This window comes from Streptomyces sp. Root1304 (assembly GCF_001426405.1).
Classification (GTDB): Bacteria; Actinomycetota; Actinomycetes; order Streptomycetales; family Streptomycetaceae; genus Streptomyces.
In genome coordinates, this window is sequence record NZ_LMEP01000001.1 from 343,553 (window position 1) to 569,439 (window position 225,887).

Annotated in this window: 213 protein-coding genes, 1 tRNA gene, 1 pseudogene and 1 riboswitch (1 of these 216 cut by a window edge); of the genes and pseudogenes, 63 read left to right on the forward strand and 152 right to left on the reverse strand. The window is 71.6% G+C overall.

The window, feature by feature from the left end; translation table 11 throughout:
• Window positions 1–279: the end of a dienelactone hydrolase gene (locus tag ASD33_RS01500; protein ID WP_056551957.1), read on the forward strand. The gene continues 495 nt to the left of window position 1, outside the view; the window shows 279 of its 774 coding nt (coding positions 496–774); its start codon lies beyond the left edge, outside the window; its stop codon occupies window positions 277–279.
• A gap of 23 nt (window positions 280–302) precedes the next feature.
• Here the strand turns inward: ASD33_RS01500 and ASD33_RS01505 are convergent, their stop codons facing one another.
• Window positions 303–1,274 (reverse strand): LysR family transcriptional regulator, encoded by a 972-nt coding sequence (locus ASD33_RS01505; protein WP_079044489.1) that lies wholly within the window; start codon window positions 1,272–1,274, stop codon window positions 303–305.
• 62 nt (window positions 1,275–1,336) lie between these two features.
• On the opposite strand from ASD33_RS01505, the gene ASD33_RS01510 reads away from it, so the two are divergent.
• The 3 genes from ASD33_RS01510 to ASD33_RS01520 all read left to right on the forward strand — a co-directional run bounded on the left by ASD33_RS01510 (window position 1,337) and on the right by ASD33_RS01520 (window position 4,460).
• Window positions 1,337–2,620: an MFS transporter gene (locus ASD33_RS01510; RefSeq protein ID WP_056551964.1), complete on the forward strand. Its 1,284-nt coding sequence runs from the start codon at window positions 1,337–1,339 to the stop codon at window positions 2,618–2,620.
• 76 nt (window positions 2,621–2,696) lie between these two features.
• On the forward strand, window positions 2,697–3,404 hold the full coding sequence (locus ASD33_RS01515) for a L,D-transpeptidase (RefSeq protein ID WP_056551967.1): 708 nt from the start codon (window positions 2,697–2,699) through the stop codon (window positions 3,402–3,404).
• A gap of 84 nt (window positions 3,405–3,488) precedes the next feature.
• Window positions 3,489–4,460, forward strand: coding sequence for a sigma-70 family RNA polymerase sigma factor (locus tag ASD33_RS01520; protein WP_056553721.1), 972 nt, complete (start codon window positions 3,489–3,491; stop codon window positions 4,458–4,460).
• Between the two features lie 5 nt (window positions 4,461–4,465).
• Here ASD33_RS01520 and ASD33_RS01525 read toward each other — a convergent pair whose 3' ends face one another.
• A complete protein-coding gene (locus ASD33_RS01525; protein ID WP_056551970.1) occupies window positions 4,466–4,741 on the reverse strand; it encodes an STAS domain-containing protein in 276 nt (91 codons plus the stop codon).
• A 63-nt stretch (window positions 4,742–4,804) separates the two neighbouring features.
• Between ASD33_RS01525 and ASD33_RS01530 the strand changes: the two genes are divergently transcribed.
• The gene (locus ASD33_RS01530) at window positions 4,805–5,461 is read left to right on the forward strand and encodes an HAD family hydrolase (protein WP_079044490.1); all 657 of its coding nucleotides are present in this window, start codon (window positions 4,805–4,807) and stop codon (window positions 5,459–5,461) included.
• 32 nt (window positions 5,462–5,493) lie between these two features.
• On the opposite strand, the gene ASD33_RS01535 is transcribed toward ASD33_RS01530, so the two are convergent.
• The 11 genes from ASD33_RS01535 to ASD33_RS01585 form a co-directional block, all read right to left on the reverse strand.
• Window positions 5,494–6,771 (reverse strand): thymidine phosphorylase, encoded by a 1,278-nt coding sequence (locus ASD33_RS01535; protein ID WP_056551974.1) that lies wholly within the window; start codon window positions 6,769–6,771, stop codon window positions 5,494–5,496.
• A gap of 80 nt (window positions 6,772–6,851) precedes the next feature.
• On the reverse strand, window positions 6,852–7,256 hold the full coding sequence (locus ASD33_RS01540; protein ID WP_079044491.1) for a cytidine deaminase: 405 nt from the start codon (window positions 7,254–7,256) through the stop codon (window positions 6,852–6,854).
• Entirely contained in the window at window positions 7,253–8,512 is a 1,260-nt protein-coding gene (locus ASD33_RS01545) for an ABC transporter permease (protein ID WP_056551978.1), read from the reverse strand. The genes ASD33_RS01540 and ASD33_RS01545 overlap by 4 nt, the downstream gene beginning before the upstream one ends.
• On the reverse strand, window positions 8,509–9,627 hold the full coding sequence (locus ASD33_RS01550; RefSeq protein WP_056551982.1) for an ABC transporter permease: 1,119 nt from the start codon (window positions 9,625–9,627) through the stop codon (window positions 8,509–8,511). The genes ASD33_RS01545 and ASD33_RS01550 overlap by 4 nt, the downstream gene beginning before the upstream one ends.
• Window positions 9,624–11,333 (reverse strand): ABC transporter ATP-binding protein, encoded by a 1,710-nt coding sequence (locus tag ASD33_RS01555; RefSeq protein ID WP_056551985.1) that lies wholly within the window; start codon window positions 11,331–11,333, stop codon window positions 9,624–9,626. Before ASD33_RS01555 ends, ASD33_RS01550 begins: the two co-directional genes overlap by 4 nt.
• 106 nt (window positions 11,334–11,439) lie before the next feature.
• Window positions 11,440–12,498 (reverse strand): BMP family ABC transporter substrate-binding protein, encoded by a 1,059-nt coding sequence (locus ASD33_RS01560; protein WP_056551988.1) that lies wholly within the window; start codon window positions 12,496–12,498, stop codon window positions 11,440–11,442.
• A gap of 300 nt (window positions 12,499–12,798) precedes the next feature.
• A complete protein-coding gene (locus ASD33_RS01565; RefSeq protein WP_056551991.1) occupies window positions 12,799–14,019 on the reverse strand; it encodes an amidohydrolase in 1,221 nt (406 codons plus the stop codon).
• A gap of 116 nt (window positions 14,020–14,135) precedes the next feature.
• Window positions 14,136–15,350, reverse strand: a complete 1,215-nt coding sequence (locus ASD33_RS01570) for a hypothetical protein (RefSeq protein WP_056551994.1) — start codon at window positions 15,348–15,350, stop codon at window positions 14,136–14,138.
• Window positions 15,347–16,243 carry an N-acetylneuraminate synthase family protein gene (locus tag ASD33_RS01575; RefSeq protein WP_056551997.1) on the reverse strand — a complete coding sequence of 299 codons (897 nt, stop codon included), beginning with the start codon at window positions 16,241–16,243 and terminating at the stop codon, window positions 15,347–15,349. Before ASD33_RS01575 ends, ASD33_RS01570 begins: the two co-directional genes overlap by 4 nt.
• 11 nt (window positions 16,244–16,254) lie before the next feature.
• A complete protein-coding gene (locus ASD33_RS01580; protein WP_242426802.1) occupies window positions 16,255–17,589 on the reverse strand; it encodes an acylneuraminate cytidylyltransferase in 1,335 nt (444 codons plus the stop codon).
• Window positions 17,589–18,878: a DUF6716 putative glycosyltransferase gene (locus ASD33_RS01585; protein ID WP_056552000.1), complete on the reverse strand. Its 1,290-nt coding sequence runs from the start codon at window positions 18,876–18,878 to the stop codon at window positions 17,589–17,591. The genes ASD33_RS01580 and ASD33_RS01585 overlap by 1 nt, the downstream gene beginning before the upstream one ends.
• Window positions 18,879–19,097: 219 nt before the next feature.
• Between ASD33_RS01585 and ASD33_RS01590 the strand changes: the two genes are divergently transcribed.
• Both ASD33_RS01590 and ASD33_RS01595 read left to right on the forward strand, forming a co-directional pair.
• On the forward strand, window positions 19,098–20,198 hold the full coding sequence (locus ASD33_RS01590; protein WP_242426803.1) for a glycosyltransferase family 2 protein: 1,101 nt from the start codon (window positions 19,098–19,100) through the stop codon (window positions 20,196–20,198).
• A complete protein-coding gene (locus ASD33_RS01595) occupies window positions 20,195–21,517 on the forward strand; it encodes an alpha-2,8-polysialyltransferase family protein (protein WP_056552003.1) in 1,323 nt (440 codons plus the stop codon). Before ASD33_RS01590 ends, ASD33_RS01595 begins: the two co-directional genes overlap by 4 nt.
• Before the next feature lie 67 nt (window positions 21,518–21,584).
• On the opposite strand, the gene ASD33_RS01600 is transcribed toward ASD33_RS01595, so the two are convergent.
• The 3 genes from ASD33_RS01600 to ASD33_RS01610 form a co-directional block, all read right to left on the reverse strand.
• The gene (locus ASD33_RS01600; RefSeq protein WP_056552005.1) at window positions 21,585–22,406 is read right to left on the reverse strand and encodes a MerR family transcriptional regulator; all 822 of its coding nucleotides are present in this window, start codon (window positions 22,404–22,406) and stop codon (window positions 21,585–21,587) included.
• Window positions 22,407–22,470: 64 nt separating this feature from the next.
• Window positions 22,471–23,124, reverse strand: a complete 654-nt coding sequence (gene leuE, locus ASD33_RS01605; RefSeq protein WP_056552008.1) for a leucine efflux protein LeuE — start codon at window positions 23,122–23,124, stop codon at window positions 22,471–22,473.
• Window positions 23,125–23,194: 70 nt separating this feature from the next.
• On the reverse strand, window positions 23,195–24,775 hold the full coding sequence (locus ASD33_RS01610; RefSeq protein WP_056552011.1) for a methylmalonyl-CoA mutase family protein: 1,581 nt from the start codon (window positions 24,773–24,775) through the stop codon (window positions 23,195–23,197).
• 194 nt (window positions 24,776–24,969) lie between these two features.
• On the opposite strand from ASD33_RS01610, the gene ASD33_RS01615 reads away from it, so the two are divergent.
• Window positions 24,970–25,836, forward strand: coding sequence for a L,D-transpeptidase family protein (locus ASD33_RS01615; protein WP_056552014.1), 867 nt, complete (start codon window positions 24,970–24,972; stop codon window positions 25,834–25,836).
• Window positions 25,837–25,992: 156 nt separating this feature from the next.
• On the opposite strand, the gene ASD33_RS01620 is transcribed toward ASD33_RS01615, so the two are convergent.
• Window positions 25,993–27,153 carry a hypothetical protein gene (locus tag ASD33_RS01620; protein ID WP_056552016.1) on the reverse strand — a complete coding sequence of 387 codons (1,161 nt, stop codon included), beginning with the start codon at window positions 27,151–27,153 and terminating at the stop codon, window positions 25,993–25,995.
• Window positions 27,153–27,842, reverse strand: coding sequence for an RNA polymerase sigma factor (locus ASD33_RS01625; RefSeq protein ID WP_056552019.1), 690 nt, complete (start codon window positions 27,840–27,842; stop codon window positions 27,153–27,155). Before ASD33_RS01625 ends, ASD33_RS01620 begins: the two co-directional genes overlap by 1 nt.
• Before the next feature lie 397 nt (window positions 27,843–28,239).
• On the opposite strand from ASD33_RS01625, the gene ASD33_RS01630 reads away from it, so the two are divergent.
• The gene (locus tag ASD33_RS01630) at window positions 28,240–28,983 is read left to right on the forward strand and encodes a Clp protease N-terminal domain-containing protein (protein ID WP_056552021.1); all 744 of its coding nucleotides are present in this window, start codon (window positions 28,240–28,242) and stop codon (window positions 28,981–28,983) included.
• A gap of 4 nt (window positions 28,984–28,987) precedes the next feature.
• Here ASD33_RS01630 and ASD33_RS01635 read toward each other — a convergent pair whose 3' ends face one another.
• The 3 genes from ASD33_RS01635 to ASD33_RS01645 all read right to left on the reverse strand — a co-directional run bounded on the left by ASD33_RS01635 (window position 28,988) and on the right by ASD33_RS01645 (window position 31,982).
• Window positions 28,988–29,548 (reverse strand): hypothetical protein, encoded by a 561-nt coding sequence (locus ASD33_RS01635; protein ID WP_199863443.1) that lies wholly within the window; start codon window positions 29,546–29,548, stop codon window positions 28,988–28,990.
• 75 nt (window positions 29,549–29,623) lie between these two features.
• Window positions 29,624–30,265, reverse strand: a complete 642-nt coding sequence (locus tag ASD33_RS01640) for a DUF4328 domain-containing protein (protein ID WP_056552026.1) — start codon at window positions 30,263–30,265, stop codon at window positions 29,624–29,626.
• An 88-nt stretch (window positions 30,266–30,353) separates the two neighbouring features.
• Window positions 30,354–31,982 carry a glycoside hydrolase family 20 protein gene (locus tag ASD33_RS01645; RefSeq protein WP_056552031.1) on the reverse strand — a complete coding sequence of 543 codons (1,629 nt, stop codon included), beginning with the start codon at window positions 31,980–31,982 and terminating at the stop codon, window positions 30,354–30,356.
• Between the two features lie 340 nt (window positions 31,983–32,322).
• Here ASD33_RS01645 and ASD33_RS01650 point away from each other — a divergent pair, with 340 nt between their 5' ends.
• The 6 genes from ASD33_RS01650 to ASD33_RS01675 all read left to right on the forward strand — a co-directional run bounded on the left by ASD33_RS01650 (window position 32,323) and on the right by ASD33_RS01675 (window position 36,996).
• Entirely contained in the window at window positions 32,323–32,799 is a 477-nt protein-coding gene (locus ASD33_RS01650) for a 2-oxo-4-hydroxy-4-carboxy-5-ureidoimidazoline decarboxylase (protein ID WP_107103626.1), read from the forward strand.
• Between the two features lie 192 nt (window positions 32,800–32,991).
• Window positions 32,992–33,372 (forward strand): succinate dehydrogenase, cytochrome b556 subunit, encoded by a 381-nt coding sequence (sdhC, locus tag ASD33_RS01655; protein WP_015035721.1) that lies wholly within the window; start codon window positions 32,992–32,994, stop codon window positions 33,370–33,372.
• 8 nt (window positions 33,373–33,380) lie between these two features.
• Window positions 33,381–33,860: a succinate dehydrogenase hydrophobic membrane anchor subunit gene (locus tag ASD33_RS01660; RefSeq protein ID WP_056552033.1), complete on the forward strand. Its 480-nt coding sequence runs from the start codon at window positions 33,381–33,383 to the stop codon at window positions 33,858–33,860.
• Window positions 33,861–33,884: 24 nt separating this feature from the next.
• Window positions 33,885–35,639 (forward strand): succinate dehydrogenase flavoprotein subunit, encoded by a 1,755-nt coding sequence (gene sdhA, locus ASD33_RS01665; RefSeq protein WP_056552036.1) that lies wholly within the window; start codon window positions 33,885–33,887, stop codon window positions 35,637–35,639.
• Entirely contained in the window at window positions 35,639–36,397 is a 759-nt protein-coding gene (locus tag ASD33_RS01670; RefSeq protein ID WP_056552041.1) for a succinate dehydrogenase iron-sulfur subunit, read from the forward strand. Before sdhA ends, ASD33_RS01670 begins: the two co-directional genes overlap by 1 nt.
• Window positions 36,398–36,477: 80 nt before the next feature.
• On the forward strand, window positions 36,478–36,996 hold the full coding sequence (locus ASD33_RS01675) for a hypothetical protein (RefSeq protein WP_056552044.1): 519 nt from the start codon (window positions 36,478–36,480) through the stop codon (window positions 36,994–36,996).
• A gap of 60 nt (window positions 36,997–37,056) precedes the next feature.
• Here ASD33_RS01675 and ASD33_RS01680 read toward each other — a convergent pair whose 3' ends face one another.
• Window positions 37,057–37,611: a MarR family transcriptional regulator gene (locus tag ASD33_RS01680; protein WP_056552047.1), complete on the reverse strand. Its 555-nt coding sequence runs from the start codon at window positions 37,609–37,611 to the stop codon at window positions 37,057–37,059.
• 100 nt (window positions 37,612–37,711) lie between these two features.
• Between ASD33_RS01680 and ASD33_RS01685 the strand changes: the two genes are divergently transcribed.
• Window positions 37,712–38,929 (forward strand): MFS transporter, encoded by a 1,218-nt coding sequence (locus ASD33_RS01685; RefSeq protein WP_056552049.1) that lies wholly within the window; start codon window positions 37,712–37,714, stop codon window positions 38,927–38,929.
• 26 nt (window positions 38,930–38,955) lie between these two features.
• On the opposite strand, the gene ASD33_RS01690 is transcribed toward ASD33_RS01685, so the two are convergent.
• Window positions 38,956–39,720, reverse strand: a complete 765-nt coding sequence (locus ASD33_RS01690; RefSeq protein ID WP_056552052.1) for an alpha/beta hydrolase — start codon at window positions 39,718–39,720, stop codon at window positions 38,956–38,958.
• A 124-nt stretch (window positions 39,721–39,844) separates the two neighbouring features.
• On the opposite strand from ASD33_RS01690, the gene ASD33_RS01695 reads away from it, so the two are divergent.
• Genes ASD33_RS01695 through ASD33_RS01705 form a run of 3 tightly spaced genes read left to right on the forward strand, consistent with a single transcriptional unit; the run spans window position 39,845 to window position 41,482 of the window.
• Entirely contained in the window at window positions 39,845–40,279 is a 435-nt protein-coding gene (locus tag ASD33_RS01695) for a hypothetical protein (RefSeq protein ID WP_056552055.1), read from the forward strand.
• A gap of 5 nt (window positions 40,280–40,284) precedes the next feature.
• Window positions 40,285–40,704, forward strand: coding sequence for a DCC1-like thiol-disulfide oxidoreductase family protein (locus tag ASD33_RS01700; protein WP_199863426.1), 420 nt, complete (start codon window positions 40,285–40,287; stop codon window positions 40,702–40,704).
• Between the two features lie 10 nt (window positions 40,705–40,714).
• Window positions 40,715–41,482, forward strand: coding sequence for a TetR family transcriptional regulator (locus tag ASD33_RS01705; RefSeq protein ID WP_056552058.1), 768 nt, complete (start codon window positions 40,715–40,717; stop codon window positions 41,480–41,482).
• A 92-nt stretch (window positions 41,483–41,574) separates the two neighbouring features.
• Here the strand turns inward: ASD33_RS01705 and ASD33_RS01710 are convergent, their stop codons facing one another.
• The 3 genes from ASD33_RS01710 to ASD33_RS01720 all read right to left on the reverse strand — a co-directional run bounded on the left by ASD33_RS01710 (window position 41,575) and on the right by ASD33_RS01720 (window position 44,914).
• A complete protein-coding gene (locus tag ASD33_RS01710) occupies window positions 41,575–43,128 on the reverse strand; it encodes an ABC transporter substrate-binding protein (protein WP_056552061.1) in 1,554 nt (517 codons plus the stop codon).
• Window positions 43,129–43,321: 193 nt separating this feature from the next.
• Complete coding sequence (locus ASD33_RS01715; RefSeq protein WP_056552064.1) at window positions 43,322–44,632, reverse strand: metallophosphoesterase; 1,311 nt, start codon at window positions 44,630–44,632, stop codon at window positions 43,322–43,324.
• Between the two features lie 36 nt (window positions 44,633–44,668).
• Window positions 44,669–44,914 (reverse strand): hypothetical protein, encoded by a 246-nt coding sequence (locus tag ASD33_RS01720; RefSeq protein WP_056552067.1) that lies wholly within the window; start codon window positions 44,912–44,914, stop codon window positions 44,669–44,671.
• Between the two features lie 109 nt (window positions 44,915–45,023).
• On the opposite strand from ASD33_RS01720, the gene ASD33_RS01725 reads away from it, so the two are divergent.
• Window positions 45,024–46,292: a D-alanyl-D-alanine carboxypeptidase gene (locus ASD33_RS01725; protein WP_056552069.1), complete on the forward strand. Its 1,269-nt coding sequence runs from the start codon at window positions 45,024–45,026 to the stop codon at window positions 46,290–46,292.
• On the opposite strand, the gene ASD33_RS01730 is transcribed toward ASD33_RS01725, so the two are convergent.
• The 3 genes from ASD33_RS01730 to ASD33_RS01740 form a co-directional block, all read right to left on the reverse strand.
• Window positions 46,216–47,124 carry a YihY/virulence factor BrkB family protein gene (locus ASD33_RS01730; protein WP_056552072.1) on the reverse strand — a complete coding sequence of 303 codons (909 nt, stop codon included), beginning with the start codon at window positions 47,122–47,124 and terminating at the stop codon, window positions 46,216–46,218. The two genes, ASD33_RS01725 and ASD33_RS01730, sit on opposite strands and share 77 nt — an antisense overlap.
• 127 nt (window positions 47,125–47,251) lie before the next feature.
• Window positions 47,252–48,202, reverse strand: a complete 951-nt coding sequence (locus ASD33_RS01735) for a decaprenyl-phosphate phosphoribosyltransferase (protein WP_056552075.1) — start codon at window positions 48,200–48,202, stop codon at window positions 47,252–47,254.
• Window positions 48,199–48,699: a phosphatase PAP2 family protein gene (locus ASD33_RS01740; protein WP_056553737.1), complete on the reverse strand. Its 501-nt coding sequence runs from the start codon at window positions 48,697–48,699 to the stop codon at window positions 48,199–48,201. Before ASD33_RS01740 ends, ASD33_RS01735 begins: the two co-directional genes overlap by 4 nt.
• 261 nt (window positions 48,700–48,960) lie before the next feature.
• On the opposite strand from ASD33_RS01740, the gene ASD33_RS01745 reads away from it, so the two are divergent.
• Both ASD33_RS01745 and ASD33_RS01750 read left to right on the forward strand, forming a co-directional pair.
• Window positions 48,961–50,346, forward strand: coding sequence for an FAD-binding oxidoreductase (locus ASD33_RS01745; protein WP_056552078.1), 1,386 nt, complete (start codon window positions 48,961–48,963; stop codon window positions 50,344–50,346).
• 8 nt (window positions 50,347–50,354) lie between these two features.
• Complete coding sequence (locus ASD33_RS01750; RefSeq protein ID WP_056552081.1) at window positions 50,355–51,110, forward strand: decaprenylphospho-beta-D-erythro-pentofuranosid-2-ulose 2-reductase; 756 nt, start codon at window positions 50,355–50,357, stop codon at window positions 51,108–51,110.
• 46 nt (window positions 51,111–51,156) lie between these two features.
• Here ASD33_RS01750 and ASD33_RS01755 read toward each other — a convergent pair whose 3' ends face one another.
• From ASD33_RS01755 to glyA, 3 genes are all read right to left on the reverse strand, one after another.
• Window positions 51,157–51,747, reverse strand: coding sequence for a 2'-5' RNA ligase family protein (locus tag ASD33_RS01755; protein ID WP_056552085.1), 591 nt, complete (start codon window positions 51,745–51,747; stop codon window positions 51,157–51,159).
• A 101-nt stretch (window positions 51,748–51,848) separates the two neighbouring features.
• Entirely contained in the window at window positions 51,849–52,862 is a 1,014-nt protein-coding gene (gene trpS, locus ASD33_RS01760) for a tryptophan--tRNA ligase (RefSeq protein WP_056552088.1), read from the reverse strand.
• A gap of 117 nt (window positions 52,863–52,979) precedes the next feature.
• On the reverse strand, window positions 52,980–54,245 hold the full coding sequence (glyA, locus tag ASD33_RS01765) for a serine hydroxymethyltransferase (RefSeq protein WP_056552092.1): 1,266 nt from the start codon (window positions 54,243–54,245) through the stop codon (window positions 52,980–52,982).
• Window positions 54,246–54,318: 73 nt separating this feature from the next.
• Window positions 54,319–54,409: riboswitch (ZMP/ZTP riboswitch) on the reverse strand.
• A gap of 108 nt (window positions 54,410–54,517) precedes the next feature.
• Between glyA and rocD the strand changes: the two genes are divergently transcribed.
• Entirely contained in the window at window positions 54,518–55,723 is a 1,206-nt protein-coding gene (gene rocD, locus ASD33_RS01770) for an ornithine--oxo-acid transaminase (RefSeq protein WP_056552095.1), read from the forward strand.
• Between the two features lie 194 nt (window positions 55,724–55,917).
• Here the strand turns inward: rocD and ASD33_RS01775 are convergent, their stop codons facing one another.
• Together ASD33_RS01775 and ASD33_RS01780 are read right to left on the reverse strand one after the other, a co-directional pair.
• Window positions 55,918–57,102: a glutathionylspermidine synthase family protein gene (locus ASD33_RS01775; protein ID WP_056552098.1), complete on the reverse strand. Its 1,185-nt coding sequence runs from the start codon at window positions 57,100–57,102 to the stop codon at window positions 55,918–55,920.
• A gap of 14 nt (window positions 57,103–57,116) precedes the next feature.
• Entirely contained in the window at window positions 57,117–57,419 is a 303-nt protein-coding gene (locus tag ASD33_RS01780) for a hypothetical protein (RefSeq protein WP_056552101.1), read from the reverse strand.
• Window positions 57,420–57,604: 185 nt separating this feature from the next.
• Here ASD33_RS01780 and ASD33_RS01785 point away from each other — a divergent pair, with 185 nt between their 5' ends.
• Window positions 57,605–58,450, forward strand: a complete 846-nt coding sequence (locus tag ASD33_RS01785; protein ID WP_056552104.1) for a hypothetical protein — start codon at window positions 57,605–57,607, stop codon at window positions 58,448–58,450.
• Between the two features lie 49 nt (window positions 58,451–58,499).
• Here ASD33_RS01785 and ASD33_RS01790 read toward each other — a convergent pair whose 3' ends face one another.
• Complete coding sequence (locus ASD33_RS01790; RefSeq protein ID WP_056552107.1) at window positions 58,500–58,874, reverse strand: hypothetical protein; 375 nt, start codon at window positions 58,872–58,874, stop codon at window positions 58,500–58,502.
• Window positions 58,875–58,935: 61 nt separating this feature from the next.
• Window positions 58,936–60,426 carry a PLP-dependent aminotransferase family protein gene (locus tag ASD33_RS01795; protein ID WP_056552110.1) on the reverse strand — a complete coding sequence of 497 codons (1,491 nt, stop codon included), beginning with the start codon at window positions 60,424–60,426 and terminating at the stop codon, window positions 58,936–58,938.
• Between the two features lie 46 nt (window positions 60,427–60,472).
• Between ASD33_RS01795 and ASD33_RS01800 the strand changes: the two genes are divergently transcribed.
• Together ASD33_RS01800 and ASD33_RS01805 are read left to right on the forward strand one after the other, a co-directional pair.
• A complete protein-coding gene (locus ASD33_RS01800; protein ID WP_056552113.1) occupies window positions 60,473–60,994 on the forward strand; it encodes a carboxymuconolactone decarboxylase family protein in 522 nt (173 codons plus the stop codon).
• The gene (locus ASD33_RS01805) at window positions 60,991–61,755 is read left to right on the forward strand and encodes an isocitrate lyase/phosphoenolpyruvate mutase family protein (protein ID WP_056552117.1); all 765 of its coding nucleotides are present in this window, start codon (window positions 60,991–60,993) and stop codon (window positions 61,753–61,755) included. Before ASD33_RS01800 ends, ASD33_RS01805 begins: the two co-directional genes overlap by 4 nt.
• 149 nt (window positions 61,756–61,904) lie before the next feature.
• On the opposite strand, the gene ASD33_RS01810 is transcribed toward ASD33_RS01805, so the two are convergent.
• The 7 genes and pseudogenes from ASD33_RS01810 to ASD33_RS01840 all read right to left on the reverse strand — a co-directional run bounded on the left by ASD33_RS01810 (window position 61,905) and on the right by ASD33_RS01840 (window position 69,148).
• Window positions 61,905–62,858 carry a hypothetical protein gene (locus ASD33_RS01810; protein WP_056552120.1) on the reverse strand — a complete coding sequence of 318 codons (954 nt, stop codon included), beginning with the start codon at window positions 62,856–62,858 and terminating at the stop codon, window positions 61,905–61,907.
• A 1-nt stretch (window position 62,859) separates the two neighbouring features.
• The gene (locus ASD33_RS01815) at window positions 62,860–63,264 is read right to left on the reverse strand and encodes a hypothetical protein (RefSeq protein ID WP_056552123.1); all 405 of its coding nucleotides are present in this window, start codon (window positions 63,262–63,264) and stop codon (window positions 62,860–62,862) included.
• A complete protein-coding gene (locus ASD33_RS01820) occupies window positions 63,257–65,038 on the reverse strand; it encodes a hypothetical protein (RefSeq protein WP_056552126.1) in 1,782 nt (593 codons plus the stop codon). Before ASD33_RS01820 ends, ASD33_RS01815 begins: the two co-directional genes overlap by 8 nt.
• A 229-nt stretch (window positions 65,039–65,267) precedes the next feature.
• Window positions 65,268–66,257 (reverse strand): malate dehydrogenase, encoded by a 990-nt coding sequence (locus ASD33_RS01825; RefSeq protein ID WP_056552129.1) that lies wholly within the window; start codon window positions 66,255–66,257, stop codon window positions 65,268–65,270.
• Between the two features lie 248 nt (window positions 66,258–66,505).
• Window positions 66,506–67,543, reverse strand: coding sequence for a DUF2690 domain-containing protein (locus ASD33_RS01830; RefSeq protein WP_056552132.1), 1,038 nt, complete (start codon window positions 67,541–67,543; stop codon window positions 66,506–66,508).
• A 263-nt stretch (window positions 67,544–67,806) separates the two neighbouring features.
• A pseudogene (locus ASD33_RS01835) lies at window positions 67,807–68,184 on the reverse strand (DUF3017 domain-containing protein); the annotation flags it as partial.
• A gap of 103 nt (window positions 68,185–68,287) precedes the next feature.
• A complete protein-coding gene (locus tag ASD33_RS01840; protein ID WP_056552138.1) occupies window positions 68,288–69,148 on the reverse strand; it encodes a bifunctional methylenetetrahydrofolate dehydrogenase/methenyltetrahydrofolate cyclohydrolase in 861 nt (286 codons plus the stop codon).
• Window positions 69,149–69,398: 250 nt separating this feature from the next.
• On the opposite strand from ASD33_RS01840, the gene ASD33_RS01845 reads away from it, so the two are divergent.
• A complete protein-coding gene (locus tag ASD33_RS01845) occupies window positions 69,399–69,992 on the forward strand; it encodes a hypothetical protein (RefSeq protein WP_056552141.1) in 594 nt (197 codons plus the stop codon).
• A 61-nt stretch (window positions 69,993–70,053) separates the two neighbouring features.
• On the opposite strand, the gene ASD33_RS01850 is transcribed toward ASD33_RS01845, so the two are convergent.
• A complete protein-coding gene (locus ASD33_RS01850) occupies window positions 70,054–71,508 on the reverse strand; it encodes a DUF2079 domain-containing protein (protein ID WP_107103628.1) in 1,455 nt (484 codons plus the stop codon).
• A 178-nt stretch (window positions 71,509–71,686) separates the two neighbouring features.
• On the opposite strand from ASD33_RS01850, the gene ASD33_RS01855 reads away from it, so the two are divergent.
• The 5 genes from ASD33_RS01855 (at window position 71,687) to ASD33_RS01875 (ending at window position 76,411) form a co-directional block, all read left to right on the forward strand.
• Window positions 71,687–72,481 carry a hypothetical protein gene (locus ASD33_RS01855; protein ID WP_056552147.1) on the forward strand — a complete coding sequence of 265 codons (795 nt, stop codon included), beginning with the start codon at window positions 71,687–71,689 and terminating at the stop codon, window positions 72,479–72,481.
• Window positions 72,478–73,878 carry a protein kinase gene (locus ASD33_RS01860; RefSeq protein WP_056552150.1) on the forward strand — a complete coding sequence of 467 codons (1,401 nt, stop codon included), beginning with the start codon at window positions 72,478–72,480 and terminating at the stop codon, window positions 73,876–73,878. Before ASD33_RS01855 ends, ASD33_RS01860 begins: the two co-directional genes overlap by 4 nt.
• Window positions 73,879–73,980: 102 nt before the next feature.
• Window positions 73,981–74,856 (forward strand): peptidoglycan DD-metalloendopeptidase family protein, encoded by an 876-nt coding sequence (locus tag ASD33_RS01865; RefSeq protein ID WP_056552152.1) that lies wholly within the window; start codon window positions 73,981–73,983, stop codon window positions 74,854–74,856.
• 109 nt (window positions 74,857–74,965) lie between these two features.
• Window positions 74,966–75,853 (forward strand): hypothetical protein, encoded by an 888-nt coding sequence (locus ASD33_RS01870; protein WP_056552155.1) that lies wholly within the window; start codon window positions 74,966–74,968, stop codon window positions 75,851–75,853.
• A gap of 78 nt (window positions 75,854–75,931) precedes the next feature.
• Window positions 75,932–76,411 carry a hypothetical protein gene (locus ASD33_RS01875; protein WP_056552158.1) on the forward strand — a complete coding sequence of 160 codons (480 nt, stop codon included), beginning with the start codon at window positions 75,932–75,934 and terminating at the stop codon, window positions 76,409–76,411.
• A gap of 76 nt (window positions 76,412–76,487) precedes the next feature.
• On the opposite strand, the gene purH is transcribed toward ASD33_RS01875, so the two are convergent.
• Window positions 76,488–78,053, reverse strand: coding sequence for a bifunctional phosphoribosylaminoimidazolecarboxamide formyltransferase/IMP cyclohydrolase (gene purH / locus ASD33_RS01880; protein WP_056552160.1), 1,566 nt, complete (start codon window positions 78,051–78,053; stop codon window positions 76,488–76,490).
• Window positions 78,028–78,654: a phosphoribosylglycinamide formyltransferase gene (purN, locus tag ASD33_RS01885; RefSeq protein WP_056552163.1), complete on the reverse strand. Its 627-nt coding sequence runs from the start codon at window positions 78,652–78,654 to the stop codon at window positions 78,028–78,030. Before purN ends, purH begins: the two co-directional genes overlap by 26 nt.
• 305 nt (window positions 78,655–78,959) lie before the next feature.
• On the opposite strand from purN, the gene ASD33_RS01890 reads away from it, so the two are divergent.
• The gene (locus tag ASD33_RS01890; protein ID WP_079044494.1) at window positions 78,960–79,691 is read left to right on the forward strand and encodes a hypothetical protein; all 732 of its coding nucleotides are present in this window, start codon (window positions 78,960–78,962) and stop codon (window positions 79,689–79,691) included.
• On the opposite strand, the gene ASD33_RS01895 is transcribed toward ASD33_RS01890, so the two are convergent.
• Window positions 79,681–81,312, reverse strand: coding sequence for a DUF6350 family protein (locus ASD33_RS01895; protein WP_056552169.1), 1,632 nt, complete (start codon window positions 81,310–81,312; stop codon window positions 79,681–79,683). The two genes, ASD33_RS01890 and ASD33_RS01895, sit on opposite strands and share 11 nt — an antisense overlap.
• A gap of 119 nt (window positions 81,313–81,431) precedes the next feature.
• Here ASD33_RS01895 and ASD33_RS01900 point away from each other — a divergent pair, with 119 nt between their 5' ends.
• Window positions 81,432–82,829, forward strand: coding sequence for a helix-turn-helix domain-containing protein (locus tag ASD33_RS01900; RefSeq protein WP_056552172.1), 1,398 nt, complete (start codon window positions 81,432–81,434; stop codon window positions 82,827–82,829).
• Between the two features lie 101 nt (window positions 82,830–82,930).
• Here the strand turns inward: ASD33_RS01900 and sucD are convergent, their stop codons facing one another.
• From sucD to ASD33_RS01930, 6 genes are all read right to left on the reverse strand, one after another.
• Window positions 82,931–83,815: a succinate--CoA ligase subunit alpha gene (gene sucD, locus ASD33_RS01905; protein ID WP_056552175.1), complete on the reverse strand. Its 885-nt coding sequence runs from the start codon at window positions 83,813–83,815 to the stop codon at window positions 82,931–82,933.
• Between the two features lie 19 nt (window positions 83,816–83,834).
• Window positions 83,835–85,013 carry an ADP-forming succinate--CoA ligase subunit beta gene (gene sucC / locus ASD33_RS01910; protein WP_056552178.1) on the reverse strand — a complete coding sequence of 393 codons (1,179 nt, stop codon included), beginning with the start codon at window positions 85,011–85,013 and terminating at the stop codon, window positions 83,835–83,837.
• A 479-nt stretch (window positions 85,014–85,492) separates the two neighbouring features.
• Window positions 85,493–86,749, reverse strand: coding sequence for a VWA domain-containing protein (locus ASD33_RS01915; RefSeq protein WP_242426804.1), 1,257 nt, complete (start codon window positions 86,747–86,749; stop codon window positions 85,493–85,495).
• The gene (locus tag ASD33_RS01920; RefSeq protein WP_242426805.1) at window positions 86,746–89,256 is read right to left on the reverse strand and encodes a DUF5682 family protein; all 2,511 of its coding nucleotides are present in this window, start codon (window positions 89,254–89,256) and stop codon (window positions 86,746–86,748) included. Before ASD33_RS01920 ends, ASD33_RS01915 begins: the two co-directional genes overlap by 4 nt.
• A complete protein-coding gene (locus tag ASD33_RS01925; protein WP_056552180.1) occupies window positions 89,253–90,410 on the reverse strand; it encodes an AAA family ATPase in 1,158 nt (385 codons plus the stop codon). Before ASD33_RS01925 ends, ASD33_RS01920 begins: the two co-directional genes overlap by 4 nt.
• A 107-nt stretch (window positions 90,411–90,517) precedes the next feature.
• Window positions 90,518–90,931 (reverse strand): MmpS family transport accessory protein, encoded by a 414-nt coding sequence (locus ASD33_RS01930; RefSeq protein ID WP_056552183.1) that lies wholly within the window; start codon window positions 90,929–90,931, stop codon window positions 90,518–90,520.
• A gap of 149 nt (window positions 90,932–91,080) precedes the next feature.
• On the opposite strand from ASD33_RS01930, the gene ASD33_RS01935 reads away from it, so the two are divergent.
• Both ASD33_RS01935 and ASD33_RS01940 read left to right on the forward strand, forming a co-directional pair.
• Entirely contained in the window at window positions 91,081–92,430 is a 1,350-nt protein-coding gene (locus tag ASD33_RS01935) for an SWIM zinc finger family protein (protein WP_199863427.1), read from the forward strand.
• Window positions 92,431–92,585: 155 nt separating this feature from the next.
• Entirely contained in the window at window positions 92,586–94,313 is a 1,728-nt protein-coding gene (locus ASD33_RS01940) for a DUF5691 domain-containing protein (RefSeq protein ID WP_242426806.1), read from the forward strand.
• A 150-nt stretch (window positions 94,314–94,463) separates the two neighbouring features.
• Here the strand turns inward: ASD33_RS01940 and ASD33_RS01945 are convergent, their stop codons facing one another.
• Window positions 94,464–94,871 (reverse strand): cobalamin B12-binding domain-containing protein, encoded by a 408-nt coding sequence (locus ASD33_RS01945; protein WP_056552186.1) that lies wholly within the window; start codon window positions 94,869–94,871, stop codon window positions 94,464–94,466.
• Between the two features lie 302 nt (window positions 94,872–95,173).
• Here ASD33_RS01945 and ASD33_RS01950 point away from each other — a divergent pair, with 302 nt between their 5' ends.
• Window positions 95,174–95,968: an alpha/beta fold hydrolase gene (locus ASD33_RS01950; RefSeq protein ID WP_056552189.1), complete on the forward strand. Its 795-nt coding sequence runs from the start codon at window positions 95,174–95,176 to the stop codon at window positions 95,966–95,968.
• A gap of 223 nt (window positions 95,969–96,191) precedes the next feature.
• Window positions 96,192–97,919 (forward strand): M23 family metallopeptidase, encoded by a 1,728-nt coding sequence (locus ASD33_RS01955; RefSeq protein ID WP_056552192.1) that lies wholly within the window; start codon window positions 96,192–96,194, stop codon window positions 97,917–97,919.
• A gap of 111 nt (window positions 97,920–98,030) precedes the next feature.
• Here the strand turns inward: ASD33_RS01955 and pcrA are convergent, their stop codons facing one another.
• Window positions 98,031–100,481: a DNA helicase PcrA gene (pcrA, locus tag ASD33_RS01960; RefSeq protein WP_056552195.1), complete on the reverse strand. Its 2,451-nt coding sequence runs from the start codon at window positions 100,479–100,481 to the stop codon at window positions 98,031–98,033.
• 68 nt (window positions 100,482–100,549) lie between these two features.
• Complete coding sequence (locus ASD33_RS01965; RefSeq protein WP_056552198.1) at window positions 100,550–100,903, reverse strand: hypothetical protein; 354 nt, start codon at window positions 100,901–100,903, stop codon at window positions 100,550–100,552.
• 341 nt (window positions 100,904–101,244) lie between these two features.
• Here ASD33_RS01965 and ASD33_RS01970 point away from each other — a divergent pair, with 341 nt between their 5' ends.
• Window positions 101,245–102,360, forward strand: coding sequence for a C40 family peptidase (locus ASD33_RS01970; RefSeq protein ID WP_056553752.1), 1,116 nt, complete (start codon window positions 101,245–101,247; stop codon window positions 102,358–102,360).
• A 78-nt stretch (window positions 102,361–102,438) separates the two neighbouring features.
• On the opposite strand, the gene ASD33_RS01975 is transcribed toward ASD33_RS01970, so the two are convergent.
• Together ASD33_RS01975 and ASD33_RS01980 are read right to left on the reverse strand one after the other, a co-directional pair.
• Entirely contained in the window at window positions 102,439–103,155 is a 717-nt protein-coding gene (locus ASD33_RS01975; RefSeq protein WP_056552201.1) for a response regulator transcription factor, read from the reverse strand.
• Entirely contained in the window at window positions 103,152–104,420 is a 1,269-nt protein-coding gene (locus tag ASD33_RS01980; protein ID WP_107103609.1) for an ATP-binding protein, read from the reverse strand. The genes ASD33_RS01975 and ASD33_RS01980 overlap by 4 nt, the downstream gene beginning before the upstream one ends.
• 156 nt (window positions 104,421–104,576) lie before the next feature.
• On the opposite strand from ASD33_RS01980, the gene ASD33_RS01985 reads away from it, so the two are divergent.
• Window positions 104,577–105,923, forward strand: a complete 1,347-nt coding sequence (locus ASD33_RS01985) for a PspC domain-containing protein (protein WP_079044495.1) — start codon at window positions 104,577–104,579, stop codon at window positions 105,921–105,923.
• 156 nt (window positions 105,924–106,079) lie between these two features.
• Here the strand turns inward: ASD33_RS01985 and ASD33_RS01990 are convergent, their stop codons facing one another.
• The 4 genes from ASD33_RS01990 to guaA all read right to left on the reverse strand — a co-directional run bounded on the left by ASD33_RS01990 (window position 106,080) and on the right by guaA (window position 110,737).
• A complete protein-coding gene (locus ASD33_RS01990; RefSeq protein WP_056553755.1) occupies window positions 106,080–106,547 on the reverse strand; it encodes a DoxX family protein in 468 nt (155 codons plus the stop codon).
• A gap of 279 nt (window positions 106,548–106,826) precedes the next feature.
• Window positions 106,827–108,068, reverse strand: coding sequence for a hypothetical protein (locus ASD33_RS01995; protein ID WP_079044498.1), 1,242 nt, complete (start codon window positions 108,066–108,068; stop codon window positions 106,827–106,829).
• A gap of 168 nt (window positions 108,069–108,236) precedes the next feature.
• The gene (locus ASD33_RS02000) at window positions 108,237–109,025 is read right to left on the reverse strand and encodes a class II aldolase/adducin family protein (RefSeq protein WP_056552210.1); all 789 of its coding nucleotides are present in this window, start codon (window positions 109,023–109,025) and stop codon (window positions 108,237–108,239) included.
• Between the two features lie 119 nt (window positions 109,026–109,144).
• Entirely contained in the window at window positions 109,145–110,737 is a 1,593-nt protein-coding gene (gene guaA / locus ASD33_RS02005; RefSeq protein ID WP_056552213.1) for a glutamine-hydrolyzing GMP synthase, read from the reverse strand.
• Window positions 110,738–111,089: 352 nt separating this feature from the next.
• On the opposite strand from guaA, the gene ASD33_RS02010 reads away from it, so the two are divergent.
• Entirely contained in the window at window positions 111,090–111,383 is a 294-nt protein-coding gene (locus ASD33_RS02010) for a chorismate mutase (RefSeq protein ID WP_056552216.1), read from the forward strand.
• 785 nt (window positions 111,384–112,168) lie between these two features.
• On the opposite strand, the gene ASD33_RS02015 is transcribed toward ASD33_RS02010, so the two are convergent.
• The 6 genes from ASD33_RS02015 to ASD33_RS02040 form a co-directional block, all read right to left on the reverse strand.
• Window positions 112,169–114,010, reverse strand: coding sequence for a GMC family oxidoreductase (locus ASD33_RS02015; RefSeq protein WP_056552219.1), 1,842 nt, complete (start codon window positions 114,008–114,010; stop codon window positions 112,169–112,171).
• Window positions 114,011–114,059: 49 nt separating this feature from the next.
• Window positions 114,060–115,721 (reverse strand): succinic semialdehyde dehydrogenase, encoded by a 1,662-nt coding sequence (locus tag ASD33_RS02020; RefSeq protein WP_056552222.1) that lies wholly within the window; start codon window positions 115,719–115,721, stop codon window positions 114,060–114,062.
• 195 nt (window positions 115,722–115,916) lie between these two features.
• A complete protein-coding gene (locus tag ASD33_RS02025; protein ID WP_056552225.1) occupies window positions 115,917–117,731 on the reverse strand; it encodes a serine/threonine-protein kinase in 1,815 nt (604 codons plus the stop codon).
• Window positions 117,732–118,055: 324 nt separating this feature from the next.
• On the reverse strand, window positions 118,056–121,292 hold the full coding sequence (locus ASD33_RS02030) for a protein kinase (RefSeq protein WP_056552229.1): 3,237 nt from the start codon (window positions 121,290–121,292) through the stop codon (window positions 118,056–118,058).
• Between the two features lie 157 nt (window positions 121,293–121,449).
• Complete coding sequence (locus ASD33_RS02035; protein WP_199863428.1) at window positions 121,450–123,969, reverse strand: protein kinase; 2,520 nt, start codon at window positions 123,967–123,969, stop codon at window positions 121,450–121,452.
• 190 nt (window positions 123,970–124,159) lie between these two features.
• The gene (locus ASD33_RS02040; RefSeq protein WP_056552231.1) at window positions 124,160–125,866 is read right to left on the reverse strand and encodes a glycerol-3-phosphate dehydrogenase/oxidase; all 1,707 of its coding nucleotides are present in this window, start codon (window positions 125,864–125,866) and stop codon (window positions 124,160–124,162) included.
• A gap of 362 nt (window positions 125,867–126,228) precedes the next feature.
• Here ASD33_RS02040 and ASD33_RS02045 point away from each other — a divergent pair, with 362 nt between their 5' ends.
• The 3 genes from ASD33_RS02045 to ASD33_RS02055 all read left to right on the forward strand — a co-directional run bounded on the left by ASD33_RS02045 (window position 126,229) and on the right by ASD33_RS02055 (window position 128,416).
• Window positions 126,229–127,470 (forward strand): nucleotide sugar dehydrogenase, encoded by a 1,242-nt coding sequence (locus tag ASD33_RS02045; protein WP_056552232.1) that lies wholly within the window; start codon window positions 126,229–126,231, stop codon window positions 127,468–127,470.
• Between the two features lie 105 nt (window positions 127,471–127,575).
• Complete coding sequence (locus ASD33_RS02050; protein WP_056552233.1) at window positions 127,576–127,842, forward strand: hypothetical protein; 267 nt, start codon at window positions 127,576–127,578, stop codon at window positions 127,840–127,842.
• A gap of 49 nt (window positions 127,843–127,891) precedes the next feature.
• Window positions 127,892–128,416 (forward strand): hypothetical protein, encoded by a 525-nt coding sequence (locus ASD33_RS02055; RefSeq protein ID WP_056552236.1) that lies wholly within the window; start codon window positions 127,892–127,894, stop codon window positions 128,414–128,416.
• A 70-nt stretch (window positions 128,417–128,486) separates the two neighbouring features.
• Here ASD33_RS02055 and ASD33_RS02060 read toward each other — a convergent pair whose 3' ends face one another.
• From ASD33_RS02060 to ASD33_RS02075, 4 genes are all read right to left on the reverse strand, one after another.
• Entirely contained in the window at window positions 128,487–129,611 is a 1,125-nt protein-coding gene (locus ASD33_RS02060; protein ID WP_056552240.1) for a GuaB3 family IMP dehydrogenase-related protein, read from the reverse strand.
• A 106-nt stretch (window positions 129,612–129,717) separates the two neighbouring features.
• The gene (guaB, locus tag ASD33_RS02065; RefSeq protein WP_056552243.1) at window positions 129,718–131,220 is read right to left on the reverse strand and encodes an IMP dehydrogenase; all 1,503 of its coding nucleotides are present in this window, start codon (window positions 131,218–131,220) and stop codon (window positions 129,718–129,720) included.
• A 270-nt stretch (window positions 131,221–131,490) separates the two neighbouring features.
• Window positions 131,491–132,093: a sigma-70 family RNA polymerase sigma factor gene (locus ASD33_RS02070; protein ID WP_056552247.1), complete on the reverse strand. Its 603-nt coding sequence runs from the start codon at window positions 132,091–132,093 to the stop codon at window positions 131,491–131,493.
• Window positions 132,094–132,336: 243 nt separating this feature from the next.
• Entirely contained in the window at window positions 132,337–132,948 is a 612-nt protein-coding gene (locus ASD33_RS02075; RefSeq protein ID WP_003948568.1) for a response regulator transcription factor, read from the reverse strand.
• Between the two features lie 433 nt (window positions 132,949–133,381).
• On the opposite strand from ASD33_RS02075, the gene ASD33_RS02080 reads away from it, so the two are divergent.
• Window positions 133,382–133,744: a WhiB family transcriptional regulator gene (locus tag ASD33_RS02080; protein ID WP_056552252.1), complete on the forward strand. Its 363-nt coding sequence runs from the start codon at window positions 133,382–133,384 to the stop codon at window positions 133,742–133,744.
• 191 nt (window positions 133,745–133,935) lie between these two features.
• On the opposite strand, the gene ASD33_RS02085 is transcribed toward ASD33_RS02080, so the two are convergent.
• On the reverse strand, window positions 133,936–134,829 hold the full coding sequence (locus ASD33_RS02085) for a LysR family transcriptional regulator (protein WP_056553764.1): 894 nt from the start codon (window positions 134,827–134,829) through the stop codon (window positions 133,936–133,938).
• Between the two features lie 81 nt (window positions 134,830–134,910).
• Between ASD33_RS02085 and ASD33_RS02090 the strand changes: the two genes are divergently transcribed.
• Complete coding sequence (locus ASD33_RS02090; RefSeq protein ID WP_056552255.1) at window positions 134,911–135,585, forward strand: MOSC domain-containing protein; 675 nt, start codon at window positions 134,911–134,913, stop codon at window positions 135,583–135,585.
• Window positions 135,586–135,671: 86 nt separating this feature from the next.
• Window positions 135,672–136,445, forward strand: a complete 774-nt coding sequence (locus ASD33_RS02095; protein WP_056552260.1) for an SDR family NAD(P)-dependent oxidoreductase — start codon at window positions 135,672–135,674, stop codon at window positions 136,443–136,445.
• Between the two features lie 13 nt (window positions 136,446–136,458).
• Here the strand turns inward: ASD33_RS02095 and ASD33_RS02100 are convergent, their stop codons facing one another.
• On the reverse strand, window positions 136,459–137,982 hold the full coding sequence (locus tag ASD33_RS02100; RefSeq protein WP_157869976.1) for a right-handed parallel beta-helix repeat-containing protein: 1,524 nt from the start codon (window positions 137,980–137,982) through the stop codon (window positions 136,459–136,461).
• Window positions 137,979–139,910, reverse strand: coding sequence for a DUF2264 domain-containing protein (locus tag ASD33_RS02105; RefSeq protein WP_056552263.1), 1,932 nt, complete (start codon window positions 139,908–139,910; stop codon window positions 137,979–137,981). Before ASD33_RS02105 ends, ASD33_RS02100 begins: the two co-directional genes overlap by 4 nt.
• Window positions 139,911–140,074: 164 nt before the next feature.
• On the opposite strand from ASD33_RS02105, the gene ASD33_RS02110 reads away from it, so the two are divergent.
• From ASD33_RS02110 to ASD33_RS02130, 5 genes are all read left to right on the forward strand, one after another.
• Complete coding sequence (locus ASD33_RS02110; protein WP_056552266.1) at window positions 140,075–141,172, forward strand: LacI family DNA-binding transcriptional regulator; 1,098 nt, start codon at window positions 140,075–140,077, stop codon at window positions 141,170–141,172.
• A 100-nt stretch (window positions 141,173–141,272) separates the two neighbouring features.
• Window positions 141,273–142,589, forward strand: a complete 1,317-nt coding sequence (locus ASD33_RS02115; RefSeq protein ID WP_056552269.1) for a sugar ABC transporter substrate-binding protein — start codon at window positions 141,273–141,275, stop codon at window positions 142,587–142,589.
• Window positions 142,590–142,593: 4 nt separating this feature from the next.
• On the forward strand, window positions 142,594–143,502 hold the full coding sequence (locus ASD33_RS02120) for a sugar ABC transporter permease (RefSeq protein WP_056552271.1): 909 nt from the start codon (window positions 142,594–142,596) through the stop codon (window positions 143,500–143,502).
• Complete coding sequence (locus tag ASD33_RS02125) at window positions 143,499–144,353, forward strand: carbohydrate ABC transporter permease (protein ID WP_056552278.1); 855 nt, start codon at window positions 143,499–143,501, stop codon at window positions 144,351–144,353. The genes ASD33_RS02120 and ASD33_RS02125 overlap by 4 nt, the downstream gene beginning before the upstream one ends.
• 17 nt (window positions 144,354–144,370) lie before the next feature.
• Complete coding sequence (locus ASD33_RS02130; RefSeq protein WP_056552281.1) at window positions 144,371–145,393, forward strand: hydroxyacid dehydrogenase; 1,023 nt, start codon at window positions 144,371–144,373, stop codon at window positions 145,391–145,393.
• Here the strand turns inward: ASD33_RS02130 and ASD33_RS02135 are convergent.
• A complete protein-coding gene (locus ASD33_RS02135; protein ID WP_056552284.1) occupies window positions 145,370–148,882 on the reverse strand; it encodes a hypothetical protein in 3,513 nt (1,170 codons plus the stop codon). The two genes, ASD33_RS02130 and ASD33_RS02135, sit on opposite strands and share 24 nt — an antisense overlap.
• A gap of 46 nt (window positions 148,883–148,928) precedes the next feature.
• On the opposite strand from ASD33_RS02135, the gene ASD33_RS02140 reads away from it, so the two are divergent.
• Together ASD33_RS02140 and ASD33_RS35335 are read left to right on the forward strand one after the other, a co-directional pair.
• Window positions 148,929–149,627: an ester cyclase gene (locus ASD33_RS02140; RefSeq protein ID WP_056552287.1), complete on the forward strand. Its 699-nt coding sequence runs from the start codon at window positions 148,929–148,931 to the stop codon at window positions 149,625–149,627.
• Between the two features lie 132 nt (window positions 149,628–149,759).
• The gene (locus tag ASD33_RS35335; RefSeq protein ID WP_157869977.1) at window positions 149,760–149,924 is read left to right on the forward strand and encodes a hypothetical protein; all 165 of its coding nucleotides are present in this window, start codon (window positions 149,760–149,762) and stop codon (window positions 149,922–149,924) included.
• A 235-nt stretch (window positions 149,925–150,159) separates the two neighbouring features.
• On the opposite strand, the gene ASD33_RS02150 is transcribed toward ASD33_RS35335, so the two are convergent.
• From ASD33_RS02150 to ASD33_RS02180, 7 genes are all read right to left on the reverse strand, one after another.
• Complete coding sequence (locus ASD33_RS02150; protein ID WP_056552293.1) at window positions 150,160–151,635, reverse strand: hypothetical protein; 1,476 nt, start codon at window positions 151,633–151,635, stop codon at window positions 150,160–150,162.
• On the reverse strand, window positions 151,635–153,020 hold the full coding sequence (locus ASD33_RS02155; protein WP_056552296.1) for an AAA family ATPase: 1,386 nt from the start codon (window positions 153,018–153,020) through the stop codon (window positions 151,635–151,637). Before ASD33_RS02155 ends, ASD33_RS02150 begins: the two co-directional genes overlap by 1 nt.
• A complete protein-coding gene (locus ASD33_RS35990; protein ID WP_242426808.1) occupies window positions 153,017–153,493 on the reverse strand; it encodes a hypothetical protein in 477 nt (158 codons plus the stop codon). The genes ASD33_RS02155 and ASD33_RS35990 overlap by 4 nt, the downstream gene beginning before the upstream one ends.
• 1,030 nt (window positions 153,494–154,523) lie before the next feature.
• Window positions 154,524–156,152: a chaperonin GroEL gene (gene groL / locus ASD33_RS02165; RefSeq protein WP_056552305.1), complete on the reverse strand. Its 1,629-nt coding sequence runs from the start codon at window positions 156,150–156,152 to the stop codon at window positions 154,524–154,526.
• 135 nt (window positions 156,153–156,287) lie between these two features.
• Window positions 156,288–156,596 carry a co-chaperone GroES gene (groES, locus tag ASD33_RS02170; RefSeq protein ID WP_017239619.1) on the reverse strand — a complete coding sequence of 103 codons (309 nt, stop codon included), beginning with the start codon at window positions 156,594–156,596 and terminating at the stop codon, window positions 156,288–156,290.
• A 175-nt stretch (window positions 156,597–156,771) separates the two neighbouring features.
• Window positions 156,772–157,065 carry a hypothetical protein gene (locus ASD33_RS02175; protein ID WP_157869978.1) on the reverse strand — a complete coding sequence of 98 codons (294 nt, stop codon included), beginning with the start codon at window positions 157,063–157,065 and terminating at the stop codon, window positions 156,772–156,774.
• The gene (locus ASD33_RS02180; protein WP_056552312.1) at window positions 157,062–157,982 is read right to left on the reverse strand and encodes a polysaccharide deacetylase family protein; all 921 of its coding nucleotides are present in this window, start codon (window positions 157,980–157,982) and stop codon (window positions 157,062–157,064) included. The genes ASD33_RS02175 and ASD33_RS02180 overlap by 4 nt, the downstream gene beginning before the upstream one ends.
• Before the next feature lie 129 nt (window positions 157,983–158,111).
• Between ASD33_RS02180 and ASD33_RS02185 the strand changes: the two genes are divergently transcribed.
• Window positions 158,112–159,296: a class I SAM-dependent methyltransferase gene (locus tag ASD33_RS02185; RefSeq protein WP_056552321.1), complete on the forward strand. Its 1,185-nt coding sequence runs from the start codon at window positions 158,112–158,114 to the stop codon at window positions 159,294–159,296.
• Window positions 159,297–159,340: 44 nt separating this feature from the next.
• On the opposite strand, the gene ASD33_RS02190 is transcribed toward ASD33_RS02185, so the two are convergent.
• The 8 genes from ASD33_RS02190 to tsaB all read right to left on the reverse strand — a co-directional run bounded on the left by ASD33_RS02190 (window position 159,341) and on the right by tsaB (window position 165,346).
• Window positions 159,341–159,994: a hypothetical protein gene (locus ASD33_RS02190; protein ID WP_056552324.1), complete on the reverse strand. Its 654-nt coding sequence runs from the start codon at window positions 159,992–159,994 to the stop codon at window positions 159,341–159,343.
• Between the two features lie 49 nt (window positions 159,995–160,043).
• The gene (locus ASD33_RS02195) at window positions 160,044–161,249 is read right to left on the reverse strand and encodes a DUF6596 domain-containing protein (RefSeq protein ID WP_056553771.1); all 1,206 of its coding nucleotides are present in this window, start codon (window positions 161,247–161,249) and stop codon (window positions 160,044–160,046) included.
• A 130-nt stretch (window positions 161,250–161,379) separates the two neighbouring features.
• A complete protein-coding gene (locus ASD33_RS02200) occupies window positions 161,380–161,745 on the reverse strand; it encodes a YciI family protein (RefSeq protein WP_056552326.1) in 366 nt (121 codons plus the stop codon).
• Between the two features lie 98 nt (window positions 161,746–161,843).
• A complete protein-coding gene (locus tag ASD33_RS02205; protein ID WP_056552328.1) occupies window positions 161,844–162,743 on the reverse strand; it encodes a polysaccharide deacetylase family protein in 900 nt (299 codons plus the stop codon).
• A gap of 46 nt (window positions 162,744–162,789) precedes the next feature.
• Window positions 162,790–163,047: a hypothetical protein gene (locus ASD33_RS02210; RefSeq protein ID WP_056552330.1), complete on the reverse strand. Its 258-nt coding sequence runs from the start codon at window positions 163,045–163,047 to the stop codon at window positions 162,790–162,792.
• Entirely contained in the window at window positions 163,044–164,159 is a 1,116-nt protein-coding gene (gene tsaD, locus ASD33_RS02215) for a tRNA (adenosine(37)-N6)-threonylcarbamoyltransferase complex transferase subunit TsaD (protein ID WP_056552332.1), read from the reverse strand. Before tsaD ends, ASD33_RS02210 begins: the two co-directional genes overlap by 4 nt.
• Window positions 164,160–164,189: 30 nt before the next feature.
• Entirely contained in the window at window positions 164,190–164,651 is a 462-nt protein-coding gene (rimI, locus tag ASD33_RS02220) for a ribosomal protein S18-alanine N-acetyltransferase (RefSeq protein ID WP_056553774.1), read from the reverse strand.
• Between the two features lie 23 nt (window positions 164,652–164,674).
• Window positions 164,675–165,346: a tRNA (adenosine(37)-N6)-threonylcarbamoyltransferase complex dimerization subunit type 1 TsaB gene (gene tsaB / locus ASD33_RS02225; protein ID WP_079044499.1), complete on the reverse strand. Its 672-nt coding sequence runs from the start codon at window positions 165,344–165,346 to the stop codon at window positions 164,675–164,677.
• Window positions 165,347–165,442: 96 nt separating this feature from the next.
• On the opposite strand from tsaB, the gene ASD33_RS02230 reads away from it, so the two are divergent.
• Entirely contained in the window at window positions 165,443–166,009 is a 567-nt protein-coding gene (locus ASD33_RS02230; RefSeq protein WP_079044551.1) for a hypothetical protein, read from the forward strand.
• A 72-nt stretch (window positions 166,010–166,081) separates the two neighbouring features.
• Here ASD33_RS02230 and ASD33_RS02235 read toward each other — a convergent pair whose 3' ends face one another.
• The 8 genes from ASD33_RS02235 to ASD33_RS02270 all read right to left on the reverse strand — a co-directional run bounded on the left by ASD33_RS02235 (window position 166,082) and on the right by ASD33_RS02270 (window position 174,020).
• Window positions 166,082–166,273 carry a hypothetical protein gene (locus tag ASD33_RS02235; protein WP_056552338.1) on the reverse strand — a complete coding sequence of 64 codons (192 nt, stop codon included), beginning with the start codon at window positions 166,271–166,273 and terminating at the stop codon, window positions 166,082–166,084.
• A 115-nt stretch (window positions 166,274–166,388) separates the two neighbouring features.
• On the reverse strand, window positions 166,389–166,889 hold the full coding sequence (gene tsaE, locus ASD33_RS02240) for a tRNA (adenosine(37)-N6)-threonylcarbamoyltransferase complex ATPase subunit type 1 TsaE (protein WP_056552340.1): 501 nt from the start codon (window positions 166,887–166,889) through the stop codon (window positions 166,389–166,391).
• Window positions 166,890–166,899: 10 nt separating this feature from the next.
• Window positions 166,900–168,090, reverse strand: a complete 1,191-nt coding sequence (locus ASD33_RS02245) for an alpha/beta hydrolase (RefSeq protein WP_056552343.1) — start codon at window positions 168,088–168,090, stop codon at window positions 166,900–166,902.
• A gap of 10 nt (window positions 168,091–168,100) precedes the next feature.
• Window positions 168,101–169,249, reverse strand: coding sequence for an alanine racemase (alr, locus tag ASD33_RS02250; protein WP_056552347.1), 1,149 nt, complete (start codon window positions 169,247–169,249; stop codon window positions 168,101–168,103).
• Between the two features lie 118 nt (window positions 169,250–169,367).
• Window positions 169,368–170,816 (reverse strand): bifunctional ADP-dependent NAD(P)H-hydrate dehydratase/NAD(P)H-hydrate epimerase, encoded by a 1,449-nt coding sequence (locus ASD33_RS02255; RefSeq protein WP_056552353.1) that lies wholly within the window; start codon window positions 170,814–170,816, stop codon window positions 169,368–169,370.
• 179 nt (window positions 170,817–170,995) lie between these two features.
• The gene (locus tag ASD33_RS02260) at window positions 170,996–171,364 is read right to left on the reverse strand and encodes a holo-ACP synthase (RefSeq protein ID WP_056552355.1); all 369 of its coding nucleotides are present in this window, start codon (window positions 171,362–171,364) and stop codon (window positions 170,996–170,998) included.
• Window positions 171,365–171,371: 7 nt separating this feature from the next.
• Complete coding sequence (gene glmS, locus ASD33_RS02265) at window positions 171,372–173,219, reverse strand: glutamine--fructose-6-phosphate transaminase (isomerizing) (protein ID WP_056552357.1); 1,848 nt, start codon at window positions 173,217–173,219, stop codon at window positions 171,372–171,374.
• Window positions 173,220–173,258: 39 nt separating this feature from the next.
• On the reverse strand, window positions 173,259–174,020 hold the full coding sequence (locus tag ASD33_RS02270) for a sensor domain-containing protein (protein WP_056552359.1): 762 nt from the start codon (window positions 174,018–174,020) through the stop codon (window positions 173,259–173,261).
• A gap of 196 nt (window positions 174,021–174,216) precedes the next feature.
• On the opposite strand from ASD33_RS02270, the gene coaA reads away from it, so the two are divergent.
• Complete coding sequence (gene coaA / locus ASD33_RS02275) at window positions 174,217–175,185, forward strand: type I pantothenate kinase (protein ID WP_056552361.1); 969 nt, start codon at window positions 174,217–174,219, stop codon at window positions 175,183–175,185.
• Between the two features lie 18 nt (window positions 175,186–175,203).
• The gene (locus tag ASD33_RS02280; protein WP_056552364.1) at window positions 175,204–176,154 is read left to right on the forward strand and encodes a DUF389 domain-containing protein; all 951 of its coding nucleotides are present in this window, start codon (window positions 175,204–175,206) and stop codon (window positions 176,152–176,154) included.
• 128 nt (window positions 176,155–176,282) lie between these two features.
• On the opposite strand, the gene glmM is transcribed toward ASD33_RS02280, so the two are convergent.
• From glmM to ASD33_RS02300, 4 genes are all read right to left on the reverse strand, one after another.
• Window positions 176,283–177,641, reverse strand: a complete 1,359-nt coding sequence (gene glmM / locus ASD33_RS02285; RefSeq protein ID WP_056552367.1) for a phosphoglucosamine mutase — start codon at window positions 177,639–177,641, stop codon at window positions 176,283–176,285.
• 141 nt (window positions 177,642–177,782) lie between these two features.
• Complete coding sequence (rpsI, locus tag ASD33_RS02290) at window positions 177,783–178,295, reverse strand: 30S ribosomal protein S9 (RefSeq protein WP_015035601.1); 513 nt, start codon at window positions 178,293–178,295, stop codon at window positions 177,783–177,785.
• Window positions 178,296–178,339: 44 nt separating this feature from the next.
• Window positions 178,340–178,783, reverse strand: a complete 444-nt coding sequence (rplM, locus tag ASD33_RS02295; protein WP_053646145.1) for a 50S ribosomal protein L13 — start codon at window positions 178,781–178,783, stop codon at window positions 178,340–178,342.
• 300 nt (window positions 178,784–179,083) lie between these two features.
• Window positions 179,084–180,706, reverse strand: a complete 1,623-nt coding sequence (locus ASD33_RS02300) for an ATP-binding cassette domain-containing protein (protein WP_199863429.1) — start codon at window positions 180,704–180,706, stop codon at window positions 179,084–179,086.
• Window positions 180,707–180,762: 56 nt separating this feature from the next.
• On the opposite strand from ASD33_RS02300, the gene ASD33_RS02305 reads away from it, so the two are divergent.
• Window positions 180,763–181,752, forward strand: a complete 990-nt coding sequence (locus tag ASD33_RS02305) for a hypothetical protein (protein ID WP_056552373.1) — start codon at window positions 180,763–180,765, stop codon at window positions 181,750–181,752.
• Here ASD33_RS02305 and truA read toward each other — a convergent pair.
• The 33 genes from truA to ASD33_RS02465 form a co-directional block, all read right to left on the reverse strand.
• On the reverse strand, window positions 181,723–182,580 hold the full coding sequence (gene truA / locus ASD33_RS02310) for a tRNA pseudouridine(38-40) synthase TruA (protein ID WP_056552375.1): 858 nt from the start codon (window positions 182,578–182,580) through the stop codon (window positions 181,723–181,725). The genes ASD33_RS02305 and truA overlap by 30 nt on opposite strands.
• Window positions 182,581–182,662: 82 nt before the next feature.
• A complete protein-coding gene (rplQ, locus tag ASD33_RS02315; RefSeq protein WP_056552377.1) occupies window positions 182,663–183,127 on the reverse strand; it encodes a 50S ribosomal protein L17 in 465 nt (154 codons plus the stop codon).
• A 180-nt stretch (window positions 183,128–183,307) separates the two neighbouring features.
• A complete protein-coding gene (locus tag ASD33_RS02320; protein WP_003966937.1) occupies window positions 183,308–184,330 on the reverse strand; it encodes a DNA-directed RNA polymerase subunit alpha in 1,023 nt (340 codons plus the stop codon).
• A 124-nt stretch (window positions 184,331–184,454) separates the two neighbouring features.
• Window positions 184,455–184,859 carry a 30S ribosomal protein S11 gene (gene rpsK, locus ASD33_RS02325; protein ID WP_003956432.1) on the reverse strand — a complete coding sequence of 135 codons (405 nt, stop codon included), beginning with the start codon at window positions 184,857–184,859 and terminating at the stop codon, window positions 184,455–184,457.
• A 66-nt stretch (window positions 184,860–184,925) separates the two neighbouring features.
• On the reverse strand, window positions 184,926–185,306 hold the full coding sequence (rpsM, locus tag ASD33_RS02330) for a 30S ribosomal protein S13 (protein WP_015035595.1): 381 nt from the start codon (window positions 185,304–185,306) through the stop codon (window positions 184,926–184,928).
• A 203-nt stretch (window positions 185,307–185,509) separates the two neighbouring features.
• On the reverse strand, window positions 185,510–185,623 hold the full coding sequence (rpmJ, locus tag ASD33_RS02335; RefSeq protein WP_003956441.1) for a 50S ribosomal protein L36: 114 nt from the start codon (window positions 185,621–185,623) through the stop codon (window positions 185,510–185,512).
• 63 nt (window positions 185,624–185,686) lie between these two features.
• Window positions 185,687–185,908 (reverse strand): translation initiation factor IF-1, encoded by a 222-nt coding sequence (gene infA / locus ASD33_RS02340; protein ID WP_003956442.1) that lies wholly within the window; start codon window positions 185,906–185,908, stop codon window positions 185,687–185,689.
• Window positions 185,909–186,080: 172 nt separating this feature from the next.
• Window positions 186,081–186,929, reverse strand: coding sequence for a type I methionyl aminopeptidase (gene map, locus ASD33_RS02345; protein ID WP_079044501.1), 849 nt, complete (start codon window positions 186,927–186,929; stop codon window positions 186,081–186,083).
• 95 nt (window positions 186,930–187,024) lie between these two features.
• Window positions 187,025–187,672 carry an adenylate kinase gene (locus ASD33_RS02350; RefSeq protein ID WP_056552380.1) on the reverse strand — a complete coding sequence of 216 codons (648 nt, stop codon included), beginning with the start codon at window positions 187,670–187,672 and terminating at the stop codon, window positions 187,025–187,027.
• Window positions 187,672–188,991, reverse strand: coding sequence for a preprotein translocase subunit SecY (secY, locus tag ASD33_RS02355; protein WP_056552382.1), 1,320 nt, complete (start codon window positions 188,989–188,991; stop codon window positions 187,672–187,674). The genes ASD33_RS02350 and secY overlap by 1 nt, the downstream gene beginning before the upstream one ends.
• Window positions 188,992–189,204: 213 nt before the next feature.
• Window positions 189,205–189,660, reverse strand: coding sequence for a 50S ribosomal protein L15 (gene rplO / locus ASD33_RS02360; RefSeq protein ID WP_030318646.1), 456 nt, complete (start codon window positions 189,658–189,660; stop codon window positions 189,205–189,207).
• A 1-nt stretch (window position 189,661) separates the two neighbouring features.
• Entirely contained in the window at window positions 189,662–189,844 is a 183-nt protein-coding gene (rpmD, locus tag ASD33_RS02365; protein ID WP_056552385.1) for a 50S ribosomal protein L30, read from the reverse strand.
• Window positions 189,844–190,446, reverse strand: a complete 603-nt coding sequence (rpsE, locus tag ASD33_RS02370; RefSeq protein WP_030214033.1) for a 30S ribosomal protein S5 — start codon at window positions 190,444–190,446, stop codon at window positions 189,844–189,846. Before rpsE ends, rpmD begins: the two co-directional genes overlap by 1 nt.
• Window positions 190,447–190,492: 46 nt before the next feature.
• Window positions 190,493–190,876, reverse strand: coding sequence for a 50S ribosomal protein L18 (gene rplR / locus ASD33_RS02375; RefSeq protein WP_015035587.1), 384 nt, complete (start codon window positions 190,874–190,876; stop codon window positions 190,493–190,495).
• 3 nt (window positions 190,877–190,879) lie between these two features.
• Entirely contained in the window at window positions 190,880–191,419 is a 540-nt protein-coding gene (gene rplF / locus ASD33_RS02380; RefSeq protein ID WP_030214030.1) for a 50S ribosomal protein L6, read from the reverse strand.
• A 21-nt stretch (window positions 191,420–191,440) separates the two neighbouring features.
• Window positions 191,441–191,839, reverse strand: a complete 399-nt coding sequence (gene rpsH / locus ASD33_RS02385; RefSeq protein WP_015035585.1) for a 30S ribosomal protein S8 — start codon at window positions 191,837–191,839, stop codon at window positions 191,441–191,443.
• A gap of 206 nt (window positions 191,840–192,045) precedes the next feature.
• Window positions 192,046–192,231, reverse strand: coding sequence for a type Z 30S ribosomal protein S14 (locus ASD33_RS33765; RefSeq protein WP_003948630.1), 186 nt, complete (start codon window positions 192,229–192,231; stop codon window positions 192,046–192,048).
• A 5-nt stretch (window positions 192,232–192,236) separates the two neighbouring features.
• Entirely contained in the window at window positions 192,237–192,794 is a 558-nt protein-coding gene (rplE, locus tag ASD33_RS02390; RefSeq protein WP_106975815.1) for a 50S ribosomal protein L5, read from the reverse strand.
• The gene (rplX, locus tag ASD33_RS02395) at window positions 192,791–193,102 is read right to left on the reverse strand and encodes a 50S ribosomal protein L24 (protein WP_015035583.1); all 312 of its coding nucleotides are present in this window, start codon (window positions 193,100–193,102) and stop codon (window positions 192,791–192,793) included. Before rplX ends, rplE begins: the two co-directional genes overlap by 4 nt.
• Before the next feature lie 2 nt (window positions 193,103–193,104).
• On the reverse strand, window positions 193,105–193,473 hold the full coding sequence (gene rplN / locus ASD33_RS02400; protein WP_003956455.1) for a 50S ribosomal protein L14: 369 nt from the start codon (window positions 193,471–193,473) through the stop codon (window positions 193,105–193,107).
• Window positions 193,474–193,579: 106 nt separating this feature from the next.
• Window positions 193,580–193,861 (reverse strand): 30S ribosomal protein S17, encoded by a 282-nt coding sequence (rpsQ, locus tag ASD33_RS02405; RefSeq protein WP_024755411.1) that lies wholly within the window; start codon window positions 193,859–193,861, stop codon window positions 193,580–193,582.
• On the reverse strand, window positions 193,861–194,085 hold the full coding sequence (gene rpmC, locus ASD33_RS02410) for a 50S ribosomal protein L29 (protein WP_056552388.1): 225 nt from the start codon (window positions 194,083–194,085) through the stop codon (window positions 193,861–193,863). Before rpmC ends, rpsQ begins: the two co-directional genes overlap by 1 nt.
• A complete protein-coding gene (gene rplP / locus ASD33_RS02415; RefSeq protein ID WP_015035580.1) occupies window positions 194,085–194,504 on the reverse strand; it encodes a 50S ribosomal protein L16 in 420 nt (139 codons plus the stop codon). Before rplP ends, rpmC begins: the two co-directional genes overlap by 1 nt.
• Window positions 194,505–194,509: 5 nt before the next feature.
• Window positions 194,510–195,358, reverse strand: coding sequence for a 30S ribosomal protein S3 (gene rpsC / locus ASD33_RS02420; RefSeq protein ID WP_056552391.1), 849 nt, complete (start codon window positions 195,356–195,358; stop codon window positions 194,510–194,512).
• Window positions 195,358–195,705, reverse strand: coding sequence for a 50S ribosomal protein L22 (gene rplV, locus ASD33_RS02425; RefSeq protein ID WP_056552397.1), 348 nt, complete (start codon window positions 195,703–195,705; stop codon window positions 195,358–195,360). Before rplV ends, rpsC begins: the two co-directional genes overlap by 1 nt.
• Before the next feature lie 42 nt (window positions 195,706–195,747).
• Complete coding sequence (rpsS, locus tag ASD33_RS02430; protein ID WP_015035577.1) at window positions 195,748–196,029, reverse strand: 30S ribosomal protein S19; 282 nt, start codon at window positions 196,027–196,029, stop codon at window positions 195,748–195,750.
• 12 nt (window positions 196,030–196,041) lie between these two features.
• A complete protein-coding gene (gene rplB / locus ASD33_RS02435; protein WP_030208986.1) occupies window positions 196,042–196,878 on the reverse strand; it encodes a 50S ribosomal protein L2 in 837 nt (278 codons plus the stop codon).
• Window positions 196,879–196,918: 40 nt separating this feature from the next.
• Window positions 196,919–197,242: a 50S ribosomal protein L23 gene (rplW, locus tag ASD33_RS02440; RefSeq protein ID WP_015035575.1), complete on the reverse strand. Its 324-nt coding sequence runs from the start codon at window positions 197,240–197,242 to the stop codon at window positions 196,919–196,921.
• A complete protein-coding gene (rplD, locus tag ASD33_RS02445; protein WP_056552400.1) occupies window positions 197,242–197,892 on the reverse strand; it encodes a 50S ribosomal protein L4 in 651 nt (216 codons plus the stop codon). The genes rplW and rplD overlap by 1 nt, the downstream gene beginning before the upstream one ends.
• 7 nt (window positions 197,893–197,899) lie before the next feature.
• Window positions 197,900–198,544: a 50S ribosomal protein L3 gene (rplC, locus tag ASD33_RS02450; RefSeq protein WP_056552407.1), complete on the reverse strand. Its 645-nt coding sequence runs from the start codon at window positions 198,542–198,544 to the stop codon at window positions 197,900–197,902.
• A gap of 11 nt (window positions 198,545–198,555) precedes the next feature.
• Window positions 198,556–198,864: a 30S ribosomal protein S10 gene (rpsJ, locus tag ASD33_RS02455; RefSeq protein WP_003948644.1), complete on the reverse strand. Its 309-nt coding sequence runs from the start codon at window positions 198,862–198,864 to the stop codon at window positions 198,556–198,558.
• A 459-nt stretch (window positions 198,865–199,323) separates the two neighbouring features.
• A complete protein-coding gene (locus tag ASD33_RS02460) occupies window positions 199,324–200,574 on the reverse strand; it encodes a sigma-70 family RNA polymerase sigma factor (RefSeq protein WP_056552410.1) in 1,251 nt (416 codons plus the stop codon).
• Window positions 200,571–200,933: a YciI family protein gene (locus ASD33_RS02465; RefSeq protein ID WP_056552416.1), complete on the reverse strand. Its 363-nt coding sequence runs from the start codon at window positions 200,931–200,933 to the stop codon at window positions 200,571–200,573. Before ASD33_RS02465 ends, ASD33_RS02460 begins: the two co-directional genes overlap by 4 nt.
• 197 nt (window positions 200,934–201,130) lie before the next feature.
• Here ASD33_RS02465 and ASD33_RS02470 point away from each other — a divergent pair, with 197 nt between their 5' ends.
• On the forward strand, window positions 201,131–203,113 hold the full coding sequence (locus ASD33_RS02470) for a PIG-L family deacetylase (RefSeq protein ID WP_056552418.1): 1,983 nt from the start codon (window positions 201,131–201,133) through the stop codon (window positions 203,111–203,113).
• A 107-nt stretch (window positions 203,114–203,220) separates the two neighbouring features.
• On the opposite strand, the gene tuf is transcribed toward ASD33_RS02470, so the two are convergent.
• From tuf to ASD33_RS02545, 15 genes are all read right to left on the reverse strand, one after another.
• Window positions 203,221–204,414, reverse strand: coding sequence for an elongation factor Tu (tuf, locus tag ASD33_RS02475; RefSeq protein ID WP_056552421.1), 1,194 nt, complete (start codon window positions 204,412–204,414; stop codon window positions 203,221–203,223).
• A 151-nt stretch (window positions 204,415–204,565) separates the two neighbouring features.
• Entirely contained in the window at window positions 204,566–206,695 is a 2,130-nt protein-coding gene (gene fusA / locus ASD33_RS02480; protein ID WP_056552423.1) for an elongation factor G, read from the reverse strand.
• A gap of 39 nt (window positions 206,696–206,734) precedes the next feature.
• On the reverse strand, window positions 206,735–207,205 hold the full coding sequence (gene rpsG / locus ASD33_RS02485) for a 30S ribosomal protein S7 (RefSeq protein WP_015035567.1): 471 nt from the start codon (window positions 207,203–207,205) through the stop codon (window positions 206,735–206,737).
• Window positions 207,206–207,207: 2 nt separating this feature from the next.
• Window positions 207,208–207,579, reverse strand: coding sequence for a 30S ribosomal protein S12 (gene rpsL, locus ASD33_RS02490; RefSeq protein WP_003948652.1), 372 nt, complete (start codon window positions 207,577–207,579; stop codon window positions 207,208–207,210).
• 266 nt (window positions 207,580–207,845) lie between these two features.
• Entirely contained in the window at window positions 207,846–208,670 is an 825-nt protein-coding gene (locus ASD33_RS02495; protein WP_056552426.1) for a hypothetical protein, read from the reverse strand.
• A gap of 125 nt (window positions 208,671–208,795) precedes the next feature.
• A complete protein-coding gene (locus tag ASD33_RS02500) occupies window positions 208,796–212,695 on the reverse strand; it encodes a DNA-directed RNA polymerase subunit beta' (RefSeq protein ID WP_056552428.1) in 3,900 nt (1,299 codons plus the stop codon).
• Window positions 212,696–212,795: 100 nt separating this feature from the next.
• Window positions 212,796–216,278 carry a DNA-directed RNA polymerase subunit beta gene (gene rpoB, locus ASD33_RS02505; RefSeq protein ID WP_056552429.1) on the reverse strand — a complete coding sequence of 1,161 codons (3,483 nt, stop codon included), beginning with the start codon at window positions 216,276–216,278 and terminating at the stop codon, window positions 212,796–212,798.
• A 548-nt stretch (window positions 216,279–216,826) separates the two neighbouring features.
• Window positions 216,827–217,210, reverse strand: coding sequence for a 50S ribosomal protein L7/L12 (gene rplL / locus ASD33_RS02510; RefSeq protein WP_056552432.1), 384 nt, complete (start codon window positions 217,208–217,210; stop codon window positions 216,827–216,829).
• A gap of 109 nt (window positions 217,211–217,319) precedes the next feature.
• Window positions 217,320–217,850, reverse strand: coding sequence for a 50S ribosomal protein L10 (rplJ, locus tag ASD33_RS02515; RefSeq protein ID WP_056552434.1), 531 nt, complete (start codon window positions 217,848–217,850; stop codon window positions 217,320–217,322).
• A 248-nt stretch (window positions 217,851–218,098) separates the two neighbouring features.
• Window positions 218,099–219,025, reverse strand: a complete 927-nt coding sequence (locus ASD33_RS02520; protein ID WP_056552437.1) for a hypothetical protein — start codon at window positions 219,023–219,025, stop codon at window positions 218,099–218,101.
• 117 nt (window positions 219,026–219,142) lie between these two features.
• Window positions 219,143–219,871, reverse strand: a complete 729-nt coding sequence (gene rplA / locus ASD33_RS02525) for a 50S ribosomal protein L1 (RefSeq protein WP_056552442.1) — start codon at window positions 219,869–219,871, stop codon at window positions 219,143–219,145.
• 79 nt (window positions 219,872–219,950) lie between these two features.
• Window positions 219,951–220,385, reverse strand: coding sequence for a 50S ribosomal protein L11 (gene rplK / locus ASD33_RS02530; protein WP_015035536.1), 435 nt, complete (start codon window positions 220,383–220,385; stop codon window positions 219,951–219,953).
• A gap of 158 nt (window positions 220,386–220,543) precedes the next feature.
• A complete protein-coding gene (nusG, locus tag ASD33_RS02535) occupies window positions 220,544–221,458 on the reverse strand; it encodes a transcription termination/antitermination protein NusG (protein ID WP_056552446.1) in 915 nt (304 codons plus the stop codon).
• A 44-nt stretch (window positions 221,459–221,502) separates the two neighbouring features.
• A complete protein-coding gene (secE, locus tag ASD33_RS02540; protein WP_056552448.1) occupies window positions 221,503–221,790 on the reverse strand; it encodes a preprotein translocase subunit SecE in 288 nt (95 codons plus the stop codon).
• Between the two features lie 103 nt (window positions 221,791–221,893).
• Window positions 221,894–221,966, reverse strand: a tRNA-Trp gene (locus ASD33_RS02545).
• 207 nt (window positions 221,967–222,173) lie between these two features.
• Between ASD33_RS02545 and ASD33_RS02550 the strand changes: the two genes are divergently transcribed.
• Together ASD33_RS02550 and ASD33_RS02555 are read left to right on the forward strand one after the other, a co-directional pair.
• Window positions 222,174–223,400: a pyridoxal phosphate-dependent aminotransferase gene (locus ASD33_RS02550; protein WP_056552452.1), complete on the forward strand. Its 1,227-nt coding sequence runs from the start codon at window positions 222,174–222,176 to the stop codon at window positions 223,398–223,400.
• Between the two features lie 131 nt (window positions 223,401–223,531).
• On the forward strand, window positions 223,532–224,554 hold the full coding sequence (locus tag ASD33_RS02555; protein WP_056552454.1) for an adenosine deaminase: 1,023 nt from the start codon (window positions 223,532–223,534) through the stop codon (window positions 224,552–224,554).
• Here the strand turns inward: ASD33_RS02555 and ASD33_RS02560 are convergent.
• On the reverse strand, window positions 224,547–225,143 hold the full coding sequence (locus ASD33_RS02560; RefSeq protein ID WP_056552460.1) for a TetR/AcrR family transcriptional regulator: 597 nt from the start codon (window positions 225,141–225,143) through the stop codon (window positions 224,547–224,549). The genes ASD33_RS02555 and ASD33_RS02560 overlap by 8 nt on opposite strands.
• Before the next feature lie 87 nt (window positions 225,144–225,230).
• On the opposite strand from ASD33_RS02560, the gene ASD33_RS02565 reads away from it, so the two are divergent.
• Complete coding sequence (locus tag ASD33_RS02565) at window positions 225,231–225,863, forward strand: SDR family oxidoreductase (RefSeq protein ID WP_056552463.1); 633 nt, start codon at window positions 225,231–225,233, stop codon at window positions 225,861–225,863.
• Window positions 225,864–225,887: the final 24 nt, after the last annotated feature.

Genomic DNA, 225,887 nt, shown 5'->3' on the forward strand with positions numbered 1-225,887 from the left:
GGCACCAACGACGCCAGGACCGACCCGGAGCTGTCGTTCCGCTTCGCCGAGCGGGCGAAGAAGGCGAACCGGGAGACCTGCCGGTTCGAGGTGCACTCCGACGGTCACGCGCTGCGCCAGTACGCGGCCGAGGTCCGGGCCCTCGCCGCCGACTTCGTCCTCGGCGCCCTCTTCGCCCGCCCGGTCGCCCGCCCGGTGACCGACGCGATGGCCGCTCCCCCGCCGCTGGGGCTGCGGATGCCGCTCGCGGCGGGCTTCGGGGGCACGCTGCGGCGCTGAGCGGGCGAGCGGGGGCCGCCGGTTCACTGCGGCTGCGCCGGCTCCTTCGGCAGCAGGTGGCCCCTGCGGCTCAGCAGGAACTTCTTGAAGGCGGCCACCGGTGCCGTGTCCGGGTGGCCGTCGAGCCAGGCGACGCCGATCTCGCGGACCGCGCGCGGGGCGGTGACGGTGAGCTCGACGACGCCGGGGCGCGGGACGGCCGGCGGGGGCAGCAGCGCGACGCCGAGACCGGCGGCGACCAGGCCGCGCAGCGTCTCGGCCTCCTCGCCCTCGAAGGCGATCCGGGGCTTGAAGCCCGCCTCCGCGCACAGGTCGTCGGTGATGCGGCGGAGCCCGTACCCCGGTTCCAGGGTCACGAAGGTCTCGTCGGCGGCCTCGGCGAGACGGACCCGCTTGCGGCCCGCGAGCCGGTGGTCGTCGGGGACGACGAGCCGGAGCCGCTGTTCGTCGAGGCGCCGGGCGACCAGGTCGGGGGCGTCCGGCACCGGGGAGGTCAGACAGAGGTCGAGGTCGCCGGCCCGGAGCCGTTCGATCATGGCCTCCCCGTAGTTCTGGACGAGGGTGAAGCGGATCCGCGGATGGTCGACGCGGAAGGCCCGGATGAGACCGGGGACGGTCTCGGAGCCCATGGTGTGGAGGAAACCGAAGGCCACCCGGCCCGCGGTGGCGTCGGCGTCGGCCCGTACGGTGTCGGCGGCCCGCTCCACCTCGGCGAGCGCCCGCTCGGCGGCGGTGAGGAAACGGCGGCCCGCCGGGGTGAGCGAGACCGTCCGGCCGCGGCGGGCGAAGAGGGTGACGCCGAGGTCCTGTTCGAGCCGCACCATGGCCCGGGAGAGCGTGGACTGCGGGACCCCCATCTCGGCGGCGGCCCGGGTCACGTGCTCGTGGCGGGCGACGGCGGCGAAGTACGCGAGCCGGGGCGCGAGCACCGGTCCCATGTCTTCTTCGTTACTGTTCGGTGACAGGCGAGGCTGTGACCTGTACTCATGCGCCATGGGAACGATTACAGCAGTTCCGTGCATTGGACGCATGAAACGGTCCGTCCTACGTTCGTGACATGCCTTCCGCCAGTACCGAGGCGGCCGCCGTCACCGCGTCCGCCGAAACCCGCCCCGCCCCCGCCGACACCCGCCTCGCGCCCGGCACCCCCGCCTTCCGCCGGATGAGCCTCGCGCTCTTCGCCGCGGGCCTCGCCACCTTCGCGCTCCTCTACTCCACGCAGGCCCTCCTCCCGGCCATCTCGGCCGAGTTCGGCGCGACCGCCTCCGCCGCCTCCTGGACGGTCTCGGCCGCGACCGGCGCCCTCGCCCTCTGCGTCCTGCCGTTCAGCGCCCTCTCGGAGCGCTTCGGCCGGCGCGCGATGATGACCGCCTCCCTGACGGTCGCCGTCGCCCTCGCGCTCTTGGTGCCGCTCGCCCCGAACCTGGAGTCCCTGATCGCGCTGCGCGCCCTCCAGGGCGCGGCGCTCGCCGGGCTCCCCGCCTCCGCGATGGCCTTCCTCGCCGAGGAGGTGCGGCCCCGGGCGCTGATCGCCGCGATCGGCCTGTTCGTGGCGGGCAACTCCATCGGCGGGATGAGCGGCCGCCTGGTGACCGGCTGGGTGGCCCAGATGTGGGGCTGGCGCGCGGGTCTGGCCGCCGTCGGCCTGACCTCGCTGCTGTGCGCGGTGGCCTTCCGGGCGCTGCTGCCGAAGGCACGGCACTTCACGCCCGGCACGCTCAGCCCGAAGGCGCTGGCCCGGACCGTACGGACGCATCTCGCGGACCCGCTGCTGATGCGGCTCTATGTGATCGGCGCGCTGTTCATGACGGTGTTCGGCGCGGTGTACACCGTGATCGGCTACCGCCTGGTGGAGGCCCCGTTCTCGCTGCCGCAGGGCGTGATCGGCTCCGTCTTCCTGGTCTACCTGGTCGGTACGGTCTCCTCGGCCGCGGCCGGCCGGCTCGTCGGACGGCTCGGCCGGCGCGGCGCGCTCTATCTGGCGGTCTCCACGACCGCCGCGGGCCTGCTGCTCTCGCTCGCCGAATCGCTGGCGGCGGTCCTGGCGGGCCTGGTCCTGATCACGGCCGGCTTCTTCGCGGGCCACGCGGTCGCCTCCTCCTCGGTGAGCCGTACGGCGAAGACGGGCCGCGCGCAGGCCTCGGCGCTCTACCAGTCCGCGTACTACCTGGGCAGCAGCGCGGGCGGCACGCTCGGCGCCGTCGCCTACCACTCCGGCGGGTGGGCGGGCACGGTCACCATCGGTCTCGTGGCGGTCCTCGGCGTCGTGACCGTCACCCTGTACGGCAGCCACAGCGCCCGCACCGAGGCGCGGCGGACGCGGCTCGCGGCGTCCTGCTGATTCCGGCGGTTCCGCTGCAACTGTCCGGCTCCCCCGGACGTCCTGATGCATAGGACTCTAGGGGGAGTTGACGATCATGAAGAGAATCGCGGGTCACATAGGGAAGAGAGCGGGAATCGCCGTCGGACTCACCTCACTGGTGGTGCCGATGACGATCGCGCTCGGTGCGGCGCCGGCGCAGGCGGCGTCCTGCAACGTGACGACGGGCCCGTACCAGAAGCAGGTGGAGAAGTTCCTCGGCCGGCCGGTCGACGGGCGCCAGTCGCTCGCCGACTGCAAGGCCATCCAGGCGTTCCAGGGGAAGCACGGCATCACCCCGACCGCCGGGTACGCGGGCACCATCACCTGGCGCACGATGAACACGATGCTCCAGCAGAAGGCGGCGGGCACCAACCCCAACCGGGCGGGCGCGTGCCCGACCAACCGGGGCCGGATCGCCTGCGTCGACCTGACCCGCCAGCTCAGCTGGATCCAGGACGGCGCCCGCCTCAAGTACGGTCCCGTGCCGGTCCGTACGGGCAAGGACGGCACCGAGACGCGGACCGGATCGAAGAAGATCTACTGGCGGAACATCAACCACTGGTCGACGCTCTACCACGTCTCCATGCCGTACTCGCAGTTCTTCGACGGCGGCCAGGCCTTCCACTCGACCACCAAGTCCATGTGGAACCCGCCGGGTTCGGGCGGCTGCGTCAACATGCGACCGGCGGACGCGAAGGCGTACTGGAACCTCCTCAGGAACGGCGACGACGTCTTCGTCTACGGCCGCAAGCCGGGAACCTGACCCCGGCTGTCGGTCCCCTGAGGTAGCTTCCCTCTCACCGGCACCGAACGGGTGCCGGTGAGGGGTGAGTGGGGTGTGGACCCGATGAGTGACGCCGCGACCGCGACGACCGAAGAACTCGACAAGTACCGCAGGGAGCTGACCGGTTACTGCTACCGGATGCTCGGATCCTCCTTCGAGGCCGAGGACGCGGTGCAGGACACCATGGTGCGGGCCTGGAAGGCCATCGAATCCTTCGAGGGCCGCTCCTCGCTGCGGTCCTGGCTCTACCGGATCGCCACCAACGTCTGCCTGGACGCGCTGAACGCCGGCAACCGGAGGGCGCGACCGATGGACCTGACCTCGCCGACCCCGGTCGCACAGGCGCAGCTCGTCAAGCAGCCGGAGATCACCTGGCTGGAGCCGATCCCGGACGGGCGCGTGCTGCCCTCGGTGGCGGACCCGGCGGAGACGGCCGTCTCCCGGGAGACCGTGCGGCTCGCCTTCGTGGCCGCGCTCCAGCACCTGCCGCCCAAGCAGCGGGCGGTCCTCATCCTGCGCGAGGTGCTCGCCTGGAAGGCGAGCGAGGTCGCCGAACTCCTCGACACCACCGTCGCCTCGGTCAACAGCGCCCTCCAGCGGGCCCGCGCGACCCTCGCCGAGCAGGCGCCCGCCACCTCCGACACGGCGAACCCGCTGGACGAGGAGCAGAAGGCGCTCCTGGAGCGGTACGTCGCGGCCTTCGAGGGCTACGACATGAAGGCGCTGACCGCGCTCCTCCACGAGGACGCGACCATGTCCATGCCGCCGTACGACCTCTGGCTCCAGGGGCACGACGACATCGTGGGCTGGATGCTGGGCGTCGGCGACGTCTGCCGGGGCTCGAAGCTGGTCGCCACCGTGGCCAACGGCTCCCCGGCCTTCGCGCACTACCACCCGACCCCGGACGGCGGTTACAGCCCCTGGGCGCTCATCGTGCTGGAGCTGCGCGACGGCAAGGTCGGCGGGATGGACTTCTTCCTGGACACCGAGCGCTGGTTCCCCCTCTTCGACCTGCCGGCCCGGCTGGAGGCGTAGCGGCCCTATAGGTCCAGGGTCCCGTCGAGCCCGGCGAGCGTGAGCAGGGCCCGCAGCTCGGGCCCCGCTCCGTGGAAGCGTATGCGGTGCCCCCGGCGGGTCGCGGCGAGTTTCAGCCGGGCCAGGGCGTCGACGGCGGCGAGATCGGCGCGCGCGAGCGCGCCGGTCTCGCAGACCACCTCACCGGGCGGGGCGGCCCCCAGCTCGGCACAGAGCAGCGCCACCTCGTCCCGGGAGGGGCGGGCGGTCAGGGTCAGGACGAGCGGTTGACTGGTGTCCACATCCCGTACGACCGTCCGGGCGCCCGGAACTCATCGCCGGGCGCACCCCCTAGGCTCTCGATCATGACTCACGAGCCTGTCGAACTGGTGATCTTCGACTGCGACGGCGTTCTGGTGGACAGCGAGCGGATCTACTGCCGCGTGGACCGGGAGGTGTTCGCGGCCCTCGGCGCGGTGTTCACCGAGGCGGAGGTGATCGACCGCTTCGTCGGCTCCTCGCACGCGATGCTCACCTCCCTCGTGGAGGAGCGCAGGGGCCGCCCCCTCGAACCCGGCTGGCACTCCCCGTTCGAGCAGCGGTACGAGGACGCGCTGGACGCGGAGCTGACGGCCGTGGAGGGCGTCACGGACGTCCTGGACGCCCTGGAGGTCCCGTACTGCCTCGCCTCCAACGGCAGCCACGCCGACATCCGCAGGAACCTCGGCCGCACCGGCCTCCTGGACCGCTTCGAGGGCCGGATATTCAGCGCCCGCGACGTCGCCCGGGGCAAGCCCGCCCCGGACCTCTTCCTGCACGCGGCGGCCGCGATGGGCGTCCCGCCGGAGCGCTGCGCGGTGGTGGAGGACAGCCCCTACGGCGTCCGGGCCGCCCGTGCCGCCGGCATGCGCGCCTTCGGCTACTGCGGCGGCCTCACCCGCGCGGACCGCCTGAGGGGCCCGCGCACGGTCGTGTTCGAGGACATGAGGGAGCTGCCGGGGCTGCTCGGGGAGCCGGCGTAGCCCTCGCACCGGCTCCCGTCGCGCGCCCAGTCTCAGGCGATGCGGTCCAGGACGATCGGGTTCGGGGTGAACTCCGTGCCCGGTGCCGCGATGTCCCAGGCCGAGTCCAGGGACTTCAGGGCGTAGTCGAACTTCTCCGGGGTGTCCGTGTGGAGGGTCAGCAGCGGCTGGCCCGCGGTCACCGTGTCGCCGGGCTTCGCGTGCAGCTCGACGCCGGCGCCCGCCTGCACCGGGTCCTCCTTGCGGGCGCGGCCCGCGCCCAGGCGCCAGGCGGCGATGCCGATGTCGTACGCGTCGAGGCGGGTGAGGACACCGGTCGACGGGGCCGTGACGACGTGCTGCTCGCGGGCGACCGGGAGGGCCGCGTCCGGGTCGCCGCCCTGGGCCGCGATCATCCGGCGCCAGTGGTCCATGGCCGAGCCGTCGGCGAGCGCCTTCGCCGGGTCCGCGTCCTTGATGCCGGCCGCCGCGAGCATCTCGCGGGCGAGCGCGATCGTCAGCTCGACGACGTCCGCCGGGCCGCCGCCGGCCAGGACCTCGACCGACTCGCGGACCTCCAGGGCGTTGCCCGCGGTGAGGCCGAGCGGGGTCGACATGTCGGTGAGCAGGGCCACCGTCCTGACACCGCTGTCGGTGCCGAGGCCGACCATCGTCGAGGCCAGCTCGCGGGCGTCCTCGATGTTCTTCATGAAGGCGCCGGTGCCGACCTTGACGTCGAGGACCAGGGAGCCGGTGCCCTCGGCGATCTTCTTCGACATGATCGAGGAGGCGATCAGCGGGATGGCCTCGACGGTGCCGGTGACGTCGCGGAGCGCGTACAGCTTCTTGTCGGCGGGGGCCAGACCGTCGCCCGCCGCGCAGATGACCGCGCCGGTGGTGTCGAGGACGTGCAGCATCTCCTCGTTGGAGAGCAGCGCCCGCCAGCCGGGGATGGACTCCAGCTTGTCGAGGGTGCCGCCGGTGTGGCCGAGGCCGCGGCCGGAGAGCTGCGGTACGGCCGCGCCGCAGGCGGCGACGAGCGGGGCGAGCGGCAGGGTGATCTTGTCGCCGACGCCGCCGGTGGAGTGCTTGTCGGCGGTCGGGCGGGAGAGCGAGTCGAAGTTCATGCGCTCACCACTGGCGATCATCGCGGCGGTCCAGCGGGCGATCTCCGTGCGGTTCATGCCGTTCAGCAGGATGGCCATGGCCAGGGCGGACATCTGCTCGTCGGCGACCGCACCGCGGGTGTACGCGTCGATGACCCAGTCGATCTGCTCGGGGCTCAGCTCGCCCTTGTCCCGCTTGGTGCGGATGACGGAGATGACGTCCATGGTGGTGCCTCTTTCTACGCGCATAGAGGGGGAAAGGGGGAGCGACCCTTCCCATCGTGCCGGAAGGGCCGCTCCGAGGATTACTTCGACAGGTGCTCCGGGCCGAAGGCCTGCGGGAGCATCTCCGCCAGGGTCAGGAACCCCGCCGGGGTCTCCAGGACGAGTTCGGGGCCGCCGAACTCGTACAGGAGCTGCCGGCACCGGCCGCACGGCACCAGGGACTCGCCCCGGCCGTCCACGCAGACGAAGTGGGTCAGCCGGCCGCCGCCGGTCGACTGGAGCGCCGAGACGAGCCCGCACTCGGCGCACAGGCCGAGGCCGAACGAGGCGTTCTCCACGTTGCAGCCGGAGACCGTCCGCCCGTCGTCGACGCGGGCCGCCGCGCCGACCGGGAAGCCCGAGTACGGGGCGTAGGCGCGGGACATGGCCTCGCGGGCCGTGACCCGCAGGGCCTCCCAGTCGGCTTCGGCCAGGCCGCCCGTCACTTGCCCTCGCCCTTGCGGTACGGCAGACCGTCCGCCTTCGGCATCCGCAGGCGCTGCGCCGAGAGGGCGAGCACCAGCAGGGTGGTGACGTACGGGGCGGCGTCGACGAACTGGCTCGGGACCTCGTCGGTCAGGAAGTACCAGAGGAAGAACGCGGCGGAGAAGGCGGCGGAGACGACCGCGACCACGTACTTCTTCTTGTACAGCTGCCACAGCGCGGCGATCACCAGGAGCACCGCGACGAGCAGCAGCAGCGCGTGGACGTTCTCGGCGCCGCCGCGCAGCTTGAGGCTGTCGGTGAAGCCGAAGAGGCCGGCGCCGAGCGCCATGCCGCCGGGCATCCAGTTGCCGAAGATCATCGCGGCGAGACCGATGTAGCCGCGGCCGCCGGTCTGGCCCTCCTGGTAGATGCCGGTGGCGACGATCGCGAGGAAGGCGCCGCCGAGGCCCGCGAGGGCACCGGAGGTGGTGACGGCGATGTACTTGTACTTGTAGACGTTCACGCCGAGGGACTCGGCCGCGACCGGGTTCTCACCGCAGGAGCGGAGCCGCAGGCCGAAGGACGTGCGCCAGAGCACCCACCAGGTGGCCGGGATCAGCAGGATCGCGACGACGGTGAGCAGCGACAGGTTGGTGACCAGGCCGCCGAGGATGCCGGCGATGTCCGAGATCAGGAACCAGTGCTTCTGCTGGAGGTCCATCAGCCAGTCGGAGAGCCCTGGGATGGTGATGTCGGTGATCGGATCGATGCGCGGGGACTGCTTGGAGGAGCCGCCCTCGGCCTCGGCGAAGGTGAAGTTCGACAGGTACTGGGTGAAGCCGACCGCGAGGATGTTGATCGCCACACCGGAGACGATGTGGTTCACGTTGAACGTGACGGTGATGATCGCGTGCAGCAGGCCGCCGAGCGCGCCGCCGAGGAGACCGAAGAGGACGCCCACCCAGGGGCCCCACTGGTAGCCGGCCCAGGCGCCGAACCAGGTGCCGAGCACCATCATGCCTTCGAGGCCGATGTTGACGACGCCCGCGCGCTCGGCCCACAGACCGCCGAGACCGGCGAGGCCGATCGGGACGGCGAGCTGGAGCGCGCCGGAGACCTGGCCGACGGAGGTGAGGTCGTCGGCCCCGGAGACGACCCGGACCAGCGAGAAGAGCACGAGGCCGGCCGCGACGATCAGCATGATCCAGGGCCAGGTGAGCTTGCGGCGTCCGCCCTTGGGCGCGGCGCTCGGCTTGGCAACGGTGGTGGTGCTCATGCCGCCACCTCCTTGTCGGTCTTGATGGCGCCGCCGGCGGCGAGTTCCTCGCCGACCTTCTGCTGCTGGCGGCGGATGCCGTAACGACGGACGAGCTCGTACGAGACCACGACGGCGATCACGATGATGCCCTGCATGATCTGGGTGATCTCCTTCGGGTAACCCTCGGTGTCGAGCGTCGAGGACGCCTTGTCGAGGAACGCGAAGAGGAGCGCGGCGAAGAGGATGCCGACCGGGTGGTTGCGGCCGAGCAGCGCGATGGTGATGGCGGTGAAGCCGACGCCGACCGGGAAGTCGAGGCTGTACGTGTGGGACTCGCCGAGCAGCGTCGGCATGCCGGAGAGGCCGGCCAGCGCGCCCGAGAGCAGCATCGAGGTGAGGATCATCCGCTTGGCGTCGACGCCGCTGGCCTGCGCGGCGGACTCGCTGGCGCCGGTGGCGCGCAGGTCGAAGCCGAAGCGGGTGCGGTTGAGGGCGAACCAGTAGACGACGCCGAGGGCGAGCGCGACGAAGGTGAAGCCGTAGATGACCCCGTTGCCCTCACCCATGTCGATGCCGGGGAACCAGCCCGACTCGGCGATCTTGCCGGTGGTGAGGTTGTTGGAGCCGGCGGGCTGGACGCCGAAGTTCTTCGGCAGGATCAGCCAGGCCACCAGCGAGGTCGCGATGGCGTTCAGCATGATCGTCGAGACGACCTCGGAGACACCGCGGGTGGTCTTCAGGATGCCGGCGATGCCGGACCAGAAGGCACCGGTCAGCATCGCGACGAGCACGATCAGCAGGATGTGCAGCGGGCCGGGCAGCTCGACCGAGGCGCCGACCAGGGCCGACACCATCGCGGCGAGCCGGTACTGGCCGTCGACGCCGATGTTGAACAGGTTCATCCGGAAGCCGATGGCCACGGCCAGGGCTGCCAGGTAGTAGATCCCGGTCTGGTTGACGATCAGGACCTGGATGTCCGAGTACGCGGCGTTGTCGATCATCAGCTGGATCGGCTCGATCGGGTCGAGCCCCGTGGCGAGCAGCACCAGGACGGTGAGCACGAACGAGGTGACCAGGGCGAGCACCGGGCCTGCGGCCCCGATGATCAGCTTGTCCTTGTCGAATTTCATCATCGGGCGTCACCGTCTTCGGACTCTTCGGTGCCCTCGAGTCGGCCGGTGGCCGCGCCGGTCATGGCGGAGCCCAGCTCCTCGGGCGTGATGGTGGCGGGGTCGGCGTCCGCGACGAGCTTGCCGCGGTACATCACCCGGAGGGTGTCGGAGAGGCCGATCAGCTCGTCGAGGTCGGCGGAGATCAGCAGCACCGCGAGGCCCTCGCGGCGGGCGTCCCGGATCGCGTCCCAGATCTGCGCCTGCGCGCCGACGTCCACACCGCGGGTGGGGTGGGCGGCGATCAGGAACTTGGGGCCGTGGCTCATCTCGCGGCCGACGATCAGCTTCTGCTGGTTGCCGCCGGAGAGGGAGGACGCGGTCACGTCGATGCCGGGGGTGCGGACGTCGTACTCGCGCACGATCCGCTCGGTGTCCTTGCGGGCCGCCTTCGGGTCGAGGATGCCGCGCTTGGAGTTGGGCGCCTCGGTGACGTGGCCGAGGATGCGGTTCTCCCAGAGGGGGGCCTCCAGGAGCAGGCCGTGGCGGTGGCGGTCCTCGGGGATGTAGCCGATGCCGCCCTCGCGGCGCTTGCGCACGGAGACCTTGGAGATGTCCTGGCCGTCGAGGGTGATGACGCCCGCGTCGGGGGTGGCCATGCCCATGAGGGACTCGATGAGCTCGGTCTGGCCGTTGCCCTCGACGCCCGCGATGCCGAGGATCTCGCCCTTGTGGATCGTGAGGGAGATGTCGTCGAGGAGCTTGCGCCCGGTGGCGACCTCCTCGTGCACCGTGACCGCGGCGGCCGGGTCGGCCGGGGCGGCCGTGGTGAGCGGGGCGCCGGCGGCGCCGCTCTCGACCAGCGTCAGGTTCGCGACCTGGAGCATCGGCACGTCGGTGACCGTGGACTCGCGGGTCTCCGGCGAGGGCAGCTCGCTGCCGACCATCAGCTCGGCGAGCTGCTTGGTGGTGGCGGTCTTCGGGTCGGCGGTGCCGACCGTGGTGCCCCGGCGGATGACGGTGATGTCGTCGGCGACCTTCAGGACCTCGCCCAGCTTGTGCGAGATGAAGATGACGGTCAGGCCCTCGGACTTGAGCTCGCGCAGGTTGTCGAAGAGCGCGTCGACCTCCTGCGGGACGAGCACGGCGGTCGGCTCGTCGAGGATGAGGATCCTGGCGCCGCGGTAGAGGACCTTGAGGATCTCCACGCGCTGGCGGTCGGCGACGCCGAGGTCCTCGACGAGGGCGTCGGGGCGGACCCCGAGGCCGTACGCGTCGGAGATCTCCTGGATCTTCTTCCGCGCCTTGGCGCCGATGCCGTAGAGGTTCTCGCCGCCGAGGACGACGTTCTCCAGGACGGTGAAGTTGTCCGCGAGCATGAAGTGCTGGTGCACCATGCCGATGCCGCGCGCGATGGCGTCACCGGGGCTGGAGAAGGTGACCTGCTCGCCGTCGACGGCGATGGTGCCCTCGTCCGGCTTCTGCATGCCGTAGAGGATCTTCATGAGGGTCGACTTGCCGGCACCGTTCTCGCCGATGAGGGCGTGCACGGTGCCCTTGCGGACCGTGATGGCGATGTCCTTGTTGGCGACGACGCCGGGGAATCGCTTGGTGATGCCGTGCAGTTCTACGGCAGGGGGGCTGGACGCGTTGATGACGCACTCTCCTTGGCCGGAAGGAGTGGGAGCGGGAGGGCAGGGCGGGGCGAAGTTATCGTGCCAGGGAGACATCTACACGCGTAGCGCTGCCGAAAAATGAAAACCCGTACGGGAATGGGGCCCGGCCCCGGTGGGGGTCCCACCGGTGCCGGGCCTTGGGTCGGTGACCTGTGCGTCCTTACGGAGCGGTCTTGACCGTGATCTTGCCGTCGACGATGTCCTTCTTCGCCTTCGCCACGGCGGCGGTGACCTCGGTCATCGCCTTGTACGCCGGGTTGGAGTCGGCCAGGCCGACACCGTCCGTGGCGAGGCCGTAGCGGATCTCACCGGTCTGCGGCTTGCCGTCCTTGACCGACTTGATCAGGTTGAAGACGGAGTCGGAGACGTCCTTGGTGACCGAGGTCAGGATCTGGGCCTTGTACTTGGCCAGACCCGCCTGGTTGTACTGGTCGGAGTCGACGCCGATGGCCCACTTGCCCGCGGTCGAGGCGGCCTCGATCGAGCCGGAACCGGCCAGACCGGCGGCGGCGTAGATCACGTCGGCGCCCTTGTCGAGCTGGCCCTGCGCGGCGGCCTTGCCCAGGTCGGGCTTGGAGAAGCCGTCGAAGTTCGGCGGCTGGGTCAGGTACTGGACGAGCACCTTCGCCTTGGGGTTGGTGTCCTTGACGCCCTGGGCGAAGCCCGCCTCGAACTTCTTGATCAGCGGCACCTCGACGCCACCGATGAAGCCGACCGTGCCGGTCTTCGAGGTCTTGGCGGCGGCGACGCCGGCCAGGTAGGAGCCCTGCTCCTCGTTGAAGACCAGGTTGGCGATGTTCGCACCGGTCACCGACGTGTCGTCGATGATGCCGAAGGTGGTCTTCGGGTAGGCCTTGGAGACCTTCTCGATCGCCGGGGCGTACGCGAAGCCGACACCGATGACCGGGTTGTTCCCGGCGCGGGCCAGCGCGGTGAGGCGCGCGACCTTGTCGGCGTCGCCCTCACCGGCGGAGGGCTCGGCCTCGGCGCCCTTGACGCCGAGCTCGTCCTCTGCCTTCTTCAGACCCGCGTAGGCGGCGTCGTTGAAGGACTGGTCGCCGCGGCCGCCGATGTCGTACGCGATGGCGGCCTTGGTCGCCTTGGAGTCCGAGCTCGGGCTGGAGCCGGAGTCGTTCGAGGACTTGCCACACGCGGTGGCGGAAAGAGCGAGCGCGGCGGAGGCGATGCCCACGGTCGCGATCCTGGTGATCCGGCGCAAGAGGAGGGTCCCTTCGAGACTGACCGAAAGCGCCTCTTCCGGCGCTGGTTTCGCGGCGATCGTAACGCGCGTAGATGTCAGTTAAAGACCCGTTCATGAGTCGTTATCGGATCGTCGCGAACCGGCCAGTCGAGGCGACCGGGGGCGTTCGGCCCGGCACAGCCGGTTATACCCCCCGATCGGGAGGCTCGACCGGGCATTCGAAGGGGACACGCCGGGGGTTGAGCCGGACGGCCGAGGGCGCCTTCCGGCGCCCTCGGCCGCGTCTCCACGACCCCCCGGCGCCCGGGCCTCCCCCGCTCAGGCCGTGCGGGCCGCGTCGAGCAGGGCCGCCGCCGTGAAGAGCTCCACCCCGGCCTCGATGCACCGCTCGTCCACGTCGAAGTCGCCGGCGTGCAGATCGCGGACCCGGGTGTCGCCGGGGGTGCGGACGCCGAGGCGGGCCATGGCGCCGGGCACGTGCTCCAGGTACCAGGAGAAGTCCTCGCCGCCGAGGCTCTGCTCGGTGTCCTCGACCGCGTGCGGTCCGCGCCGGGCCGTCATCGCCTCGCGGAGGAGTTCGGTGACGACCGGGTCGTTGACGACCGGGGGGACGCCCCGGACGTACGTCACGGTCGACTTGGCCCGGTGCAGGGTCGCGATCTCGTCGATGGCCGCGTGCACCTGGTCGGGCGCGTCCCGCCAGGTCGGCAGGTCGAGGCAGCGGACGGTGCCGGACAGCTCGGCGTGCTGCGGGATGACGTTGCAGGCGTGACCGGCCTCGATGCGGCCCCAGGTGACGGAGAGCCCCGAGCGGGCGTCGACGCGGCGGGCCAGCACGGCGGGCACGTCGGTGGCGACCCGGGCGGCGGCGGTCACCAGGTCGGTGGTGAGGTGCGGGCGGGCGGTGTGGCCGCCGGGCCCGTCCAGGGTGACTTCGAGCCGGTCGCAGGCGGAGGTGATGGGGCCGGGCCGGAGGCCGATCGTCCCGGCGTCGACCTTGGGGTCGCAGTGCACGGCGATGATCCGGCCGACGCCGTCCAGGACGCCGTCCTCGACGATGTCGGCGGCGCCGCCGGGGAGGACCTCCTCGGCGGGCTGGAAGATCAGCCGCACGGCGGCGGGGAGCAGGCCCCGCCGGTCGAGTTCGGCGAGGACGAGCCCGGCGCCGAGGACCGTGGTGGTGTGGACGTCGTGTCCGCAGGCGTGGGCGCGGTTGGCCACGGTGGAGCGGTAGGCGACCGTCTTGACGTCGGGGATGGGCAGCGCGTCGATGTCGGCGCGCAGGGCGAGCATGGGCCGGTCGCCGTCCGGCGTGCCGATGTCACAGATGAGTCCGGTGCCGGCCGGAAGGACCTTCGGCGCGAGTCCGGCCGCCTCCAGGCGGGCCTTGAGCGCGGCGGTCGTACGGAACTCCTGGTTCCCCAGCTCCGGGTGCATGTGCAAGTCCCTGCGGAAGGCGATCAGTTCGACGCGCAGGGGTTCGGACAGCGTTCCGGGCAGGGTGGCGGAGCCTGGCTCACGGGACTTCAACTGGTTCACCCTTTGAAGGGTAGGCCTCCCGGGAGGTCAACTGCCCGTTGATCACGAAAAGTTCAGCCCGTTAGGGGAAAGAATCTCGGTTTCACAGGCATGAAGGCCGTTCCATATGGGTACGCTCAGCCGAATTCGAGCCGGTCGGTGGTGTGGGACGCCCGGGTGGTGAGCCGGTCCACCTCGTGGGCCGCCGTACCCGCCACTCCGGACAGGAAGCCCTGGGCCCGCGGCGAGGCGGTCTCCCGCAGCCACTCGGGCGCGATCTCGCAGACCGCGACCCGCACCCCGGTGCCCGCCAGGGCCAGCGGCAGGGTGTGGACCACCGTGGACGGGAAGCTGACGACCGTACGGCCGATGGGGCCGCGCCGGGCGATCAGCTCCAGCGGCAGATCGGGCCGGACCACCTGCAGGCCCGTCTCGACCGCGATCCGGTGCAGTTTCTCGGCGCTCTCCCTGCGGTGCGCGAAGTACCGGGTGGCGCCGTGGGTGCGGGCCAGCTCGCCCACCACCCGGTCGTAGTGCTCGGCGTCGACCACGCCCGTCTCGACCAGCGAGGTCCCCACCAGGTCCGCGCCGCCGGTGAGCAGCGGGGGCCCGAAGCGGGACCGGGTCCAGGCGAAGGAGTTCTCGGTGACCGTGACGCCCTCGGGCGCCTCGACGGGCAGCGAGGTGAAGATCTCGACCGTACGGCCCCGGCTCGGGGCGAGCCGCCGCCGGGCCAGCGAGGTCACCGGGGCGAGGACCAGCTCGCGCGGGCCCAGGCTGCCCTTGCGGTGCCAGCGGACCAGGCGCTCGCCCCGGCTGAGCTGGGCGGCGAACTCCATGGTCGCGGTGCCGTCGTCAACCACCGTGAGGTGCCGGGGGCCGAACAGGGTCAGGAGCAGCTGGACGTACCGGGAGAACGGGTCCCCGATGATGACCCGCTCCGCCGAGCGCAGCGGCGGGGCGAGCTGCCGCAGGGTGCGGACGAGCGCGCCCCGGCCGCCGCGGGCCTCCTGCCAGCGGACGGTGAGGCCCTCGTCGCGGGCCAGCTGGGCCATCCGGCGCAGCTGGCCACGCGACATGGGGTCGGTCGGCGAGAGCACGACGACGGTGAGGTCGGGTGCGGCCTGCGCCGCCCCGGGGGCGGTGGCGTCCGCCGGCCGGAGCGCCCCGGCGGCGGCGGGCCCGGAGCCGGGCGCCGTGGTGGGCGCGGCGTCCGCGGGGCCGGGCGCCTCGGTGGGCGCGCCGGCCTGCGCGGCGGAGGGCGCGCCCGTGGCCGCGGCCCGGGTGTGCGCCCATTCCAGGACGTTGAGGAGCTGGACCGGGCTCTCGACGAACGCCAGCTGCCCGGTCATGCGGCGACGAGCCCCTGGACCCGGCGGAGCTTCTTCATCGGGCCGAGCTCCGACTCGTAGACCTTCTTGACGCCGTCGCCGAGGGCGGTCTCGATGGTGCGGATGTCGCGGACGAGGCGCTGGAGGCCCTGCGGCTCGACGGAGGCGGCCTGGTCGGAGCCCCACATGGCGCGGTCGAGGGTGATGTGGCGCTCGACGAAGGTGGCGCCGAGGGCGACGGCGGCCAGCGTGGTCTGGAGGCCGGTCTCGTGGCCGGAGTAGCCGATCGGGACGTTCGGGTACTCGTCCTGGAGCGTCTGGATGACGCGCAGGTTGAGCTCCTCGGCCTTGGCCGGGTAGGTCGAGGTGGCGTGGCAGAGCAGGATGTTGTCCGAGCCGAGGACCTCGACCGCGTGGCGGATCTGCTTCGGCGTCGACATGCCGGTGGAGAGGATGACCGTACGGCCGGTGGCGCGCAGGGCGCGCAGCAGCTCGTCGTCGGTGAGGGAGGCGGAGGCGACCTTGTGGGCGGGGAGGTCGAACTTCTCCAGGAAGGCGACGGCCTCGGTGTCCCACGGGGAGGCGAACCAGTCGATGCCGCGCTTCTTGCAGTGCTCGTCGATGGCGCGGTACTCGTCCTCGCCGAACTCCACGCGGTGGCGGTAGTCGATGTACGTCATCCGGCCCCAGGGGGTGTCGCGCTCGATGTCCCACTGGTCGCGCGGGGTGCAGATCTCCGGGGTGCGCTTCTGGAACTTGACGGCGTCGCAGCCGGCCTCGGCGGCGACGTCGACGAGCGCGAGGGCGTTCTCGAGCTCACCGTTGTGGTTGATGCCGATCTCGCCCGTGATGTAGACGGGCCGGCCCGGGCCGGCGGTCTTGGAGCCGAAGGTGCGGATTCGGGTGTTGCTCATGGTGCTGTTCCTTAGGAGTCGGGGGTGTTGAGCTCGGGTCCGAGGAGCCAGGCGGCGATCTCGCGGATCGCGCCGGAGCCGCCCGGGGTGACGGTGACCGCGCGGGCCGCGGCCCGTACGGAGTCGTGGGCGCTGCTCACCGCGACGGGCCAGCCGACGAGGTGGAAGCAGGGAAGGTCGTTGACGTCGTTTCCGGCGTAGAGCACGCGCTGCGGGTCGATGCCCTCCGCGTCGCACCACTCCTTGAGGGCCCGGTCCTTGCGGTCGATGCCGTGCAGGACGGGGATCTTGAGCTTGCGGGCGCGGGCGGCGACGACGGCGTTCTGCTCGGTGGAGAGGATGAGGACGGGCAGTCCGGCGCGGCGCAGGGCGGCGATGCCGAGGCCGTCGCCGCGGTGCGCGGAGACGAACTCGCGGCCCTCGGCGTCCAGGTGGACCCGGTCGTCGGTCTGGGTGCCGTCGAAGTCGAGGACGACGGCGTCGACGTCGGCGAAGCCGGGGGTGGCCGGGGTGTCGAGCAGCGGCGCGAGGGCGCGGGCGCGGGCCAGGTCGTGCGGGTCGTCGATCTCCAGGACCCGGGCGGGGTCGGTGACGACGAGCGCGGTGCGGCCGAAGAAGCGGTGCCGGTGGGTGCGGAAGCCGGTCGCGTCCATGGCGTAGACGGCGCCGGTCTCCAGGTACTCGGGCTCCCGGTCCTGGCGGCGGGGGCGGTGCGCCTTGTCGTGGTTGACGCCGGTGGCTCCGTCCTGGACTGTCTCGCGCCAGAGGAAGCCGTGCGTGGGGGCCGCGGTGAAGGCGGTGTCGGCGGCGCCGGAGGTGATGCGCCCGACGGCCTCGGCGACCTCGGCGGAGCCGATGAAGGGGCTCGTGCACTGGACGAGGAGGACCACGTCGGCGGGGCGGCCGTGGGTGGCCTCGAAGGCGTCCATGGCGTGCAGGACGGCGGCCTCGCTGGTGGCGGTGTCGCCGGCGATCCCGGCGGGGCGCCGGACGGCCTCGGCCCCTGCGGTACGGGCGGCCGCCGCGATGCCGGCGTCGTCGGTGGAGACCAGGACGTGGGTGACGGGTCGGGCGCCGAGGCAGGCGTGGACGGCGCGGGCCACCAGGGGGACTCCGGCCACCGGGGCGAGGTTCTTGGCGGGGACGCCCTTGGAGCCGCCGCGCGCGGGGATCACGGCGAGCACGACGGGTGCGGGGGCGGCGGGGTCCGCGGCCGGGGCGGTGGTTCCCGCGGCCGTGGGCTCCGTGACCGGTACGGCCGTGGGCTCCGTGACCGGTACGGCCGTGGGCTCCGTGACCGGTACGGCCGTGGGCGGCTGCGCGGCGGGCGTGGCGGTGGCGCTCATCAGAGTTCTCCCAGGCGGCGGATGACGGGGGCGACGCGTTGCACGCCGTGGCGGTACGCGCCCCGCGCGGCCTCCCGGACGACCCGGCGCAGTCCGCTCTCGCGGGGCTCCGGCGCGGTGACGTCCAGGCGGTGGCGGGCGAGGATCCCGGGCAGGTAGCCGGGGGCCGTCTCCGCGGTGTAGTAGGGGGTGATCGGGGGCAGCCCGGGAAGCGCCAGGAGGGCGGCGACCCGGTCGCGGGCGGCGTCGAAGGCGGCCTCGTACGGGCTGTCGGAGGCGACGCCCTGCCGGCCGAGCCAGGTCTCGTCGGGCGTCGGCGCGAGCCCCTTGTCGAGCCGGTCGAAGGAGGCGAGCAGACCGGAGCCGACGAAGTGGTGGTTGCCGAGCGCCTCGCGGACCCCGAGGTCGGTGAGGATCGCGGTGGGGATGCGCCGGTGGAGGGCTTCGAGCGCGGCCGTCGAGGAGACGGTGACCAGGAGGTCGGTGCGGTCGAGGACCTCGCCCATGTGCCCGTACACGAGGCGGAAGTTGGCCGGCGGGTCGAGCTCGCGGACCAGCTTCTGGAAGGGGAACTCCTCCAGGTGCGTGGTGTGTTCGCCCGGCTTGGAGCGGAGCTTGAGGAGGACCTCGCGGCCCGGGTGGAGGCGGGCGTGCTCGACGAGGCGGCGGAGCACGTAGGCCCGTTCGGCCCGGGTGGCGGGCACGGACGGCTGGGCGGCGAAGACCAGGGTGTCGCGGCCGGCCTCGGGGGTGTGCGGGGCGCCGCCGAGGAAGGGCAGCGCGGCCTCGACGACCGAGTCGGCGTCCGCGCCCACTCCCTCGTACACGGCGCGGAAGCGCTCGGCGTCGTGGCGGGAGTTGGCGAGGACCACATCGGCGCCGTGGCGCAGCAGGAGTCCGTCGGTGAGCTTCTCGTAGACGACGCCGACGTAGCCGGTGACGACCAGGGGGCGCCGTTCGAGCCCCAGGTCCGCGAGGCCCTGGAGGACGGCCCGCACGGTGCCTCCGACGAGGGCGAGCACCACGACGTCGTACGCCTCGCCGCGTTCCGCCGCGTCCCGTACCGCGCGCAGGAACTCCGCGCCCGTCACCTCGCCGGGGGTCGTCGTGGACACCCCGGTCTCGGCGAGCTGCCGGGCGGTCGGAGTGGCCCGTCCGCGCAGGACGAATCCGGTGGGTTCGGCGGTCGCCGTGGTGATGCGGCGCGCCGTGAGGGCGCCCCATTTCCACCGGGTGTCGGAGTCGGCGAGTACGGCGACCCGTACCGCTTCTCTGGTACTTGCTGGCACGCCGAGGACGCTAGAAGGGCATTCCGCTTTTCGGCCCAACTGGGCCACAACAAACGGTGAACAGCGCCTCTCCGCCTGCTGAAGTGGGTCGCCATTCGGACGTGGGGCGGCCGATTTCCCTTGCGGGGAAAGGTGGTTAAGCGGCCCGCCGCTTGGTGTTCACCGAACAGCTTCCCACCGGTCGGTGGGAATGCCGGGTCGGCGCCTAGCGTCGGCCGGGTGGTCAAGCTCTCCGTCGTCGTGCCGTTCTTCAACGTGCAGACATACGCCCCCGACACCCTCACCAGCCTGCGGGCCAACGCCCGCGAGGACTTCGAGTTCCTCCTCGTCGACGACTGCTCGTCGGACGGGACGCCCGAGCTCCTCGAACGGGCCGCGCGCGAGATCCCGGGTGCCGTCCTGATCAGGCACGAACAGAACGAGGGCCTCGCCACGGCCCGGAACACCGGCCTCGACGCCGCCCGGGGCGAGTACCTCGCCTTCCTGGACGGGGACGACTGGCTCGCCCCCGGGTACTACGCCCGGCTGGTCGCCGCGGCCGAGGAACTGGGCTGCGACTTCCTGCGCACCGACCACGTCTCGGTCACCGGGCGGAACCGGTCGGTCCGCCGGGCGCCGGTTCCCCGCCGCGCGGAGGTCCTGAACCCCCGGGACGCGATCCTGCCGGCGCACCGGACGACCTCGGTCGACTACCCGTACGCCTGGGCGGGGATCTACCACCGGCGGCTCCTGGACCGGGGGCTGCTGCATTTCACGCACGGGCTGCGGACCGCCGAGGACCGGCCGTGGATCTGGAAGCTGCACCGCGAGGCGGAATCGTTCGCGGCGATCGGTGAACTCGGTGTGTTCTACCGGCGCGGGGTGGCGACCTCGCTCACGCAGATCGGTGATGTGCGGCAATTGGATTTCATTCGCGCTTTCGATCAGGTGATCGAGGAAACGGCGCGGGACGTGGACGCGGATCTTCTTCTCCCGAAGGCCGTGCGCACGTATTGCGCGGTGATTTCCCATCACATCGGATCGATCGAACGATTCGAACCCGAGGTGGCCCGACAGCTGAAGGCGATGAGCGCGGGCGCGCTGCGGCGGATGCCGCAGGGGGTGCTCGACGAGGCGCTCGCGGCGATGGGCGGGGACCGCGCGACGATGCTGCGCAGGCTGCGCCGCCGCCGCCCGGCACCACCGCCGGCACCGGGCCCGGGACCGGGGTCTGGATCGGGATCGGGATCGGGCCCGACGGCAGGTCCGGCACCCGCTTCCACCCCGGCTTCCGCCACGGCCACCACCCCCGCCCCGGCCTCCTCGGAGGTGGCCGCGTGACTGCCCGCCGTACCACCCAGATCTTCTGCGCCTCCACCCTCTACGGCGCGGTGACGCTCGCCGCCGCCCTCGACAGCGGCTGCTTCCGGCCCGCCGACCGGCGCATCCTCCTCGTCACCAACAACGCCGCCGTCCCCGAGACCACCCCGCCCCTCGACGAGGCCGAGGGCTTCGCGCGGCTGCGCGGCCGCTTCGACTCCGTCCTCTCCTGGAACGAGACGATCTCCCCGCTCCACCCGGCCGGCTGGACCCCCCGCCCGAGCGACCTCCCGATGCTCCAGCGCCATCTGCGCACGCTCTGGGACCTCGGCGACGACCACGTCGAACTCGCCCTGGAATCACTCCAGGTGACACCCGCGCTCGCCATCGCCCAGCTGCTGCCCGAGGCCCCCGTCACGGTGTACGCGGACGGTCTGATGAGCTACGGACCGACCCGCAACAAGATCGACCCGCTGATCGGCGGCCGGGTCGGACGGCTCCTCCACCTGGACCTCGTCCCCGGGCTCGCCCCGCTGCTGCTCGCCGAGTTCGGGGCGGAGCCGGAGCCCGTACCGACCGAGGCGTTCACCACCTGCGTCGACGAACTGACCGGGCCCGCCGCCGCCGGGCCGCAGGACGGGCCCGCGCTGCTCCTCGGCCAGTACCTCGCGGCGATCAACCTGCTGACCGCCGCCGAGGAGGAGGACCTGCACCTGCGGATGGTCCGGGGCGCGGTCGCCCGGGGCCACCGCCGGCTCGTCTTCAAGCCGCACCCGACGGCCCCCGACGCCTGGTCGAGGACGCTGGTCCGCGAGGCGGAGGCGCTCGGCGCCGAGCTGACGGTCGAGGACCGGCCGGTGCTCGCCGAGGTCCTCTACCGCGAGCTGCGGCCCGCGCTCGTCGTCGGCTGCTTCTCCACGGCGCTGCTCACCGCGAAGACCTTCTACGGGCTGCCGGTCGCCCGGGTCGGGACGCGCGCCCTGCTGGAGCGGCTCACCCCGTTCCAGAACAGCAACCGCGTCCCGCTCACCGTCGTCGACGCGGTCGTCCCGCCGCTGGAGGACGGCGGGGAGGACGACGGGGGCACGGTCGGTACGGCGGAGCTGAACGACCTGGTCGCTGCGGTCGGCTTCGCCATGCAGCCGAAGATCCGCCCGGACCTGCGGGAGTCCGCGGTCCGGCATCTGTCGGGCCCGCTCGCGGAGCGCACCCGGCACCACTTCACCCGCCGCCGCCTCACCGTCCTGAACCTGCCGGGCGGCATCCCGCTCCCCCGTCACCCGAGGGTCCGCCGCCTGGCGCGCCGGGCGCTGCGGCTGCGGAAGGCGCTGAAGAGGTAGCGGAGGGCCGAAAGCGGCGGGCCCGGGAACCCGTGCGGGGGTCCCGGGCCCGCAGGCCTGTGCGGGCTCAGGCGCGGACGATCTCCTCCTGGATCTCCGTCACCCACTGCGCGCGGTCCTCGGGGCACTCCAGGTACAGCTCGCGGGCGTAGTGCCGCGTCTCGTACCCGTTGGCCTCGATCCAGCGCGCCAGGGTCTGCGCGGTCGGCAGGATCGTGTCCATCGAGCCGCGGTGGACGACGGTCGCCGCCTCCTCGATGCCGGGCAGGACGTGCACCTCGACGCCCTCCACGACCGTCCCCTCAGGGACGGTCATCGCGGCGTGCACGAGGACGGAGCCGTCGCCCTTGCCCGCGTCCTCGTAGTACGCGATCCCGGGCCCGAACCCGGTGAGCCCGGCGGCCTCCAGGCGGCCGCACAGCTCGTCGTACAGCGGTCCGATGACCGGGGTGATGTCGTGCGGGCCGAAGCTCGCGGCGACCGCGCTCAGCTCGGCGATCCGGACGGCGGGGATCTTCTTGACGACGACGTCCTGGGTGGACATGCGTCCCTCGCTCTCGATGGCTCGGAGCCTCGCGCCGACCTGGGCGAGCCGTGCCCGCGCCTCCGTCAGGGCCGCTTCCAGCTCGGCCCGGCGGAGCCGCAGCATCCCCCGCAGCTCGTCCGCGTCGATCTTCTCGCCGAGGATCGCCCCCACCTGTTCGAGCGTGAAGCCGAGGTCCTTGAGCGCGATGACGCGGTTGAGCAGGGCGAGCTGGTCCGCGGTGTAGAAGCGGTAGCCGCTGTGCGGGTCGACGTGGGCCGGGCGCAGCAGTCCGATGGCGTCGTAGTGACGCAGCATCCGGACCGACACCCGCCCGTGCCGGGCGAAGTCTCCGATGGTGAACATGACGACCCCTACGGAACGGCCTCACACGGTGTGAGGGTCAAGCGGAGACGGTGCGGTGAGGCGGTCAGGCGCTGCTGAGGGAGAGCTTCGCGGCGAAGCCGAGGAAGAGGGCGCCGGCGGCGGAGGTCGCTCCGGCGGAGAGGCGCCTGCGGCGGCGGAACGCGGACGCGAGACGGGTGCCGCCGAAGATCAGCATCGTCAGGTAGAGGAAGCTGCCGATCTCCAGCAGGGTGCCGAGCACCAGGAAGGAGAGCGCCGGGTAGGCGTACGACGGGTCCACGAACTGCACGAAGAAGGAGATCAGGAAGAGGATCGCCTTCGGGTTGAAGAGGCTGATGACGAGGGCCCTGCGGTACGGGTTCTCCCCCGGCGTCGCGAGGACCGGCTCCGGCTCGTCGGTCACCGTCTCGGCGCGCGAGCGCCACATCGCCCAGGCGGACCGCAGCATCCCGTACGCCATCCAGGCCAGGTAGCCGGCGCCCGCGTACTTCACGATCATGAAGAGCAGCGGGGTGGTCTGGAGGAGCGAGGCCGCGCCGAGGGCGGCCAGCGTCATCAGGACCGCGTCGCCGGTGAACACCCCGGCGGCGGCCTGGTATCCGGTCCGGGTGCCCTTGCGGGCGGCGACGGACAGGACGTACAGCGAGTTCGGCCCCGGCAGGAGAATGATGAGGACGAGCCCGGCGAGATAGGTCGGCAGATCGGTGACACCCAGCATGAAGCGGAGTCTCGCACACCGGTACGAGACTCCGCTTTGGGTTTCGACAGGTGGAATTGTCAGACAGGCCCTAGAACGCGTCGGTCGGGACGTACGTGCCCCAGACCTCCCGCAGCGCGTTGCAGACCTCGCCGACCGTCGCCCGCGCCTTGAGGGCCGTCTTCATCGGGTACAGGACGTTGTCCGTGCCCTCGGCCGCCTTCTTCAGTTCGACGAGCGCCGCGTCCACGGCCGACTGGTCGCGTTCCTGCCGGAGCCTCGCGAGGCGCTCGGCCTGCTGGGCCTCGATCGCCGGGTCGACGCGGAGCGGCTCGTAGGGCTCCTCGACGTCGATCGTGTAGCGGTTGACGCCGACGACGACCCTCTCGCCGCTGTCGGTCTCCTGCGCGATCCGGTAGGCGGAGCGCTCGATCTCGCCCTTCTGGAAGCCGCGCTCGATCGCGCTGACCGCGCCGCCCATCTCCTCGACCCGGCCCATCAGCTCCAGGGCCGCCGCCTCGACGTCGTCCGTCATCTTCTCGACGACGTAGCTGCCGGCGAAGGGGTCGACGGTCGCGGTGACGTCGGTCTCGTACGCCAGGACCTGCTGGGTGCGCAGGGCGAGGCGGGCGGACTTGTCCGTCGGCAGGGCGATGGCCTCGTCGAAGGAGTTGGTGTGCAGCGACTGCGTCCCGCCGAGGACGGCCGCGAGGCCCTGTACGGCGACCCGCACGAGGTTGACCTCGGGCTGCTGGGCGGTGAGCTGCACGCCCGCGGTCTGGGTGTGGAAGCGGAGCATCAGCGACTTGGGGTTCTTCGCGCCGAACTCCTCCTTCATGACCCGCGCCCAGATCCGGCGGGCCGCCCGGAACTTGGCGACCTCCTCCAGGATGGTCGTGCGGGCCACGAAGAAGAAGGAGAGGCGGGGCGCGAAGTCGTCCACGTCCATGCCGGCGGCGACGGCGGTCCGCACGTACTCGATGCCGTCGGCGAGGGTGAACGCGATCTCCTGCGCGGGCGAGGCACCGGCCTCGGCCATGTGGTAGCCGGAGATCGAGATGGTGTTCCACTTGGGGATCTCGGTCCGGCAGTACTTGAAGATGTCCGCGATCAGCCGCAGCGAGGGCTTCGGCGGGAAGATGTACGTCCCGCGGGCGATGTACTCCTTCAGCACGTCGTTCTGGATGGTGCCGGTCAGCTTGTCGGCCGGGACGCCCTGCTCCTCGCCGACGAGCTGGTAGAGGAGCAGCAGGAGGGCGCCGGGGGCGTTGATGGTCATCGACGTGGAGACCTTGTCCAGCGGAATGCCGTCGAACAGGACGCGCATGTCGTCGAGGGAGTCGATCGCGACGCCGACCTTGCCGACCTCGCCGGAGGCGATGGGCGCGTCCGAGTCGTGGCCCATCTGCGTCGGCAGGTCGAAGGCGACGGAGAGCCCCATGGTGCCGTTGGCGATGAGTTGCTTGTAGCGGGCGTTGGACTCGACGGCGGTGCCGAAGCCCGCGTACTGCCGCATCGTCCACGGCCGTCCCGTGTACATCGACGGGTACACGCCGCGCGTGAAGGGGTACGCGCCCGGCTCACCCAGCTTCTCGGCGGGGTCCCATCCGTCCAGGGCGTCCGGTCCGTAGACCGGCTCGACGGGCAGCCCCGACTCCGACTCGCGCGCCATGCGTTGTGCCTCCCGATAGCTGTGTACTCAGCGGTAGCGACCCTCGCGACGGACTGTAGCGGCGGCTGTCCGAGCGATGGAGGGCAGCGCGCTGGGACCTTCCTCACAGCATGCGCGGTCCGCCGCCCGGGAGCGCAACCGCACACGCGCGGGAAGCATCCCTAGCTACACACGAGTCGTCCCGGGGGGCAATCATGAAGCGGTCTTCTTCCGTCATACGCAGAGCGGTACTGGCAGCGGCCTCGGTGGCCCTCGCGGCGGGCTGTACGGCCCAGGCGGCGGGCGGCGGCGCCGCGGGCCCGACGAAGGGTCCGGTGCGGGCCTCGGCCGCGCCGAGCGCGACCGGCACCCCGGGCGAGGACGGCAAGGCCCCCTCCCCCACCGCGACGACCGCCTCGCCCTCCGGGTCCGCCACCGGGAAGCCGGGGTCCCGGGTCCTGATGGACGACGGCGACGAGAGCGAGCAGGTCCGCGAGCTCCAGGCGCGGCTGCGGCAGCTCGACCACTTCGACCGGGCGCCCACCGGGTTCTACGGCACGATGACGGCGGGCGCGGTCAAGGCCTTCCAGAAGATGCGGGGGCTGCCGGCGACCGGCACGGTCGACGGGACGACCTGGGAGCGGCTGCTGGACGTCAGCACGAAGCCGACCGCCGACGAGCTGAAGCCCTCGACCACGAACAAGCTCGACACCCCCGACGCCCGGTGCCTGACCGGCCGGGTGCTCTGCATCAGCAAGGAGAGCCGGACGCTGGCCTGGATGATCGACGGCAAGGTCGTCTCGTCCATGGACGTCCGCTTCGGTTCGGAGAACACCCCGACGCGCGAGGGCGTCTTCACCGTCGAGCGCAAGGTCCGCCAGGACTGGTCCCGGCTCTACCACACGCCGATGCCGCTCTCGATGTACTTCAGCCGCGGCCAGGCCGTGCACTACTCGGCGGACTTCGCGGCCCGCGGCTACAACGGGGCCTCGCACGGCTGCGTCAACGTCCGGGACCGGGCCAAGCTCACGGCCCTCTTCGACCAGGTGAAGACCGGCGACAAGGTCGTCGTCCACTGGTGACCCGGGAGGGGGAGAAGGAGAGGGCGCGGGTGGGACCGGGGGAACGTGTCCCACCCGCGCCAGGTGCGCGGAGCCGAAGGTACGGGGGGAACCCCGGCTCACTGCGCGGCCGATGACCAGTCGGCATTCCGTACTGCGTCGCCGGGCCCGGAAGTGTTACACCCGGGGTGCGGCGGGTGCGGTGACGGCGAGGTCGAGGGGGATCGTGGCGGTGAGTCCGGAGGCCGTTCCGGCGGACCGGCCACCGCTTCCGTTGCCGCTGGTGCCGTTGCCGCCGCTGCCCTTCCGGTCGTTCCCGGCGCCGCTGCCGCCGGTCTCCTTGTCGCCCTTGGGGTCGTCCTGGGAATCGTCCTCGGACCCGTCCTTGGATCCGTCCTGGCCGGTCTCCCCGGGCGTTCCGGTGGCGGCGCCTCCCAGGATCCGGTCGCAGTAGCGGCGCAGGGTCTCGCCGTCGCGCAGGGCGCCGGTGAGCTGGGTCCGGCCGGTGGCGTCGAGCTTCCCCGAGCGGTACGCCCGGCAGGCCCTGACGGCCTTCTCGCGGGCGAGCGTGGTGCCGGCGTCCGTGCCCGTACCGCCCGTGTCCTTGCCGGTGCCGCCGGAGTCCTTGCCGGTGCCCCCGGAGTCCTTCTCCGTGCCGGCCGTACCGCTCCTGCCGGGCTTCGGGGTTCCTTCGCCGCCCCGCCCGTCCGGGCCTCCGGTCGGCGGCGCCGTGGTGCCCGTACCCGTACCGGCCGAGGGGGACGCGCCGGGCGAGCCGTCGCCGTCGCCCGGCCGGGTCGGGGGCGCTTCGGGGTCCTCGCGTATGCCGGGGTCCGCGGACACGAGCGGGTCGGCGCTCTCCCCGGCCGTGACCGAGGTGGAGGGCGCGGGGCCCACCAGCGGCAGCATGCCCGTGCCCGCGGCGACGGCGACGCCGCCGACCGTGACGGCGGCGACCGCGGCGGCCAGCCCGTACCGCACGGAACGTCCCCAGCGGCGGGCCGGGGCGGTGACGGTCGAGAGGCGTACGTGTCCCAGATCGGCGTGATCGGCCCGGCCGGCGCGGTTCACGCGGGCGGTCGCGGCGGTCGCGGCTCCGGTCCTCGCCGCCGCGGACCGCGCGGCGGCGGTCTGCCGGAACGCGGCGAGCGCGGCGGCCTCGCCGGGGAGTTCGGTGCGCACGGCCGGCGGGAGGTCCGGGGTCCTGGCCGTGTCGAGGGCCTTGGCCAGGCGTTCCGCCCCCCGGCGCGCGCGGTCGTCGACCGGGTCGACCGGCTCGCCGCGGAGCAGCCGCTCCGCGGCCTCCTGGTCGAGCCACTGGTACCGCTCGTCGGCCATCACATGTCCTTCTGCGTACGCGGACGTGATTGCGTCACACCGCCGGGCGCCACGGCACCGAGCCCGCGGCCGCGTTGCGGAGGCACGCCGTCCAGTGGCAGGGCGGCCTCGTCGGGATCGTCCGGGCCCGCCGTGCCGTCGTCGACGCCGAGGAGTTCGGCGAGCTTCTTGAGGCCGCGGTGGGCGGCGGTGCGTACCGCGCCGGGGCGTTTGCCCAGGGCGTCGGCGGCGCTCTTGGCGTCCAGGCCGACGACGACCCGCAGGACGACGGCCTCGGCCTGGTCCTGCGGCAGCTGGGCGATCAGGTCCATGGTGTGGCCGGTGGCCAGCGCCTCCAGGGCCTCGCCCGCGGTGTCGGAGGCGGCGGGCTTGTCGGTCAGCTCGGTCTCGTCGCCGCCGACGACGGGCCGCCTGCCGCGCATCCTGATGTGGTCGAGGGCGCGGTTGCGCGCGATCCGGGCCGCCCAGCCGCGGAAGCGGTCGGCGTCGCCGTCGAAGCGGTCGAGGTCGCGGGTTATCTGGAGCCAGGCTTCCGAGGCGACGTCCTCCGCGTCGGCGTCGCCGACCAGTGTGCGTATGTAGCCGAGCAGCCGTGGATGCACGGCGCGATACACAGTACGGAAGGCGTTCTCGTCCCCGTCCTGCGCAGCGAGCACCGCGGCCGTCAGCTCCGCGTCGTCCCCCAGCACTCCCCAAACCCTGTTCGTCGGTCGCGTCGTCGCTTCATCGCGGCTGGTCACCACCGCCACGCCGCCTCGCGCATCTGCACGCTACGTCGTGTCCCGGCGCCACGTCCACGCGATCCGGACTCTTCGTGCAACTTGCAACCTTCGGGCGGGGGTGCGTGGTGTGACAGAAATCGCGGGCCCGGCGCTGAAAGGAGTACGGAGCCGTGCTGCGGCTCCGTGGATGACGACCGGGGCCTCTCCTGTGGGGGGTGGCGGCCCCGGTCGTCTCCCATTTCCTCCCTCTTCTTCCCTTTTCTCAGGCGTTTCTCGCGCCTTTCTCCTGCCCAGGGCGCGGTGCACCCTCTTCACTGTCAACGGGCGGTTGACAGTGCAAGGGTGTCAACCTAGGGTTGCACTCATGACGAATCCAGTCGGTCTGCAGGTGCCCGTCCGTCTCGACGAGCTCATCGAAGCGATCAAGAAGGTCCACCCCGACGCCCTGGAGCAGCTCTCCGGCGCCGTCATCGCGGCGGACCACCTCGGCGATGTCGCCGACCACCTCATCGGCCACTTCGTGGACCAGGCCCGGCGCTCCGGCGCCTCCTGGACCGACATCGGCCGCAGCATGGGCGTCACGCGCCAGGCGGCCCAGAAGCGCTTCGTCCCCAAGGGGCCGGACGCGGAGAAGATGGACCCGAACGCGGGGTTCAGCCGTTTCACCCCCCGGGCGCGGAACGTGGTGATGGCCTCCCAGAACGAGGCCACCGCCGCCGGGAACGACGAGATCCTCCCCGCCCACCTGGCGCTCGGCCTGCTGGCCGAGCCCGAGGGGCTCGCGGCGCTCTGGATCGGCTCCCGGGGCGTGACCCCTGAGCAGGTCCGCGAGGCCCTCACGGCGACCCTGCCGCCGGCCGCCGCCGAGGCGCCCGCGCTCGTCCCGTACGACGCGGCGGCGAAGAAGGTCCTGGAGCTGACGTTCCGCGAGGCGCTGCGCCTGGGCCACAACTACGTCGGCACCGAGCACATCCTGCTCGCGCTCCTGGAGCACGAGGACGGCGAGGGCGTCCTCACCGGTCTCGGCCTCGACAAGGCGACGGCGGAGCGGCAGATCGCCGAGACGATCGCCTCGGCGACGATCGCGGCGCCGGAGGACGGTTCCTGAGGGTTCAGGCGGTGCGGGCCCGGCGCGAGACGACCGCGCGCAGCACCCGGCCGCCCTCGACGGAGAGCTCACGGGCCCGGCGCAGTCCGGTCGGGCCGTGGGCCACCGATTCGAGGACGGCCTGCTGACGGCGGAGCTCCCCGGCGAGCAGCGGGCCCGCGCCGTCGGCGTCCCCGGCCCGGCAGCGCTCGACGAGGCCGTCGGGGGTTCCGGAGGCGTCGTACCGCCCGTGCAGGGTGAGGGCGGTGACGGAGCATCCGCCGGCCCAGGCGCGCAGGGCGTCGGCCGTCCAGGCGGCCGGGGCGTCCGCGAGCATGCCGCGTACGGCCCCGGCGTCCGCCGAGGCGTCGGCGTCGAGCTCCACCCGGGCCTTGGCGACGGCCTCGCCCCAGGCGCCCCCGTCGCCGCGGGCGACGGCCGCCCAGACGGGGCGCAGGGCGTCCGCGCGGTCGGTGGCGAGCAGGGGCAGACAGCGGTCGAGGCAGGCGAGTCCGGCCGCGGCCAGGCCCCGTTCGTCGGCCCCGTCGATCAGTTCCAGCAGGCTCCGGCCCGTTGCCGAACTCACGGACGTCATGGACGCCTCCTCGCCACCCGATGCGGACGCAGTACTTCCACTACTGCGCCGAGGGGCGCTTTTTCGTCACTGCGCGGCCGGAATCATGCCAGTGGCCTTGGCGTGCTGCATAGAGGTCAGACGCCGGACGAAGAGGATGGCGAGGACGGCGGCGGCGGCGTCGAGCGCGTAGCCGACCAGGGACCCCTGGCTGGCGGTGGTGTAGTCGCCGGTGGTCTCCGCCGTCTCGTACATCTGGCCGGAGACCCAGCTCGCCAGGGTGGCGACGATCCAGCACACCCACCAACTGTTGAGCAGCGCCAGCTCTCCACGACCGTCGGCGGCGTACGGCTCCCGGCGGCTGGCCCGCCAGATCTCGGCGGCGATGGCCCGCGGGATCCAGAAGTTGGCGAGCGGGATGAACCAGCCGCCGATGGCGTAGCCCGGCGTCCGGGTCTGCAGGTCGGCGGCCCAGACCTCGGCGTTCTTCCGCAGCCGGTGGAACCAGACGATGAAGACGATCCCGGTCGCCAGGTACACCATCATCGACAGGCTGTAGAGCACGCCGAGGTTGAGCGTCCCGAGCCTGTCCGGGTCGTAGGAGTCCGCCTCGTCGGCGGTCAGATAGCGGACCTCTTCGAGGCTGAGCAGGATGTCGAAGACGATGTTGCCGGCCAGCAGGGCCACGACGGCATGCGCGAGGCCGTTCGGATTTCTGAGCGTGAGCACGCGGTTCCCCCCAAGGAACGAGCGGCGGCCGAGCGGCCGCCGCCGGGGGAACGTACGCGATCCGGACCGATCGCGTCCACGACGAGAATCAGCGCACCTTCGCCGCCAGCGCCCTGAACTGCTCCCAGGTCAGCGCCGGTTTCGCCGGATTCCAGACCTTCTGCGCGAGCGCCGTCAGCGGCATCCGGATGCCGTCCGCCACCTGTGCCTGCGTCTGGGCGCCCGACAGGTCGCACCAGACGGCGAAACGGGCGCCGAGGATCTGGGAGTCGTACCGCGCGGGGACGGGGCTCGTGCCGCGCACGACCAGCGGTGTCCACTGCTCGTAGATGCGGCGGCCGGTGGGGTACGTGAAGTCGTTGGGCTGGCCGAGGACGTAGTACAGGTACTCGTCGTTGAGGTTGACCAGCTTCCGGCCCGCGCTCAGATACGGGACGGGCGGCCGGGCGCCGATCTCCTTGCCCGTCCAGTACTCGACCTCGATGTCACCGGCCGCACTCACCACCCCGCCGGGGAAGAAGCCGTCGTTCCAGGCCTTGAGGGTCTTGCCGGTGGGGCGGACGACGGCGGCGCGGTCGTTGAGCCAGCCGGTGGCCAGGTCCTGGACGCGGGCGTCCGCCCCGTACTTCGCGCGGGCGGCGCGGGCGAGCTGCGGGTAGGTGGCCTCGGGGTCCTTGGCCATCAGGGCGACGTACTCGTCGGCGCCGAGGTGCCAGTACGCCCCGGGGAAGAGCTGGGTGTACTCGCGCAGCAGATCGTCGACGATCCTCGCCGAGGCCGGGTTCGCGATGTCGACGGCCCCGCGCGGGCTGCGGCCGCCCGCGCTGCGCAGCTGGAGGTCCGGGTGGGCGGCGATGACCGCCCCGAGGTGTCCCGGGGAGTCGATCTCGGGGACCACGGTGATGTGCCGGCCGGCCGCCAGGGCCAGGATGCGGCGCACCTCTGCCTTGGTGAGGTGCTGGGCGGAGACGATCTCGGGGTGGCTGTCGGAGGCGATGCGGAAGCCCTGGTCGTCCGAGAAGTGCAGGCCGAGCTGGTTGAGCTTGAGGTCGCCCATCTCCCGGATGCGGTCCTCGATCCAGCCGGCCGTGAAGTGCTTGCGGGCGATGTCGACGTTGAGTCCGCGCTGCGGCTTCGCGGGGCGGTCGGTGACGGTGCCCTCGGGCATCGCGCCGGTGGCCTTCACGGACTGCTTGAGGGTGCGGGTGCCGTAGAAGACGCCGGCCTCGTCGGGGCCGCTGATCCGGACCCGGTCGTCGCGGACGGTCAGGACGTACGACTCCGGGGCGCCCTTCCCGCCCAGGGCCAGTTCGACGTCACCCGGTCCGGCGGCGGCCGCGCCCCGGTAGGGGACGCCGAGCTCCCCGGCGAGCAGCTTCCCCTCGTCGGCGAGGCCCTCGCTGTCCGCGGCGAGGACGACCCCGCCCGTGGGCGCGGGCTTCCAGCCGGGGCCGCGGGCGGCCTCGTGGGAGCGGACCGCGGGCACCGTGCGGGGCGCCACGGAGAGGGGGTAGGTCCGGGTCGGCGTCGGCGTGGGGGTCGGGCTCGGGGGCGGCGCGCTGGTGGGCGCGGCGCTCGTGCCCGTACTCCCGGTGGCGGAGGGGGGCGCCGCTCCGGACGGGGATCCGTTCGAACAGGCCGCCACGGTGACCAGTGCCACCGCGGTCGCCAGGAGTGCGGGGCCCTTGTGGGGCCCTCGTATGGAGTACCGCATCATTCGGAATCCTCCCGTACGGCGGGCGGTCCGGCCAATCGGGGGACGGGCCGGGGCGGTGCGGGGCGACGACCGGAACCCTTTCGTCCATGATGTGTTCCGAAACTCTCCCTTCCGGGTGAAATTCGCGCATCCGTCGGACACTTCCCTCGTCCCGTCGATAACGTTGCGTCACACCCACCCCATCGCGCCCGTCCCGCGCGCGACCCGCCCCGCCCGTCCCGGAGTACCGGAGCCCACGCTGACCAGCGACACCCACGTCCCCTGCCGGAAGCCGGGCTCCACGGACACGTCGGCCACCCCCGCGATACCCGCCCAGAACAAGGGCCCCTCCCCGCACGGGCTGACCCGCTTCAACGCCGCCTCCCCCGCCGAGGCCGAGGCCCTGCTCCTCTCCTGCTGCCACAGCCACCGCTGGGCCGAACGGGTGGCCGCGCACCGCCCGTACCCGACGGTGGACGCGCTGCTCGCCGCCGCCGACGAGGCAGGGTACGACCTGTCCCGCGCCGACCTCGACGACGCCCTGGCCGCCGAGTCCTCGGCCCTGCCGCACCCCGACGCGCCGCCCGCGGCGCGCACCGCGCTGCGGGCCGCCCACGCCGCGTACGAGAGCAGCTTCGGACACGCGTTCGTGATCAGCCTCGACGGAGTGCGCCCCGGGGAGCGTCTCGACCAGGTATTGGCGGGGATCCGGTCACGTCTCGGCAACGAACCGGAGGAGGAACGGGTGATCGCGGCCGAGGAACTGCGGCGGCTCGCCCGCGCCCGCCTGGCCTTCCGGCTCGCCGAAGGGCTCACACCGCGACACTCCGCACCGTGATTCCGTCCGGAATGCGGCGATTCCAGCCTGTGCGATAGTCCGTCCGTGCCTGTTTGATCACACCGATGGACCCCGCGCGAGCGAACCGACGAGTCGTCGCTACGATGACCGGGGCCGGTGGACCGTACCCGGCCGGGTCGAACCGACAGAGAAGCCGGCCGACCCTGATCCCCGCTCCCGGAGGGTTTTTCCGTGCCGGCTGGAACGCTGTACCGCGGCCGGGAAGGAATGTGGAGCTGGGTGGCTCATCGAGTCACCGGCGTCCTCATCTTCTTCTTCCTGTTCGTACACGTGCTGGACACCGCTCTCGTCCGCGTCTCCCCCGAGGCGTACGACGAGGTCGTCGCGACCTACAAGACGCCGATCGTCGCTCTTCTGGAGTACGGCCTCGTCGCCGCCATCCTCTTCCACGCGCTGAACGGTCTCCGTGTCATCGCCGTGGACTTCTGGTCCAAGGGCCCGCGCTACCAGAAGCAGATGCTCTGGACCGTCGTGGGCATCTGGGTCGTCCTGATGGCGGGCTCGCTGTACCCCGTCCTCGGCCACGCCGCACGTGAACTGTTCGGGAGCTGACGCCACTCATGTCTGCTGACACGACCTCCGCCGCGATCGGCCCCGTCGAGGGCGGCGCCCACTACGACGTGGACAACCCCGCGCCGTTCATCGAGGCCCCGCGCAAGCGCACCGGCAAGACGCCGCGCGCGACCCGCGGCAACTTCGAGATGGCCGCGTGGCTCTTCATGCGCCTCTCGGGCATCGTGCTCGTCGTCCTGGTCCTCGGCCACCTGCTGATCCAGCTCTTCCTGGACGGCGGCGTCTCCAAGATCGGCTTCGCCTTCGTGGCGGGCCGCTGGGCGTCCCCGTTCTGGCAGGTCTGGGACCTGCTGATGCTCTGGCTCGCCATGCTGCACGGCGCCAACGGCCTCCGCACCGTCATCAACGACTACGCGGAGCGGGCCAACACGCGCCTGTGGCTCAAGGGCCTGCTGTACACCGCCACGGTGTTCACCATCCTTCTGGGCACGCTGGTGATCTTCACCTTCGACCCGAACATCCGCTAGGCACGGGGCTGAGGTAATCCACTCATGAAGATCCACAAGTACGACACCGTCATCGTCGGCGCCGGTGGCGCCGGCATGCGCGCGGCCATCGAGTCGACGAAGCGCAGCCGCACCGCCGTGCTGACGAAGCTCTACCCCACCCGCTCCCACACGGGCGCCGCGCAGGGCGGCATGGCCGCCGCGCTGGCGAACGTGGAGGAGGACAACTGGGAGTGGCACACCTTCGACACGGTCAAGGGCGGTGACTACCTGGTCGACCAGGACGCCGCCGAGATCCTGGCGAAGGAGGCCATCGACGCCGTCCTCGACCTGGAGAAGATGGGCCTGCCGTTCAACCGCACCCCGAACGGCACCATCGACCAGCGCCGCTTCGGCGGTCACTCCCGCAACCACGGCGAGGCCCCGGTCCGCCGGTCCTGCTACGCCGCGGACCGCACCGGCCACATGATCCTCCAGACGCTGTACCAGAACTGCGTCAAGGAGGGCGTGGAGTTCTTCAACGAGTTCTACGTCCTCGACCAGCTGATCACCGAGGTCGACGGGGTCAAGCACTCCGCGGGCGTCGTCGCGTACGAGCTGGCCACCGGCGAGATCCACATCTTCCAGGCCAAGGCCGTCATCTACGCCTCCGGCGGCACCGGCAAGTTCTTCAAGGTGACCTCCAACGCCCACACCCTGACCGGTGACGGCCAGGCCGCCTGCTACCGCCGCGGTCTGCCCCTGGAGGACATGGAGTTCTTCCAGTTCCACCCGACGGGCATCTGGCGCATGGGCATCCTGCTGACGGAGGGCGCCCGCGGTGAGGGCGGCATCCTCCGCAACAAGGACGGCGAGCGCTTCATGGAGAAGTACGCGCCGGTCATGAAGGACCTCGCGTCCCGTGACGTCGTCTCCCGCTCCATCTACACGGAGATCCGCGAGGGCCGCGGCTGCGGTCCCGAGGGCGACCACGTCTACCTGGACCTGACGCACCTCCCGCCGGAGCAGCTCGACGCCAAGCTCCCGGACATCACCGAGTTCGCCCGTACGTACCTCGGCATCGAGCCGTACACGGACCCGATCCCGATCCAGCCCACCGCGCACTACGCCATGGGCGGCATCCCGACCAACGTCGAGGGTGAGGTCCTCTCGGACAACACCACCGTCGTCCCGGGCCTGTACGCGGCCGGCGAGGTCGCCTGTGTCTCCGTGCACGGCGCCAACCGTCTGGGCACGAACTCGCTGCTCGACATCAACGTCTTCGGCAAGCGCTCCGGCATCGCCGCGGCCGAGTACTCCGCCAAGCACGACTACGTCGAGCTGCCGGAGAACCCGGAGTCCCTCGTCGTCGCGACGATCGAGAAGCTGCGCAACTCCACGGGTCACGAGCGGGTCGCCGACATCCGCCGTGAGCTGCAGGAGACGATGGACGCCAACGTGATGGTGTTCCGTACGGAGCAGACCATCAAGACGGCCGTCGAGAAGATCGCCGAGCTGCGCGAGCGCTACGAGAACGTGTCCATCCAGGACAAGGGCAAGCGCTTCAACACCGACCTCCTGGAGGCCATCGAGCTGGGCAACCTGCTCGAACTGGCCGAGGTCATGGCCGTCTCGGCCCTGGCGCGCAAGGAGTCCCGCGGCGGTCACTACCGCGAGGACTACCCCAACCGCGACGACGTCAACTTCATGCGCCACACCATGGCGTACCGCGAGGTCGGCGAGGACGGCTCCGAGACCGTCCGTCTCGACTACAAGCCGGTCGTGACGACCCGCTACCAGCCGATGGAGCGTAAGTACTGATGGCTACCCCCGTACTGGACAAGGTCGAGGCGGAGTCCGCCGCCTCCCCGTACATCACGGTCACGATGCGGGTCCGCCGCTTCAACCCCGAGGTGTCGGACGCCGCGGTCTGGGAGGACTTCCAGATCGAGATCGACCCGAAGGAGCGTGTGCTCGACGCCCTTCACAAGATCAAGTGGGACGTCGACGGGACGCTGACCTTCCGTCGCTCCTGCGCGCACGGCATCTGCGGCTCGGACGCGATGCGGATCAACGGCAAGAACAGGCTCGCCTGCAAGACGCTGATCAAGGACATCAACCCCGAGAAGCCGATCACGGTCGAGGCCATCAAGGGCCTGACGGTCCTCAAGGACCTCGTGGTCGACATGGAGCCGTTCTTCCAGGCGTACCGGGACGTCATGCCGTTCCTGGTCACCAAGGGGAACGAGCCGACCCGCGAGCGCCTGCAGTCCGCCGAGGACCGCGAGCGCTTCGACGACACCACCAAGTGCATCCTGTGCGCCGCGTGCACGTCGTCCTGCCCGGTCTTCTGGAACGACGGCCAGTACTTCGGTCCGGCCGCGATCGTCAACGCGCACCGCTTCATCTTCGACTCGCGTGACGAGGCGGGCGAGCAGCGCCTGGAGATCCTGAACGACAAGGACGGCGTGTGGCGCTGCCGCACGACGTTCAACTGCACGGACGCCTGCCCGCGTGGCATCGAGGTCACGAAGGCGATCCAGGAGGTCAAGCGCGCGCTGATCACGCGTCGCTTCTGACCTCCGGGTCCGGTGCTTCGGCCCGCTTCTGTACGCTGCGGCGTGCAGGAGCGGGCTTTTTCGTTGTGGAGGACGGGGATATGAGCGATCCGAACCCTTACAAGCCGGAGGACTACCAGTGGGGGCCGGGCCAGCAGGCGGGAACGCCGGGCTACGGCTACCCGCAGGCTCCGGGGTACCAGCCGACCATGCCCGAGGGCGTGCCCGTCCCCCCGCAGCACCTGCCGGTGCCGCAGGCGGGCATGGCGGGCGGGGGTGCGCCGCTGCTGAGCCTGGGTGACATCACCGTGGTCGGCGACCAGATCATCACGCCGGCCGGGGCGATGCCCCTCAAGGGCTCCGTGTGGAACGCGATGGACATGTCGCGGACCGAGGAGAAGCTGCCCACGGTCGCGATCGTGCTGGCCGTCATCTTCTTCCTCTTCTGTCTGCTGGGACTGCTGTTCCTGCTGATGAAGGAGAAGACGACGACGGGCTTCATCCAGGTCACGGTGACCAGCGGGGGCCGTCACCACGCGACGATGATCCCGGCGCGGGGCCCGGACACCATCCACTGGGTGATGGGGCAGCTCAACTACGCGCGGTCGCTGAGCATGTGAGTGCGCGTCCGGAGCAGGGTCCGCCCGGAAGACCGTGCGGGGCGGGCCCGGGCCGGGGTGTCAGCCGTGCCAGGAGTGCGGCGGTTCGGTGGACTCCGCCTCGGTCATGATCCGGCGGAGCATGTCGTTGAGGAGGGTCCGCTCCTCGGGGGTGAGGACGCCGAGCAGGCGGTACTCCTCGTCGCCCAGGACGTCCATCGCGCCGAGCCAGGTCTCGCGGCCGGTCCCGGTGAGTTCGACGACGACCCGGCGGCGGTCGGTGGTGGACGGGGTACGGCGGACGAAGCCGCGCTTCTCCAGGGCGTCGAGGCGGCCGGAGACGGAGGCGGGGGCCAGGTCGAGGTCCTGCGCGAGTTCGGAGGGGGCGGCGCTGCCGCCGCGGCCGGCGATCTTGTGCAGGGTGTCGAACTCGTGGCGCTCCAGGTCGAAGTCGACGAGGGACTGCTCCCTGACCCGCCGCAGGTGCACGGAGAGCTTCTTCATCCGGGTGACGGCCCCCTCGACGACGGGGTCGAGCCCGGGCAGGACGGGCTTCCAGCGGGCGACGTGCCCGTCGGTCCAGTCGCGCCGCACGGGGGTCGCCTCCGGGGGGTCGGTCGCTTCCGTCGGCTCCATGGCCCGATCGTACGTCGCCGCTCCCGCTCCCCCACCTCGAACTACTTCGTTACCTAATATTTCGTTGACGAACCATTCGGTTCCGAAATAGCTTGCGGGTATGACGGCTGCTCCCGACACGGCACCCCTACCCCTCCCGCACCCCCTGCGCACCCGCTCCTTCCGGCTGCTCTTCACCGGTCGGGCGCTCTCCCTCCTGGGCGACGCCGCCATCCCGGCCGCCCTCGCCCTCGCGGTCCTGGAGGCCACCGGCTCCACCTCCGCGCTCGCCCTGGTCCTCGGCTGCGCGATGGTGCCCAAGCTGCTCCTGCTGCCGCTGGGCGGGGTCGTGGGCGACCGGTTCGACGCCCGCACGGTCGCGCTCACCACCGACCTCGTCCGGTGCGTCACCCAGCTCGTCGTCGGCGTCCAGCTGCTCGGCGGCGCCCCGAGCCTCGCCGTGCTGGCGGTCGCCGAGGCGCTCGGCGGCGCGGCGGGGGCGTTCGCGATGCCGACCAGCTCGCCGCTCGTGAAGGGGACGGTGCCCGCCGGGTCGCTGCACCGGGCCAACGCGGCGATGAGCGTCGCCCAGAGCGCCGGACGGCTGGGCGGGCCGGCGCTCGCGGGCACCCTCGTCCTGACCGTGGGGCCGGGCTGGGCGTTCGTGCTCGACGCGGCCACCTTCGCCGTCAGCGCCCTGCTCCTGACGGCGGTGCGGGTGGAGCGGGTGGCCGTCCCGCGCCGCTCGCTCCGGGCCGACCTGATGGAGGGCTGGCGGGAGGTCCGCTCCCGGGACTGGTACTGGAGCAGCCTCATCGGCCACAGCGCGTGGAACGGCGCCGCGGCCGTCCTGATGACCCTCGGTCCCGCCGTGGCCGTGCAGCGGCTCGGGGGCGGCACCACCTGGGTCGTCCTGCTCCAGGTCGGCGCCGTCGGGTTCCTGCTCGGGGCGCTGCTCGCCGACCGGGTCAGCCCCCGGCGCCCGGTCCTCGTGGCGAACCTCGGACTCGCCACGTACGCCCTGCCGTTGGTCCTGCTCGCGGTCGCCGCGCCCGCCCCGGTGACGATCGCCGCGTACGGCCTCGCGCAGGCGGGGCTCGGCTTCCTGTCGCCCGTGTGGTCGACCGCCGTCCAGCGCGAGGTGCCCGCGCACGCGCTGGCGCGGGTCACCTCGTACGACTGGCTGCTCTCGCTGGCCGCGATGCCCCTGGGATACGTCCTGGCCCCGCTCGCCGCCTCGGCCTGGGGCCCCGGGGTGCCGCTGGTCGCCGCCGCGGTGGCGGTGGGCGGCTGCTGCCTGGCCACGGTGCTGGTGCCGGGGGTGCGCCGGCTCGCCTGAGCGATGCCGGCGGGTACGGACGCGGCCTAGAGGGTCTCCTTCAGGAAGTCCGTGAGGAGGCGGGCCGTCTCGGCCGGGCGTTCCAGGGCCGGGAGGTGTCCCGCCCAGTCGAGGTCGACGCGGCGGGCTGCGGGGAGCAGTCCGGCGAGGTCGTCGGCGACGGCCCGGAAGTCGGGGACGTCGTGACCGCCGGAGGCCACCAGGGCGGGGACCGCGATCCCGGCGAGTTCGTCCCGGGTGACCTCGGGGTCGACGGGGTGGAACTCCTCGGGCGCGGCGAGCTGGACGTCGAAGGCGCGGCGCTGCATCGCGCGGACGAGGGCGCGGGCCTCGGGTCCCGCGTCGGGGCCGAGCCAGGTGTCGACGTTGAGTTCGACGGCGGCGTCGAGGTCGCCCGCGTCGAGCAGCGCGTCCTCGCGGGCGCCCCAGGCGCGCAGTTCGTCGCTGGGCGCGAAGCCGGGGATGTTGGAGCCGAGCAGGGCGAGGGCGGAGACGCGGCCGGGGTTGCGGGCGGCGAACTCCAGGGCGACGCAGCCCCCGAAGGAGGAGCCGACCACGGCCGCGCGGTCGGCGCCGAGGTGGTCGAGGAGGTCCCGGACGTCGTCGGCGTGGGTGTGCCGGGCGTCGACGGGGCTCTCGCCGAAGCCGCGGAGGTCGCAGCGGACGACCCGGTGTCCCGCCTCGGCGAGCGCCTGGAACTGGCCGTCCCACATCCGGCGGTCGCAGACCCCGGAGTGCAGCAGGAGGACGGTCGAGGGGCCGTGTCCGGCCGTGTCATGAGAGAGAGTCACCCGCCGACCCTAAGGGGTGTCCCCGGGGGCGGCCAGCGGGTTTCCCCCTGGACTTGAACACGTTCAAAGAGAGGTCTACAGTCAGGACCGCCAGCTTTTGAACGCGTTCAAGGGAGGGTGGGGCATGGACCTCACTGTCATCGCGTACATCGTCTACCTGCTGATCAGCGTGGCTCTGACCGTCTGGGTCGCGCGCACGCTCAGCCGCAACGGAAGGATCTTCCTCGCGGACGTCCTGCACGGGAACGAGAAGCTCGCCGAAGCGGTCAACCACCTCCTGGTGGTGGGCTTCTACCTCGTCAACTTCGGCTTCGTCGCCCTCTACCTGAGCCAGGACGCCGCCGTCCTCGACGCCCGCGCGCTCTTCGAGGCGCTCTCCGTCAAGCTCGGAGTCGTGCTGCTGGTCCTGGGCGTCATGCACCTCGCGAACGTGTACGTGCTCAACAAGATCCGGCGCCGGGGCGTCATGGAGCGCGAACAGGTGCCGCCGGTCGGCCCGCACGGCTGGACCGCGGCGCCCAAGGCCGGCCCCTGGGCCCCGCCCGCGCCGCAGCGCTGACCGCCGTGGCGACCCCCGTGGGCCATCTGACGGTGCTGTACGACGCCGACTGCCCGCTCTGCGTCCACCTCAGGCACTGGCTGCTGCGCCAGCGGCAGCTCGTCCCGCTCGACCTCGTACCGGCCGGTTCGCAGGAGGCCGGGCGCCGCTTCCCGGACCTCGACCACGCCGCCACCCTGCGGGAGATCACCGTGGTCGGGGACCGGGGGCAGGTCTACCGGGAGACCGCCGCCTGGATCGTCTGCCTCTGGGCGCTCGCCGACCACCGGGCCAAGGCCCACTGGCTGGCCACCCCCGCCGGGCAGCCCTTCGCCCGGATGACGGTCCTCGCGGCGGCGAAGTGGCGCGAGGCCCTCAAGGGACCCGGCGCCGACGGCGGACCCTGCGACGACGGGCACTGCGAGGTGCCCGGTCCGCCCGGTTAGGCTCGGTCCCGTGAAGGACGTGAAGGAAGAGAAGCAGGCCGACGAGAAGAAGGCCCCGAAGAGCGAGCAGACCCGCACGCTCATCCTCGAAACCGCGCTCCGGCTGTTCAGGGAGCGCGGTTACGACAAGACGACGATGCGGGCCATCGCCCAGGAGGCCGGAGTCTCCGTCGGGAACGCGTACTACTACTTCTCGTCCAAGGAGCACCTCGTCCAGGGCTTCTACGACCGGATCGCCGAGGAGCACCAGGCGGCCGTCGAGTCCATCCTGACCGGCGGCGAGAAGGACCTCACGGCCCGCATCCGCGGGGTCTACCTCGGCTGGCTCGACATCGCCGAGCCGTACCACGAGTTCGCGTCCCAGTTCTTCAAGAACGCCGCCGACCCGGACAGCCCGCTCAGCCCGTTCTCGCCGGAGTCCGAGGGCCCGCGCGAGGCGGCGATCGAGGTCCACCGGCGGGTCATCTCCGGGGCCTCCGTGAAGGTCGACCCGGAACTGGCCGAAGCCCTCCCGCAGTTGCTCTGGCTCCAGCAGATGGGCCTGGTGCTGTTCTGGGTGTACGACCGCTCCGAGGGCGCCGCCAACAGCCGCCGCCTGGTGGAGCGCCTCGCGCCGGTCACCGCCCGCGCGATCTCGCTCTCCCGGTTCCGCATCCTGCGCCCGCTGGTCAAGGAGACCCACGAGCTGCTCTCCGACTTCATGCCCACGGCAGCCGGAATGGCGGCCTCGGGCAAGCCCAGGAAGCGGGCCGACCCGAAGGCGCCGGAGACCTCGTGAGAACGGGCCCGGCCCCGTCCGACGGTTCGCGTCGGACGGGGCCGGGCCCGGCGTGAAGGGCCGTACGGACCCTAGTCTCCTGACTCAGAAGACTAGATCCAGCTGAGCTCCCACAGGCGCCAGATGCCCGTACCGTCCGTGAGGTACTGGGAGCCGGCGACCGCCTCGGCGGAGAGGACGTAGTCCTTCTTCTGCCAGATCGGGACGAGCGGGACGTCGGTGGCGACCTCGCTCTGGATCGCCTTGAAGTCGGCGGTCGCGCGCGACCGGTCGCTGTACTGCTGGGTCGACGAGATCAGCCGGTCGATCCGCTTGCTGGAGAACTCGTTGTGCAGGGTGTTCTCGGTGCCGACGAGCGGCGCGGTGAAGCTGTCGGAGTCGGGGAAGTCGGGGAGCCAGCCGACGGTGTACGCGTCATAGGTGCCCTTCGCGTACGCCTTCTGGAACTCCGTCCACTTGATTTCCACCGCCTCGACCTCGAAGAGGCCGGTCTCCTCCAGCTGCCGCTTGATCTCGACGGTCTCGGCGGCGTAGGTGGCGTCCTTGCGGTAGCCGAAGCTGAACTTCACCGGGGTCTTGATCCCGGCGTCCTTCAGGATCTTCTTCGCCGTCTTGGCGCTCGGCTCCGGGTAGGCGTCGTAGAAGGCGGTGCTGTGCCCGACGAAGCCCTGCGGGATGAGCGAGTACAGCGGCTCGACCGTGCCCTTGTACGCGCCCGTGGTGATCGCCGGGCGGTCCAGGACCGCGGCGACCGCCTGCCGTACGGCCTTGTCCGCCATGGGCGTGCCGGGCCGGACGTTGAAGACGAGGTTGCGGATCTCGGCGCTCTCCGCCTCGGTGAGCCGCGTCCCGTCCTTGGTGTCCAGGGAGGAGAGGAAGTCCGGCGGGAGCTGCCGGTGCGTCACCTGGACGTCCTTCGCCCGCCAGGCGTTGGCGAGGTCCTCGGACTGCGCGTAGTACTTCACGAGGACCGGGCCGCCCTTCTTGACGACGGCGCCCCGGTAGTTCGGGTTGGGCTCCAGGAGCGCGGTCTTGCCCGGCTTGTACTCCTTGAGGACGTACGGCCCGGATCCGTCGACCGCCGCGCCCGAGCGCAGCGCCTTCTCCGGGTACTTGTCCTTGTCGACGATCGAACCGGCACCCGTGGCCACCTTCAGCGGGAACGTGGCGTCCCGGGCACTCAGGTGGAAGGTGACGGTGCGGCCCTCGGCCGAGACGCTCTTCAGCGTCGGGAAGAGGGGCTGCGGACCGACGTCCGTCTTGATGCGCAGCATCCGCTCGAAGGAGTACTTGACGTCCTCGACGGTGACCTTGCGCCCGTTGGAGAACGAGAGGTCGTCACGGAGCGTGCACTGATAGGTAGTGAGCTTGGTGCCCACGAACTTGCAACTCTCGGCGGCGTCGGGGACCGGGGTCGTGAACCCCGGCTTGAACGTCAGCAGAGACTGGAAAACGTTGCTGTACATGGCCCAGGAACCGGCGTCGTACGCGCCGGCCGGGTCCAGTGAAGTGACCTCGTCGGTTGTGCCGACGCTGATCGGGTCGGTCCTGCCGGCGTCGGAGGGCAGGAGTTGCCAGCCCCCGACTCCGGCGGCCACCAGTACTCCACAAGTGATGAGGATCCGCAGACGGACCGTCGACCGCATTGCCGTGCTTCCTTTTTTCGTCCACCCCAGCTGCGACAACCCCCCGGAATCGTCGCGATGGCGTCATCCCATCACACCGATTTCACAAGTGGAAGAGAAAACTTTCACACCACAGGTATATGTCCGGGAAATGCGAATTTAAGTCGATGAGCAGCACGTATCGGTCTCGGAGCAGGGAGTGACCCTGCCCCATTTACGCCTGTTTCGAGGCGAGTTCGACGATCGTGATGTCGGAGGGGGCGCCGACCCGGACCGGAGGGCCCCAGGCGCCCGCGCCCCGGGACACGTACAGCTGGGTGTCCCCGTAGCGTTCGAGCCCGGCGACGGTCGGGTTGGCCAGTTCGGCGAGGTAGTTGCCGGGCCAGAGCTGACCGCCGTGGGTGTGGCCGGAGAGCTGGAGGTCCACGCCGTGGCGTACGGCGTCGTGGACGACGATCGGCTGGTGCGCCAGGAGGACGGCGGCGCGGGCCCGGTCGCGGTCGCCGAGCGCCCGCCCGAAGTCGGGACCGTGGCCCTCGCTCTCCCCGGCGACGTCGTCGACACCGGCGAGGTCGAAGCCGGCCGCGATCTCCACGCGCTCGTTGCGCAGCGGGTGCAGGCCCAGCTCGCGGACGTGGTCGACCCAGGCGTCGGCGCCGGAGAAGTACTCGTGGTTGCCGGTCACGAAGAAGGAGCCGTGGCGGGCACGGAGCCGGGCGAGCGGCTCGGCGGCGGAGCCGAGGTCCTGGACCGTGCCGTCGACGAGGTCGCCGACGACGGCGATCAGGTCGGGCTGGGCGGAGTTGATCGTGTCCACGATGCGCTGGGTGTGGGCGCGGCCCAGGATCGGTCCGAGGTGGATGTCGGACACGACGGCGATCCGGTAGCCGTGGACGGCGCGCGGGATCTTGGCGAGCGGGACGGTGACCCGCTTGATCCGGGGGCCGCGCAGGACGCCGTACGTCCCGTAGCCGACGGTCCCGACGGCGACGGCGGCGGCGGTGCCGCCCACGACCCGGGAGACGAAGAGCCGCCGGGAGACGTCGGCGGGGGTCTCGGAGGCCTCGGGGGCAGGGTTCGCGGGGGCTGGGGCCTCGGGGAGCGTCTCCGCTGCCGGTGCAGTGTCCGGGACCGGGGACGGTGCCGGTGCCGGTGCCGGTGCCGGTGCCGGTACGGGCGTCCCCGCCGGCGCCGTCGCCCTCGCGTCCCGCCGGACCAGCCAGGCGCGCAGGGCGGGCCGGACGGCCTCGCCGACGAGCAGGGCCAGGGTCAGGTACAGGAGCAGCGCGAGCCACAGGAACCCGGGCCAGGCGACCGCCTGCTGGAGCGTGAAGGGCGCTCCGGCGCGGGAGGAGACCAGGGCCGCGACGGAGAGCAGCGGCAGGGCCACGACGGCGGCCGTGCCCAGGCGGCGCGGCAGGCCGCCGCGCGTCGTGACGTCACGCACGAGGCGCTGCCACACATAGCGGTGGACCGCGACGAGCAGCGCGAGCACCACGATCAGAACCAGCAGGAAGACGACCACGTCCCGGAACCCCCTCTTGTCACCGCTCGCGCGGTTCTAGCCGTCCGCGCGGCGCGCGGCGCGCACTCCACGCAACCCGAGCACCCCGATCACCGTCCCCAGGACAAAGGACGTGACGGCGAGCAGCAGATGAACCCAGAAGTAGGCGGTCGGGTCGCCCGCGTCGTCGAAGGCGAGGCCGCTCCCGTCGTTCCAGAGGTTCTTGACGAAGGTGATCCAGATGAACCAGCTCCACACCCCGAACGCGAGCAGGAACCAGGAGACGCGGCCGCTGAGCTTCATGACCCCAGTATCACCGTGCGCCTCCACGGCCCCGCGTCCGGGTGGACGAGCCCGCGCGAACCGCCAGCCGGGGTTCGGATCGCTCTTCCGTACCTGTACGTTCACGACCGTGTCTGCTTCGAAGAAGACCGCTTGGGCGGTCGCCGCTGCTCTGTTTCTTCCCCTCGTCGCCGCCGGGCCCGCCCACGCGGACCCGAAGGACGACAAGGAGAAGCAGCAGCCCAAGCCGCCCGCCGCGATGTCCTCGGTCGGCGGTCCCCTGCTCGGCACCCCCGGGACGCAGGTGAAGCTGGGCCCCGGCGCCCCGGTCCTGCCGAAGGAGCTGTCCGGCCGGTCCTGGATCGTCGCCGACGCGGAGAACGGCCAGATCCTCGCCTCGCACAACGCGCACTGGCCGCTCGCCCCCGCGTCCACCCTCAAGATGCTCTTCGCGGACACCCTGCTGCCGAAGTTCCCCCGCACCCAGAACCACCTGGTGGCCCCCGCGGACCTGGCCGGGATGGGCGAGGGCTCCAGCCTGGTCGGCATCAAGGAGAAGCAGACCTACAGCGTCCACGACCTGTGGCTCGGCGTCTTCCTGCGCTCCGGTAACGACGCCGTACACGTGCTGACCAGCATGAACAACGGCCTGCGGCAGACCGTGAAGGACATGAACGACCGGGCGGCCGAGCTCCAGGCGCTCGACACCCACGTCGTCTCCCCGGACGGCTACGACGCCCCGGGCCAGGTCTCCTCCGCGTACGACCTGACACTGATCGCCCGCGACGGCATGCAGAACCCGGACTTCCGCGAGTACGCCGCCACGCCGCGGGCCGCCTTCCCCGGCGAGCAGAAGCCGGGCAAGAAGCGCGAGACCTTCGAGATCCAGAACACCAACCGGCTGCTCACCGGTGACCTCGGCGTCGCCCCGTACCAGGGCATCGCCGGGGTCAAGAACGGCAACACCACCCACGCGGGCGCCACCTTCACCGGGGTCGCCGAGCGCAACGGCAAGGTGCTGCTCGTCACCGTCATGAACCCCTCGTCGAAGGAGCAGCACGCGGTCTACCGCGAGGCCGCCCGGCTGCTCGACTGGGGCTTCGCGGCGGCCGGGAAGGTGACGCCGGTCGGCGAGCTGGTGCCGCCGAGGTCCGCCCGTACCGGGACGTCCGCCCCGGACACGGGCACCGCGCCCGCCCCCGGCAAGAACGCGCCGGACGGGCCCGTCCAGGCGGCGGTCGCCGAGAAGTCCGGCGGTGTCGGGATCGCGCTGGCCGTGGCGGGCGGCGTGCTCGTGCTGCTCGCCGGGGCGGTCTTCCTGGTCAACCGCCGCTGGCCGCTGGCCGGGGCGCAGGGCCGGCGTCGTCGCTCGGAGCGGACTCCCGACGTGAATCCGTAGCCGTCCACGCGGCGCAGAACAGCAGCAGCTTCGCGGTGAAGTTGATCCACAGCAGCAGGGCGACCGGCACGCCGAACGCCCCGTACATCGACTTCGCCGCGACGCCCTTCATATAGCCGCCGAGCAGCAGCTTCAGCAGTTCGAAGCCGACCGCCCCCATCAGCGCCGCCTCGACCAGCGCGCGGCGCGGCGGGTGCACGCCCGGCAGCAGCGTCAGCACGTACAGCAGGATCAGGAAGTCGGCGACGACGCCGACCAGGACGGCCGCGACCTGGAGGAGGACCCCGCCGGCCCCGTCGCCGGAGACGCCGATCCGGTCGGCGGACCAGCCGACGGCGGTGGAGCCGAGCCAGGACGCGGCGAGCGAGGCGAGGGCGACGCCGCCGAGACCGAGGAGGATGAGCCCGTCCTTGCCCTTGAGCAGGACCGGGTTGCCCTCGATGTCGTCGAGCCCCCACACCGCGCGCAGGCACTCCCGCATGGAGCCGATCCAGCTGATGCCGGTGACGAGCAGGATCGCGCCGGCGACGAGTCCGACGGTGCCGGCGTTGGCGACGAGCGAGCCGATGTCGAGCTGGTCGGAGATGCCGGGCACCTGCTCCCCGAGCTTCTCCTCGATGCGGTCGAGCTGGTCCTTGCTGAGCAGCGCGGCGCCGATCGCGGCGGCCACGGTGATCAGCGGGAAGAGGGCGAGGAAGGAGAGGAAGGTGATCGCGGCGGCGAGCCTGGTCCAGTGGGCCTCGTCGAGGGTCTCGTACGCGCGCCACGCGTGGGTGCGCATGAAGCGGACGACCCACGGGCCGATGACGGGGAGTCTCGTCAGCCAGTCCATGTCGTACCCCTGCCCCTCGACCGCTCCATCTCCTGCGCCTGCCCCTCGTTCGGTGTGCGTGCCCCCGGGTACGGCGACCGCGGGACGACCGTGCGTCGGTCCCGGTACGAGAATCCCCCGGCGGGGCTCACAGTCCCACGAGCGACATCCCGTACATCGCCGCCCACGCGAGCCCGATGACCACCAGCGGCCGGTCGCGCAGGACGACGTCCTCGGGGGCGCCCGCGGTGCCCCGGTCGGCGAAGACCGCGTACCGCAGCACTCCGAGGATGAAGGCGACCATGGAGAGCTGACGCCACGGCAGGAGCGTCTCCGCCGGGCCCGCCTCCAGGGCCCACAGGCAGTAGCCGAGGACGGCGGCACCGGCCGCGAGCTGCCAGACGAACCGCAGGTAGCCCGTGGTGTACCGGGTGAGCAGCGCGCGCGTGGCACCCTCGGCGCCCTCCATCTGCACGGCCTCGGAGTACCGCTTCGCCGCGACCATGAAGAGCGCCCCGAAGCCGGTGGTGATGAGGAACCAGCGGGACAGCGGGATGCCGAGCGCCACCCCGCCGATCATCGCGCGCATCAGGAAGCCGGTGGCGACGACCGCGAGGTCGACGACGAGGACGTGCTTGAGCCGCACGCAGTAGGCGGCCTGCATGACGAGGTAAGCGGCGAGCAGGGCGGCCGTCATGGCCCCGCAGAGCAGTGCGGCGGCGACGGCCGCGCCCAGGCCGAGCAGCACGCCGGTGCCGGCGGCGAGGCCCGCGGGGACCTGCCCGGCCGCCACCGGGCGGTGGCGTTTGACGGGGTGGGCGCGGTCGGCCTCGGCGTCTCGCGCGTCGTTGAGGAGGTAGACGGCGGACGCGGCGGCCGTGAACAGGGCGAAGACCAGGGCGAGTCGGGCGCCGGTCTGCCAGGAGTCGAGCCGCCCGGCGGCGACGGGCGCGGCGAGCACGAGCACGTTCTTGACCCACTGGCGGGGCCGGGCGGTCCTGAGCAGCCCGAGCGCGGGACCGAGCGGCGTACGCACGGGAGCGCCGTCCGGTACGGCGGTGGGCGCGGCGAGTACGGCGGCCCCGGCGCGCTCGGTCACGGCCGGACCTCCCCACGCGCGCGCGTGGCGGGGACGAGCAGCCGGCGGCCCGCGGCGGCGGTGGCCGCGCCGAGCAGGGCGCCCGCGGCCACGTCGGTCGGGTAGTGGACGCCGACGACGAGCCGGGAGACGCACAGGGCGGTCGCGAGCGGGGCGGCGATCCGGCCGGCGGGCGGGTGGAGCACGCCGAAGGCGACGGCGGCAGCGGCGGCGGAGGCCGCGTGGGAGCTGGGGAAGGAGTGCCGGCCGGCGGTGCGCACGAGCGGCCGGTAGGTCTCCGGGTCGGGCCGCGGCCGCCGCACCAGGCGTTTGACGCCCATGCTCGTCAGGTGCGCGGCGGCGATCAGGGCGGTGCCCCGCAGCCAGCCGTCGCGGCGGGCCGGGTCGAGGGCGGCGGCGGTCAGCCCGGCCGCCAGCCAGAGGGCGCCGTGCTCCCCGCCGGTGGAGAGCGCCCGGGCGAGGACGGCGACCGGGGGGCGGCGCCCGTGGGCGCGCATGGCGCCCAGGGCGCGCCGCTCGGCGAGGGCCCAGGGCCTCCCGCCCGTCTCGTCGGGTCGCCCGGTCACGGTCGGTCGTGCGTCGCGCATCCGTGTTCGTCCCCTGTCGCGCCTCGTCGTCCGGCTCGGTCAGGGCGACTGTGGCGCGGGGCGCGGCCGAGGGCACGGGCACTCTTTCCTGACACTCCTTTAATCACCCATTTCGACGAACCGCCATGCAATACCGGCATAAGCCACAGACGCGGCTATACGGTCACCCTCATGGCTGTCGACACCCGCCTCCTGGACGAGGACTGCGAAGCGATCACCGGCTGGGGACGCACCGCCCCGACCCTCGCGCGCGTGCAACGGCCCCGCGGCCGGGCCGAGGCCGTCGCGGCCGTCGACGCCCTCCGCGCCGGCCCGGCCCGCGGCACGATCGCCCGCGGCCTGGGCCGCGCCTACGGCGACGCCGCCCAGAACGCCGGCGGCACCGTCCTCGACATGACCGGCCTCGACCGCGTCCTCTCCGTCGACACCGCCGCCGGTCTCGTCGTCTGCGAGGCCGGCGTCAGCCTGCACCGGCTGATGACGGCGCTGCTGCCGCTCGGCTGGTTCGTGCCCGTCACCCCCGGCACCCGCTACGTCACCGTCGGCGGGGCGATCGGCGCCGACATCCACGGCAAGAACCACCACCTCTCCGGCTCCTTCGGCCGGCACGTGACCTCGCTCGAACTCCTCACCGCCGACGGGGAGGTCCGGACCGTGCTGCCCGGCACCCCGCTCTTCGACGCCACCACCGGCGGCATGGGCCTGACCGGGGTGATCCTCTCCGCCACCCTGCGGCTGCTGCCCGTCGAGACCGCGTACGTGTCCGTGGACACCGAGCGCGCCCGCGACCTCGACGAGCTGATGGCCCGGCTGACGGCGACCGACCACCGCTACCGCTACTCCGTCGCCTGGATCGACCTGCTCGCCCGGGGCTCCGCCACCGGGCGCGCGGTCCTCACCCGCGGCGACCACACCCCGTACGACGCGCTGCCCCGCCGCCACCGGGCCCGCCGCGCCCCGCTCGCCTTCCGGCCGGGACGGCTGCCCGCCCCTCCCCCGTACGTCCCCGGCGGGCTCCTCGGCCGCGGCAGCGTCGGGCTCTTCAACGCGTTCTGGTACCGCAGGGCCCCCCGCCGGAGCACCGGCGCCGTCCAGTCGCTGTCGGCCTTCTTCCACCCGCTGGACGGCATCCCGCACTGGAACCGGATCTACGGCCGCGAGGGCTTCGTCCAGTACCAGTTCGTCGTCCCGTACGGGCAGGAGGAGGCCCTGCGGAGGGTGGTGCGGCGGATCGCGGACCGCGGCTGCCCCTCGTTCCTCGCCGTGCTCAAGCGCTTCGGCGCGGGCGACCCCGGCTGGCTCTCCTTCCCGCTCCCCGGCTGGACCCTCGCGCTCGACCTGCCCACCGGGCTCCCCGGGCTCGGCGCGTTCCTCGACGCGCTGGACGAGGAGGTCGTGGGCGCGGGCGGCCGGGTCTACCTCGCCAAGGACTCCCGGGTGCGGCCGGAGACGCTGGCCGCCATGTATCCGCGGCTCGACGCCTTCCGGGCGCTGCGCGCCGAGCTCGACCCCCGGTCCGTCTTCACCTCCGACCTCGCCCGCCGTCTCGACCTCTAGGAGTTCCCGTGAAGGACGCCTTCGGTGCCCCGCAGTCCCTGCTCGTCCTCGGCGGCACCTCGGAGATCGGGCTCGCCACCGCCCGCCGGCTGATCGCCCGCCGGACCCGTACCGTCTGGCTCGCCGGGCGCCCCTCCCCCGCGCTGACCGCCGCCGCGGAGTCGCTGCGCGCGCTCGGCGCGGACGTGCGGACCGTGCCCTTCGACGCGCTCGACACCGAGTCGCACGAGGAGCGGCTCGGGAAGATCTTCACCGAGGGCGACATCGACATGGTGCTGCTCGCCTTCGGGGTCCTCGGGGACCAGGCGCGGGACGAGTCCGACCCGGTGGCCGCCGCCCGCGTCGCCCAGACCAACTACACGGGCGCCGTCTCGGCCGGGCTGGTGTGCGCGGGCGCGCTCCAGGCGCAGGGGCACGGCTCGCTGGTGGTGCTGTCCTCGGTGGCGGGCGAGCGGGCCCGCCGCGCCAACTTCATCTACGGCTCCTCGAAGGCGGGCCTCGACGCCTTCGCCCAGGGCCTCGGGGACGCGCTGCACGGGACCGGGGTGCACGTCATGGTCGTCCGGCCGGGGTTCGTGCGCTCGAAGATGACGGCCGGGCTCGCCGAGGCGCCGCTCGCGACGACCCCGGAGGCGGTCGCGACCGCGATCGAGCTGGGGCTGCGGCGCCGCTCGGAGACGGTGTGGGTGCCGGGGGCGCTGCGGATGGTGATGGCGGCGGTACGGCACGTGCCGAGGCCGCTGTTCCGGCGCCTGCCGATGTGACGTACGGCTCCCGGCGGTGTGGCGTACCGCTCCGGGCGGGACGGCGCTACGCGGTGGGGCTCGGCGTGTCGACCGGGCTGCCGCCCTGCGCCGGGACCGCCGAGATGGGGCGGCCGCTGCCGAACTCGTAGTCGTACAGCTTCCGCCAGACCCCGTCCGGGCCCTGCTCGTACAGCGCGAAGGAGCGGCACGTCCAGGCCGCCTCGTAGCCCGCGAGCTCCTCGTACGCCCGGTCCATCCCCTCCTCGGAGATGCCGTGCGCCACGGTGACGTGCGGGTGGTACGGGAACTGGAGCTCGCGCACCAGCGGGCCGGACTCGTCCCGGATCCGGGCCTGGAGCCGGGTGCAGAGGGGCACGCCCTCCTCCACCTTCACGAAGACGACCGGCGAGAGCGGCCGGAACGTCCCGGTGCCCTTGAGGCGCACGGGGAACGGCTGGTGGTCGGCGGCGACACCCGCGAGGTGCGCCTCGATCTCCGGCAGCCGCTCCTCCGCGACCTCGGTCGGCGGGACCAGGGTGACGTGCGTGGGGATGCCGTAGGCGGCCGGGTCCCCGAAGCCGGCGCGCCGCTCCTGGAGCAGGCTGCCGTAGGGCTCCGGGACCGCGATCGAAACGCCGAGCGTTACGGTCCCCACGTCGTTCTCCTCCGTTGTCGGTCGGCTTGTGCCGGGTGGTGCCGCCGCCAGTGTGCGGCCTGCACCACCCTTTGGGCCAGGGCCCTCGGTCTCGTACCCGCTCAGTGCTTGGCGGGCAGGAAACCGATCCGGTCGTACGTCTGCGCCAGCGTCTCGGCGGCGACCGCGCGGGCCTTCTCCGCTCCCTTGGCCAGGATCGAGTCCAGCGTCTCCGGGTCGTCCAGGTATTCCTGGGTGCGGGTCCGGAACGGCGTGACGAAGTCCACCATGACCTCGGCGAGATCCGTCTTCAGCGCGCCGTACATCTTGCCCTCGTAGCCCTTCACCAGGTCGTCGACGGACGTGCCGGTGAGCGTGGACATGATGCCGAGGAGGTTGGAGACGCCCGCCTTGTTCTCCGGGTCGAACCGGATCACGGTGTCGGTGTCGGTGACCGCGCTCTTGACCTTCTTCGCGGTGACCTTCGGGTCGTCCAGGAGGTTGATCAGACCCTTCGGCGTGGACGCCGACTTGCTCATCTTGATCGACGGGTCCTGGAGGTCGTAGATCTTCCCCGTCTCCTTGAGGATGTACGGCGAGGGGATCGTGAACGTGTCGCCGAAGCGGCCGTTGAAGCGCTCCGCGAGGTCGCGGGTCAGCTCGATGTGCTGGCGCTGGTCCTCGCCGACCGGGACCTGGTCGGCCTGGTAGAGCAGGATGTCCGCGACCTGGAGCACCGGGTACGTGAAGAGGCCGACGGTGGCGCGGTCGGCGCCGTGCCGGGCGGACTTGTCCTTGAACTGGGTCATGCGGGAGGCCTCGCCGAAGCCGGTGAGGCAGTTCATGACCCAGCCGAGCTGGGCGTGCTCGGGGACGTGGCTCTGGATGAACAGGGTGCAGCGTTCCGGGTCGAGACCGGCCGCGAGCAGCTGGGCGGCGGCGAGCCGGGTGTTGGCACGCAGCTCGGCGGGGTCCTGCGGGACCGTGATGGCGTGCAGGTCGACGACCATGTAGAAGGCGTCGTGGGTCTCCTGGAGGGCGACCCACTGGCGGACGGCGCCGAGGTAGTTGCCGAGGTGGAACGAGCCTGCGGTGGGCTGGATTCCGGAGAGCACGCGGGGACTGTCAGAGGCCATGCACATCATTCTCTCAGGTGTGGGAAGCGATCCCCGACTACCGGCGTGTGAGACCACGGACACAGCGCCGTACGGGCCCCGCGCCACCGGGACCGGCGGCGCGGGGTCGGCCCTGCCCTAGACCGGCAGGCCCGGCGCGGGGAAGGCGGCCATCAGGTCGGCGACCTCGGCGCGGACGGCGGCGAGCGCGTCCTCGTCACCGGTGCCGGCGGCCGTCACGGCGCGGTCGATCCAGCCGGCGACCGCGGCCATGTGCTCCGTGCCGAGACCGCGGGAGGTCAGGGACGGGGTGCCGATGCGGATGCCGGAGGGGTCGAAGGGCTTCCGGGGGTCGTAGGGGACGGTGTTGTAGTTGACGACGATGCCCGCCCGGTCGAGCGCCTTCGCGGCGATCTTGCCGGGGACCTGCCGGGAGGTGAGGTCCATCAGGATCAGGTGGTTGTCGGTGCCGCCGGAGACCAGGTCGAAGCCGCGGGCGAGGAGCGCCTCGGCGAGGGCCCGGGCGTTGGCGACGACGGCGTGGGCGTAGTCGCGGAAGGACGGCAGGGAGGCCTCGCGCAGGGCGACGGCGATGGCGGCGGTGGTCTGGTTGTGCGGGCCGCCCTGGAGGCCGGGGAAGACGGCCTTGTCGAGGGCCTTGGCGTACTCGGCGCGGGACATCAGCATGGCGCCGCGCGGGCCGCGCAGCGTCTTGTGGGTGGTCGTGGAGATCACGTCCACGTGGCCGACCGGGGACGGGTGCGCGCCGCCCGCGATCAGCCCGGCGATGTGGGCGACGTCGGCGACGAGCACGGCACCGGCCTCGCGGGCGATCTCGCCGAAGGCGGCGAAGTCGATCGTGCGGGGCAGCGCGGTGCCGCCGCAGAAGATCACCTTCGGGCGCTCCTTGAGGGCGAGGTCGCGGACCTCGTCGAAGTCGATGAGGCCCGTGTCCTGGCGGACGCCGTACTGGACGCCGCGGAACCAGCTGCCGGTGGCCGAGACGCCCCAGCCGTGGGTGAGGTGGCCGCCCATGGGCAGGGCCATGCCCATGACGGTGTCGCCGGGCTTCGCGAAGGCGAGGTAGACGGCGAGGTTGGCCGGGGAGCCGGAGTAGGGCTGGACGTTGGCGTGGTCGACGCCGAAGAGGGCCTTGGCGCGCTCGACCGCGAGGGTCTCGACCTGGTCGATGTTCTGCTGGCCCTCGTAGTAGCGGCGGCCGGGGTAGCCCTCGCTGTACTTGTTCTGCAGGACGGTGCCGGAGGCTTCGAGGACGGCGGCGGAGACGTAGTTCTCGCTGGGGATGAGGCGGAGGGTCTCGGCCTGGAGCCGTTCCTCGGCGCCGACGAGGGCGGCGAGTTCGGGGTCGGCGGCAGTGAGTGCGGGGTGCTGTGGGGCGTTCACGACGGTGTCCTCCGGGCGTCGGTGGGTCCCGGGGCGCGGCGTGGGAGGCGCGGCGCCGCGCGGGACGTCGGTCCCGTGACGCCCAGGCGGGCGGCGTCTCGTGCGGTCTGCCGCGCACGGCTCCCCCGGGGTCGCTTCCCCGTACGCCAGTCGCCGTGCGTGTTCTCAGAGTAGCTCGCGCGTCGTCCGCGAGGTTTCCCGGTCCGGCATCCGAGCGACGATAGGAAAGGGGCCACACGCACCCCCCGAGCCGCAGGACGAACGGAGATCCCGTGTCGAGGACAGAAGACGCCATCGCTTCCGCGGACGCGCACAGCGCGCACAACTACCACCCCCTGCCGGTCGTCGTCGCTTCGGCGGACGGCGCCTGGATGACCGATGTCGAGGGGCGCCGCTATCTCGACATGCTCGCCGGCTACTCGGCGCTCAACTTCGGGCACGGCAACCGGCGTCTGCTCGACGCGGCGAAGGCCCAGCTGGAGCGCGTGACGCTGACCTCGCGCGCCTTCCACCACGACCGGTTCGCCGACTTCTGCACACAGCTCGCGGAGCTGTGCGGCAAGGAGGCGGTGCTGCCGATGAACACCGGCGCGGAGGCGGTCGAGACAGCCGTGAAGACGGCCCGGAAGTGGGGGTACGAGGTGAAGGGCGTGCCGGACGGGCACGCGAAGATCGTGGTCGCGGCGAACAACTTCCACGGCCGGACGACGACGATCGTCAGCTTCTCCACGGACCACGAGGCGCGGGACCACTTCGGTCCGTACACGCCGGGGTTCGAGATCGTGCCGTACGGGGACCTGACGGCGCTGGAGGCGGCGGTCACCGAGAACACGGTGGCGGTGCTGCTCGAACCGATCCAGGGCGAGGCGGGGGTCCTGGTGCCGCCGGCGGGCTATCTGGCGGGGGTGCGGGAGCTGACGCGGCGGCGGAACGTGCTGTTCATGGCGGACGAGATCCAGTCGGGCCTGGGCCGGACGGGGCGGACGTTCGCGTGCGAGCACGAGGGCGTGGTGCCGGACGTGTACGTCCTGGGGAAGGCGCTGGGCGGCGGGGTGGTGCCGGTGTCGGCGGTGGTCGCCGACCGTGACGTGCTCGGGGTGTTCCGGCCGGGCGAGCACGGGTCGACCTTCGGCGGGAACCCGCTGGCCTGCGCGGTGGCCCTGGAGGTGATCGCGATGCTGCGGACGGGCGAGTACCAGGAGCGGGCGGCGGAGCTGGGCGAGCACCTCCACGCGGAGCTGGGGCTGCTGGTGGGCGGCGGCGCGGTGGAGGCGGTGCGCGGCCGCGGCCTGTGGGCCGGGGTGGACATCGCGCCCTCGCACGGCACGGGCCGGGAGATCTCGGAGAAGCTGATGGAGCGTGGGGTCCTGGTGAAGGACACCCACGGCTCGACGATCCGGCTGGCGCCGCCGCTGGTGATCTCGAAGGAGGACCTGGACTGGGGTCTGGAGCAGCTGAGGGGGGTGCTGGCGGGCTGACGCCCCGGGCGCCCGAGGTGCCCCTTCGTCGTGCCGCGGAAGGCGCCCGGCGAGGGGGCACCGACGCCGACCCGTCCGCTTCGGGCCGGCGCCCTGCCGGGTGGGCGCCGGTGTCAGGTGGGCGCCGGTGTCGGGCCGGCGCCCTGCCAGGTGGGCGCCGGTGCCGGGCCGGCGCCCCTGCCGGGTCCGTGTCCCTAAAGGATCACGTGCGGCAGGAAGCGGGCGTACTCGTCGGTGACGAGCCCCGCCGACTCCCTGATGCCCAGTCCCGCCGCCTCGTCCTCGACGACCCACGCGCCGAGCACCACCCGGTTGCCGTCGAAGTCCGGCAGCGGGGCCAGCTCCTGGTAGCAGCAGGGCTCCCCGTCCCGTACGAACGGCTCCGTGCCGGCCTCGTGCAGCGTGACGCCCGCGCCCTCCCGGCCGAGCAGCGGCTTCGCGACCCAGCCGGTGGTCGTGGCGAGTTCTCGGGGCCCGTCGAGATAGGCGGGCAGCAGGTTGGGGTGCCCCGGGTACAGCTCCCACAGGATCGCGAGCAGCGCCTTGTTGGAGAGCAGCATCTTCCAGGCGGGCTCGATCCAGCAGGTCGTGCCGGTGCCGCCGCCGTTGTCGAGGGTGTCCAGGACGTGCCCGCCGAAGCGGTCGGTGGTCAGCCACTCCCAGGGGTAGAGCTTGAAGCAGCTGCGGATGAAGCGGAGCCGGTCGTCCACGAAGCGGCGCGAGAGCCGGTCCCAGCCGATCCGTTCGACGGAGAGCGCCTCGGTGTCGAGTCCGGCCTGCTGGGCGGTCTCGCGCAGGTACGCGACCGTCATCAGGTCCTCGCCCAGCTCGTCGCCGTCCGAGTGCGCGAAGTGCAGCGGGCCCGGGGGCAGCAGCGGGGCCTGGCGCTTCCAGGCGTCGACGAGCCGTTCGTGGAGGGAGTTCCACTGGTCGGCGCCGGGGAACCGTTCCTCCATCCAGAACCACTGCGGGCTCGCGGCCTCCACGAGCGAGGTGGGGGTGTCGGCGTTGTACTCCAGCATCCTGGCCGGGCCCGTACCGTCGTAGCGCAGGTCGAACCGCCCGTACAGGGAGGGGAGTTCGGCGCGGCGCCGCCAGGACTCGGCGACCAGGCCCGCCAGCTTCGGATCGGTGATCCCCAGCTCGGCGAAACGGTCCTGCTCGACGATGTGCGCGGCGGCCGCCAGGCACATCGCGTGCAGCTCCTCGACGACCTCCTCCAGCGCCTCGACCTCGGGCAGCGTGAAGGAGTAGTACGCGCTCTCGTCCCAGTAGGGGCGGAGCGAACCGTCCGGGTGCCGGGTCAGCGGGTAGACGAGCCCCTGCTCCTCCACGGTCTCCTGCCAGCCGGGGCGGGGTTCGATGGTGTGCCGTTCCATGGGCCGGGCCCCTCTCAGCCGCCGCCGGAACCGGAGCAGCCGAAGCCGCCGGTGTCCACGGCGGTCTTGTCGAAGCTGCCGCCGCTCACCCGCTTGTCGCGGACGGAACCGCCGTAGTAGTACGAACCGCGGTTGGTGCTGCCGTTGTCGTCGTCATCGCCGCCACCGCCACCGCTCTCGCAGCGGTAGCTGGGCAGTTCCTCCCGGGTCAGCGGATCCACGCACCGCTTGTCCGGTTCGGAGCCGCACGCGGTGATCGTCGCCGCGAGCACGCCCATCCCGCCGAGCACCACCGTGCTCGACCTCAGCCTCCGCATTCCGTCCGCCTCCCCTTCGCGCGCACGGCCACCGGGGCCGCGCCTGTCGCGCCCCGCGGTCACGCTTGTCGCGTCCACGCCTGTCGCGACCGCACAGTGTAGGCCGGTCGTTTCCGGCCGCGACCCGGCCGGGACCAGGCTGCCGCTCCGGCGACAGGACCTAGAGTCGTTTCGTGCTTCTCGGGATGATTTGTGCGCTCGCCTCGTCGGTCTGCTTCGGTGCGGCCTCGGTCCTCCAGGCGATGGCGGCCCGCGCCGCGCCGCCGGGGACCGGCAGCGGTGTCGACGTCGCCCTGATGTGGCGGGCGCTGCGCCAGTGGCGGTATCTCGCCGGCCTCGGCATGGACGGTCTGGGCTTCGTCCTGCAGATCGTCGCCCTGCGCACCCTCCCCATCTACGTGGTCGGCGCGGCCCTCGCCGCGAGCCTGGCGGTCACGGCGGTCATCGCCTCCCGGGTGCTGCGGGTGCGGCTCAGCCGGGTGGAGTGGGCCGCGGTGGCCGTGGTCTGCGCGGGACTCGCCCTGCTCGCGCTCGCCTCGGGGCGGGAGGGGCACCGGGACGGCTCGGACGCGCTGCGCTGGGCGCTCCTCGCGACGGCCTTCGGGGTGCTGCTGCTCGGCGTGGTCGGCGGCCGGCTGCCGCAGCGGTCCCGCGCCCTCGTCCTGGGCCTCGGGGCCGGGTTCGGCTTCGGGGTGGTGGAGGTGGCGGTCCGGCTGATCGACGGCATCGACCTCGCGGACCCCGTCTGGTACGCGCTCCTCGTGGGCGGCGGGGCCGCGTTCCTGCTGCTGACCTCGGCGCTCCAGCGCGGCGCGGTGACCACGGCCACGGCGGGCGCGGTGCTCGGCGAGACGATCGGCCCGGCGATCGTGGGCGTGGCCTGGCTCGGGGACACCACGCGCGAGGGCTACGGCTGGATGGCGGTCCTGGGCTTCGCGGTGGCGGTGGCGGGCTCCCTGACCCTGGCCCGCTTCGGCGAACCCCCGGAACCGGCCACCGTCGGGACCGAGGCGGCGCGGGACGCGGTCTAGGGCTTCGCCCCGACGCTTCGCCCCCCGGCGCTTCGTCGTCGGCTAGGGCCTAGTACTTCATCAGCGTCTCGAAGCCCACCGCGGAGCAGTACGCCGACACCCGGCCCTCCGCGTCCCGGTCGTCGTGGGCGACCGCCTGGGCGGTGTCGTCCAGGACGTGGCTGCCCTCGTGGTCGAGGTGCTCGCGGTCGACGACCTTCGCCGCGGAGAGCACCGCCGCGGCCATCAGCCCGGGGTCGTCGTCGTTGTCCCGCACGGCCGGGTCGTGGGCGAAGCGCTGCCAGGCCGACAGACGCGTGCAGTAGTCCTCCCGCCAGGCCGCGGCCTGTTCCGGATCGGGCTCCCGCGCGCCGCAGGCCGAGAGGAGACCCGTCAGGACCAGCGCGGCCACCACCAGGGCCTTCGGGCCGTTCGTCCTCCGCATCCGCGGCACCCCCTGTTGTCAGGGACAGGCTAGAGCCTGCCTCTGACGGCCGGACCCCGGGTCATCCCTGGGGCAGCACCCGGCACAGGCTCTGGAGGGCGCCCTGCCAGGCGCTGTCCGTCGGCGTGGCATAGCCGACGACCAGGCCGTCCAGGGTCGCGGGGACCCCGGGCCTGCGGAACTGGTTGACGCCCTGCACGGCGAGGCCGTGCCACGCGGCGGCGCGCAGGACCTCCTGTTCCGTGCCGGGCGGCAGGGCCAGGACCGCGTGCAGACCGGCCGCGATCCCGCTGACCCGGGTCTCGGGCGAGTGCGCGGCGACCGCCGCCACCAGCTGGTCGCGGCGGCGCCGGTAGCGCAGCCGCATCGCCCGGACGTGGCGGTCGTACGCCCCCGAGGCCAGGAACTCCGCGAACGCCAGCTGGTCCGGCGCCCCGCACACCCAGTCCACCGCCCCCTTCGCCGCCACCACCTCACCGGCCAGGCCGTCCGGCAGCACCATCCACGCCAGCCGGAGCCCGGGCGCGAGGGACTTGCTCGCGGTGCCGAAGTAGACGACACGGTCGGGGTCGAGGCCCTGGAGCGCGCCCACCGGCTGCCGGTCGTAGCGGAACTCCCCGTCGTAGTCGTCCTCCAGGACGAGGCCGCCCGAGGTCCGCGCCCAGTCGACGACCGCCGCGCGCCGGTCCGGTGGCAGCGCGCCGCCCAGCGGGAACTGGTGGGCCGCGGTCATGAGGACGGCGCCGGCGTCCCCGTCCGCCAGCGCCTCGACCCGGGTGCCGCGCCCGTCGAAGGGCAGCGCCGGGGTGCCGAGGCCCGCGCCGGTGAGGAGTCCGGCGTGGAGCCCGAGGCCGTACGACTCGACCGCCACGTCCCGTACGCCCCTGGCGCGCAGCACCTGGCCCATCAGCATCAGCCCGTGCACGAAACCCGCGCAGATCACGATCCGTTCGGGCCGGGCGTGGACCCCCCGGGCGCGGGCCAGGTACTCGGCGAGGACGGTGCGGAGTTCGATCCGGCCGCGCGGATCGCCGTACCCGAAGGCCTCGTTGGGGGCGGCGGTGAGGGCCCGCCGGTAGGCCTTGAGCCATTCGGCGCGCGGGAAGGACGCGAGGTCGGGGGTGCCGGCCTTGAGGTTGTGCGCGGGCGCGGAGGCGCGCGGCGGGGCGAGCCCGGCGGGCGGGACGGGGCGGGGGGTCCCGGCGGGCACGGCGGCCCCCGCGAGGCCGGTGGGCCGCGGGGAGGCCGTGCGGGAGCCCGCGCGGCGGGGTTCGGCCCGGCGCGGCTCGGCCCGGCGGGCGACCCGGGTGCCGGAGCCCTGGCGGGCCGTCAGCCAGCCCTCGGCGACCAGTTCGGCGTAGGCGTCGGCGACGGTGTTGCGGGCCATGCCGAGGTCGGCGGCGAGCGACCGGGAGGACGGCAGCCGGGTGCCGGCCGCCAGCCGCCCGCTGCGCACCGCCTCCCGCAGGGCGTCCATGAGGCCGGCCCGCAGGCGCGGTCCGCGCAGTTCCAGATGGAGGTCGGCCCCGAATATGGCCCACTCGTTTGCCATGGAAATGGACCATACTCCTGTGCCACCCGGCTCGTACGGTGAAGTCATGACCACGCACACCGACCTCGACGGAACCCCGGCCGCCGCGCCGGCCGAGTACGCCCACGAGCACGCCCCCCGGCTCCCCCTCGCCGAGCGCGTCCCGGAGTTCTACCGGGCCATGCTCCGCCTGGAGACGGCGGCGGCGAAGGACATCGACCCGACGCTCTACCACCTGATCAAGATCAGGGCCTCGCAGATCAACCACTGCGCGTTCTGCGTCGACATGCACACCAAGGACGCGCTCGCCGAGGGCGAGACCGTCGAGCGGATCGTGCAGCTCTCCGCCTGGGAGGAGTCCCGGCACTTCTACACCGAACGGGAACTGGCCGCCCTCGCGCTCACCGAGTCCGTCACCGTCCTCACCGACGGCTTCGTCCCCGACGCGGTGTACGCCCGCGCCGCCGCGCACTTCGACGAGACCGAACTCGCCCGGGTGATCGGCGCGATCGTCGTCATCAACGCCTGGAACCGGATCGCCGTCACGACCCGGATGACACCCGGCCACTACACCCCGCGCTCGGGATGAGCGGGACGGCGACCGGGACCGGGGAGGGGCGTGCGGCCGTCCTGCGCGCCCTCCACCGGGACCGCCCGGCGGAGGACCCGCTCGTCCTGCCCGGCCCGTGGGACGCGGTCAGCGCCCGCGCCTTCGAAGCCGCCGGATTCCCGGCGCTGGCAACGCCGAGCGCCGGTATCGCCGTCGCCCTCGGACACGAGGACGGGGCGACCCCGGCGGCGGAGATGTTCGCCGCCGTGGCCCGGATCGTCCGCGCGGTCTCCGTGCCCGTCACGGCGGACCTGGAGGGCGGGTACGGGCTCGCCCCGGACGAACTCGTCGAGCGTGTACGGGAGTCGGGGGCCGTCGGGGTGAACCTGGAGGACACCGGCCCGGACGGCCGCCTCAGGGACCCTCGGGCGCACGCCGACTGGCTGGCGGAGGTACGGGCGGCGGCGGGCCCCGGCCTCTTCCTCAACGCGCGCGTGGACACGTACATCCGGCGGGCGCCCGAGCCCGCGGCGGACGCGCTCGCCCGCGCCCTGCTCTACGCCGGGGCGGGCGCGGACTGCGTCTACCCGATCGCCGCCCCGCCGGGCGACCTCCCGCCGCTGCGCGCCGCGCTGGGCGATCTGCCGCTCAACGTCCTCGCCCTCCCGGGCGGCCCGTCCTTCGCCGAGCTCGGCCGGCTCGGCGCGAGCCGCGTCACCTTCGGCGACGGACTGTTGGTGCGCGCGGCGCGGGACCTGGCGGACCTGGCGGCGAAGGTCAGGGACGGCGGGGCGCTCTGAGCGGGGCAGTCCGGGCGGGGCTCTCCCAGCAGGGCGCTCCCAGCAGGGCACTCCTGGCGCGGCACTTCTAGCGCGGCACTTCTAGCGCGGCCGGAGCGGGAACAGCGGGTTCGGGGGTGCGCTGTTCCCGCTCCGGCCGCCGCCGTCCGTCATCCCGCGCCGGGGCGGAAGAACTTCAGCGCCCCGGTGAGGACTCCGCGCTGGCTCGGCCATTCGCTCTCCGGGCCTGCGGCCAGGATCGCGTAGTGGGTGCCGTCCGCGGCGAGGAAGGCCCGGTCGACCACCTTGCGGCGGCTGCCGTCCTCACGGGTGTACGCGTACACCAGCTCGGCCGCCCCGGTCGCGGCGCCCGGATCGCCGGTGACCCGTTCGAGCAGGATCTCGCGGTAGTCGGTCTTGTTCGCCCGGCCGTCCTCGGAGGCCGCGCGCAGGGCGTCGTACGGCGTCAGGCCGGGTTCGGTGACCACGTACACCTGGATCAGGCTCGTGCCGTCCGGCGCGGTGTAGAAGACGCCCTGGTCCGACTCGGTGCGGTTCCAGGTCAGGGGGACGGCGATCCGGAAGCCCGTGGGGTCGTCCACGAGGTGGGAGCCGGGCGGGGGGACGTCGTCCGAGGGCGCGGCGGAGGTGGGGTCACCGGTGCCGTCGGTCCCGTCCGTGCCGTCGGTCCCGTCGGTCGGCGTCGCGTCCCCGCTCCCGTCGGTCTCGGAGTCCGACGCGGACGGCGACACCGACACCGCGGACGGGGAGTCGCCGGCCGACGGGCTCTTCCCGTCGTCACCGTTCCAGAACAGCAGGCCGCCCACGAAACCCGCGACCAGGACGGCCACGGCCGCCCCCACCACGACGGCTGTACGCGGGCGGGCGCGCGTGCGTGCCGCCGGGCCGGCGTCGACCACGGAGTACTGCCAGCCGCCCGTCTCCGGCAGGTACGCGGGGGCGGGACCGGGAGCGGGGGCAGGCGCGGGGGCGTACGGCGGTGCGGCTTCCGGACCGTGCTCCGGCCCGTGCTCCGGCGCGGGTGCGGACGGGCCAGGACCGGTCTCCCAGCGCTGCGTCCCGTCGTTCCAGCGGGGCCCTCCCCCGGCCCCGTAGCCGCTCATCTCACCCTCCGAGCAGGGCCGCGACCGCTTGGCCCACGGCCACGCCCGAGGCGAGGATGCCGGTCACCGCGCCCGCGTCCCCCAGGGCCCGGCGCAGTCGGGTCAGCCGTCCGGTATCGGCCCGGCCGGTGCCCTCGATCTCGTCCTCGGCGTCGGAGAGTTCGGCGTCGAGGGCGGCGGTCCGCTCGGTGGGGACGACCCCTTCGAGATCGGCGCGGAGCCTGCGGACGGCCAGGAGCAGTTCCTCGTGGGCCGGGTCGCGGTCCGGCGGGGTGCCGTACACGGTGTGGGTGACGGTGTTGTGGTCGCCGATGGTGACGTTGCCGCCGGTGTTGGTGATCCGGATGTCGCCACGGGCCCGCTCGCCGCCGGTCCCGGTGCCCGTTCCGTTGTCCTGTTCAGCCACGGTTGCCTCCGGTGGTCGCCTGGGTGAAGGTCTTGCTGGTGACGGTGTTGTGGTTGCCGAGGGTGACGTTGCCCCGGGTGTTCTCGATGAACGTGCCGCCCTCGGCGACGTGCACGATCCGCTGCTCGAACTCGGCCGTCTCGTACCCCGCTTCGCGCAGCGCGGACGTCACCCCGTTGGTGACCCGGTCCTGCACGCTCTTCAGATAGCGGCTGACGTCCATCTCCTGGAAGAGGGACGCCTCGTCGTCGGAGCCGAGCTCGCGGACCGAGAGCCCGGGCCCCTCGGGCAGCGCGCGGGCGTGGCCGCCGGTGAGCAGCCGCCAGGCGTGCCCGAGGGAACGCCCGATCGTGACCAGGGCCTGCCCTGCCGAGCGCGGGGTCTGCCCGAGCGCCCAGACGGCCTTGCCGAAGGTGTGGTTGTGCCGGTAGCGGTGGGCGATCCGGTCGGCGTACCGGTAGAGCGGCTTCACCGGCCGCAGCACGTGCGGCGCGACCTCCAGCATCAGCATCCCGCCCTGGGTGTGGACGCGGACGAAGACGGTGGTGACGATCTCCTCGTCCCAGCCGCCGACCCGGATGCGCAGGAAGTGACGGCGGGCCTCGCCGCCCTCCTCGATCGAGCCCGAGCGGTGCCGCTCGTACCCCTCGGGGCTGTACGGGGCGGCGGTGCGGGCCGGCAGCCCGTCGACCGGCAGGAAGACGACCTCGTCGATCTCCAGCTCGCGCAGCCGGTCCCGTACCGCTTCCCTGAGCTGCGGCGAACCGTGCGGCGACGGCACGCGCAGCGCCTCCACCAGCGGGACGACGTGCCGCATGACGGCGCTGTTGTCGAGCGGCTCGGGGCCGTCCTCCCCGAGGTCCGCGCGCGGGCGCAGCTCGACGGAGAGCGACCAGGGCTCGTACGGCTCACCGGCGCCGCAGAACGGGTCGTCGGCCCCGTACATGACGAGCCGGGCGTGCTGCTCGACCCTGATCCGGTCGCGCAGCCTGCGGAACCTGACTCCCTCGGCGCGCTCGGCCGGGTCGGAGTGCTGGTCGGGGAAGCGGTCCCGGGACAGTTCCTCGGTGAGCGCGCGGGCGAACTGGCCGCGCTGGGTGGCCACCGCCCAGGCGACGAGCAGCGGCACGGCGAGGGTGATCCACACCTCCGCCCTGCCGATCCCCCAGATCTCCTCGGCGGCGACGCTGACGCCGAGGCCGAGGAGTTCGCCGAACCCGAGGTCGTCGCCGTACCCGCCGCCGTAGCCGTCGCCGAGGAACTCCCCGCCGCGCTCCAGGTCGCCGAAGGCCAGCAGGAGGAGCAGCAGCGCGGACTGGACGAGCATCAACCGCCCGTACCAGCGCAGCACGAAGGCCGGGACGACCCGGTACACGGGGGCGGTGGCGGAGCGCCCGCGGATCCAGCGGCCCAGGCCGAGGACGAGGAACGGCACGATCAGCAGGCCGATCAGACCCTTGGTCAGCGGCAGCGCGATGATCCAGAGGGCCAGGATGCCGGCGGCCCAGCCGAGTTCGACGCGGCGGGCGCGCAGCGCGTGGGCGAGGACGCGGCTCGCGTCGAAGCCGAGGGAGGGGGCGGCGAAGCGCTCCTCGTGGACGTAGAGCTCGTCGACGACCGCGTCGCGGAAGGCGTCGTCGAGGTAGGCGCCGGCGCAGAGCAGCCGGGTCGCCTCGCTGGTGGCCGGTGTCCGGCGCGGGCCGAGGGCCGCCGGCGCGCCCGGCGGCGGTGTGGGTGGCCCTTCGGGCTGCCGGGGTACGAACGATGACGCCATGACTCCCCCGAGGATGCGGCAACTGTCCCTGCGTACGGCCCACTTGACGGCGAACCGGTGGGCCAGCATAGGGGAGCCGGGGGTGCCCTGTCGGCTGGAAATGACGGCGCCCCCGGTCCGTACGGTCGGTCGTACGGGCCGGGGGCGCCGAGCAGGGGGAGCCCTGGTGGAGCGGGGCTCGGATCAGGCCTTGGCTCGAATCGTGCCTTGGCTCGGATCAGGCCGGGGCTCAGATGAGGCCGAGCTCGCGGACCGCGTCGCGCTCCTCGGAGAGCTCCTTCACGGAGGCGTCGATGCGGGTGCGGGAGAACTCGTTGATCTCCAGGCCCTGGACGATCTTGTACTCGCCACCCTCGCAGGTGACGGGGAAGGAGGAGATGAGACCCTCCGGCACGCCGTACGAGCCGTCCGACGGGATGCCCATGGAGGTCCAGTCGCCGGCCGCGGTGCCGTTGACCCACGTGTGGACGTGGTCGATGGCGGCGTTGGCGGCGGAGGCCGCGGAGGACGCGCCACGGGCGTCGATGATCGCGGCGCCGCGCTTGGCGACGGTCGGGATGAAGGTGTCGGCCAGCCACGCCTCGTCGCCCACGACCTCGGCGGCGTTCTTGCCGGCGATCTCCGCGTGGAAGATGTCCGGGTACTGGGTCGCCGAGTGGTTGCCCCAGATGGTGAGGCGCTTGATGTCCTCGACCGAGGAGCCGGTCTTCTGGGCCAGCTGCGTCAGCGCGCGGTTGTGGTCCAGACGGGTCATGGCGGTGAAGCGCTCGGCCGGCACGTCCGGGGCGGCGGCCTGGGCGATCAGGGCGTTGGTGTTGGCCGGGTTGCCGACGACGAGGATCTTGATGTCGTCCGCGGCGTTGTCGTTGATGGCCTTGCCCTGCGGCTTGAAGATGCCGCCGTTGGCGGCGAGCAGGTCGCCGCGCTCCATGCCCGGGCCGCGCGGACGGGCGCCGACGAGCAGGCCGATGTTGGCGCCCTCGAAGCCCTTGTTCGGGTCGTCGAAGATGTCGATGCCCTTGAGCAGCGGGAACGCGCAGTCGTCGAGCTCCATGGCGGTGCCCTCGGCGGCCTTCACGCCCTGCGGGATCTCGAGGAGGCGCAGCTTGACCGGCACGTCCGCGCCGAGCAGGTGGCCGGAGGCGATGCGGAAGAGCAGCGCGTAGCCGATCTGGCCGGCCGCGCCGGTCACGGTGACATTCACGGGAGTGCGGGTCATGGCGATCTCCGTAAGACAGCTGGCGGTGGGGGTTCCTGCCCCTGGTGCGGGATAGCTCTCTTGATCGATCGGTGTCTCGACATGAAGAGATATCCAGCGGTCAGGCTATCCGACCCGGACCCCGGCGAATCCCCACCCCCTTGTGGTCCGGCTCACTGCCGCGCGCCCGCGCGCGTGTCCGGGCCCGCGTCCGCCCGCGTGTCCGGTGCCGGGTCCGCCCGCGTGTCCGGCCGTACGGCGGCCGTACGTCAGTCGCCCGCGGTGCAGCCCTCGCGGCCGTTCGCGAGCGCGCCGCAGGCCCGTGCGGCCGTGCCGGATCCGACGGCGACCATCGGCGTGTACGCGTCGGTCGCCGCCGCCGTGTCGGCGTCCGGGGCGACGGTGGCGTTCCTGACGGTGCTCGCGGCCTCGACGCTCACGGTGTCCCCGGGGGCGGCTCCGGTGATCCGGGCCCAGGCGGCCCCGCAGGTGCCGCTGTAGCGGACCTCGATCAGGGCCGTGCCCACGCGCGCGCGGGCGACGGTCGTGGCGAGCTCGCCGCCGCAGCCCATGGCCTCCGGGTCCTGCCCGGTGCAGTCGGCGCCCGCGCACCTCACGCCCGGGGGGAGGCTGGGGGGCCGGGTGGCGGGCGGGGCGGTGGTGGGCGACGGGGCGGCCGCCCGGTCGTCCGCTCCGTCGGAACCGCCGAGGTCGACGAGGAGCAGGGCGGCGGTGACGACGAGCAGGGCGCCGAGCGTGCCGACGACGTAGAGGAGGACGCGGTGGCGGCGGGAGGCGGGGGTGGGAGCAGGGGTGGAGACAGGAGCGGGAGCGGGGGTGGGGGCGGCGGCGGGATCGGGGGCGGGCGCAGGGCTCGGCAGGTCGATGCGCCGGATCTGCATCGTGCGGTCGCTCTCGTCGTGGCGGTCGTCGCGGGCCCGACGGTCACCGTCACCACGGCCACTGTCACGGTCGCCGTCACCACGGGCACCGCCCCCGGCCGTCGGCGCACTCCCGCCCCCGCCCTCGCCGGCGACCCGGCCGGACCACACCCGTTCCGCCCGCTCCCAGTGGGCCGCGAGGCCTCCCGAGTCGCTGCCCGTGACGTCGGCGAGTGCCATGACGGCGCTACGGGGCACGGGTTGACGGGCGTTCAGAAAGGCGTCCCATACGGCCCGTTCGTGTCCGGTGCGTTCGGCGACGGCCGCGACGGCGAGGCCGCTGCGGTCGACGAGACGGCGGAGCAGCTCGGTGAACGCGCGGACGTCCGGATCGAGTTCGTCGGGCAGCGTCTTCCAGCCAGGCATGTGCGGTCCCCCTTGTCCCGTACCCCTCGCGACTCCCTGCTGCCCCGAAGAATGGCAGGTCCGGAGGCGACGCGCGCCCCGGATGCGGATCCGAGGTAGCGGAATGGTCACTTCCGTGCCACAGCGCCCCGACGGCACTTGCCGCACGTTGGCGCGTACATGACCCTTGATCACAGCGGCGCCCGCCCTCCCACGGGGGAGAGGGCGGGCGCCGTGTCTCAAACGCTGCGGGCCGGGGTCCGGCTTCCGGCCGGGTGCGGACCCTAGGTCACCGTGAGATGGAGGATCTCCTCCAGGAACGGGATCTTCAGCCAGGGCCCGGGCTGCACCATGAGCGCGAGCAGCACGATCAGGCCACCCATCACCCCGTACGTGATCATGTCCGTGAAGCGGGACCGGACGGCCAGCATGCCCACGGAGGGCAGCACCCGGCGCATCACGGCCCCCACCAGGAGCGCGGCGCCGATCAGCATCGCGCCGACCCGGAAGGCCTGCGGGAAGGGGTCCGTCCCCACCACGAGCAGCCCGGTCCCGGCGAGCGTGAGCACGGTGAGCAGCGGCCACTGGCGGGCGGGCGCGGAAGCGTCCCCGGGGGCTGCCCGGCCGCCGCCCTCGGGCCGCGCGGTGTCGGTGGTGACGGTCGCCGGGCGCTTCCGCCCGCCGCCGGCGGAGGCCTCCGCCGGCGCTTCCGTACCGTCCGGGTTCCCCGGCGTTCCCGGATTCCCCGGGGTCCCCGAGGTCATGTCAGAGCGCCGCGGCCGCGCGCTCCGCGGCCTCGACGACGTTGACGAGGAGCTGGGCGCGGGTCATCGGGCCGACGCCGCCGGGGTTCGGGGAGATCCAGCCGGCCACCTCGGCGACGCCCGGGTGCACATCGCCGACGATCTTGCCCTCGCCGTTGCGGGAGACGCCGACGTCGAGGACGGCGGCGCCCGGCTTCACGTCCTCCGGCTTGATCAGGTGGGGCACACCGGCCGCCGCGACGATGATGTCGGCGTTGCGCAGGTGGGCGGAGAGGTCCCGGGTGCCGGTGTGGCACTGGGTCACGGTCGCGTTCTCCGAGCGGCGGGTGAGCAGCAGCGGCATCGGGCGGCCGATGGTGACCCCGCGTCCGACGACCACGACCTCGGCGCCGTTGATCTCGACGCCGTGGCGGCGGAGGAGGGTGATGACGCCGTTGGGCGTGCAGGGCAGCGGGGCGGGCTCGTTGAGGACGAGCCGGCCGAGGTTGGTGGGGTGCAGACCGTCCGCGTCCTTGGCGGGGTCCATCAGCTCCAGGATGCGGTTCTCGTCGATGCCCTTGGGCAGCGGGAGCTGGACGATGTACCCGGTGCAGGCCGGGTCCTCGTTGAGCTCCTGGACGACGGCCTCGATCTCCTCCTGCGTGGCGTCGGCGGGCAGGGTGCGCTGGATCGAGGCGAGCCCGACCTCCGCGCAGTCCCGGTGCTTGCCGGCCACGTACTTCTGGCTGGCCGCGTCGTCGCCGACGAGGACGGTGCCGAGTCCGGGTGTGATGCCCTGCTCCTTGAGGGCCGCCACACGGACGGTCAGATCGGACTTGATCGCGGCTGCGGTGGCCTTGCCATCGAGAATCTGGGCGCTCATGGAGACATCCTCCCGGATGACCCCCGCCTTGTTCCAATTCGCTCGGGCCGGGCACCCTCTCGCACGGCGCGGAAGGTTGCACTCGCACAACTGCGCCGGGTAACGACTGGACAAAAAGTCGACGCAGCGCCGACGATGATCCGCGTAGTACCGCGGAAAGTGCCGGGGGGAATCCGCTCACATGCCGTGAAACGTCCTCCGCGCGGGCCGCGTCGTCCCCGCACAGAGAAATTCACGGAGGAACCCCGGAATGAGCTTCGGCGACCCGAACAACCCTTACGGCCAGCCGCAGGGCCAGGGCCAGCAGCCCGGTTACGGCTACCCGCAGCAGGCCCCCCAGGGCGTGCCGCCGCAGCAGGGGTACGGCTACCCGGCGGCCCCGCCGGTCTCCCCGTACGGCGGCGGTTACCCGCAGGGCCCGGTCAAGATGCCCGGACTGATGACCACCGCGCGGGTGCTGTTGTTCATCATCGGCGGCCTCCAGCTCATCGGAGCCGTCGTCATGGGCATCGGGATCGCCGCGGCCTCCAGCACGATCGACGACTCGGACACCGCGACGGGCCTCGCCGGGCTGGGCTTCGTCCTCGTCGCCCTGCTCGCGGTCATCGGCGGCCTGTCGATCTTCCTCGGCGTGAAGTTCTCGACCGGCGGCACCGCGATCCGCGTGATCACGATCATCTACGCCTCGCTGATGCTCGTCGGCGCGCTCGGCAACTTCGCCGGCGGCCAGCCCAGCGGCGTCTTCGGCGGCATCGTCAGCCTCGCCATCGGCGGCATCATCCTGGCCTCGATGGTCGGCGGACAGGCCTCCGCCTGGTTCAACCGCAACAAGCAGCAGTACTGATCCACGGACGAAGGGCCCGGTTCCCCACGGAACCGGGCCCTTCGTGCGTGCGCGCCGCGTCTCACACCCTCTTGAGCACCGCGAAGCCGTCCGAGCGGTGCACGATCTCGTACCGCGCCTCCGGATGCAGTTGCGAAGCCAGCTGCGCCGGGTCGGAGACCTGCTGCGACCAGCCGCGCAGGTCGAAGGCGAGATAGTCCGGGTCGACGTCCCCCGAGGTGCCCACCCAGTAGACCCGGTGGTCCGCCGTGAGGTGCGCGAGGAGCGAGACGTCGGCCTCGACGCTCACCCCGTCCGGCACCGCGTCGACCGCCGCCCGCGCCTGCTCGGTGCGGGTGTCCGTCCGGTACGTCTCCGGCTTCGTCAGCTCGCGCAGCGGCAGGTTCGCGGCGAGGACGAGCGCGACCGCCGTCGCGACGGGGACGACGACCTTCCCGTACGAGACGAGCCACGCGCGCGGTGAGGTGCGTACGGAGCGGGCGCCGTCCACCAGGGCGAGGAACACGACCGGCATCAGGATCGCGCTGTAGTGCCAGTGCATGCCCCAGTGGTTCGGGTCCTGGGAGAGGAAGCGCCAGCCGAGGGTCGGCAGGACGAGAAGGATCAGCGGGGACCGCAGGGCCAGGAAGCCGGTGATGGCGAGCAGGTAGAACACCATCTCCCAGCGCTCGCCCGAGGCGAGCGCGTCACCGATGACCTGCCCGAAGGAGGTCTCGGTGCCCTGCCCGGTCTTCTCGATCTTGGACCAGTAGTCGTACTCGCCGACCCGGCTCGCCGCCGGGATCAGGACGAGGACGGTCAGCGCGAAGGCGGCCGTGCCGAAGCCGGCCACGGCCGCGCCGAGCCGCTTCTGCCCCTTCAGGAAGAGCACCGCGCCGACCATGGCGACGGTCAGCCCCATGTCCTCCTTGACGAGGACCAGCGGGGCCGCCCAGGCGGCGGCGGCGGTCCAGCGTCCGAGGAGCAGGGCCCGGCAGGTCAGGGCGAGCAGCGGGACGGCGAAGGCGATCTCGTGGAAGTCGGACTTCACCGCCTCCTGGAGCCCCCAGGACAGCCCGTACGCGACGGTGAGCCCGATGCCCGCGGCGCGGCTGCCCAGGATCTGCTGGGTGGTCCGGCCGACGACGACGGCTCCGGCGGCGAACAGCGCGGCCTGCGCGAAGAGCAGGGCGACCGGTGAGGGCCAGATCCAGTACAGCGGCGCGAGGAGCGCGGTGACCGGGCTGAAGTGGTCGCCGAGTATCTGGAAGCCGGGGCCCTTGATGTCGACGACGGGGGCCCGGAACTCGGCGTACGCCCTGACAGACTGCCCGAAGATCCCGAGGTCCCAGGACGGGGTGCGGAAGTGCGCGTACTGGACCCACGAGTACAGGAAGTACAGGCCGCACAGGACGCCCGCGAGGATCAGGTACGGGCGGAGCGGGGCGGGCGGGAGGCCGTCCGGCGACTCGGTGCCGCCGGGGCCGGGAGCGCCGGTGACGGCCTCCTCGGCGGACCTGTTCTGTACGTCCAACACCACGCCCCCACTACTGGTGGTCGACAAAAGAGCAACCCATTAGACCAGAGTCCACCCGATCGGCGGATCTGTCGCCGCCGGGGGCCGGGTGACGGACCGGCGACCCTCGGTGACGTTCTGCGTTCGTTTATCGCGGCTTCCTAGCCTGACGGCGCAGACCTCGGGGAAAGGAAGCGTCATGTACAGCATCATCGTGGTGCCCGCACACGCCGCCGACCCCGGGAGCCAGGTCAGGCTGGCGCCCGGCGAAAGGCTCCACTTCGGCCGCACCGCCCCCCACACGGCAGGCGGACGGCGTCATCTGGACATCCCCCACCCCGGGGTGTCCAGGACCGCCGGAGAGATCGGCGCGACCGCGAGCTACTGGACCCTCAGCAACTTCAGCACCGCATCCACCTACGTGGTCGAGAACCCGGAGGGCGCCGGGGAGCACATCAAGATCGCCCCGGGACGGGTCGACGCCCCTGTGCCGTTCGAGTTCTCCCGGGTCGTTCTGCCCGCGGGCGGCGACCTGCTCGACTTCAGCGTCTGGGCGCCCCGCCACGACTACGTGGAACGCGCGCACACCGCAGGGGACGGCGAGCCGACCGCGCTCGCCTTCCCTCTCGACCGCTCCAAGCGCTACTTCCTCGTGCTCGCCGCACTCTGCGAGTCCCGGCTGCGCGGCGAGCCGCACGCGCCGCTGCCGACGGTCGAACAGATCGTGGGGCGGCTGCGAACGCTGTGGCCGGCGGTGAACCGCGCCTCCGTGCAGTGGAACATCGACTACCTGGCCGTGAAGCTACGGCTCAAGCCCGGCCCGGACACCGCCGACGCGGGACCGCGCCTCAACGGCAAGAAGGAGTCCCTGGTCTCGCTCGCCCTCCGCTTCGACCTCGTCCGCGAGGACGACCTGTCGGCCCTGGCGGCGCTGCCGGCCCCGACGGCCTCGACGGCTCAGGCGGCTCCGACCGCCCCGGCGGAGGAGCGATGAGCGTCGTCCCCCTCGACTCCTTCCCGCTCACCGTGGACCCGGGCTACCGGGTCGGCGGATGGACCGTCGGCCGGCCGCTCGGCGCCGGCGCCTTCGCCAGCGTGTACGCGGCGCAGCGGACCGCGGGCGAAGGCGAGAGCGACGGGGACCTCCCCGAGACGGCGGCGCTCAAGTTCCTGCCGACCGGCACGTGCACCCCGCGCGGACTGCGCCACCTCAAGGACCTCGCGGAGCGAGAGGTCGAGCTGCTGAGCCGGTTACGGGCCCCCCGGCTCGTCCGGCTGTACGAGACGCTCACCGTCGACGACCCCGGCAACCCGGAACTGGACGGCACCACCGTCCTCGTACTCGAAGCGGCCGAACGCTCCCTCCACGCTCTCCTGGCCGAGGCCGACACAAAGACCGATCCCGATACCAGGACCACCCCCCTCCCCGAAGGCCCCGCCCTCCTCGTGCAGATCTGCGAGGGCCTCCACCAGCTCCACGACGCCGGCTGGGTCCACGGCGACCTCAAACCGGGCAACGTGCTCCTGATGGCCGACGGCGGCGTACGGCTCGGCGACTTCAGCACCGCCTGCGAGCTGGAGGGCACCCACGCCTACGGTCCCGGGTTCGCCACGCCGGACTACACCCCGCCCGAGCTGCTCTGGCCCGAGACGGGCGCCCGCGGCGTCCGGGTCCGGCCGAGTGGCGACATCTGGGCCTTCGGCGTCCTCGCCCACCTCGTCCTCACCGGCACCCACCCGCTCCCCGGCGGCACCCCAGCCGCCCGCCGCGACGCCGTCCTCCGCTACGCCCGCGGCACCGAGGACCTGCGCCTCTCCCCCACTCTGCCCGAACCCTGGCGCCGGATCGTCGCCGACTGCCTCGGCCGCACCCACGAGTCCCGCGCCCCGCACGACGCCACCCTGCTCCTGGAGCGGGTACGGGAGGCGGCGCAGGGCCGACTGCCCCGGCGGCCCGGCCGTACGCGGGCACTGGTCCGCGGAACAGTGCTGGTCACGGCGGGTACGGCGCTCGGTCTCACCGCGGGCCTGATCGCCTGGGGCGGCGGGGGCCCGGAGCCGGGCTACGAACGCTGTACGCCCGGAGCCGTGTGCTTCTTCAGCCAGCGGGACGGCAAGGGCGAGATGTGCCTGTGGCAGGGCGGTGCGACGGACTGGGCCGCCGAGACGCGGTGTGCCTGGGCGAGCACCGGCCCGGTCGTCTCGGCGTACAACAACGGCTTCGGCCCCCAGGAGGGGACGGTGCTGCCGGACCTGGAGTTCTACACCGCGACCGGACACCGGCAGCTCCTCGGCTGCCTGCGCAAGGGAACCCGGATCGACTTCGCGGTGCCCGTGCGACCCCGCTCGCACGAGTGGGTCAAGCGGTGCACCGCACCCTCTGAGTTCTGAGTACGCGCGGGGCGGCGCGCACGGCGACGGTGGACTCCGCCCGAACCGAACCGAACCGAACCGAACGAACCGAACCCGAACGGAGGAAGTGTGTCCGCACGTATGACGTTCACGTTCACACCGCCACGCGCCGCCCTCGCGCTGCTCCTGGCCCTCGCGGCCGTCGCCCTCGGCCTCGCCGCCGCCACCGGCACCGCGCGAGCCGCCGCCCCGCCACCGGGGAAGCCCGACTTCCAGCTGCCCTTCGCCTGCGGGACGACATGGCAGCTCGACACCTGGGGGCACGACCCCGCCCTTGACATCATGGCCGAGGGCAACCCGGGTTCGGACGGCCGCCCCGTCTACGCGTCCGCGCCCGGCACGGTCTCCGCCGCGTACGTCCACCCCGGCTCCGGCAACACCCTCCAGATCAGCCACGGCAACGGCTGGTTCACGGCGTACTACCACCTCCAGGAGGCGCCGGAGACATTCGTCCGGGTGGGCCAGTCGGTCACTGGCGCCACCCGGATCGGCAGCATCGGCAAGTCGGGGAACGCACGCGACTGGGCCCACCTGCACTACGAGCAGCGCTACCGCGCCTCCGGCGACTTCACGTACGAGACCGACCGGGTTCCGGTCCACTTCGACGGCGTCGAGTACGGCGGTCCCGAGGCGGAGTGGCTCTCCGTCACCAGCAGGAACTGCTCTTCCCCGCAGGCGTGGGCGAACTGCCCGGCCGGCTACGTCTGCTTCTACTCCGGCACGGCCGGCACGGGCACGGTCTGCAAGACCGACGTGAACACCCCCAGCAGCCCCTGCGGCCTGCGGAAGTCCTACTTCAACAACGGCAACGCGCAGCCCGGTTACGACCACGCCTACGTCACCTTCGCCGAGGGCGGCTCCCAGTGCCTGCACCACGGCTGGACGGAGGGCCGCGGAGACTTCCCGTCGGGCGGCCGCACGATCAAGGCGGTGACCTGGGGCGGCGAATGCCCGTAGGGCTCCCCCGGGGACTTCCCTAGGAGTTACGAGGTACCCCGGGCCCGGCATCGGCCCCAAGGTGTGACTGCGCCGCGAAGGTGCGGCGCGGTCACAGGGGGGACCTGCGATGAGGTACTTGCTGGTGCGTGCGAGCGTGGTCGCCGCCGTTGTCGCGGCGGTGACGACCGGCTGCTCGAATCCGCCCACCCCGCCGGAGCGCGCTCCGACCCAGGCGGAGCAGCTGCGGATCTCCGACGCGACCGAGATCCTGATCCAGCAGTGCATGAACCGGGCGGGATTCTCGTACTGGACGAGCCCCCGGCTCGGTCTGGAGGAGAGCCGCTCGACCGGTTTCGTGAACGATGACGTGGAGTGGGCGCAGAAGCACGGCTACGGAAGCCGGATCCGGGACAAGGAGGACCGCGCCCGGCGGGCGAACCCGAACGGGACGTACCGGGCCGGGCTCTCCCCGCAGCGGCGTACGGCCTATGACAAGGCACTCGACGGCGGCCGCTCGGCGAGGATCCTGACCACCGAGATCCCCGGCGGCGGATCGATCCGCAAGCGACTCGGCGGCTGCGTCGAAGTAGTGGAGAAGGAGCTCTACGGCGATCCGGCGCGCTGGTTCCGAGCCGAGAAGCTCGCGGCCAACCTTCGTCCGTTGTACGTCCCCGCCCTGATGCGGGACGGGGAATTCGGGCGGGCACTCGCCGCCTGGGCGGCATGCATGCGGAGGTCCGGGCACGCCTACCCGGATCCGCCCGCAGCGCGCGACGCGGTGCCCCGTCTCTCCACCGGGGTCAGCCCTGACCGTGCCTTCGCCTTCGAGGTCTCGATCGCGGTCGCGGAGGCCCGCTGTGCCCGCGAGACATCGCTGAAGGACATCGGCCGGAAACGCGAGTCGCACTACGCGGGAGCGCTTCGCGACCGGTACGGAGACGCGGTCGACACCTACCGGAGGCTCCAGCACGACGCCTACAACCGGGCCACCCGCATCACGGGCCCGCGGGTCTGAACCGGACCCCAAAGACCTCCACGGCGTGCGCCGTGGATCAGCATGCCTCTGACGAGGCGGACCCAACAGGAGCGAAACATGAGCAAGTTCGGCACGTCCATCGCCGCACTCGGCCTCGCCGTCGCCGGCCTGGTCGCCCCCGCCACGGCGGCCCAGGCATCGGGCACCGGCGCCGCGAGCAACCACTGCAACGACATCTGGCCGGGCCGCAACGGCAACGTGTACGCCTACAACGACACCTACTGCTACGGATACCTCGGCAGCACCGCAGGTAACGACGCCGACTGGAACGCCTCGGGCAACGGGTTCACCGACGCGGGGGACAAGGCCTCGTCGGTGATGAACGCCGGCACTCTGGGCGGCAAGGACGTCGTGGCCTTCTACTACCTCAGCAACTACTCCGGCGGCTACGGCTGTCTCGCGCCGGGCGAGTTCTTCGTCGACGACCTGTCCCGGCCCGCGAACAACTTCACCAACGGCCGCAACATGAACAACCAGATCCGGTCCCACCAGTGGGTGTACCGGAACGCGTGCACGGACGACAGCATGATGGGGTGACCTCCCGCACGCACAGCGGCCCGCCGGTACCTCCCAGGTACCGGCGGGCCGTCCGCTGTCCGTCCGAGCCGGAGGATCAGTGGAAGAAGTGGCGCGTGCCCGTGAAGTACATCGTCACGCCCGCCTTCTTCGCCGCCTCGACGACCAGCTCGTCACGCATCGAGCCGCCCGGCTGCACGACCGCCTTCACGCCGGCCGCGGTGAGGATCTCCAGGCCGTCGGGGAAGGGGAAGAACGCGTCGGAAGCGGCGTACGAGCCGCGCGCCCGCTCCTCGCCCGCCCGCTCGACGGCCAGCTTCGCGGAGTCCACGCGGTTGACCTGGCCCATGCCGACGCCGACCGAGGCGCCGTCCTTGGAGAGCAGGATCGCGTTGGACTTGACCGCGCGGCAGGCCTTCCACGCGAAGGCCAGCTCGGCGAGCTCGTCGGCCGACAGGGCCTCGCCGGTCGCCAGGGTCCAGTTCGCCGGGTCGTCGCCCTCGGCCTGGAGGCGGTCGGTGACCTGGAGCAGCGCGCCGCCGTCGATCGGCTTGACCTCGACCGGGTTGGCCGGGCCGCCCTCGGCGCGCAGCACGCGGATGTTCTTCTTCTTGGCGAGGATCTCCACGGCGCCGTCCTCGTACGCCGGAGCGACGATGACCTCGGTGAAGATCTCCGCGACCTGCTCGGCCATCGCGACCGAGACCGGGCGGTTGACGGCGATGACGCCGCCGAACGCGGACAGCGGGTCGCAGGCGTGCGCCTTGCGGTGGGCCTCGGCGACGTCCGCGCCGACCGCGATGCCGCACGGGTTGGCGTGCTTGATGATCGCGACGCAGGGCTCGGTATGGTCGTACGCGGCCCGGCGCGCGGCGTCGGTGTCCGTGAAGTTGTTGTACGACATCTCCTTGCCGTGCAGCTGCTCGGCCTCGGCGAGGCCGCCCGTGCCGTCGACGTAGAGCGCGGCGCCCTGGTGCGGGTTCTCGCCGTAGCGCAGGACGTTGTTCCGCGTGTAGGTGGCGCCCAGGAAGTCGGGGAAGCCCGAGTCGTCGGCAGCGGCGTAGTCATCGGCGAACCAAGAGGCGACAGCCACGTCGTACGCGGCCGTGTGCTGGAAGGCCTCACCGGCGAGCCGCTTGCGCGCGGTCAGGTCGAAACCGCCCGCCTTGACGGCCGCGAGCACGTCCTCGTACCGCTCGGGGCTGGTCACGATCGCCACGGACGGGTGGTTCTTCGCGGCGGCGCGGACCATGGACGGGCCGCCGATGTCGATCTGCTCGACGCACTCGTCCGGGGTGGCGCCGGAGGCGACGGTCTCGCGGAACGGGTAGAGGTTCACGACGACCAGGTCGAAGGGCTCCACGCCCAGCTCGGCGAGCTGCGCGCGGTGCGACTCCAGGCGCAGGTCGGCGAGGATGCCGGCGTGCACGCGCGGGTGGAGGGTCTTGACGCGGCCGTCCAGGCACTCGGGGAAGCCGGTCAGCTCCTCGACCTTGGTGACCGGCACCCCGGCGGCGGCGATCTTCCCGGCCGTGGAGCCGGTGGAGACGAGCTCGACACCGGCCTCGTGCAGACCGCGGGCCAGCTCCTCCAGACCCGTCTTGTCGTAGACGCTGACCAGCGCGCGGCGGATGGGCTTAACGGTGTCCGTGTTCACCGACATGAACCTTTCGTCCCTCAATGCGATAGCCGTGCCGGGCGAGGCGCCCCACGACGTCGACGAGCAGCGAGCGCTCGACTTCCTTGATGCGCTCGTGCAGAGCGGCTTCATCGTCCGTCTCCCGCACCTCGACCACGCCCTGGGCGATGATCGGGCCGGTGTCGACACCGTCGTCGACGAAGTGGACGGTGCACCCGGTGACCTTCGCGCCGTAGGCGAGGGCGTCACGCACCCCGTGGGCACCGGGAAAACTGGGGAGCAGAGCCGGGTGGGTGTTGACGACCCGGCCGCCGAAGCGGGCGAGGAACTCCTTGCCGACGATCTTCATGAATCCGGCCGAGACGACGAGGTCCGGCTCGTACGCCGCCGTGGCCTCGGCCAGCGCCCGGTCCCACTCCTCGCGGGTGGCGTGGTCCTTGACCCGGCAGACGAAGGTCGGCAGCCCGGCGCGCTCGGCGCGCTCCAGACCGGCGATGCCGTCGCGGTCGGCACCCACGGCGACGATCTCCGCGCCGTACTCGGGGTCCGCGGCGATGCCGTCGAGGAGGGCCTGCAGATTGGTACCGGAACCGGAGACCAGGACGACGAGGCGGGCGGCAGCCACTGGGTCACTCTTTCCGTGGTGTTTGTGCGGTCGTACGAACGAATCGTGCCGCTCGATACGGGGAACCCTACGAATGGCTCGACCGTCAGCAACGATACCGGCACACCGGACGGCCCCCACGGGACGGGGGCGGAGCAGGGCGGTAGCGTCAGGGGCCGACGCCCGAAGAACAGCGGGCGGCGGCCGACGAAGAGCGGGCCGCGGCGGACGAACCGCGGGCCGCGGCAGGACAGCAGCAGACGAGACAGCAGCGGAGACCACGGGTGCGGACGTGGTCACGACGACAGAGGGAAGACGTTCAGCAGATGCCGGAACGCCAGTCCACGGACGACAACAACCCGTTCGCGCCGCCGCCCGAGGGCAGGCCGGATCAGCCGTGGCAGCCGCGGCGACCGGAGGGTTCGGACGACGAGACGTCCGGGAACTCCGGCTCGTCGGGGCCGTCCGACGGCCGCTGGAGCCCCCAGCAGCCGGGACCCTCGAACGACGGCTTCGGCCGCAGGCCCGAGCGCCAGGGGGGCGGTCAGGGTGGCCCCGAGGGCGGCCAGGGTGGGCCCCGGCTCCGCTGGGACCCCACGGACCCGGCGCAGCGGCGGGCGCGGTACGCGATCCTCGCGGGCATGTGGGCCTTCTTCTTCGCGATCTTCGAGATCCCGGAGCTGGCGCTGCTGCTCGGCGCGCTCGGCCTCTACTGGGCGATCAGCTCGCTGCGCATGAAGCCGAAGCCCGCGGCGGAGCTGTCGCCGACGTCACAGCCGACGGCCGCGCCGGCGGACCGGCCCGCCGGCGCGGGAGCGGGAACGACGCCGCAGGGCCCCTCCGGGGCGACCCCGGTGCGCGCGATGCGGACCGCCGCGATCAGCGGCCTGGTCGCGGCGAGCGTGGCCCTGATGATCGTCGCGGTCGGCTTCACGATGAAGCTCGTCTACAGCGACTTCTACGAGTGCCGCGACGACGCCCTCACCCACGCGGGCCAGCTGGCCTGCAACGACCTCCTGCCGAAGCCGCTGCGCGCGGGCTTCGGCGTCAGGGAGTAGGACCGGCGGGTCCGCCGCCCTCGGGACGGGCCGGGGGCGGCGGCGCGGGCTCCCAGGCCGCCGGGAGGTAGTCGTACGGCTCGAAGGCGGAGTCGCCGTACGGGTCGTCGAGGCCGAGGTCGGCGCCGGAGGTCGCGCCCGCGGGTGCGCTCTGCGCTGCCGGGGCCGGGTGTACGGGGCCGGGCCCGGGTACGGCTCCGGCGGCGCCACCGGACGCGGGCCCGGCCGCCGCTCCGGCACCCGGTCCGACGCCGTCCGCCGCCATGGGTCCGGCTCCCGGCCCCGGTCCGGCACCGGCTCCCGCCCCTGAACCGGCGTCCGCCGCAGCTCCTCCCGCCACCGACGCCTCGGCCGCGACTCCCACCGACGCCCCCACCAGCCGGGCGCCCGCCATCGCACCCTGCCCCGGTGCCGGGACCGACCGGCGCGGCGCCCGGGGTACGCGGCGGCCCCAGGCCCGTACGCCCAGGGCCACCGGGACCCCCACGCACACGCCCCACAGCACCGCCGCCGCCCCCGTCTGCCACCACACCGGGCCGAACGCCGAGAGGCGCCCGCTGCCGAGCGGGCCGCCCGCCGCGCCCGCGAGGACGGCGACGGCCGCCCCGCAGCCCCAGGCCGCGCCCAGCGCCGTGAGGGCGGTGTCGCGGGCCGCCCAGGTCCGCGCCGAGCGGCCCACACAGCGGCCCTGGAGCACGGCGGCGGCCAGCGGAACGGCCACGGCCGTCCAGTGCGGCCACTCCCCGCGCCCCTCGGCGGGCAGCGCCGCGAGCAGCGGGAACGGCGGCACGGCCGGGTCCCCGACGAGACCCAGCGGGGTGGCGAGCGCGCCGGTGCCGAGGGCGAACCCCGGCCCGAGCCCGTACGCGGCGCCCCACACGGCCATGTTCGGGAGCAGCGCAAGCACGAGCAGCAGGACCGCCACCCGTCCGGACCACTCCCCCGTGAGAGCCGCGTACGCCGCCTGCGCCTCGTTCGCGTGCCAGGCCAGTGAGACCGCCGCGGCCACCGCGCCGCCGGCCGACAGGGTCAGGAGGCCGAATCCCGTCGCGCGCAGGGCGACGGCGGCCTGCCGCTGACCGGGCAGCGGGCGGCCGAGCGCGGTCCACACCCCGGCTCCCGCCGCGGCCGTGACGACGGCGGGCAGCCAGAGCCCGGCGCTCACGAGGCCGGCGGGAAGCGGGCCGCTCTCGCTGTAGACCACGACCACGGCCGCGACCAGCAGGTATCCCCCGGCGACGGCGGCGACGGCGCCCCCGGCGGAGGGGGACGGCCGGTCGTCGTCGCCGCCGTCGAGGGTGTCGCGGGCGGCCCGGTGGACGAGCCAGACGGGCAGGACGGGCAGGAGCAGCGGCACGATACCGAGGGGCGCGGGCAGACCGGTCAGGGTGTCCGTACGGACGAGGTCGACGCCGTGGGCGAGCAGCCAGAGCCCGGCGGCCAGGTGCAGGGCGCCTCCGGCGCCGCCGTCGGGGTACGGGGAGCTGATCCAGGCCGCGACCACGAGGACCGCGAGGGCCCCGAGACCGAGCCCGGCGGCGACCCCGCCCCGGACACAGGCGGTGGCCAGGGCGGCGGAACGACCGCCCTGGACCAGGGGGTGTTCGGTCGGATGGGTCACGGGGTCATGCTGCCAACGACACGCGCTTTTGCCGCGTAACAGGCAAACCTCCGTTGTGTCGCTCAAGATACGTTTATGTACTTTTCCGCCCAGAGCAGCTCTGCGGGAGGTCGACGCCGATGAGCCGGAGCACCGCGGATTCCGCATCCGCCGTCACCCTGCCGACCCCGAAGGAGCGGCGCAGGTTGCGTGAGGCCCTCGCCCTGAGCGAGGAGCAGGTCGCCGAGGCCATGGGCGTCACGAAGGCCACGGTCAGAGCGTGGGAGACGGGGCGCTCGACGCCCCGGGGCCGCAAGCGCGAGGCGTACGCGAAGCTGCTCGGCACGGACGGGCCCGAGGGCTCGGACGAGCGCAGCCCCGCGCCGCCGCAGGCACAGGGGCAGTCCCAGGCACAGGCGCAGGCGCAGGCGCAGGGGCAGTCCCAAGCCCCGTCCCACGCCCAGACCTACCCCCACCCCCACGCCCAGACCCCGTCCTTCCTGAAGCCGCCCGCGCGGGTTCAGGCCGCCGAGTCCGCCGGTGTCCGGCCCAAGGCCACCGCCAAGCGGGCCGGACGGCCGCCGAAGGCCCCCTCGCCTGCCCCCGCCATCACCTCCGGCCCCGCCCGCAAGGGCGCCCCGAAGCCGCAGGAGCGGCTGAAACCGGTACCGGCGGACGCGGCGGCCCCCACCCCCGCGCCGGCGCCGGCGCCGGCGCCGGCGCCCTCCGAGGCGCCGTCGCTCACGCCCGAGCAGGCCTTCGACGCGCTCTACGCGCACGCCGCCCCCGGCCTCGTCCACCAGACCTATCTGCTGACCGGCCGCCGCCGGCTCTCCCGCGAGGCCGTCGAGTACGCCTTCCAGCACGCCTGGCGGCACTGGCCCGAGGTCGCCGTCGACCCGGACCCGGTCGGCTGGGTGCGCGCGACGGCCTACGAGTACGCCCTCTCCCCCTGGCACCGGCTGCGCCGCGCCCACAAGCACCCCGACGCCCCGCCGACGGAGGCGAACCGGCGCGCGCTGCTCTCCGCGCTCCTCGAACTGCCGCCGCCGTACCGCCGTACCGTCCTGCTGTACGACGGGCTCGGCCTCGACCTGCCGGAGACGGCGGCCGAGACCGAGGCCAGTACCCCCGCCGCCGCCAACCGGCTGCTGCACGCCCGGACCGTCCTCGGGCGGCGGATTCCCGAGCTGGCCGAGCCGGAGGTCCTGCACCGGCGGCTCGGCGCGCTGGTCTCGGAGGCGCCGACGGCGACCCTCCCGGCCGCCCGTACCGTCCGCACGGGCAGCGACCGGCTGATCCGGACGTGGACGCGGGCGGTGCTGGGGGTGACGGCGGTCCTCATCGGCGTCACCGGCTTCACGGCGGCGACCGCGCCGACCCGGTACATCCCCGTCAACGCCCCCGGCGAGACCGTCAACGGCGTGCCGGTGCGCGGCGGTCCGCAGAAGCTCCGCCCGGAGGACGTGGAGCTCCGCGAGAAGCTGCGCTCCCAGCCGAACCCGGGTCCGGAACGGCTGCTTCCTGCGGCCGAGTAACCCGGCACACACGTGAGCGGGCCCCGCCCCCACCCGGTTTCCCGGGAGGGGCGGGGCCCGCTCACGTACTGCCTGTCAGGCTGCTGTGCGTTTCAGCCCGTTCAGCCCGCGAGGATGGCGCGCGCCAGCTTGGCCGTCTCGGTCGGCGTCTTGCCGACCTTGACGCCGGCGGCCTCGAGGGCCTCCTTCTTCGCCTGGGCGGTGCCGGAGGAGCCGGAGACGATGGCGCCGGCGTGGCCCATGGTCTTGCCCTCGGGCGCGGTGAAGCCCGCGACGTAGCCGACGACCGGCTTGGTGACGTTGGCCTTGATGAAGTCGGCCGCACGCTCCTCGGCGTCGCCGCCGATCTCACCGATCATGACGATCAGGTCGGTGTCGGGGTCCGCCTCGAACGCCGCGAGGGCGTCGATGTGCGTGGTGCCGATGACCGGGTCGCCACCGATGCCGACGGCGGACGAGAAGCCGATGTCACGGAGCTCGTACATCATCTGGTACGTCAGCGTGCCGGACTTCGAGACCAGGCCGATGCGGCCCGGCTTCGTGATGTCGCCCGGGATGATGCCGGCGTTGGACTGGCCCGGGGTGATGAGACCGGGGCAGTTCGGGCCGATGATGCGGGTCTTGTTGCCCTTCGACTGCGCGTACGCCCAGAAGGCGGCGGAGTCGTGGACGGCGATGCCCTCGGTGATGACGACCGCGAGGGGGATCTCGGCGTCGATCGCCTCGACCACGGCGGCCTTGGCGAAGGCCGGCGGGACGAAGAGGACCGAGACGTTGGCGCCGGTCTCCTTCATCGCCTCGGCGACGGAGCCGAAGACCGGGACCTCGGTGCCGTCGAAGTCGACGGTCGTGCCGGCCTTGCGCGGGTTCACGCCACCGACGATGTTGGTGCCGTCACCCAGCATGAGCTTGGTGTGCTTCATGCCCGTGGCACCGGTCATGCCCTGGACGATGACCTTGCTGTCCTTGGTCAGGAAGATAGCCATGGTGTTCTGACCTCGTCCCTTACTTCGCAGCCGCGAGCTCGGCGGCCTTGTCGGCCGCGCCGTCCATGGTGTCCACGCGCTGCACGAGCGGGTGGTTCGCGTCCGACAGGATCTTGCGACCCAGCTCCGCGTTGTTGCCGTCGAGGCGCACGACCAGCGGCTTGGTGACCTCGTCGCCACGGGAGGCGAGGAGCTCCAGGGCCTGGACGATGCCGTTGGCGACCTCGTCACAGGCGGTGATGCCACCGAAGACGTTGACGAACACGGACTTGACGTCCGGGTCGCCCAGGATGATCTCCAGGCCGTTCGCCATGACCTCGGCGGAGGCGCCGCCACCGATGTCGAGGAAGTTGGCCGGCTTCACGCCGCCGTGGTTCTCACCGGCGTACGCGACGACGTCCAGGGTCGACATGACCAGGCCGGCGCCGTTGCCGATGATGCCGACCTCGCCGTCGAGCTTGACGTAGTTGAGGTTCTTGGCCTTGGCGGCAGCCTCGAGCGGGTTGGCTGCGGCCTTGTCCTCGAGCGCCTCGTGGCCGGGCTGACGGAAGTCGGCGTTCTCGTCGAGAGACACCTTGCCGTCCAGCGCCAGGATGCGGCCGTCCTTGGTCTTCACCAGGGGGTTGACCTCGACGAGGAGCGCGTCCTCGGCGACGAAGGTGTCCCACAGGGTCACCATCGCCTCGGCGACGCCCTCGGCCACCTCGGCCGGGAACTTCGCCAGGGCCACGATCTCGCGGGCCTTCTCGATGTTCACGCCGTCGACGGCGTTGACCGGGACCTTCGCGAGGGCCTCGGGGGTCTTCTCCGCGACCTCCTCGATGTCCATGCCGCCCTGCACCGACGCCATGGCGAGGAAGGTGCGGTTGGTGCGGTCGAGGAGGTACGAGACGTAGTACTCCGCCTCGATCTCCGGGGACAGCTCGGCGATCATCACCTTGTGGACCGTGTGGCCCTTGATGTCCATCCCGAGGATGTCCGTCGCGCGAGCGACGGCCTCGTCCGGGGTGGCGGCCAGCTTCACGCCGCCGGCCTTGCCGCGGCCGCCGACCTTCACCTGCGCCTTGACGACCGACTTGCCGCCAAGACGCTCGGTGGCCTCGCGCGCCGCCTCAGGCGTGTCGATGACTTCACCGGCCAGCACCGGTACACCGTGCTTGGCGAAGAGGTCCCTCGCCTGGTACTCGAACAGGTCCACGCGCGTCCGTCCCTTTTCTGATGATCGCGGTTCGTTGTCTGCGTGGGCGTGCCGCGAAGGGCAACGTGACTGCACTGTCACAAGGGAGGCGCACACGGTTGTCCGTGGACGCGGCATGTCCGTCTCGCAGGTTATCGCCGTGGGACGTGGGTCCCTAAATCGCAGGTCACAACGGAGCGGTGATACGGGTCACAGATCGTAGGGGCGAGGGGGCCGTCCGTAGGGGGCGGCGGGCGGGGGCGGGGGGCGTGCACGGCAGGTGGGGCTTGGGCTCCCGCCCCCTCACGGCGCGCCGGAACGCAGGGTGAGGGCCGTTCCGAAAGGGGTGTGATATGGGACTCAGTCACCCTGCGGGCACCCGTGCGGGTGGTCGGGGGCTACGGATTCCGCACCTGGGGCGCTCGGGCCGCGGGCGCCGGTCGGGGGCGAGCGGGCCGGCCGGCCTGGCCACGGGTATCGGTCAGGTGCGGGCAGGCCGGTCACGCCTCGGGTATCGGCAGCGGGCGCTTCTCCAGGGCCGCCGCCATCACCTCCGGGAACAGGTCGGGGGTGCAGGCGAAGGCCGGCGCCCCGAGCGCGGCCAGCGCCGCCGCGTGGTCGCGGTCGTAGGCCGGGGCGCCCTCGTCGGAGAGCGCGAGCAGCGCCACGAACTGGACCCCGGAGGCCTTCATCGCCGCGACCCGCTTCAGCATCTCGTCGCGGATGCCCCCCTCGTACAGGTCGCTGATGAGGACGACGACCGTGTCGGCGGGCCGGGTGATCTTCGACTGGCAGTGGGCGAGCGCCCGGTTGATGTCCGTACCGCCGCCCAGCTGGGTGCCGAACAGGACGTCGACCGGGTCGTCGAGCCGGTCGGTCAGGTCGACGACGGCCGTGTCGAAGACGACCAGCCGGGTGGCGATCGACCGCATCGACGCGAGCACCGCGCCGAAGACGGAGGCGTACACGACGGAGGCGGCCATCGAGCCCGACTGGTCGATGCAGAGCACGACCTCCTTGCGGACCGCCTGGGAGGCCCGCCCGTGGCCGACGAGCCGCTCGGGGACGATCGTGCGGTGCTCGGGCAGGTAGTTCTTGAGGTTGGCGCGGATCGTACGGTCCCAGTCGATGTCCCGGTGGCGGGGCCGGCTGATCCGGGCGGAACGGTCGAGCGCGCCGGTCAGGGTCGCGCGGGTACGGGTGGCGAGGCGCTTCTCCAGCTCGTCGACGACCTTGCGCACGACGATCCGCGCGGTCTCCCTGGTCGTCTCGGGCATGGCCTTGTGGAGGGAGAGCAGGGTGCCGACGAGGTGCACGTCCGCCTCGACGGCCTCCAGCATCTCCGGCTCCAGGAGGAGCGTGGCGAGGCCGAGGCGGTCGATCGCGTCGCGCTGCATGATCTGGACGACGGAGCTGGGGAAGTACGTACGGATGTCGCCGAGCCAGCGGGCGACGGAGGGTGCGGAGGCACCGAGCCCGGCCGAACGGTCCCTCCCGGCGCGGTCCCCGCCCTGGCCCTGGCGGCCGTAGAGCGCGGTGAGGGCTCCGTCCATGGCGGCGTCCGTACCGGCGAGCGCCCGCCCGGTGCCGTCGGCCTCCCCTCCCCCGAGGACGAGCCGCCACCGCCGCAGCCGCTCGTCACCGTCGTCGGGGCGGGCGCCGGGGGCGGCGGTGTGAGGGGTGGTGGCGAGGGGGCCGGTGGCACCTGCGGCCAGAGGGGCGGTGGTGGCCAGGGTGGCGGTCGGGTCCGTGGTCATACGGGGGCCTCCTTGCCGGGGACGAGGTGCGGGCCGGGCTGCGGGTCGGGGTGCGGGCCGAGGACGAGGTGGAGGAGGGGCAGTACGGCGTCCGCCCGCTCCCGGTCGAGCGTCGGGGCGAACCCCGGTGTGCCCGGCGCGGTGTGCCCGGGGCCGCCGGAGCCCGGTCCCCGGGCGGCCAGCTCGCCGAGGGTGCGGCGCACCCCCGGCTCGTACGCCGAGAAGGTCCGGCGCAGCAGCGGCAGGACGTCGGTGAACGCCTCGGCGGGAACGCCCGTGAGCCAGTCGTCGAGCAGGCCGAGGAGCCGTTCGTCGTGGACGAGGAGCAGGCCCCCGCCCGACGCGCCGCCGACGAAGCCATCGATCCAGGCGGCGGCGTCGGGCGGCGGCGTGCCGGGCGAGAGGGCCCTGCTCATCAGCAGGGCCGCCTCGTCCTCGGCGAGCCGTCCCTCGTCGAGGAGGAGCCGGGCGGCCCGGCCGCGCAGGACGCCCGGTATCCGGTCGCGGTCCGCGAGGCGCCGCAGGACGCCCGCCCAGCGCTCGGTGAGCCCGTCCGCGCCGGGCAGCAGACCGAGGGACCGGTGCACCTCGTCGATCCGCTCGCGCATGGCGGCGGCCGCGTCGGCGTCGAGTCCGGCGCAGGCGGGCGGCAGCCCCACGCAGATCCGCTCCGCGAGTCCGGCGGCGACCTCGGCGAGGGCCGCCGTGTCGGTGCCCCGCACGTCGCCGTAGCGCAGGGAGCGGGCGAGGGCCGGGAGTGCCTGGGCGAGGTGGGCGACGTCGGTGTCGAGCGCGGCCCGGTCGGCGAGCGCGCGCATCACGACGGGCAGCGCGTCGGCGAGCCCGGCGAGCAGGCACTGCTCGGCGAGGGCGGTGATGTCGGCGAGGCCGGTCGCCGCCACGGCCAGGGACCGGGCCCTGGCGGTGGCGGCCGCCTCGACGGTGGTGCCCCAGACCCCGGCCTCGGCGACCTGGACGTGCAGCTCGGGCTCCCACCGCAGCCGCCAGCCCTCCCGGAAGGTGCCGGTGCCGGAACGGCCGGCGGCCGGTGCGCCCCAGTCGACGCCGAGGAGCCGCAGCCGGTGCAGCAGACGGCTGCGCTCGCCGTCCGTGTCCTTGCGGAGGTCGAGGTCGAGCTCGCGTTCGTGCGCCTCGGGCTTGAGGCGCAGGGTGCGCTGACGGCGGGCCAGGTCGCGCTGGAGGGGGACGGCGGGGGCGCCGTCGGGGACCTCGCCGAGCACGTCGCCGACGACGAGACGGTCCCGGACGAGGTCGAGCGGGACGTCGGAGCCCTCGCAGAGCACCGCGCGGATCGCGTCGGTCGTCTCGTCGAGCCCGGGGAGCGGCCGGCCGCGCAGGGCGGCGAGGGTGTCGGCGAGCCGGACGGCCTCGATGACGTGGGCGGAGGAGACGAGGTGGTCCTCGGCCCTGAGGAGTCCGGCGACCTTGGTCATCCAGCGCTCGACGGGCCGGTCGGGGGCGGCGAAGAGGTGGGCGTACCAGCCGGGCGCCTCGATGCCCGCGCCGTACCCCGAGCGGCGGGCGAGCCTGCGGTGGGTCCAGGGGACCCAGGTCATCTCGGTCTTCACCTTGGGCAGGCCCTTGAGCAGGGCCCGGTCGGCGGCGACGGTCGTCCGCCGGGTGAGGGCGGGGACGTGCCAGGCGCCGCAGACGACGGCGACGGCCTCGCCGTACTCCTTGCGGGCGGCGCGGAGCTGGAGCCGCATGTACGCCTCGCGGACCAGGTCGCGGGGGTGGCCGCCGTGCCCGTACGCCTCCCGGAGCGCGCCCATGGCCTCGGCGAGCGCCTCGAACGGGGCGGTGGGGTCGGCGTCGCCGCGCAGTTCGACGACGTCCTCCCACCAGCGCTCGGCGTCCTCGTACCCGGCGGCCCCGGCGAGTTCGGCGACCGGATCGATGCGCAGTCCGCTCCCGGAGACCTCGTCCTCCCCGTCGTCCCAGGTGGGGTCGGCGGCGGCGAGGCTGTGGGCGGCGGGCAGGTCGATGAAGCGGACGGCGGCGCCCCGGTCGAGGGCCCAGCGGATCGCGACCCACTCGGGCGAGAACTCGGCCATGGGCCAGAACGCGGCCCGTCCCGGGTCGTCCACGGCGTGGGCGAGCAGAGCGACCGGCGGGCGCATGCCGGGGTCCCCGGCGAGCGCCACGAGCGCGTCGGCCTCGGCGGGCCCCTCGACGAGCACCACGGCGGGCTTCTCCGCGTCCAGCGCGGCCCGCACGCCCCGCGCGGACCCGGGCCCGTGGTGCCGCACCCCGAGCACGAGCGGCCCACCGACGCGCGCGGAACGGGGGGTGCCCTCGGCACGGGCGGCAGGAACGGAGGCTCCGGCGGCAGGACCGGCCCCCGGCCCGGAGGTCGGCTCACCGCCGGCACCGCCCCCCGGCCCGGAGGTCCACTCGCCCCCGGCGGCGGGAACGGACCCGCCGGTCCGCTCCGCCCCCGTGACCGTCCCGAGGACCGCCCCGGCGGCCACGGCGGCGGCCGTCATGCGCTCACCTCGCGGCAAGCGCGGTAGAAGTCCTTCCAGCCGTCTCTCTCCCTGACCACCGTCTCCAGGTACTCCTGCCAGACGACCCGGTCGGCCGCCGGGTCGCGGACGACCGCGCCGAGGATGCCCGCCGCGATGTCCGCGGGCCGCAGCACCCCGTCGCCGAAGTGGGCGGCGAGCGCGAGTCCGCCGGTCACGACGGAGATCGCCTCGGCCGTCGAGAGCGTCCCCGAGGGGGACTTGACCCGGGTCCGTCCGTCCGTGGTGACCCCGTCCCGCAGCTCGCGGAAGACGGTGACGACCCGGCGGATCTCGTCCACCCCCTCAGGGACGGCCGGCAGTTCCAGGGAACGCCCGAGCTGCTCGACACGGCGAGCGACGATGTCGACCTCGGCCTCGGGGGTCGCGGGCAGCGGCAGCACGACCGTGTTGAAGCGGCGGCGCAGCGCGCTGGAGAGTTCGTTGACGCCTCGGTCGCGGTCGTTGGCCGTGGCGATCAGGTTGAACCCGGGGACGGCCTGGATCTCCTGGCCCAGCTCGGGGACGGGCAGGGTCTTCTCGGACAGGATCGTGATGAGCGTGTCCTGCACGTCGGCGGGGATGCGGGTCAGTTCCTCCACCCGGGCCGTCATGCCCTGGGACATGGCGCGCATGACGGGGCTCGGCACGAGCGCGTCGCGGCTGGGGCCGTGGGCGAGGAGCCGGGCGTAGTTCCACCCGTACCGGATGGCCTCCTCGGGGGTGCCGGCGGTGCCCTGCACGAGGAGGGTGGAGTCGCCGCTGACGGCGGCGGCGAGGTGCTCGGAGACCCAGGTCTTGGCGGTGCCGGGCACCCCGAGCAACAGCAGCGCCCGGTCGGTGGCGAGCGTGGTGACGGCGACCTCCACGATGCGGCGCGGTCCCACGTACTTGGGCGTGATCACCGTCCCGTCGGGGAGGGTGCCGCCGAGGAGATAGGTGGCGACGGCCCACGGCGAGAGGCGCCAACGGGCGGGCCGGGGCCGGTCGTCGGCCGCGGCGAGCGCGGCGAGTTCGTCGGCGAAGGCGTGCTCGGCGTGCGGCCGCAGGGCCTCGGCGGCGGCCTGCGTCCGCCCCGTTCCGGTGTCCGTCTCGACACCGGAACCGGGCTTCGCGATGGTTTCGGGCACGGTCATGGATCCCCCTCCAGATCGTTCGACCTGCTGTGCGATCCACCGTGCACCATGGCACTGACAATCGGATGTCACCGCTGGTCAGGGCCGGTTGGAGGGGTGAGGGGGCGTCAGCCCACGACGGGGGACACGGCCACGCAGCCGCCGGCCATCGCCTGCTCGGCCTTGGCCTCCTTGATGACCTTGCCCTGGTAGATGACCTTGCAGGTGAGGTCGGAGGGGTCGAGCGAGATCGGCATGACGGCCGGCGGCATGATGCCCTTCAGCTTCACCGTCTTCTTCCACGGGGTCGCGGGCTTCTTCTCCGTCTCGACCTTCGGCGCCATCGCGGTGCCGTCACCGGCGTGGTAGTCGATGGACTCCACGGCCTTTCCGGTGACCTCGTAGGTGACCTCGTAGGACTCGTTCACGGACTTGTCGACCTGGTCGGCGGCCTTCTCCGCGGCCTCCGAGCAGGCGCCGAGGCCGAGGGCGAGTCCGGCGACGGTGAGGGCCGAGACGGCGGTGCGGACGGTGCGCTTCATGGGGGTCCCCCTGGACGCGTGGTGTGGATCGGTTGGTCCGCGCAGGCAACCTTAAAGGGATGGCAAAGTCAAATCCTTCCCGACCCCTCCCGCATCGGCCAACTCCCAGGCCAGGGGCATTGTCAGTGCCTCCCCCTACCGTCGAGGACATGAATGCCATGGGGGTGCGCTGGACCGCCGAGCAGGTGCTTGCACTGGCTCCTGACGAGGCGTCGCGCAGAGCGGGAAGCAAGCTGGGCACGGCCGGGCCGTGGTCCGGGACCGGGCGTGCCGAGGGTGCCGTCTGGGGCCTGTGCAAGGGCAGCGGCCGCACGCCGTACCGGACGGTCGTCGACACCACGGGACCGGCGTACCACTGCAGTTGCCCGAGCCGGAAGTTCCCCTGCAAGCACGCGCTCGGACTGCTGCTGCTCCAGGCCTCGGAGGCGACGGCGGCCGAGGAGGCCACCGCGCCCGACTGGGCCGGGACGTGGCTCGAAGGACGTCGCGGGCGCGCCGCGAGCGCGGCGGCCCGCCGGGCCGAGGGCGGCGGGGCCGAAGCCCCGGCGGACCCGGAGGCGGCGCGCCGCAGGGCCGAGCGCAGGGCGGCCCGGATCACCTCGGGCGCCCAGGAGCTGGAGCAGCGGCTCGCCGATCTGCTGCGCGGAGGGCTGGCGTCGGCGGAGCGTTCGGGGTACGGCCTGTGGGAGGAGACGGCGGCGCGCATGGTGGACGCCCAGGCGCCGGGCCTCGCGGGCCGGGTGCGGGAGCTGGGGGCGATACCGGGCTCGGGCCCCGGCTGGCCGGTACGGCTTCTCGAGGAGTGCGCGCTGACCCATCTGCTCGACCGCGCCTGGCTGGGCGCCGAACGGCTGCCGTCGGCGTTCGCGACGACGGTACGGACCCGGGTGGGCCTCGCGGCCCCCGCCGACGGCCCGGCGGTCCGCGACCGGTGGCACGTCCTCGCGCAGTACGACGCGGGCGACGCCCGGCTGACCACCCGGCGCATCTGGCTGCACGGCACGACGACCGGGCGCACCGCGCTCCTGCTGTCGTACGGGGCGGCCGGCCGCGCACCCCAACTGGCGCTCCCGGTGGGCGCGGTGCTCGACGGGGAGCTGACGCCGTACGCGGGCTCCGGCCGGCTGCGGGCCGAGCCGGGCGAGCGGTTCGTGCCGGTCGCCTCGTCCGCCGCGCCACCGCCGGGCGGCCCGGTGGGCGCGGCGCTCGACGCGTACGGGCGGGCGCTGCGGGAGGACCCGTGGCTGGACTCCTGGCCGGTGACCCTGAGCGGGGTCGTGCCCACGCGCGCGGAGTACGGCTGGCAGCTCGCCGACGCGAACGGCCGCGAGGCACTACCCCTGACGCCCGCCGCCCAGTCCCGGCCGGGCCTCTGGCGCCTCGTCGCCCTGTCGGGCGGCGGCCCGCTGACGGTCTTCGGCGAGTGCGGGCACCGGGGATTCACACCACTCGCGGCGTGGGCTCCGGAGGCGCCGGACGAGACGGTTCCTCTCATATGACCGCTGGGACCAGTAGGACTGCTGGGACCAGTGGGACTGCTGGGGCCACCGGCACCACTGGCACCACCAGCACTACCAGCACCACCAGCACCACTGGGACCACCCGGACCGCTACGACCGACCACCACCGCCCGCCGACCGACCGGAGGACCTCGATGGAAACGGACCCGAAGACCCCCGACGGCATGCTTCTCACCGCGGACGCCGACGCGGACACGGGCTCAGGCGCGAGCACAGGCGCAGACGTCGGAACGGACGAGGCCGGCGTCTGGGAGGAGCTCGTCACCTCGGCGCTGCTCGGCACGGACCGGCGCACGCCCACCGGCGTGGCCGGTTTCGGCGCGGTGCCCGGCGCCGACCTGCCGGGGGCCCTGCTCGACGCCGCCGCGCTGCACACCGTACGGCGCAGGGCGGGCCTGCGCCCCGGACCCGCCGCACCGCCGCCGGAGCCCGCGCCCGAGGACCCTCGCGGTCTCCTGCCCGAGGCGGCGAGGCGGCGGCTGGACCAGCTGCTCGCCGGCCGGGCCGCACCCTCCCCGGCCGGCCGGCGCGGTTCCGCTCCCGACCTCGCCGAACTGCTCCCCCAGTGGCTGACGCTCGCCAACCGGCACGGCTACAAGGCGCCGTCCGCCTCCCTTCCCGCCCTCCTCGACGCGGCCCGCGCCCGTACCGATCTGCGCCCCCAGGCCCTTCGGCTGGCGGGGCCGCGCGGTCTGTGGCTGGCCCGGCTCAACCCCGAGTGGCGGTTCGCGCTGCGGGGTGCGGGTGCGGGAGGCGCGCTCCCGGACCTCGGGGACCCGGAGGGCGTACGCACCCTGTGGGACGAGGGCCTGTTCGCCGAGCGGGTCGCCCTGCTCGCGGCCGTGCGCGCCGAGGACCCGGCCGCCGGACTCGCCCTGCTCGCGTCCACCTGGTCCGCCGAGCGGGCGGAGGACCGGCTGATGTTCCTGGACTCGCTGCGGGGCGGGCTCTCCGACGCGGACGAGGAGTTCCTGGAGGCGGCCCTCGGCGACCGCAGCCGCAACGTCCGTACCACCGCCGCCGAACTTTTGTCCGCCCTGCCGGCCTCGGCCCTCGCCGGCCGGATGGCCGACCGCGCCGTCTCGTGCGTAGGCCTCGACCGAACCGCGCCGTCGCCGGCGGTCACCGTCGAGGCCCCGCACGAGTGCGACACGGCCATGCAACGGGACGGGCTGGTCGCGACGCCCCCGGCGGGGCGCGGCGAGCGGTCCTGGTGGCTCGGCCAGCTCGTCGAGGCGGCCCCGCTGTCCTGCTGGCCGCCCCGGTTCGGGGGACGCGGCCCGGAGGAGATCGTGGCGCTGCCGGTCGGCGACGACTGGCAGGCCGAACTGCACGCGGCCTGGTGCCGGGCGGCCGTACGGCAGCGGGACGCGGCCTGGTCGCGCGCGCTGCTCGGCGCGCCGGCTGATCCGCCCGCGACGGGCCCGGGCACGTCGTCGCTCGCGGAGCGGGCCCAGCTCCTGTCGACGCTGCCCCCGGAGGAACGGGCGCTCTGGGTCGCCGCGTTCGTCGCCGCGCACGGTCTTTCGGAGGCGTTCCAGCTGCTCGGCGTGTGCGAGGTGCCGTGGGCGGAGCCGCTCGGCGGCGCGGTGGTCGACGCGCTCGACATCGCGCGGGACGCGGGCAGTTATCCGTGGAGCTTCAGCGGGGTGATGGGCCTCGCGGAGCGCTGCCTCGCCCCGGAGGCGGCCCGGCAGCTGGAGTCCCTGACGGCCCGGCCGGACGAGGCCGAGGACGTGTCCCCCGGCGCGGGCGGCTACTGGTCCGAGGCGTTCCAGCGGCTGGTCTCGACGCTCCGGCTGCGCGAGGCGATGAGAGCCGAACTCACGGGACCGGCCCCGGACGCTCCGGTCACCCCGTAGCCCCGGACCGGAGACGACCCGCAGGCTGCCGGGCCACAGCCCGGAGACGTCCCGGACACGCCGAAGGGCCCTCCCCGAAGGGAGGGCCCCGAAAGCGCGTCCCGAAAGCGCGTCCCGAAAGCGAGGTCCGCGACAGCGGGTCCCGAAGGGTTACGCCGCCACGCGGACGTTCGCGTTCACCCAGTCGACGATGGACGCGGTCGTGGCGCCGGGCGTGAAGATCTCCGCCACGCCCTTCTCCTTCAGCGGCGCGATGTCCGCCTCCGGGATGATGCCGCCGCCGAAGACCTTGATGTCCTCCGCGTCACGGTCCTTGAGCAGCTCCAGGACCTTCGCGAACAGCGTGTTGTGCGCGCCCGAGAGGATCGAGAGGCCGATCGCGTCGGCGTCCTCCTGGATCGCGGTGTCGACGATCTGCTCGGGCGTCTGGTGGAGGCCGGTGTAGATGACCTCCATACCGGCGTCGCGGAGTGCCCGCGCGATCACCTTGGCCCCGCGATCGTGGCCGTCGAGACCCGGCTTGGCCACCACCACGCGGATCGGACCGGTCACACCCATCACTGCCTCCACATGCGACCCCCGCGCCTGATTGCCGGGGAGGTGAACGAACGTTATCGCCAGCATCCCGCACCCGGCTGTTTCGCGGTGGCGAGCGAGGGGGAAATCACACGTGGGACATGTTCGCTCTGCGCCCCACCCCGCTTTCGGGCCCTCCTCCTGGGCCCACCAGCCGCAAGCGGGGCGAGGCGCGAAGGGAGCCGCGACGAGGTCGCCGCGCCTCCGTGCCGCCGTCCGTGCGGCGCGGGGGCGCGGCGTACCGGCGTACCGTCCGGCCCCGTGTGCCGTTCGGGAGGCCGGCCATGGAGTTCACCAAGGTCACCGCCCTGATGAAGGCCACCGCCCTCGAGCTCGCGATCCTCACCGGGCATCTCGTCCTCTACCCCTCGGGGATCGTGGCCGAGCGCCTCTCCCCCACCGTTCCCCCGGCCTCGATCACCCCGGGCCGGCGCCCGGTGATCCTGCTGCACGGTTTCGTCGACAACCGTTCGGTCTTCGTCCTCCTGCGCCGTTCCCTGCTCCGTCACGGCCGCGACCGCGTCGAGTCGCTCAACTACTCGCCGCTCACCTGTGACCTGCGGGCGGCCGCGGAGCTGCTCGGCCGGCGGGTGGAGGAGATCCGCGCCCGTACGGGACACGCCGAGGTCGACATCGTCGGGCACAGTCTGGGCGGGCTCATCGCCCGCTATTACGTCCAGTGCCTCGGCGGTGACGCCCGGGTACGCACCGTGGTGATGCTGGGCACCCCGCACTCGGGCACGACCGTGGCCCCGCTCGCCGACGCCCATCCGCTGGTCCGGCAGATGCGGCCGGGTTCCGAGGTGCTGCGGGAGCTGGCGGGCCCGGCGACCGGCTGCCGGACCCGTTTCGTGAGCTTCTGGAGCGATCTCGACCAGGTGATGGTGCCGGTGGAGACGGCCCGTCTCGACCATCCCGACCTGCTCGTGCACAACGTCCGGGTCAGCGGCATCGGACATCTCGCGCTGCCCGTGCACCCGACGGTGGCCGCCGGGGTCCGGGAGGCCCTCGACGCGGACGGCGGGGCACAGGCCGTGGGGGCCCGGGAGGCGGAGCCGGGCGCCGGGGCCGTCGCCTGACACGCGGAGACCGTTCTTCGAACGTTCCTCGAACACAAGGCCAAAGCTCGTTCCGTGAGCTGGCGAAACACGGCCGATTGCCCGTTTCCTACGGCTGCGAACCCTTCCGAAGATTGTCGGCTGCGCATACCGCCGGGTACAGTCGCGCCACTGCTTACCCCCGGGACACCCCTCGTCGGGCCCGCCCCGGACTGGTCCTGCTGCCGAGGCGAGAGAGACGTTGGTGAACGACCAGCACCCCCACGCCGGGTACGCCGGAGACGGCGCCCACACCACCGGCGGTTACGGAGTCGATCCGCACTTCGGCTCCTATCCGGACGGCCACGCCGACCACAGTGGCCAGTGGGACCTCGGCCAGTACGACGCCACCGGCACGTACGGCACGACGGGTCAGTACGACACCACCGCGACCGGCACGTACGACACCACCACGGGTCAGTACGACACCACGCAGTACGACCCCGCCCAGTACGCCACCCCGCAGTACGGGCAGCACGACACGACCGGCCAGTGGGACACCACGGGCCAGTGGAACACCACCGGCGCCTACGACACCACGGGCTCGTACGACACGACCGGCGCGTACGACACCACCGGCACCTACGGGACGACGACCGGCCAGTACGCCGCCGCCCCGCAGTACGACCCCGCCGCCTCGTACGACACCACCGGCCAGTGGGACGCGTCCGCCTGGACCGAGGCCCAGCAGACCGGCCAGTACGAGACCGTCCACTCCGGCGCCTACGCCGCCCAGGGCGCGTACGGCTACGAGGCCTACGACACCACCGGCCAGTGGGCCGCCCCCGCCTTCGCCGCCGACACCGGCGCCTACGACGCGACCGCCTGGAACCAGGCGGCCCCCGAGGCCGAGCCGGTCGTCCCGCAGCAGTACACCCCGCAGGCCGAGCACACCGCGGAGTTCGCCTTCGCGTACGAGCCCGAGGCGGAGACCGCCGCCGAGGCCCACCAGGACCTCGACGAGCGGTCCGGCCGCGACGCCGACCACGCCACCGCGGAAGCCGACGTCGACACCGCCGCCGAAGGCGACTTCGACACCGAGACCGGCTTCGAGACGGACTTCGAGGCCGAGACCGAAGGCGACTTCGGCGCCGCCGACCCGGACGGCCGCCCCGCCGTCGAGGTCCGGACCGACTCCCCCCTCGGCGGCCGCCCCGTGCGCCGCCCCTCCGGCGGCAGCCGCGGCCGTCGCCGTACCCCCGCCAAGCGTTCCGCGCTGCTGACCGTCGCCGTCCCCTCCGCCTGCGTCATGGGGGTCGCCGGCATCGCCGCCGCCTCCGTCGGCGGCCTCACCACCCCCGGCACCGACGGCGGCCAGAAGGACACCACCGCGCTCGCCGCCGCCGACCCGGCCTCGGTCAAGCAGGTCGCCGCCAACAACGCGCTCGACACGCAGCTCGCCGCCCTCAGCGCCGACGCCCGCGACTTCGGCGACCGCGCCAGCCGCACCCAGGAGCGCATCGACCTCCGGCAGCGCCAGGCGGCCGACAAGAAGAAGCGCGAGGAGGAGGCGGCCCGCAAGGAGGCGCTCCGTCCCAAGTACATGCTGCCCGTGAAGCTCCACCGGCTCAGCGCGCGCTTCGGGCAGTCGGGCGTCAACTGGATGTCCGTGCACACCGGCATCGACTTCCCCGTGTTCACCGGCACGCCCGTGATGGCCGCGACGGACGGCACCGTCCGCACCCAGCTGAACAGCGCCTACGGCAACATGGTGATCGTGACCGCCCCGGACGGCACCGAGACCTGGTACTGCCACCTGAGCAGCGCCAAGATCCGCTCCGGCCAGGTGAAGGCCGGCGACGTCATCGCGTACTCCGGCGACTCGGGCAACTCCACCGGCCCGCACCTCCACTTCGAGGTCCGGCCCGGCGGCGGCTCCGCGATCGACCCGCTGGCCTGGCTGCGCAGCCACGGCCTCGACCCGACCAACTGACCCACCTCGTCCGTACGCACAGGAGCGGGCCCCGGCCGAAAGCCGGGGCCCGCTCCTGTCGTTCGCCGGCAGCCGGAGACCGCCCGCGCCCGAGCGGGCGCGGGGGCTCCGCTACAGCTTCTCGACCGGCGCGTACCGCAGCAGCAGCCGCTTCGGCTTCTCGTCGCCGAAGTCGATCGTCGCCTGGGCGTCCGCGCCCGCGCCGGTCACCGTCATGACCGTGCCGAGGCCGAACTGGTCGTGGGTGACCCGGTCGCCGACCTGGAGCGAGATCACCGGCTTCTCGCCGGCACGCCGGGTGGCGAAGCCCGAGGGGCCGGAACGCGAACGCGCCGAGGACAGCGAGGAGGTGATCCCCGAGGTCGGGCCGGCCGGCTTGGCCATCGGCCCGGTCCGCTTCCACTCCAGGTACGCGGGCGGGATCTCCTCCAGGAACCGCGAGGCCGGGTTGTACGAGGGCTGCCCCCAGGCGCTGCGCATCGACGAACGCGTGAGGTAGAGCCGCTCACGCGCGCGCGTGATGCCCACGTACGCGAGGCGCCGCTCCTCCTCCAGCTCCTTCGCCTGGCCGAGGGCGCGCATGTGCGGGAAGACGCCGTCCTCCATGCCCGTCAGGAACACCACGGGGAATTCGAGGCCCTTGGCGGTGTGCAGGGTCATCAGGGTGATGACGCCCCTGCCCTCCTCGTCCTCGTCCGGGATCTGGTCGGAGTCGGCGACGAGCGCGACCTTCTCCAGGAACTCGGCGAGCGTCGCCGGCTCCTCGCCGCGCTCCTGCTCGAACTCCAGCGCCACGGCGGCGAGTTCCTGGAGGTTCTCGATCCGGGTCTCGTCCTGCGGGTCCGTCGAGGCCTGGAGCTCGGCCAGATAGCCCGTCCGCTCCAGGACGGCCTCCAGGACGACGGCCGGGCCGGCGCCGGACTCGACGACGGTGCGCAGCTCGTCCATGAGCGCGTTGAACCGCTTCACGGCGTTCGCCGAACGCGCGGCCATGCCGTACGCCTCGTCGACCCGCTTGAGGGCCTGCGGGAAGGTGATCTTCTCGCGCAGCGAGAGGGCGTCGATCATGGCCTCGGCGCGCTCGCCGATGCCCCGCTTGGGCACGTTGAGGATGCGGCGCAGCGGCACGTTGTCCTCGGGGTTGGCGAGGACGCGCAGGTACGCGAGGACGTCCCGGACCTCCTTGCGCTCGTAGAAGCGCACGCCGCCGACGACCTTGTACGGCAGCCCGACGCGGATGAAGATCTCCTCGAACACGCGCGACTGGGCGTTGGTCCGGTAGAAGACGGCGACGTCCCCCGCCTTGGCCTCGGCCGCGTCCGTGAGCCGGTCGATCTCGTCCGCGACGAACTGGGCCTCGTCGTGCTCGGTGTCCGCGACGTAGCCGGTGATCTGCGCGCCCGCGCCCGCGTTGGTCCAGAGGTTCTTGGGGCGGCGGGACTCGTTGCGCTCGATGACGGCGTTGGCGGCGGAGAGGATCGTCTGCGTGGAGCGGTAGTTCTGCTCCAGGAGGATCGTCGTCGCGTCCGGGTAGTCCTCCTCGAACTGGAGGATGTTGCGGATGGTCGCGCCGCGGAAGGCGTAGATCGACTGGTCGGCGTCACCGACGACGCACAGCTCGGCCGGGCCGAGGTCCTCGTAACCGGTGCCGACCAGCTCCCGCACCAGGGTGTACTGGGCGTGGTTGGTGTCCTGGTACTCGTCGACGAGCACGTGCCGGAAGCGGCGGCGGTAGTGCTCGGCGACGTCCGGGAACGCCTGGAGCAGATGGACCGTCGTCATGATGATGTCGTCGAAGTCCAGGGCGTTGGCCTCGCGCAGCCGCGCCTGGTACATCCGGTACGCCTCGGCGAGCGTCTTCTCGAAACCGTCGACGGCCTGGTCGGCGAAGGTCTCCTCGTCGATCAGCTCGTTCTTCAGGTTCGAGATCTTGGCGCTGAACGACTTCGGCGGGAACTTCTTCGGGTCGAGGTCCAGGTCGCGGCAGACCAGGGACATCAGGCGCTTGGAGTCTGCGGCGTCGTAGATCGAGAAGGAGGAGGTGAAGCCGAGCTTCTTCGACTCGCGGCGCAGGATGCGGACGCACGCGCTGTGGAAGGTCATCACCCACATCGCGTTGGCCCGCGGCCCGACGAGCTGCTCGACGCGCTCCTTCATCTCACCGGCGGCCTTGTTGGTGAAGGTGATCGCGAGTATCTGGCCGGGGTGCACATGGCGCGTGCCCAGGAGGTGGGCGATGCGGTGGGTGAGCACCCGGGTCTTCCCGGAACCGGCGCCGGCCACGATGAGCAGCGGGGTGTCGGTGTGGACGACGGCGGCGCGCTGCTGTTCGTTCAGCCCGTCCAGGAGCGCGGCGGGGTCCACGACGGGCCGGTGGGCGCCGTCGCGGTAGTACGCGTCCCGGGCGGGCGGGGGCACGTCGAAGTGCTCCCCGAAGAGGTCGTGCGGGACGTCCTCCACGGCCGGGGAGCCGTGCTCGTCGTCCTCGGGGTGGGGCGGGGGCTCCTCCGAGGAGTGGTTCTGGAGGCCGGCCAGGAAGCTGTCGTCAAAGAGGCTGCTCATCGCCTCACGAGTCTAGGACGCCCCACCGACATCCGGGCCCGCCTTCGGGACCCGCGCTGTGGAAGCGCTCACACCCAGAGGGTCGCGATGAAGATGTTCGCCGTGGTCAGACCGCCGACGGCGGCGAAAAGGCCCTTGTCGACCTTCTCCTCGTCCCGCTTGACGTAGACGAGGCCGAGGACGACCACGAGGATCAGCAGCTTGATCCCGACCTTGAGGTTGTTCACGGTCTGGTCGTCCGCCTGGTTGAGGCCGACGAGGGCGACGCCCGTGACCAGCATGGTCAGCGCGCCGTGCAGCATCGCGGGGCTGAAGCGGGCCGTACCGGAGCCCATCGCCTTCATCTGGGTGAGGAAGCCGCCGAGGAGGGAGGCGATCCCGATGATGTGCAGGGCGACGAAGACATTGATGAGTACGTCCATGAGGCGGAGCCTAACGGGGCCCTAGCACCGCGCTCCGGCCGGGTCCACCCACTCCCGCGCTTCGGTCGGGCGGGCACCGGAATGTCCCCGGCCCCTCACTCCGGGCGAAAGAGTTCGGTCCCCGACACGTCAACTGACGCCAATAGCGATCAACCCTCCGCCCCGCCGTGACCCCAGGTTTAGCGTCCTGGACCAGGTGGCCGGCTCCCCACCACCGCCGGCGATCCGGCGGTTGTCGGTCACCCCCGCCGAGAAACCCGGCGGCGGGCCGTCTCCCCTGTGGCGGCCCGCCGTCGGCCCCGGTGGGCCCTGCCCCTCGAACAGAGGATGTGACCGCCCTCGTGGCAGCACACCGAAAACCCAGGCAGTCCCCGCTCGGCCGCCCGGCCGTCCGCACCGCCGCCACCCTCGCCCTCGCCTCCGCGGCGACCACGACCCTCTTCGAAGGGTCCGGGCACGCGGACCCCCGGCCCACCACCGCCCAGGTCAAGGCGAAGGTCGACCGGCTCTACGAGGAGGCCGAGGCCGCCACCGAGCGGTACAACGGGGCGAAGGAGAAGGCCGACGAGGCCCGCGCCGCCTTCGACCGGCTGCGCGACGAGGCCGCCCGCAGGACCCAGCGCCTCAACACGGCACGCGACGGGCTCGGCGCCATGGCCGCCGCCCAGTACCGCACCGGAGGCCTCGACCCCGCCGTGCAGCTGGCCCTCACCTCGGACCCCGACGAGTACCTGGAGCGCGCCGCCCTCGCCGAGAAGGCGGGCAGCCGGCAGGCCGCCGCCGTCACCGCCGTACGGCGTGAGCTGGGAGCGATCCGGCAGCTCCGCGGCGAGTCCGCCGGACACCTCACCGCACTCCGCCGCAACGAGGCGGAGCTCCGCCGCCAGAAGGCCGCCGTCCTCGGCAAACTGACCGAGGCCCGCACCCTCCTCGCCCGGCTCACCGCCGAGGAACGCGCCCGCTACGAGGCCGCCGCCGCCGGCCGCGACGGCACCACCAGCACCTCGGCCGGGAACGGCACATCCGGCGGTACCTCCACCGGCGGCTCCGCCATGACCCGCGCCGACCGCTCCTCGGGCGGCGACCGCGGCCCCGTCACCGCCCCCACCGGACGGGCCGCCCAGGCCATCTCCTTCGCCCGCGCCCAGCTCGGCAAGCCGTACGTATGGGGCGCGACCGGCCCCTCGGCCTACGACTGCTCCGGCCTCACCCAGGCGGCCTGGCGCGCCGCGGGCGTCTCCCTGCCGCGCACCACGTACACCCAGATCAACGCCGGTCAGCGCGTCTCCCGGTCCCAGCTCGCCCCCGGCGACCTGATCTTCTTCTACTCCGGCATCAGCCACGTCGGCCTCTACATCGGCGGCGGCCAGATGATCCACGCCCCCCGCCCGGGCGCCCCGGTCCGCATCGCGCCCATCGACGAGATGCCCTTCGCGGGAGCCACCCGAGTCGCCTGACACCCCCACCCCGGGCTCGGACCGGGGTGCGGCCTCCGCCCGGCTGCGGTCGAAGGTCCGGGCTGCGGGTTCGGAACTTCAGACCAGGCGGCGTGCGGTGGCCCAGCGGGTCAGTTCGTGGCGATTGGAGAGCTGGAGCTTCCGCAGCACCGCGGAGACGTGCGACTCGACCGTCTTCACGGAGATGTAGAGCTGCTTGGCGATCTCCTTGTACGCGTACCCCCGGGCGATCAGCCGCAGCACCTCCCGCTCCCGCTGGGTGAGCCGGTCCATGTCCTCGTCCACCGGCGGCGCGTCCGTCGACGCGAAGGCGTCCAGGACGAAGCCGGCGAGCCGCGGCGAGAACACGGCGTCGCCCTCCTGGACCCGGAAGATCGAGTCGACCAGGTCGGTGCCGGTGATCGTCTTCGTGACGTAGCCGCGGGCACCGCCCCGGATCACCCCGATCACGTCCTCGGCCGCGTCCGAGACCGAGAGGGCCAGGAAGCGGACCGGGTCCTCCGCCGCTCCCATGAGGTTCGCGCAGCGGCGCAGCACCTCGACCCCACCGCCGCCCGGCAGGTGCACGTCGAGCAGCACCACCTCGGGGCGGGTCGCCGTGATCACGGTGACCGCCTGGTCGACGTCGGCGGCCTCGCCGACCACCTCGACGCCGGTCACGTCGGTGCGGCCGATCTCCGCCTGCACTCCGGTACGGAACATCCGGTGGTCGTCGACGAGCACCACCCGCACCCGGCGGTCCGTGCCCGCCGCCCCCGCGTCGGCTCCGGCCGCTGTCCCGGTGTCGTCGCTCATCCGTCCGCCCTCTCCATCTCAAGCTCCACTTCGGTGCCCCCGTCCGGAACGGACCGCAGCCGGGCCGAGCCGCCGTTGCGCTGCATTCGGCCGATGATCGATTCTCGTACGCCCATCCTGTCCTCGGGCACCGCGTCCAGGTCGAATCCCGGCCCCCGGTCCCGCACCGAGACGAAGACCCTGCGGCCCTCCACCTCGGCGTACACCTGCACGGCCCCGCCCTCGCCACCGTACTTGGCGGCGTTGACCATCGCCTCGCGCGCGGCCTGCATCTGTGCCACCAGTCCGTCGTCGAGCGGGCAGTCGCCCACGACGACGACCTCCAGCGGCACTCCGTGCTTGTCCTCGACCTCCGCCGCGGCTCTCTTCACCGCCTCGGCGACCGTCCCGGGCTCCTCGTCCTTGTCCTTGCCCGTGCCCTCGGGCTTGTAGAGCCAGTTCCGCAGCTCCCGTTCCTGGGCGCGGGCGAGGCGGCGCACCTCGGCCGCGTTCTCGGCGTTGCGCTGGATCAGGGTGAGGGTGTGCAGCACCGAGTCGTGGACGTGGGCCGCGACCTCGGCGCGTTCCTGGGCGCGGATGCGCATGGTCCGCTCCTCGGTGAGGTCCTGGGACATCCGCACCAGCCAGGGGCCGGCGAGGAGGGCTATGCCCGTGAGGACCGCGACGGCGGCGGTGAGGGCAGTGCCGAGCTGGGCGACGGACCCCCGGACCACCACGAAGACGGCGAGGCCGGTGCCGACCAGGGCGACACCGACGAGCCCCCGCGTGACATGGAAGGCCCGGCTGTGTCGCCCGCCGTCGGTCCAGCTGGCCCGCCGGGCGTTGTCCGACTGGCGCCAGACGACGGCGAGACCGGCGCCGATGAGGAGGACGGGCCAGACGTACCGTCCGGACTCGCTGTCGATGTTGATGTTCCCGATGAGGGCCGCGCTGCCTATCGCGAGCGCTATGAGGGCGAAGACCTGCCCCCGGTCGGGCTTGCGCAGTCTGCGCCGGCCGTCCGAGGTGACCTCGAAGACGGGGCGCGGGGCGGCCCGGCCGCCCACGCCCAGCGGGACGACGATCCAGAAGGCGGCGTAGACCAGCAGACCGAGGCCGTCCATGAAGGTGAGGACGAGGAACGCCACCCGCACCCACACGACCGGCAGTCCCAGATGCCCGGCGAGGCCGCGTGCGACACCGCCGAGCCACCGCCCGTCGGCGCTCCGGTAGAGCTTGCGCACGGGCGGTTCGTCGGTGTCGGTGACACGAGCGGATGCGGACATGCACCGATCGTCACACGTTCGGCCCGCCCGGGGCATCAGGGTCCGCCCTGAGATCGTCCCTGGTACGGCATCAGGGAGAGGGGTCCTCCGAATATCAGGGTCGGGCCAGGGTCGATCCCGGTGCCGCTCGACGTCACGGGCGGTCACCATGGAGGCATGACGAGTTCGATGCCTTCGCAGCACGAGGCCCCGCCGCCGGCGGAGGCCGAGGCCACCCCACCCCTGCGGCGCTCGCGCGGCAGCAAGGTCGTGGGCGGTGTCTGCGGTGGTCTCGGGCGGTACTTCGACCTCGACCCGGTGATCTTCCGGGTCGCGTTCGGTGTGCTGGCGGTGCCGGGCGGGCTCGGACTGATCTTCTACGGCTTCGCCTGGCTGCTGATCCCGCTCGCGGGCGACGAGGAGAACGAGGGGCGCAGAGTCCTGACCGGCCGGGTCTCCGGGGCCTCGCTGGCCGCGCTGCTGATGGCGCTGGTGGGCTGCGGGATCTTCCTCTCGATGCTGCACAGCGGGTCGATGCTGGGCTCCGCCCTCCTGCTGTCCTTCGTGGTGTGCGCGGCGGCGGTGTGGTCCCGGCACCGGCAGGCCGGCGCGGTGGAGCCCGAGGGCCGGGTGGAGTCGGCCGCGGCCGCCCTCGCGGTCTCCGAGGCACCGCCCGAGACCAAGGCCCCGCCGCTGGCCGATCACCCGTCCTGGTGGAGGGACCCGATAGTCAAGGACGGGTCGACGGGCAAGGTGGCCATCGGCTATCTGTGGGGACCGCACGGCGTCCTCGACGAGGACGGCCGGGTGAACGGCGAGGTGCCGAAGCCCGGCAGCCAGTGGGGGCCGCCTCCCGCGGCTCCCGGCCGGCCGGAGCCGTCGGTGCGGCGGAGTCCGCTGTCCATCGGTGGTCTCGTGTACCTGCTCGCCCTGGTGGCGGCGGTCACCGGCACCGCGCTCACCTGGGAGACGGAGCCGCTCGGCACGAGTCTGCAGACCGGTCTGGCCGCCGCCCTCGCGGTGTTCGGTCTCGGCCTGGTCGTCAGCAGCTTCCTCGGCCGGACCGGGTTCGGCACGATCTTCCACACCGTGATCACGGCGGGTCTGCTGGCCCTGGCGACGGCGCTGCCCACCGAGATCACGACGGATTGGGTCCGTGACACCTGGAGACCGACGTCGGTCACCGCCGTGCAGTCCCACTACGAGCTCGGCACCGGCGTCGGCACGCTCGATCTGTCGGGGCTCCCGCTCCCGGCGGGAGCGACCGTCTCGGCGTCGGCGGAGGTGGGCGCGGGGCAGCTGAAGGTGATCGTCCCGAAGGACGCGGTGGTGAAGCTGCACGCCGAGGTCGGACTCGGTGATCTGCAGCTGCCCGGCGAGACCCCCAACGACATCGACATCGCGCCGGACCGCGATGTGACCCGCACGATCCAACCGCCTGCCGGGACCACTCCGGCGGGCACCCTGGACCTCTCGCTCGAGGTCGGCATCGGACAGGTGGAGGTCACCCGTGCTGCTTCATGAGTTCCGCCCCGGCCGGCTGCTCGTCGGCCTCACCGCCCTCGCGCTGGCCGCGGTCTACGCCGGGGACGCCGCCGGGTCCTGGACGACCCCGTGGTACGCGGTGTTCCCCGTGCTCGGCGGCGGCCTGGGAGTGGCCGGCATCGCGACCTGGGTGGCCTATCGAATACGGCGTCGCACGGCCAGGAGCCGGTCCAGCGACAGCACCGACGCCCCGGCGAGCAGCAGCGGGAGCCAGGACATCAGATAGGCCAGATCGTTGCCGAGGTAGTACGGATTCACCTGCCAGCTCACGGTCAGCCAGAGGCTCAGGGAGATCAGTGCGCCGCCGAGCGCCGCCACGCGGGCGTAGAGACCCAGCAGGGTCCCGATCCCGACGGCGAGCTCCCCGAAGGCGATGGCGTAGCCGAATCCGGTGGGGTTCTTGAGGGCGACGTCGACGAGGGCGGGGAGGGCCGAGGAGTCCCGGACGCCCCGCATCATCTCGCCGATGGAGCCGCTGCCGGAGTCCGCGAAGAAGGCGGAGTCCGTGAGCTTGTCGAGTCCGGCGTAGATGAAGGTGATCCCGAGGAAGAGCCGGAGAGGAAGGAGCGAGTACCGGGAGGCGACCGCCTTCCACCCGTCGATCCCACCGAGTCCACCGAACCGGCCGGCACCGGTCGCACCACCGGAGTCACGAGCGGCACCGGAGTCAGCAGCAGCACCGGAGCCACCGGTGCCGTCGGCACCGCTGCCGCTTCCGCTGCCGCCGAACCCGTCGGCCGGGTCGTACTCCTGGCCCGCGCGGCCCGCCTGTCCCGTCATCGTCGGTCACCTCTCCACACCCCGTACGGCTGTTCGCGGAACGATTCTCCTCGCACCGCCGCTCCGGGGACACGCCAAGGGGCCGGATGCGCAGTCCGGTCTTCAGTCCACCACGTCGATCGCGACGCGGTTGGTCTCCACGCCCGCCGCCGTCACGACCGACACCTCCACCCGGCCGGGTTCCACGTCGGCGGGGAGGGGGACGGTCAGGGACGTGTCGGTGGGGTTGGCGAAGCCGCCCGGGACCGGGACGAGTGGCACGTGGGCGTGGACGGGGCCGATGCGGACCACCAGGCGGGTCAGCGGGTCGGGGGCGCCGGCACCGGGCGGGACGAAGCCGTAGCCGCGGATCTCGATGTCGTCGCCCGTGCGGATCGGGGCGTCGAGATCGCCGGCCTCCCGGGACCGGACCACGGAGTGGATCGTGGGGGGGACGCCCTCGGTGAGCTTGGCGGCGAGGTGCCAGGCGGCCGAGACCCCGAGGAGCACCACCAGGGACCAGGGAACTTCGGGGAGCCGCGAGGGGTCCTCGGCGAGGCCGAAGGCCGTGAGGGCGAGGACGGCGACGGAGACGAGGAGGTACTGGACGTCGGCGAGAGCGGCCCGGCCGCTGTCGTCGCAGAGCAGGTCGGCGGCGCGGGGACGGTCGGCGCGCACCTTCTGGAGGCGGCCGGCCGCGATGCCCGCGGAGACGACGAGGCGGGCGGTCACGGTGACGGCCGACACCAGGGCGAGGACGGTGAGGAGGCCCGCGCCGCGGGCCAGGGCGAAGGCGGCAGCGCCCGGTGACAGGAACGCCAGGAAGAGGAGGGTGAAGGCGAGGAGCAGGAGCCAGGCGGCGGCGACGGCGCGGGTGGTGGAGAGCCGGTTGTCCTCACCGACCAGGGGGGCGAGGAGGCCGCCTCGGGCCCGGTGGGTGTGGGCGGCGGCGCTGAGAAGCAGGGCGAGGACCACGGCGGTGCAGAGGCCGGCCGTGCGGGCTCCGGTCCAGCCGGCCTCGATCGCGGTGAGGGCCTGGCCGAGGAGGAGGGCGAGGGCGGCGCCCCAGACGGCGCCGAGGCCGCCGCGGCGGACCCGGTCGAGCCAGGCGCCCCCGGCCTCGCGGCCGTGCACGGCGACCGCGCGGGCGGACTGGGCGAGCTCGTCGGAGACCCACTGGCGGGCGGCGACCGGGGAGTGGGCGACGGCCGCGGGGACGCCGTGTCCGGCGGCGAGTTCGTCGCGCCGGGCGAGGAAGGCGGCGACGGCGCGCCGGTGGCCGGCCTGCCCGCAGTGGGCGCAGCCGGCGCAGGCCGTCCCGTGTTCGCCGTACTGTCTCGCCTCTTGAACCGCCACGGTGCCCACTTCCCGAGCTCACTTCACGACACGTGCCGGTGCGCCCCGAATGGTCAACCAGCCGTTGATTCACCGGAATTGTGTCGCACCGGCGGCTTCCGCGCGTGCCGCGTGCGCCCCGCCGGAGAGTGATTGCCGCGCCATCTCATTGACGTACAGAAGGGTGAAGCGATGGTGTTACGACAGGAGTTCGGGCTCCGCTCGGCTGATCCTGCGCCAGAGCGGCTGGTAGTTGATCCAGGCGACGAGGTCGCTGCCGAGCTGTTCGCGGGTGGCGACGGCCTCGCGGTGGTCGATCAGGACGGGTTTGCCGGCCGCGCGCGCGGTCAGCTGGACCTGGGCGCAGCGTTCCAGGGCGATGAACCACCAGGCGGCCGCGTCGACGGAGGTGCCGACGGTGAGGAGGCCGTGGTTGCGGAGGACGATCGCCTTGAACGCGCCGAGGGCGACGGCGATGCGGCGGCCTTCCTCGGCGTCCACGGTGACGCCCGTGTAGGCGTCGTAGAGGGCGTGGTCCTGGTAGAAGGCGCAGGCCTCCTGGGTGATCGGGTCGAGGAGTTCGCCGAGCGCGGCGAGGGCCCGTCCGTGGAGGGAGTGGGTGTGGGCGACGGCGACGGCGTCGGGCCGGGCGCGGTGGACCTGGGCGTGGACGGTGAACGCGGCCTGGTTGACGTGCCGGCCGCCCCGGAGGACCTGGCCGTCGCCGTTGACGAGGATGAGTTCGCTCGCGGTCACTTCTTCGAACGGGGCCCCGAAGGGGTTCACCCAGTAGCAGTCGGGGTGCTCGGGGTCGCGGGCGCTGATGTGGCCCGAGACGCCCTCCTCGTATCCGAAGCGTCCGAAGAGCCGGAGTGCGCCCGCGATCCGCTGTTTGCGGTGGGTGCGTTCCTCCTCGGCCGTCGCGTGGACGGGCGGCATGGCGAAGTGGAGCCGTTCGAGGGGGACGGGGTCGGGTATCACGCTCATGCGCCGGAAGGTAACGCCCGGCCGGTCAACTCACCAGAGCCCGGACGGACCGAACGACGAAGCCGCCGCCCCCGGTCGTGCGGGGCGACGGCTTCGGCCGGCTCAGGGGGCGGGAGCGACTACTCCCACTCGATGGTGCCCGGCGGCTTGCTCGTGATGTCGAGGACGACGCGGTTGACGTCGGCGACCTCGTTGGTGATGCGGGTCGAGATCTTGGCCAGTACATCGTACGGGAGACGCGACCAGTCGGCCGTCATGGCGTCCTCGGAGGAGACCGGACGGAGGACGATCGGGTGGCCGTAGGTGCGGCCGTCGCCCTGGACGCCCACGGAGCGGACGTCGGCGAGCAGGACGACCGGGCACTGCCAGATCTCTCGGTCGAGGCCGGCCGCGGTGAGCTCCTCGCGGGCGATGGCGTCGGCCTCGCGCAGCAGGTCCAGGCGGTCCTTGGTGACCTCGCCGACGATGCGGATGCCGAGGCCGGGGCCGGGGAAGGGCTGGCGCTGGACGATCTCGTCGGGCAGGCCGAGCTCCTGGCCGACCATGCGGACCTCGTCCTTGAAGAGCTGGCGCAGCGGCTCGACGAGCTCGAACTCGATGTCGTCGGGGAGGCCGCCCACGTTGTGGTGGGACTTGATGTTGGCCGTGCCGGTGCCGCCGCCGGACTCGACGATGTCCGGGTAGAGGGTGCCCTGCACGAGGAACGCGACCTCGGGGCCGTCCTCCTGGAGGATCTCCAGCTGCGCCTGCTCGAAGACGCGGATGAACTCACGGCCGATGATCTTGCGCTTGGTCTCCGGGTCGGAGACGCCGGCGAGGGCGGTGAGGAAGCGCTCCTGGGCGTCGACGACCTTCAGGTTGACGCCGGTCGAGGCGACGAAGTCCTTCTCGACCTGCTCGGTCTCGCCCTTGCGCATCAGGCCGTGGTCGACGTAGACGCAGGTGAGCTGGGAGCCGATGGCCTTCTGGACGAGCGCGGCGGCCACGGCGGAGTCGACGCCGCCGGAGAGGCCGCAGACGGCGCGCTTGTCGCCGACCTGGGCGCGGATGGCCGCGACCTGCTCCTCGATCACGTTGCCCGTGGTCCAGCTGGGCTCGATGCCGGCGCCCCGGTAGAGGAAGTGCTCCAGGATCTGCTGGCCGTGGGTGGAGTGCAGCACCTCGGGGTGGTACTGGACGCCGTAGAGCTTCTTCTCGTCGTTCTCGAAGGCGGCGACCGGCACGACGTCCGTGGACGCGGTGACGGTGAAGCCCTCGGGGGCGGCGGAGCAGGCGTCGCCGTGCGACATCCACACGGACTGCTCGACCGGGGTGCCCTCGAAGAGGGTGGAGCCGGCCTTGGAGACGTGCAGCTCGGTGCGGCCGTACTCGCGGGCGCCGGTGTTGTCGACGGTGCCACCGAGGGTCGTCGCCATCAGCTGGAAGCCGTAGCACATGCCGAAGACGGGGACGCCCGCCTCGAAGAGGGCGCGGTCGAGGCGCGGGGCGCCTTCCGCGTACACGGAGGACGGGCCGCCGGAGAGGATGATCGCCTTCGGGTTCTTGGCCAGCATCTCGGCCACCGGCATGGTGGACGGGACGATCTCGCTGTAGACCCGGGCCTCACGGACGCGGCGGGCGATGAGCTGGGCGTACTGGGCGCCGAAGTCGACAACGAGGACTACGTCCGGGTTGGTGACGTCGGGCGCGGCAGCGGGGGTCGCTGATGACACTTCGGCGGCCTTCCGGCGGTAGGAGGGTGGGTCCCCCGAAGGGGGGTGCTATTTGTCGATTCTACCGGCGCGCCGGTGGCGCTTTTCGTCTCACCATCCGAACCCGGTTCGGTCCCGCTCCGTACGGGGGTCCATACTGTCGGCATGCGCGAGTTCACGACCTACGTCTTTACCTATGGCAACCGGCCCACCGGCTGCCATGGTCGTGCTGCTTGAGCAACTGACAAGCGACTTCCCAGGCGCCCCGGGCTGACAGCCCGGGGCGTTCTGTCGTTCCGGGCCGGGTCGCCCCGGGGTCATCCGCATCGGTCCGGCGCCGCCGGGACCGTACGACACCCCCAGGAGCACCGCCATGACGACGAACACCGCCACCCCCGAGAAGACCGGCGCCCGCACCGACGAGGCGGCGACGCTGATCGGGGGCGCCCGGGAGCGGATCGACGCGCTGGACGACCGGATCATCGGGCTGATCCAGGAGCGGATGGCCGTCTCGGCCGTCATCCAGGAGTCCCGGATCTCCTCGGGCGGCCGCCGGGTGAACCTGGCGCGCGAGATGGAGGTCCTCGCCCACTACCGGGACGCGCTGGGCAAGCCGGGCACGGCGCTGGCGATGACGATGCTGGAGCTGTGCCGGGGCCGCATCTGACGGGAGCGGCGGCGGCCCGGGGCGCGGGCAGCACACCTCGGCGCGGCGGCCCGGGGCGCGGGCAGCACACCTCGGCGCGGCGGCCCGGGGCGCGGGCAGCGCGCCTCGGACCCGCCAGGGGCCGCGCCGGGCACGCACCGGGGTGGCTGCCCGGATCTGAGTTCGGGCCCGCTCTCACCCGTACGGCGCGTGACCGGCTCCGAGTCGGCTTCGTTGGTCCGGGTGTCCGTGCCAGCCAGGGGCGGGCCCGTAAGAAACCACGCGTGGCTTCGCTGGGGCGTGTGGCGTACCTCTGGTACGTCGTGGGACCTCGCACCAGCGCTTGTGACCGGACAGCAGGGGACAGCAGTCCGGTCGCCCAGAAGGAGCGGTCGATCCCGGGGACGCTCGGGGTCGGCCGCAACCGGCTCATCCGGCCGCGGCCCCCGCGACCGCCAGCAGCGTACGAACCCCGTACTCCGTACCGACCCGTCCCCCTCCCCTCTCCCTCCCCACGCGGCGCAACCCCCGGCGCCGCCCCGCTCGGCACCGCCGCTGCCCTGACACCGGTGCCGACCCCCAAGGGCCCCGTGCCGCGACCGGAATCGCGCCACGGGGCCCTTGCCCGTGCGCCCGGACACCCCTCACCCCGTACGTGACGCGCGTCACACGAAGAACCTGTGCAACCGCTACAACCATCCCCGGCGGTCGCGGGTCATCTATGCAGCACCACCAAAGCTGGTAAGGGCGCTGCACTCGGAGGGGGGTGCAGCGCCCTTTACCTGTTCACCTGTCCCGCGAGCGGGTCACTCCGCCTTCGGCGGGACCGTCGGGATGCCGAGGAAGGGCAGCCGCAGGGCGCCGAAGGCCTCGGCCGGGACCACGGGGGACTTCGGTTCGACCGCCGAGAGCCGTACGTACGCCTCGCCCTGGCGCGGCCGGGTGTCCTCGTCGCCCTTGTTCGGCCAGAAGGACATCGCCCGCTCCGCCTGCGCCGTGATGGTCAGGGACGGGTTGACGCCGAGGTTGGCCGAGACGGCCGCGCCGTCGACGACGGAGATCCCGGGGTGCCCGTAGAGCCGGTGGTACGGGTCGATGACGCCGGACTCGGCGTCGGAGCCGATGGGGCAGCCGCCCAGGAAGTGGGCGGTGAGCGGGGTGCCCATCAGTTCGCCGACGTTGGAGCCGGGGAAGCCGTTGATCTCCTCGGCGAGGAGGGTCGCGGCCCGGGTGGCCTCCGGGATCTGGACCGGGTTGGGCGCGCCGTGGCCCTGGCGGGCGGTGAGCAGGCCCTTTCCGAGGCCGCCGGGCTTGCGGTAGGTCGTCAGGGAGTTGTCGAGGGACTGCATGACCAGGCCGATGATGGTCCGCTCCGACCAGTGCCAGTTGGAGAGCGAACGGGCGGCGAGCGTGGGGTGCCGGAGCAGGTTGAGGAACCAGTTGCGCACCCGGTGGGCCCCGTAGGGGACCTGGAGGACGGTCAGGCTGCCCATCGAGTTGGAGCCCTTGCCGTACCGCACGGGCTCGATGTGGGTGTTGGTGTCGGGGTGGACCGAGGAGGTGATGGCGACGCCCCTGGTGAAGTCGGCCTTCTCCTTGCCGTGCTTCCTGCGGTAGCGCCGGTCGGTGGTCTGGGCGCCGACCAGGCCCTCGGAGTTGGTGCGGGTGAGTTCGCCGAGGCGCTGCGAGATCCGGGGCAGCAGCCCGCTGTCCTTCATCCGGTGCAGCAGGGTCTGGGTGCCGTAGGTGCCGGCCGCGACGACCACCCGGCGGGCGGTGAAGGTGCGGCCCTTGCCCTTGCGCCGCTGGTCGGTGGGGAGGGTCTTCACGGCGAAGCCGCCGCGCGAGTCCTCGGTGACGGTGACGACGGTGGTCATGGGGTGGACGGTGGCGCCCGCCTTCTCGGCGAGGTGGAGGTAGTTCTCGTTGAGGGTGTTCTTGGCGCCGTGGCGGCAGCCCGTCATGCACTCGCCGCACTCGGTGCAGGCGCGCCGGGAGGGGCCCGCGCCGCCGAAGTAGGGGTCCGCGACCTCGCCGCCGGGCTTCGCCTTCGCCGTACCGTCGGCGTCGTCGCCGTCACCGAAGAAGACGCCGACCGGCGCCATGTGGAAGGTGTCGCCGATTCCCATGGCCTGCGCGGCGGACTTCAGGTGCACGTCGGAGGGGGTCATGGTCGGGTTGAGGCGGACGCCGAGCATGCGCTTCGCCTGGTCGTAGTAGGGCCCCAGCTCCTCCTGCCAGTCCGTGATGTCCTTCCACTGCGGGTCGTCGAAGAACGGCTTCGGCGGTACGTAGAGAGTGTTGGCGTAGTTGAGGGAGCCGCCGCCGACGCCGGCGCCCGCGAGGACCATGACGTTGCCCAGCAGGTGGATGCGCTGGATGCCGTAGAGCCCGAGGGCCGGGGCCCACAGGAAGTTCTTCACGTCCCAGGAGTTCTTCGGCAGGGTCGCGCGGGTGAAGCGGCGGCCGGCCTCCAGGACGCCGACCCGGTAGCCCTTCTCGGTGAGGCGGAGGGCGGTGACCGAACCGCCGAAGCCGGAGCCGACGACGAGGACGTCGTAGTCGTAGCCGTCCCCGGAGCCGTCGCCGTCGCCGTACGAGCCGTTCTCGGGCTGCTCCTGATTTTGGGTAGGGGGTAGCGCGGTCATGGCTCTCCTCGTACGGAAAAGGGCGAAAAGGGGCGGGGCGGATCCGGGATCAGCGCAGGCGCAGGGCCTTCATCGCCTTCAGGGACGTGCTCATGAACGCGGCGTACTTCTCGTCGTCCATCCCGAAGGAGGGCGCGAGCGGGATCAGCCGCTGCTGGGCGACGGTCTGGGCCTCGGTGTACTTGAGGATGCCCTCGGAGCCATGGCGGCGGCCGAGGCCGGAGTCCTTCATGCCGCCCATCGGGGACTGCACGCTGCCGTAGGCGGGGGCGTATCCCTCGTTGATGTTGACGGTGCCGGTGCGCAGCCGGGCGGCGACGGCGTGGCCGCGGCGGGCGTCCTTCGTCCAGACGGAGGAGTTCAGGCCGTACGGGGTGCCGTTGGCGAGGGCGACGACCTCGTCCTCGTCGCGGAAGCGGTAGATCGAGACGACCGGGCCGAAGGTCTCCTCGTTGCAGACGGCCATCGGGGCCTCGACGCCGTCGAGGATGGTCGGCTCGAAGAAGAGGGGGCCGATGTCGGGGCGGGCGACGCCGCCCGCGACGAGCGTGGCGCCCTTGGCGACGGCCTCCTCGACGTGCTTCGTGACCGTCTCCAGCTGCCGCTCGCCGACGAGGGAGCCCATGTCCGCGCCGTACGCGAGGGAGTGGCCGAGGCGCATGGCCTTGGTGCGGGCGGCGAAGCGGTCGAGGAAGGCGTCGGCGATCGACTCGTGCACGTAGAGGCGCTCGATGGAGATGCAGAGCTGGCCGGCGGAGGAGAAGCAGGCGCGGACGGCTCCGGCGGCGGCCTTCTCGATGTCGGCGTCCTTCAGGACGAGCATCGCGTTCTTGCCGCCGAGCTCCAGGGTCACGCCGACCAGTCGGGCGGCGGCGCCCTGGGCGACCTCGCGGCCGGTGCGGGTGGAGCCGGTGAAGGAGACGTAGTCCGCGTGCTTGACGACCTCGGGGCCGACGACCGGGCCCTCGCCGATGACGACCTGGAAGACCTCGGCGGGAAGGCCGGCCTCGATGAGCAGGTCACGGGCCCACAGCGCGGTGAGCGCGGTCTCGGTGTCGGGCTTCATGACGACGGCGTTGCCCGCGACGAAGGCGGGGAGCGCGTCGCCGACGGACAGCTCCAGGGGGTAGTTCCAGGGCGCGATCTGGCCGACGACACCGCGGGGCTGGCGCAGCTCGGTGACCTTGGTGAGGGTCGGGACGACGCCGGTGTGGCGCTTGGGGCGCAGGTACGAGGGGGCCTTGCGGCCGTAGTGGCGGGCGGCGACGGCCACCGCCTGCACCTCCTCGTGGGCGTGCAGGCGCGCCTTGCCCGTCTCCAGCTGGATGAGGTCGAGGACCTCGGACTGGCGCTGGAGGACGAGGTCGTGGAAGCGGAGGAGGATCGCGGCGCGGGCCTTGACCGGCGTGGCGGCCCAGGCCTCCTGGGCGGCCCGCGCGCGCGTGAAGGCCTCGGCGACGTCCTCGGGGGTGGACTCGGGCAGGTCCGCCAGCTTCGCCCCGGTGAAGGGGGTGTGGTTGGCGGTGCGTCCGGAGCCGGCGACTCCGCGGGTGAGCCGGGCGACCACCTCGGGCGTCACGACGTCGGCGGCGGTACGCGCGCCGGCGGGCGCGGGCGCGACCGGATTGGTCGCCCCCGCGGGGGCGGCTCCGGCCTTCGCGGCGGGGGCGTCGGGAACCGAGGGGGCGGCGGGGGCCTGCGAGTCCGTCATGAGGCCGAGCGTAGGCCGCGTTCCGCCCTTTGGGTACCCGTCGGTAACGCGTTTTCACCGGGTACTCACATCGCGCCAGCGATCACTGGCACATAAGGCCTGATCAGCGGCTTACGGCCGCCGGGGCGTTTTTGCGGAGATTTTCCGGCACCTCCGGGCGGGCCGGTCCGTCGTCCGCGCCTCCGGCCCCGCCGGTCAGTCGCCCGGCGCCCGCCAGTGCTGGAGGACGATGTCGAACTGTTCCCGGGTCTTCTCCCAGCTCGACTCCGGCGAGGACATGTACAGGGCGTACTCCGTGCCGTCGTCCTCGTAGTACATCAGGTCGATCGCGTGCCGGGGCCCGGGGAAGTCCTTCTTCTCCGTCCAGGTGAACTCCCACTGGCAGGAACGGACCTGGTCGCGGTAGGTGACCTGGCCGAGCTTGATCCGGCTGTAGTCCATCCGCCGCTCCAGGACCCGTTCCAGGTCGAGGGCGTGCATGTACGGATTCTCGAAGTCCGGGTTCCGGTCGATGCTGATCCGGATGCGGTGGTTGCCGTTGTCCGGGGTGTAGTCGATCTGGTCGCCCTCGGTCTGGCGCTTCCAGCCGTCCGGTACGAGGAGGCTGAAGCCCTCGGGGTCGTCGACGCGGTGCCAGCCGGCCGGGACGTCGGTCGCGGGGCCCGGTGTGGACGGGGCGGGACCGGGTCCGGTGGACGTGGTCCGGCCGCCGTCGTTGCCCTCGCGGTCGCCGCCGACGTAGTTCATCGCGGCGAAGACCGCGCCGCCCGCGACGAGTCCGGCGAGCAGGGCCGCCAGGACGGCGGTGCGCCAGCGGCCCCGGCCGGGGGCGGAGGGAGCGGGGGCCAGGGTGGGCGGAGAGGCGGGGTGGGACGACTGGTGGGGGTGAGCGGGCTGGTGGCCGTGGGGCGGCTGGGCCCACTGGGCGGTACGGGCCGGGGCGGGCGTGCGGGAGGTGCCCGACGGGCCGGTGGCGTCCGCCGAACCCGTACCCGTGGCCGTACCGGCGCCCTTCCCCGTGCGTGCTCCGGTGCCTTCGTGGCTCTGCGGGCCTTCGCCGTCGTCCTCACCCAGCTCCACGAGGTCGAGGACGGAGCCCCGCCCCTCCCCCGCCGACTCCAGCTCTTCCCTGGCCACGCGCTGGGTCGGCACGTACGCCTGCGCCGCCTCCGGCGCGCGCCCCTCCATCGCGTCGAGCAGCATCCGCCCGGCCTCGTCCGCCTGCGGCCGCTGGTCCGGGTCCTTGCGCAGCAGGGCCACGATGACGGAGGCCAGCGGTCCGGCCTTCTCCGGGTACGGCGGCTCCTCGGCGACCACGGCCTGCATGGTGCTGATGGGGGAGGTGCGGCGGAACGGCGAGGTGCCCTCCACCGCCGTGTACAGGGTGGCGCCGAGGGACCAGAGGTCGGAGGCCGGTCCGGGGTCGCCGCCCCGCACCCGCTCGGGCGCCAGGTAGTCGATGGAGCCGACGAGTTCACCCGTCCGGGTGATCGTCGCGTCCCCCTCGATCGCCGCGATCCCGAAGTCGGTGATCAGCACGCGCCCGTCGCGCGCCAGCAGGACGTTGCCCGGCTTGACGTCCCGGTGCAGCACCCCGGCCGCGTGGGCGGCGCGCAGCGCGCCGAGGACGTGCAGCCCGATCCTGGCCGCCTCGTGGGGGTCGATCGGGCCCGACTCCTTGGCGGCGTCGGCGAGCGAGGGCCCGTCGACGTACTGCATCACGATCCACGGACGGTCGTCGTGCTCCAGGACGTCGTGGACGGTCACCACGCCCGGGTGCGTGATCCGCGCGGCGGCCCGCGCCTCCTTCTGCGTCCGGGCGTGCAGCACCAGCCGGTCGGCCTCGCCCACGAACCGGCCGGCCGTCAGCTCCTTCACCGCCACCACACGGTGCAGCACCTCGTCGTGCGCGCGCCAGACCTTGCCCATGCCGCCGCGCCCGATGGACTCGCCCAGCCGGTAGCGACCGGCGAGCAACAGCCCGGATCCTGTGCTCTGAGAATGTTCCACTTGCCCCCGCCCGTTCCTTCTGATGCCAGGTTACGGAGGGGGGTACGCGCGACGGAACCTCGGGGCTGCCATAGGAACAGCACTGTGACCGGGGGCCGGTGGACGTTTCGGCGCCCTGCGCGTGCCACGCGCGGATCGTGCGCGGCGCATGCGCGGCTTGTGCACGGATTGCGCGGGGATTGCGTGCGCCCCGGGCGCACTTCGGTCGGGTGTTCCGCGCGCTCGGCGTGCGCGGCGCGCGTACAACCCGCGTACGACCGGAGTACGAACCGCGCGCCCTCCGCGCGCGACCGGGCGCGCGATCCCGCCTGCGATCCCGCCCGTTCAGCGGCCCGGGCGGAACGCCTTCGTCGCCTCGTCGAAGATCTCCGACACCTTGTCGCGCTCGCTCTGCGGGCCGATGACCTGCACGACGTGATAGCGACCGCCGTCGATCAGCGCGAGGTTGCGGACGAACACCTCACGGCCCGTGCTGTCCAGCCACCAGTAACTCCCGGTGGCCGTAGCCGTGCTGCCGATGTCGACCCGGCGGGTCTTCTCCGCCCCCGACCAGCTGGACGTGCGCCACGGATCCAGCTCGCGCTCCTTGGAGTTCTGGTACTCCAAGGGGTCCGAGCCGTTCTCGCGGACGCCGTCCCGGCCGGGTACGACGATCATCGTGAAGTCGCCGCTGCTGTACCGCACTTGTCCGGCGTCGTTGATGGCACTGCGCCGCCACCCGTCCGGCACCCCGATGCGGAAGCCCTCCGGGTCCTGCCGCAGGGCGTACCCGGCGGCGAGCGCGGGCCCCGAAGGGTTCGCGGGGGGCGGGGTGGTGCGCGGCGCGGTCGGCTTCGTCGACGGTGCGGTCGTGGGTGCGGTGGTGCCGGAGCCCGGGCTCCGACCGGCCGTGGTCGGGGGCCGGCCGGCGGTGGTGGGCTCGGTCGGCCCGGCGGGCGACTCCTTGTCGCCGGGCAGGAAGAGGACGGCGTACGCGACGGCGCCGCCGAGCAGGAGGAAGACCAGGACCAGGAGCGTACGGCCGAGGTTCCGCGGCGAACCCGAGGCACCCTCGGACCCGGCGGACGACGACCGTCCGGTACGGGGCGGCCTGGGCGCGCGCTGCGGGATCTCCTCGCGGTACTCCTCGTGGAACTCCTCGCGGTACTCGGCCCGTACGCGATCGGCGCGCCCGCGACCGGCGGGGGCGTGATCGCCACCGCCTCCGGGGTCGCCGCGTCCGTGATCGGCCTCGTACGCGCGCGCGTCCTCGTGGGGGGCCGGAAGGCGCGCGTCCTTGCCGCGCTTGTGGCGGTGCCGGCCCGCCCCCGCTCCCCCGCGCCGGCGGCGCACCAGCTCACCGCGCCGGCGGACGATCGGCAGCCGCGCCTCGTCGAAGGACGGCAGCGGTACGACTCCGGCTCCCGCCTCCGGCTCGGGCGCCGAGCGCACGAGGGACCGCAGCCAGCCGCGCAGCTCCTCGAAGTCGGGCCGTTCGGTGGGGTCCTGACGCAGCAGCGACTCCACGACCGGGCGCAGCGGCCCGCATTCCTCCGCGAAGGCGGGCGGCTCGGCGCAGACCAGCTGGACCAGCTCCGCCGCGCTGTCCTCCGGGTACGGCGCGTGCCCCTGGACGGCCCGGTAGAGGAGCGCCCCGAGCGCCCACAGGTCGGTCGCGGGGCCGATCGGCGGGGCGAGCCGCCAGTTCTCGTGGACCGGACCGGCCTGTTCGGGGGCCCAGCGTTCCGTGACGGCGCCGACGACCGCGATCCGGGTCTGCCGGGCCCGCTCGGCGGCGAGCCGGGTGGTGGGGCCGCGGTGGGCCTGCGCGGGGATCGCGACCGCCCCGGCCTCGCGGGCGGCGGCGGGGACCGGGAGGCGGGCCGGGTCCGGGGTCGCGGCCGTGTACCCGGCGGGCAGGGCGGGGCGACCGGAACCGGGCAGCACGGGCCCTCGTCCGGGCCCTTCACCTCCCGCGCCCCGCGACCCTCCCGTACCCCCTGAACCACCCGGTCCGCCCGAACCGCCGCCGGCGGGGATCGGTCCCGAGCCGTCCCGCGAGCTGTGCGGGCCGTCGCTCCAGCTGCCGGCGAGCATCACGCGCGGGGGCCTGCCGGGCGGCGGCCCACCGTCCCCGTACGGCTCGTCGCCGTCGTCGTCCTCGTCGTCGTCCGCCACCCGCGCCCACCACTGCGGCTCGGGCGCGCCGACCGCCTGGGCCGTCGGCGGAGGGGGCGGCGGCAGTTCGGGCGGGCCGGGCGGCGCGGGCCGCTGGACCGGGAGCGACCCGGTCTCGCCGAGGCGCGCGGCGGCACGGGCCCCGGCCCGGTACGCGGCGATGGCCCCGGCCCGTGCGGCCCGCACATCGGCGGTGGGCGGCGCGGGGGCGGGCTGCGTCTCGGCGGGGGCAGCGGGGGTGGCGCGCCCGTAGGGGTCGACGCCGTACAGGTCGGGGCCGGGGCCGGGGTCCGGGTCCGGGTCGGTGTCGGGGTCCGGGCCGTACGGGGCAGGGGTCAGGTCCGGGTCCGCGTGCGCTTCCGACCCGTACGGGACCTGCTCGTCGGCCTCCTCGTAGACCTCCACCTCGTACAGGTCGGAGGCGTGGACCTCGGAGCCGTACTCCTCCGTGCCGTACTCCTCGAAGCCCCGCCGGCCGGAGCCGTACTCCTCCGCGCCGTACCGCTCGGAGCCGTACTCCTCGGTCCCGTACCCCCCGAAGCCCTCCGGGTCCCCGAGGCCGCCCTCGGTCGCGAAGTCCTCCTCGGTCCCGAAGTCCGTCTCGGTCCCGAAGTCCGTCCCGCTCCCGAAGTCCGTCTCGGTCCCGAAGTCCGTCCCGCTCCCGAAGTCCTCCTCGGTCCCGAAGCCGACCTCGGGCCCCAAGTCGTCCTCGTGCCGGAACTCGTCCGGACCCTCGTCCCCGTCGGCCTCCCCCGTCGGCGAGTCCCACCCCGGTCCGGGTGCCTCCGCGTCCTCCTCCGGTACGGGGGCGTACCCGCAGAGGGCCTCCTCGGCCGCGCCCACCGCGAGGCCCGTGAGCACCACCCGGCCGTCGTCGCAGACGAGCACGGTCCGGGCGGTGATGTTCCGGTGCACCCAGCCATGGGCGTGGAGGGCGCGCAGCGCGGTGAGGACGTCGGCGCCGATCTCGGCGGCCCGGTAGGGGTTGAGCGGCCGCTCGGCGAGGAGCGCCGCCAGCGGGCGGGCCGCGATGCGTTCGCTCACTATCCACAGCGAACCGGCCTCCGCGAAGACGTCGAAGACCTGGTCGAGGAGGGGGTGGTCGGGGATCTGCGCGGCGGCCTGGGCCGCCTCGATCGCCCGGCGCACGACGGGTTCGGCGGGGCGGCGGGTCGCCCGCCCCGTACCGCCGTGGAGCGCCGCCGTGCCGCTCTCTCCGTCGAGCACCTCGGCATCGACGAACTCCGGCAGCGGCACCTGGCGGACCAGGACCTCCTGGCCGCTGTAGGTGTCGAAGGCGCGCGTCTCGGCCAGGGCGTACGCGTCGGAATGCCCGTCCGCGTCCACCGGCGGCAGCGGCAGGCGGTAGCGGTCCGCCAGCACCCTTCCCGCGTAGTCGTCCACGACGCCTCCCCACGCGCGCACGCTGTCCCCCGTGGACCCGCGGACCCCAGGAGTCGTGCGGGGTCACGCGAGTCCGTCACATTCGGTCCGGCACCGTGCAGTCAACGACTCTGTTCGACTTCGTACGGTCCTCGAACCCTCACGATACGGCCGCCGGTCAGTCCTTGGGGCTGAACGTGGCGAACGCCGTCTCCCGCAGCGTCCGGCACTCCGCGCCGTTCCACTCGTCCGCCTTGCAGCTGATCATGATGGAGTAGCCGTGCTTGGCGTCCACCTTGAAGCCGCGGTTGAGCACGTGGACGCGCATGCCCTGCTGGGTCCGCTCGAACTCCCAGTCGGCGACGGTCGGGTAGCCGTTGTACGAGACCGGGCTTATGCCGACGTGCTTGTAGCCCTTGCTGGTGGCGGCCACACCGATCTTGGCCAGCTCCCAGGCGCTCGCCGCGTCGTCCTTCGGGCTGCCGTTGAAGTCGACCTGGATGCGCGGGAAGCCGCCGCTCTCGCTGAACACGCCACCGCCGCTGTATCCCGGTATGGCCCGCATGCGGAAGTTCGCGGGCATCGCCATGGAGAAGTGGAAGCGCGCGTTCGTCACGAGGGCGTAGCCGGCGGGCAGTTGCGCTCCGCCCGCGCCGCCGCCGGGCTTCCCGGACGGCGTGACGCCGTTGCCGTTCGTCCCGTTGGCCCCGTCCGTGGCGCCGGTGGTGCCGTTGGCGCCGGTCGATCCGTTGGATCCGCTGTCCCCGGGCTGCACCCCGCCCTGCTGGCCGGGTCCGCCGGAGGTCTGGCCCTTGCCGCCGTCCGAGCCCGCGCCGCCGGAACCGTCACCGCCGGCCGAGGCACCGGCCGAGGACGTGGTGCCCCCGTCGCCCTTGCCCTGGTCGCCTTCGTCGCCACCGCTGAGGGAGACCGCGAGGATCGTTCCGAGCAGGGCGAGCACGACGACGGCGGCGATGATCACCAGCGTGCGGCGCGGCACGACATCGGTGAGCGGCGCGCGTGCCGGGGTCGGCCGGCCGGTCCCGTGCTGCGGTACGGAGCCGGTGCCGGCGCCCGTCCGCGCTCCCGTGCGCGCGGTGCCGTGCGCCGCGGGCGTCGCGTCGGGCTTCACCGAGGCCGCCGCGTTGCGCACGGACTTCAGGGCGCCGCGCATCCGGTCGGAGGCCTCGGACGTCCGGTCCTGGCCGGCGGCCGGCGCCGCCGGTCCCACCGGCGCCCCCGGAACGCCCTCGGGGCGGGGCGGCAGCGGTACGACCCTGGTGACCTCGGGCGAGACCTCGGGCGCCGCGTCGGGCGCGTCGAGCACGGCCCGCAGCAGGGCGCGCGCACCGGCGTCGTCGAGCCGCTGGGCGGGGTCCTTGGCGAGCAGGCCGTAGATGACCTTCTCCAGCTCGGGCCCGGCGTTCTTCGGCGGGTCGACCGGCTCGGTCATCACCGCCGTGAGGGTGGCGATGGCGGAACCCTTGTCGTACGGCGGGCTGCCCTCGACCGCCGCGTAGATCAGGCCGCCGAGCGACCACATGTCTGCGGCGGGGCCGGGCTTGTGGCCGCGGGCGCGCTCCGGGGAGATGTACGAGGGGGCGCCGACGAGCATGCCGGTGGAGGTGATCGAGGGGTCGCCCTCCACCTGGGCGATGCCGAAGTCGGTGAGGACGACCCGGCCGTCCTCGGCGATCAGCACGTTGGACGGCTTCACGTCGCGGTGGAGGATGCCCTCGCGGTGGGCCGAGCGCAGCACGTCGAGGATGGCGAGGCCGACCTCGGCGGCGCGCCGGGGCGTGAGGGTGCCGTCCTCGCGCACGGCGTCCGCGAGGGACTTGCCCTCGATGAGCTCCATGACGATCCACGGACGGTCGTCCTCGTCGACGACGTCGTACACGGTGACTGCGCCGTTGTTGCGGATCCGGGCGATGGCCTTGGCCTCGCGCAGGGTCCGGGTGATGAGGCGTCGCTTCTCGTCGTCGTCGATGCTGGTGGGGAAGCGGAGTTCCTTGACGGCGACGGTACGGCCGAGGGTCTCGTCGACCGCGCGCCACACCGTGCCCATGCCGCCGCGCCCGAGGACCGCGCCGAGGCGGTAGCGGCCCGAGAGCAGCCGGCCCTCGCCGACCGGGGCCTTGCGCATCCGGTCTCCGCCGGTGCCGCGCGCACCGGAGGCGCCCTGCGCCGGCCGGCGGTCGCTCTCGCCGTCGCCGTCCCCGGCGCCGAACCCGGCCCGTCCGGTCGACGGCTCGGTCCCCCGCAGCCGCCCGGCCCCGGCGGGGGCGTCACCGGCGGTGGCGGCGGCTCCGGTCCCGGCGTCGCCGGCGGCCGAACCCGTCGCGCCGTCAGACGGCACGTCCCGAGGGTCCTTCGCGCCGTCGGCACCGGACTCCGGCTCCGACTGCGACTCCGACTGCGCTTCAGGCTCCGAGTCCGGCCCGGACGTCAGTCCCGGCTTCGACTCCTCGGAAGATGCCCGAGACGGCTCCGAACCGGCCGCAGGCTCCGGCTCGCGCCCGTCCTCCGGTTCCCGTGCACCCCGGCTGACCTGCGCGTCCTGTTCCGTGTCCCGCGCGTCCCGCTCCGGCTCACGCGCGGCCGGGACCACTCCTCGGTCGCCGTCGGTCGCGGCCCCCGCGGCGGCGTCCCGCCTGGGGTCCTTCGCCGTGTCCCGCGACTGCTCCGCCTCCGACATGCGTCCCCTCTGCGATCCCTGATCTTCGCCGCGTCTGCCGCTTCCCGCGCGATGCGGTAACCCGCCCTGGAAGAGAGCCCATTGTCCCTCACCTCGGGACGGGTGGCGCCCCCGGGTCCGTACTCCGGGATGACGACGCCCCCGCACACCCCCCAGGTTCCCACCGGAATCGGGCGACCCGGACTTCCTGTCAGATCGGCACGATGTCCGGCGCCCCGAGCCGCGCCGCGTCCGCCGTCTGGTCGTCGGGCTGCCGCTGCGACTCGCGCTCCGCCTCGACCCGCTTCTCGTAGTGCTCGATCTCCTTCTCGATCTGCCGGTCGTCCCAGCCGAGGACGGGCGCCATCAGCTCGGCGCACTCGCGGGCGCTGCGCGTGCCCCGGTCGAAGGTCTCGATGGAGATCCTGGTCCGCCGGGTGAGGACGTCGTCGAGGTGGCGGGCGCCCTCGTGCGAGGCGGCGTAGACGATCTCGGCGCGCAGGTAGTCGTCGGCCGCCGCGAGCGGCTGACCCAGCGTGGGGTCCGCGGCGACGAGCTCGAGGATCTGCTCCGTCAGGGAGCCGTAGCGGTTGAGGAGGTGCTCGACGCGGACGACGTGGAGGCCGGTGCGCGCGGCGATCCTCGCCCGCGCGTTCCACAGGGCCCGGTAGCCCTCCGCGCCGAGCAGCGGGGTGTCCTCGGTGACACAGGGCGCCACGCGCTGGTCGAGGCCGTGCACCGCCTCGTCGACGGCGTCCTTCGCCATGACGCGGTACGTCGTGTACTTGCCGCCGGCGACGACGACGAGGCCGGGGACGGGGTGGGCGACGGTGTGTTCGCGCGAGAGCTTGCTCGTGGCGTCCGACTCGCCGGCGAGCAGGGGCCGCAGGCCCGCGTAGACGCCCTGGACGTCGTCGCGGGTGAGCGGTGTGGAGAGCACGGTGTTCACGTGCTCCAGGAGGTAGTCGATGTCGGCGCTGGACGCGGCGGGGTGGGCCTTGTCGAGGTCCCACTCGGTGTCCGTGGTGCCGACGATCCAGTGGCGGCCCCAGGGGATCACGAAGAGCACGGACTTCTCGGTGCGCAGGATGAGTCCGGTGGTCGAGTGGATGCGGTCCTTGGGGACGACGAGGTGGATGCCCTTGGAGGCGCGGACGTGGAACTGGCCGCGCTCGCCGATGAGGGCCTGGGTGTCGTCGGTCCACACCCCGGTGGCGTTGACGATCTGCTTGGCCCGGATCTCGTACGCGAGACCGGCCTCGACGTCCTGGACGCGCGCGCCGACGACCCGCTCGCCCTCGCGCAGGAAGCCGGTGACGCGGGCCCTGCTGGCGGCCTTGGCGCCGTAGGAGGCGGCGGTGCGCACGAGGGTGGTGACGAAGCGGGCGTCGTCCATCTGGGCGTCGTAGTACTGCAGGGCGCCGACGAGCGCGTCCTTCCGCAGGCAGGGGGCGACCCGCAGTGCCGAGCGCCGGGAGAGGTGCCGGTGGACGGGGAGGCCCCGGCCGTGGCCGGAGGACAGGGACATCGCGTCGTACAGCGCGACGCCGGAGCCCGCGTAGAACCGCTCCCAGCCCTTGTGCTGGAGCGGGTAGAGGAAGGGGACCGGCTTCACCAGGTGGGGTGCGAGCCGCTCCAGGAGCAGACCGCGCTCCTTGAGCGCTTCTCTGACCAGGGCGAAGTCCAGCATCTCCAGATAGCGCAGGCCGCCGTGGATGAGCTTGCTGGAGCGGCTGGAGGTGCCGGATGCCCAGTCGCGGGCCTCGACGATGCCGGTGGAGAGCCCTCTCGTGACGGCGTCGAGGGCGGTCCCGGCGCCGACCACTCCGGCGCCGACGACCAGCACGTCCAACTCGCGCTCGGCCATGGCCGCGAGCGCCTCGGTGCGCTCGGCGGGTCCCAGTGTCGCTGTCCTCACGGCTGTGGCTCCCGTCGTTCCTGTCGTTCCCGTGGTCCCTGTCGTCCTCGTCGTCGTGCGTCGTTCCTGTGGCCGCGCGCCGTTCTCTTCCCGCCGACACGCGAACCGGACCGGACCCGTACGAACCGGCCCGACCGGCCCCGGCCGCGTGTGGTCCGGCTCACAGCTCGATTCTGTCCCGCCCCGGCGACTTCAGCCACCGCCTCGCCGCCGACCTGTGGATAACACTCGATGACCTTCGGCCCCACAATGCGGCATATCGGTCATATTTACGCCTAGTCTGACATTGCGCTCGACCCGTTCTGTCCACCGGGCTTGCGCCTCGCGTGCCCTCCGGCTACAGGGAAGGACGGTCCACCTCCATGCCCGCTGATCTCGCCGTCATCGGCCTCGGCCACCACGGACTCCCCCTCGCCCAGGCCGCCGCCGCCGCAGGCGTCGACACCATCGGCTTCGACACCGACCCCCGTCCCGTCGCCGAACTCGCCGCCGGACGGTCCCCCGTCGACGGCTCCCTCACCGTCCCGGAGATCCGCCGGATGCTGTCCGGGCGCTTCCGGCCGACCGCCGACCCCGCCGAACTCGGCCGGGTCCGCACCGCCGTCATCTGCGCCCCCACCCCCCTCGCCCCCGACCGCACGCTCGACCTCACCGCCGTCACCGACGCGGCCCGCGCGCTCGCCGCCCGGCTGCGCCCCCACACCACGGTCCTCCTGGAGTCCCCCGTCCCGCCCGGCACCACGGAGGGCCTGCTCCGCGACCTCCTCGAAGAGGGCTCGGGCCTCCGCGCCGGCCGCGACTTCCACCTCGCGTACTCCCCCGGCCGCCTGGACCCCGGCAGCCGTACCCACGGCTTCGCCGGCACCCCCAAGGTGATCGGCGGCCTCACCCCGGCCTGCACCGAATCGGCGGCCGCCTTCTACGGCCGGCTCACCGACAAGGTGGTACGCGCGCGCGGCCCCCGCGAGGCGGAGACGGTCAAGCTCCTGGAGACCAACTTCCGGCACGTCAACATCGCCCTCGTCAACGAGATGGCGGTGCTCTGCCACGAACTCGGCGTCGACCTGTGGGACGTCATCCGCTGCGCCGAGACCAAGCCCTTCGGCTTCCAGGCCTTCCGCCCCGGCCCCGGGGTCGGCGGCCACGGCGTCCCCGTCGACACCGTCGGCGCCCACCGCCCGCTCCGGCTCGTCGAACTCGCCGGCCAGGTCAACGAACGCATGCCCCCGTACGTCGTCCAGCGCGCCGCCACCCTCCTCAACGAGCACGGCAAGTCGGCCCGCGGCGCCCGCGTCCTCCTCCTGGGCATCACGTACAAGCCCGACCTCCCCGACCGCCAGGGCTCCCCCGCCGACGAGATCGCCCGCCGCCTGATGGACCTGGGCGCGGCCGTCAGCTACCACGACCCGCACGTCCCCGACTGGCGCGTCCGCGAACTCCCCGTCCCCCGCGCGGACTCCCTCTACGAGGCCGCCGCCCACGCCGATCTGACGGTCCTGCTCCAGCACCACCGCACGTACGACCTCCAGGGCCTCTCGGTCAAGGCCCAACTCCTCCTCGACACCCGGGGCGCCACCCCCACGGGCGCGGCCCACCGGCTCTGAGGACGGCTTCGGCCGGAATTCCCTATGCCCGTGGCACATGCGGCTGCTAGCCTCCGGGACCGCCGCGCGCACCGTTCCCTGCGCGCACCGTCCCGGGGGCCCTCCGTGTTCATCGTCATCCTGCTGTTGCTCGTGTTCTTCCTGACGGGAGGGGTCTCCGGCCTCTGGGTCGCGCTCGACGTGAGGAACTCCGCCACCCGACTGGAGCGCTGGCACGTGCGCAACCTCGACCTGCGCGCCCAGGCCTCGGGACGTCTCGGCCCGCACGACCGGCTCCTCACCGCCACCGGCTTCCGCGTCGTCGGCGGGGTGCTGGCCCTGATCGGCTTCGGGATGATCCTCGCGCCGTTGATCGCGGCGCTCCTCGGCTGACGCCGTTCACGACCGACCGCACTTCACCGTTCCCTGGGGGGATCACCGCATGTCTCAGCCCGTTCCGCCGCCCGGCAACCCGTTCGCCGAGGGCGCCGCCCCGCAGCCGTACCCGATGGCGCCGGCACCCGCGCCCGCCCGCGCCAACCTGGCCCTCGGCCTGCTGGCCGGTTTCGGCGGTGCGATCGTCGGCGCGCTCGTCCTCGGCGGCATCATGCGCGCCATGGCGAAGGAGGACGGCAGCTACACGCAGCTCGGCATCCTCGCACTCGGCGTCGGCGCGCTGGTCGGCTTCGCCCTCGGCAAGGTGGGCGGCGCCCATCCGGTCCTGCCGTTCGCGGGCGTGCCGATCGCCCTGTTCGGCGTCTTCGCGGGCCAGCTCTTCGGTTACGCCCTGATGGCCAGCTGGTGGGCCGAACTGGACGGGCAGTCCCTGCCCGTCACCGAGATCCTCACCTCGCACTTCTCGGACCTGCTCACGGCGTGGAAGGAAGAGCTCGGAGCCATGGACCTGCTGTTCTTCGCCATCGCCGGCTACGAGGGCTTCGTCATCACCAAGAAGATCTCCGCCTGATCCCGCGGCCTACGCCGAAGGGGCCCCGCACCACCCGGTGCGGGGCCCCTTCGCGTACGGACCTACGCGGTCAGCGCTTGTGCTGTGCGTCCGCGACCGTGACCTCGACGCGCTGGAACTCCTTGAGCTCGCTGTAGCCCGTGGTGGCCATCGCGCGGCGCAGGGCGCCGAAGAAGTTCATCGAGCCGTCCGGGGTGTGCGACGGGCCCGCGAGGATCTCCTCGGTGGTGCCGACGATGCCCAGGTCGACCAGCTTGCCGCGCGGCACGTCCTCGTGGACGGCCTCCATGCCCCAGTGGTGGCCCTTGCCGGGCGCGTCCGTGGCGCGGGCCAGCGGGGAGCCGATCATGACCGCGTCGGCGCCGCAGGCGATGGCCTTCGGCAGGTCGCCGGACCAGCCGACACCGCCGTCGGCGATGACGTGCACGTACCGGCCGCCGGACTCGTCCATGTAGTCGCGGCGGGCCGCGGCCACGTCGGCGACCGCGGTCGCCATCGGGACCTGGATGCCGAGGACGTTGCGGGTGGTGTGCGCGGCGCCGCCGCCGAAGCCGACGAGGACACCCGCCGCGCCGGTGCGCATCAGGTGCAGGGCCGCGGTGTACGTGGCGCAGCCGCCGACGATGACCGGGACGTCCAGCTCGTAGATGAACTGCTTCAGGTTCAGCGGCTCGGACGCGCCGGAGACGTGCTCGGCGGAGACCGTCGTACCGCGGATGACGAACAGGTCCACGCCCGCGTCGACGACGGCCTTGGAGAACTGCGCGGTGCGCTGCGGGGAGAGCGCGGCGGCGGTGACGACACCGGAGTCGCGCACCTCCTTGATGCGCTGCCCGATCAGCTCTTCCTTGATCGGCGCCGCGTAGATCTCCTGCAGACGGCGGGTCGCGGAGGCCTCGTCCAGCTCGGCGATCTCGTCGAGCAGCGGCTGCGGGTCCTCGTACCGGGTCCAGAGACCCTCCAGGTTCAGCACGCCCAGGCCGCCCAGCTCACCGATGCGGATGGCGGTCTGCGGCGAGACGACCGAGTCCATCGGCGCGGCCAGGAACGGCAGCTCGAACCGGTAGGCGTCGATCTGCCAGGCGATCGAGACCTCCTTCGGGTCCCGGGTGCGCCGGCTGGGGACGACGGCGATGTCGTCGAACGCGTACGCCCTGCGGCCGCGCTTGCCGCGCCCGATCTCGATCTCAGTCACGATGTGTGGCCTTTCCCTCTACGTCTGCGCCTACCAGTATCCCCGACACAAGCGTGAGGGGCGGTTCCGGTCATGTTCCGGAACCGCCCCCACGCGTCGCGCTGTGTTACTTCCTGCTGTAGTTCGGCGCCTCGACCGTCATCTGGATGTCGTGCGGGTGGCTCTCCTTGAGGCCCGCGGAGGTGATCCGCACGAAGCGGCCCTTCGACTCCATCTCCTCGACCGTGGCAGCACCCACATAGCCCATGGTCTGGCGGAGACCGCCGACGAGCTGGTGCAGGACGTTGGAGAGCGGACCGCGGTACGGCACCTGGCCCTCGATGCCCTCGGGCACGAGCTTGTCGTCGGACGTGACCTCCGCCTGGAAGTAACGGTCCTTCGAGTACGACCTGCCCTGGCCGCGGGACTGCATGGCGCCCAGCGAGCCCATGCCGCGGTACGACTTGAACTGCTTGCCGTTGATGAACATCAGCTCACCGGGCGACTCCTCGCAGCCCGCGAGGAGGCTGCCGAGCATCACGGTGTCGGCACCGGCGGCCAGCGCCTTGCCGATGTCGCCGGAGTACTGCAGACCGCCGTCGCCGATCAGCGGGATCCCGGCGGCGCGGGCCGCGAGGGAGGCCTCGTAGATGGCGGTGACCTGCGGGACGCCGATGCCCGCGACCACACGGGTGGTGCAGATCGAACCGGGGCCGACACCGACCTTGATGCCGTCGACACCGGCGTCGATCATCGCCTGCGCGCCGTCACGCGTGGCGACGTTGCCGCCGATCACGTCGACGTTCACGCTGGACTTGATCTTCGACATCCAGCTGAGGGCGTTGCTGTTGTGGCCGTGCGAGGTGTCGACGACCAGGAAGTCCACGCCGACGGCGGCGAGCGCCTGGGCGCGCTCCAGCGACTCCGGGCTGGCGCCGACGGCCGCGCCGACGAGCAGACGGCCCTCGGAGTCCTTCGCGGCGTTCGGGTACTTCTCCGCCTTGACGAAGTCCTTGACCGTGATCAGACCCTTGAGCACGCCCTTGTCGTCGACGAGGGGCAGCTTCTCGATCTTGTGCCGGCGCAGCAGCTCCATGGCGTCGACGCCGGAGATGCCGACCTTGCCGGTGACCAGCGGCATCGGCGTCATGACCTCGCGGACCTGACGGCTGCGGTCGCTCTCGAACGCCATGTCACGGTTGGTGACGATGCCGAGCAGCTTGCCGGCCGGGTCCGTGACGGGGACACCGCTGATGCGGAACTTGGCGCAGAGCGCGTCCGCCTCGGCGAGCGTCGCCTCGGGGTGCACGGTGATCGGGTCGGTGACCATGCCGGACTCGGAGCGCTTCACCAGGTCGACCTGGTTGACCTGGTCCTCGACCGAGAGGTTCCGGTGCAGGACACCGACGCCGCCCAGACGGGCCATCGCGATGGCCATGCGGGACTCGGTCACCTTGTCCATCGCCGCGGAGAGCAGCGGGATGTTGACCCGGACGTTGCGCGAGATGCGGGACGAGGTGTCGACCGCGTTCGGGAGCACCTCGGATGCGCCCGGCAGCAGCAGCACGTCGTCGTAGGTCAGCCCGAGTGTCGCGAATTTCTCGGGCACTCCGTCGACGTTTGCAGTCATGACACCTTCCCCAAATGGCCTTGCTCGGTGCGGATGTCCATGCTAACGGCCTGAAGCGGTGTCTCATTCCACGATCAAGATCAGCCGCAAGCTTTGGACATTCGTACGTGTACGAAAGGGCCGACAGACCCCGGGAACGCCTACTGGTCGGCCACCGCGACCGAGGCCACCGCGCGACCGAAGTCACCGTGCGACCGAGACCACCGTGCGACCGAGGTCACTCCACGGGACACGCGCCAACGCCCGCCGGGCGCCGCCGCCCGCTCGGTGCTACTGCTCCGCCAGCGCGCGGAGCCGGCTGAGGGCACGGTGCTGTGCGACGCGGACGGCGCCCGGCGACATGCCGAGCATCTGGCCGGTCTCCTCGGCGGTCAGGCCGACGGCGACCCGGAGCACGAGCAGCTCGCGCTGGTTCTCCGGGAGGTTGGCCAGCAGCTTCTTGGCCCACTCGGCGTCGTCGCTGAGCAGCGCGCGCTCCTCGGGCCCGAGGGAGTCGTCCGGGCGCTCCGGCATCTCGTCGGAGGGCACGGCCGTGGACCCCGGGTGCCGCATGGCGGCCCGCTGGAGGTCGGCGACCTTGTGTCCTGCGATGGCGAAGACGAAGGCCTCGAAGGGCCTGCCGGTGTCCTTGTAGCGCGGCAGCGCCATCAGGACCGCGACGCAGACCTCCTGGGCGAGGTCCTCGACGAAGTGCCGGGCGTCACCGGGAAGGCGGTTGAGGCGGGTGCGGCAGTACCGCAGGGCGAGCGGGTGCACGCGCGCGAGCAGGTCATGGGTGGCCTGGGCGTCGCCCTCGACCGCACGGCGGACGAGCGCGCCGATCTCCCCCTGCCCGGCAGGCATGGGGGAACCCACGGTCTCGTCGTCGCGCATCGCTCCATGGTGCCCCGACGCCTCTGCGTTCGCGGCACCGCGTCCGTAGTTGTGCACCGAAGCGTTATGAGCAGGTGCGCCGGAACTCATCTCCCGCGCCCTCCCCTCCCGCTCGATCGACTCGTCCCCGAGGAACTCCACATCTCAAGGATGCGTCATCCGGCGGGGAAGTGACACAAGCCCGCCCCGTCCACCCCGCGAAGGGCGCGGGCGAGGACGGGAACACGGCGGGTGACCTGCGGCTCAGCGAACCAGTCCCCAGCGGAAACCGAGAGCGACGGCGTGCGCCCGGTCCGAGGCGCCGAGCTTCTTGAAGAGGCGCCGGGCGTGGGTCTTGACGGTGTCCTCGGAGAGGAAGAGCTCGCGCCCGATCTCCGCGTTGGACCGGCCGTGGCTCATGCCTTCGAGGACCTGGATCTCGCGCGCGGTGAGGGTGGGCGCGGCGCCCATCTCGGCCGAACGGAGACGGCGGGGGGCGAGCCGCCAGGTCGGGTCGGCGAGCGCCTGGGTAACGGTGGCCCGCAGCTCGGCGCGCGAGGCGTCCTTGTGCAGATAGCCACGCGCACCCGCGGCGACCGCGAGGGCGACGCCGTCGAGGTCCTCGGCGACGGTGAGCATGATGATGCGGGCGCCGGGGTCCGCGGAGAGCAGCCGGCGGACGGTCTCCACGCCGCCCAGACCGGGCATGCGTACGTCCATCAGAATCAGGTCCGAGCGGTCCGCGCCCCAGCGGCGGAGGACTTCCTCGCCGTTGGCCGCGGTGGTCACGCGCTCGACGCCGGGCACGGTCGCGACCGCCCGCCGGAGCGCCTCTCGGGCAAGCGGGGAGTCGTCGCAGACGAGGACGGATGTCATGCCTGACCTCCGCGGCTCTCGCAGCTGTTGCGCGTCACCTTGAGCCTCCAGGGCTGTACGTAATCGTCACCTGTGCGATTGACGCTCTCGGACACCTGTCCGAGCGCTTGTTCCTTCAACCGCCTCCGCACTCTCAACGACGGTCACTCGAAAGAGTTACGGGTCGGACGGCAGCCTTCGGCACTCTACGTGAGGGCTCGTGCGCGGAGGAGAGCGACGCGGGTCATCCGTCCTTCATCGAAAGCTATGCCCCATTTAGCGGGTTTTCTTCCCTTTTCGCGGTGTCTGTGGCTAGATTCGCAATGAGTCATATTTACATCTACTTAGACAGTAGGTGTACCGACCCGGACCCGTCGGGACCCGAGGAGCCCCGGCCATCAGCCATCCATCCGCCCACCTATCCGTTCGACACGGTTTCAAGGGGACAAGCGCTATGGCAGATTTCTCCCGCCTTCCCGGACCCAACGCCGACCTGTGGGACTGGCAACTCCTCGCGGCCTGCCGCGGGGTCGACAGCTCCCTGTTCTTCCACCCCGAGGGAGAGCGCGGCGCGGCACGGAGTGCGCGTGAGAACTCGGCGAAAGAGGTCTGCATGCGGTGCCCGGTGCGCGCGGAGTGCGCGGCACACGCACTCGCCGTGCGGGAGCCCTACGGCGTATGGGGCGGCCTCACCGAGGACGAACGCGAAGAGCTCATGGGACGTGCGCGCAATCGCCTGATCACGACGGCGCCGGCCATGACACCCCTGACGACATCGGCGGCGGCAGCAGGCCGGCCGATCGTGGAGCGCATGTGAAGGAACGTTTCTCCAGCTAGGACGGCGACCACCACCGAGCCCGGACACGACCGCGCCCGCGCGCGCGTGACGGCGCCCTCAGGGTGCCTGCGCGCGCGTGGCGGCGCGGAGCTCCGCGGCCCGGCGGGACGGCTCACGCGTGTGTGGCCCGGGAAAGCCGTCTCACGCGCGCGTGGCCCGGCCGGACCGGCTCACGCGCGCGTGGCGGCGCGGGTCAGTTCGTCGAGCGTGGCGGCGACGGCCGGGACCTGGGCCAGGTCCGGCAGCGTGAGGGCCACGATCTCCCGCTCCACGGCGGGCTCCACGGCCACGGTCCGCGCCCCCTTGGGCCGTACGGACTCGATGGCCAGCTCCGGCAGGACGGCCACGCCCAGGCCCGCGCCGACCAGGCCCACCACCGCCGGGTAGTCGTCGGTGGCGAAGTCGATGCGGGGCGTGAAGCCCGCCTCCTCGCAGACGTCGACGAGCTGGCGGCGGCAGCGCGGGCAGCCCGCGATCCAGGACTCCTCGGCGAGTTCGGCGATGCCGACGGACCCGGCCCCGGCGAGCCGGTGCCCCTCGGGGACCAGGCCCACCAGACGGTCGGCGAGGATCGGCCGGACGACGAGGTCGTCCCACTCGGCCTGGCCCGCCCCGTAGCGGAAGGCGAGAGCCACGTCGCAGTCGCCCTCGCGGAGCATCTCGACCGAGCGCGGCGGTTCGGCCTCGACGAGCGAGACCCGGGTGCCGGGGTGCGCGGCCCGCAGGGCGGCGAGCGCGGTGGGGACGAGGGTGGAGCTGCCGCTCGGGAAGGAGACCAGGCGGACCCGGCCCGCCCGGAGCCCGGCGATGGCGGCGACCTCCTCCTCGGCGGCGGTGAGCCCGGCGAGGATGCCGGAGGCGTGCCGGACGAGGACCTCGCCGGCCTGGGTGAGGCGCATCTCGCGTGCCGCGCGGATCAGCAGGGGCGTGCCCGCGGAGGCTTCGAGGGCCTTCATCTGCTGGCTGACGGCGGGCTGGGTGCAGCCGAGTTCGCGCGCGGCGGCCGAGAAGGAGCCGGTCGCGGCGACGGCGCGCAGGACGCGGAGGTGGCGTGCCTCGATCATGCGTTCCAGCATAAGCGAATCTTGGGTGAACCAGCACATTTTCGCCTGCGACTTTGAGACCTGTGCCCCTAAGGTTCCGGCATGACCTTGCTGAGTGTGAATGTGGGCCGCGCCAAGGCCGTGGACTACACCGACGCCGCGTCCGGGACGACCGGCATCGACAAGCGCCCGGTCGACGGGCCGGTGCGGATCGAGGCCCCCGGGGTGCCCGGGGTCGGAGCGAGTGGGCTGGCCGGGGACACCGTCTGCGACCTGCGCTTCCACGGCGGCGACGACCGGGCGGCGTACGCCTTCGCCCGGGAGGACCTGGACCGGTGGGAGCGGGAGCTCGGCCGCGAGATCGTGAACGGCTCCTTCGGCGAGAACCTCACCACCTCCGGCCTCGACGTGAACGGGGCCCTGATCGGCGAGCGCTGGCGGATCGGTGACGAGGTGGTCCTGGAGGTCACCGGCGGCCGCATCCCCTGCCGTACGTTCGCGGGCTTCGTGGAGGAGAAGGGCTGGGTGCGGCGGTTCACCCGGTCCGAGGCCGGTCCCGGGGCGCTGCTGCGGGTGATCGTGCCGGGCGAGATCCGCGCGGGCGACCCGATCACCGTCGTCCACCGGCCGGACCACGACATCACGGTCGCGCTGCTGCACCGCGCGGCCACCACCGAACGCCCGCTGCTGCCCAGCACGTTGGCCGCCGCCGAGTGGATGGAGTCGGGACTCCTCGCGCTCGCCCGCCAGTACACGGAGAAGTACGCGCGCGCGTAGGCCCCGCGAGCCCGGCCCGATCCGAAGGACAGGCCCTCGCCGGTACGCGGACAAGAAGGCCTGCGGTGGGGCACTACCGTGCCCGTATGACGACTGCACTGATTACGGGCGCCACCGCGGGCATCGGGGCCGCCTTCGCACGGAGACTCGCGGCGGACGGCCACGATGTCGTGCTCGTGGCCAGGGACGTGAAGCGGCTCAGGGAGCAGGCGACCGAGCTGCACGACCGACACGGCGTCGAGGCCGAGGTGCTGTCGGCGGACCTCGCCGAGGAGAAGGGGATCGCCGCCGTCGAGGCGCGGCTCTCGGATCCGAAGCGGCCGGTCGACATGCTCGTGAACAACGCCGGGTTCGGCAACAAGGGGCGCTTCCTCGAAGTGTCGATGGCCGACGAGCTGAAGATGCTCACGGTGCACTGCGAGGCGGTGCTGCGGCTGACCTCGGCCGCCGCCACCGCGATGAAGGAGCGCCGCCGGGGCGCCGTCGTGAACGTCGCCTCGGTGGCCGCCTTCCTGCCCCGGGGCACGTACGGCGCCTCGAAGGCCTGGGTCGTGCAGTTCACCCAGGGCGCTGCGCGGGACCTCACGGGCAGCGGGGTGCGGATGATGGCGCTCTGCCCCGGCTTCGTACGGACCGAGTTCCACGAGCGGGCCGGGATGGGGACCGACAACATCCCGGGCTGGATGTGGCTCGACGCGGACAAGCTGGTGACGGCGGCCCTCGCGGACCTGGAGCGGGGGAAGACGCTGTCGATCCCGGACCCCCGCTACAAGGCCCTGATGGGTGTGGTGAAGCTGGCGCCGCGCGGGCTGCTGGGCGGCGCCTCCTCCAGGGCGGGCCGGAAGTACGGGCCCAAGTAGCGCTTCCGAAGGGTCAGTTCACGCCGGGGCCCTCGTACGCGCCGATGTTCGGAACCGTCGTCGCCGACACGGCGTTTCCGAACCAGTCCCTGCCGCCGTTGTCCGCGATGAGCGTGCCCGCGGACAGGGCCGGGGAGCCGGCGGCGAGCCTGAGGTCGGGGCGGAGCAGCGGGTCGGCGTCGATGCCGCCGGGGTTGGGGCGGGTCATGGCGATGCCGTGGAAGAGGTTGTGGGAGAAGGAGAGCCCGGGGGTCGGGTTCTTGAACGCGTAGCCGCCGCTCGCGCCCTCGTTGACGAAGATGTTGTTGCGGATCGACAGCTCGTGCCGGGTGGTCGCGGGGCTGCCGGCGTCGTCCTGGACGAGGTAGGCGGGCACCGCGGTCCGGTTGACGAAGGTGTTGTTGTGGATCCGGGTGTCGAGGATGGGGCCCCAGCAGTTCTGGATCAGCCGGGCCCCGTCGTCGACGCTGAGGTTGTAACGGACCACGGTGCCGAGGGTCTTGGCGCCGCTGTAGGGGCAGATCAGCAGGAAGCCGCCCTGGTTGTCGTGGCTGTGGTTGTACTGGAAGACCGTGCCCTTCGAGGCTCCGTCGGCGTCGAAGGACATGCCGTCCTTGGTGCCGCCGCCGCCCGAGACCTCGTTGTACTCGACGACGGTGTCGTCGGTGTTGAAGGTCCAGATGCCCGCGTTGGCGGCCCGGGAGCGGAGCTGGAACCCGTCGAGGCGGTTGTGGTCGACGCGGGCGCCGCTGGTGGTGTCGATCTTGATGCCGTCGCCGGCGAGCGAGGTCAGGGTGTTGTGGTGGATCCGGACGCCGAGGCTGGGGGTCCAGGCTCCCGGGTAGGCGTTCGGGTCCTGCTGGTTGCCGACCAGCTCGCGCTTGGAGAAGCGGGACTTGAAGTAGATGCCCTCGCGGTCGACGTCGCGGATGTCGTTGTGGTGGATCTCCAGGCCGTCGTACCAGCTGGGGACGGTGGTTCCCTCGACGGCGACGTGGATCGCGCTGGAGCCGGTGAGGGTCTTGAAGTCGCCGCCGCGCACGTCGTGGATCGACAGGTGGTCGAGGGTGATGTCCTTCGCGGCGCCGAAGTCGCCGAGGCGGAGGCGGACGCCGTTGCGTTCGGTGCCGGGGGCGGCGGCGTTGGTGATCTCCAGGCGGGTGAGCCGCAGGTACTGGCTGTCGGCGAGGAGTACGGCGTCGTGGGCGCCGTTGCCGTCGATCACCGCGCGCGTGGGGGCGTCCCCGTAGTCCGCGACGGTGAAGGGGTGCGCGGCCGAGCCGGAACCCCGGGGCGCGAGGGTGCCGAGGCAGGTGGTGCCGCGCTTGAACAGGAGCCGGTCGCCGGGCCCGTAGGGGTGGGCGTTGGCCTCGGCGAGGGTGGTCCAGGGGTGCTGGACGGTGCCGTCGCCGGGGGCGGTCGCCGAGCAGTCGACGTGGTGGCGGTCGCCGGGCGGGGGTGCGGCCTGGGCGGGGGCGGTGGCGAGCAGGGACAGCGTGAGGGCGGCGAGCGCGGTGTACGTACGGCGCTGGGTCACTGATCCTCCGAATCGGGGGCTTCGAGGGCTGCGAGATCGAGCTGTGCGGTGGTGCCGTTCCACCAGGTCACGGTGAGGGCGTGGGGGCCCGTGACCTGGACGTTCGCGAGGGCCGACACGGGTGCGGGGCCGGGCTCCGCCGTGAGGGAGGCGAGGGCCACGAAGAGGGCGGCCGGGCCGCTCGTCACGCCGTGCAGGCTCAGGGTGCGGCTGCCGGGTCCCTGAAGGGTTTCCCCGGTGGGGAGTTCGGCGGCCGGACGGTCTCCGGGATAGCCGTGGACCGGGTGGAGCTGGGCGTGCGGTCCGTCGGGGGTGGTGGCCCAGCCGGTCTGCCGTACGGGGGTCCCCTCCGGGGCGCCGAGGACGAGATGGGCGCGGACCTCGGCCCGCCCGTGGGCGAGGGTCGCGGAGAGCACCCGGACGCCGGGCAGCGGGTGGTGGAGGGAGAGGGCCCGGTCGGGGCCGGTACCGAGGGGGGTGGCGGGGCCCCGGGTGGTGGCCCGGCCGTCGGCCGTGAGCAGTGCGAAGTGGTTGTCGGCGGGGGCGTCGCCGGTGGTGGGTCCCGTACGGGTGGAGTAGGCGTGCCGGGCGTAGCCGGGGTCGTCCGTCCCGCCTTCCGCGCTGCCCACGTGGTTGCTGCCGTGGTTGTGGAGGCGTACGAGTCCGTCGGCGGCGGTGGTCTGGACGAGGAGCCCGGCCGGGGCGAAGGCCCGGACGGTGTCGGCGCGTTCGGCGGGCAGGGGTTCCTCGGGGTCGGTCCAGGCGGGGTGGTCGGCGGGGAGCAGGAGGCCGAGGAAGCCCTTGGACGCCCAGTAGGGGGAGCCGGGGCCCGAGTACTCCTGGACGAGCGGCGGGTAGGGGCCGTGCCAGCCGAGGGTGAGGAGTCCGTTCGGGTCGGTGGCGCCCCGGTCGAGGAAGTACCGGAGGGTGCCGGAGCCGAGGCGGCGGGTGGCGCCGGGGGTGAGCGGGGTGTGGCCGGCGAGGGTGCCGAGCCAGGGTGCGGCGGCGGCGGCGAAGCGGTAGATCAGGGACCGCCCGTACGGGAGGGGGGCGCCGTCGGCGTCGAAGAGGTGGACGTAGTCGTCGAGATGGGCGCGCAGCCGGGACCCGTAGTGGTCGAGGAGCTTCCGGTCGCCGGCGAGGTGGGCGTGGAGGACCGGGTAGAAGTGCAGCGCCCAGGCGTTGTAGTGGTCGAAGGCGCGGTTGTCGCCGTCGCTGTACCAGCCGTCGCCGAGGTACCAGTCCTCGACGCGGGCGAGCGAGCGGTCGATCGTGGCGGCGGCCAGGTCCGTCTCGATGCCGGCGTCCTGGAGGAAGCCGGCGACGGTGAGGCCGAACAGCCACCAGTTGTTGTCGACGGGGGAGGGTCCGAGCGCGGGGCGGAGCCAGTCGACGACCTGCTCGCGGGTGCGGTCGTCGAGCCGGTCCCAGAGCCAGGGGCGGGTGAGGCGGAGGCCGAGGGCGATGGAGGCGGATTCGACGATCGCCTGGCGGGTGTCGGCCATCCGGGGCCAGGAGTCGGGGCCCGGGCCGCGGGACGCACCGGCCGCGGACCTCGCCGCACCCCTCGCCGTCCGCGCCGCACCCTTCGCCGTCCCCGCCGTCCTCGCCGTCCTCGCCGTCCCCGCACCCCGCGCCGTCCCCGCCGCGAGTCCCTCCGCGTACCGGTCCAGGTGCCCGTACGGGTCCCGGCCCCCCGCGCCCGCGACCCTGAGCGCCGCGAGCAGGAAGGTGCGGGCCCAGCCCTCCAGGCCGTCGGAGCGCGGGCCCGACCAGCTGGCGCGCGGGCCGGGGAGGTCGATGAGGCCGCGTCCCGGCGAGGCGAACGGGCGTACGTCCAGGAGGAGTCGGTCGGCCGTGGTCTCCCAGTGGGCACGGGTCCAGCCGGTGTACGGGCTGAGCTCACGGTTCTCGGGCGGCGTGGGCATGATGCTCCCTGGGACTCCCTGCGGTGACGTCTGCGTCGCCGGGAATCCTGAACAGGCTCCGATCGAACGTCAAGAGAATCGGAGCGAATGATCGAAACTCCCGTCGTTCGATCATTCCTGGGCTAGGGTCGGGGATCCACCACCACCGCGAGGGGGAACGCGCCGTGCGCGAGAGTGCTGCCGAACGACACGACCGACTGCTGGCCCTGGTGCGCGAGCGCGGCACCGCCCGCGTCTCCGAACTGGCCGAACGGCTCGGGGTCTCCCCCGTCACGGCCCGCCGCGACGTCGAGGTGCTGGCCGGCCGCGGCCTGCTCGACCGGGTGCACGGCCAGGTCTCCTGGCCGCTCCGGCAGGGCGCGCCCGGCGGCGGACGGGCCGGCGAGGGCCTGGTCCTCGGCCTGCTCGCACCCTCCGCCACGTACTACTTCGCCGAGGTCATCCGGGGCGCGCACGAGGCGGCGGCCCGCGCCGGGGCGCGGCTCGTGCTGCGCATCTCGGACTACCGGCCGGAGGAGGACCGGGCCCGCACCGAGGGGCTGCTCGCGGCCGGTGCCGAGGGGGTGCTCGTCGCGCCCGGCTGGCGGGGCCCCGAGGACCGGCCGGCGTACGGCGACTGGCTGGCCGAACTGCCGGTGCCCGCGGTGCTCCTGGAGCGCACGGCCGAGCCCGGCAGCCCGCTGGACGGGCTGGACCGGGTGGCGTCCGACCACGGCCACGGCGTCCTGCTCGCCCTGCGCCACCTGCTCTCCCTCGGGCACGCGACCCCGCTGCTGGTGGCCCGCAAGGACTCCCCCACCGCCCTCGCGGTGCGCACCGGGTACGCCGACGCGCTGAAGACGCTGGGCCTGGAGGAGCCGCGGCCGGTCATCGACTCCGTTCCGGCGGAGGCGGATCCGGAGGGCTTCGAGCGGGCGGTCAGGGCGCTGCACGAGGCGGTCGGTTCGGGCCTGGCGGGCGCGGCCCTGGTGCACAACGACGTGGACGCGATCGAGATCGTGCAGCGGCTGGCCGAGCTGGGCGTACGGGTGCCGCAGGACCTGGCCCTGATCGCGTACGACGACGAGGTCGCCGCGCTCGCGGACACCCCGCTCACGGCGGTCGCCCCGCCGAAGCGTCAGGTGGGGCGGCACGCGACGGAACTCCTGGTGGAGCGGCTCACCCAGGACCCCGACGAGGACGCGGCGCGACGGCATCTCGGGCTGCTGCCGAGGCTGCGGGTGCGGGCCTCCTGCGGGGCGCGCGCCACACACTCCGTCTGATCTTTTTTCGATCAATCAATCTTTCGCTCTTGACTTCGGTCATGAACGGTCACAGGATCACGGCCACAACCTCCCCGCCGCCGCCCTCAGGAGTCGTGCCGTGACCCGTAGTTGGAGCAGAACGTCCCGTGTCATAGCCGGCACCGCCACCGCCCTCGCCGTCCTCACGGCCTGCGGCGGCGGTGGTGACGACACCGCGAACAAGCCCGCCGGGCCCGTGACCCTCACCTTCTGGGGCTGGGCCAAGGGCTCCAAGGACGTCGTCGACGCCTTCAACGCCTCCCACACCGACATCCAGGTGAAGTTCGAGGAGATCCCCTCCGGCACCGCCGGCGGCTACGCCAAGATCTCCAACGCGGTGAAGGCCGGCAACGCCCCCGACCTCGTCTCCATCGAGTACTCCTCGCTCCCCGAGTTCGTGAGCTCCGGCGCCCTCCAGGACATCGGCGGCGAGTTCACCGAGGCCGACCGCGCCAAGCTGCTGCCACAGACCGTCGACCTCACCACCCTCGGCGGCAAGACCTGGGCCGTCCCCTTCGACGCCGCCCCGCAGGCCTTCTTCTACCGCAAGGACCTCTTCGCGCAGTACAAGGTCCAGGTCCCCACCACCTGGGACGAGTTCAAGAAGGCCGCCGAGCAGGTCAAGAAGGCCGACGCCAAGGCCCGTATCGCCACCTTCTTCCCGGACGACCCGACCACCTTCGAGGCCATGGCCTGGCAGGCCGGCGCCCAGTGGTTCAAGGCCGAGAACGACACCTGGAAGATCAACACCACCGACCCCGCCACCACCAAGGTCGCCGCCTACTGGCAGGGCCTCCTCGACGGCGGACTCGTCCACAAGAACGCCTCCTTCAGCCCCGAGTGGACCGGCTCCCTCAAGAACAGCACCACCATCGGCTACCTCGGCGCCTCCTGGGGCGCGGGCGTCCTCAAGGGCACCCTCCCCGAGCAGAACGGCAAGTGGGCCGTGGCCCCCATGCCCAGCTGGGACGGCAAGCCCGCCAGCGGCATGCTCGGCGGCACCTCCTTCGCCGTGACCAAGGACAGCAAGCAGAAGGCCGCGGCCGTCACCTTCGCCGAGTGGATGTCCACCACCGAGGAGGGCGTCAAGGCCCGCATCGCCTCCGGCACCTCCTCCGCCTTCCCCGCCGCGACCGCGCTGCGCCCCGTCGCCAAGAAGGCCTTCGACGCCAGCTACTACGGCGGCCAGGACATCTACGCCCTCTTCGAGAACGCGGGCGCCTCCATCAGCCCCAACTGGGCCTGGGGACCGACCACCGGCACCACCAACACCACCATCAAGGACAACTTCGGCAAGATCGCCCAGGGCGGCCCCGGCATCGCCGAAGCCGTCAAGGCCGGCCACGACGCCACCGTCGCCGAACTCACCAAGCGCGGCCTGAAGGTCGAGGGCTGACCGGATGAAGGCCCGCACCCGCGCCGCGACGATCCTGCTGACCCCCTTCTTCCTGCTCTTCACCGCGGTGATGGTGGTGCCGATCGGATACGCGGTCTGGCTCAGCCTCTTCACCGAGAAGCAGTCCGGACTGGGCTTCGGCGGCACCGAGACCGTCTTCACCGGCCTCGACAACTACACCGCGGCGCTGGGTGACCGGGCCTTCCGCGAGGGCTTCGGCGTCCTGCTCGGCTACTGCCTGTTCTACATCCCGCTGCTGCTCGCCGGGGCCCTCGGCCTCGCCCTCCTGCTCGACTCGGCACTCGCCCGCGCCCGGCGCTTCTTCCAGCTGGCGCTGTTCCTGCCGCACGCCGTCCCCGGCATCATCGCCGCCCTGATCTGGGTCTACCTCTACACGCCCCAGCTCAGCCCGGTCGTCCAGGCCATGGAGTCCGGCGGCATCGGCTTCGACTTCTTCTCCCCCGAAGGCGCCCTGCCCTCCGTCGTCAACATCGCCCTGTGGGAGTGGCTCGGCTACAACATGGTCATCTTCTACGCGGCCCTCCAGGCCATCGACCGCTCCGTCCTCGAAGCGGCCACCGTCGACGGGGCCGGCGCCTGGCGGATCGCCTTCTCCATCAAGATCCCGCTGGTCAAGGCCTCCCTCGCGATGGTCGGCCTCTTCACGGTCATCGGCTCCCTCCAGCTCTTCACCGAGCCGCTGATCCTCAGCAAGGGCACCGGCTCCGCCGTCACCTCCACCTGGACGCCGAACATGTACGCCTACACCGCGGCCTTCGACCGCAACGACTACGGACTCGCCGCCGCCGCGTCCGTACTCCTCGCCCTGACCGCGGCGCTGCTCTCCTTCGTGGTGACCCGGCTGACCGGCCGCCGCAAGGCCGGCGCCGCCCGGAAGGAGAAGGCGGCATGAGCAAGCCCCGTACCCCCAACCGCTGGCTGTCGAAGACCGCCGTCAACGGCGCCCTCCTCCTCGCCGTCGCCTACATGCTCTTCCCGCTCGTGTGGCTGCTCACCGCCGCCACCAAGGACGCGGGCGGTCTCCTCGCCGGAAACGCCTTCTCCTTCGAGGGCTTCGACCTCGGCGGCAACCTCTCCCGGCTCGCCGAGTACAACGACGGCATCTACTTCCACTGGTACCTGAACAGCCTCCTCTACGCCGGATTCGGGGCGCTGGCCTGCTCGTTCGTCAGCGTGGCCGCCGGATACGCCTTCCACGTCTACGACTTCAGGGGCAAAGAGAAGCTCTTCGGCCTCGTCCTCCTGGGCGTGCTCGTCCCCACCACCGCGCTCGCCCTGCCGATGTACCTCCTCGCCAGCGAGGTCGGCATCGTCAACACCTACTGGGCCGTCCTGATCCCGGTCCTCGTCAACCCCTTCGGCGTCTACCTGTCCCGGGTGTTCTGCGCCGGCTACATCCCCGACGAGGCGCTGGAGGCCGCCCGTATCGACGGGGCCGGCGAGCTGCGCGTCTTCTGGTCGATCGGTCTGCGCATGGTGATGCCCGGCTTCGTGACCGTCTTCCTCTTCCAGTTCACCGCCGTCTGGAACAACTTCTTCCTCCCCCTGGTGATGCTGTCGGACCAGAAGCTCTATCCCCTGAGCCTCGGCCTGTACGCGTGGAACAGCAACGCCCACGCCGAACCCGACTACTACCCCCTCGTCGTCACCGGATCCCTGCTCGCCGTCGTCCCCCTCGTCGTCGCCTTCGTCTCCCTCCAGCGCCACTGGAAGGCCGGTCTGACCGCCGGCAGCGTCAAGTGAGGAACACAGGTACAACGATGCACCCGACCACTGACAACCGCCCGGCGCTGCTGCTCGCGATGGGCGAGGACGTCGCCGGACGCCTCCTCACCGACGCCCACCGCACCCGCCTCGCGGTCCTCGCCCGCACCGACCCGCACCTGGTCGCCCACGACCTGACGGACCCCGGCCCCCGGGCCGCCGCCGCCCTCGCCGAGGCCGAGATCCTCCTCACCTGCTGGGGAGCGACCCCGCTGACCGCCGAGGTGCTGGACCGCGCGCCCCGCCTGAAGGCGGTCGTCCACGCGGCCGGCTCGGTCAAGCACCACATCACCGACGCCTGCTGGGAGCGCGGCCTGCGCGTCACCTCGGCCGCCGCCGCGAACGCGCTCCCGGTCGCCGAGTACACGCTCGCCGCGATCCTCTTCGCCGGGAAGCGGGTCCTCGGCTCCGCCCAGCGGTACGCGGAACTCCGCACCGACCACTCCTGGCTCACCGAGTCCGCCGCCTGGGGCAACTACCGCCGCACGGTAGGCATCGTGGGCGCCTCCCGCATCGGCCGCAGGGTCATCGAGCTGCTGCGCCCCTTCGACATCGAGATCCTGCTGTACGACCCCTACGCCGACGTCCCGCCCCCCGGTGTGGAACTGGTCGCGGACCTCGACGAGCTGTGCGCCCGCAGCACGGTCGTCTCGGTCCACGCGCCCCAGCTCCCCTCCACGTACCGCATGATCGGCGCGGCGCAGCTGGCGGCGATGCCGGACGGCGCGACCCTGATCAACACCTCCCGGGGCTCCCTGATCGACGAACAGGCCCTCCTCCCCCATCTCGTCCGCGGCCGGCTCCACGCGACCCTGGACGTCACGGACCCCGAGCTCCCGCCCCCGGGCTCCCCGCTCTACACCCTCCCGAACGTCCTGCTCACCCCGCACGTGGCGGGCTCCCTGGGCAACGAGCTCCACCGCATGACGGACCAGGCGCTGGACGAGGTGGAGCGGTACGGGAAGGGCGAACCGTTCGCGGAGGAGGTACGGGCCTCAGACCTGCAGCGCTCGGCGTAGCCGCGCGGCCTCGTCGAGGACGAGCGGAACCGCTTCGGGCGCGACGTCGAGAACGGCCGGCAGCACGACCGGCCGTTCGCCCAGCCGCAGCGCGAGCACGGCCCAGCGTCGGGCCCGTACGGGATCGGGCTCGGCGCGGGCCAGCAGCGCGTAGGCCTCGCCGCAGGGCGGACCGACGTGGTGCATGCCGTCGAGGAGGGCGGCGGCGTGGTCGTACCGGGCGGTCCGCAGCAGCTCGGTGACCACGGTGACGGACCACCGCCCCGGATAGCTGTGCGGAAACTCGCGGAACCGGGCCACTACCTCGTCGCAGGAGCCGGTGACGACGAGCGCGACGGGCGAGGTCCGCTGCCACGGGAACCGGGCGAAGCACGCGGCGCCCAGGGCGGCCGCGTTCTCCGGTGCCAGGGCGCACTCGGCGCGCAGCAGGGGCAGCGACGCGGGCCCGTCGAGTTCCCGCGCGCGGGCGGCGGCCAGGTAGTGCTCGGCGTCCTCGCGGCGCCCCCGCTCCCCACAGGCCAGCGCCATCCGCGCGTACACCTCCACGGCGTTCGGCGCCGCGGGCCGACCCGACATCAGTTTCTCCGCCCGCTCCCTGGCGCCGACGGCCGCGAAGGCCACGGCCGCCTCCTGGCCGAAGTTCTCGTGCGTGCCCGGATCCCCGACCAGCCGCAGGACGCGGTCGAACTCCCCCTCGGCCGCGTAGGCCTCGTAGAGCCGGCGGAACAGCTCCCGCCGCAGTGACCACGGCGCCGCCCGGATGAACGTCTCCGCCCACTCCCACCGCCCCGCCGCGAGCGCCACGAGGGCGGCGTCGCGCGGCTCGACACCCGGCTCGTTCTCCACGGCGCGGAGCAGATCCACCGCCTCCTCGCGCCGCCCGGCCTCCGCCAGGCCCCGGGCGAGCGCCACCAGGTCACCGGCCAGCGCCGCCCGCGCGGGGACGCGCACCCTCCTCTCCTCCGCCGCGAGCAGCCGCCGGGCCTCGGCGACGTGGCCCGCCCGGTACAGCTCCTCCGCGAACACGGCGAGGCCCTCCGTGTTCTCCCCCAACTCCCTCATCACCGCGCGGGCCCGGTCCACCGCTCCCTCCGCGAGCAGCCGGCGGAGAAGGGCTCCGAGCACCCGGAGGCCGTCGCCGCTCCGCCCGGACCTGCCCCGGGGCGCGTCCGGGCCCGCCACGAGCCGTGCGCACAGCGGGGCGACGGCCTCCAGGTCCCCGCGTGCCAGCAGGGCCTCGGCAAGCGCGGGCCAGGTGTCGTCGGAGTACCGGCCGGGACCCCGTTCCGGAGCCAGGGCCAGGGCCCGCTCGACGGCACCGGCGCGCGCCAGCCCGCGGGCGACCCGCCCGCGCAGGGTCTCCCTGTTGTGGTCGTCCAGGGTCCCGGCGACCTCGAGGGCCTCGTCCCACCGGCCGTACTCCGCCAGCGCGGCGGCGTACGAGAAGGCCTCCTTCCCCGCACCGACGGCACGCGCCGCTTCGGTCTCCCCGGCGGCGAAGAGGGCGGCGATCACCTGCCCGCCGAACCGCGCGAACTGCCGGCGGTCCATCCGCGCCAGGCGCCTCGTCGCGAGGCGCAGCACTCCCTCCGCCGCGTCGCGGTGACCGGCCGCGCGCAGGGCGACCGAGGCCCTGAGCATCACCGCCACCCGTCCGCCCAGCTCCTCCTCACCCCCGAAGCACGCCTCGTTCACCGCCTCGTCGATGCGACCGTCCCGAACCAGGGCGGCCACGACGGCGGACCGCAGGACCGGCCGCGTGGCCGGGTCCTGCTCCGACTCCACGAGGGCACCGGCCCTGCGGTACCGCCCCGCCGCGAGCAGGAGATCCGCGAGCATCCGCCGGGAACGGGGCGCCACACGGGAGTGGTGCGCCCTCACCAGCCGTTCCGCCCGCTCGGGCGCGCCGAGCCGCACGAGCAGCAGCGGGAGGGCGTCGCCCGCCGCGGGGGACGTGATGTCCGTGAAGCCCCTCGTCAGCGGCTCCGCCTCGTCTGCGAGTGCCTCGGCCCGCTCCCGCTCCCCCGCGTCGAGCAGTTTCTCCGCCACCACGCACAGTCCCTCGACGACACGGTCGCCCTCCAGGCTCCGGGCGAGCGCCACCGCGCGGTCCGGCCGCCCGACGGCCACCCAGCCCGCCAGCAGGGAGACCGGCACGCTCCCGCTGCCCCGGAGCAGCGCCGCCCGGGCCGTCGCGAGCCGCAGCGCGGCCACCACCGAGCCCTCGGCCTCCACCGCGCTCTCGACCACCACCGAGCCCTCGGCCTCCGCCCGGCCGAGGACCGCGTCCTCCGCCGCCCCGATCTCCGCCAGCGCCGCCGCGTCGCCCCCGGTCACGGCGAGGAGCCGGGCGTGGCGCCGCTCGTCCACCGCGCAGGCCACCAGCCGCTCCGCGTCCCCGGCCGCCCGCAGCATCGGGACGTACCCGTGCAGGAGGTAGTCCGGGGTGTCGTCCGGCCAGCCCCGCTCGCGCCGGCGGCCGGCCCAGTCGTGCAGCACCGCCCGCCACCGGTCGAGCTCCCGGTCCCCGAGCATCTCCCGGGCGCGGACGACCAGTTCCTCGTGCGCGAGCAGGTACGCCTCGCTCCGCCGCGCGAAGGTACGGCCCGGTCCCGTCCGCAGCACGTCCCGCACCCGGTACGGCACCGCGCCCGTGAGCTCCGCCAGGTCGTCCGCCGTCAGGCCGCCGCCCGCCGCCGTGACCAGGGCGAGCAGTTCGTACGGGAGGCCGCCCGCCTCCAGGAGGCGTTTCAGTTCGCGCTCGGCCTCGACGCGGATCGCCCGCGCGGACGGGGACGGGGCGAGGGGCCGGACGACCGCGGGGTCCCGGAGCGGATGGTTCTCGGGGACGTCGGCCGGGAGCGGCGGGTTCGGGCGGCCCGAGACGATCACCCGGAGGCCGTACGGCAGCAGGCCTGCGATCGAGCGGGCGTCCGCCCCCGTGGTCACGCCCCGGTCCTCGTCCAGGCCGTCGACGAGGAGGACCAGGCGCTCGCCGCGCGCGGCGCACGCCTCGGCGGCCGAGGTGTACAGGCGCAGGAGGTGGGCCTCCCTCGTCGCCGCCGTGAGCAGGGCCGGCAGGCCCTCGCCGGCCAGTTCGGCGAGCTGTTCCAGGACCACGTCCGTGTAGGCGGCGACATCGTTCTGGGCGCCGAGGCGGGCGGTGACGAAGAAGGGGACGATCCGTACGCCCGGCGGCGGATCGAGGGCGAACCACGCCATCAGCGCGGTCTTCCCGGCCCAGGCCTCGGCGCGCCAATACGCGTACGCCGGGCCGGAGTCGGCTCGGCAGAACTCCGCCAGCTCCACCAACTCGGCTTCCCTGCCGACGAGTTCGGGCGGGGCGATGCGGCGCACCTGCTCCCGGTAGGCCGAGCGGACGGCCGGCGGCGTCCCGTTCACGACGCGGTTGCCGTCGCCGATGACGACGACGCCCGGCCCGTTGTCGACCGTGATCGACGGCCGCGGCTCTCCCCCTGCCCGCTCCATGCACTCAACCTAGACTGGAAGGACCGCACCTGGGTCGGGAGGCGTCATGACGTTCGTACAGATCATCGACTGCAGGACGAGCCGGATGGACGACCTGAACCGGCTCATGGACCGGTGGGTCGAGCAGACCCGGGGCAAGCGGACCGCCACCCACAGCATCGTCGGCAAGGACCGTTCCGACGCCTCGCACCTCGTGGAGATCGTCGAGTTCCCCTCGTACGACGTGGCCATGCGGAATTCCCAGCTCCCCGAGACCGACCGGATCTTCCGGGAGATGGTCGCCCTCTGTGACGAGATGCCGACCTTCACGGACCTGGACGTGGTCCGGAACGAGGCCCTCTACAAGGCGGCCGCCCGCCGCCTCCTGGAGATGTTCGAGACCGAGCCGGAGCTCGCGCTGCTCGACGAGGTGCTCGCCGAGGGCTACCACGACCACGACCCGACGAACGAGCAGGACGTCATCGGCATGGACGCCGTCCGGCGCGAGGTGGAAATGTGGCGGGGCGGCTTCGACTTCGCCTTCGCCGTCGACGACCAGATCGCGGAGGGCGACCGGGTGTGCACCCGCTGGACCTGGCGGGGCTCGCACACCGGCGACTTCATGGGGCTCCAGCCCACCGGCATGGAGGTGACGATGACCGGCACGGTCGTCCACCGCTTCCGGGAGGACGGGAAGATCGCGGAGGGCTGGTGGCAGTACGACCTGCTGGGGCTGATGGGGCAGCTGGGCGCGGTGGAGGGATAGCGGCCTGCAAAGAGAGGCCGTTCAGGACCGGAATCGAAGTTGCTGGCGTACGTGGAAGTGGGGCAGACGCCCGACTTGTACGCGCACGCCCAACACCGAGCCGCTTCGAGCCTGGGGGGGACATTCCAGTTCATGGGCGCCTGTGGCCGCATCAACGAGTCCGACGTGCTGATCACCGTCCCTGGCGGGCTGAATCTGCTGGAGCTGAAGGGGCACTCCCGCCAGATCTTGAACCACAGCGGCACCTGCCATTCCCACGGTGGCCGGGTCAGCACCCTCCGCAATCCCTGCATCTGACCGATCTCAACGCCAAGGAACTGACGGGCGAGAGGGGCGGCCAGCCGCCCCTCCATCGTCTTGTCAGCCGCGCACGGCCATCTGGCAGTGGCTGCCCACTTCTGGGCATCGACGCAGACACGAGCGTGCTCCTGCCGCTTGGAGTCACGGTCAAGCATCGCCGTTCCAGCGTCTGCGGCCTCGACGCAGTCGCCACCATCACCCGCGCGGTCGCGCCGCCAACGACCGATGCGGCTCAGGTCGCCACTCTGGGCACTCCGCCCTTGCGACCCACGCCGAAGGCGATCCGGTAGACATCCGGGAGGTCGATGCGGCGGTCGGCGCGGCGGCGCATCACGCCGAGCTCGATCAGTTCCTCGATCAGCTGGGCCGGGTTCTCTGGGTAGCGGGGGCCCGTACGCACCGGTGAGTCGCCCTCAGGGTTCCCCGGCACGTAACGCTCGGCCTCCTTGCGCAGGGCGTCCACAAGGCGGTGCTCCTCCCACAGGGACTCGACCTTGTCCTGCTCGATGGGCACCTGGTGGCCGGCGAGCGGTTCGATGGCCAGGCTCACCCATGGCATGTCCTCGCTGACCTCGACGACTCGCGTCTCCGAGGCCTTCTGCACTCCGCGTCGGATCCCCTCGTGGTGCAGTGCGAACTCGTGACCCGCGTACTGCCCCTTGGTCTCCGACAGGGCTTTCTGCAGGGCGCTCAGAAAGCTGCGGGGACTGACCTGTTCGACGCCGTCCATGAGGTGATTGGGCAGCCACGTGAAAGTGTGGCCCTTGCGGAAGTTGGACCCCATGTAGGGTCCGGCGACCTGGGTGAACTGATCTGTCTGGAACTGCTCGTCACCGCTGAGCAGTGCGGGTGGAACATGACGTCGACCGTCCGCCTCGCTCTGCCAGCCCCCCGTCAGTTGCCGGAAGCGCGCCGCTAGCACACTGTCGGCGTTGCCCATGGTGTGAAACAGCAGTCCGTAAAGGTTGGCTCGCGACCAAGTCAGGGCCGCGGCGTTGGAACTGAGCTTGGACGCGTCTGGGAAGTGGAGCAGGGCGCCGTCGTACATGTCAGGACGGATGAACACCTTGAACCGGATGGCGCGTGTACCCAGGCGCATGGCGAGCGCCAGTTCCAGGATGCCGCCCACGAGCTTGTCGGCCTGCGCCCGGACGCGGTGCAGGTGATCCAGAGCGTCGAACAGGACCAGGTGGGTAACGCCGTCTTCCTGGGCCTGGCGGTCGACGACCTGGATGGTGCGCTCGACCGCGCCCGGATTGTTGCGCACCCAGGCGGCCTTGTCCCGCCACTCGGTCAACTCGCGCAGCTCCGGTTGGCCGAACGCGGTCAGCAGCACGGCGTACCAGAGGTCGTAGGGAGGGATGCCCTCCTCCATCAACTGTCGCAGGTTCCCCGTCCCAGGGTAGAGGTCCGGTTCCATGGAGGCTCCGTAGCCCCGATACACCTTCACCCTGCGCAGTCGCTCAATGCCGTACTCCTGGGCGGCGATCTCTCGCAGGGTCTCGTCGAGGAGCGAGCGGTACCAGAACGTCTTCCCGACGCCCCGGCCGCCGCGGACCACCGTGCTGTCGACGTAGAGGGCCGCACGATGGCTGTCCGGGGTGAACAGGCTCTGCACGTTCGGCTCGGCGGTGTCGGCGTCCGTGGCCTCCGGGAGTGCGGCGGCCAGAAGCTCGCGATACTCCTGGACGCTCAGTGGGGTGGTCATCAGGGTCCCTTGCTGCTCTGCGGATCTGCGGTGATCAGGAGCGTAGCGGTGGGCAGGAAGTCCTGGTACGCCGCCTGCACGAAGGCCCGGTCCTGCCACCCCGGGACGGTGACCGCATCCAAGCCGACGAGTCCCGGCTCGAAGAGGATCGGGACGGGGTGGTGGGGTGCCGATTCGTCTTCCAAGGAGGGAGAGAAGAGGTCGGGGTCGAGCTCGTTGGTCCCCGAAGCCGGGACATCGTCGTCATACAGCAGGGAGAAGCACTCCCACGCGTGCTCACGGAACGACCGCAGATACGCGTCCTGCGGCGAGTCGGGCACCATCGAGGCCACCATGCGCAGCTTCTCCCGGATCGCCGGCGCCTGCCCGGAGGAGAGCCACGCCGCGAAGAGGTCCCCGTAGCCCTGCCAGGTCTGCGCGTTGTCCGTGCCGAAGAGCAGAGCCAGGTCACACAGGCGGGAGATGGTGACGGCGGCAATGTCATGGATGCCGGCCCTGCTATCGAGGAGGACGATGTCGGGGCGACGGCCGCTGTCGCCGTTCCGAACCACCGCGTCCTCGCAGGCACGGACTGCCTGTTCCAGCCGATCGGAGAAGCCTGCGCCGGGCACGTCCGCGTACACACGGTTGAGCTTATCGACGTAGGCGTACGGAATGCCGGGCGTCCCTTGCCCGCGAGCGGGCGCCAGCCACAGCTCGCCCCGGCCGCCTCGAGGCATGTAGGCCGAGCGGACGACATGCTCGAGCCCCTCGTCATTGCCGATGGCCGCCTCGACGAGCTGGTCGATGATGCCGTGCGGGGGCAACTCCGCTCCGGCGGCAACGATCGGGCCGACACCCGGCGACTCCAGGTCCAGGTCGACGACGAGCACAATGTGCCCCTTGTCTGCGAGGTGGCGCGCGAGGACAGCAGTGGCCGTACTGCGACCGACACCGCCCTTGAAGCCGTAGAGCGCGGTGCGGTGGGTACGCGTCCCGTCAGCTTCTGCAGCGGGGGTGGACACATGTGCCCAGTCCTCGCCCACTACGGTGTTGTCAAGCACGCGGACCCGGCCGGCAGGCCGCTCCGGGTCGGCCACGGCGCGCTCCGAGTCAAGCAGCACCCCTGCCGAGAAGAGCCCGGACGCCCGCATCAGCGGTCGGTCCGCGGCGTACGGTCCCAGGTCTCGGGCGACACGGGGCCCGTAGATCTCTTCCAGGTTCTCCAGAGCTGGCGGGACCTGCCGATTGCGGTCGTCAACGATGAGGGTGAACCGTCCCTGCACGTCACGGACGGCCAGGACGTCCACCCCGACGGCCGCCAGCTCGTGGGCGAGAGCGAGGGCAAGCAAGCGCGCCTCGGCAAAGCGGACGGGTCCGCCAGCCGGTTCAGGGACGAGAGTCACGGCATCCTTCCGGTGATGAGTGCCTGTTCGTGTAGGGCCAGTATGTTCTCGGCCACCGTACGCCGCTGCCGGACATCCGCCTCGACGACGGCGCTGCCGTCGAGGTAGCGGTCGTGCACCGACCATGTCGCGAAGGCGCTGAGACCCGCGAGTGCGGCGGTCAGGCTGGCTGCCGACCGTCCGTGCGTGAGCAGGGACACGTCGGTCGTCAGCCCGGGGAGGTGGCCGTGTTCCTGAAAGGCGCCGGTCATCGGATTCATGGACCACGGCTTGGTCGCGGGCTTACCGTTGGGTTTCGGGCCCATGGTGGCAGTGGTGAAACGCAGCAGCAGGCTCTTCAGAGCGCATTCCACCGCGAAGCCGAAGTGATGGTCGGCATTGGACAGCCTCGCGCCGTCGTGGAGAAGGACAGCATCCTTGTAGTGGCGAAGAGCTGCATGGGCGAAGTGGTGCTCTGCTGAATTCACCTGCACGGGAGAGATCATAGGCGGGGCGGTCCGGAACCGGTACGGCTCCGCCGCGCAAGGCTCTCCCTTCTCACCAACCCACCGACGCCCACAACAGGCCGACCAACCCCCGCAGCGCCCACCCCGCGCCCTGCAAGCACTGCCGTACACGAAGAGATCCTGGTCAGCGACCCGAGCGGGCGGGAGCTTCAAAGCACAGCCACCGCATCCTCGGGTGCCGCTTCGTTCACCAGCACCCCAGTCCACCCTCCCTTCCCCCGCCCACGACGCCCTGGAGTTGGTCGTGGCCGAGCTTCCCAGCAACGCCACCAGCCGGGCCCGATCTCGTGGAGGACGGACGCCTGCTGTTCGGGCCGCGCTGAAAGACTCAGGGCCTCGCTGCGGGCGCAGCTAAACGGCGTTTTAAGCAGTGGCACTTCATGAATCTGACGGCGTCGTGCACGGCTCCGCCGCCGTTAACCGTGCTGAACGGTCGCACAGAAAACGGCCGCACAGACCCGGATCTGCTCACCGAAGAAGTCGAAGGGCCACCGAAAGCTGCTGCTTGCGAGGCGCAGTTGGGTGGGGACATACATCCACTGGCGACGCAGACGTGCTTCGTGGAACCGACAGAAGACGGCGGGCGTGCCAAGTGGAATGGATTCGGACCGGACCGCTTCCGTTCACACACTCTGACGCGCACCGCCGGGGAGGTTCTGCCCGACACCGATCCACCCGTGCTACTCACGTTGCGGGCACAGGCGAAACTGGCCGAGGCCCGGGAAGCGTATCTGGACCTGATTTTATCTGGCGGGAACAGCGATCACTCGCCAGGGAGACGGCGACGTCCGGTGGAATCACTACCGCAGCGTCTCGCGGAGGCAGCTCTCGCGGCGCGCCTGCCAGACATCGAAGGGCGTGAGCACTGCTCTCAGAGCCTGTCCGCTTCGTGCTGCGCACTCATAGCTGACAACTCCACCCACGTAAGAAGAAAAAGAGGAAGGCCCCGCTCACATGCTGCTGCGCGCGGGCAGGGCCTTCCTCCGACCGTGCGACCTCAGTGCGAGTGGCCGTGACCGTGGCCGTGGCCCGCGTCGGCCGGCTCCTCTTCCTTCTTCTCCACCACGAGGGTCTCGGTGGTGAGGAGGAGGGAGGCGATCGAGGCGGCGTTCTCCAGGGCGGAGCGCGTCACCTTCACCGGGTCGATGACGCCGGCCTTGACCAGGTCGCCGTACTCGCCGGTCGCGGCGTTGAAGCCCTGGCCCTTGTCGAGCTCCGCCACCTTCGAGGTGATGACGTAGCCCTCGAGGCCGGCGTTCTCGGCGATCCAGCGCAGCGGCTCGACGGCGGCGCGGCGGACGACCGCGACACCCGTGGCCTCGTCGCCGGTCTTGTCGAGGTTGCCCTCGAGGACCTTGACGGCGTGGACGAGCGCGGAGCCACCACCGGAGACGATGCCCTCCTCGACCGCGGCGCGGGTCGCGGAGATGGCGTCCTCCAGACGGTGCTTCTTCTCCTTCAGCTCCACCTCGGTGGCGGCGCCGACCTTGATCACGCACACGCCGCCGGCCAGCTTCGCGAGGCGCTCCTGGAGCTTCTCGCGGTCCCAGTCGGAGTCCGTGGACTCGATCTCGGCCTTGATCTGGTTGACGCGGCCCTGCACCTCGGAGGAGTCGCCGCCACCGTCGACGATCGTCGTGTCGTCCTTGGTGATGGTGACGCGGCGGGCGGTGCCGAGCACGTCCAGACCGGCCTGGTCGAGCTTGAGGCCGACCTCCTCGGCGATGACGGTCGCACCGGTGAGGGTGGCGATGTCGCCGAGCATGGCCTTGCGGCGGTCGCCGAAGCCGGGGGCCTTGACGGCCACGGCGTTGAACGTGCCGCGGATCTTGTTGACGACCAGGGTCGACAGGGCCTCGCCCTCGACGTCCTCGGCGATGATCAGCAGCGGCTTGCCGGCGCCGGCCTGGATGACCTTCTCCAGGATGGGCAGCAGGTCCTGGATCGAGGAGATCTTGCCCTGGTTGATCAGGATGTACGGGTCGTCGAGGACGGCCTCCATACGCTCCTGGTCGGACACCATGTACGGGGACAGGTAGCCCTTGTCGAAGGCCATGCCCTCGGTGAAGTCGAGCTCCAGGCCGAAGGTGTTGGACTCCTCGACGGTGATGACACCGTCCTTGCCGACCTTGTCCATCGCCTCGGCGATGAGCTCGCCGACCTGCTGGTCCTGCGCGGAGAGCGCGGCGACGGCGGCGATGTCGGACTTGTCCTCGATCGGGCGCGCGGTGGCGAGCAGCTCGTCGGAGACGGCCTTGACGGCGGCGTCGATGCCCTTCTTCAGGGCGGCCGGGGAGGCACCCGCGGCGACGTTGCGCAGACCCTCGCGGACCAGGGCCTGGGCGAGCACGGTGGCGGTGGTGGTGCCGTCACCCGCGATGTCGTTGGTCTTGGTCGCCACCTCCTTCACCAGCTGGGCGCCGAGGTTCTCGTACGGGTCCTCGATCTCGACCTCGCGGGCGATCGTGACACCGTCGTTGGTGATGGTGGGGGCGCCGAACTTCTTGTCGATGACGACGTTGCGGCCCTTGGGGCCGATCGTCACCTTCACCGTGTCGGCAAGCTTGTTGACGCCGCGCTCAAGGGCGCGACGGGCGTCCTCGTCGAACTTCAGGATCTTCGCCATGGGAGCGGTTCAGCCCTCTCGGAATCGGGGTGGAACGAACCGCGCCCCGGGGCGCCTGGAAGGGGCCTCGGGGCGCAGCTCTAGAGCATCTGCTTCAGTGCTCGGGTACTTCAGGTACTTCGGTACGTCGGTGAATTACTTCTCGACGATCGCGAGCACGTCGCGAGCCGAGAGGACGAGGTACTCCTCGCCGTTGTACTTCACCTCGGTGCCGCCGTACTTGCTGTACAGCACGATGTCGCCGGTCTTGACGTCGAGCGGCAGACGCTCGCCGTTCTCGAAGCGACCCGGGCCCACGGCCAGGACGACGCCCTCCTGGGGCTTCTCCTTCGCCGTGTCCGGGATGACCAGGCCAGAGGCGGTGGTCTGCTCGGCGTCGAGCGGCTGGACCACAATGCGGTCCTCGAGCGGCTTGATGGCAACCTTGGAGCTGGTGGTCGTCACGATCCGACCTCCCCCTTCGGAGATCTCGGGGTTAACTGTCTGAGGTGGCGACCAGGTGGATCCGTCGTCGCGGGTGCCGGACCTGCCCGTCGCTGTGTTGGCACTCTCCAGTGGGGAGTGCCAGAGCCGAGACTATGACCGCGATTAGCACTCGGTCAAGCGGAGTGCCAATTCCTCACTCCGTGGCGGTCCGCACCGCCCCCGAGTCCCGGCCGGCGCCCGTCCGTTCCACCCCGTCCCGGCCCGCCCGTTCCGCTCGTTCCCGGGCGGTGCCGGCCCGTTCCACCCCGTCGTGCCCGGTGCCGACCTGTTCCGCCGCCTTCCGGCCGAGCCGCTCGATCGAGTCCACGGCCGAGGCACAGCCGGTGAGACCGGCCAGGGCGCCGGCGAGCAGCAGGACGGCGAGGGGCCGGCGCGCCCGCGCGCGGTTCACCCGTGGCCCCGGGCGGCCGGGTCGCGCTCGGCTCACACGTAGTCCTCGAGCTTGGCGACCGCGTACCCCTTGGCCGTGATCACGTTCATCACCCTGCGGATCATGTCCGGCATCGTGCCCTTCCAGTCCTCCTTGCCCCGGAAGTGGGTGAGCACGATGTCGCCGGGGTGCAGGTCCCGGTCCCACTCGCGCCACTCCATGTGGTCGGGGAAGGCCTCGGAGGCCCACAGCGGGACGGCCTTGACGCCGCAGGACTTCGCGGCGCGCAGGGTGTCCTCGTTGTAGTTGCCGTACGGGGGACGGAAGAGCGGCGGCCGCTTGCCGAAGCGCTTCTCGATGACGTCCTGCATGCCGCAGATCTCGCGCTTCTGCTCGCCGTACGACAGTCCGGGCAGGTAGCGGTGGTTGAGGGTGTGGTTGTTCAGGGCGATCCCGCCCGGCTGCGACTTCTGCATGCGGGCGAAGTAGGCGTAGTCGTCCTTGACGACGTAGTCGCTGAGGAAGGCGCTGTACGGGATCCTGAGCTCGTTCATCATCCGCAGCAGCGCGGGGTCCTTCTCCGCGCCGTCGTCGATCGTCAGGAACACGACCTTCTGCTTGGTCGGCACGGTGGTGAAGACCGGCGGCAGGCCTTCGCCGTCCGTCTCGAAGCCCTTGCGGGTGGTGATCCTCGGCTTGACGGCGGGCGGGGCGGGCGCTTCGAGCGGGGGCCGGGCCAGGCCCCACTTCTTGGCGGCGAGGACGCGGGCGGCGCGCTGCTGGCGGACCTTCTCGACGTACGCGGTGAGCGCGCCGGCGGCACCCTGCCCCTGGGCCTGCTGCCCGGCGGCGGGTGCGGGCGCGCCGCCGGCCGGCTCGGTGCCCGCGGAGCAGGCCGTGGCGGCGGAGGCGAGGGCGGCGAAGGCGAGCGCCGCCCCGAGCGCCCGAGAGGAACGGTGCACACCTTTTGCCATCATCTGGTCCTTTTGTCGTACGAGCGGTATGGCGCCGCATCCTGTCAGCGCGGAAGCCCTTCCGGGCCACGACACCGCCGTACCGCCGCCACCGTCCCCCGGCCGGCCCACACCGCCGCAGGGCCCACAATGGGACGGGTGACCGACCTCGCCTCCTTCGCCTCCCTGCTCGGCCCCGAGGGCCAGACCCTGCTGGCCGCGCTGCGCGACCACGACCCCGCCCAGGAGCTGGCGGTCGTCTCCCGGCTGCGCCGCGACCACCCCGCCGAGCTGGTCACGGCGGCCGTCGGCCAGGCCCGGCTGCGGCAGCGGGCGGTGGCGAAGTTCGGCACGGAGGACGCGTACCGGATGTACTTCACGCCCAACGGCGTCGAGCAGTCGACCCGCGCCTCCGTCGGCGCCTACCGGGCGGCCCGCCTCAAGGCGCTCGGCGTCCGGAGCGTCGCGGACCTCTGCTCCGGCATCGGCGGCGACGCCCTCGCCCTCGCCCGCGCCGGGATCTCCGTCCTCGCCGTCGACCGCGACCCGCTGACCGCCGAGGCGGCCCGCGCCAACGCCGAGGCTCTCGGCCTCGCGGAGCTGATCGAGGTGCGCTGCGCGGACGTCACCGAGATCGACACCACCCCGTACGACGCGGTCTTCGTCGACCCGGCGCGGCGCGGCGGCCGGGGCCGGATCTTCGACCCGGAGGCCTACTCGCCGCCGCTCTCCTGGGCGGTCGAAGCGGCCCGCAAGGCCCCGCACGCGGCCCTGAAGGTGGCCCCCGGCATCCCCCACGAGGCGGTCCCCGAGGACGCCGAGGCCGAGTGGATCTCGGACGGCGGGGACGTCAAGGAGGCCGTGCTCTGGTTCGGTACGCGGCCGGGCGCGCGCCGCGCCACCCTGCTCCCCTCGGGGGCGGGACTCGTCGGCCGTGGCCTCCCCGACCCGGCGGTCCGCCCGGTCGGGCGCTACCTCTACGAGCCGGACGGCGCGGTCATCCGCGCGCATCTGGTCGCGGAGGTCGCGGAGGAGCTGGACGGCGGTCTGATCGACGCCACGATCGCGTACGTCACGGCCGACGCCCTCGTCCCCACCCCGTACGCCGCCGCCTACGAGATCACCGACGAACTCCCCTTCAACCTCAAGAAGCTGAAGGCGCTGCTGCGGGAGCGGGAGGTCGGCACGCTGACGGTGAAGAAGCGCGGCTCGGCGGTGGAACCCGAGGAGATCCGCCGCAAGGTGAAGCCGAAGGGCCCCCACGCGGCGACGGTGCTCCTCACCCGGGTGGCGGGCGCGCCGACGATGCTGATCGGGCGGCCGGCGAAGGCCTAGGGGCCTGTCGTCACAGGCCCCTGGGCCGGGTCCGGGGAGGTCCCCTACGGAGTCCCCTGGGAGGTCCTCCCGGCGAAGCGCCCTCCGCCGGTCAGGCGGACCGCGAAGCGGTAGTGGCCGAAGGCCTTCGCCAGGCCGGTCAGGCCGGTGATCCAGAGGATCAGGGCGACGCCCATGCCGTAGACGACGAGGCCGTACCCGTCGTCGCGGCTCACGCCCGCCGGGACCGCGAAGCCCAGCCAGAGGCCGGTTCCGCACAGCGCGAAGGACAGCAGGAACCAGGCGGCGCTGAGGACGGGGGCGCGCAGCCGGGCGTCCGTCGGGGCGTGCCGGTCGAGGGCCGCCCACTGGGCGAGTCGCTCCCGGACGGTCCGGTCGCGCCGCAGGCTGCGGATCGTCAGCCACACGGCCGGGGCGAAGACCCCGAGGCCGAAGAACGCCGAGATGATCCCGAACATCACCATGAACGGGTCGGGCAGGGGCGCTCCGGCCGCGATGACCAGGAGGCCGATCATCGACCAGCCCAGTTCGAGCAGGAGGAACCAGAGCAGGAACAGCGCGAGCCGCCCGCCGCCGAGCAGCCGCCGGCCGAGCTCGTCCAGTGCCAGCGCCCGGTCGGCGAGCCGCGCGTCGCGGTCGGGCCAGCTCCGGAGTGCGGCGGGCGGGGGCGGCGGAGGGAGCGGAGTACGCGGGGACATGCCAAGAACCCTAGGGCCTGCCCTACAGACCCTGGTCGTCACGTCCTCGTCAAGAGCCTCCGGGCTCCCCCGCCTTCGCCCGCAGCAGCGCCCGCTCGCTCTCGTTGCGGGTGAGGGCCGCCGCCCGTTCGAACTCCGCGCGGGCCTCCTCCGTACGCCCCAGCCGGGCCAGCAGGTCGCCGCGCACGCTCGGCAGCAAGTGGTAGCGCGCCAGGGCCGGTTCGGCGGCGAGGGCGTCGACCAGGGGCAGCGCCGCCGCCGGGCCCTCCGCCATCGACACGGCGACCGCGCGGTTCAACTCGACGACCGGGGACGGCGCGAGGACGCCGAGCCGGCCGTAGAGCGCGGCGATCGTCGCCCAGTCGGTCTCCTCGTACGAGGCGGCCCGCGCGTGGCAGGCGGCGATGGCGGCCTGGAGGGCGTACGGACCGTACGAGCGCCCGTCCCCGGCCCGCGCCAGGGCGGCGTACCCGCGCCGGATGAGCAGCCCGTTCCAGCGGCGCCGGTCCTGCGCGGCGAGCAGCACCGGCCGCCCGTCGGGCCCGGTCCTGGCCGCCGTCCGGGAGGCCTGGAGCTCCAGCAGGGCGGCCAGGCCCTGCGCCTCGCCCTCCTGCGGCACGAGCGCGGCGAGGACCCGGGCCAGCCGCAGCGCGTCCTCGCAGAGGCCGGGCCGCAGCAGGTCGTCGCCGGCGGTCGCCGCGTACCCCTCGTTGAAGATCAGGTAGACGACTTCGAGGACGGACCCGAGGCGGGCCGCCCGGTCCTCCCCGTACGGCACCTCGAACTCCACGCCGGCCTTCGCGAGGGTCCGCTTCGCGCGGGTGATCCGCGCCGCGACGGTCGCCTCCGGGGCGAGGAAGGCGCGGGCGATCTCGTCCGTGCGGAGCCCGCCGACGAGCCGGAGGGTCAGCGCCGCCCGCGCCTCGGCGGAGAGCACCGGGTGGCAGGTGGTGAAGACGAGCCGCAGCACGTCGTCGTCGATGTCGTCGGGTCCCGGCGGCTCCGGGTCGTACGACTCCTCCGTGAGGGTCCTGCCGACCTCGGCGAGCTTCCGCGCGTACGTCTCGCGGCGCCGTACGAGGTCGACGGCGCGGTGCTTGGCGGTGGCCGTCAGCCACGCGCCGGGCCGCTCGGGGACCCCGGTCCGCGGCCACTGCTCCAGGGCGGCGACCAGGGCGTCCTGCGCGATCTCCTCGGCGATGCCGAGGTCGCGGACGATGCGCGCCGCGGTGGCGACGATCCGCGGGGACTCCATGCGGAAGACCGTGTCGAGGGTGCTCTCCACCGCGTTCTCCACCGCGTCGGTGCCGTGTGCCGTCACACCTCACATGACAGCACACGGCGCCGACAACGGACGGGCGCCGGGAGCGGCGGCGGGCGGCGTCTCAGGCCCCCGGCATCTCCTCGACCTCGCGGACCTCCAGGCCCACCGTCCAGTGCGGCGGGTGCACCGCGAGGAAGCGCTTGGACCACTCCATCGCCTCGGCCATGTCCTTGCACTGCATCATCGCGTAGCCGCCGACGACCTCCTTGGTCTCGGTGAACGGCCCGTCCGTGTACGACAGCTTCCCGTCCGACCAGGTGATCCGGGTCGCCTCGGCGGTCGGCTTGAGGCCCGCCGTGTCCAGCATGACGCCGGCCTTGGTGATCTCCTCGAAGAGCGCGCCCATGCGCTCCTCGAAGCCGGGGTCGGCGTCCGCCATGTCGATGGTGTTCTCCTCGATGCGGACCAGGGTCAGGTAGCGGGGCATGGTGACTCCTCGCGGGTGCGGTGGCGGGGCCGTTCCCCGCCTCTCACTCATACGTCGAACGGGCCCCTCCCGCATCGACACCGCGCCCGGGGGATTTCTCAGACGTAGTCCTCCAGGCGGGCCACGGTGAAGCCCTGCTCCTGGATGCGGCGCAGCATCGTCGCCGTCATCTCGGTCATCGTCCGGCCCTTGAGCTCGGACGGGCCGCGGAAGTGGGCCAGGATGATGTCGCCGGGGCGCAGCTTCCGGTCGCCGCGCTGGTACTGCATGTTCTTGATCTGCATGGACTCGCGCCAGAGCACGATCGCGTCCACGCCGCACTCCCCGGCCGCCGCGCGCGTGGCCTCGTTCCAGTTGCCGTAGGGCGGGCGGAAGAGGCGCGGGGTCGTGCCGTACCGCTGTGTCAGCCTGTCCCGCTGGCCGCAGATCTCCCGGCGCTGGGCGTCCTGGGAGAGCGTGGGCAGGTCGGGGTGGGTGAGGGTGTGGTTGGCGAGGCCGTGGCCCTGGGCGACGAGCGGGGCGAAGTACGGGTAGTCGGCGCGGATGGCCGCGTCGGTGAGGAACATCGTGACCGGGACCTTGAGGTCCTTCATCATCGTCACGAACGCGGGGTCCTTCTCCGCCCCGTCGTCGATCGTGATGAAGACGATCTTCTCGGTGGTGGGGATCTCGCTGATCACGGGCACGGGACCGCCGGGCTTGCGGACCACCGGCTTGACGGCGGGCGGGGCGGGCGGCGGCGGGAAGGGCTTGAGCCCCCACTTCCGGTACGCGGCGGCAGCGGCGGCCCTGGCCGCACCGGGCGCCCCGGCGGCCTCACGCGCTCCGGCGCCCCCGTCGGCTCCGGCTTCCCCGGCTTCCCCGGCTTCCCCGCTTCCGGTGGAGGGACCGACCTTCTCCGCGGGAGCGGCGGGACCGGCGGGGCCCTCGGCCGCGCAGCCAGTCACCAGCAGGGCGGCGGCGGTGAGGGCCGCCCAGAGCGCGATCGTCTTCTTCACGCATGGTGGGATGCCCGGCCCGTCCGAAAGGTTGCTCGATACTCGACTATTCGACCGATTCGAAGCGCCAGCGGTGGACCGGCCGGGTGATCAGCTCCGCGTCCGGCTCGGGCAGCTCCGGCAGTTCCGCGTCGAGGGCCGCCGCCTCCCACCAGGTGAGGACGAGGACCCGGTCCCCCGGCGCCCGGAACAGCTCCCGGCGCAGCGGCTCGCGCGCGAGGACCTGGGCCCTGGCCCACTCCAGGAGCTCGGCGCCGCGCCCCTGCGCGGCCCGCGCCTCCCACATGAGGGTCACGGTCGTCACGGGTACAGGTTCTCCTTGCTGACCTCGTGCACGTGATCGTGGTCGTGGGAGTGGCCGTGCGCGTGCGCGCCCGGCACGTGCGGGTCCGTCACCGGCAGCGACGAGTCCGCGGACAGCTCCAGGTCGGAGGCCGGCCGGTTGCGGGCGACCATCTCGGAGCCGAGGGCCGCGACCATCGCGCCGTTGTCGGTGCACAGACCGGGCCGGGGGACGCGCAGCCGGATGCCGGCCCGCTCGCAGCGCTCCTGGGCGAGGGCCCGGAGCCGCGAGTTGGCGGCGACGCCGCCGCCGATCATCAGATGGTCGACGCCCTCGTCCTTGCAGGCCCGGACGGCCTTGCGGGTGAGCACGTCCACGACGGCCTCCTGGAAGGACGCGGCCACGTCCCGCACCGGCACGTCCTCGCCGGCCGCCCGCTTCGCCTCGATCCAGCGGGCGACGGCGGTCTTGAGGCCGGAGAAGGAGAAGTCGTACGCGGGGTCCCGGGAGCCGCTCAGGCCGCGCGGGAACGCGATGGCGGCCGGGTCGCCCTCCTTGGCGAGCCGGTCGATGACGGGCCCGCCGGGGAAGCCGAGGTCGAGCACACGGGCGATCTTGTCGAAGGCCTCGCCGGCGGCGTCGTCGATGGTGGCGCCCATCGGGCGGACGTCGGAGGTGATGTCGGCGGAGAGCAGCAGCGAGGAGTGGCCGCCGGAGACCAGGAGGGCCATCGTCGGCTCGGGCAGCTTGCCGTGCTCCAGCTGGTCGACGCAGATGTGCGAGGCCAGGTGGTTGACGCCGTAGAGGGGCTTGCCGAGGGCGTACGCGTACGCCTTGGCCGCCGAGACGCCGACGAGCAGCGCGCCCGCCAGGCCGGGACCGGCCGTGACCGCGATGCCGTCGAGGTCCTTCGGGGAGACGCCGGCCGTCTTCAGGGCGCGCTCGATCGTCGGGACCATCGCCTCCAGATGGGCGCGGGAGGCGATCTCGGGCACGACGCCGCCGAAGCGGGCGTGGGTGTCGACGCTGGACGCGATGGCGTCCGCGAGGAGCGTGGTCCCGTGGACGATGCCGACGCCGGTCTCGTCGCAGGAGGTCTCGATGCCGAGTACGAGCGGTTCGTCAGCAGCCATCAGTCGGTCCAGCCAGGTGTCGTACGGCCATCAGATCTCAGTCCCGGTTCCTTGAACGGTCAGTCGCATCACGAGCGCGTCCACGTTTCCGGGCTGGTAGTAGCCGCGCCGGAAACCGATGGGCTCGAAGCCGAAGCGCTCGTAGAGCTTCTGGGCCCTGGTGTTGTCCACGCGCACTTCGAGGAGGACCTCCTCGCATTCGAAGGCGGTGGCGTGCTGGAGCAGGTCGGTGAGGAGGCGGGCGCCGAGGCCCGTGCCCCACTGGTCGCGGGCGACGGCGATGGTCTGCACGTCGCCGAGTCCACCGGCGGCGGCGAGCCCGGCGTACCCGACGAGCCGTCCCTCGCCGTCCTCCGCCACGAGGTAGCGGCGGGTGGCCCGGGGTCCGCGCGCGTGCGCCAGCTCCGACCAGAACATCCCCGCCGACCAGGCGTCCTCGGGGAACAGCTCGTCCTCGAGGGCGAGCACCGGTGCGATGTCCCACCAGCGCATCTCGCGCAGTTCCACGGCACCGGTCACTTGGGGGTGACCACCTTGTAGTTCTTGGGCACCTGCGCGTCGGGCCGGCGCAGGTACATCGGCAGTGGCTCCAGGAAGCCGTCGTCGCCGTCCGCCGAGGGGCCGGCCGCCAGCTTCTCCACCGCGAGCGCGGCGAGCCCGGCCGCCGACTGGTGCTCGGGGTCGCGGGCGTCGGGGAAGGCCTCGGGGTAGAGGCGGGCGCCCGCGCCGACGACCGGGAGGCCCGCGAGCCGCTCGGCGATCTCGGCGGGCCGGTCGACGGCCGCGTCGGTCACGCGCGTACGGGAGTCCTCGTACCGCGCCCAGTAGACCTCCTTGCGGCGCGCGTCCGTGGCGACGGCGAAGGGCCCGTCGATCCCGGAGGCGTACGCGAGGCCGTCGAGGGTGCACAGGCCGTGGACGGGCACGCCGAGCGCGGAGGAGAAGGCGGCGGCCGTGACGAGACCGACCCGGAGTCCGGTGTACGGCCCCGGTCCGACGCCGACGACGATCCCGGTGACCGCGTCGAGCTTCAGCCCGGCCTCGGCGAGGACCCGGTCGACGGCGGGCAGCAGCAGCTCCCCGTGACGGCGGGCGTCGACCTCGGCCGACGAGGCGACGACGGCCTCGCCGTCGTGGAGGGCGACGGTGACGGCGGGGGTGGCGGTATCCATGGCGAGCAACAGCACGCGAACAGCCTACGGCTCCCGGGCACGGTGCCCGGCCCCGCGCTCCCCCGGCTGCTACCGTCACCCTTCGAAACGTTCGTACGAGAGGTGGGCACGGTGGCACGGAGCAGCTCGGGATTCGTGGCCGGGCTCACGGCGGCGGCCGTCGCCGCGGTCTGCTTCCTGGCCTACCAGGCCTCGGCGAACGCTCCCGCGCACCTGTCGGCCGACCCCCGGACGCCGAACAGCTCCGCGCCCTCGGTCTCGCCGAGCGGCGGGCCGAAGAAGCCGGCCGGGAACCCCCTCGCCGTCCCGGCGGAATCGGGCACCGGCGAGCGGGTCGTGTACGCGCTCGCCGACCGCCGGGTGTGGCTGGTCGACGCGAAGAACAAGGCGACCCGGACGTTCACCGTGATGCCGAGCACCGTGCACCCGGTGCCGGGGGCGTACCGCGTGACCTCCCGCTCGGGTTCGGTCCGCGGCTCGGACGGGGTGCAGATCGAGCACGTCGTACGGTTCGCGACGACGCAGGACGTGGCGATCGGCTTCAGCGCGGCGGTCGACGGCTCGACGCCGGCCCCGGACGCGTCGAAGAAGACCGGCGGCATCCGCATGAAGCGGGCCGACGGGGACGCGCTGTGGACGTTCGCGGTGATCGGCGCGAAGGTCGTCGTCGTCGCGTAGTCCGCCGGCGCTCCGGCCGTCGCCGCGCAGTCCGTCGGCGCGCCGGTCCTGTCGTACGGGCGCGGGTCGCCGCTAGGCGGCCTCGCCGCGCACCACCGGACGCACCACCGGCTCCGCCGGCGACTCGGCCGGCGGTTCCTCGTCGCATCGCTCCGGCGTTCTCCGCGGCGGGGTCGAGAGCGTCCGCGCCGCCGCGCAGGACGCCAGCAGATCGGTCATCGAGACGTGGTCCCGGGCGGGTTCCGCGCGCTCCGGCGTCGCCATGCATGCCTCCCGTAGGTTAGGTACACCTAACCAGCTCGTGCATCCATGTCACCACGGCACGCACGACGCACGCAACACCTTCCCGACACGTTGTCGGAATCTACGGCCCGGCCGCTCAGAGCGCGGCGAGGTCCACCTCGGCCCAGCGCTCCCCGATCCCGCGCAGCACGACCGTGCGCCGGTCGTCGTCGGTGTCGCCGGTCACCCGGTGGATCAGGAGGTGCAGCCGGTCGTCCGTCAGCTCCTCGACCTTGCCGTCGCCCCACTCGACGACGACCACCGACTCGGGCAGCGAGACGTCCAGGTCGAGGTCCTCCATCTCGTCGAGACCGCCGCCGAGGCGGTACGCGTCCACGTGCACCAGGGCCGGGCCGCCGACCAGCGACGGATGGACACGGGCGATGACGAAGGTCGGCGAGGTGACGGCCCCGCGCACCCCGAGGCCCTCGCCGAGCCCCCGGGTGAGGGTGGTCTTCCCGGCACCCAGCTCGCCGGTGAGCATGACGAGGTCGCCGGGACGGAGGATCTTCGCGAGGCGGCGGCCGAGCTCCTGCATCTGCTGCGGGGAGTCGACGGAGAGGGTGGCGCCGGAGACGGGCGGGTGCGCTGCTTCCATACCCGCCAACTTAGCCGTTGCGGTCGTCCGGCTCCGCCGTGACCGTCGCCGCCGCCGTCGCGGGCACCGCCCCCGCCCGTACCAGCAGGTCCGCGAGGCGGTCGGTGACCGCCTCCGGGTGCTCCAGCATCACCAGATGGCCCCCGTCCGGGACGATGACCAGCTCCGCGTCCGGGAGCAGACCGGCGATGACCTCGGTGTGCGAGCTGGGGGTCACCAGGTCGTGGTCCCCGGCCAGCGCCAGCACCGGCACCTCGCTCAGCACGGCCAGGGCGGCCGCCTTGTCGTGTTCGGCGAAGGCCGGGTAGAAGGCGGCGACCACGTCGATCGGGGTCGACTCGATCATCCGCTCCGCGAACCGGGCCACCGCCGGGTCCACGTCCTTCGACGCGAACGAGTACTTCTTGATCAGCCCGGCGAAGAGGTCCGCCGTCGCCCGCCGGCCCCGCTCGACCAGCTCCGCCTGTGAGCCCAGCGCCCGCAGGACCCCCGGCAGGACCCGCCGGACGGCGTTGACGCCGGCGATCGGCAGCCCGTACGACACCTCTCCGAGGTTCCCCGCGGAGGTGCCGACGAAGGCGACGCCGACGACCCGCTCGCGGACGAACTCCGGGTAGCGGTCCGCCAGCGCCATGATCGTCATGCCGCCCATCGAGTGCCCGACGAGGACGAGCGGCCCCTCGGGCGCCGCCATGTCGAGGACCGTCTTCAGGTCCCGGCCCAGCCGGTCGATGGAGACGGGCACCGCGTCGGGCCCGGTCTGCGAGAGGCCCTGGCCCGAGCGGCCGTGGCTGCGCTGGTCCCAGTGGACGGTGCGGACGAGCCCGCGCAGCGCGGCCCGCTGGAAGTGCCAGGAGTCCTGGTTGAGGCAGTAGCCGTGGCTGAAGACGACCGTGACGGGCGCGGGCTCCTTGCGTCCGAAGAGCCGTCGGCGGCGGGCCGGCGCAGTGTCGTCCTCGACGTCGTCGACCTCGTAGTAGAGGACGGTCGCGTCGTCCGCGAGCGCCCGGCCGGGCGTCCCCCGCAGCCCCCCGTAGGGGCCGGTGGCGTCCAGCGCGAGCCGCGCCTTCTGTCGTACGGAACGCCCCACGGTGAGCCGCTCGACGGCCACCCCGGCCGCCGCCCCCGCCGCGAGCACGCCTATCGCGGCGCCGGCGAATCCGGCGCGCCGCCACGTACCGGTGCTGCTGGACTCGCCCACGGGGCCCCCTCTACTCGCCCAGGTACACGCGCGGGACGCGCGCGCCGATCCGGGTGACGATCTCGTACGCGATGGTGTCGGCGGCCACCGCCCAGTCCTCGGCGGTCGGTTCGCCCCCGTCGCCGGGACCGAACAGCACGGCCTCCGTGCCCGGCGCGGGCTCCTCCCCGCCGAGGTCGACCACGAACTGGTCCATGGCGACCCGCCCCGCGACCGTGCGGACGGTGCCGTCGACGAGGACGGGGCCGCGGCCCGAGGCGTGCCGGGGGACGCCGTCGGCGTAGCCGAGCGGGACGAGACCGAGGGTCGTCTCCGTGCCGGTGACGTAGTGGTGGCCGTAGCTGACGCCGTGCCCGGCCGGGACCCGCTTCACCAGGGCGACGCTCGCCTTGAGCGACATCACCGGGCGGAGCCCCAGCTCGGCGGAGGTGCCGAGCTCCGGGCTCGGCGAGACGCCGTACATCGCGATCCCCGGCCGCACCAGGTCGAAGTGGGCCTCGGGGAGGGTGAGGGTGGCCGGCGAGTTGGCGATGTGCCGGACCTCGGGCCGGACGCCGGCCTTCTCGGCGTGGTCGAGCATCGAACGGAAGACGTCGAGCTGCGCGGCGATCGAGGGGTGGTGGGGTTCGTCGGCGCAGGCGAAGTGCGACCAGAGCCCGGTGACCTCGACCAGGCCCTCGGCCTGGGCCTTCAGCGCCCGCTCCACCAACTCGGGCCAGTCGGCGGGCTGGCAGCCGTTGCGACCGAGCCCGGTGTCGGCCTTGAGCTGGATCCTGGCCGTCCCGCCGGTCGCGCGGGCCGCCTCGACGACCTCCTCCAGGGCCCACAGTCCGCTCACGGACATGTCGAGGCCGGCCTCGATGCCCCGGTCCCAGGGGTCGCCGGGCGTCCAGAGCCAGCACATCACCGGCACGTCCGTGATCCCGGCGGCGCGCAGCGCGAGCGCCTCGTGCGGGGTGGCCGTGCCGAGCCAGTCCGCGCCCGCGTCCAGGGCGGCGCGGGCGCAGCGCACCGCGCCGTGTCCGTACGCGTCGGCCTTGACCACGGCCATGATCCGGACGTGGGGGGCGACGCGGGCGCGCAGCGTGCGGACGTTCGCACGCAGCGCACCGAGGTCGATCTCGGCGCGGGCTCTGCGGGGCGGCGGTGTCTCAGTCATCGCGCCCAGTCTCTCAGGTGTCGGCCCGAGGGCCGCTTTCCCCGGATGTAGACCCGGTCACCCTCGCGGGAAACCCCGGAGCCCTACCCGCCTGCCCGGTAGGGGGATCCCCGGAGCCCTACCCGCCGGCCCGCACGTCGCGTACGTCCCGCCACGCGCCGCCCAGCGCCTCCGCGACCTCCCCCGCCGTCACCGGTCCGCGTTCCTCCGAGGCCCGCCGGGCCGCGAGGCCGTGGAGGTACGCGGCGCACGAGGCCGCGTCCGCCGGGCGCAGCCCGGCCGCCAGGAGCGAACCCGCCAGGCCGGAGAGGACGTCGCCGCTGCCGGCCGTGGCCAGCCAGCCGGTCCCGGTGGGGTTCACCCGTACGGGGTCGCCGTCCGGCCCGTGCACCAGCGTCGTCGAGCCCTTGAGCAGCACCGTCGCCCCGAACCTGCCCACCAGTTCCCGTACGGCCCCGAGCCGGCCCGCCTCGACCTCCTCGCGGGACGCGCCGAGCAGTGCCGCCGCCTCGCCCGCGTGCGGGGTGAGCAGGGTCGGGGCGCTGCGGGCCCGTACGAGGGCGGGGTCGAGGTCCCGCAGCCCGTCGGCGTCGACGAGCACCGGCACGTCAGAGGCGAGGACCTCCGCGACGCCAGGTCCGTCGCCGAGCCCGGGCCCCACCACCCAGGCCTGGACGCGCCCCGCCTTGTCCGGGGGTCCGGCGTGGACCAGCGTCTCGGGGTGCCGGGCGATCACCGCGTCGGCGGCCGGGCCGACGTACCGGACCGCTCCGGCGCCGCCGCGCAGCGCCGCCGCGACGGTGAGGACCGCCGCCCCCGGGTAGCGGGCGGAGCCGGCGACGACGCCGAGGACCCCGCGCCGGTACTTGTCGCTGGCGGCGCCCGGTACGGGCAGCAGCCGTGCCACGTCCTGGTGCTGGAGGGCCTCCAGGTCGGGCACGCCGGGCAGTTCCTCGCCGAGCCCGATGTCGACGAGCCGCAGGGCGCCCGCGTACTCCCGGGCCGGGTCGACGAGGAGACCCGGCTTGTACGTACCGAAGGTGACGGTCACGTCGGCGCGCAGGGCCTCCCCCGTGACCTCGCCCGTGTCCGCGTCGACGCCGCTGGGCAGGTCGACGGCGACGACGACGGCGTCGGAGCCGCGCGCGGCCCGGACGACCGGCACGGCGTCGGGCCGGAGGCCGCCGCGCCCGCCGATGCCGGTGATGCCGTCGAGGACCAGGTCGGCGTTGGCCAGCGGTTCGAAGGGGTCGTCGGCGATGCGTCCGCCGGCCGCCCGGAGCGCGGCGAGCCCGGCCTCGTGGGCGCGGGCGCCGAGCAGGACGGCGGTGACTCCGGCGCCGCGCCGGGCGAGCCGGGCCCCGGCGTACAGGGCGTCGCCGCCGTTGTCGCCGCTGCCGACGAGGAGGACGACCCGGGACCCGTACACCCGTCCCTTGCCGAGCAGTGAGCAGCAGGCGGCGGCGAGCCCGGCGGCGGCCCGCATCATGAGGGCGCCCTCGGGAAGGCGGGCCATGAGGGCGGCCTCGGCGGCCCGTACGGTCTCCACGCGGTAAGCGGTACGCATGGTCAGCAGTCTGCCGCCCGAGCCGGGGGAACGCTCCCCGTACGGGAACCGCCGTGCGGACACTCCCGTACGGGACCCGCCGTAGGAGCACGGTCGTAGGGACACCCCGTACGGGAACCGCCGGGGGAGCACCCCCGCGCCGCCACCCCCGTACGGGACCGTCGGCGCGAGCCCCGGCCTCACCCCTCCGCGATCACCACCGCCGAGGCGACCCCCGCGTCATGGCTCAGCGAGACGTGCCAGTGCTTCACGCCCAGCTCCGCCGCCCGCGCCGCGACCGTCCCGCGCACCCGGAGCCTCGGCTGCCCGGTGCCCTCGACGTACACCTCGGCGTCCGTCCAGTGCAGCCCGCCCGGCGCGCCGAGCGCCTTCGCGAGCGCCTCCTTCGCGGCGAACCGCACCGCGAGCGAGGCCGGTCCGCGCCGCTCCCCGCTGGGCAGCAGCTGCTCGCGCTCGACGAAGAGGCGCTGGAGCAGCCCCGGCGTCCGTTCGATCGACGCGGCGAAGCGGTCGATCTCCGCCACGTCGATCCCCACCCCAATGATCATTTCCCACTCACTCCACGGTCACCGATTTGGCCAGGTTGCGCGGCTGGTCGACCTCGTTGCCCCGCGCGGTGGCGAGCTCGCAGGCGAAGACCTGGAGCGGCACCGTGGAGACCAGCGGCTGGAGCAGCGTAGGCGTCGCGGGGATGCGGACGAGGTGGTCGGCGTACGGGACGACGGTCTCGTCGCCCTCCTCGGCGATCACGATCGTCCGGGCACCGCGCGCCCGGATCTCCTGGATGTTGGAGACGATCTTGTCGTGGAGGACGGAGCGGCCCTTGGGCGAGGGGACCACGACGACGACCGGCAGGTCCTCCTCGATGAGCGCGATCGGCCCGTGCTTGAGCTCTCCGGCGGCGAAGCCCTCGGCGTGCATGTACGCGAGTTCCTTGAGTTTCAGGGCTCCTTCGAGGGCGACCGGGTAGCCGACGTGCCGGCCGAGGAAGAGCACCGTGCTCTTGTGGGCGAGCGAGCGGGCGAGGGCCCGGACCGGCTCCATGGTCCCCAGGACCCGTTCCACCTCGTCGCCGATGCGGGCGAGTTCGCGGACGACGGCGCGGATCTCGTCGCCCCACTTGGTGCCGCGCACCTGGCCGAGGTAGAGCGCGAGGAGGTAGCAGGCGACCAGCTGCGTGAGGAAGGCCTTGGTCGACGCGACGGCGACCTCGGGCCCGGCGTGGGTGTAGAGGACGGCGTCCGACTCCCGTGGAATCGTCGAGCCGTTGGTGTTGCAGACGGCGAGGACCTTCGCGCCCTGTTCGCGCGCGTGCCGGAGCGCCATCAGGGTGTCCATGGTCTCGCCGGACTGCGAGATCGCGACGACGAGCGTCTTCTGTCCGAGGATCGGGTCCCGGTAGCGGAACTCGCTGGCGAGCTCGACCTCGCAGGGGATGCGGGTCCAGTGCTCGATGGCGTACTTGGCGATGAGCCCGGCGTGGAAGGCGGTGCCGCAGGCGATGATGACGATCTTGTCGGCCTCGCGGAGCACGGCGTCCGGGATGCGCACCTCGTCGAGGGTCAGCCGGCCGCTGCCGTCGATCCGGCCGAGGAGGGTGTCGGCGACGGCCTTCGGCTGCTCGGCGATCTCCTTGAGCATGAAGGAGGCGTAACCGCCCTTCTCGGCGGCCGAGGCGTCCCAGTCGACGTGGAAGGCCCGCACGTCGGCGGGCGCCCCGTCGAAGTCGGTGACGGTGACGCCGTCCCTGGTCAGCTCGACGACCTGGTCCTGGCCGAGTTCGATCGCCGAACGGGTGTGGGCGATGAAGGCGGACACGTCGGAGGCGAGGAAGTTCTCGCCCTCGCCGACGCCGACGACGAGCGGGGAGTTCCGGCGGGCGCCGACGACCACGTCCGGCTGGTCGGCGTGCACGGCGACCAGGGTGAACGCCCCTTCGAGCCGCCGGCACACCAGCCGCATGGCCTCCGACAGTTCCCCGGCCGAGGAGAACTCCTCGGCGAGGAGGTGGGCCACGACCTCGGTGTCCGTCTCGGACGCCAGGTCGTGGCCGCGCTCGGTGAGCTCCGCGCGCAGGGCGGCGAAGTTCTCGATGATGCCGTTGTGGACGACGGCGACGCGCCCCGCGTTGTCCAGGTGCGGGTGCGCGTTGACGTCGGTCGGCCCGCCGTGGGTGGCCCAGCGGGTGTGGCCGATGCCCACGGACCCGCCGGCCAACGGCCGGTCGACGAGCTCCTTCTCCAGGTTGACGAGCTTGCCCGCCTTCTTGGCCGCGGCCAGCCCTCCGTCGGAGAGCACCGCGACACCGGCCGAGTCGTAGCCCCGGTATTCGAGCCTCTTGAGGCCCGCGACCACCACATCAAGCGCCGACTGCCCGCCGACGTATCCCACGATTCCGCACATGACGGAAGCGTACGGCGGAAGGTGCCCGGAGGGCCGGAGTCAGCTCAGCTTGGCGGCCTGCGCGTCGACGACGTCCTTCGGGTAGGCCTTCACGCCGCCGGGGACGAAGCTGATGGTCGAGAACGACGCGAGCGTGTTGCCCTGGCGCAGGACGACCAGCTTGCTGACGAACGGCTCGCCCTCCATCTCGCTGGTGATGGTGAAGGCGACCGCCTCCTCCCCCGCGGTGACGCTCTCCGGGGCGACCTTGCCGACCTTCGTCTTCTCCGCCCCGTGGATCACGGTGAAACCGCCGGCGCACTCGCCGCCGGCCTTCTTCACCGAGGCGAAGGCGTCCTGGGCGCCCTGTCCGTCGTAGGAACCGAGGGTCACGGCCGTGACCCGGACGCCGAGCCCGCCGAGGAGCGCTTCCTCCGGGGAGGCCTTCGCGTCCTTCTTCGGCTCCTCCAGCACCTTGCGCTGCGCCGAAGCGGCGGGCGAGCCGGGCGAGATGAAGGACATGGCGTGGGCGATCGGCACGCAGGAGGCCTTGTCGGTGGTGACCGAGGAGGCCGGGACGACGTCCCCGGTGTCGGCCTTCGCCACCTGGTACCCCTTGAGGTCGCCCTTCTCGAGGATCAGCTTGTCCAGCTCGGCGGCGGACAGCGCCTTCGCGGCGGGCGCACTCGTGGCGGAGGCGGAGGCCTTGGGGGCATCCTGCCCGTTGTCGTCCCCCTTGCCCTCCCCACCACAGCCGCTGACGAGCAGGACGAGGGACACGGCGGCGGCAGCGCCGGCGGCGCTCCTCATGGACGTACGCATCTGGGGTGACTCTCTGTTTCTCTCGGTGCTCACAAACAGCCGCCCGAAGACGGCTCCCCCCGCGTGAAGAGCAGAGACCCACGCGGCAACGAACAGGATCACCTTAGACGCCGGGTCGGACAACGGCTTTTGTCGCGTGACCCACCCCACGGCCCGCGGAGTCCCGAGAACTCCCTCGACCCCCGACAATGGCGAGGTGATCACTTCGCCGCCACGAAGCTCCAGCGGGGCGAGCCCCTACGTCGACCTCACCCGGGCCGAGTGGAGCGCCCTGCGGGACAAGACGCCCCTGCCGCTGACCGCCGACGAGGTCGAGCGGCTCCGCGGTCTCGGGGACGTCATCGACCTCGACGAGGTACGGGACGTCTATCTGCCCCTGTCCCGGCTGCTCAATCTGTACGTGCAGGCCACCAGCGGACTGCGCGGCGCCCTCAACACCTTCCTCGGCGAGAGCGCCGAGCAGCGCGGCACCCCCTTCGTCATAGGGGTCGCCGGTTCGGTCGCCGTCGGCAAGTCGACGGTCTCCCGTCTCCTGCAGGCCCTGCTCGCCCGCTGGCCCGAGCACCCGCGCGTGGAGCTGGTCACCACCGACGCCTTCCTCTACCCGATGGAGGAACTGAAGGCGCGCGGTCTGATGTCCCGCAAGGGGTTCCCCGAGTCGTACGACCGCCGGGCCCTGACCCGCTTCGTCGCCGACATCAAGGCGGGCAAGAACGAGGTCACGGCCCCGGTCTACTCCCATCTGATCTACGACCGCGTGCCCGACGAGCGGCTCGTCGTCCGCCGCCCGGACATCCTCATCGTGGAGGGGCTGAACGTCCTCCAGCCCGCCCTCCCCGGCCAGGACGGCCGCACCCGCGTCGGCCTCGCCGACTACTTCGACTTCTCGGTGTACGTCGACGCGCGGCCGGAGGACATCGAGCGCTGGTACCTCAACCGCTTCCGCAAGCTCCGGGACACCGCGTTCCAGAACCCCTCCTCGTACTTCCAGCGCTACACGCAGGTCTCCGAGGAGGAGGCCCTCGACTACGCCCGCACCATGTGGCGGACCATCAACAAGGTGAACCTCCTGGAGAACGTGGCGCCGACCCGCGGCCGGGCCACCCTCGTCGTCCGCAAGGGCCCCGACCACAAGGTGCAGCGCCTGAGCCTGCGCAAGCTCTGACCTTCGTAAGCTCGGGGCATGTTGCATCTACGGATGATCGTCCCGCCGGACCGCACCGCGCCCGCGATCGAGCTGATCGAGTCGACGGTCGGCACCACCCACCTCGTGGTACTGCCGGGCGTGGCCAGGGACCCCCACGGCGACCTGGTCATGTGCGACATGGCCCGCGAGTCGGCCGACGAACTGCTGCACGGCCTGCGCGACATGAAGATCGATCAGGACGGGTCGATCGCGGTGGAGGGCATCGACCTGTCGATGTCGACCCGGGCGGACACGGCCGAGCGGGAGGCCCCCGGCGAGGGCGCCGACGCCGTCATCTGGGAGCAGCTGGCGGAGGCGACCCACGAGGAGTCGACGCTCTCCTTCACGTACCTCTCCTTCATGGGCCTGGCCACGATGATCGCGGCCTGCGGTGTCGTCCTGGACAACGCGATCCTGATCGTGGGCGCCATGGCGGTCGGCCCGGAGTTCGGCCCGCTCGCCGGAGTGTGCACGGCGATCGTGCAGCGGGCGCCGAGACTGGCGGCGCGCTCTCTGATCGCGCTGCTCATCGGCTTCGCGTCGGCGATCGTGGCGACGACCGTGTTCAGCCTGGTGATGGACCGGCTGGACCTGTTCAGTCAGTCCATGCTCGACGCGCCGCGCCCGCAGACCAGCTTCATCTGGCAGCCGGACCTGTTCTCGTTCGTCGTGGCGCTCCTCGCGGGCGCGGCCGGCACCCTCTCGCTCACCTCGTCCAAGTCGGGCGCGCTGGTGGGCGTGGCGATCTCGGTGACGACCGTCCCCGCGGCGGCGAACGCGGCGGTGGCGCTCAGCTACGGCGAGGTCGGGCAGATGGGCGGGTCGATCGCGCAGCTGATGCTCAACCTGCTGGGGATCATGCTGGCGGGGACGGCGACCCTGTCCCTGCAGAAGAGGCTCTGGCGCACCCAGCGCGGCCGGCTCCGCCGCCGCCTGCGCAGGGGCTGAGCCCGTCGCGCGCCGAAGGACACGGGCACTCCGCCGCACGAGGACACCGGCACACGAAGAGGCCCCGCCGCACCGGACATCCGGTACGACGGGGCCTCTCACCAGAGCATGACGGTGCCTCAGGAAGCCTAGCCCAGCGCCGACTTCACGACGTCCGCGAGCCGCTGCGCGACCGCGCGCGCCTGCTCGATGTCGGCCGCCTCGACCATCACGCGGACCAGCGGCTCGGTGCCGGAGGGGCGCAGCAGGACGCGGCCGGTGGAGCCGAGCTCCTGCTCGGCGGAGGCGACGGCGGCGGCCAGGTCGCCGGAGGTCTTCACCCGGGCCTTGTCGACGTCGGGGACGTTGATGAGGATCTGCGGCAGCCGCTCCATCACGCCGGCGAGGTCCGCGAGCGACCGGCCGGTGGCGGCGATGCGGGCCGCCAGCATGAGGCCGGTGAGGGTGCCGTCGCCGGTGGTGGCGTGGTCGAGCACGATGACGTGCCCGGACTGCTCACCGCCGAGCGCGTAGCCGTGCTCCTTCATGGACTCCAGGACGTACCGGTCGCCGACCGCGGTCTGGACGAGGTTCAGGCCCGCGCCCTCCATGGCGAGCTTGAAGCCCAGGTTGGACATGACGGTCGCGACGACGGTGTCGCCGCGCAGCGTCCCGGCCTCGCGCATGGCGAGGGCGAGCACGGCGAGGATCTGGTCGCCGTCGACCTCGTTGCCCGCGGCGTCCACGGCGAGGCAGCGGTCGGCGTCGCCGTCGTGGGCGATGCCCAGGTCGGCGCCGTGCTCGACGACGGCGGCGCGGAGCAGCCCCAGGTGGGTGGAGCCGCAGCCGTCGTTGATGTTGAGGCCGTCCGGCTCGGCGCCGATGGTGACGACCTGCGCGCCGGCCCGGGTGAAGGCCTCGGGCGAGACGCGGGCGGCGGCGCCGTGGGCCTCGTCGAGGACGACCTTGAGGCCGTCGAGCCGGTTGGGGACGACGGAGAGGAGGTGGGAGACGTACGTCTCGAAGCCCTCGTCGTAGTCGCGGACGCGGCCGACGCCGGCACCGGTCGGACGCTCCCAGGGGGCGCCGGTGCGGTGCTGCTCGTAGACGGTCTCGATCTTGTCCTCGAGGTCGTCGGCGAGCTTGTGGCCGCCGCGCGCGAAGAACTTGATGCCGTTGTCGGGCATGGCGTTGTGGCTGGCGGAGAGCATCACGCCGAGGTCGGCGCCGAGGACGCCGGTCAGGTGGGCCACGGCCGGGGTGGGCAGCACGCCGACGCGCAGGACGTCGACACCGGCGCTGGCGAGTCCCGCCACGACGGCCGCTTCCAGGAACTCTCCGGAGGCACGCGGGTCCCGCCCGACCACCGCGGTCGGCCGATGGCCCTCGAAGGTGCCCGCCTCGGCGAGCACGTGCGCCGCCGCGACCGACAGGCCGAGCGCCAGCTCCGCCGTCAGGTCCGCGTTGGCCACGCCGCGCACGCCGTCCGTGCCGAAGAGTCGTCCCACAGCTGTCCTCCGAAAATACGTGCCCAAGCCGATGAAAAGAGGTGGTGATGAAAAAGGTGACGAAAAAGCTTATGAAAAAACGTACGCCCCGACGGCACGGGCAGTGCCGCCGGGGCGTACGAAAGCAGCGAGCAGGCGTGATTAACGCTTGCTGTACTGCGGAGCCTTACGGGCCTTCTTGAGACCGGCCTTCTTGCGCTCGACCGCACGGTCGTCGCGGGAGAGGAAGCCGGCCTTCTTCAGCGCCGGGCGGTTGTTCTCGACGTCCGCCTCGTTCAGCGCACGGGCCACGCCGAGGCGCAGGGCGCCGGCCTGACCGGAGACACCGCCACCCGCGATGCGGGCGATGACGTCGTAGCGGTTGTCGAGCTCGAGCACCTTGAAGGGCTCGTTGACTTCCTGCTGGTGCACCTTGTTGGGGAAGTAGTCCTCAAGGGTGCGACCGTTGATCTTCCACTTGCCGGTGCCCGGAACGATCCGGACGCGGGCGATGGCGTTCTTGCGACGGCCCAGGCCGGCGGCCGGCTGCGGGTCGCCGAAGCGGGACGCGAGCGACTCGGAGGTGTACTCACCCTCGACGAGCTCGGTCTCGGTGGTGTACTCCTCAACGCCCTCGAACTCGTCGACGGGGGTCTCGGGGGTGGTCTCGGCCACGATGCTCCTCAGATTTCTTTCGTTCTTAGGGGGTGTGGCCGGAACTACTGCGCGACCTGGGTGATCTCGAACGGGACCGGCTGCTGCGCAGCGTGCGGGTGGTTCTCGCCCGCGTAGACCTTCAGCTTCGAGAGCATCTGACGGCCCAGGGTGTTCTTGGGGATCATGCCCTTGATGGCCTTCTCGACGGCCTTCTCGGGGTTCTTCGACAGCAGCTCGTCGTAACGGACGGAGCGCAGACCGCCCGGGAAGCCGGAGTGGCGGTACGCCAGCTTCTGGGTCTTCTTGTTGCCGGACAGGTGGACCTTGTCAGCGTTGATGATGATGACGAAGTCGCCCATGTCCATGTGCGGGGCGTAGACCGGCTTGTGCTTGCCTCGGAGGAGGTTCGCAGCCGTGGTCGCCAGACGGCCCAGGACGATGTCCTGCGCGTCGATGATGTGCCACTGGCGAGTGACATCGCCGGGCTTGGGGCTGTACGTACGCACTTCGTAGCCTTCGCTTCTTCAGTGGATGGAGTCCAGACACACCTGAAGCGATCATGCAGCTGGGGCCTGCACTGCCGGGACACCGCCCGTATGCGAGCCACTGGTAACTGCTCCAGGGAACCTGCGTAAGGGCCGTTCGCCGGAGAACGGCGAAGCCACTACGCATAACAAACCGCAACAGTACCCGCGCCACCCCCGACGGGTCAAAACGCCGCGGGCCCCTCCCCGACGCCGTCACTGGCCACCGGCCGCGGGCCGCGGACCTGCGGCTGCCGGCCGCCGACCGCCGACCGCCCCAGGTCACCGCGCCCGCTCGACCCGCCGCTCGTCCCAGACCGGCTCCGTCGTCTCGCGTACGACCCCGTCCGAGCCGAAGACCAGGAACCGGTCGAAGCTCTTCGAGAACCAGCGGTCGTGGGTCACGGCCAGCACCGTCCCGTCGTACGACTCCAGCCCGTCCTGCAGCGCCTCCGCCGACTCCAGGTCCAGGTTGTCGGTCGGCTCGTCGAGCAGCAGCGCGGTCGTGCCCGCCAGCTCCAGCAGCAGGATCTGGAACCGCGCCTGCTGCCCGCCGGAGAGCTTGTCGAAGGACTGGTCGCCCTGCCGCTCCAGCTCGTACCGGCGCAGCATCGACATCGCCCCGCCCCGGTCCTTGGCGTGCTCCGACCACAGGATGTCGACGAGCGGCCGCCCGGTCAGCTCCGGGTGCGCGTGGGTCTGGGCGAAGTGCCCCGGCACCACGCGCGCGCCGAGCTTCCAGTCGCCCGTGTGGGCCACCGACGGATCGCCGGCGAGCAGCCGCAGGAAGTGCGACTTGCCCGAGCCGTTCGAGCCGAGGACGGCCACCCGCTCCCCGTAGAAGATCTCCAGCGAGAACGGCTTCATCAGACCGGTCAGCTCGAGGTTCTCGACGGTCACCGCGCGCACGCCGGTCCGGCCGCCGCGCAGCCGCATCCGGATGTCCTGCTCGCGCGGCGGCTCCGGCGGCGGCCCCGCCTCCTCGAACTTCCTCAGCCGGGTCTGCGCCGCCGCGTACCGCGAGGCCATCTCGTGGCTGACCGCGGCCGCCTGCCGCAGGTTGACCACGAGCTTCTTCAGCTGGGCGTGCTTCTCCTCCCAGCGCCGCTTCAGCTCCTCGAAGCGCGCGAACCGCTCCCGCCGCGCCTCGTGGAAGGTGCCGAAGCCACCGCCGTGCACCCACACGTCCGACCCCGCGGGACCCGGCTCGACCGCGATGATCTTCTGTGCGGCGCGGGAGAGCAGCTCCCGGTCGTGGGAGATGAACAACACGGTCTTGCGGGTCTCCCGCAGCCGCTCCTCCAGCCACCGTTTGCCCGGCACGTCCAGATAGTTGTCCGGCTCGTCGAGCAGCAGCACCTCGTCGGTGCCGCGCAGCAGCGACTCCAGGACCAGACGCTTCTGCTCACCGCCGGAGAGCGTCCTGACCTGCCGGAACTGCGCCTTCTCGTACGGGATGCCGAGCGCGGACATGGTGCAGATGTCCCAGAGGGTCTCCGCCTCGTACCCCTGCACCTCGGCCCAGTCGCTGAGGGCCTGCGCGTACTTCATCTGCGCGGCCTCGTCGTCGACCGTCATGATCAGGTGCTCGGCCTCGTCGACGGCCTTCGCGGCCTCCCGGATGCGCGGCTGCGCCACCGAGACCAGCAGGTCACGGACGGTGGACTCGTCCCGTACGGAGCCGACGAACTGCGGCATCACGCCGAGCCCGCCGCTGACGGTGACCGAGCCGCCGTGCGGCTGGAGCTCCCCGGCGATCATCCGGAGCAGTGTGGTCTTCCCGGCGCCGTTGGCCCCGACGAGGGCGACCACGGCGCCCTCCCCCACCCGGAAGGAGGCGTCCCCGAGCAGGACCCTCCCGTCGGGAAGGTAGTACTCCAGATGCGCGGCCTCGACATGTCCCATGAGGTGCATTGTCGCCGCCCGCGTCGGCCCGGCCCAACCGGTTTAGGATGCGCGGCATGAGCTTTGGGGGACCGCAGTGGCCGCAAGAGCCGCAGCAGCAGGGGCAGCAGGGGTACGGCGGACAGCCGCAGCAGGGGTACGGGCAGCAGCCCGGGTACGGCGGACAGCCCGGCCAGGGACCACAGCAGGGGTACGGGCAGCAGCCCGGATTCGGCGGACAGCCCGACCCCTTCCCGGGCGCCCAGGGCGGGAACACCCCCGACTGGGGCGCCCTGGCCGACGCCTCCGCCTCCCGTAACCGGCGCAAGCGCTGGCTGATGATCGGCGGTGGCACGGTGGCCGCCGTGGTCGTCGGCGCGATCGTCGCGACCGCCGTGGTGGCGAGCGGCAAGAAGAACGACGAGGCCGGGAACGGCGGGGTGCCCACCGGCACCGTCACCCCCACGGCCTCCCCCACCCCGGAGCCGACCTTCTCGTCGGTGGCGCCGCCGCCCCCGCCGAACCCGAAGGACTACATCTCGGACCCGAAGAAGGACAAGGCCCCGCTGAGCGCGGAGGGCCTCTTCCCGGGCAAGAAGCTCACGATGAACAAGCGCCCCTACAAGAAGGGCGCGACCTCCGCCACGACGAACTGCGCGGCCGTCACGCAGGGCGGTCTCGGCACCGTCCTGAAGAACAACGGCTGCCAGCGGGTGCTCCGCGCCACCTATGTGAAGGACGGCGTGGCGATCACCGTCGGCGTCGCCGTCTTCCCCTCGGAGGCCGCGGCCCTGAAGGCGAAGAACCAGGCCACCGGAGGCGTCTCCCCGCTGGCCGGCGCCGGCGTGGGTGACTTCTGCCACGCCACGGTCTGTCTGCGCCGCTCGAACTCGGTCGGCCGCTACGCGTACTTCACCCAGGCCGGCTTCGCCAACGGCAAGAAGGTCACCAAGGCCGACAAGGCGGTCTTCCAGGCCAGCGACGACCTGGGCACCTTCACCTTCAACCAGATCTACGCCCGGGGCCGCTCCCAGGCCTCAGCAGCAGCCGGAGCTCCCGGGGAGTGACCGCTTGTTCCTGGCCTCCAGGTTCCGGGCGGCCAGGAGCTCGTCGGCGGGGTAACCGACCTCTTCGAGGGTGAGCCCGTGCGGCTTCACGACGTGCACGGCCGAGTCCCGCACCCCGGCCGCAAGGACCTTGCCCGGCCAGTCCACCGGCCGGTGCCCGTCGCCGACGAACAGCAGGGCGCCGACGAGCGAGCGGACCATGTTGTGGCAGAAGGCGTCCGCCTTCACGGTCGCTTCCATCACACCGTCGGACCGCCGCTCCCAGCGCAGCACCTGGAGCGTGCGGATGGTGGTCGCGCCCTCGCGCTTCTTGCAGTACGCGGCGAAGTCGTGCTCGCCGACGAGCGCGGCGGCGGCCTCGTTCATGGCGTCCATGTCGAGGGCCCAGTCGTGCCACAGGACGTGGCCGCGCAGCAGCGGGTCGACCCCGCCGGGGTTGTCGGTGACGCGGTAGGCGTAGCGGCGCCAGATCGCGGAGAAACGCGCGTTGAAGCCGCTGGGGGCCTCGGCCAGGGACCAGATCCGGACGTCGTGGGAGAGCCGCCCCGCGAGCCGCCTGAGCAGCTTGTCGCGGTGCTCGGCCCACAGCTCGACGGGCAGGTCGACATGGGCGACCTGGCCGCGCGCGTGCACCCCGGAGTCGGTGCGGCCGGCCACGGTCAGCTCGTAGGTCTCCTTGGACCGGGTCACGGTCCGCAGGGCGTCCTCGATGTCCCCCTGCACCGTCCGCCGCCCACCGGGCTGCTTGGCCCAGCCGGAGAAGTCCTTGCCGTCGTACGACAGGTCAAGCCGAACCCGTACGAACCCGTCCTGCACGTCATCGCTCACGCGGAGATCCTCTCAAACACACGGGAACGGGCCCGCACCCCAGGGGGTACGGGCCCGCTCACGAGAAACGTCGGAAGAACGCTTACGCGTCCTTCGACTCCTCAGCCGGGGTCTCGGCGGCCGCGTCGGCCTCCTTGACGGCGCGCACGGTGGCGGCCTCGGCCTCGGCGACGGTCGCCTTCTTGGCGATCTCGCCCTCGACCAGCTCGATCACGGCCATCGGGGCGTTGTCGCCACGACGGTTGCCGATCTTGGTGATACGGGTGTAACCACCCGGACGCTCCGAGTAACGCGGGGCGATCTCGGTGAAGAGGGTGTGGACGATGCCCTTGTCGGTGATCGTCTGCAGCACCAGGCGACGGTTGTGGATGTCGCCCTTCTTCGCCTTGGTGATCAGGCGCTCGGCGACCGGACGCAGGCGACGGGCCTTGGCCTCGGTCGTGGTGATGCGGCCGTGCTCGAAGAGCGACTTCGCCAGGTTGGCGAGGAGCAGCTTCTCGTGCGCGGCGGAACCGCCGAGGCGGGCACCCTTCGCGGGACGCGGCATGGTGTTTCTCCTTGTGATCTGCACCGGCCGTATGAGGTACCGGTGTCAGTGTCCGAGCGGGCGGTCACCCGTCGGAGATCCGGCCGAGCCCCGAAGGGGCGAGGCCGGAAGGGGCGCGGGGAACTGCGCGATCAAGCACAGCGCTCCCGCACCCGAGTACGGACCGTGAGGCCCGAGCTCCTAGTACTGCTCGGTCTCCACGAAACCCGCGTCCGCGTCGTCGTCGGCGCCGAAGGCGTCCGCGGCGGCGGTCGGGTCGAAGCCGGGAGGCGAGTCCTTCAGCGCGAGGCCCATACCGGCCAGCTTCGCCTTGACCTCGTCGATCGACTTCGCACCGAAGTTGCGGATGTCGAGCAGGTCGGCCTCGGAGCGCGCCACGAGCTCACCCACGGAGTGGATGCCCTCGCGCTTGAGGCAGTTGTACGAACGAACGGTGAGCTCGAGCTCCTCGATCGGCAGCGCGAGGTCGGCGGCCAGGGCGGCGTCCGTGGGGGACGGGCCCATGTCGATGCCCTCGGCGTCGATGTTGAGCTCGCGCGCCAGACCGAACAGCTCGACCAGGGTCTTGCCGGCGGACGCCATGGCGTCACGCGGGCGCATGGCCTGCTTGGTCTCGACGTCGACGATCAGCTTGTCGAAGTCGGTGCGCTGCTCGACACGGGTCGCCTCGACCTTGTACGTGACCTTGAGCACCGGCGAGTAGATGGAGTCGACCGGGATACGGCCGATCTCCTGGCCCACCTGCTTGTTCTGCACGGCGGAGACGTAGCCGCGACCGCGCTCGACGGTCAGCTCCATCTCCAGCTTGCCCTTGCCGTTGAGCGTGGCGAGGACGAGGTCGGGGTTGTGCACCTCGACACCGGCCGGGGGCGCGATGTCGGCGGCGGTGACCAGACCCGGGCCCTGCTTGCGCAGGTACATCACGACCGGCTCGTCGTGCTCCGAGGAGACGACCAGCTGCTTGATGTTGAGGATGAGGTCGGTCACGTCCTCCTTGACGCCCGGCACGGTGGTGAACTCGTGCAGGACACCGTCGATGCGGATGCTGGTGACAGCAGCGCCGGGGATCGACGAGAGGAGGGTACGGCGGAGGGAGTTGCCGAGGGTGTAGCCGAAGCCCGGCTCCAGGGGCTCGATGACGAACCGGGAGCGGAACTCGTCGACGACCTCTTCGGTCAGCGACGGACGCTGAGCGATCAGCATGTCTGTGATTCCTTCAGTCGTGGACGCCCACTATTTGACGTCCTCGGAGTACTACAAGGGTACGGGCGGTACGCCCCCATAGGGGACGCACCGCCCGGAAATCCCTGGTCAAGCAGCCCGTGCGTCAGACGCGGCGGCGCTTGGGGGGACGGCAGCCGTTGTGCGGCGTGGGGGTGACGTCCTGGATCGAACCGACCTCGAGGCCCGTGGCCTGGAGGGAGCGGATCGCGGTCTCACGGCCGGAGCCGGGACCCTTGACGAAGACGTCGACCTTGCGCATGCCGTGCTCCTGCGCGCGACGGGCGGCCGACTCGGCGGCCATCTGCGCGGCGAAGGGGGTGGACTTGCGCGAGCCCTTGAAGCCGACGTGGCCGGCGGAGGCCCAGGAGATCACGTTGCCCGAGGGGTCCGTGATCGAGACGATCGTGTTGTTGAACGTGCTCTTGATGTGCGCGTGGCCGTGAGCGACGTTCTTCTTTTCCTTGCGGCGCACCTTCTTGGCAGCGCCCTGACGACCCTTGGGGGGCATCTATATCTCCTACGGGAGGTGGTCGGTCCTACAGCGAAGACCGCTTGGTCAAGCGTCCGCTGAGGACTACTTCTTGCCCGGCTTCTTCTTGCCGGCGATGGCGCGACGCGGGCCCTTGCGGGTACGAGCGTTCGTGCTGGTGCGCTGGCCGCGGACGGGCAGGCCACGACGGTGGCGCAGACCCTGGTAGCAGCCGATCTCGACCTTGCGGCGGATGTCGGCGGCGATCTCGCGGCGGAGGTCACCCTCGGTCTGGAGGTTGGCGTCCACGTACTCGCGGATCTTGACGAGGTCTTCCTCGGCAAGGTCGCGGACACGGGTGGACGGGTTCACGCCGGTCGCGGCGAGAATCTCCTCGGACCGGGTACGCCCGATACCGAAGACGTAGGTGAGTGCGACCACCACGCGCTTTTCGCGCGGGATGTCAACACCGGAAACGCGTGCCATTCAATGGCTCCTGTGTTCTCGGGGGTCTGCTGCAGAACCGCTCCCGACCGCCGACCGTTCCTGTCGGAACAGTGGTACGTCCGGGTCCCCGGCCCCCGCCGGAGGTGCCGTCAACCGTGGAACACGGCCCGACGGGCTCTGCGTATGTACGTATTGCTATGCGTCGCGCGAAGAACTGCGAAATGCAGGTCGGTCGGCGTGCGTCAGCCCTGGCGCTGCTTGTGGCGCAGGTTGTCGCAGATGACCATGACCCGGCCGTGACGGCGGATCACCTTGCACTTGTCGCAGATCTTCTTGACGCTCGGCTTGACCTTCATGGGATGTGAGGTTCTCCGGGTCAGTGCCACCACCCGCGCACGGAGGCGGGGTGCGGGCAAGATCTACTTGTACCGGTAGACGATCCGGCCACGCGTCAGGTCGTACGGAGAGAGCTCCACGACGACCCGGTCGTCCGGGAGGATTCGGATGTAGTGCATCCGCATCTTGCCGGAGATGTGCGCGAGGACCTTGTGACCGTTCTGGAGCTCCACCTTGAACATGGCGTTCGGGAGGGACTCGATCACGGTGCCCTCGATTTCGATGGCACCTTGCTTCTTGGCCACGCTTCGCCTTTCGAATCGGCTACCTTGATCGACTCCCGCCGCCGTGTGCGGACACAGGGGTACACGAGAGCCGACGCATCAGTCTACGTCAGGCCCCAGGAAAAGACGAATCGGGAAAGTGTGCCCACCCGGAAAGATCCTTACGCAAGGAGCCACGCCGCAGAATCCCGGGCTACGCCAGCGGGTCCGGCGCAGCCGTCACGCCCAGCTCCGCCAGCTTCGCCTTGCCGCCGTCGACCGCGGTGAGGACCAGGGGGCCCTCCTCGGTCAGGGCGATCGAGTGCTCCCAGTGCGAGGACCAGGTGCCGTCGGTCGTGATGACCGTCCAGTCGTCCTTCAGGACCTCCGTCTGCGCGGTGCCCAGGGAGACCATCGGCTCGATCGCCAGGCAGAGGCCGGGGACCAGCTTCGGGCCCTTGCCGCGCTTGCGGGAGACGTAGTTCAGCAGGTGCGGGTCCATGTGCATCTCGGTGCCGATGCCGTGGCCGCCGTAGTCCTCGATGATCCCGTAGCGACCGAGGCTGTGGTCGCCGACCGCCGGCCGCGGCTGACGCTTGATGTACGTCTCGATCGCCTTCGAGATGTCGACCAGGCGGTTGCCGAGCTTCATGGCCGCGATACCGGCCCACATCGACTCCTCCGTGACCCGGGAGAGCTCGACCAGCTCCGGCGCGTGCCCGGTGCCCACGAAGGCCGTGTAGGCCGCGTCACCGTGCCAGCCGTCCACGATCGCGCCCGCGTCGATGGAGATGATGTCGCCGTCCTTGAGGACGGTCTTGTCGTCGGGGATGCCGTGGACGACGACCTCGTTGGCCGAGGTGCAGATCGTCGCGGGGAAACCGCCGTACCCGAGGAAGTTCGACTTCGCCCCGTGGTCGGCGATGACCTTCCGCGCGACCTCGTCGAGGTCCTTCGTCGTGGCGCCCGGCACGGCCGCCTCACGGGTCGCCGCGTGAATGGCGGCGACGACCAGCCCCGCCTCGCGCATCTTCGCGATCTGCTCGGGGGTCTTGATCTGCACGGGCCGCGGCCTTTCCGTCGAGTACGGGGAACAGAACAACGATACGGCCGCGGCGCCCCTGAGGGGCACCGCGGCCGTATCGCACGAACCAGGGGTTACTTCTTGATCGCGTCCATCGCCTTGGCGGTGACCTCGTCCACCTTGCCGAGCGCCGAGATCGTCGACACCAGGTTCTGCGCCCGGTAGTAGTCGATGATCGGCTCGGTCTCGGTGTGGTAGACCGACAGACGCTTGCGGACGGTCTCCTCCGTGTCGTCGTCACGCTGGTACAGCTCGCCGCCGCAGACGTCGCAGACGCCCTCGGTCTTCGGAGCGTTGTACGTCACGTGGAAGACGTGCGACGAGTCCTTGCGGCAGATGCGGCGACCCGCGATCCGCTTCACGACCTCGTCCTCGGGGACCTCGAGGTCCAGCACCGCGTCCAGCTGGATGCCGTCCGCCTTGAGGAACGCGTCCAGAGCCTCGGCCTGGGCCACGTTCCGCGGGAACCCGTCCAGCAGGAAGCCGCCCTCGGCGTCCGCCTGGTGCATGCGGTCCTCGGCCATCCCGATCGTCACGGAGTCCGGCACGAGCTGGCCGGCCTTCATGTACGACTGCGCCTCTACGCCCAGCGGCGTGCCCTGCGAGATGTTGGCACGGAACAGGTCGCCCGTAGAGATGTGCGGGATGCCCAGGTTCTTGGCGAGGAACGCAGCCTGCGTTCCCTTGCCGGCACCGGGCGGTCCGACGAGGACGATTCGCATCAGCGGAGGAACCCTTCGTAATTGCGCTGCTGGAGCTGGCTCTCGATCTGCTTCACGGTCTCCAGCCCCACACCCACGATGATGAGGATGCTCGTCCCACCGAAGGGGAAGTTGGCATTGGCGCCACCGAAGCCTGCCAACGCCATCGTCGGCACAAGAGCGATCAGACCCAAGTACAGCGAGCCCGGCCAAGTGATCCGGTTGAGCACGTAGCTCAGGTACTCGGCAGTAGGTCGACCAGCCCGGATACCCGGGATGAAGCCACCATACTTCTTCATGTTGTCGGCGACTTCCTCGGGGTTGAACGAGATCGCCACGTAGAAGAAGGCGAAGAACACGATCAGGAGGAAGTACGCGGCGATGTAGTAGGGGTGGTCACCCTTGACGAAGTGGGCTTCGATCCAGGTCTTCCACCCTGCGGTGGAGTTCGAGAACTGCGCGATCAGGGCCGGGATGTAGAGCAGCGACGACGCGAAGATGACAGGAATCACACCCGCCTGGTTCACCTTCAACGGGATGTACGTGGACGTACCGCCGTAGGAGCGCCGGCCGATCATGCGCTTCGCGTACTGCACCGGGATGCGGCGCTGGGCCTGCTCGACGAAGACCACGAGGGCCACCATCACGAAGCCGATGAGGATGACGGTGCCGAACTCGATCCAGCCCTTGGCGAGCTTGCCGCTCTCCTTGATGGCCCACAGGGCGCCCGGGAAGCCGGCGGCGATCGAGATGAACATCAGGATCGACATGCCGTTGCCGATGCCGCGGTCGGTGATCAGCTCACCGAGCCACATGACGACACAGGTACCCGCGGTCATCGTGATGACCATGGTGGCGATGGTGAAGACGGACGGGTCAGGAACGACCTGGTCCGCCACCGAGCAGCCGCTGAACAGAGCACCGCTCTTGGCCGTCGCGACGAGACCCGTGCCCTGCAGGATGGCCAGGGCGACCGTCAGGTACCGGGTGTACTGCGTGATCTTGGCGGTACCGGACTGACCCTCCTTCTTGAGGGCCTCGAGTCGCGGGATCACGACGGTCAGCAGCTGCAGGATGATGCTCGCCGTGATGTACGGCATGATGCCGAGCGCGAAGATGGTGATCTGCAGCAGCGCCCCGCCACTGAACATGTTGACCAGGCCGAACAGGCTGTTGTTGCCCTCGCTGGCCTGCTTGACACACTGCTGGACGGCCTCGTAGCTGACGCCGGGGACCGGGATGTGGGCCCCGAGGCGGTACAGCACGATGATGGCGAGCGTGAAGAGCAGCTTCTTGCGCAGGTCGGGCGTCTTGAACGCCCGGGCGAACGCGGTGAGCACGGTGCCTCCTGCGACCCCCGCGCTAGGCGTCAAGGGTGACGGTCTTGAGGTTCGACGAATAGGTATCGGTCATCAATTCCGTACGGGCATACCGCACGGAGCCTAGACAGTGCACGCCACCTTACCGGCGACCATGCCCCCCTAGGAACGACCAATCGGGGATGCCCCTTTTGGGAGGCATCCCCGATCGGATGTTCAAGCCATCGAGTCGTCTCAGACGAGCTCGGTGACGGTGCCACCAGCGGCGGCGATCTTCTCCTTGGCGGAGCCGGAGACGGCGTCGACCGTCACCTGCAGCGCCACGGTGATCTCGCCGGTGCCGAGCACCTTGACGAGCTGGTTCTTGCGAACCGCACCCTTGGCGACCAGATCGGCCACCGTGACCTCGCCACCCTGCGGGTAGAGCGCGGTGAGCTTGTCCAGGTTCACGACCTGGTACTCGGTGCGGAACGGGTTCTTGAAGCCCTTGAGCTTCGGCAGACGCATGTGGAGGGGCATCTGCCCACCCTCGAAGCGCTGCGGAACCTGGTAACGGGCCTTCGTGCCCTTGGTACCACGACCGGCCGTCTTACCCTTCGACGCCTCACCACGGCCCACACGGGTCTTCGCGGTCTTGGCGCCGGGGGCGGGACGGAGGTTGTGGGCCTTCAGCGGGTTGGTCTCCGCCATGTCAGTCAACCTCCTCGACCGTCACGAGGTGGCGGACGGTGTGCACCATGCCGCGGAACTCGGGACGATCCTCCTTGACAACCACGTCGTTGACCCGCTTGAGGCCGAGCGAACGCAGGGTGTCGCGGTGGTTCTGCTTGCTGCCGATGTACGACTTCGTCTGCGTGACCTTGAGGCGAGCCATTACGCACCCGCCCCAGCACGCGCACGAAGCAGGGCCGCGGGGGCGACGTCCTCGAGGGGCAGACCACGGCGAGCCGCGATCTCCTCGGGACGCTGCAGACCCTTGAGGGCCGCCACGGTCGCGTGCACGATGTTGATCGCGTTGGACGAGCCAAGCGACTTCGACAGGATGTCGTGAACGCCGGCGCACTCCAGAACGGCGCGCACCGGGCCACCGGCGATAACGCCGGTACCGGGGGAAGCCGGCTTCAGGAGCACGACGCCCGCGGCACGCTCGCCCGTGATCGGGTGAGGAATCGTGCCCTGGATGCGCGGAACCTTGAAGAAGTTCTTCTTGGCTTCCTCGACACCCTTGGCGATGGCCGCGGGAACTTCCTTGGCCTTGCCGTAACCGACACCTACGGTGCCGTCACCGTCGCCCACCACGACCAGCGCGGTGAAGCTGAAGCGGCGACCACCCTTGACAACCTTGGCGACGCGGTTGATCGCGACAACGCGCTCAACGTACGCGGTCTTCTCGGCGGCAGCGCCACCGTCGCGGCCCTTCCGGTCCCGCCGCTCGCCGCCACCGGCACCGCTTCCGCGGCGCTGGGGTCCAGCCATTGGATTTACCTCTCTCTGTTACGTCCGTTAGTCCCGGAACCGGGGCTTAGAACTTCAGCCCGGCTTCGCGGGCGGCGTCAGCCAGAGCGGCAATGCGCCCGGCGTACCTGTTGCCACCACGGTCGAACACGACGGCCTCGACGCCGGCGGCCTTGGCGCGCTCGGCGACAAGAGCGCCGACCTGCTTGGCCTGCGCGGACTTGTCACCCTCGCCACCGCGGATCGACGCGTCCAGGTTCGACGCCGACGCAAGGGTGTGACCCTTGAGGTCGTCGATGACCTGAGCGGTGATGCCACGGTTCGAACGCGTCACGACGAGGCGCGGACGCTCCGCCGTACCCGACACGTTCTTGCGGATGCGGATGTGGCGGCGAGCCTTGGCGGCACGCTTGTAAGCGTCGCCCTTGGCGATCTTCACACCGTATGCCATGGCTTACTTACCAGCCTTTCCGACCTTGCGGCGGATGACCTCGCCGGCGTACTTGACGCCCTTGGCCTTGTACGGGTCGGGCTTGCGCAGCTTGCGGATGTTCGCCGCAACCTCGCCGACCTTCTGCTTGTCGATGCCCTCGACCGAGAACTTGGTCGGCGACTCGACCTTGAACGAGATGCCCTCGGGCGCCTCGATCAGGATCGGGTGGCTGTAGCCGAGCTGGAACTCCAGGCTGGAGCCCTTCGCGGCCACGCGGTAACCGACACCGCTGATCTCGAGCGCCTTCACGTAACCCTGGGTCACACCGGTGATCATGTTGGCCACCAGCGTGCGGGACAGGCCGTGAAGGGCCTTGTTCTGACGCTCGTCGTTCGGACGGTTGACGTTCAGCACGCCATCCTCGCCCTTAACGATCTCGATCGGAGCGGCGACGGTGTGGCTCAGGGTGCCCTTGGAACCCTTCACCGTGACCGTGCGGCCATCGATGGTGACGTCCACGCCGGCGGGAACCTGGATAGGCAGCTTGCCAATACGCGACATGAGCTTTCCTTCCTTTCCCGACTACCAGACGTAGGCGAGGACTTCCCCACCTACGCCCTTCTTGCCTGCCTGCTGGCCGGTCAGGAGACCGTGGGACGTGGAGATGATCGCCACGCCCAGGCCGCCGAGAACCTTCGGCAGGTTTGTGGACTTCGCGTAAACCCGGAGACCGGGCTTCGAGATCCGCTTGATGCCCGCGATGGAGCGCTCACGGTTCGGACCGAACTTGAGCTCGAGGACGAGGTTCTTGCCGACCTCGGCGTCCTCGACCTTCCAGCCCGTGATGAAGCCCTCCTGCTGGAGGATTTCCGCGATGTGAGACTTGATCTTGCTGTGCGGCATCGTCACGGAGTCGTGGTATGCCGAGTTCGCGTTACGCAGACGAGTCAGCATGTCCGCGATCGGATCAGTCATGGTCATGAATTGGCCTTCGGCCTCTCTCGCCGTGGTTTCCGGTGCGCCATCCCTCTCCCCACACAGGGGCGGGACGGGTGCGGCGCGGGGACCTACGGCGTAGTAAGTCGTAAGGGCGGCGGACGCCCAACCCTCCTAGCCTAAGCCATGGAGGCTCGGGCGTCCGCCAACCCAATGCTTACCGAGAGACTCCGGTCATCCCAAGTAAGGGATTACCAGGAGCTCTTGGTCACGCCCGGCAGCTCGCCACGGTGAGCCATCTCACGAAGGCACACGCGGCACAGGCCGAACTTGCGGTACACGGAGTGGGGACGACCACAACGCTGGCAGCGCGTGTAACCACGCACGCCGAACTTGGGCTTGCGGGCAGCCTTCGCGATGAGAGCCTTCTTCGCCATCTCGCTTACGCCTCCTTGAACGGGAAGCCGAGGTGACGCAGAAGGGCACGGCCCTCGTCGTCGTTGGTCGCCGTGGTCACCACGGTGATGTCCATACCCCGGACACGGTCGATCTTGTCCTGGTCGATCTCGTGGAACATGACCTGCTCCGTGAGACCGAAGGTGTAGTTGCCACGCCCGTCGAACTGCTTGGGGGACAGACCACGGAAGTCGCGGATGCGCGGAAGCGCGAGCGACAGGGTGCGGTCCAGGAACTCCCACATGCGGTCGCCACGGAGGGTGACGTGCGCACCGATCGGCTGGCCCTCACGCAGCTTGAACTGCGCGATGGACTTGCGAGCCTTGGTGACGGCCGGCTTCTGGCCGGTGATCGTGGTCAGGTCACGGACGGCACCGTCCATGAGCTTCGAGTCACGGGCGGCGTCGCCGACACCCATGTTGACCACGATCTTCACGAGGCCGGGAACCTGCATGACGTTCTCGTAGGAGAACTCCTCACGCAGCTTGCCCGCGATCTCCTCGCGGTACTTCGTCTTGAGACGCGGAGTGGTGGTAGCCATCAGATGTCCTCACCCGTCCGCTTGGCAACGCGGATCTTGTTGCCCTCGTCGTCGAAGCGGTAACCGACACGCGTGACGACCTTCTTGCCGTCCTTCTCCACGACCAGCTGGACGTTGGAGACGTGGACCGGAGCCTCGGTCGTGACGATGCCACCGGCCTGCGACGGGCCGGCCTTGGTGTGCTTCTTGACCCGGTTGACACCCTCGACGAGGACACGGTTCTCACGGGGGAAGGCCGTGATGACCTTGCCCTGCTTGCCCTTGTCCTTACCGGTGATGACCTGGACCAGGTCGCCCTTCTTGATCTTCATGCTTACAGCACCTCCGGCGCGAGCGAGATGATCTTCATGAACTTCTTCTCGCGCAGCTCACGGCCGACCGGGCCGAAGATACGGGTGCCACGAGGGTCGCCGTCGTTCTTGAGAATGACAGCGGCGTTCTCGTCGAAGCGGATGTACGAGCCGTCCTGGCGGCGGCGCTCCTTGACGGTGCGAACGATGACCGCCTTGACGACGTCACCCTTCTTCACGTTGCCACCGGGGATCGCGTCCTTGACGGTGGCGACGATGACGTCACCGATGCCCGCGTAGCGGCGACCCGAGCCACCGAGAACACGGATGCAAAGGATCTCCTTGGCACCAGTGTTGTCGGCGACACGCAGTCGCGACTCCTGCTGGATCACGTCTATCTCCTGATTTGTCTGCCGGTTCCCGGCGGGGTCGTGCCAACGGTCAGCACGACCCCACCGAGCCTGGCGGAACGAACTCGAAGGGTTACCCCTTCAAGAATTACTTGGCCTTCTCGAGGATCTCGACGACGCGCCAGTGCTTCGTCGACGACAGCTTCCGGGTCTCCATCAGGAGGACGCGGTCACCGATGCCGGCAGCGTTCTGCTCGTCGTGAGCCTTGAGCTTGTTCGTACGGCGGATGACCTTGCCGTACAGCGCGTGCTTGACGCGGTCCTCGACAGCGACGACGACGGTCTTGTCCATCTTGTCGCTGACGACCAGGCCCTCGCGGACCTTGCGAGCGTTGCGCTCGGTCTTCTCAGTCACGTTGCTCTCGCTCATCAGACGTTCTCCACCGTCTCGATGCCCAGCTCGCGCTCGCGCATCAGGGTGTAGATCCGGGCGATGTCCTTACGGACGGACTTGAGCCGACCGTGGTTCTCGAGCTGGCCCGTCGCCGCCTGGAAGCGGAGGTTGAACAGCTCTTCCTTGGCCTCGCGGAGCTTGTTGAGAAGCTCCTCGTTGCCCAGCTCGCGCAGCTCGGACGCCTTGGTACCGGCCGACATCACAGCTCACCTGCTTCGCGCTTCACGATCTTGCACTTCATCGGCAGCTTGTGGGCCGCACGGGTCAGGGCCTCGCGCGCGATCTTCTCGTTCGGGTAGGACAGTTCGAACATCACCCGACCCGGCTTGACGTTCGCGATCCACCACTCCGGAGAACCCTTACCGGAACCCATGCGGGTCTCGGCGGGCTTCTTCGTCAGCGGGCGGTCCGGGTAGATGTTGATCCAGACCTTGCCGCCACGCTTGATGTGGCGGGTCATCGCGATACGAGCCGCCTCGATCTGGCGGTTGGTCACGTACGCCGGCGTGAGGGCCTGAATGCCGTACTCGCCGAACGCAACCTGCGTACCACCCTTGCTCATACCCGAGCGCTTGGGGTGGTGCTGCTTGCGGTGCTTGACCCTACGGGGGATCAGCATTTCGGTCAGGCCTCCGTTCCGGTGCTCTCAGCCGGAGCGGCAGCGGCGGCGGGAGCCTCGGCCTTGGGGGCCTCGGCAGCCGACGCGGACTGCTGCTGCGGCTTGCGGCCGCGGCCGCCACGCTCGCCACCACGGCCACCACGGCCGGCGGGACGGTCGCCAGCGCCGGCACCACGGGCCGGGCGGTTACCCGCACGGGCCGCAGCGTTCTCGGCGCGGACCTCGGCGATGTTCTTGACGTCGCCCTTGTAGATCCAGACCTTGACGCCAATGCGACCGAAGGTCGTCTTGGCCTCGAAGAAGCCGTAGTCCACGTTCGCGCGGAGCGTGTGCAGCGGCACACGGCCCTCGCGGTAGAACTCCGAGCGGGACATCTCGGCGCCGCCGAGACGACCGCCGCACTGGATCTTGATGCCCTTGGCGCCGGCCTTCATCGTGCCCTGCATGCTCTTACGCATGGCGCGACGGAAGGAGACGCGGGAGGAGAGCTGCTCGGCAACGGCCTGGGCGACCAGCTGAGCGTCCATCTCGGGGTTCTTGACCTCGAGGATGTTCAGCTGGACCTGCTTGCCCGTGAGCTTCTCGAGGTCGCCGCGGATGCGGTCGGCCTCGGCGCCACGGCGGCCGATGACGATGCCGGGACGCGCGGTGTGGATGTCCACCCGCACACGGTCACGGGTGCGCTCGATCTCAACCTTCGAGATGCCGGCGCGCTCCATGCCGGACGTCATCATCCGACGGATGGCGACGTCTTCCTTGACGTAGTCCTTGTACAGCTTGTCGGCGTACCAACGGGACTTGAAGTCCGTGGTGATGCCGAGCCGGAACCCATGCGGGTTAACCTTCTGGCCCATTACCGGGTTCCTTCCTTGCTGCTGACGACCACGGTGATGTGGCTGGTCCGCTTACGGATCCGGTAGGCACGGCCCTGGGCACGCGGACGGAACCGCTTCAGGGTCGGGCCCTCATCCACAAACGCCTCGCTGATGACCAGCGAAGAGGCGTCCGTGTGGTCGTAGTTGTGTGCAGCGTTGGCAATGGCGCTGTCCAGCACCTTGCCAACCGGCACGCTCGCGGCCTGCGGGGCGAAACGCAGGACCGCCTGAGCCTCCGTGGCGTCCATGCCACGGATAAGGTCCACCACTCGGCGGGCCTTCATGGGCGTGACGCGGATGTACCGCGCCTGGGCCCTGGCTTCCATGGTTGTCCTTCCAGTGTCTGTCATGGTCATTCCACCCCGCTACTAGCGGCGCTTCGACTTCCGGTCGTCCTTCACGTGACCCCGGAAGGTGCGCGTCGGCGAGAACTCGCCGAGCTTGTGGCCGACCATCGACTCGGTGACAAACACCGGAATGTGGGTCTTGCCGTTGTGCACCGCGATCGTGTGGCCGAGCATGGCCGGGATGATCATCGAGCGACGGGACCAGGTCTTGATGACGTTCTTGGTACCGGCTTCGTTCTGAGCGTCCACCTTCTTTACGAGGTGGCCGTCAACGAAGGGTCCCTTCTTGAGACTGCGCGGCATCTAAACCCGCTCCTAGCGCTTCTTGTTCGTCTTGCGGCGGCGGACGATGTACTTGTTCGAAGCCTTCTTCGGCGAACGAGTACGACCCTCCTTCTGACCCCACGGGGAGACCGGGTGGCGACCACCGGAGGTCTTGCCCTCACCACCACCGTGCGGGTGGTCCACCGGGTTCATCGCCACACCGCGAACGGTCGGGCGAACGCCCAGCCAGCGCTTACGGCCGGCCTTGCCCCAGTTGATGTTCGACTGCTCGGCGTTGCCGACCTCGCCGATGGTGGCGCGGCAGCGGGCGTCGACGAGACGGATCTCACCGGACGGCATACGAAGGTGGGCCATCGTGCCCTCCTTCGCCAGCAGCTGCACGGAGGCGCCGGCCGAGCGGGCGAACTTGGCACCGCCACCGGGACGGAGCTCGATCGCGTGGATCGTGGTACCGACCGGGATGTTGCGGAGCGCCAGGTTGTTGCCGGGCTTGATGTCAGCGCCGGGGCCGTTCTCGACGCGGTCACCCTGCGTCAGACCCTTGGGGGCGATGATGTAGCGCTTCTCGCCGTCCACGTAGTGGAGCAGCGCGATGCGCGCGGTGCGGTTGGGGTCGTACTCGATGTGAGCGACCTTCGCCGGCACGCCGTCCTTGTCGTGACGACGGAAGTCGATCACGCGGTAGGCGCGCTTGTGGCCACCGCCCTGGTGACGGACGGTCACACGACCGGTGTTGTTACGGCCGCCCTTGCTGTGCAGGGGGCGGACCAGCGACTTCTCCGGCGTGGACCGCGTGATCTCGACGAAGTCGGCTACGGAGGAGCCACGGCGGCCCGGCGTAGTCGGCTTGTACTTGCGGATTCCCATTTCTCAGTCCTCGTCCGATTCCGGACGATCCAGACCGCCGTTAGGCGGTCGGACCGCCGAAGATGTCGATACGGTTGCCCTCGGCAAGGGTCACGATGGCGCGCTTGGTGTCCTTGCGCTTGCCGAAACCGGCCTTGGTGCGCTTGCGCTTACCCTGGCGGTTGATCGTGTTGACCCCGGTGACCTTGACCGAGAAGACCGCCTCGACGGCCTGCTTGATCTGGGTCTTGTTGGAGCCAGGCGCGACGATGAACGTGTACTTGTTCTCGTCCAGCAGGGCGTAGCTCTTCTCCGAGACGACCGGCTTGATCAGAATGTCGCGCGGGTCCGAGAAGGTCTTGCTGGTGACGACGGCCTCAGTCATCAGGCGTCGCTCCCTTCGGTCTCAGCGGTCTGGGGGCCAGACACGAAAGACTCGAGGGCGGCCTGGGTGAAGACCACGTCGTCGGAGACGATCACGTCGTACGTGTTGAGCTGGCCCGGCTCCAGGATGTGCACCTGGGGCAGGTTACGAGCGGACAGCCACGCGGCCTCGTCGGAGCGCTCGACGACCAGGAGCAGGTTCTTGCGCTCCGAGATCTTGCCGAACAGCGTCTTCGCGGCCTTGGTGGAGACGTCACCCTCGACCACGCCGGTGACGACGTGGATGCGGGAGTGGGTGGCCCGGTCCGACAGGGCACCGCGGAGGGCGGCGACCTTCATCTTCTTCGGGGTCCGCTGCGAGTAGTCACGCGGCTGCGGGCCGTGGACAACGCCACCGCCGGCGAACTGCGGGGCGCGGGTCGAACCCTGACGGGCGCGGCCGGTGCCCTTCTGGCGGTAAGGCTTCTTGCCACCACCACGGACTTCGCCACGACGCTTGGTCTTGTGCGTGCCCTGACGGGCCGCGGCCAGCTGCGCGACGACGACCTGGTGGATCAGCGGAACGCTGACCTTGGCGCCGAAGATCTCCGCGGGGAGCTCGACGGTCCCGGTCTTCTCGCCTGCCGGCGAAAGGATGTCAATGGTGCTCATCGGTTCCTCAAACCCCCTTGGCCGCGGTGCGGACCAGGACGAGGCCACCGTTGGGGCCGGGGACGGCGCCCTTGATGAGCAGCAGACCCTTCTCGGCGTCAACGGCGTGGACGGTCAGGTTCTGGGTGGTCACACGCTCGTTGCCCATGCGACCAGCCATCTTCATGCCCTTGAAGACACGGCCCGGGGTGGCGCAGCCACCGATGGAACCGGGCTTGCGGTGCACGCGGTGGGCACCGTGCGACGCCTTGCCACCACGGAAGTTGTGGCGCTTCATGACGCCGGCGAAGCCCTTGCCCTTGCTCTTCGCGGTGACGTCGACCTTCACGCCGGCCTCGAAGAGCTCGGCGGTGATCTCCTGGCCGAGCGTGTACTCGGCGGCGTCAGCGGTGCGGAGCTCCACCAGGTGGCGGCGCGGGGTGACGTCGGCCTTGGCGAAGTGACCCTTGAGGGGCTTGTTCACCTTGCGCGGGTCGATCTCGCCGAAGGCGATCTGGACCGACTCGTAGCCGTCGACGTCGTTCGTACGCACCTGGGTCACGACATTGGGGCCGGCCTTGACGACGGTCACCGGGACGACCCGGTTGTTCTCGTCCCAGACCTGCGTCATGCCGAGCTTCTCGCCCAGGATGCCCTTGATGTTCTTAGCCATCTCGCGCGCCCTCAGAGCTTGATCTCGATGTCGACGCCCGCCGGGAGGTCGAGACGCATGAGCGAGTCAACCGTCTTCGGCGTGGGGTCGAGGATGTCGATGAGGCGCTTGTGCGTGCGCATCTCGAAGTGCTCGCGCGAGTCCTTGTACTTGTGCGGCGACTTGATGACGCAGTACACGTTCTTCTCAGTGGGCAGCGGCACCGGGCCCGCGACCGACGCACCAGTGCGGGTCACCGTCTCGACGATCTTCTTCGCCGAGGAGTCGATGACCTCGTGGTCGTAGGCCTTGAGCCGGATGCGGATCTTCTGTCCCGCCATGGCTACTAGTAGTCCTTTGTCTCGTAACGCTCTGGAACCTGGTCGGCTGTACAAACTGCGGAGAGTCGCCCTCCTCCGACCCACGCGGTCGGGCGTGTCGCACTCCCTCTACGCAGAAATCCCAGAGGGATTTCCCAACCAAGGGGGCACGGTCGCCATGACCGCAGGCCGGGGGCGGCAGCACTGACTCCACTGGCCCACCGGGCGCCTGGTCGGCACCCCGCTGACGCTTCCCAGAAGATTCCCGTACGTCCGCCCCAGAGGAGCGACGAGTACTGTGGGACTCGCTTCCGGTCCTCCCGACGGGAGGCGCGCAGCATCGGCACTCAACCGAGCAACCCCGACAGTCTGCCATACGGGGCCATCCGGCCGCCAATCGGGATCGAAGACTGTACCCCACGTCACGTACGGGCATGCGCCGGGCGCACGCGCCTCGCGCGTCCGCCCCCTCCTTCCCCCTCACCCCAAGCGCCGTGCGCGCTCCGTGAGATGGCGCCGCTCGGGGGCACTGGTCGTCCGGCGGGCCGCCTCCCGGTAGGCCGCGGCCGCCTCCTCCCGCTCGCCGAGGAGTTCGAGGAGATGCGCCCGGGCCGCGAGCAGCCGGTGGTGCCGCGCGAGGCGCTTGTCCCGCGCCACCTCGTCCAGCACGGCGAGCCCCGCCCCCGGCCCCTTCACCATCGCGACCGCCACCGCCCGGTTCAGGGTGACCATCGGATTCGGCCCGGTCCCCTCCAGCAGCTCGTAGAGCGCGAGGATCTGCGGCCAGTCGGTCGCCGCCGCGGACTCCGCCTCGTCGTGCACCGCCGCGATGGCCGCCTGGAGCTGGTACGGGCCGACCCGGCCGAGCGGCAGCGTACGGCTGATCAGCGCGACGCCCTCCTCGACCAGATCCGCGTCCCACCGCCCCCGGTCCTGCTCCGCGAGCGGCACCAGCTCGCCGTGCGGCCCGGTGCGCGCCGGCCGGCGGGCGTCGGTGAGCAGCATCAGGGCGAGCAGCCCCGCCGTCTCCGTGTCCCCGGGCAGCAGCCGGTGGAGCAGCCGCGCCAGCCGGATCGCCTCCGTGGACAGCTCGGGCACGGTCAGCGCGTCCCCGCCGCTGGCCGTGTACCCCTCGTTGAAGACCAGATAGAGCACGTGCCGCACCTCGGCGAGCCGGGCCGTGCGCTCCTCCCCCTCGGGCAGGGCGAGCGATCCGCCCGCCGCCCTGACCGTCTGCTTGGCCCGGCTGATCCGCTGCGCCATGGTCGCCTCGGGCACCAGGAAGGCGGCGGCGATCTGCGCCGTGGTGAGACCGCCGACCGCGCGCAGGGTGAGCGCGATCCGGCTCGGCGGCGACAGGTCGCGGTGGCAGCAGAGGAACAGCAGCGCCAGGGAGTCGTCCCGGTCGGTGCCGGGGTCCTCGTCGGCGGCGTGCGCGAGGAGTTCCGAGGCGGGGGTGGCCAGGGCGAGGGAGTCCTCGCGGCGGCGGCGCGCGGCCTCGCTGCGCACCTCGTCGACGAGCCGGCGCTGGGCGACGGTGACCAGCCAGCCGCGCGGGTTGTCGGGGACGCCCTCCTCCGGCCACTGCCGGGCGGCCGCGATCAGGGCCTCCTGGACGGCGTCCTCGCAGGTGTCGAAGGCGCCGTACCGGCGGACGAGCCGGCCGAGGACCTGCGGCGCGTACTCCCGCAGCAGGTCCTCGATCCGGTGCGGGTGGGGCGTCCCGGTCACACGTCCGCCGCGGACTCGTGCAGCACCGGCCACAGTTCGACCGGGTCCACGTCCGCGAACGGCATGTCCGCGGCGATCTCCTGGGCTCGCTCCAGGCTGTCGCAGTCCAGCAGGTAGAAGCTGGCCAGGTACTCCTTGGTCTCCAGGTACGGCCCGTCGGTGACGGCGGGGGCCCCGCCCTCCCGGCGCACGAGCTGTGCGGCGGCCGCGTCGGCCAGTCCGTAGGCGCCGATCAGCTCGCCGCTCTCCCGGTACTTCCGGTTGAAGGCCTCCTGCCGGGCGATCGCCCCGGGCCACTCCTCGGCCGGGAAGGACTCCCACTTGGCCTGGTTGCCGTAGATCATCGCGACGTACTTCATCTCGGGTTTCCTCCCCGTACCGCCCGCCCCTGTGGCGCGCTGTCACCCTTCGGTCGGAGCCGGGACCGTCCGCTCGACATCGGTCCTCACATCCGAGGGATCTTTTTTCGAAGATCTTTTCCCCGGGGCCGGCCCGGCACAACCCCGGCGCTCGCATATCCGTCTTGCAGGGGACCGATTGAGCGAAGGGCCCCGCCGTGCACACTCCACCCCGCCGCCGGACGGTCCTCGCCGCCGCCCTCGCGGTCACCTCGGCCGCCGCCGGGTGTTCCGTCCCGGAGCCGCGCAGGACCGCGCCGACCGCCGACCCGGCGCCCGGCAAGCCGATCGCCTCCGCGCCCGCCCGCCGGGCCCTGCTGCTCCAGGTCGCCGCGCACCCGGACGACGACCTGTACTTCATGAACCCCGACTCCCAGCGGCTGCTGGACGCCGGGGTCCCGCTGGTCTCCGTGTACGTGACGGCCGGCGAGCACACCGGCCGCAACCGGATCGCCGGGATGCCCGACACTCCCCCGGACCGGGCCGCGTACTCCTCCGCCCGCCACCAGGGGCTGCGCCAGTCGTACGCGGTGGCGCTGGGCCTGCCGGCGTTCACCCCGTGGCGGCGGGAGACGCTCGCCCTCCCCGACGGCCGGCGCGCGGAGCTCGACACGCTCACGCACGGCGCCCGCCGGGTCGAGCTGGTCTTCCTCAACCTGCCGATGCACACGAGCCGCCGGTACATGGCGCTGCCCGCGCTCTGGCACGACCGCGCGCTGGAGCTGCGCACCCATCTGTCCACCGGTTCGCCGGTGACCCGCTCGGACACGTACGACTACGACCGCCTGGTCGGCGTCCTCGCCGAGCTCTTCCACCGCTACCGGCCCACCGTGGTGCACACCCTCGACCCCGACCCGGACGTCCAGACCAGCGACGAGGCCACCCGGAAGCGGGACTCCGAGCAGCCGGGCTACTCCGACCACGGGGACCACACCGCGGTCGCCTGCTTCACCTGGGCGGCGCTGGCCCGCTGGGTCACGGACACGGTCGGGGCCGGCGGTCCGATACCGGCGTTCACCACGACCGCCTTCCGCGGCTACTACAACCGGCACTGGCCCAAGAACCTCCCGCCGGGGCCGCTGAAGGAGAAGGCCGCCCGCCTCGTCCCGTACGGCGGCGACCCGTCCTGGGAGTGCGGCAACCCCTCGGGCTGCGGCGACTACGGCGTCGGCGGCGACCGGCCCCTCACCAACCGCAAGGGCTGGGTCCGCTCCACCCACCACCGCTGGCCGAGCGCGGGCCCCGCGCTCGCGCGCGAGCCGGACGGCCGCCTCGGCGCGTACGGGGTGCTCGGTCTGCGCGCGGTCCGCTGGCGCGAGCGGACACCCGGCGCCTGGAGCGCGCCCGAGGACCTGGGCGGCGGCCCGCTGGCGCCCGCGCTCGGCTCGGCGGTGCTGGCCGACGGCCGCGTCCTGCTCTTCGGCGTGCGGTTCGCCGCGCTCGACGGCCACGGCGGCCCGAACCGGCGCGAGCTGGTCCTCCTGGAGCAGCGCTCCCCCGGCGGCCCGTTCCTGGCCTGGACCGGACTCGGCAACCCGGAGCGCGGGGACGACCGGGGGCGGCGGATCGGCGCGCCGGTCGCGGTCACGGCCCCGGACGGCCGGGTCCACCTCTTCGTACGGAACGCGGAGAAGGGCGTCTCCACCCGGGTCCGGGCGGCGGCCGACGGCTCCTGGGGTCCGTGGCGGGCACTGCCCGGCACGGCCGAGGTCCAGGACGGGCTCGCGGTCTCGCTCGACGGCTCGGGCCGGGTGCACCTGTACGCGGCCGGGCGGGAGTCCGTACGGCACTGGGTGGACGGGGTGGAGCGCACGGAGCCGCTGCCGCGCTCGGGGTCCACGGTGGCGTCGGCCGGCGGGGAGCTGTACCACCGGGCGCCCGCCGCCGCCGCGCTGCTCGGTCCAGGGGGCGACGCGGGCCTGGACGGCTTCGGGGGCGTGGTCGCCGCCCGCTCGGCGTCCCTCGGCACGGTGCTGCTCGGCACGGACGAGGAAGGCCGGGTGCGGGTCAGGTCCGGCGGCCGGCTCCGCACACGTACGACGGGCCCCTCGGCGGTCTCGGCCGCGCTGCACCTGGGGGCGCCCGGCGTGACCGTGGTGGGCCTCGGCGCGGACGGCCGACCGTGGAGCTGGCGACCGTAGGACCCGGGAAGCGGGCCCCCGGGAACGCGAGAAGGCCCCGCACCTTTCGGTGCGGGGCCTTCCCCTACTGCTCAGTGGCTCGTACGAGCCACCAGGTCAGTTCAAGATCAGGCAGTGATCTTGACGACCTGGCCGGCGCCGACGGTCCGGCCACCCTCACGGATGGCGAACTTGAGGCCCTCCTCCATGGCGATGGGCTGGATCAGCTCAACGCTCATGGCGGTGTTGTCGCCCGGCATGACCATCTCGGTGCCCTCGGGGAGGGTCACGACGCCGGTCACGTCCGTGGTACGGAAGTAGAACTGCGGGCGGTAGTTGTTGAAGAACGGGGTGTGACGGCCACCCTCGTCCTTCGACAGGATGTAGGCCTGGGCCTCGAACTGGGTGTGCGGCGTGACCGAACCCGGCTTGATGATGACCTGGCCGCGCTCGACATCCTCGCGCTTGATGCCACGGAGGAGCAGACCGACGTTCTCACCGGCCTGGCCCTCGTCGAGCAGCTTGCGGAACATCTCGATACCGGTGACCGTGGTGGTGGTCTTCTCGGTCTTGATGCCGATGATGTCGACGGTCTCGTTGACCTTGAGGATGCCGCGCTCGATACGACCGGTGACGACGGTGCCACGACCGGTGATCGTGAAGACGTCCTCGATCGGCATCAGGAACGGCTTGTCGACGTCACGCTCGGGCTGCGGGATCGACTCGTCGACGGCGTGCATGAGGCCGAGAAGCTTCTCGCCCCACTCCTTGTCGCCCTCGAGCGCCTTGAGCGCCGAGACGCGGACGACCGGCAGGTCGTCGCCCGGGAACTCGTACTCGGAGAGGAGCTCACGGACCTCGAGCTCGACGAGCTCCAGGATCTCCTCGTCGTCCACCATGTCGGCCTTGTTCAGGGCGACGACGATGTACGGAACGCCGACCTGGCGGGCCAGGAGCACGTGCTCCTTGGTCTGCGGCATCGGGCCGTCGGTGGCGGCGACCACGAGGATGGCGCCGTCCATCTGCGCGGCACCCGTGATCATGTTCTTGATGTAGTCAGCGTGACCCGGGCAGTCGACGTGCGCGTAGTGACGCGACTCCGTCTGGTACTCGACGTGCGCGATCGAGATCGTGATACCGCGCTGGCGCTCCTCGGGAGCCTTGTCGATCTGGTCGAAGGCCGAGGCCTCGTTCAGGTCCGGGTACGCGTCGTGCAGCACCTTGGTAATGGCGGCCGTGAGGGTCGTCTTACCGTGGTCAATGTGACCGATGGTGCCGATGTTGACGTGCGGCTTAGTCCGCTCGAACTTTGCCTTCGCCACTGAATCCTCCTGCGGAGTGGTTCTGTACGCCTTGCTTCATCGGCGCCAGGTGATCTTTGCTGGGATGCCAGTCGCCCGGGGCCCGTTCCTCGGGTTTCGGGGGCCGAGCCCCGGCGACTGGTGTCAAGCCTAAAGCGTGAACTCGGAAGAGTTACTCGCCCTTGGCCTTCGCGATGATCTCCTCGGCGACGTTCCGCGGAACCTCGGCGTAGGAGTCGAACTGCATCGAGTAGCTTGCGCGACCCGAGGTCTTGCTGCGGAGGTCTCCGACGTAGCCGAACATCTCCGAGAGGGGCACGAGGCCCTTCACGACGCGAGCGCCGCTGCGCTCCTCCATGGCCTGAATCTGGCCACGGCGGGAGTTGATGTCACCGATGACCTCGCCCATGTAGTCCTCGGGCGTGGTGACCTCGACGGACATCATCGGTTCGAGGATGACCGGCGAAGCCTTGCGCGCGGCCTCCTTGAAGGCCTGCGAACCGGCGATCTTGAACGCGAGCTCGGAGGAGTCGACCTCGTGGTAGCCACCGTCGAGAAGGATGACGCGGACGCCAGTCATCTCGTAGCCGGCCAGGATGCCGAACTGCATGGCCTCCTGCGCACCCGCGTCGACCGAAGGGATGTACTCCTTCGGGATGCGGCCACCGGTGACCTTGTTCACGAACTCGTACGAGGCGTCGCCGCCCTCGATGGGCTCGATCGCGATCTGCACCTTGGCGAACTGACCGGTACCACCGGTCTGCTTCTTGTGGGTGTAGTCAAGTCGCTCGACGGCCTTGCGGATCGTCTCGCGGTACGCGACCTGCGGCTTGCCGACGTTCGCCTCGACCTTGAACTCGCGACGCATGCGGTCGACGAGGATGTCGAGGTGAAGCTCGCCCATACCACCGATGATGGTCTGGCCGGTCTCCTCGTCCGAGTGCACCTGGAAGGAGGGGTCCTCCTCCGCGAGACGCTGGATGGCAACACCCAGCTTCTCCTGGTCACCCTTGGACTTGGGCTCGATCGCGACCTGAATGACCGGCGCCGGGAAGTCCATGGACTCCAGGATGACCGGGTTCTTGTCGTCGCACAGCGTCTCACCGGTGGTGGTCTGCTTCAGGCCCATGACGGCGACGATGTCGCCGGCGCCCACCGAGTCGATCTCCTCACGCTTGTTCGCGTGCATGCGGTAGATCTTGCCGATGCGCTCCTTCTTGCCCTTGACGGAGTTCAGCACCGCGGTGCCGGCCTCCAGGCGACCGGAGTAGATCCGGACGAAGGTGAGCTTGCCCAGGTGCGGGTCGCTCGCGATCTTGAACGCGAGGGCCGACAGGGGCTCGTCGTCGGACGGCTTGCGCTTGACGATCTCCTCCGGGTCCTTCACGCCGTGGCCCTCGATGGCCTCGACGTCCAGGGGGGAGGGGAGGTAGCGCACGACCGCGTCGAGCAGGGGCTGGACGCCCTTGTTCTTGAACGCGGTGCCACAGAAGACGGGGGTGACCGTCTTCTCGCCGCCACCCTTGCCGGAGGCAATGGTGATGCGACGGACGGCAGCGTAGAGCTGCTCCTCGGTGGGCTCGACGCCCTCGAGGAAGAGCTCCATGAGCTCCTCGTCGTTCTCGGCGACGGTCTCGACCAGCTTGGCGCGCCACTCTTCGGCGAGCTCGGTGTGCGAGGCCGGGATGTCGACGACGTCGTACATCTCACCCTTGCTGGCCTCGGCGGACCAGACGAGGGCCTTCATGCGGACGAGGTCGACGACGCCCTGGAAGTCCATCTCGGCGCCGATCGGGAGCTGCATGACGATCGGGACGGCGCCGAGGCGCTCCACGATCATGTCGACGCAGCGCAGGAACTCGGCGCCCGTACGGTCGAGCTTGTTGACGAAGCAGATACGCGGAACGCCGTAGCGGTCCGCCTGACGCCAGACAGTCTCGGACTGGGGCTCGACGCCGGCCACACCGTCGAACACGGTGACAGCACCGTCGAGCACGCGCAGCGAACGCTCCACCTCGACGGTGAAGTCGACGTGACCCGGCGTGTCGATGATGTTGATCGTGTGATCGACATTCTCGAGCGGCCAGTGGCAGGTCGTCGCGGCGGACGTGATCGTGATGCCGCGCTCCTGCTCCTGCTCCATCCAGTCCATCGTGGCAGCGCCGTCGTGGACTTCACCGATCTTGTAAGAGACACCGGTGTAGAACAGGATCCGCTCGGTGGTGGTCGTCTTGCCCGCGTCGATGTGCGCCATGATGCCGATGTTGCGCACCTTGGCAAGGTCAAGCGAAGTGGTAGCCATATCGGCTCAGTCTTCTCTCGGTCTCGATGTGGGTTGCGACTACCAGCGGTAGTGCGCGAAGGCCTTGTTGGACTCGGCCATCTTGTGCGTGTCCTCGCGCTTCTTGACGGCCGCACCGAGGCCGTTCGAGGCGTCGAGGAGCTCGTTCATGAGGCGCTCGGTCATGGTCTTCTCGCGACGGGCGCGGGAGTAACCGACGAGCCAGCGGAGGGCCAGCGTGGACGCGCGGCCCGGCTTGACCTCGATCGGCACCTGGTAGGTGGCGCCACCGACACGGCGGGACTTGACCTCGAGGGCCGGCTTGACGTTCTCCAGCGCGCGCTTCAGCGTGATGACCGGGTCCTGGCCGGTCTTCTCGCGAAGACCCTCCATGGCGCCGTACACGATGCGCTCGGCGGTGGAACGCTTGCCGTCCAGCAGGATCTTGTTGATCAGCGAGGTGACAAGAGGAGAGCTGTAGACCGGGTCGATGATGACCGGGCGCTTCGGGGCGGGGCCCTTACGAGGCATTCTTACTTCTCCTTCTTGGCGCCGTAGCGGCTGCGAGCCTGCTTACGGTTCTTGACGCCCTGCGTGTCGAGGGAACCGCGGATGATCTTGTAGCGAACACCCGGCAGGTCCTTCACACGGCCACCGCGCACGAGCACGATCGAGTGCTCCTGCAGGTTGTGACCCTCACCCGGGATGTAGGCCGTGACCTCGATGCCCGAGGTCAGACGCACACGCGCGACCTTACGGAGGGCCGAGTTCGGCTTCTTCGGGGTGGTCGTGAACACACGCGTGCAGACGCCGCGACGCTGAGGGGAACCCTCGAGTGCGGGCGTCTTGTTCTTCTCGACCTTGTCCTGCCGGCCCTTACGGACCAGCTGCTGGATCGTAGGCACTACTTCTCCGGTTTCTGTGTGCCGTCGTAAAACTAACCTGGAACATCCACCGACCCACGCGGTCGGGTGTGTCGAATCTCGCGGACCTCCGCCGAAGCGGAGAAGGCGCGGATCACGGCGGCCGGTATCGGACTCACTGTGCGGTTGAGGACACGCACGCGAGCCCAGGCACACCCCAGGCACAAGGCATGAGCGTACCTATCGCATGGACTCCGGTCAAAACAAATGCCGACGCGCAGGTCAGCCCCGACGGAGCTGTGGGCCCGTCAGGCGGCGAGAAACCGGTGCAGGGAGGCGGTGAGGGCCGTGACGAAGGACATACAGGTTTTCTCGGGCACCAGATCCAGCGACAGGTAGGGGTTCAGGTCCTCCAGCTCGACCAGGAGCAGCTCTCCCCCGGGCGCCCTGCAGGCGTCCACGCGCTGGATGCCCGCGTCCAGGGTGTTCCAGTCCACGAAGCGGCGCGCGAAGGCCAGGTCGTCCCCGGTGGGCTCGTACGGCTCCAGCTCCCAGCGGCACTCCGGGTCGGGCGCGTACAGGGCGTACTGGAAGAGGTCGTCGACGAAGTAGAACGACACCTCGTAGCGGAAGTCCACCCGCGGCTGCACCAGGAGTCCGTCGAGGTCCAGCCCGGTCAGCTCCTCCCGGGGCAGGAAGCGCAGGCCGAGGGAGTCGGCGCCGGCCTTCGGCTTCACCGCGTACGCGGCGGCCCCGGGCAGCCGGTCGAGGTGCTCCGCCCGGTCGACGGTGGGGATGACCGGGTACCCGGCGGCCGTCAGGTCCAGCAGGTACTGCTTGCCGGCCATGTCGCCGCGCCCGTGGAGCGGGTTGTAGACGCGGGTCCCCCGGGCCAGGGCGGCGGCCCGGAAGGCCTCGTACTCCCGCTGGTAGCCCAGGACGGGCCCGCTGTTGCGCACGACGACCGCGTCGAAGCCGTCCATGAGCGCCGCCGCGTCGAGCGGATGGCAGAGCGCCAGGTCGAAGTCCTCGCGCAGCCGGGCGGTCAGCCGGATGTCCTCGTCGCAGTAGCGCCGTCCACGGGCCGGATAGGCGAGGTCGGAGACGTACAGGAGGCGGGGGCGGGCGGGCACGGGCGGCTCCTCGGTCGGACGGGGCCGCCAACCTACCGGGCCCGCGCGCACGGGCGTCCGCGGGGTCCCGGTACGCCGAAGGGCGGCACCCCGGTCACGGGGTGCCGCCCTTCGGTTCGCACTACTTACTGGTTGTACGGACCGTAGTCGTAGTCCTCCAGCGGAACGGCCTGGCCGGAGCCCGAGCCGAACGGCGAGTAGTCGATGTCGTCGTAGCCGACGGCCGAGTACATCGCGGCCTTGGCCTCCTCGGTCGGCTCCACCCGGATGTTGCGGTAGCGGGACAGACCCGTACCGGCCGGGATGAGCTTACCGATGATGACGTTCTCCTTGAGGCCGATGAGGCTGTCGGACTTGGCGTTGATCGCCGCATCCGTCAGGACTCGGGTCGTCTCCTGGAAGGAGGCGGCCGACAGCCAGGATTCCGTCGCCAGCGAGGCCTTGGTGATACCCATCAGCTGCGGACGGCCGGAGGCGGGGTGACCGCCCTCGGTGACCACACGACGGTTCTCGGTCTCGAACTTCGAGCGCTCGACGAGCTCGCCCGGAAGCAGCTCCGCGTCGCCGGACTCGATGATCGTCACGCGGCGCAGCATCTGCCGGATGATGATCTCGATGTGCTTGTCGTGGATCGACACGCCCTGCGAGTTGTAGACCTTCTGGACTTCGGCGACCAGGTGGATCTGGACCGCGCGCTGACCGAGGATGCGCAGCACGTCGTGCGGGTTGGTGGCACCCACGGTGAGCTTCTGGCCCACCTCGACGTGGTCGCCCTCGCCCACGAGCAGACGGGCACGCTTCGAGATCGGGAACGCCGTCTCGTCGGTGCCGTCGTCCGGGGTGACGACGATCTTCTTCGTCTTCTCGGTCTCCTCGATGCGGACGCGGCCGGCCGCCTCCGAGATCGGGGCGACACCCTTGGGCTGACGCGCCTCGAAGAGCTCGACGACACGCGGCAGACCCTGGGTGATGTCGTCACCGGCCACACCACCGGTGTGGAAGGTACGCATCGTCAGCTGGGTACCGGGCTCACCGATGGACTGGGCGGCGATGATGCCGACCGCCTCACCGATGTCGACCAGCTTGCCGGTGGCGAGCGAACGGCCGTAGCAGAACGCACAGGTACCGACGGCCGACTCACAGGTCAGGACCGAGCGGGTCTTGACCTCCTCGACACCGGCGCCCACGAGGGCGTCGATGAGCACGTCACCCAGGTCGACGTTGGCGGGCGCGATGACCTTGCCGTCGACGACGACGTCCTCGGCGAGCATCCGCGCGTACACGGAGGTCTCGACGTCGTCCGTCTTGCGCAGCACACCGTCGGCGCCGCGCTCGGCGATCCGCAGCTTCAGACCGCGCTCGGTGCCACAGTCCTCCTCGCGGATGATCACGTCCTGCGAGACGTCCACCAGACGACGGGTCAGGTAACCCGAGTCGGCGGTACGCAGGGCGGTGTCCGCCAGACCCTTACGGGCACCGTGAGTGGAGATGAAGTACTCCAGAACGGTGAGGCCCTCACGGAAGGACGCCTTGATGGGACGCGGGATCGTCTCGTTCTTGGCGTTCGACACCAGACCACGCATACCCGCGATCTGACGCATCTGCATCATGTTTCCTCGGGCACCCGAGTCGACCATCATGAAGATGGGGTTCGTCTTCGGGAAGTTCGCGTTCATCGCCTCGGCAACCTCGTTGGTCGCCTTGGTCCAGATCGCGATGAGCTCCTGAGTGCGCTCTTCCTTCGTGATGAGACCGCGCTCGTACTGCTTCTGGACCTTCTCGTCCTGCTCCTCGTAGCCCTTGACGATGGCCTTCTTGGCCTCGGGCACGACGACGTCGGAGATGGCCACGGTGACACCGGAACGGGTCGCCCAGTAGAAGCCCGCCGCCTTCAGGTTGTCGAGCGTCGCCGCCACGATGACCTTGGGGTAGCGCTCGGCGAGGTCGTTGACGATCTCGGAGAGCTGCTTCTTGCCGACGGAGTAGTCGACGAACGGGTAGTCCTCGGGCAGCAGCTCGTTGAAGAGCGCGCGGCCCAGCGAGGTCCGCAGGCGGAACGAGTCACCCTGCTGCCACTCCGGCTCACCCTCCTCGGCGACCGGGGGAACCCAGCCGCGGGGAGCGATGGTGCCGACGGGGAAGCGGATGTCGATCTGCGACTGCAGAGCGAGCTCGCCGGCGTCGAACGCCATGATCGCCTCGGCCGTGGAGCCGAACGCGCGGCCCTCGCCCTTGGTGTCACGGAGCTCACCGTCGGTGGTCAGGAAGAACAGACCGAGGACCATGTCCTGGGTCGGCATCGTGACCGGACGGCCGTCGGCCGGCTTCAGGATGTTGTTCGAGGACAGCATCAGGATGCGGGCCTCGGCCTGCGCCTCCGCGGAGAGCGGCAGGTGCACGGCCATCTGGTCACCGTCGAAGTCCGCGTTGAACGCGGTGCAGACGAGCGGGTGGATCTGGATGGCCTTGCCCTCGACCAGCTGGGGCTCGAAGGCCTGGATGCCGAGGCGGTGCAGCGTGGGCGCACGGTTCAGCAGAACCGGGTGCTCGGCGATGACCTCTTCGAGGACGTCGTACACGACCGTGCGGCCGCGCTCGACCATCCGCTTGGCGCTCTTGATGTTCTGCGCGTGGTTCAGGTCGACCAGGCGCTTCATCACGAACGGCTTGAAGAGCTCCAGCGCCATGGCCTTCGGCAGACCGCACTGGTGCAGCTTCAGCTGCGGACCGACGACGATCACGGAACGCGCGGAGTAGTCCACGCGCTTGCCGAGGAGGTTCTGACGGAAACGACCCTGCTTGCCCTTGAGCATGTCGCTCAGGGACTTCAGCGGGCGGTTGCCGGGGCCCGTCACCGGGCGACCACGACGACCGTTGTCGAAGAGGGCGTCCACGGCCTCCTGGAGCATGCGCTTCTCGTTGTTCACGATGATCTCGGGCGCGCCGAGGTCGAGAAGCCGCTTCAGGCGGTTGTTGCGGTTGATCACGCGGCGGTACAGGTCGTTCAGGTCGGAGGTCGCGAAGCGGCCACCGTCCAGCTGCACCATCGGACGCAGGTCCGGCGGGATGACCGGCACGCAGTCGAGCACCATGCCCTTGGGCTTGTTGGCCGTCTGCAGGAACGCGGAGACGACCTTGAGGCGCTTGAGCGCACGGGTCTTCTTCTGGCCCTTGCCGGTACGGATGATCTCGCGGAGGCGCTCGGCCTCCTCCTCGAGGTCGAAGGACTCCAGGCGCTTCTGCAGCGCGGCGGCACCCATGCAGCCGTCGAAGTACGTGCCGAAGCGGTCACGCAGCTCGCGGTAGAGGAGCTCGTCGCCCTCCAGGTCCTGGACCTTGAGGTTCTTGAAGCGCGCCCAGACCTCGTCGAGACGGTCGATCTCGCGCTGCGCACGGTCGCGCAGCTGCTTCATCTCGCGCTCGGCACCCTCGCGCACCTTGCGGCGCACGTCGGCCTTGGCACCCTCGGCCTCGAGCTCGCCGAGGTCGTTCTCGAGCTTCTTGGCGCGGGCCTCCAGGTCGGAGTCGCGACGGTTCTCGATCTGCTGGCGCTCGACGGAGACGTGCGCCTCCAGCGAGGGCAGGTCACGCGTACGACGCTCGTCGTCGACGTACGTGATCATGTACGCCGCGAAGTAGATGACCTTCTCGAGGTCCTTCGGGGCGAGGTCGAGCAGGTATCCGAGGCGCGACGGGACGCCCTTGAAGTACCAGATGTGGGTGACGGGAGCGGCGAGCTCGATGTGGCCCATCCGCTCGCGGCGCACCTTCGCGCGGGTGACCTCGACGCCACACCGCTCACAGATGATGCCCTTGAAGCGGACACGCTTGTACTTGCCGCAGTAGCACTCCCAGTCCCGGGTCGGACCGAAGATCTTCTCGCAGAAGAGTCCGTCCTTCTCGGGCTTGAGCGTGCGGTAGTTGATGGTCTCCGGCTTCTTGACCTCGCCGTGGCTCCACTGACGGATGTCGTCAGCGGTGGCCAGACCGATCCGGAGCTCGTCGAAGAAGTTGACGTCGAGCACTATGCGTCAATCCCTCTCAGGGTTGTAAGGCTTTGGGGTCTGATACGGGGGTCCTGGGGCCGGCGGGGGGACCAATGCTGGTCCCCCTGCCGGACTCCCGTCAGACCTCTTCGACGCTGCTCGGCTCGCGCCGGGACAGGTCGATGCCGAGCTCCTCCGCTGCGCGGAAGACGTCCTCGTCGGTGTCGCGCATCTCGATGGACATGCCGTCCGAGGACAGCACCTCCACGTTGAGGCACAGGGACTGCATCTCCTTGATGAGCACCTTGAAGGACTCGGGGATGCCGGGCTCAGGGATGTTCTCGCCCTTGACGATGGCCTCGTAGACCTTCACGCGGCCGGTCACGTCGTCGGACTTGATCGTCAGCAGCTCCTGGAGGGCGTAGGCGGCGCCGTACGCCTCGAGCGCCCACACCTCCATCTCACCGAAGCGCTGGCCACCGAACTGGGCCTTACCACCCAGCGGCTGCTGGGTGATCATCGAGTACGGGCCGGTCGAACGCGCGTGGAGCTTGTCGTCGACCAGGTGGTGGAGCTTGAGGATGTACATGTACCCGACGGAGATCGGGTCCGGGAACGGCTCGCCGGAGCGGCCGTCGAACAGCCTCGCCTTACCGGTCGGGAGCACCATGCGCTCGCCGTCGCGGTTCGGGATGGTGTGGTTCAGCAGGCCCGCGAGCTCGTCCTCGCGCGCACCGTCGAAGACCGGGGTGGCGACGTTGGTGCCGGGGGCGACCTGGTCGGCACCGATGGCCTGGAGGCGCTGCGCCCACTCGTCCGCGAGGCCGGAGACGTCCCAGCCGCGGCTGGCGAGCCAGCCGAGGTGGATCTCCAGGACCTGTCCCGGGTTCATTCGGGACGGGACACCCAGCGGGTTGAGGATGATGTCGACCGGGGTGCCGTCCTCCAGGAACGGCATGTCCTCGATCGGCAGGATCTTCGAGATGACGCCCTTGTTGCCGTGACGGCCGGCGAGCTTGTCACCGTCGGTGATCTTGCGCTTCTGGGCGACGTAGACGCGGACCAGCTGGTTCACGCCCGGGGGAAGCTCGTCGCCCTCCTCGCGGTCGAAGACGCGGACGCCGATGATCTTGCCGATCTCGCCGTGCGGCACCTTCAGCGAGGTGTCACGGACCTCGCGCGCCTTCTCACCGAAGATCGCGCGGAGCAGGCGCTCCTCCGGGGTCAGCTCGGTCTCGCCCTTGGGCGTGACCTTGCCGACGAGGATGTCGCCGGCGACGACCTCGGCACCGATACGGATGATGCCGCGCTCGTCGAGGTCGGCGAGGACCTCCTCGGAGACGTTCGGGATGTCCCGGGTGATCTCCTCCGGGCCGAGCTTGGTGTCACGGGCGTCGACCTCGTGCTCCTCGATGTGGATCGAGGAGAGGACGTCGTCCTGCACGAGGCGCTGCGACAGGATGATCGCGTCCTCGTAGTTGTGACCCTCCCACGGCATGAACGCCACGAGCAGGTTCTTGCCGAGCGCCATCTCGCCGTCTTCGGTGGCGGGACCGTCGGCGAGGACCTGGCCCTCGATGACGCGGTCGCCCTCGTCCACGACGACCTTCTGGTTCACAGAGGTGCCCTGGTTGGAGCGGGAGAACTTGTGCAGGCGGTACGTGATGTACGTGCCGTCGTCGTTGGCGACCGTGATGTAGTCGGCCGACAGCTCCTGGACGACACCGTCCTTCTCGGCCTTGAGCACGTCGCCGGCGTCGGTGGCGCAGCGGTACTCCATGCCGGTGCCGACGAGCGGGGCCTCCGACTTGATGAGCGGCACCGCCTGACGCATCATGTTCGCGCCCATGAGGGCACGGTTGGCGTCGTCGTGCTCGAGGAACGGGATCATCGCCGTCGCGACCGACACCATCTGGCGCGGCGAGACGTCCATGTAGTCGACCTCGGCCGGCGGGACGTAGTCGACCTCGCCGCCACGCTTACGGACCAGGACGCGGGGCTCGGTGAACTGGAGCTCGTCGTTCAGGGTCGCGTTCGCCTGGGCGATGACGAAGCGGTCCTCCTCATCGGCGGTGACGTAGTCGACCTCGTCGGTGACCTGGCCGTCGATGACCTTGCGGTACGGCGTCTCGATGAAGCCGAAGGGGTTGATCCGGCCGTACGAGGCGAGCGAACCGATCAGACCGATGTTCGGGCCTTCGGGGGTCTCGATCGGGCACATGCGTCCGTAGTGGGACGGGTGCACGTCTCGGACCTCGAAGCCGGCCCGCTCACGGGACAGACCACCAGGGCCCAGCGCCGAGAGACGACGCTTGTGCGTCAGACCCGACAGCGGGTTGTTCTGGTCCATGAACTGGGACAGCTGGCTGGTGCCGAAGAACTCCTTGATGGAGGCGACGACCGGCCGGATGTTGATCAGGGTCTGCGGCGTGATCGCCTCGACGTCCTGGGTGGTCATGCGCTCGCGCACGACGCGCTCCATACGAGCCAGACCCGTGCGGACCTGGTTCTGGATGAGCTCGCCGACGTTGCGCAGACGACGGTTGCCGAAGTGGTCGATGTCGTCGGTCTCGACGACGATCTCGCTGCCGCTCTCGCCGATCGTCTCGGTCTCGCCCGCGTGGAGCTTGACCAGGTACTTGATCGTGGCGATGACGTCATCGGTGGTGAGCACGCCGGCGTCCAGCGGCTCGTCCGCGCCGAGCTTCTTGTTCACCTTGTAGCGGCCGACCTTGGCGAGGTCGTAGCGCTTCGGGTTGAAGTAGAGGTTCTCGAGCAGCGTCTGAGCGGCCTCACGGGTCGGCGGCTCGCCCGGACGCAGCTTGCGGTAGATGTCGAGCAGCGCGTCGTCCTGGCCCTGGGTGTGGTCCTTCTCCAGGGTGGCGCGCATGGACTCGTACTCGCCGAACTCCTGCAGGATCTGCTCGGTGGTCCAGCCGAGAGCCTTGAGGAGGACGGTGACGGACTGCTTGCGCTTGCGGTCGATGCGGACACCGACCAGGTCGCGCTTGTCGATCTCCATCTCCAGCCAGGCACCCCGGGACGGGATGATCTTGGCGGAGAAGATGTCCTTGTCGGACGTCTTGTCGATGGAGGAGTCGAAGTAGACACCCGGCGAACGGACCAGCTGCGACACCACGACACGCTCGGTGCCGTTGATGACGAAGGTGCCCTTGTTCGTCATGAGCGGGAAGTCGCCCATGAAGACCGTCTGGGACTTGATCTCGCCGGTCTCGTTGTTGGTGAACTCGGCGGTGACGAAGAGCGGGGCGCCGTACGTGAAGTCACGGTCCTTGCACTCGTCGATCGAGTTCTTCGGCGGCTCGAAGCGGTGGTCGCGGAAGGTCAGCGACATCGACCCGGAGAAGTCCTCGATCGGGGAGATCTCCTCGAAGATCTCCTCCAGGCCGGACTTCCTGGGGACGTCCTGTCCCGACTCAAGGGCAGCCTCGACGCGAGCCTTCCAGGCGGCGTTGCCGAGCAGCCAGTCAAAGCTCTCGGTCTGCAGCGCGAGGAGGTTCGGAACCTCGAGGGGCTCCCTGATCTTTGCAAAAGAGATGCGCAGCGGGGCGGTGCTTGCGCCGTTGTTCGTATTGGTCGAGGCGTTGCGCGAGGCGGCCAAGAGGGGGTCCTTCCGAGGGCTCGGACTCACTACGCGCGTACCGGTCCCCAGCAATGCTTCACGGCAGACGTTTCCTGAGATGACCGAAAGGCCAGGTCAGACGGGGTCGGTCCGAGAAGCGGATGCGAAGGTATGCCCCTGGTGACGGGCAGGGGGCAGCTAACAGGCAGCGCAAAGGGTCAGTGTAGCCACTTGGCTCACTGATGTCCAGGGCGAATAATTCGCGACCCTCGTTGCTCTCAACTCCGCGGTGCCTCGCGCCGTGTGGCGCACCTCGATACTGCCCGTTCAGTCGTCGATCCATGCCTCGGAAACGGATCGTTGTGACGACGCGTCCTGAGAATTGCGCGCTGCGTGCGGTTCGTCAAGGCCCCCCGGTCTGCGGGGCGCACGGCGAAGATCACCATACTCCGCTTCCGGCGGCCCACAGGTCCCCCGCCACGCCCTTCCCGGGGAACGCCGAAAGGCGACCACCCACAAGGGTGATCGCCTTTCGGTGCTCCCGCGTTACACGGGGGCAGGAGTCAGCTCAGCGAGCCGAAACGGTCTTACTTGACCGTGACGGAGGCGCCGGCGGCCTTGAGGGACTCGGCAGCCTTCTCGGCGGCCTCCTTCGCGACCTTCTCGAGGACCGGCTTCGGGGTGCCGTCGACGAGGTCCTTGGCCTCCTTCAGGCCCAGGGAGGTGAGCTCACGCACGACCTTGATGACCTGGATCTTCTTGTCGCCGGCACCCTCGAGGATGACGTCGAACTCGTCCTGCTCCTCGACGGCCTCGGCACCGGCGACCGGGGCGCCCGGGCCGGCAACGGCGACGGCCGCGGCGGCGGTGACGTCGAACTTGTCCTCGAACGCCTTAACGAACTCGGAGAGCTCGATGAGGGTCATCTCCTCGAACTGGGCGAGGAGGTCGTCCTGAGAGAGCTTCGCCATGATGGGCGATCCTTCCACTAATTCGGCAGGTGCCGGATGTATAGAGAGGCGGGCGTTACGGCCCGCTACGACCTGCGCCTAGGCGGCGCGGGTCATGACGCGAGCCGAATTACTCGGCACCGCCCTGCTCGGCGAGCTTGACGCGAAGCGCTTCCGCGGTGCGGACGAACTTCGACGGCAGCGCCTGGAAGAGCGAGGCAGCCTGGGACTGCTTGCCCTTGAACGCGCCGGCCAGCTTGCTGAGCAGAACCTCGCGGGACTCGAGGTCCGCGAGCTTCTTGAACTCGTCGGCGGACAGCGCCTTGCCATCAAGGACACCGCCCTTGATGACGAGGTTGGGGTTCTCCTTGGCGAAGTCACGCAGAGCCTTCGCCGACTCCACCGGGTCACCGGTGACGAAGGCGGCCGCGGTCGAACCAGCAAGCTGGTCGTCCAGCGCGGAGATGCCGGCCTGGTTGGCCGCAATCTTGGTCAGCGTGTTCTTCACCACGGCGTACTGGGCGTTCTCACCGAGCGAACGACGCAGCGTCTTGAGCTGCGCCACGGTGAGCCCCGTGTACGAGGTCAGCACGACGGCGTTCGAGCTGCGGAACTTGTCCTCAAGCTCGGCTACCGCGGCAGCCTTGTCGGGCCTTGCCATAGAGCGTCGGCCTCCTTCCGGGTGATGAGGACCGCTCAGAAGGGGCTGACAAAACAAAACGCCCCGGGCGCAAGCGCTCGGGGCTCAGCTCAACCGCATCCGAAGATCCGGGAACTCTTCCACGATCACCTGCGCGGGTCGTTCGCGTCTCAGCGAATCCTTCGGCCACCGCACCTTGACGGCACAGTGACGACCAGCGGTCTTTGGCTTCGATGGAAGAGTACGCGACCGGGTCGGCCCGGGGCAAATCAGCCCTGGCCCATGCCCTTCAGCATCTCGAACAGGTCCACCGTGTCCTTGGCCGCCGGGGCCTGGACGCTCGCCTTGGCGCCGTATTCGGAGAAGTGCATCGCCGTCTTCACGGTGCCCTGCGCCGTCTTCATGCCGACGTCCATCTTCACCGGGTAACCGTCGCCGTTCACCCAGACCTGGGTGTCGTACGCCGTGATGCCGGCCTTCCGGACGCCGTCGATCATCTCGGCGCGGTCCTTCTCGGAGAGCACGTCGAAGGACGGGTTGGCGGCGACCATCTGCTCCAGGGTCAGCGAGCCCTTGTAGTGCTGGGTGTCGACGCCGTCGACCTTCTCCGCGCCGACGTGCTTGAGGTTGGGCGAGTCGAGCAGCATGGCGAGCTGCTTGGACGGGTCCTGGTTCATGTTCTCCATGCCCCCGGTCATGGACTTCTCCAGGCCCTTGTCCCCGGACGCGGCGGCGACGGCCTTCAGGTCGAGCTTCATCCAGCGCTTGCCGCCCGTCTCGGCGGCCTGCCCGGCACCCATGTCCATGTACATGGCGTCGCCGAGCATGATCATGCGCATCTGCTCGGGTCCGCCAGGGTTCCCCGCCGTGAGCATGGAGCCCTTCACCGTGAGGTCCATCACCGAGGGGTCCCAGCCCTGGACGCCGGTCATCTCCATGGTGCCGCCGCCTTCGAGGCCGGCCGGCATCTCCATGGTCATCCGGATCTTCGCGGACTTCGCGGCCGAGGTCTTCGTGTACGCGGCCTGGATGACCTTGGTGACGTCCTCCAGGCTCTGCGTCTGCGCCTGCGACTTCGCCGGCGCGTCGGCGGCGCCCTTCTTGGCCTCGTCGCCGTCCTGACAGCCCGCGACACCCGTCACGACCGCCACGGCCGTCAGAGCGATGCCCGCACGCTTCCACGTGGACTTGTTCATGAGTGTTCCCCACCCCTTGATCAACGTCTTTACGGTTCCTTGAACCGTAACAAAGAGCCGGCCCCGCACCTCCGGAGAGGTGCGGGGCCGGCTGACCACTCAGTGAACCGATGGGGTTCAGACCGCGGCCGGGTCCTCCTCGACGAGGAGGTTGCGGGTGCGGTTGGAGTCCAGCGGGATGCCGGGGCCCATCGTCGTCGTCAGGGTCGCCTTCTTGATGTAGCGGCCCTTGGCGGCGGACGGCTTCAGACGGAGGATCTCCTCCAGAGCCGCGGCGTAGTTCTCGACCAGCTTCGTCTCGTCGAAGGAGACCTTGCCGATGATGAAGTGCAGGTTCGAGTGCTTGTCGACGCGGAACTCGATCTTGCCGCCCTTGATCTCGTTGACAGCCTTCGCCACGTCGGGCGTGACGGTGCCGACCTTGGGGTTCGGCATGAGACCACGCGGGCCGAGGACGCGGCCGAGGCGGCCGACCTTGCCCATGAGGTCCGGGGTGGCCACCACGGCGTCGAACTCGTTCAGGCGGTTGCCCTTGGAGATCTCGTCGATGAGCTCGTCGGAGCCGACGATGTCGGCGCCCGCGGCAATCGCGGCCTCGGCACGGTCACCGGTCGCGAAGACCAGGACCCGGGCGGTCTTGCCGGTGCCGTGCGGAAGGTTCACGGTGCCACGGACCATCTGGTCGGCCTTGCGCGGGTCGACACCCAGGCGGAAGGCGACCTCGACGGTGCCGTCGAACTTCGTGGTGGCGGTGTCCTTGGCGATACGGACGGCCTCGAGGGGCGCGTAGTTCCGCTCGCGGTCGACCTTGGCGTCCGCGGAGCGGAGAGCCTTGCTGCGCTTCACTGCTTCTCCTGTTGGTTCAGGTATGGAGTCGTGGTGCGGGCCGCGCAGGCCCTACCACTGAGGTCACGAGGGGGGGTGATCAGCCCTCGACCGTGATGCCCATGGAACGGGCGGTGCCAGCGATGATCTTGGACGCGGCGTCCAGGTCGTTGGCGTTCAGGTCGGGGAGCTTGACCGTGGCGATCTCGCGGACCTGGGCGGCCGTGAGCTTGGCGACCTTGGTCTTGTGCGGCTCGCCGGAGCCCTTGTCCACACCAGCGGCCTTGAGGATCAGCTTGGCGGCCGGCGGAGTCTTGGTGATGAAGGTGAAGGTGCGGTCCTCGTAGACCGTGATCTCCACCGGCACGACCATGCCACGCTGCGACTCGGTCGCGGCGTTGTAGGCCTTGCAGAACTCCATGATGTTGACGCCGTGCTGACCGAGCGCGGGGCCGACCGGCGGGGCCGGGTTCGCCGCACCGGCGTTGATCTGGAGCTTGATAAGCCCCGTGACCTTCTTCTTCTTGGGAGGCATTGCTCTCTCCGGGTCCTAGTGAGAGTGTTCAGCCCGCCATCCGGTCATCCGGATGGAGGCATACCGCACAACGATAACGGGTATAGACGCGCGGCCAAAAACCGAGCAGGTCAGAGCGGCTTTGGCAGCCACTCTGACCTGGTCGGAAATCTGTGAGATCAGTTCTTCTGGATCTGGTCGAAGCTGAGCTCGACCGGGGTCTCGCGACCGAAGATCTCGACGAGGCCCTTGACCTTCTTCGAGTCCGGGTTGATCTCGTTGATGGTCGCCTGGAGGGTGGCGAAGGGGCCGTCGGTGACGGTGACCGAGTCGCCGACCTCGAAGTCCAGGACCTGGATCTCGAGCTTGCGGGCCGGAGCCGGCTTGCCCTCGGCCTCGGCGGCCTCGCGGGCGGCCTTCTCCTCGGCCTCCGGGGCGAGCATCTTGACGATCTCGTCCAGCGTCAGCGGGTACGGGTCGTAGGCGTTGCCCACGAAGCCGGTGACACCGGGGGTGTTGCGGACGACGCCCCAGGACTCGTTCGTCAGGTCCATGCGGACGAGAACGTAGCCGGGAAGCTTGTTCTGCTTGACGTTCTTCCGCTCGCCGCCCTTGATCTGGACGATCTCTTCCTCGGGGACCTCGGCCTGGTAGATGAAGTCCTCGACGTTGAGCGAGACGGCGCGCTGCTCCAGGTTGGCCTTCACGCGCTTCTCGTAGCCCGCGTAGGTGTGGATGACGTACCACTCGCCGGGGAGGGTGCGCAGTTCCTCGCGGAGCGCGGCGACCGGGTCGACCGGGGCGGCCGGCTCGGCCTCCTCGTCGGTCTCTTCCTCGGTGTCCTCGGCCTCGACCTCGACGGTCTCGTCCTCGACGGTCTCGTCCTCGTCGCCCTCGGCGGCGTCGACGTCCTCGTCGGTCTCGTCGGACTCCTGCTCGTCCTCGTCCTCGACGTGGAGAGCGGCTTCCTCGGCGGCCTCGCCCGCGGCCTCGTCAGCAGCGTCCGCCTGGTCCTCGTCGGCGGCCTCGATGATGTCCAGCTCGTCCTCGACGGACTCGGACTCGAAGGCGTCGTTCAGGTTCGCGTCAGACACGGTGGCTGCTTCTTCCTGCGATACAGATGGGGTGGAACAAAAAGTCAGCCGAAGACGTACTTGACTGCTTCCTGGAAGCCATAGTCAATCACGGTGACGAGGCCGATCATGATGACGACGAAGACGATCACCACAGTGGTGTACGTCGAGAGCTGGCTGCGCGTGGGCCAGACGACCTTGCGGAGCTCCGCGATGATCTGGCGGTAGAAGAGCGCGAGACGGCCCAGAGGGCCCTTCTTTCCGCGCTTGCCGCCCTTGCGCGACTTCTTCTTCGAGTCGGCGGCCTCGTCGTCGGCATCAGGCATGTCGATGGAGCCTACGGCGTCCGTCACGATCTCTCACCTGATTCCGGGTCGGCCGTGCCGCGCCCGGGTGGAGCCGCACGGCGGTGCAATGAAGTACGTACATGCGCACAACACCTGGCGGTGTGTGTAGCAGGGCCGGAGGGACTTGAACCCCCAACCGCCGGTTTTGGAGACCGGTGCTCTACCAATTGAGCTACGACCCTTTGTTGGTGTCCCTCAACGTACCGCATCGTGAGATGTGGTCGGTGCGGGCCAACGAGGAGTGAGCATACGTGGTCAGAGGGCCCCGCGTCGAACAGAAACCACGACGGACCTGCCGTCGGACGCGCGTACGACCGGGAATGACCGTTCCTGTCCGGTCCGTGAAACCTGTGTGCCGGGGCCTGAGCCGGTCTGGGACGATGGGCCGCATGAGCGCTGCTACCCCTCCCACCGAGCGTCGGGTCTCCGCCCGGATCGGTGCGATCTCCGAGTCCGCCACCCTCGCCGTCGACGCCAAGGCCAAGGCCCTCAAGGCCGCCGGGCGCCCGGTGATCGGTTTCGGCGCGGGTGAGCCCGACTTCCCGACCCCGGACTACATCGTCGAAGCGGCCGTCGAGGCCTGCAAGAACCCGAAGTACCACCGCTACACGCCGGCCGGCGGTCTGCCCGAGCTGAAGGCCGCCATCGCCGCCAAGACGCTGCGCGACTCCGGCTACGAGGTCGACGCCTCCCAGGTCCTGGTGACCAACGGCGGCAAGCAGGCGATCTACGAGGCCTTCGCCGCGATCCTCGACCCGGGCGACGAGGTCATCGTCCCGGCGCCGTACTGGACGACGTACCCGGAGTCGATCCGTCTCGCGGGCGGTGTCCCGGTGGAGGTCGTGGCCGACGAGACCACCGGCTACCGGGTCTCGGTGGAGCAGCTGGAGGCGGCCCGGACGGAGCGGACCAAGGTCGTCCTCTTCGTCTCGCCCTCCAACCCGACCGGCGCGGTCTACACCGAGGCCGACGCGGAGGCCATCGGCCGCTGGGCCGTCGAGCACGGCCTGTGGGTCCTGACCGACGAGATCTACGAGCACCTGGTCTACGGCGACGCGAAGTTCACCTCGCTGCCGGCGATCGTCCCCGAGCTGCGCGACAAGTGCATCGTGGTCAACGGCGTGGCGAAGACGTACGCGATGACTGGCTGGCGCGTCGGGTGGATCGTGGGCCCGAAGGACGTCGTGAAGGCCGCGACGAACCTGCAGTCGCACGCCACGTCCAACGTGAGCAACGTCGCGCAGATCGCCGCGCTCGCCGCCGTCTCGGGCAACCTGGACGCCGTCGCGGAGATGCGCACCGCCTTCGACCGTCGCCGTCAGACGATCGTGCGGATGCTGAACGAGATCGAGGGCGTGTACTGCCCGACGCCGGAGGGCGCGTTCTACGCGTACCCCTCGGTGAAGGCGCTGCTCGGCAAGGAGATCCGCGGCAAGCGCCCGCAGAGCTCGGTCGAGCTGGCGGCCCTGATCCTGGACGAGGCCGAGGTCGCGGTCGTCCCCGGCGAGGCCTTCGGCACCCCGGGCTACCTGCGCCTGTCGTACGCGCTGGGCGACGAGGACCTGGTGGAGGGCGTGTCCCGGATCCAGAAGCTCCTGGCCGAGGCCACGGACTGACCACCTGGCAACGTCGCCAGGTGGTGACGGGCCCCGGTTCTTCGGAACCGGGGCCCGTTTTTGCGTTCTAGCAAGGTCCCGATCGGGGAAACGGGCTGTGTTCGTCCATTCGGGTAGGGCAGGATCGGCCGATGGAGCACGGACACCGCGATCTCACCACCCTCCCGAAGGCCCATCTGCACCTGCACTTCACCGGTTCGATGAGGCCCTCGACCCTGCTGGAACTGGCCGACAAGTACGGGGTGCGCCTTCCCGAGGCGCTCAAGGGCGGTACGCCTCCCCGGCTGCGGGCCACCGACGAGCGCGGCTGGTTCCGCTTCCAGCGCCTCTACGACGTCGCCCGCTCCTGTCTGCGCGCGCCCGAGGACATCCAGCGGCTCGTCCGCGAGGCGGCCCAGGAGGACGTCAGGGACGGCTCCGGGTGGCTGGAGATCCAGGTCGACCCGACCTCGTACGCCCCGCACCTCGGCGGGCTCATCCCGGCGCTGGAGATCATCCTGGACGCGGTCGACGCGGCCTCGCGGGAGACCGGGCTCGGGATGCGGGTGCTGGTCGCGGCGAACCGGATGAAGCACCCGCTGGAGGCGCGTACGCTCGCCCGGCTCGCGGTGCGGTTCGCGGACCGGGGCGTCGTCGGCTTCGGGCTCTCCAACGACGAGCGGCGGGGCATGGCGCGGGACTTCGACCGGGCCTTCGCCATCGCCCGCGACGGCGGTCTGCTCGCGGCCCCGCACGGCGGCGAGCTGACGGGTCCCTCCTCGGTACGGGACTGCCTGGACGATCTGCGGGCGGCGCGGGTCGGCCACGGGGTGCGGGCGGCCGAGGACCCGCGGCTCCTGCGCAGGCTCGCGGAGCGCGGGGTGACCTGCGAGGTCTGCCCCGCGTCGAACGTGGCCCTCGGGGTGTACGAGAAGCACGAGGACGTGCCCCTGCGGACGCTCTTCGAGGCGGGGGTGCCGATGGCGCTCGGCGCGGACGACCCGCTGCTCTTCGGCTCGCGGCTCGCCGCGCAGTACGAGATCGCCCGCCGGCACCACGCCTTCACCGACGCGGAGCTGGCGGAGCTGGCCCGGCAGTCGGTGCGGGGCTCGGCGGCCCCGGAGGACGTACGGGCGAAGCTGCTCGCGGGGATCGACGACTGGATCGCTAGCTGATCCCCCGGAGCAGGGTGCGGGCGAGCGCGCGGGCGAAGTCGTCGAGGGAGTCCGGCGGCCTGCGGTCCGGGCTCATCTCCCAGGCGAAGGCGCGCTGGACGCAGGCTCCGAGGAGCAGCGAGGCGGCGGCCACCGGGTCGGCGTCGGCGGCGATGCGCCCGTGCCGCTGCTCGGCGCGCAGATAGGCGGCGAGTCCCTCGATGGGCTTGTGGGGGCCGCGCCCGTAGGCGTGCATGACCTCCTCGTGGCGCTGTTTGAGCTGTGGCTCGGCGTAGAGGGAGGCGGCGATCGGGAAGGTCTGCTGGTAGAAGAGGGCGGCCTGCCGGGCGACCTGGACGAGGTTCTCCTCGACGGTACGGCCGCCGGGGTCGGCAGCGAGCGTGTCGAGGAGTCCGCCGAGCCGGGGAAGCCGCTCGTTGAGGACGGCGAGGAACAGCGCCTCCTTGCTCGCGAAGTACTTGTAGAGCGCGGCCTCCGAGCACCCGGCGGCCTTGGCGATCTCCTTGGTCGTGGTGCGGGCGAGCCCCACGGTCCGCATGAGGTCGCGGGCGGCGTCCACGATCCGCTCCCGGGTCGGTTTCTGTTCCATGCACCCTCCAGCCACTCTTGACGTGTGAGTGAGTATCCACTCACCCTGGAGGTGAGTGAACACTTACCCACCCCAGGAGGGTGCGCCATGAAGCTCACAGTCTTCGGTGCGACCGGTGGCATCGGCCAGGAGATCGTCCGGCAGGCACTGGCCTCGGGCCACGAGGTGACGGCGGTGGTACGGGACCCGGCGCGGCTCACCGCGACCGGCGAGCGGCTCACGGTCCTGCGCGCCGACCTGTCCGACCCGGAGGCCCTGCGCGGGGCGGTCGCGGGCCGCGACGCGGTGCTCTCCGGCCTCGGCGCCCGCTCCCGCGCGGACGCGGGCGTGGCCGCCCGGCTGACCCGCTCGGTGCTCGCGGCGATGGAGGTGGAGCGGACGCGCCGGCTCCTGGTGGTCAGCGCGGCCCCGCTGGGCCCGGTCCCGGACGGCCAGGGCGTCCTGGACCGGGCCGTCCTCACGGTCGTCAACAACGTCCTCAAGGACATCTACGCCGACCTGCGGGTCATGGAGTCCGACCTCGCCGCGAGCGGCGCCGACTGGACGTCCGTACGCCCGCCCAAGCTCACGGACAAGCCGGTCACCGGCCGCTACCGCACGGTCGTCGGCGGGAACCCGCCCCGGGGCCGCTCGCTCGCCCGCGCGGACGTGGCCCACGCGATGCTGTCGATGATCGACGACCCGGCGACGGTCAAGCAGGGCGTGGGCGTCGCGTACTGAACGCCGCCGGCGTCCCCGTACAGA

Excerpts from the sequence above, each read along its gene's own strand:
- ASD33_RS01800 (WP_056552113.1), top strand. The coding sequence starts at position 60,473 with ATGACCACGCACACCGACCTCGACGGAACCCCGGCCGCCGCGCCGGCC.
- ASD33_RS01520 (WP_056553721.1), top strand. The coding sequence starts at position 3,489 with ATGAGTGACGCCGCGACCGCGACGACCGAAGAACTCGACAAGTACCGC.
- ASD33_RS01965 (WP_056552198.1), bottom strand. The coding sequence starts at position 100,903 with ATGGACGTACTCATCAATGTCTTCGTCGCCCTGCACATCATCGGGATC.
- rpmC (WP_056552388.1), bottom strand. The coding sequence starts at position 194,085 with ATGTCGGCCGGTACCAAGGCGTCCGAGCTGCGCGAGCTGGGCAACGAG.
- rplP (WP_015035580.1), bottom strand. The coding sequence starts at position 194,504 with ATGCTGATCCCCCGTAGGGTCAAGCACCGCAAGCAGCACCACCCCAAG.
- ASD33_RS01620 (WP_056552016.1), bottom strand. The coding sequence starts at position 27,153 with ATGGCCGACGAGCGGTACCAGTGGCTCGACCAGGAGGCCGCGGAGCGG.
- ASD33_RS01740 (WP_056553737.1), bottom strand. The coding sequence starts at position 48,699 with ATGCGCGCCCACGGGCGCCGCCCCCCGGTCGCCGTCCTCGCCCGGGCG.
- rplR (WP_015035587.1), bottom strand. The coding sequence starts at position 190,876 with ATGGCATACGGTGTGAAGATCGCCAAGGGCGACGCTTACAAGCGTGCC.
- ASD33_RS01510 (WP_056551964.1), top strand. The coding sequence starts at position 1,337 with ATGCCTTCCGCCAGTACCGAGGCGGCCGCCGTCACCGCGTCCGCCGAA.
- rpsE (WP_030214033.1), bottom strand. The coding sequence starts at position 190,446 with ATGGCTGGACCCCAGCGCCGCGGAAGCGGTGCCGGTGGCGGCGAGCGG.
- ASD33_RS01930 (WP_056552183.1), bottom strand. The coding sequence starts at position 90,931 with ATGAAGCGCACCGTCCGCACCGCCGTCTCGGCCCTCACCGTCGCCGGA.
- ASD33_RS02105 (WP_056552263.1), bottom strand. The coding sequence starts at position 139,910 with ATGCCCACGCCGCCCGAGAACCGTGAGCTCAGCCCGTACACCGGCTGG.
- ASD33_RS02550 (WP_056552452.1), top strand. The coding sequence starts at position 222,174 with ATGAGCGCTGCTACCCCTCCCACCGAGCGTCGGGTCTCCGCCCGGATC.
- ASD33_RS02350 (WP_056552380.1), bottom strand. The coding sequence starts at position 187,672 with ATGCGAATCGTCCTCGTCGGACCGCCCGGTGCCGGCAAGGGAACGCAG.
- ASD33_RS01645 (WP_056552031.1), bottom strand. The coding sequence starts at position 31,982 with ATGATGCGGTACTCCATACGAGGGCCCCACAAGGGCCCCGCACTCCTG.
- ASD33_RS01975 (WP_056552201.1), bottom strand. The coding sequence starts at position 103,155 with ATGAGCGACGACACCGGGACAGCGGCCGGAGCCGACGCGGGGGCGGCG.
- alr (WP_056552347.1), bottom strand. The coding sequence starts at position 169,249 with ATGACTGAGACACCGCCGCCCCGCAGAGCCCGCGCCGAGATCGACCTC.
- ASD33_RS01610 (WP_056552011.1), bottom strand. The coding sequence starts at position 24,775 with ATGGCGCGCGAGTCGGAGTCGGGGCTGCCCGTCGAGCCGGTCTACGGA.
- ASD33_RS01830 (WP_056552132.1), bottom strand. The coding sequence starts at position 67,543 with ATGCCTGGCTGGAAGACGCTGCCCGACGAACTCGATCCGGACGTCCGC.
- ASD33_RS01780 (WP_056552101.1), bottom strand. The coding sequence starts at position 57,419 with ATGCGGAGGCTGAGGTCGAGCACGGTGGTGCTCGGCGGGATGGGCGTG.
- ASD33_RS01575 (WP_056551997.1), bottom strand. The coding sequence starts at position 16,243 with ATGAGCAACACCCGAATCCGCACCTTCGGCTCCAAGACCGCCGGCCCG.
- rpsH (WP_015035585.1), bottom strand. The coding sequence starts at position 191,839 with ATGACCATGACTGATCCGATCGCGGACATGCTGACTCGTCTGCGTAAC.
- ASD33_RS02200 (WP_056552326.1), bottom strand. The coding sequence starts at position 161,745 with ATGCCCCGCTACCTGACCCTGGTCCGCATCGAGGAGAACACCATCGAC.
- ASD33_RS01980 (WP_107103609.1), bottom strand. The coding sequence starts at position 104,420 with ATGTCCGCATCCGCTCGTGTCACCGACACCGACGAACCGCCCGTGCGC.
- ASD33_RS02235 (WP_056552338.1), bottom strand. The coding sequence starts at position 166,273 with ATGGCGACGCCGGAGCGCGCGGAACCCGCCCGGGACCACGTCTCGATG.
- ASD33_RS01900 (WP_056552172.1), top strand. The coding sequence starts at position 81,432 with ATGAGCCGGAGCACCGCGGATTCCGCATCCGCCGTCACCCTGCCGACC.
- ASD33_RS02120 (WP_056552271.1), top strand. The coding sequence starts at position 142,594 with ATGAAGGCCCGCACCCGCGCCGCGACGATCCTGCTGACCCCCTTCTTC.
- ASD33_RS01865 (WP_056552152.1), top strand. The coding sequence starts at position 73,981 with ATGACGTTCACGTTCACACCGCCACGCGCCGCCCTCGCGCTGCTCCTG.
- ASD33_RS02085 (WP_056553764.1), bottom strand. The coding sequence starts at position 134,829 with ATGATCGAGGCACGCCACCTCCGCGTCCTGCGCGCCGTCGCCGCGACC.
- ASD33_RS02130 (WP_056552281.1), top strand. The coding sequence starts at position 144,371 with ATGCACCCGACCACTGACAACCGCCCGGCGCTGCTGCTCGCGATGGGC.
- sucD (WP_056552175.1), bottom strand. The coding sequence starts at position 83,815 with ATGGCTATCTTCCTGACCAAGGACAGCAAGGTCATCGTCCAGGGCATG.
- ASD33_RS01985 (WP_079044495.1), top strand. The coding sequence starts at position 104,577 with ATGACGAGTTCGATGCCTTCGCAGCACGAGGCCCCGCCGCCGGCGGAG.
- ASD33_RS01695 (WP_056552055.1), top strand. The coding sequence starts at position 39,845 with ATGGACCTCACTGTCATCGCGTACATCGTCTACCTGCTGATCAGCGTG.
- ASD33_RS02140 (WP_056552287.1), top strand. The coding sequence starts at position 148,929 with ATGACGTTCGTACAGATCATCGACTGCAGGACGAGCCGGATGGACGAC.
- ASD33_RS02300 (WP_199863429.1), bottom strand. The coding sequence starts at position 180,706 with ATGGGACATGTCGAGGCCGCGCATCTGGAGTACTACCTTCCCGACGGG.
- ASD33_RS02000 (WP_056552210.1), bottom strand. The coding sequence starts at position 109,025 with ATGAGCGTGATACCCGACCCCGTCCCCCTCGAACGGCTCCACTTCGCC.
- ASD33_RS01530 (WP_079044490.1), top strand. The coding sequence starts at position 4,805 with ATGACTCACGAGCCTGTCGAACTGGTGATCTTCGACTGCGACGGCGTT.
- ASD33_RS01545 (WP_056551978.1), bottom strand. The coding sequence starts at position 8,512 with ATGAGCACCACCACCGTTGCCAAGCCGAGCGCCGCGCCCAAGGGCGGA.
- ASD33_RS02125 (WP_056552278.1), top strand. The coding sequence starts at position 143,499 with ATGAGCAAGCCCCGTACCCCCAACCGCTGGCTGTCGAAGACCGCCGTC.
- ASD33_RS01915 (WP_242426804.1), bottom strand. The coding sequence starts at position 86,749 with ATGACCACGGACCCGACCGCCACCCTGGCCACCACCGCCCCTCTGGCC.
- ASD33_RS01550 (WP_056551982.1), bottom strand. The coding sequence starts at position 9,627 with ATGATGAAATTCGACAAGGACAAGCTGATCATCGGGGCCGCAGGCCCG.
- ASD33_RS01805 (WP_056552117.1), top strand. The coding sequence starts at position 60,991 with ATGAGCGGGACGGCGACCGGGACCGGGGAGGGGCGTGCGGCCGTCCTG.
- ASD33_RS02305 (WP_056552373.1), top strand. The coding sequence starts at position 180,763 with ATGAGCTTTGGGGGACCGCAGTGGCCGCAAGAGCCGCAGCAGCAGGGG.
- ASD33_RS33765 (WP_003948630.1), bottom strand. The coding sequence starts at position 192,231 with ATGGCGAAGAAGGCTCTCATCGCGAAGGCTGCCCGCAAGCCCAAGTTC.
- rplX (WP_015035583.1), bottom strand. The coding sequence starts at position 193,102 with ATGAAGATCAAGAAGGGCGACCTGGTCCAGGTCATCACCGGTAAGGAC.
- ASD33_RS01685 (WP_056552049.1), top strand. The coding sequence starts at position 37,712 with ATGACGGCTGCTCCCGACACGGCACCCCTACCCCTCCCGCACCCCCTG.
- ASD33_RS01670 (WP_056552041.1), top strand. The coding sequence starts at position 35,639 with ATGGCTACCCCCGTACTGGACAAGGTCGAGGCGGAGTCCGCCGCCTCC.
- ASD33_RS01825 (WP_056552129.1), bottom strand. The coding sequence starts at position 66,257 with ATGACCCGCACTCCCGTGAATGTCACCGTGACCGGCGCGGCCGGCCAG.
- ASD33_RS01925 (WP_056552180.1), bottom strand. The coding sequence starts at position 90,410 with ATGACCGTGCCCGAAACCATCGCGAAGCCCGGTTCCGGTGTCGAGACG.
- ASD33_RS01660 (WP_056552033.1), top strand. The coding sequence starts at position 33,381 with ATGTCTGCTGACACGACCTCCGCCGCGATCGGCCCCGTCGAGGGCGGC.
- ASD33_RS02020 (WP_056552222.1), bottom strand. The coding sequence starts at position 115,721 with ATGACGGACTCGCAGGCCCCCGCCGCCCCCTCGGTTCCCGACGCCCCC.
- ASD33_RS02015 (WP_056552219.1), bottom strand. The coding sequence starts at position 114,010 with ATGACCGCGCTACCCCCTACCCAAAATCAGGAGCAGCCCGAGAACGGC.
- ASD33_RS01785 (WP_056552104.1), top strand. The coding sequence starts at position 57,605 with ATGATTTGTGCGCTCGCCTCGTCGGTCTGCTTCGGTGCGGCCTCGGTC.
- ASD33_RS02190 (WP_056552324.1), bottom strand. The coding sequence starts at position 159,994 with ATGTCCCCGCGTACTCCGCTCCCTCCGCCGCCCCCGCCCGCCGCACTC.
- ASD33_RS01935 (WP_199863427.1), top strand. The coding sequence starts at position 91,081 with ATGAATGCCATGGGGGTGCGCTGGACCGCCGAGCAGGTGCTTGCACTG.
- ASD33_RS01570 (WP_056551994.1), bottom strand. The coding sequence starts at position 15,350 with ATGACCGGGCAGCTGGCGTTCGTCGAGAGCCCGGTCCAGCTCCTCAAC.
- rpsM (WP_015035595.1), bottom strand. The coding sequence starts at position 185,306 with ATGGCACGCGTTTCCGGTGTTGACATCCCGCGCGAAAAGCGCGTGGTG.
- tsaE (WP_056552340.1), bottom strand. The coding sequence starts at position 166,889 with ATGGAAGCAGCGCACCCGCCCGTCTCCGGCGCCACCCTCTCCGTCGAC.
- ASD33_RS01820 (WP_056552126.1), bottom strand. The coding sequence starts at position 65,038 with ATGGCGTCATCGTTCGTACCCCGGCAGCCCGAAGGGCCACCCACACCG.
- ASD33_RS01940 (WP_242426806.1), top strand. The coding sequence starts at position 92,586 with ATGGAAACGGACCCGAAGACCCCCGACGGCATGCTTCTCACCGCGGAC.
- ASD33_RS01845 (WP_056552141.1), top strand. The coding sequence starts at position 69,399 with ATGAGCTTCGGCGACCCGAACAACCCTTACGGCCAGCCGCAGGGCCAG.
- guaB (WP_056552243.1), bottom strand. The coding sequence starts at position 131,220 with ATGACTGCAAACGTCGACGGAGTGCCCGAGAAATTCGCGACACTCGGG.
- ASD33_RS01720 (WP_056552067.1), bottom strand. The coding sequence starts at position 44,914 with ATGAAGCTCAGCGGCCGCGTCTCCTGGTTCCTGCTCGCGTTCGGGGTG.
- rpsG (WP_015035567.1), bottom strand. The coding sequence starts at position 207,205 with ATGCCTCGTAAGGGCCCCGCCCCGAAGCGCCCGGTCATCATCGACCCG.
- rpsQ (WP_024755411.1), bottom strand. The coding sequence starts at position 193,861 with ATGAGCGAGAGCAACGTGACTGAGAAGACCGAGCGCAACGCTCGCAAG.
- ASD33_RS02195 (WP_056553771.1), bottom strand. The coding sequence starts at position 161,249 with ATGGAGTCCCCGCGGATCGTCGCCACCGCGGCGCGCATCGTCCGCGAC.
- rplB (WP_030208986.1), bottom strand. The coding sequence starts at position 196,878 with ATGGGAATCCGCAAGTACAAGCCGACTACGCCGGGCCGCCGTGGCTCC.
- ASD33_RS02055 (WP_056552236.1), top strand. The coding sequence starts at position 127,892 with ATGTCTCAGCCCGTTCCGCCGCCCGGCAACCCGTTCGCCGAGGGCGCC.
- ASD33_RS01745 (WP_056552078.1), top strand. The coding sequence starts at position 48,961 with ATGGCTGTCGACACCCGCCTCCTGGACGAGGACTGCGAAGCGATCACC.
- ASD33_RS01795 (WP_056552110.1), bottom strand. The coding sequence starts at position 60,426 with ATGGCAAACGAGTGGGCCATATTCGGGGCCGACCTCCATCTGGAACTG.
- rplO (WP_030318646.1), bottom strand. The coding sequence starts at position 189,660 with ATGGCGGAGACCAACCCGCTGAAGGCCCACAACCTCCGTCCCGCCCCC.
- ASD33_RS02260 (WP_056552355.1), bottom strand. The coding sequence starts at position 171,364 with ATGATCATTGGGGTGGGGATCGACGTGGCGGAGATCGACCGCTTCGCC.
- ASD33_RS01920 (WP_242426805.1), bottom strand. The coding sequence starts at position 89,256 with ATGACGGCCGCCGCCGTGGCCGCCGGGGCGGTCCTCGGGACGGTCACG.
- ASD33_RS02465 (WP_056552416.1), bottom strand. The coding sequence starts at position 200,933 with ATGAAGTACGTCGCGATGATCTACGGCAACCAGGCCAAGTGGGAGTCC.
- ASD33_RS01600 (WP_056552005.1), bottom strand. The coding sequence starts at position 22,406 with ATGTTCACCATCGGAGACTTCGCCCGGCACGGGCGGGTGTCGGTCCGG.
- ASD33_RS02255 (WP_056552353.1), bottom strand. The coding sequence starts at position 170,816 with ATGCGTACCGCTTACCGCGTGGAGACCGTACGGGCCGCCGAGGCCGCC.
- rplV (WP_056552397.1), bottom strand. The coding sequence starts at position 195,705 with ATGGAAGCCAGGGCCCAGGCGCGGTACATCCGCGTCACGCCCATGAAG.
- ASD33_RS01810 (WP_056552120.1), bottom strand. The coding sequence starts at position 62,858 with ATGAGCGGCTACGGGGCCGGGGGAGGGCCCCGCTGGAACGACGGGACG.
- ASD33_RS01860 (WP_056552150.1), top strand. The coding sequence starts at position 72,478 with ATGAGCGTCGTCCCCCTCGACTCCTTCCCGCTCACCGTGGACCCGGGC.
- rpmD (WP_056552385.1), bottom strand. The coding sequence starts at position 189,844 with ATGGCTCGCCTCAAGGTCACGCAGACGAAGTCGTACATCGGCAGCAAG.
- rplJ (WP_056552434.1), bottom strand. The coding sequence starts at position 217,850 with ATGGCAAGGCCCGACAAGGCTGCCGCGGTAGCCGAGCTTGAGGACAAG.
- ASD33_RS02150 (WP_056552293.1), bottom strand. The coding sequence starts at position 151,635 with ATGACCACCCCACTGAGCGTCCAGGAGTATCGCGAGCTTCTGGCCGCC.
- rplQ (WP_056552377.1), bottom strand. The coding sequence starts at position 183,127 with ATGCCGCGTCCCGCGAAGGGTGCCCGCCTCGGCGGTTCCGCCGCGCAC.
- ASD33_RS01580 (WP_242426802.1), bottom strand. The coding sequence starts at position 17,589 with ATGAGCGCCACCGCCACGCCCGCCGCGCAGCCGCCCACGGCCGTACCG.
- ASD33_RS02185 (WP_056552321.1), top strand. The coding sequence starts at position 158,112 with ATGGGACGGGTGACCGACCTCGCCTCCTTCGCCTCCCTGCTCGGCCCC.
- rpsS (WP_015035577.1), bottom strand. The coding sequence starts at position 196,029 with ATGCCGCGCAGTCTCAAGAAGGGACCCTTCGTTGACGGCCACCTCGTA.
- ASD33_RS02180 (WP_056552312.1), bottom strand. The coding sequence starts at position 157,982 with ATGGCAAAAGGTGTGCACCGTTCCTCTCGGGCGCTCGGGGCGGCGCTC.
- ASD33_RS01630 (WP_056552021.1), top strand. The coding sequence starts at position 28,240 with ATGACGAATCCAGTCGGTCTGCAGGTGCCCGTCCGTCTCGACGAGCTC.
- ASD33_RS02090 (WP_056552255.1), top strand. The coding sequence starts at position 134,911 with ATGACCTTGCTGAGTGTGAATGTGGGCCGCGCCAAGGCCGTGGACTAC.
- rplL (WP_056552432.1), bottom strand. The coding sequence starts at position 217,210 with ATGGCGAAGCTCTCTCAGGACGACCTCCTCGCCCAGTTCGAGGAGATG.
- groL (WP_056552305.1), bottom strand. The coding sequence starts at position 156,152 with ATGGCGAAGATCCTGAAGTTCGACGAGGACGCCCGTCGCGCCCTTGAG.
- ASD33_RS01775 (WP_056552098.1), bottom strand. The coding sequence starts at position 57,102 with ATGGAACGGCACACCATCGAACCCCGCCCCGGCTGGCAGGAGACCGTG.
- ASD33_RS02070 (WP_056552247.1), bottom strand. The coding sequence starts at position 132,093 with ATGCGCGACGACGAGACCGTGGGTTCCCCCATGCCTGCCGGGCAGGGG.
- ASD33_RS01790 (WP_056552107.1), bottom strand. The coding sequence starts at position 58,874 with ATGCGGAGGACGAACGGCCCGAAGGCCCTGGTGGTGGCCGCGCTGGTC.
- fusA (WP_056552423.1), bottom strand. The coding sequence starts at position 206,695 with ATGGCTACCACTTCGCTTGACCTTGCCAAGGTGCGCAACATCGGCATC.
- rpsC (WP_056552391.1), bottom strand. The coding sequence starts at position 195,358 with ATGGGCCAGAAGGTTAACCCGCATGGGTTCCGGCTCGGCATCACCACG.
- ASD33_RS01840 (WP_056552138.1), bottom strand. The coding sequence starts at position 69,148 with ATGAGCGCCCAGATTCTCGATGGCAAGGCCACCGCAGCCGCGATCAAG.
- rplF (WP_030214030.1), bottom strand. The coding sequence starts at position 191,419 with ATGTCGCGTATTGGCAAGCTGCCTATCCAGGTTCCCGCCGGCGTGGAC.
- leuE (WP_056552008.1), bottom strand. The coding sequence starts at position 23,124 with ATGCTGGGTGTCACCGATCTGCCGACCTATCTCGCCGGGCTCGTCCTC.
- ASD33_RS01710 (WP_056552061.1), bottom strand. The coding sequence starts at position 43,128 with ATGCGGTCGACGGTCCGTCTGCGGATCCTCATCACTTGTGGAGTACTG.
- rpsK (WP_003956432.1), bottom strand. The coding sequence starts at position 184,859 with ATGCCCCCCAAGGGTCGTCAGGGCGCTGCCAAGAAGGTGCGCCGCAAG.
- ASD33_RS01945 (WP_056552186.1), bottom strand. The coding sequence starts at position 94,871 with ATGGGTGTGACCGGTCCGATCCGCGTGGTGGTGGCCAAGCCGGGTCTC.
- rpmJ (WP_003956441.1), bottom strand. The coding sequence starts at position 185,623 with ATGAAGGTCAAGCCGAGCGTCAAGAAGATCTGCGACAAGTGCAAGGTG.
- ASD33_RS01675 (WP_056552044.1), top strand. The coding sequence starts at position 36,478 with ATGAGCGATCCGAACCCTTACAAGCCGGAGGACTACCAGTGGGGGCCG.
- sdhA (WP_056552036.1), top strand. The coding sequence starts at position 33,885 with ATGAAGATCCACAAGTACGACACCGTCATCGTCGGCGCCGGTGGCGCC.
- tsaD (WP_056552332.1), bottom strand. The coding sequence starts at position 164,159 with ATGGCTGCTGACGAACCGCTCGTACTCGGCATCGAGACCTCCTGCGAC.
- rplW (WP_015035575.1), bottom strand. The coding sequence starts at position 197,242 with ATGACTGAGGCCGTCGTCACCAGCAAGACCTTCTCGGACCCGCGCGAC.
- rplK (WP_015035536.1), bottom strand. The coding sequence starts at position 220,385 with ATGCCTCCCAAGAAGAAGAAGGTCACGGGGCTTATCAAGCTCCAGATC.
- glmS (WP_056552357.1), bottom strand. The coding sequence starts at position 173,219 with ATGTGCGGAATCGTGGGATACGTCGGCGGGCAGTCGGCGCTTGATGTG.
- purH (WP_056552160.1), bottom strand. The coding sequence starts at position 78,053 with ATGTCGGTGAACACGGACACCGTTAAGCCCATCCGCCGCGCGCTGGTC.
- rimI (WP_056553774.1), bottom strand. The coding sequence starts at position 164,651 with ATGCGCTGGTGGGACATCGCACCGGTGCTCGCCCTCGAGGACGAGCTG.
- ASD33_RS01515 (WP_056551967.1), top strand. The coding sequence starts at position 2,697 with ATGAAGAGAATCGCGGGTCACATAGGGAAGAGAGCGGGAATCGCCGTC.
- ASD33_RS02135 (WP_056552284.1), bottom strand. The coding sequence starts at position 148,882 with ATGGAGCGGGCAGGGGGAGAGCCGCGGCCGTCGATCACGGTCGACAAC.
- trpS (WP_056552088.1), bottom strand. The coding sequence starts at position 52,862 with ATGGCCTCTGACAGTCCCCGCGTGCTCTCCGGAATCCAGCCCACCGCA.
- ASD33_RS01680 (WP_056552047.1), bottom strand. The coding sequence starts at position 37,611 with ATGGAGCCGACGGAAGCGACCGACCCCCCGGAGGCGACCCCCGTGCGG.
- ASD33_RS01870 (WP_056552155.1), top strand. The coding sequence starts at position 74,966 with ATGAGGTACTTGCTGGTGCGTGCGAGCGTGGTCGCCGCCGTTGTCGCG.
- ASD33_RS01875 (WP_056552158.1), top strand. The coding sequence starts at position 75,932 with ATGAGCAAGTTCGGCACGTCCATCGCCGCACTCGGCCTCGCCGTCGCC.
- ASD33_RS02010 (WP_056552216.1), top strand. The coding sequence starts at position 111,090 with ATGACGACGAACACCGCCACCCCCGAGAAGACCGGCGCCCGCACCGAC.
- ASD33_RS01555 (WP_056551985.1), bottom strand. The coding sequence starts at position 11,333 with ATGTCTCCCTGGCACGATAACTTCGCCCCGCCCTGCCCTCCCGCTCCC.
- pcrA (WP_056552195.1), bottom strand. The coding sequence starts at position 100,481 with ATGAGCAGCCTCTTTGACGACAGCTTCCTGGCCGGCCTCCAGAACCAC.
- ASD33_RS01730 (WP_056552072.1), bottom strand. The coding sequence starts at position 47,124 with ATGGACTGGCTGACGAGACTCCCCGTCATCGGCCCGTGGGTCGTCCGC.
- ASD33_RS01505 (WP_079044489.1), bottom strand. The coding sequence starts at position 1,274 with ATGGCGCATGAGTACAGGTCACAGCCTCGCCTGTCACCGAACAGTAAC.
- rpsJ (WP_003948644.1), bottom strand. The coding sequence starts at position 198,864 with ATGGCGGGACAGAAGATCCGCATCCGGCTCAAGGCCTACGACCACGAG.
- ASD33_RS01615 (WP_056552014.1), top strand. The coding sequence starts at position 24,970 with ATGAAGCGGTCTTCTTCCGTCATACGCAGAGCGGTACTGGCAGCGGCC.
- ASD33_RS02520 (WP_056552437.1), bottom strand. The coding sequence starts at position 219,025 with ATGAACAAGTCCACGTGGAAGCGTGCGGGCATCGCTCTGACGGCCGTG.
- ASD33_RS01890 (WP_079044494.1), top strand. The coding sequence starts at position 78,960 with ATGCCGGAACGCCAGTCCACGGACGACAACAACCCGTTCGCGCCGCCG.
- ASD33_RS01535 (WP_056551974.1), bottom strand. The coding sequence starts at position 6,771 with ATGGACGTCATCTCCGTCATCCGCACCAAGCGGGACAAGGGCGAGCTG.
- ASD33_RS02560 (WP_056552460.1), bottom strand. The coding sequence starts at position 225,143 with ATGGAACAGAAACCGACCCGGGAGCGGATCGTGGACGCCGCCCGCGAC.
- ASD33_RS35335 (WP_157869977.1), top strand. The coding sequence starts at position 149,760 with ATGGGCGCCTGTGGCCGCATCAACGAGTCCGACGTGCTGATCACCGTC.
- ASD33_RS02035 (WP_199863428.1), bottom strand. The coding sequence starts at position 123,969 with ATGTCGGAGGCGGAGCAGTCGCGGGACACGGCGAAGGACCCCAGGCGG.
- ASD33_RS01950 (WP_056552189.1), top strand. The coding sequence starts at position 95,174 with ATGGAGTTCACCAAGGTCACCGCCCTGATGAAGGCCACCGCCCTCGAG.
- ASD33_RS02095 (WP_056552260.1), top strand. The coding sequence starts at position 135,672 with ATGACGACTGCACTGATTACGGGCGCCACCGCGGGCATCGGGGCCGCC.
- rplC (WP_056552407.1), bottom strand. The coding sequence starts at position 198,544 with ATGGCTAAGAACATCAAGGGCATCCTGGGCGAGAAGCTCGGCATGACG.
- ASD33_RS02075 (WP_003948568.1), bottom strand. The coding sequence starts at position 132,948 with ATGACATCCGTCCTCGTCTGCGACGACTCCCCGCTTGCCCGAGAGGCG.
- ASD33_RS02045 (WP_056552232.1), top strand. The coding sequence starts at position 126,229 with ATGCCCGCTGATCTCGCCGTCATCGGCCTCGGCCACCACGGACTCCCC.
- ASD33_RS02280 (WP_056552364.1), top strand. The coding sequence starts at position 175,204 with ATGTTGCATCTACGGATGATCGTCCCGCCGGACCGCACCGCGCCCGCG.
- ASD33_RS02080 (WP_056552252.1), top strand. The coding sequence starts at position 133,382 with ATGGCAGATTTCTCCCGCCTTCCCGGACCCAACGCCGACCTGTGGGAC.
- ASD33_RS02565 (WP_056552463.1), top strand. The coding sequence starts at position 225,231 with ATGAAGCTCACAGTCTTCGGTGCGACCGGTGGCATCGGCCAGGAGATC.
- rplD (WP_056552400.1), bottom strand. The coding sequence starts at position 197,892 with ATGAGCACCATTGACATCCTTTCGCCGGCAGGCGAGAAGACCGGGACC.
- ASD33_RS02555 (WP_056552454.1), top strand. The coding sequence starts at position 223,532 with ATGGAGCACGGACACCGCGATCTCACCACCCTCCCGAAGGCCCATCTG.
- ASD33_RS02270 (WP_056552359.1), bottom strand. The coding sequence starts at position 174,020 with ATGCGTACGTCCATGAGGAGCGCCGCCGGCGCTGCCGCCGCCGTGTCC.
- ASD33_RS02320 (WP_003966937.1), bottom strand. The coding sequence starts at position 184,330 with ATGCTGATCGCTCAGCGTCCGTCGCTGACCGAAGAGGTCGTCGACGAG.
- ASD33_RS01855 (WP_056552147.1), top strand. The coding sequence starts at position 71,687 with ATGTACAGCATCATCGTGGTGCCCGCACACGCCGCCGACCCCGGGAGC.